General features: G+C 62.9%; 146 protein-coding genes and 2 pseudogenes. 60 read left to right on the top strand and 88 right to left on the bottom strand.

Annotated elements, in window-relative coordinates:
- Positions 1 to 56 precede the first annotated feature (56 nt).
- The 23 genes from IHV84_RS04230 to IHV84_RS04340 all read right to left on the bottom strand — a co-directional run bounded on the left by IHV84_RS04230 (position 57) and on the right by IHV84_RS04340 (position 23,331).
- Positions 57 to 1,289, bottom strand: coding sequence for a glycosyltransferase family 4 protein (locus IHV84_RS04230; protein WP_198845945.1), 1,233 nt, complete (start codon positions 1,287 to 1,289; stop codon positions 57 to 59).
- Between the two features lie 8 nt (positions 1,290 to 1,297).
- Positions 1,298 to 2,440 (bottom strand): non-hydrolyzing UDP-N-acetylglucosamine 2-epimerase, encoded by a 1,143-nt coding sequence (wecB, locus tag IHV84_RS04235; RefSeq protein ID WP_198845946.1) that lies wholly within the window; start codon positions 2,438 to 2,440, stop codon positions 1,298 to 1,300.
- A 31-nt stretch (positions 2,441 to 2,471) separates the two neighbouring features.
- Positions 2,472 to 2,900 carry a hypothetical protein gene (locus tag IHV84_RS04240; RefSeq protein ID WP_198845947.1) on the bottom strand — a complete coding sequence of 143 codons (429 nt, stop codon included), beginning with the start codon at positions 2,898 to 2,900 and terminating at the stop codon, positions 2,472 to 2,474.
- A 29-nt stretch (positions 2,901 to 2,929) separates the two neighbouring features.
- The gene (locus tag IHV84_RS04245; protein WP_198846047.1) at positions 2,930 to 4,060 is read right to left on the bottom strand and encodes a capsular polysaccharide biosynthesis protein CapF; all 1,131 of its coding nucleotides are present in this window, start codon (positions 4,058 to 4,060) and stop codon (positions 2,930 to 2,932) included.
- A 180-nt stretch (positions 4,061 to 4,240) separates the two neighbouring features.
- Positions 4,241 to 4,669 carry a TA system VapC family ribonuclease toxin gene (locus IHV84_RS04250; protein WP_198845948.1) on the bottom strand — a complete coding sequence of 143 codons (429 nt, stop codon included), beginning with the start codon at positions 4,667 to 4,669 and terminating at the stop codon, positions 4,241 to 4,243.
- Positions 4,670 to 4,672: 3 nt separating this feature from the next.
- Entirely contained in the window at positions 4,673 to 4,924 is a 252-nt protein-coding gene (locus tag IHV84_RS04255; RefSeq protein WP_198845949.1) for a CopG family transcriptional regulator, read from the bottom strand.
- A gap of 459 nt (positions 4,925 to 5,383) precedes the next feature.
- Positions 5,384 to 6,613: a glycosyltransferase family 4 protein gene (locus tag IHV84_RS04260; RefSeq protein ID WP_198845950.1), complete on the bottom strand. Its 1,230-nt coding sequence runs from the start codon at positions 6,611 to 6,613 to the stop codon at positions 5,384 to 5,386.
- The gene (wecB, locus tag IHV84_RS04265) at positions 6,610 to 7,701 is read right to left on the bottom strand and encodes a non-hydrolyzing UDP-N-acetylglucosamine 2-epimerase (protein WP_198845951.1); all 1,092 of its coding nucleotides are present in this window, start codon (positions 7,699 to 7,701) and stop codon (positions 6,610 to 6,612) included. Before wecB (IHV84_RS04265) ends, IHV84_RS04260 begins: the two co-directional genes overlap by 4 nt.
- A gap of 78 nt (positions 7,702 to 7,779) precedes the next feature.
- The gene (locus IHV84_RS04270; RefSeq protein WP_198845952.1) at positions 7,780 to 9,072 is read right to left on the bottom strand and encodes a hypothetical protein; all 1,293 of its coding nucleotides are present in this window, start codon (positions 9,070 to 9,072) and stop codon (positions 7,780 to 7,782) included.
- 340 nt (positions 9,073 to 9,412) lie between these two features.
- Positions 9,413 to 10,528 carry a glycosyltransferase family 4 protein gene (locus IHV84_RS04275; protein ID WP_198845953.1) on the bottom strand — a complete coding sequence of 372 codons (1,116 nt, stop codon included), beginning with the start codon at positions 10,526 to 10,528 and terminating at the stop codon, positions 9,413 to 9,415.
- Positions 10,525 to 12,408, bottom strand: coding sequence for an asparagine synthase (glutamine-hydrolyzing) (gene asnB, locus IHV84_RS04280; RefSeq protein WP_255523493.1), 1,884 nt, complete (start codon positions 12,406 to 12,408; stop codon positions 10,525 to 10,527). Before asnB ends, IHV84_RS04275 begins: the two co-directional genes overlap by 4 nt.
- Positions 12,409 to 12,519: 111 nt before the next feature.
- On the bottom strand, positions 12,520 to 13,758 hold the full coding sequence (locus IHV84_RS04285; protein WP_198845955.1) for an O-antigen ligase: 1,239 nt from the start codon (positions 13,756 to 13,758) through the stop codon (positions 12,520 to 12,522).
- 87 nt (positions 13,759 to 13,845) lie between these two features.
- Positions 13,846 to 15,162, bottom strand: a complete 1,317-nt coding sequence (locus tag IHV84_RS04290; protein ID WP_233099709.1) for a polysaccharide deacetylase family protein — start codon at positions 15,160 to 15,162, stop codon at positions 13,846 to 13,848.
- A gap of 41 nt (positions 15,163 to 15,203) precedes the next feature.
- The gene (locus IHV84_RS04295; protein WP_198845957.1) at positions 15,204 to 16,166 is read right to left on the bottom strand and encodes a GNAT family N-acetyltransferase; all 963 of its coding nucleotides are present in this window, start codon (positions 16,164 to 16,166) and stop codon (positions 15,204 to 15,206) included.
- A complete protein-coding gene (locus tag IHV84_RS04300; RefSeq protein WP_198845958.1) occupies positions 16,156 to 16,797 on the bottom strand; it encodes an acyltransferase in 642 nt (213 codons plus the stop codon). The genes IHV84_RS04295 and IHV84_RS04300 overlap by 11 nt, the downstream gene beginning before the upstream one ends.
- Positions 16,781 to 18,058, bottom strand: a complete 1,278-nt coding sequence (locus tag IHV84_RS04305) for a lipopolysaccharide biosynthesis protein (RefSeq protein ID WP_198845959.1) — start codon at positions 18,056 to 18,058, stop codon at positions 16,781 to 16,783. Before IHV84_RS04305 ends, IHV84_RS04300 begins: the two co-directional genes overlap by 17 nt.
- A 304-nt stretch (positions 18,059 to 18,362) precedes the next feature.
- Entirely contained in the window at positions 18,363 to 18,575 is a 213-nt protein-coding gene (locus IHV84_RS04310; RefSeq protein ID WP_011806160.1) for a hypothetical protein, read from the bottom strand.
- On the bottom strand, positions 18,565 to 19,032 hold the full coding sequence (locus tag IHV84_RS04315; RefSeq protein WP_198845960.1) for a PIN domain-containing protein: 468 nt from the start codon (positions 19,030 to 19,032) through the stop codon (positions 18,565 to 18,567). The genes IHV84_RS04310 and IHV84_RS04315 overlap by 11 nt, the downstream gene beginning before the upstream one ends.
- Positions 19,011 to 19,208, bottom strand: a complete 198-nt coding sequence (locus IHV84_RS04320; protein ID WP_011806158.1) for a helix-turn-helix domain-containing protein — start codon at positions 19,206 to 19,208, stop codon at positions 19,011 to 19,013. The genes IHV84_RS04315 and IHV84_RS04320 overlap by 22 nt, the downstream gene beginning before the upstream one ends.
- Positions 19,209 to 19,221: 13 nt before the next feature.
- The gene (locus IHV84_RS04325) at positions 19,222 to 20,307 is read right to left on the bottom strand and encodes a DegT/DnrJ/EryC1/StrS aminotransferase family protein (protein WP_198845961.1); all 1,086 of its coding nucleotides are present in this window, start codon (positions 20,305 to 20,307) and stop codon (positions 19,222 to 19,224) included.
- A 4-nt stretch (positions 20,308 to 20,311) separates the two neighbouring features.
- Positions 20,312 to 20,908, bottom strand: a complete 597-nt coding sequence (gene wbpD / locus IHV84_RS04330; protein ID WP_198845962.1) for a UDP-2-acetamido-3-amino-2,3-dideoxy-D-glucuronate N-acetyltransferase — start codon at positions 20,906 to 20,908, stop codon at positions 20,312 to 20,314.
- Positions 20,905 to 21,852, bottom strand: coding sequence for a Gfo/Idh/MocA family protein (locus tag IHV84_RS04335; RefSeq protein WP_198845963.1), 948 nt, complete (start codon positions 21,850 to 21,852; stop codon positions 20,905 to 20,907). The genes wbpD and IHV84_RS04335 overlap by 4 nt, the downstream gene beginning before the upstream one ends.
- Before the next feature lie 183 nt (positions 21,853 to 22,035).
- The gene (locus tag IHV84_RS04340; protein ID WP_198845964.1) at positions 22,036 to 23,331 is read right to left on the bottom strand and encodes a nucleotide sugar dehydrogenase; all 1,296 of its coding nucleotides are present in this window, start codon (positions 23,329 to 23,331) and stop codon (positions 22,036 to 22,038) included.
- 475 nt (positions 23,332 to 23,806) lie between these two features.
- Between IHV84_RS04340 and IHV84_RS04345 the strand changes: the two genes are divergently transcribed.
- The 5 genes from IHV84_RS04345 (at position 23,807) to IHV84_RS04365 (ending at position 30,207) form a co-directional block, all read left to right on the top strand.
- Positions 23,807 to 24,436: a polysaccharide biosynthesis/export family protein gene (locus IHV84_RS04345; protein ID WP_198845965.1), complete on the top strand. Its 630-nt coding sequence runs from the start codon at positions 23,807 to 23,809 to the stop codon at positions 24,434 to 24,436.
- 61 nt (positions 24,437 to 24,497) lie between these two features.
- A complete protein-coding gene (locus IHV84_RS04350) occupies positions 24,498 to 26,891 on the top strand; it encodes a GumC family protein (RefSeq protein WP_198845966.1) in 2,394 nt (797 codons plus the stop codon).
- Between the two features lie 19 nt (positions 26,892 to 26,910).
- Positions 26,911 to 28,191, top strand: a complete 1,281-nt coding sequence (locus IHV84_RS04355; RefSeq protein WP_198845967.1) for a J domain-containing protein — start codon at positions 26,911 to 26,913, stop codon at positions 28,189 to 28,191.
- Positions 28,188 to 29,396, top strand: coding sequence for a hypothetical protein (locus tag IHV84_RS04360; RefSeq protein ID WP_198845968.1), 1,209 nt, complete (start codon positions 28,188 to 28,190; stop codon positions 29,394 to 29,396). The genes IHV84_RS04355 and IHV84_RS04360 overlap by 4 nt, the downstream gene beginning before the upstream one ends.
- Complete coding sequence (locus IHV84_RS04365) at positions 29,389 to 30,207, top strand: tyrosine-protein phosphatase (protein ID WP_198845969.1); 819 nt, start codon at positions 29,389 to 29,391, stop codon at positions 30,205 to 30,207. The genes IHV84_RS04360 and IHV84_RS04365 overlap by 8 nt, the downstream gene beginning before the upstream one ends.
- 15 nt (positions 30,208 to 30,222) lie before the next feature.
- Here the strand turns inward: IHV84_RS04365 and IHV84_RS04370 are convergent, their stop codons facing one another.
- Together IHV84_RS04370 and IHV84_RS04375 are read right to left on the bottom strand one after the other, a co-directional pair.
- Positions 30,223 to 31,317 (bottom strand): AI-2E family transporter, encoded by a 1,095-nt coding sequence (locus IHV84_RS04370; RefSeq protein WP_370541184.1) that lies wholly within the window; start codon positions 31,315 to 31,317, stop codon positions 30,223 to 30,225.
- A gap of 409 nt (positions 31,318 to 31,726) precedes the next feature.
- The gene (locus IHV84_RS04375; protein ID WP_304503478.1) at positions 31,727 to 32,977 is read right to left on the bottom strand and encodes a spherulation-specific family 4 protein; all 1,251 of its coding nucleotides are present in this window, start codon (positions 32,975 to 32,977) and stop codon (positions 31,727 to 31,729) included.
- Positions 32,978 to 33,125: 148 nt separating this feature from the next.
- Here IHV84_RS04375 and IHV84_RS04380 point away from each other — a divergent pair, with 148 nt between their 5' ends.
- Positions 33,126 to 33,890, top strand: coding sequence for a hypothetical protein (locus tag IHV84_RS04380; protein WP_044398359.1), 765 nt, complete (start codon positions 33,126 to 33,128; stop codon positions 33,888 to 33,890).
- Positions 33,891 to 33,900: 10 nt separating this feature from the next.
- On the top strand, positions 33,901 to 34,449 hold the full coding sequence (locus tag IHV84_RS04385; RefSeq protein ID WP_198845971.1) for a FlgO family outer membrane protein: 549 nt from the start codon (positions 33,901 to 33,903) through the stop codon (positions 34,447 to 34,449).
- A 107-nt stretch (positions 34,450 to 34,556) separates the two neighbouring features.
- Here IHV84_RS04385 and flhC read toward each other — a convergent pair whose 3' ends face one another.
- The 5 genes from flhC to IHV84_RS04410 form a co-directional block, all read right to left on the bottom strand.
- On the bottom strand, positions 34,557 to 35,105 hold the full coding sequence (gene flhC, locus IHV84_RS04390) for a flagellar transcriptional regulator FlhC (RefSeq protein WP_044398204.1): 549 nt from the start codon (positions 35,103 to 35,105) through the stop codon (positions 34,557 to 34,559).
- Positions 35,106 to 35,162: 57 nt separating this feature from the next.
- The gene (gene flhD / locus IHV84_RS04395; RefSeq protein ID WP_044398361.1) at positions 35,163 to 35,489 is read right to left on the bottom strand and encodes a flagellar transcriptional regulator FlhD; all 327 of its coding nucleotides are present in this window, start codon (positions 35,487 to 35,489) and stop codon (positions 35,163 to 35,165) included.
- A gap of 231 nt (positions 35,490 to 35,720) precedes the next feature.
- Positions 35,721 to 36,620 carry a sulfurtransferase gene (locus IHV84_RS04400; RefSeq protein WP_198845972.1) on the bottom strand — a complete coding sequence of 300 codons (900 nt, stop codon included), beginning with the start codon at positions 36,618 to 36,620 and terminating at the stop codon, positions 35,721 to 35,723.
- A 99-nt stretch (positions 36,621 to 36,719) separates the two neighbouring features.
- Positions 36,720 to 37,631 carry a DMT family transporter gene (locus IHV84_RS04405; protein WP_198845973.1) on the bottom strand — a complete coding sequence of 304 codons (912 nt, stop codon included), beginning with the start codon at positions 37,629 to 37,631 and terminating at the stop codon, positions 36,720 to 36,722.
- Between the two features lie 177 nt (positions 37,632 to 37,808).
- The gene (locus IHV84_RS04410) at positions 37,809 to 38,948 is read right to left on the bottom strand and encodes an aromatic ring-hydroxylating dioxygenase subunit alpha (RefSeq protein WP_198845974.1); all 1,140 of its coding nucleotides are present in this window, start codon (positions 38,946 to 38,948) and stop codon (positions 37,809 to 37,811) included.
- A 308-nt stretch (positions 38,949 to 39,256) separates the two neighbouring features.
- Between IHV84_RS04410 and xseB the strand changes: the two genes are divergently transcribed.
- From xseB to IHV84_RS04435, 5 genes are all read left to right on the top strand, one after another.
- Entirely contained in the window at positions 39,257 to 39,499 is a 243-nt protein-coding gene (gene xseB, locus IHV84_RS04415) for an exodeoxyribonuclease VII small subunit (protein ID WP_044398212.1), read from the top strand.
- The gene (locus IHV84_RS04420; protein WP_198845975.1) at positions 39,496 to 40,452 is read left to right on the top strand and encodes a polyprenyl synthetase family protein; all 957 of its coding nucleotides are present in this window, start codon (positions 39,496 to 39,498) and stop codon (positions 40,450 to 40,452) included. The genes xseB and IHV84_RS04420 overlap by 4 nt, the downstream gene beginning before the upstream one ends.
- A 101-nt stretch (positions 40,453 to 40,553) precedes the next feature.
- On the top strand, positions 40,554 to 42,449 hold the full coding sequence (gene dxs, locus IHV84_RS04425; protein ID WP_142084837.1) for a 1-deoxy-D-xylulose-5-phosphate synthase: 1,896 nt from the start codon (positions 40,554 to 40,556) through the stop codon (positions 42,447 to 42,449).
- 341 nt (positions 42,450 to 42,790) lie between these two features.
- A complete protein-coding gene (locus tag IHV84_RS04430; RefSeq protein WP_044398218.1) occupies positions 42,791 to 43,873 on the top strand; it encodes a TRAP transporter substrate-binding protein in 1,083 nt (360 codons plus the stop codon).
- A gap of 142 nt (positions 43,874 to 44,015) precedes the next feature.
- Positions 44,016 to 45,095, top strand: a complete 1,080-nt coding sequence (locus IHV84_RS04435; protein ID WP_198845976.1) for a TRAP transporter substrate-binding protein — start codon at positions 44,016 to 44,018, stop codon at positions 45,093 to 45,095.
- A gap of 509 nt (positions 45,096 to 45,604) precedes the next feature.
- On the opposite strand, the gene IHV84_RS04440 is transcribed toward IHV84_RS04435, so the two are convergent.
- The 3 genes from IHV84_RS04440 to IHV84_RS04450 form a co-directional block, all read right to left on the bottom strand.
- Positions 45,605 to 47,374, bottom strand: a complete 1,770-nt coding sequence (locus IHV84_RS04440; protein WP_044398222.1) for a TRAP transporter large permease subunit — start codon at positions 47,372 to 47,374, stop codon at positions 45,605 to 45,607.
- Positions 47,375 to 47,392: 18 nt separating this feature from the next.
- On the bottom strand, positions 47,393 to 48,010 hold the full coding sequence (locus tag IHV84_RS04445) for a TRAP transporter small permease subunit (protein ID WP_066691211.1): 618 nt from the start codon (positions 48,008 to 48,010) through the stop codon (positions 47,393 to 47,395).
- A gap of 181 nt (positions 48,011 to 48,191) precedes the next feature.
- Positions 48,192 to 49,319: a substrate-binding domain-containing protein gene (locus tag IHV84_RS04450; RefSeq protein WP_198845977.1), complete on the bottom strand. Its 1,128-nt coding sequence runs from the start codon at positions 49,317 to 49,319 to the stop codon at positions 48,192 to 48,194.
- 50 nt (positions 49,320 to 49,369) lie between these two features.
- On the opposite strand from IHV84_RS04450, the gene IHV84_RS04455 reads away from it, so the two are divergent.
- The 4 genes from IHV84_RS04455 to IHV84_RS04470 are packed head-to-tail and all read left to right on the top strand — an operon-like array spanning position 49,370 to position 52,522.
- Entirely contained in the window at positions 49,370 to 50,107 is a 738-nt protein-coding gene (locus IHV84_RS04455; RefSeq protein WP_198845978.1) for an ABC transporter permease, read from the top strand.
- The gene (locus IHV84_RS04460) at positions 50,104 to 50,844 is read left to right on the top strand and encodes a phosphate ABC transporter ATP-binding protein (RefSeq protein ID WP_370541185.1); all 741 of its coding nucleotides are present in this window, start codon (positions 50,104 to 50,106) and stop codon (positions 50,842 to 50,844) included. The genes IHV84_RS04455 and IHV84_RS04460 overlap by 4 nt, the downstream gene beginning before the upstream one ends.
- A gap of 53 nt (positions 50,845 to 50,897) precedes the next feature.
- Positions 50,898 to 51,668, top strand: a complete 771-nt coding sequence (locus IHV84_RS04465; protein ID WP_370541192.1) for a substrate-binding domain-containing protein — start codon at positions 50,898 to 50,900, stop codon at positions 51,666 to 51,668.
- A gap of 5 nt (positions 51,669 to 51,673) precedes the next feature.
- The gene (locus tag IHV84_RS04470) at positions 51,674 to 52,522 is read left to right on the top strand and encodes a molybdate ABC transporter substrate-binding protein (RefSeq protein ID WP_233099711.1); all 849 of its coding nucleotides are present in this window, start codon (positions 51,674 to 51,676) and stop codon (positions 52,520 to 52,522) included.
- A gap of 94 nt (positions 52,523 to 52,616) precedes the next feature.
- On the opposite strand, the gene IHV84_RS04475 is transcribed toward IHV84_RS04470, so the two are convergent.
- From IHV84_RS04475 to modA, 9 genes are all read right to left on the bottom strand, one after another.
- Positions 52,617 to 54,314, bottom strand: a complete 1,698-nt coding sequence (locus IHV84_RS04475) for an AarF/ABC1/UbiB kinase family protein (RefSeq protein ID WP_198845980.1) — start codon at positions 54,312 to 54,314, stop codon at positions 52,617 to 52,619.
- A gap of 56 nt (positions 54,315 to 54,370) precedes the next feature.
- Positions 54,371 to 54,847, bottom strand: a complete 477-nt coding sequence (locus IHV84_RS04480; RefSeq protein WP_198845981.1) for a DUF2269 domain-containing protein — start codon at positions 54,845 to 54,847, stop codon at positions 54,371 to 54,373.
- A gap of 10 nt (positions 54,848 to 54,857) precedes the next feature.
- Entirely contained in the window at positions 54,858 to 55,286 is a 429-nt protein-coding gene (locus tag IHV84_RS04485) for a DoxX-like family protein (RefSeq protein ID WP_198845982.1), read from the bottom strand.
- A complete protein-coding gene (locus tag IHV84_RS04490) occupies positions 55,283 to 55,819 on the bottom strand; it encodes an SRPBCC family protein (RefSeq protein WP_198845983.1) in 537 nt (178 codons plus the stop codon). Before IHV84_RS04490 ends, IHV84_RS04485 begins: the two co-directional genes overlap by 4 nt.
- 7 nt (positions 55,820 to 55,826) lie before the next feature.
- Positions 55,827 to 56,942 carry a saccharopine dehydrogenase family protein gene (locus IHV84_RS04495; RefSeq protein WP_198846051.1) on the bottom strand — a complete coding sequence of 372 codons (1,116 nt, stop codon included), beginning with the start codon at positions 56,940 to 56,942 and terminating at the stop codon, positions 55,827 to 55,829.
- A gap of 78 nt (positions 56,943 to 57,020) precedes the next feature.
- Positions 57,021 to 58,706, bottom strand: a complete 1,686-nt coding sequence (locus tag IHV84_RS04500; protein ID WP_198845984.1) for an EAL domain-containing protein — start codon at positions 58,704 to 58,706, stop codon at positions 57,021 to 57,023.
- A gap of 259 nt (positions 58,707 to 58,965) precedes the next feature.
- Positions 58,966 to 60,078 (bottom strand): molybdenum ABC transporter ATP-binding protein, encoded by a 1,113-nt coding sequence (gene modC, locus IHV84_RS04505; RefSeq protein ID WP_198845985.1) that lies wholly within the window; start codon positions 60,076 to 60,078, stop codon positions 58,966 to 58,968.
- 2 nt (positions 60,079 to 60,080) lie between these two features.
- Entirely contained in the window at positions 60,081 to 60,761 is a 681-nt protein-coding gene (gene modB / locus IHV84_RS04510) for a molybdate ABC transporter permease subunit (RefSeq protein ID WP_066691256.1), read from the bottom strand.
- 82 nt (positions 60,762 to 60,843) lie between these two features.
- Entirely contained in the window at positions 60,844 to 61,608 is a 765-nt protein-coding gene (gene modA / locus IHV84_RS04515) for a molybdate ABC transporter substrate-binding protein (protein ID WP_198845986.1), read from the bottom strand.
- Between the two features lie 110 nt (positions 61,609 to 61,718).
- Between modA and IHV84_RS04520 the strand changes: the two genes are divergently transcribed.
- Positions 61,719 to 62,474, top strand: a complete 756-nt coding sequence (locus tag IHV84_RS04520; protein WP_198845987.1) for a TOBE domain-containing protein — start codon at positions 61,719 to 61,721, stop codon at positions 62,472 to 62,474.
- Between the two features lie 82 nt (positions 62,475 to 62,556).
- Here IHV84_RS04520 and IHV84_RS04525 read toward each other — a convergent pair whose 3' ends face one another.
- A complete protein-coding gene (locus IHV84_RS04525; protein WP_198845988.1) occupies positions 62,557 to 63,666 on the bottom strand; it encodes a sigma-54-dependent Fis family transcriptional regulator in 1,110 nt (369 codons plus the stop codon).
- A 237-nt stretch (positions 63,667 to 63,903) separates the two neighbouring features.
- Here IHV84_RS04525 and IHV84_RS04530 point away from each other — a divergent pair, with 237 nt between their 5' ends.
- From IHV84_RS04530 to IHV84_RS04560, 7 genes are all read left to right on the top strand, one after another.
- On the top strand, positions 63,904 to 64,374 hold the full coding sequence (locus tag IHV84_RS04530) for a (2Fe-2S)-binding protein (RefSeq protein WP_198845989.1): 471 nt from the start codon (positions 63,904 to 63,906) through the stop codon (positions 64,372 to 64,374).
- Positions 64,375 to 64,395: 21 nt separating this feature from the next.
- The gene (locus tag IHV84_RS04535; RefSeq protein WP_198845990.1) at positions 64,396 to 66,783 is read left to right on the top strand and encodes a xanthine dehydrogenase family protein molybdopterin-binding subunit; all 2,388 of its coding nucleotides are present in this window, start codon (positions 64,396 to 64,398) and stop codon (positions 66,781 to 66,783) included.
- Between the two features lie 155 nt (positions 66,784 to 66,938).
- Positions 66,939 to 67,733 carry a xanthine dehydrogenase family protein subunit M gene (locus IHV84_RS04540; RefSeq protein WP_198845991.1) on the top strand — a complete coding sequence of 265 codons (795 nt, stop codon included), beginning with the start codon at positions 66,939 to 66,941 and terminating at the stop codon, positions 67,731 to 67,733.
- Between the two features lie 215 nt (positions 67,734 to 67,948).
- Positions 67,949 to 68,860: a MoxR family ATPase gene (locus IHV84_RS04545; protein WP_198845992.1), complete on the top strand. Its 912-nt coding sequence runs from the start codon at positions 67,949 to 67,951 to the stop codon at positions 68,858 to 68,860.
- Positions 68,857 to 70,119, top strand: a complete 1,263-nt coding sequence (locus tag IHV84_RS04550) for a VWA domain-containing protein (RefSeq protein WP_198845993.1) — start codon at positions 68,857 to 68,859, stop codon at positions 70,117 to 70,119. Before IHV84_RS04545 ends, IHV84_RS04550 begins: the two co-directional genes overlap by 4 nt.
- Positions 70,120 to 70,162: 43 nt before the next feature.
- Entirely contained in the window at positions 70,163 to 70,792 is a 630-nt protein-coding gene (locus IHV84_RS04555; RefSeq protein ID WP_198845994.1) for a CoxG family protein, read from the top strand.
- 30 nt (positions 70,793 to 70,822) lie between these two features.
- Complete coding sequence (locus IHV84_RS04560) at positions 70,823 to 71,887, top strand: XdhC family protein (RefSeq protein ID WP_198845995.1); 1,065 nt, start codon at positions 70,823 to 70,825, stop codon at positions 71,885 to 71,887.
- Between the two features lie 4 nt (positions 71,888 to 71,891).
- Here IHV84_RS04560 and IHV84_RS04565 read toward each other — a convergent pair whose 3' ends face one another.
- The 3 genes from IHV84_RS04565 to IHV84_RS04575 all read right to left on the bottom strand — a co-directional run bounded on the left by IHV84_RS04565 (position 71,892) and on the right by IHV84_RS04575 (position 74,154).
- Positions 71,892 to 72,581, bottom strand: coding sequence for a glutathione S-transferase family protein (locus tag IHV84_RS04565; RefSeq protein ID WP_044398267.1), 690 nt, complete (start codon positions 72,579 to 72,581; stop codon positions 71,892 to 71,894).
- 134 nt (positions 72,582 to 72,715) lie between these two features.
- Entirely contained in the window at positions 72,716 to 73,495 is a 780-nt protein-coding gene (locus IHV84_RS04570) for a two-component system response regulator (RefSeq protein WP_198845996.1), read from the bottom strand.
- Positions 73,492 to 74,154 (bottom strand): response regulator, encoded by a 663-nt coding sequence (locus IHV84_RS04575; protein ID WP_142084800.1) that lies wholly within the window; start codon positions 74,152 to 74,154, stop codon positions 73,492 to 73,494. Before IHV84_RS04575 ends, IHV84_RS04570 begins: the two co-directional genes overlap by 4 nt.
- A 159-nt stretch (positions 74,155 to 74,313) precedes the next feature.
- On the opposite strand from IHV84_RS04575, the gene IHV84_RS04580 reads away from it, so the two are divergent.
- The 3 genes from IHV84_RS04580 (at position 74,314) to IHV84_RS04590 (ending at position 78,119) form a co-directional block, all read left to right on the top strand.
- Positions 74,314 to 74,685, top strand: coding sequence for a response regulator transcription factor (locus IHV84_RS04580; RefSeq protein WP_044398272.1), 372 nt, complete (start codon positions 74,314 to 74,316; stop codon positions 74,683 to 74,685).
- A 102-nt stretch (positions 74,686 to 74,787) separates the two neighbouring features.
- Entirely contained in the window at positions 74,788 to 75,582 is a 795-nt protein-coding gene (locus tag IHV84_RS04585; RefSeq protein WP_198845997.1) for an ABC transporter substrate-binding protein, read from the top strand.
- A gap of 2 nt (positions 75,583 to 75,584) precedes the next feature.
- Positions 75,585 to 78,119, top strand: coding sequence for an ATP-binding protein (locus tag IHV84_RS04590; RefSeq protein ID WP_198845998.1), 2,535 nt, complete (start codon positions 75,585 to 75,587; stop codon positions 78,117 to 78,119).
- Positions 78,120 to 78,229: 110 nt separating this feature from the next.
- On the opposite strand, the gene IHV84_RS04595 is transcribed toward IHV84_RS04590, so the two are convergent.
- The 3 genes from IHV84_RS04595 to IHV84_RS04605 form a co-directional block, all read right to left on the bottom strand.
- Positions 78,230 to 78,400, bottom strand: coding sequence for a hypothetical protein (locus tag IHV84_RS04595; RefSeq protein ID WP_167336958.1), 171 nt, complete (start codon positions 78,398 to 78,400; stop codon positions 78,230 to 78,232).
- 169 nt (positions 78,401 to 78,569) lie between these two features.
- On the bottom strand, positions 78,570 to 79,538 hold the full coding sequence (locus IHV84_RS04600; RefSeq protein ID WP_198845999.1) for an MBL fold metallo-hydrolase: 969 nt from the start codon (positions 79,536 to 79,538) through the stop codon (positions 78,570 to 78,572).
- A gap of 141 nt (positions 79,539 to 79,679) precedes the next feature.
- Positions 79,680 to 80,048, bottom strand: coding sequence for a hypothetical protein (locus IHV84_RS04605; RefSeq protein ID WP_198846000.1), 369 nt, complete (start codon positions 80,046 to 80,048; stop codon positions 79,680 to 79,682).
- A gap of 108 nt (positions 80,049 to 80,156) precedes the next feature.
- Between IHV84_RS04605 and IHV84_RS04610 the strand changes: the two genes are divergently transcribed.
- The 5 genes from IHV84_RS04610 (at position 80,157) to IHV84_RS04630 (ending at position 91,074) form a co-directional block, all read left to right on the top strand.
- Entirely contained in the window at positions 80,157 to 80,795 is a 639-nt protein-coding gene (locus IHV84_RS04610) for an ATP-binding cassette domain-containing protein (protein ID WP_198846001.1), read from the top strand.
- 178 nt (positions 80,796 to 80,973) lie between these two features.
- The gene (locus IHV84_RS04615) at positions 80,974 to 82,416 is read left to right on the top strand and encodes an MdtA/MuxA family multidrug efflux RND transporter periplasmic adaptor subunit (RefSeq protein WP_198846002.1); all 1,443 of its coding nucleotides are present in this window, start codon (positions 80,974 to 80,976) and stop codon (positions 82,414 to 82,416) included.
- Between the two features lie 66 nt (positions 82,417 to 82,482).
- Positions 82,483 to 85,590: an MdtB/MuxB family multidrug efflux RND transporter permease subunit gene (locus IHV84_RS04620; RefSeq protein WP_198846003.1), complete on the top strand. Its 3,108-nt coding sequence runs from the start codon at positions 82,483 to 82,485 to the stop codon at positions 85,588 to 85,590.
- Between the two features lie 850 nt (positions 85,591 to 86,440).
- Positions 86,441 to 89,590: an efflux RND transporter permease subunit gene (locus IHV84_RS04625; RefSeq protein WP_198846004.1), complete on the top strand. Its 3,150-nt coding sequence runs from the start codon at positions 86,441 to 86,443 to the stop codon at positions 89,588 to 89,590.
- An 8-nt stretch (positions 89,591 to 89,598) separates the two neighbouring features.
- Complete coding sequence (locus tag IHV84_RS04630; RefSeq protein WP_198846005.1) at positions 89,599 to 91,074, top strand: efflux transporter outer membrane subunit; 1,476 nt, start codon at positions 89,599 to 89,601, stop codon at positions 91,072 to 91,074.
- A gap of 68 nt (positions 91,075 to 91,142) precedes the next feature.
- On the opposite strand, the gene IHV84_RS04635 is transcribed toward IHV84_RS04630, so the two are convergent.
- Positions 91,143 to 92,411, bottom strand: a complete 1,269-nt coding sequence (locus tag IHV84_RS04635; protein ID WP_198846006.1) for a putative Na+/H+ antiporter — start codon at positions 92,409 to 92,411, stop codon at positions 91,143 to 91,145.
- A 147-nt stretch (positions 92,412 to 92,558) separates the two neighbouring features.
- Positions 92,559 to 92,879 (bottom strand): annotated as a pseudogene (locus IHV84_RS04640) (LytTR family DNA-binding domain-containing protein); the annotation flags it as partial.
- 373 nt (positions 92,880 to 93,252) lie between these two features.
- Here IHV84_RS04640 and IHV84_RS04645 point away from each other — a divergent pair.
- The gene (locus IHV84_RS04645; protein WP_044398375.1) at positions 93,253 to 94,077 is read left to right on the top strand and encodes an undecaprenyl-diphosphate phosphatase; all 825 of its coding nucleotides are present in this window, start codon (positions 93,253 to 93,255) and stop codon (positions 94,075 to 94,077) included.
- A complete protein-coding gene (locus IHV84_RS04650) occupies positions 94,065 to 95,009 on the top strand; it encodes a MipA/OmpV family protein (RefSeq protein WP_233099713.1) in 945 nt (314 codons plus the stop codon). The genes IHV84_RS04645 and IHV84_RS04650 overlap by 13 nt, the downstream gene beginning before the upstream one ends.
- A 52-nt stretch (positions 95,010 to 95,061) precedes the next feature.
- Here the strand turns inward: IHV84_RS04650 and IHV84_RS20300 are convergent, their stop codons facing one another.
- The 4 genes from IHV84_RS20300 to IHV84_RS04665 form a co-directional block, all read right to left on the bottom strand.
- Positions 95,062 to 95,925, bottom strand: a complete 864-nt coding sequence (locus tag IHV84_RS20300) for a diguanylate cyclase domain-containing protein (protein ID WP_370541186.1) — start codon at positions 95,923 to 95,925, stop codon at positions 95,062 to 95,064.
- The gene (locus tag IHV84_RS20305; protein ID WP_370541187.1) at positions 95,909 to 96,868 is read right to left on the bottom strand and encodes a 7TM-DISM domain-containing protein; all 960 of its coding nucleotides are present in this window, start codon (positions 96,866 to 96,868) and stop codon (positions 95,909 to 95,911) included. The genes IHV84_RS20300 and IHV84_RS20305 overlap by 17 nt, the downstream gene beginning before the upstream one ends.
- A 391-nt stretch (positions 96,869 to 97,259) precedes the next feature.
- A complete protein-coding gene (locus IHV84_RS04660) occupies positions 97,260 to 98,099 on the bottom strand; it encodes an alpha/beta fold hydrolase (protein ID WP_198846007.1) in 840 nt (279 codons plus the stop codon).
- Between the two features lie 38 nt (positions 98,100 to 98,137).
- Positions 98,138 to 98,965, bottom strand: coding sequence for a proteasome-type protease (locus IHV84_RS04665; protein WP_066689983.1), 828 nt, complete (start codon positions 98,963 to 98,965; stop codon positions 98,138 to 98,140).
- 476 nt (positions 98,966 to 99,441) lie between these two features.
- On the opposite strand from IHV84_RS04665, the gene IHV84_RS04670 reads away from it, so the two are divergent.
- Complete coding sequence (locus IHV84_RS04670; protein WP_370541188.1) at positions 99,442 to 100,650, top strand: alpha/beta hydrolase family protein; 1,209 nt, start codon at positions 99,442 to 99,444, stop codon at positions 100,648 to 100,650.
- A gap of 18 nt (positions 100,651 to 100,668) precedes the next feature.
- On the opposite strand, the gene IHV84_RS04675 is transcribed toward IHV84_RS04670, so the two are convergent.
- From IHV84_RS04675 to mutS, 3 genes are read right to left on the bottom strand one after another with little or no spacing between them, the layout of a single operon-like run.
- Positions 100,669 to 100,932 (bottom strand): hypothetical protein, encoded by a 264-nt coding sequence (locus IHV84_RS04675; RefSeq protein WP_198846008.1) that lies wholly within the window; start codon positions 100,930 to 100,932, stop codon positions 100,669 to 100,671.
- Position 100,933: 1 nt separating this feature from the next.
- A complete protein-coding gene (locus IHV84_RS20310) occupies positions 100,934 to 103,978 on the bottom strand; it encodes a DNA methyltransferase (RefSeq protein WP_233099721.1) in 3,045 nt (1,014 codons plus the stop codon).
- A 58-nt stretch (positions 103,979 to 104,036) separates the two neighbouring features.
- Positions 104,037 to 106,658, bottom strand: coding sequence for a DNA mismatch repair protein MutS (gene mutS / locus IHV84_RS04685; RefSeq protein ID WP_198846009.1), 2,622 nt, complete (start codon positions 106,656 to 106,658; stop codon positions 104,037 to 104,039).
- Between the two features lie 722 nt (positions 106,659 to 107,380).
- Here mutS and IHV84_RS04690 point away from each other — a divergent pair.
- From IHV84_RS04690 to IHV84_RS04700, 5 genes are all read left to right on the top strand, one after another.
- Entirely contained in the window at positions 107,381 to 109,429 is a 2,049-nt protein-coding gene (locus IHV84_RS04690) for a putative bifunctional diguanylate cyclase/phosphodiesterase (RefSeq protein ID WP_370541193.1), read from the top strand.
- Between the two features lie 140 nt (positions 109,430 to 109,569).
- Positions 109,570 to 110,163 carry a hypothetical protein gene (locus tag IHV84_RS20735; RefSeq protein WP_370541189.1) on the top strand — a complete coding sequence of 198 codons (594 nt, stop codon included), beginning with the start codon at positions 109,570 to 109,572 and terminating at the stop codon, positions 110,161 to 110,163.
- Positions 110,061 to 112,829, top strand: a complete 2,769-nt coding sequence (locus IHV84_RS20740) for a PAS domain S-box protein (protein ID WP_370541190.1) — start codon at positions 110,061 to 110,063, stop codon at positions 112,827 to 112,829. The genes IHV84_RS20735 and IHV84_RS20740 overlap by 103 nt, the downstream gene beginning before the upstream one ends.
- A 106-nt stretch (positions 112,830 to 112,935) precedes the next feature.
- Entirely contained in the window at positions 112,936 to 114,483 is a 1,548-nt protein-coding gene (locus IHV84_RS20745; RefSeq protein ID WP_370541191.1) for a response regulator, read from the top strand.
- 24 nt (positions 114,484 to 114,507) lie between these two features.
- Positions 114,508 to 115,638, top strand: a complete 1,131-nt coding sequence (locus tag IHV84_RS04700) for a two-component system response regulator (protein WP_198846011.1) — start codon at positions 114,508 to 114,510, stop codon at positions 115,636 to 115,638.
- Positions 115,639 to 115,692: 54 nt separating this feature from the next.
- On the opposite strand, the gene IHV84_RS04705 is transcribed toward IHV84_RS04700, so the two are convergent.
- Complete coding sequence (locus IHV84_RS04705) at positions 115,693 to 116,628, bottom strand: inositol monophosphatase family protein (protein ID WP_198846012.1); 936 nt, start codon at positions 116,626 to 116,628, stop codon at positions 115,693 to 115,695.
- A gap of 149 nt (positions 116,629 to 116,777) precedes the next feature.
- Here IHV84_RS04705 and IHV84_RS04710 point away from each other — a divergent pair, with 149 nt between their 5' ends.
- Positions 116,778 to 117,596: an RNA methyltransferase gene (locus IHV84_RS04710; protein WP_198846013.1), complete on the top strand. Its 819-nt coding sequence runs from the start codon at positions 116,778 to 116,780 to the stop codon at positions 117,594 to 117,596.
- Positions 117,597 to 117,629: 33 nt separating this feature from the next.
- The gene (cysE, locus tag IHV84_RS04715; protein WP_142084747.1) at positions 117,630 to 118,409 is read left to right on the top strand and encodes a serine O-acetyltransferase; all 780 of its coding nucleotides are present in this window, start codon (positions 117,630 to 117,632) and stop codon (positions 118,407 to 118,409) included.
- Positions 118,410 to 118,491: 82 nt separating this feature from the next.
- On the opposite strand, the gene IHV84_RS04720 is transcribed toward cysE, so the two are convergent.
- From IHV84_RS04720 to yjgA, 3 genes are all read right to left on the bottom strand, one after another.
- A complete protein-coding gene (locus IHV84_RS04720) occupies positions 118,492 to 118,848 on the bottom strand; it encodes a PilZ domain-containing protein (protein WP_142084745.1) in 357 nt (118 codons plus the stop codon).
- 92 nt (positions 118,849 to 118,940) lie between these two features.
- Complete coding sequence (mog, locus tag IHV84_RS04725) at positions 118,941 to 119,549, bottom strand: molybdopterin adenylyltransferase (protein ID WP_198846014.1); 609 nt, start codon at positions 119,547 to 119,549, stop codon at positions 118,941 to 118,943.
- On the bottom strand, positions 119,542 to 120,207 hold the full coding sequence (gene yjgA / locus IHV84_RS04730) for a ribosome biogenesis factor YjgA (protein WP_198846015.1): 666 nt from the start codon (positions 120,205 to 120,207) through the stop codon (positions 119,542 to 119,544). The genes mog and yjgA overlap by 8 nt, the downstream gene beginning before the upstream one ends.
- Before the next feature lie 64 nt (positions 120,208 to 120,271).
- Between yjgA and pmbA the strand changes: the two genes are divergently transcribed.
- Positions 120,272 to 121,705 carry a metalloprotease PmbA gene (gene pmbA, locus IHV84_RS04735; RefSeq protein ID WP_198846016.1) on the top strand — a complete coding sequence of 478 codons (1,434 nt, stop codon included), beginning with the start codon at positions 120,272 to 120,274 and terminating at the stop codon, positions 121,703 to 121,705.
- Between the two features lie 147 nt (positions 121,706 to 121,852).
- On the opposite strand, the gene IHV84_RS04740 is transcribed toward pmbA, so the two are convergent.
- Positions 121,853 to 122,941, bottom strand: a complete 1,089-nt coding sequence (locus tag IHV84_RS04740; RefSeq protein WP_198846017.1) for a tartrate dehydrogenase — start codon at positions 122,939 to 122,941, stop codon at positions 121,853 to 121,855.
- 96 nt (positions 122,942 to 123,037) lie between these two features.
- On the opposite strand from IHV84_RS04740, the gene IHV84_RS04745 reads away from it, so the two are divergent.
- Both IHV84_RS04745 and IHV84_RS04750 read left to right on the top strand, forming a co-directional pair.
- Positions 123,038 to 123,973 (top strand): LysR substrate-binding domain-containing protein, encoded by a 936-nt coding sequence (locus tag IHV84_RS04745; protein ID WP_198846018.1) that lies wholly within the window; start codon positions 123,038 to 123,040, stop codon positions 123,971 to 123,973.
- Positions 123,970 to 124,905, top strand: a complete 936-nt coding sequence (locus IHV84_RS04750) for a DMT family transporter (protein WP_233099722.1) — start codon at positions 123,970 to 123,972, stop codon at positions 124,903 to 124,905. The genes IHV84_RS04745 and IHV84_RS04750 overlap by 4 nt, the downstream gene beginning before the upstream one ends.
- A gap of 318 nt (positions 124,906 to 125,223) precedes the next feature.
- Here the strand turns inward: IHV84_RS04750 and IHV84_RS04755 are convergent, their stop codons facing one another.
- From IHV84_RS04755 to rpsU, 5 genes are all read right to left on the bottom strand, one after another.
- Positions 125,224 to 126,060 carry a sensor domain-containing diguanylate cyclase gene (locus IHV84_RS04755; RefSeq protein WP_198846019.1) on the bottom strand — a complete coding sequence of 279 codons (837 nt, stop codon included), beginning with the start codon at positions 126,058 to 126,060 and terminating at the stop codon, positions 125,224 to 125,226.
- A 6-nt stretch (positions 126,061 to 126,066) separates the two neighbouring features.
- Positions 126,067 to 126,375 (bottom strand): PAS domain S-box protein, encoded by a 309-nt coding sequence (locus IHV84_RS04760; RefSeq protein WP_198846020.1) that lies wholly within the window; start codon positions 126,373 to 126,375, stop codon positions 126,067 to 126,069.
- 33 nt (positions 126,376 to 126,408) lie between these two features.
- Positions 126,409 to 126,555: a hypothetical protein gene (locus IHV84_RS04765; protein WP_156445156.1), complete on the bottom strand. Its 147-nt coding sequence runs from the start codon at positions 126,553 to 126,555 to the stop codon at positions 126,409 to 126,411.
- A 270-nt stretch (positions 126,556 to 126,825) separates the two neighbouring features.
- Positions 126,826 to 127,272 carry a GatB/YqeY domain-containing protein gene (locus IHV84_RS04770; protein WP_044398339.1) on the bottom strand — a complete coding sequence of 149 codons (447 nt, stop codon included), beginning with the start codon at positions 127,270 to 127,272 and terminating at the stop codon, positions 126,826 to 126,828.
- Positions 127,273 to 127,463: 191 nt separating this feature from the next.
- Entirely contained in the window at positions 127,464 to 127,676 is a 213-nt protein-coding gene (gene rpsU, locus IHV84_RS04775; protein ID WP_007833691.1) for a 30S ribosomal protein S21, read from the bottom strand.
- Positions 127,677 to 127,985: 309 nt separating this feature from the next.
- On the opposite strand from rpsU, the gene IHV84_RS04780 reads away from it, so the two are divergent.
- On the top strand, positions 127,986 to 131,246 hold the full coding sequence (locus tag IHV84_RS04780; protein WP_198846021.1) for an EAL domain-containing protein: 3,261 nt from the start codon (positions 127,986 to 127,988) through the stop codon (positions 131,244 to 131,246).
- A gap of 18 nt (positions 131,247 to 131,264) precedes the next feature.
- Here the strand turns inward: IHV84_RS04780 and IHV84_RS04785 are convergent, their stop codons facing one another.
- The 3 genes from IHV84_RS04785 to IHV84_RS04795 all read right to left on the bottom strand — a co-directional run bounded on the left by IHV84_RS04785 (position 131,265) and on the right by IHV84_RS04795 (position 136,321).
- On the bottom strand, positions 131,265 to 132,536 hold the full coding sequence (locus IHV84_RS04785) for an NAD(P)/FAD-dependent oxidoreductase (RefSeq protein WP_198846022.1): 1,272 nt from the start codon (positions 132,534 to 132,536) through the stop codon (positions 131,265 to 131,267).
- Positions 132,537 to 132,735: 199 nt separating this feature from the next.
- Positions 132,736 to 134,961: a TonB-dependent siderophore receptor gene (locus tag IHV84_RS04790; RefSeq protein ID WP_233099723.1), complete on the bottom strand. Its 2,226-nt coding sequence runs from the start codon at positions 134,959 to 134,961 to the stop codon at positions 132,736 to 132,738.
- A 226-nt stretch (positions 134,962 to 135,187) separates the two neighbouring features.
- Positions 135,188 to 136,321 carry a sterol desaturase family protein gene (locus tag IHV84_RS04795; protein ID WP_198846023.1) on the bottom strand — a complete coding sequence of 378 codons (1,134 nt, stop codon included), beginning with the start codon at positions 136,319 to 136,321 and terminating at the stop codon, positions 135,188 to 135,190.
- Between the two features lie 141 nt (positions 136,322 to 136,462).
- Here IHV84_RS04795 and IHV84_RS04800 point away from each other — a divergent pair, with 141 nt between their 5' ends.
- A complete protein-coding gene (locus IHV84_RS04800) occupies positions 136,463 to 136,951 on the top strand; it encodes an acyl-CoA thioesterase (protein ID WP_066692565.1) in 489 nt (162 codons plus the stop codon).
- Positions 136,952 to 137,005: 54 nt separating this feature from the next.
- On the opposite strand, the gene cobA is transcribed toward IHV84_RS04800, so the two are convergent.
- From cobA to nirB, 6 genes are all read right to left on the bottom strand, one after another.
- The gene (gene cobA, locus IHV84_RS04805; protein WP_198846024.1) at positions 137,006 to 137,836 is read right to left on the bottom strand and encodes a uroporphyrinogen-III C-methyltransferase; all 831 of its coding nucleotides are present in this window, start codon (positions 137,834 to 137,836) and stop codon (positions 137,006 to 137,008) included.
- A gap of 12 nt (positions 137,837 to 137,848) precedes the next feature.
- Positions 137,849 to 138,757, bottom strand: a complete 909-nt coding sequence (gene ybiB, locus IHV84_RS04810) for a DNA-binding protein YbiB (RefSeq protein WP_198846025.1) — start codon at positions 138,755 to 138,757, stop codon at positions 137,849 to 137,851.
- Positions 138,758 to 138,936: 179 nt separating this feature from the next.
- Positions 138,937 to 141,783 carry a nitrate reductase gene (locus IHV84_RS04815; RefSeq protein WP_198846026.1) on the bottom strand — a complete coding sequence of 949 codons (2,847 nt, stop codon included), beginning with the start codon at positions 141,781 to 141,783 and terminating at the stop codon, positions 138,937 to 138,939.
- Positions 141,784 to 141,943: 160 nt separating this feature from the next.
- Positions 141,944 to 142,342: a nitrite reductase small subunit NirD gene (nirD, locus tag IHV84_RS04820; RefSeq protein WP_198846027.1), complete on the bottom strand. Its 399-nt coding sequence runs from the start codon at positions 142,340 to 142,342 to the stop codon at positions 141,944 to 141,946.
- A gap of 43 nt (positions 142,343 to 142,385) precedes the next feature.
- A complete protein-coding gene (locus IHV84_RS04825; RefSeq protein WP_370541194.1) occupies positions 142,386 to 143,189 on the bottom strand; it encodes a type IV pili methyl-accepting chemotaxis transducer N-terminal domain-containing protein in 804 nt (267 codons plus the stop codon).
- Positions 143,190 to 143,243: 54 nt separating this feature from the next.
- The gene (nirB, locus tag IHV84_RS04830; protein ID WP_198846029.1) at positions 143,244 to 145,688 is read right to left on the bottom strand and encodes a nitrite reductase large subunit NirB; all 2,445 of its coding nucleotides are present in this window, start codon (positions 145,686 to 145,688) and stop codon (positions 143,244 to 143,246) included.
- Positions 145,689 to 146,009: 321 nt separating this feature from the next.
- Here nirB and IHV84_RS04835 point away from each other — a divergent pair, with 321 nt between their 5' ends.
- Positions 146,010 to 147,770, top strand: coding sequence for a bifunctional protein-serine/threonine kinase/phosphatase (locus IHV84_RS04835; protein WP_142084734.1), 1,761 nt, complete (start codon positions 146,010 to 146,012; stop codon positions 147,768 to 147,770).
- Positions 147,771 to 148,408: 638 nt separating this feature from the next.
- Here IHV84_RS04835 and IHV84_RS04840 read toward each other — a convergent pair.
- Entirely contained in the window at positions 148,409 to 149,623 is a 1,215-nt protein-coding gene (locus IHV84_RS04840) for a nitrate/nitrite transporter (RefSeq protein ID WP_198846030.1), read from the bottom strand.
- Between the two features lie 264 nt (positions 149,624 to 149,887).
- On the opposite strand from IHV84_RS04840, the gene IHV84_RS04845 reads away from it, so the two are divergent.
- Positions 149,888 to 150,064 (top strand): hypothetical protein, encoded by a 177-nt coding sequence (locus IHV84_RS04845; RefSeq protein ID WP_170207422.1) that lies wholly within the window; start codon positions 149,888 to 149,890, stop codon positions 150,062 to 150,064.
- Positions 150,065 to 150,158: 94 nt separating this feature from the next.
- Positions 150,159 to 150,596 carry a CBS domain-containing protein gene (locus tag IHV84_RS04850; protein WP_142084733.1) on the top strand — a complete coding sequence of 146 codons (438 nt, stop codon included), beginning with the start codon at positions 150,159 to 150,161 and terminating at the stop codon, positions 150,594 to 150,596.
- A 184-nt stretch (positions 150,597 to 150,780) separates the two neighbouring features.
- On the opposite strand, the gene IHV84_RS04855 is transcribed toward IHV84_RS04850, so the two are convergent.
- From IHV84_RS04855 to IHV84_RS04870, 4 genes are all read right to left on the bottom strand, one after another.
- Entirely contained in the window at positions 150,781 to 151,593 is an 813-nt protein-coding gene (locus IHV84_RS04855) for an ABC transporter ATP-binding protein (RefSeq protein ID WP_198846031.1), read from the bottom strand.
- Between the two features lie 93 nt (positions 151,594 to 151,686).
- Positions 151,687 to 152,637, bottom strand: coding sequence for a nitrate ABC transporter permease (gene ntrB / locus IHV84_RS04860; RefSeq protein ID WP_198846032.1), 951 nt, complete (start codon positions 152,635 to 152,637; stop codon positions 151,687 to 151,689).
- Positions 152,638 to 152,702: 65 nt separating this feature from the next.
- Complete coding sequence (locus tag IHV84_RS04865) at positions 152,703 to 153,947, bottom strand: CmpA/NrtA family ABC transporter substrate-binding protein (RefSeq protein WP_198846033.1); 1,245 nt, start codon at positions 153,945 to 153,947, stop codon at positions 152,703 to 152,705.
- A gap of 457 nt (positions 153,948 to 154,404) precedes the next feature.
- Positions 154,405 to 155,031, bottom strand: coding sequence for an ANTAR domain-containing response regulator (locus IHV84_RS04870; protein ID WP_198846034.1), 627 nt, complete (start codon positions 155,029 to 155,031; stop codon positions 154,405 to 154,407).
- A 216-nt stretch (positions 155,032 to 155,247) separates the two neighbouring features.
- Between IHV84_RS04870 and IHV84_RS04875 the strand changes: the two genes are divergently transcribed.
- The 6 genes from IHV84_RS04875 to IHV84_RS04900 all read left to right on the top strand — a co-directional run bounded on the left by IHV84_RS04875 (position 155,248) and on the right by IHV84_RS04900 (position 162,708).
- Positions 155,248 to 156,411, top strand: a complete 1,164-nt coding sequence (locus tag IHV84_RS04875; protein WP_198846035.1) for a branched-chain amino acid ABC transporter substrate-binding protein — start codon at positions 155,248 to 155,250, stop codon at positions 156,409 to 156,411.
- Positions 156,412 to 156,503: 92 nt separating this feature from the next.
- The gene (gene tsaD / locus IHV84_RS04880; RefSeq protein ID WP_198846036.1) at positions 156,504 to 157,553 is read left to right on the top strand and encodes a tRNA (adenosine(37)-N6)-threonylcarbamoyltransferase complex transferase subunit TsaD; all 1,050 of its coding nucleotides are present in this window, start codon (positions 156,504 to 156,506) and stop codon (positions 157,551 to 157,553) included.
- 304 nt (positions 157,554 to 157,857) lie between these two features.
- Positions 157,858 to 159,279: an efflux transporter outer membrane subunit gene (locus IHV84_RS04885; RefSeq protein WP_198846037.1), complete on the top strand. Its 1,422-nt coding sequence runs from the start codon at positions 157,858 to 157,860 to the stop codon at positions 159,277 to 159,279.
- Positions 159,280 to 159,359: 80 nt separating this feature from the next.
- Positions 159,360 to 160,709, top strand: coding sequence for an efflux RND transporter periplasmic adaptor subunit (locus tag IHV84_RS04890; RefSeq protein WP_198846038.1), 1,350 nt, complete (start codon positions 159,360 to 159,362; stop codon positions 160,707 to 160,709).
- Entirely contained in the window at positions 160,706 to 161,500 is a 795-nt protein-coding gene (locus tag IHV84_RS04895) for an ABC transporter ATP-binding protein (RefSeq protein ID WP_198846039.1), read from the top strand. The genes IHV84_RS04890 and IHV84_RS04895 overlap by 4 nt, the downstream gene beginning before the upstream one ends.
- Entirely contained in the window at positions 161,500 to 162,708 is a 1,209-nt protein-coding gene (locus IHV84_RS04900; RefSeq protein WP_198846040.1) for an ABC transporter permease, read from the top strand. Before IHV84_RS04895 ends, IHV84_RS04900 begins: the two co-directional genes overlap by 1 nt.
- Positions 162,709 to 162,808: 100 nt before the next feature.
- On the opposite strand, the gene IHV84_RS04905 is transcribed toward IHV84_RS04900, so the two are convergent.
- A complete protein-coding gene (locus IHV84_RS04905) occupies positions 162,809 to 163,204 on the bottom strand; it encodes an Hsp20/alpha crystallin family protein (protein WP_198846041.1) in 396 nt (131 codons plus the stop codon).
- A 92-nt stretch (positions 163,205 to 163,296) separates the two neighbouring features.
- Here IHV84_RS04905 and IHV84_RS04910 point away from each other — a divergent pair, with 92 nt between their 5' ends.
- On the top strand, positions 163,297 to 164,643 hold the full coding sequence (locus IHV84_RS04910) for a branched-chain amino acid ABC transporter substrate-binding protein (protein WP_198846042.1): 1,347 nt from the start codon (positions 163,297 to 163,299) through the stop codon (positions 164,641 to 164,643).
- Between the two features lie 45 nt (positions 164,644 to 164,688).
- Here IHV84_RS04910 and mltB read toward each other — a convergent pair whose 3' ends face one another.
- The 5 genes and pseudogenes from mltB to IHV84_RS04930 all read right to left on the bottom strand — a co-directional run bounded on the left by mltB (position 164,689) and on the right by IHV84_RS04930 (position 170,002).
- The gene (gene mltB, locus IHV84_RS04915; RefSeq protein ID WP_198846043.1) at positions 164,689 to 165,780 is read right to left on the bottom strand and encodes a lytic murein transglycosylase B; all 1,092 of its coding nucleotides are present in this window, start codon (positions 165,778 to 165,780) and stop codon (positions 164,689 to 164,691) included.
- A gap of 9 nt (positions 165,781 to 165,789) precedes the next feature.
- On the bottom strand, positions 165,790 to 166,908 hold the full coding sequence (locus IHV84_RS20750; protein WP_370541195.1) for a transglutaminase family protein: 1,119 nt from the start codon (positions 166,906 to 166,908) through the stop codon (positions 165,790 to 165,792).
- Positions 166,891 to 167,894, bottom strand: a pseudogene (locus tag IHV84_RS20755) (DUF3488 domain-containing protein); the annotation flags it as partial. The gene IHV84_RS20750 and the pseudogene IHV84_RS20755, both read right to left, overlap by 18 nt.
- A 147-nt stretch (positions 167,895 to 168,041) precedes the next feature.
- On the bottom strand, positions 168,042 to 169,082 hold the full coding sequence (locus tag IHV84_RS04925; protein ID WP_198846044.1) for a DUF58 domain-containing protein: 1,041 nt from the start codon (positions 169,080 to 169,082) through the stop codon (positions 168,042 to 168,044).
- Positions 169,082 to 170,002 (bottom strand): MoxR family ATPase, encoded by a 921-nt coding sequence (locus IHV84_RS04930; protein ID WP_198846045.1) that lies wholly within the window; start codon positions 170,000 to 170,002, stop codon positions 169,082 to 169,084. The genes IHV84_RS04925 and IHV84_RS04930 overlap by 1 nt, the downstream gene beginning before the upstream one ends.
- Positions 170,003 to 170,103: 101 nt before the next feature.
- On the opposite strand from IHV84_RS04930, the gene IHV84_RS04935 reads away from it, so the two are divergent.
- The 3 genes from IHV84_RS04935 (at position 170,104) to IHV84_RS04945 (ending at position 173,240) form a co-directional block, all read left to right on the top strand.
- Positions 170,104 to 171,009, top strand: coding sequence for a histone deacetylase family protein (locus tag IHV84_RS04935; protein ID WP_066690081.1), 906 nt, complete (start codon positions 170,104 to 170,106; stop codon positions 171,007 to 171,009).
- A gap of 90 nt (positions 171,010 to 171,099) precedes the next feature.
- On the top strand, positions 171,100 to 171,891 hold the full coding sequence (locus IHV84_RS04940) for an enoyl-CoA hydratase (RefSeq protein ID WP_198846046.1): 792 nt from the start codon (positions 171,100 to 171,102) through the stop codon (positions 171,889 to 171,891).
- 5 nt (positions 171,892 to 171,896) lie between these two features.
- Positions 171,897 to 173,240, top strand: a complete 1,344-nt coding sequence (locus tag IHV84_RS04945) for a mechanosensitive ion channel family protein (protein ID WP_198846057.1) — start codon at positions 171,897 to 171,899, stop codon at positions 173,238 to 173,240.
- Positions 173,241 to 173,508 lie beyond the last annotated feature (268 nt).

The raw sequence follows: 173,508 nt of genomic DNA on the forward strand, positions 1-173,508 counted from the left end.
CAGACACACCCGCATCTGTTTCACAAGCGACCATATGATCGTCCGGGATGCGACACCTATGCGCTGATTTTAATAAATATATTACCGAACTTACCTACCCCCTCCGCCAAGGCCAAATGCCCGCGGTAAAAGCGCTGGGCCTTGTCACCCATGGCCGCCAAGGCATCTGCGGGCATGGCGGCCAGTTGCTCGGCGGCGCGGGCCAGGCCTTCGGCGTGTTCGGACTCGGCTACCACGCCCCCGCCCGACTGGCGCACCAGGTCTGCGGCATCACCATCGACCGCCATCAACAGCGGCCGGCCCACCGTCATGTAGGCCTGGGTTTTGGAAGGGATGGTGATTTCAAACAGCGGGTCTTTGCGCAGGTGCACAAGCAAGGCATCGGCGGCATTCAGGTAGGCGCCCACCTCGGCCATGGGCACGGCGGGCAAAAACACCACATTGGCCAGCTGACGTTTAGCCGCTTCAGCCTTGAGCCGCTCCACCTCCACGCCGCCGCCCAACATCACCCAGCACACGCGGCGGCCGCGGGTTTGCAGCAAGCTGGCGGCATTCAGCACCGTATCCAAGGCCTGGGCCTTGCCCATGTTGCCGGCAAACAAAATGCGGAACTGTGCGGCCCCCGGGAAGGCGGCAGGCACCTGGCCCACGGGCGCGCCTAACGCAGCCTCGTCCGCCCAGTTGTAGATCACGCTGAGTTTGGAATCGGGCACGCCCCTTTGCTGCAACAAGCGTTTGAAACCCGGCGACAACACCACGATGTGGTCCATGCGGCGGTACACCCAGCGGCACACGCGCGCCACCATGTCCAGCGCCTTGGGGTTGTTCAGCATGCCCGTGGCCCGCAGGGTGTCGGGCCACATGTCCTGAATGTCGTAAACGACCGGAATGCGCCGAAACAGCTTGATCAGCGCCGCCGCCATCCCCACCGTCAATGGCGGGTGGTAGGCATACATGACATCAGCCCGCTTGGCCATGAGCACGCCATAGATCGTGGCAGAGGCCGCAAAGCTCGCGTAGTTGAGCACCCGCTTGATGGCCGACTGGTCGTGGTTGGGGTACAGCGGCACCCGGGTGATCTGCACGCCATCGATCACCTCGCGCTGCAGCCACTGGATGCGGTAGCCCGGATACACCTTGCCGCCGGGGTAGTTGGGGAAGCCAGTGAGCACCCCCACCTCAAACCCCTGGCGCACCAGCTCGCGTGCAAACACCAGGCCTTTGAAGGTGGGCTCGGGGTCAAACCACTGCGTGAGCAGCAACACGCGGGTGCGACGCGGGGCAGACATGGCGGCGCTCAATACTTCTTCCACACCACGCGGTTCACGTAGTCGGTGTAGCTGTGGACGATGCGCAGCACCTTGTCAGACACATTGGGCATGCTGTAGTCAGCCACCGGGCGAATGCCGTGCGGGTTGCTGCGGTCATTGCCGCGTGGCTGGGTGGCCAAAATGGCCAGGCCCTGGCGCACGCGGTCCACCTCCAGGCCCACCATCATGGCGGCGGCTTCTTCCATGCCTTCGGGGCGCTCGTGCGCCTCGCGCAGGTTCAGCGCCGGAAAGTTGAGGATGCTGGCCTCTTCATTGATGGTGCCGCTGTCTGACAGCACCGCCCGCGCGTGCAGCTGCAGATGGTTGTAGTCATGAAAGCCCAGCGGCTTCATCAGCCGCACTAGCGGATGGAACTGCGCCCCGGTCGCATCAATGCGTTTTTGCGTGCGCGGGTGGGTGCTGACCACCACGGGCAGGCCGTGGTCTTCGGCCACCGCGTTCAGCACGGCCACCAGCTTGGCAAAGCTGCGCTCGCTCTCGATGTTTTCTTCGCGGTGGGCGCTGACCACAAAGTAGCCTTCCTTGGTCAGTCCCAAACGCTGCAGCACATCCGAGGCATCAATCTGCGGGCGATAGTGGCCCAGCACCTCGCACATGGGGCTGCCGGTCTTGATGACCTGGTCGGGCGGCAGGCCCTCGCGCAGCAGGTAGTCGCGGGCAATGGTGCTGTAGGTGAGGTTGATGTCGGCCGTGTGGTCCACGATGCGGCGGTTGATCTCTTCGGGCACCCGCATGTCAAAGCAACGGTTGCCGGCCTCCATGTGAAAGATCGGCACCTTGCGCCGCTTGGCCGGAATCACGCTCAGGCAGCTGTTGGTGTCGCCCAGCACCAGCATGGCCTCGGGCTGCTCGGCCAGCAGCAGGGCGTCCATCTTGGCAATGATGGCGCCAATGGTTTCGGCTGCGCTGCCCACGGCGGAATTCAAAAAATGGTCTGGCTTGCGCAGGCCCAGGTCGTCAAAAAACACCTGGTTCAGTTCGTAGTCGTAGTTCTGGCCGGTGTGCACCAGCACATGCTCGCAATGCGCGTCCAGCAAAGGCAGCACGCGCGACAGGCGAATGATTTCGGGCCGGGTGCCGACCACGGTCATGACTTTGAGTTTTTTCATGGCATCAGAGACGAAAAAAAACCGCACGACATCATGCGCCGTGCGGATGTGGTTTGTTTAGGGAAACCGGCACCGGCGTGCCAGCCCCGCTCAAGCCTTGTACAACATGTAATCCTGCTGGCGTGCCTTTAAGCGTACGGGCAATTCCTTTTGAACGAAGTCGGCGATCGATTTCTTGCCTTGCTGCAGCAAGGCGATTTCTGATTTCGTCAACGGATCGGAAACCAACAAGGTATTGGGCTTCGTTGGCGGTGAGTGCTTCGGGCTTGATGCCGAAGATGTTGAAGATTTCATCACCAAACCTCCTTTTCAGTAGTTGCACATTTTTGGGCTGTGGCACCAGTGCAGGGTTACGCCCCGCATTCACCAACACCACGACGTCTTTGATTTTGCCACCGCCGTGTTGAATGTAGTTGGCCAACTCTGCGAGGGTGCCACCCAAGCTGGTGACATCATCCACCAACACGTAGCGTTCGCCTGGCTGTAGCTTCACACCGCGCACGCAAACGTATCCGGCCTTTGCCGGTCAAACACCTCGTTGGCCCACAGCATCACCACCATTTCGTCCTGGCCGATGTTGGTGATGTCGTGCGTCCAGCCTGGCACGGTTTCGACGATTTCGGCCTTGTCGCCACGGGTCACCAGCTCATGGGTTTCGCCGGTTTGCATGTGGCGGAACTTGAAGCGGGCCTGGCCCTTGATGACCAAGAACTTCTCGGTCTTGGTGTGGTGGTAATGCCCGCCGCGCGTGATGCCCGGGTGCGCCGTGAAATAGCTGAACTGCCCGCAGTCGGGCGTCTTGAGCATTTCGGCAAACACCCCGCGCGGGTCGCCGTACATGGGCACGGTGTAGGCAAAGGCCTCTACCGGCAAATAGCTCACATAGGTCGCGTACAGCGCCCGCATGAAGCCAGTGCCCACCCGCTCGGTCATCAGGGTTTGGCGGCTGTCTTTGAACGACTGGATGGTGTGGGCCAGCTCGCCCACGGTGGTGGTGTATTGAGGCGCCACAGCGGCAAAACCCTGGGCATCCAGTGCGGGATCGGCGCCGTCCATGATGTGCACGAAGCGCGCAATCACGTCATCCACATACACCAGCGTGACCGGCGCTGCCGGGTCGTTGACGGTAATGGGCAAGTCGCGCGCGATGTGGTGGCAAAACGTGGCTACCGCCGAGTTGTAGTTGGGCCTGCACCACTTTCCAAACACATTGGGCAGGCGAAACACATGCACAGGCACCCCATGCGTGCGCTGCAGCGCAAACAACGCATCTTCTGCCGCGCGCTTGGTTTGGCCGTAAGGGTTGTCGCGCGCGGCCTGCGTGGACGAGGTATAGAGCACCGGCACCTTCTTACCCGTGCGCAATGCCACATCGGCAACCGCAGTGGCCAGCGCCTGTGTCAAGTCGGTATTGCCGGTTGCAAACTCTGCCGGGTCTTGCGGGCGGTTCACCCCGGCGAGGTGAATGACAAAGTCCACCCCATCAAGCAACGCTGGCAATTCGGCCACGGTGTTGGCGCGGGTAAAGCAACGCACATGTAGGCCTTTGCGCTCCGACAGGTGCAGTTGCAGGTTTTGGCCCACAAAGCCGTTGGCGCCGGTGATCAGGATGGTTTGCATGTTGATCTGTTTGTCATTCATCAAAAATTAATAGCAATATTTTTGTAGGAGCGGCGCCCCTCTGGGAGCGGCGCCCTCGCCGCGAAGGCACCCGCACCCCAACATCCATCGGCCAGAGGACTGGCCTCCTACAAAAACACCCATATCCCTCGCCGCGATGGTGGTCCACACCGCCAACCATTACAACACCCACAAATGCTCTGCCTTGGCGCCTGGAGCAGCTGCCAAATTGACCCGCGCATCAAAACTGACAAAACGGCAGCCATGGCGCACCGCCAGCCCCAACAAATACGCATCAGTAACCTGCCTGTGGCCGAGCAATTGCGGCCAATGCACGCTGCCGGCATCCAGCAGGCTGTAGTCATCGGCAATGAACAGATGTGCCGGTGTGGCCGCCGCCTGCCCCAAGCGCTGTGCTACCGCTGCCAGCGGCAACGCCTGCGGATAAGCGGGCTGCGCCATGATGCGCAGGCAGCCGTTTTGCGTGAGCGGGCACGACGCCCAGCCATGGTGCAGCGACTGCTCCAGCCATTGACTGGCGCGCTGGTGGTGTATGTGCGCAGCATCCAGCAATGCAATGAGCACGTTGACATCGAGCAAGGCACGCACGGCTTACAGGCCCTCGCTGTCGCGCAGCTTGTCGATCAGCTCGTTGCTTACCACCACCCCACGCGGGGCAAACGGCACAAAACCAGTAGCGCTGGCCGCGCCCACCGGTGCAGCAGCGGCTATTTGCCCCACCTGCCCTGTCAGCGCCATGCGCAGCAAGCGCGAAACCACTTTGCCCAAACTCACGTTCTCCTGTCTTGCTAGTTCTTTTGCGGCCATCAAGGTGTCTGGTTCCAGATCAATCGTGGTTCTCACAATAGGCTCCTTGGTTCAGTGACTGAGGAAGTTGATTGTATTGCATCATGATGCAATCGCATCATTGCACCTTGAAGCAGCACCCTTGTGGGAGCGGCGCCCTCTCCGCGATGGCACCGTCTGCCCTGTCAGCGCCATATGCAAAAAGCGCGAAACTGCCTTGCCCAGACTCACGTTTATCAGGGCAAAAGTGGCAGCAGCGCAGTAAAAAAGTGCTTCATATCATTTCAAAATTGATAGCTGCTTGCGCTTTCTGGATAAGCGCTACCGCCCCAAAACATCAAAAAAATCTGCCACGCGAGTCGCCAACGGCTTATCTCGCTGCCACCGCGGCATACCGTCCTCCCCGACGGGGTTTCCGACGATGTTGGCCTTGTCGCCACGGGTCACCAGCTCATCGGTTTGGCTGGTTTGGCGCAACTGGGCGCATGCTTTTTCAGCAAGGGTCCGATATTTTCATCAGCGCCGAGTACACACGTCGTCCAAGACCGCTGCCAGGCGACCTGCCAACTGTTCAAAACCGTGGTTCTGCTCTACATACTCCCGCCCAGCACAGCCCATGCGTTGGCGCTCGGCCAACGGGGTGTTGGCAATTTTGACGATGGCTTCAGACAAGGCCTGTGGCTCCCCGGGCGGTACTGTTAGACCGGCTTGCGCGTCCTCGACAGGATTGTTGGCTGCATCAGACGCAATAAGAATGGGCCGTTCAGCAGCGAGGTAATCAAACAGCTTGTTCATGCTGATGCCATACCGATACAGCCCAGGCAAGTCCAGTACAGCGATCACAAAAGCATCCGCCTGAGAAGCCAAGTTAGGTATATGGCTTTTCGCTACAGGGGGCTCAAACCTTACGTTGGTCAACCCCATTTCCGAGGCTTGCGCCATTAACGATGGTTTCAGGGGGCCATCGCCAATCATGCGTAGGCGAATGTGCCTCCCATCAGGCTGTTCCTGCAAATGCTTCATGGCGCGCAGTACGTTATCCAGACCGTTGGCCTGACCATGTGCGCCAAAATACATCAAGGTGAATTGATCTTTGGCTGTATCTGCAACTGTGCTGCGCGGAAACAGTGACAAATCCACGCCATTTGGAATCCAGACCACACGCTCTTTCGGAATGCCTAACGGGGTGATGTATTCCCACGCCCGTGGCAGCAGCACCACGGTACGCGCTGCTCGCCGATACAGCCAAAGCTCCAGTTTGCGCAAGGCCCATGTCATAAAAGAGCCCTCTTGCAAGCGCCCCATATCGACCAGCGTTTGCGGCCACAAGTCGCGCACTTCAAAAATGAACGGCACTTTAAAACGACGGGCCAGCAGCGCCCCCGCTACTGCAGCAAAAGGGTGCACACTGGAACCAATCACCACATCCGGGCGGGGCAGCTTGGCCGTAGTCCCCCGCTGCAAAACTGCCCACGTATAGGCAAGCATATTGCGCATGCGCCCACCGCCATTGCCTTGGTATTCAGGCGTGCGCACCCACAAGAAAGGCACGCCTTTGAAATGGTCACAGCGCTGCTTTTCGTCAGGCGCCAAACGCTGGTGCCCGCTTTGGTGCTCCACGCTGGCCGCAATCACCGTGGCGTGCCAGCCATAAGCCTGTAGATGTTCTGCCAAATGAAAGTGTCGCGTACCACCAGCCCCACCAGGTTCTTGGGCGTAGTGGTTGAGAATCCAGACGTTTTTCATGCCGCCAAAAACTCCTTCAAGCCCGCAACCACCCGGCCCGCCGCCTGCCCACCGCCATACAAGGCCCCTTCGTCGCGCACCAAGCGGCCTAAATTGCGTTGAATGGCATCAAGAATTTTTGCTTGATCGGCACCCACCAGCTCGTTGGCACCCACCTGCAGCAATTCCACCCATTCCGTCTGGTCACGCAGGGTGACGCAGGCTTTGCCCATAAAAAAAGCCTCTTTTTGCACGCCGCCACTGTCGGTAACCACCAAACCGCAGTGCTGCAACAGCCACAGCATTTGCAGATAACCCACGGGTTCAATCAGCGTGATGTGGCGCGGGGTGATGTGCTGCTGGGCCAGGATGTTGCGGGTGCGCGGGTGCACGGGCAGAACGACAGGGGTGCTTTGGGCAGCTGCATCCAATGCCGCGACAATCGCGCCTAAGCGCTGGGGGTGGTCGGTGTTTTCTGCCCGGTGAATGGTGGCCAGCACAAAGCCATCGCGCAGCGCCAAGCCGTCAGGCGCGCTGGCACGGGTGGCAAACAGTTGGGCGCTGTCTTGCATTACATCGCCCACCTGGGCAATGCGCTGTGGCTGGCCGTTGGCCATGGCGTAAGGAAAGCCTTCTTTGCCCAGGTTGGCCACGGCGGCATCGGTGGGGCAAAACAGGATATTGCTGACCCGATCCGTCAGGATGCGGTTGACCTCTTCGGGCATTTGCATGTTGAAGCTGCGCAACCCCGCCTCGACATGCGCGACCGGAATGTGCAGTTTGGTTGCGGCCAAGGCCCCAGCCAGGGTGGAATTGGTATCGCCGTACACCAGTACGCAATCGGGCCGCTCTTGCAACAGTACCTTTTCAATCTCGATCAGCATGCGCCCAGTCATGTCGCCATGACTGCCACCGTGAATATCAAGCTGGTCGTTCGGACGCGGAATGGCCAGCTGGTCAAAAAAGATATCGCTCATATTGGCGTCAAAGTGCTGGCCGGTGTGCACGATGACTTCTTGCAAGCCGTCGGTCTCTGCAACCGCTTTGGAGACAACGCTGGCCTTGATGAACTGTGGGCGTGCGCCGATGATGGTGAGGAGTTTTTTCATCTTTTTTTATAGCTGGTTGCGCTTGCTGGATAAGGGCTTGAGCCCATTTTGAGCTGAAATTTTCACGAAGGGCTGCCACTACCGCACCAGCGTTGGCCAAAACATCAACTGCTCCACCATGCGGCTGCTGGCGGAAGCCGCGGGTGACAGCCCGCCGTAATGCTTGCGGATAAAAGCCACCGCCGCAGGATCAGCGGAGTCTGCCAATGCGTAAATGGACCGGGCCAAATCATCGATCACCGGGTAATACGCCCCCCAGATGGCGTAACCACCCGTAGGGAAGGAGTTAGACAAGCCAAACGGTGGATAACCTGCATAACACGCGCCCGTGCCGTTGTCGTAGGCCACGCGGTACCAGCCATTGGCACCGCCCCAGTAGTTGGCAAACAGTGGCCGCTGCGCATCGCCATTCCAGACACCTGCCACCAGTTGCGCCGCAAAAGCCTGCGCAAGGTCGGGCGCTGGCAAACGCTCTGGAGCCAACCCATACCAAGCCTGCAGCGCGTGGCGATTGCGCTGCAGCGCATCAAGCACCTGTACCAGGCGACGCGCATGGCTAAAGTCCCACCCCAGGTTTTTGACCGGCGGCACCTTGGCGGCATCGACCAGCACGCGCGCCCGCATGCCGCCGCCCTCCACGGATTCACACACCGCGGGCACCTGGCTACCGGTGTACCCCGCAAAGCGGTTGGTAGCAAACAGCCGCCAGTAGCCGGCATCCACGTCAGCCACTTGCACGCTACCTGCAAGTCGGTCGGACTGTACGGTTTGCAGGCTCAGGCGCCGCTCAAAAAAACGCAAGAGCGCGGCCACGCCCTCAACCAACTCGGTATGCGCCGCGCTGCCCGGCACGGCCACAGCGCGCAGCACCTCAGGCTGCACTGCGGCAATGCCCGCCAGGTGCGCATGCACACCCAGCATCCACAAGGGCTTGTCGGTATAAAACAAGGCCGAGTTGCCGTCCTTCACATCCTGCGGGTTGGCACCTGCCATGCGCATCCACTGTGCGCGCGCGCTGGCATTGCCCCAGCGCAGCAAATGCGCCGCCGCCATCTGCGCCGTGCGCGCCACAAAGGGGTGGCTGCGTGCTGCTGCATCGGGCGCATGGGCCAGCGCATCGGCCAGCGCCGTGAACAAGCCCAGGCCTTGCAGACTGACCAGCATCACCTCGGTATTGACCAGCCGGTTGCGCGCATTGCATACCGCGCCACCACGGCAAATCCAGGCAAGCTTGGTGGCGTCGCCATCCAGCGGCTCTAACGTGTCGAACACGGGCAACAAGTCGTCCGCCAGTTGCGCCAGCCTGTCCAGGCGGCCACAGCGCTGGGCCATCATCATCAAGTTGTGGAACTCGATTTGAATGTCATACAAGGCGTAGGTATCGCCTTGGTCTTGAAGCCGCGCGCCAATAAGCTGCCCACGCATAAAAGCGCGCCCCTGCGCATCCCAAAGCTGCCATGTGCGCGCCTCTACGGTGCCCCCGCAGGCAAACGGCGTAGGGGCCGCACCCACCGCGCGCGCGGGGGTCACCACGGCACTCTGCGCAGCATCTTCAGGTGGTTGCGGCAATGCGCAAGCAGTCAAGCCCAGCATGGCAACCAGCAAAGGGAGCGCCTTCGCTACGGACAAGAATTTCATCTTTTTATTTCAAAATTGATAGCTGTTAGCGCTTGCTGGATAAGCGCTAAAGGCTTTTTTTACCAATCAACCGTTACCTCAAATTTTCATAAAGCTGGAGCAACTTGGCCTCCTCCATGCCCCAGTTGTACTTTTCCTGCACCGCACGCTGGCCGTTGCGCCCCATGCGCTCGGCCTCCTTGGGGTGGGTCACCAAGTAATCGATAGCGCGTGCAATTGCTGCCGGATCGAGGGGATCGACACACAGGCCGCAGTCATTGCCCTCCACGATTTCGCGCCACAGGGGAAAGTGCGACGCGATGACAGGCACGCCTGCCGCCATGTACTCAAACATTTTGACAGGCAGCGAGTCGATGTAAGTAATCGTTGGATGCAAGGTCACCAGACCAGCCACCGAACGACCCAGCACCTCCTTCACACCGGTTCTGTCCAGCCAACCCAACTCATCGACCCGCTGCCATCCCGCCTGGCTGCGCACCTGCGCTTCAACATCAGGTTCAGAGAATGTGCCGCCCAACTGCAACCTGGCCCCGCTGCTCGCCAGCCCCATGGCCTGCACCACCTCCAGAATGCCGCGCATGCGGCCAATACCGCCCACGTAGCACACCTGGTTCTGCTTCACCGACCAATCAACGGCTCCCGTCGAAAGCTCACCAAGCATGGGATAGTTATTAATATCTACAGTGCGAGGAGTTATTTTCTTGAATCTCTGGGCAATAAATGGGGTTGCTGCAGCAACAGAAAAAAAGAAACGTGCACCAAAATACTCCAGTGCACTCATCGTGCCGCTCACCGCTTTGCGAATCCATGGTGCGATCCACTCTTTGGTCAGAATATCCTGTGGCACATCCTCATGCACGTCATAAATTACCTTCTTACCGCTCAATGCAAGGAGAATACCGTAAGGAATTAATTCTGCATCATGAAAGTGATAAACATCTGCACCAAGACTCCGACCGATCGAGTAACAGCGCCAAGCCTGCCGCACCATACGAGAAAAACGACCGACTGGCGCTTGTAACGCATGTAACGTGACACCCAGGGCTTGGGCTTTTGCTAGCTCTTGATCGCTAGCCACAATCACCAAGTGCGTTTCATACCCCGCGGCGGCTAACGAGGCGCATTCCTTATGAAAAACTCTCACATCCAGCCCGCGATGGGCAGAAGAAAGATGGCAAACGCGTGTCATGCCGCCGCCCCCTCTGCTTTAGCTGGTGGTCGAATGGGCTCGGCCAACCAAGCCAGCATAAGCGCCTCGTCCAACAGGTTGCTATTGGCCTGCAATGCTTCATTCGACAAAACGTGATTAATATTCACATTTTTTTTCATATATGGCGCCAAAGCACTCTTTTGATCATGCAGACGCGCACGCAGAGCATCTCCCAATCCGTCAGCAATCCAAGTTTGCGTGACGTCAAATCCGCGCTTTTTTCGATTCAGGCGAATGAAGTCAGGCACCACCCCCTGGCTGACATGGCGAACGGCCCATTTGCCAAAGCCATTGGCAATTTTTAGACGCGCTGGCAAGGCCAGCGCCAATTCCACCAAGCGGTAATCCATAAAAGGCAGCCGTGTTTCCACCCCATGACCCATGGAATTTCGATCTTCGTACCGCAATAACGTGGGAATGCTCCAATGCTGCACATCCTCGATTTGCCGGTCAGCCAGGCCGCCCGCTGCCGCGCCCCATAAATTGGCCGTGGGCGCAGTCCAATCCAGCAGGTCAAAAGCGAAGTCTGTTTTGGGCTGGTATCGCCCCAGCGCTCGCCAAAACAAACGCGCCTGCCCTGCCTCATGCAGCAGCATCAGACCCAGGGAATACAGCAACCGCACCGTGTTGCCTGCGTCGCGCGTGCGCATGGCGTGGCGCGCTGCCACCACAAAAAACTTGCGATACCCAGCAAAAGCCTCGTCGCCCCCCTGCCCCCCCAGAAGCACTTTGAAGCCCGCCTGCCGGACGTGGCGGAAGACCTCGTTTTGCGCCATCACACTCAGCCCCGGAAAAGGCGCCTCTTGATAAGACAGGGTGCGCTCCAACAATGCGTCCAAGCCTGCGGCGTCTAGGGCTGGCCAGATGTAATGCGGCGTAATGCCCACTTTTCGGGTAAGCCGATCAACGACCGGCCCTTCCGACTGCAAAGCATTGGGTGAACCATAGGTAAAGCCATGCAAATCCGTCACTTGCCGCGCAGCCAAAGCCGCTACGGTGGAAGAGTCGAGACCGCCACTGAGCGAAACGGCCAGCGGCACATCACTGCGCAAGCGCAGCTTGACGGCGTCTTGCAGCAAATGCTGGCACTGCTCCAGCAAATCATTGTCAGAGCAGACCGCAATGCTGGCCTGCTTGGCCGCCACTGCCTGCGCCAGGTCGTACCAGCGGCCCTCCGTGATCTCTAGCCCCACGTTAGCCCCAGAGGCAGTTGGCGTGATAGTCAGCTTGAGCCAGCCGCCAGGCGCCACACTGTGCACGCCCTCAAAAGGAGCCCCGCCATCAGGCCCTTCAAACGCCTTGTAGCGCAGCCCGAAGGAACAGTAGGCGGTGTCCACTTGCGCATCGATAGCCTGCGCCACTGCCGCTACAGAAGACGAAAAAACAAGTCCATCGCCAGGTAACCGCGCCCACAACAAAGGCTTAACGCCAAAGCGATCACGCACCAGCCACGTTTCGCCCGTTTTCTGGTTGTGAACCGCGAAAGCAAACATGCCATTCAAACGCGGCAAAGCATCAATACCCCACTGGGCCCAAGCCTTCAGTAAAACTTCGGTATCACTCGCACTGTGAAAAGACCAACCCAAAGCACGCAACTCTTCGCGGATTTCTATGTAATTGAATATTTCACCGTTATAGGTAATTATCCAGTCGCACGCCTCATCCAGCATAGGTTGCCGCGCATGGTCTGAAACATCAATGATGGATAAGCGCGCATGAGACAGGTTAATAAAAATGTTTTGGGCCTGGCCGTCCCAGGTGCCACTACCGTCCGGGCCTCTTGGGGCGATGAAATGCCGCACCGTGTCCGTCACAGGACTCATTGATGAATGCGCAATCGCGCCAAGAATTCCGCACATAAATTAATTTATACTAAAAATTCTCTTGACCATACATCTAGATAGGCATCACATCACAAGTAAAAAGATAGATGCCGATGTACTCTTGTCAATTGAAGGATCCGAGGCCAGTCATTTGGCTGAAAATTTCGAACAACCTTGAGGCCGAAGTTGCACGCTATATTTTCGCCGCGATACATCAATCATTCTCGCAACAAAGCCAATTGTCAAGCCAAAAAGAAGATACCCATAATCTTTTGAGAGAAGCATTAGCGGTATCGTAAAGAAAAAAAGGCCAACCACAATATTTAACAAGACATCTTCATCTTTTTCTTTGGTTTGCGCATTAAAAATGGCAAGACCCATAAAAAGAAAAGATGCCACGTAAAGAATGAATCCAAAAACGCCAAGATCAACCCACGCAGACAAAAGGTTATGAGCATAACTACCCACACCACCACCAGTGGCAAGCGCATAACTCCCATAATCCCCAAGCAAAGGATTTTCAACTATTGTGACAATTGCTGCATCACTTAGCTCACTTCTTGCCATAACGCTTGAAGATTTACCTTCATATAGCAGCTCCATAAATCTATTTCCCTCTATGATTTCACTGGGAACGATGTTTATTAAAACAAGCAAAGAGGATATTAATAAAATTAATCCAAACAATGATTTTTTTATATTAAATTTATAGAAAACAACAAAAAACAGAGAGACAACAAAACCAATTAATTCCGATCGCGCCCCATTAACAAAAAGACCTGCAAGCGATATTATTGACAACACCAAGAAGAAAGGAATACTCTTTGTGACAGCCAATGCAAAGATTGCCACAACAACAATCGATCTTGCAAAACTCTGATAGCCTGCTACTGAATCTTGATCAGCGACATCCACAGCCAGATAAAAAATGCCACTTTGCCCAATGTTGAAAAATGCCACCCCACACATGATTAATAAACTAAAGATTATTATTTTTTTGAGGGTATGGCTTTCGTAGTCTACTGTTCTAGCAAGCAAATACATTGCCAAATTAAGAGTCAATCGACTAATTGTAGATTCCAATAACTCCGCCTCAATTTCTAGCCCAGAGCCGAGAGCATAATTAATCAATCCGACAAATCCAGAGTAAATAAATATTACAACAAAAAAACAATCAAGACGATTCAACACAATCGATCCATCATTTAACCTTCGGAAAAATAATAATACAAATATCGGCAAAAAAATTATTGCAATCGGCCTAAAAAAACCACCAAGAAATGGGGTTAAATAGCCTAATCCAACCAAGCTGTGGTAGGCAAAGAAACCCGGGAAAAAAAGCAAGAAAGCAAAACCTGGGATTTTTAAATTTTTCACAATTCTCATTAATATAATTAACTTTTATTTAATAAAATTAATGATAAATTAATTTGACAACTAATTTTCGCTTCAATAATATTGTAGAATTTATTTTCATTGCAATACTGCCTCATACAAACCACGCTCGGCCTCTGTCTCAAACTGAGAGTTATGCCAAAGCAGCGTAAAGCACCCATCCACTGCACAGCACGCGTCTTTGAGTTGTGAAAACTTGGCATGCGCAGCGTCACCCGTGCCCAAGCCCATGTAGCGCGGTGCCATGACGGTGCATTCCATCGCAATCAAGGGGCGCACGCGCACATTGAGAATTTCACCTTGCACAGGATCAAACGCTGGGTATTCAAAACAGGTACCGCAGCGAAACCCTGGCAGGTCGGCGTAGCTCAGCGTGCTGTCGTAATCCATGCCCGCGTCTGCCCAGGCGCGCAGGGTGATGGGTTGTTCCCAGCGCAGGTAGTGCATGCGCCCGCCCCATTCAGGCTGGGTAATCCCATCTTCTGCAGCTACGCGGCGCAGGCGCTGTGCCTCAGCGGCAATGATTTCGGGTTTTTGGTAGCTGCCATAGCTGGGGTGCAAGCCAACTTCGTGGCCGCGTTGGTGAATGCGGCGCATCAAGGCTCGAATGGCGGGGTGTTCTGGTTCGTAGGCAGCATCCATATTCGAGGTGCGGCCACATATGAAATAAAAGGCGCTGGTCAGGCCATGGCGGTCTGACATGTCCATAATCCATTCAAACGTGTTGAAAGAATCACTCGGGTGGAGCGCATCGCGCGTGTTCAGGCGAATCCACGGTGCGCGCAGGGCACTTTGGATATCCCTGCGCTTGAGCACATCGCCCGCCATGGAGCGCAGCAGCCCTTTGGCACTGGCAAAACCATAACGGCTGGGGGCATCCACATCGTGCGACACCTTCATGCTGAAGCTGTGCTGCTTTAGCTGCAAACCCGGCCAGGTGCGGGTGATGACTTGCCCCAGGATGTGCAGCCATTCGTCCACGATGGGGCGCTCTAAATAACCATGCTTGAACGCGTGGCACGAGGTGGCAGGAAACCGCCCGTGTGCATCCAAATCGGTGCGCCCCACTTCTTCTTGGCGCGACAGCATCCAATAGGTCAGGCCGAGGATGTCGTAGTGAATGCGCCAGCCCTGCGCGGTCGGCTCGATCAGTGGAGACGGCAGCGTGCTTGCACCAGGGGCGGGCAGAACCGGGTCCAGCGCCGTGTGCCAACCTTCGGTGGCGGCATTCCACAGGGTGCATGGCAGGTTGGAATCGGCACGGGTGAAGGTGGCACCATCCAGCGCCAACGTGATGCAGGGGGTTGCCGCGTCGAGGGTGATTTGGAGCGTGTTGTCAGACTGCTGCTGCAGGGTAAAGGCGTGGCCGAAGCGCTCTTGCAGGATGAATTGCATCCATTCAAGCGTTGATGGTGTTGCCCAAATTTTCTTCACTGTCATCTGCCGGCTTTCCAAGCTTTCAAGAAAAGCGCTGTTTTAAGAATACGAGAGGGCGTTTTTGTAATGGTGAAATATGGAACTTGAATGCCGCCACAGTCTCGGCGCACAGGCTCAACAGTTTCTAGCATGCTTCCTTCAAAATCAAAACGGTTCAGTCCTAGCGACTGTGCCGTATATTTAATTGCTTCCCATATTAAAAGAATGCCTGCACCGCTATTGCGCAAATCTGGATCCTCGCCAACCATGTGGACATATGACGAATTTGCATCCCATGTCAAGTAAAGTGCTGAATGTATTTTTCCCTGTGAGTCTTCGGCGTAAAAAATTTTTCTTTTCTTCTTTTGCGACAAAATCAAATCATGATTTTTAATAAATTCCAATGTGTATGGAATACTGACATTTTGCCTAGAAAATGTCAGTGCGTTGATTTTGTAGAAATCTTCAATCGCTAGATCTTCTTTAACCGCGACAATTTTTAATGCTTTTTTTATTTTGTTTCTATACGATGAATCAAAATTTGATAAAACCGCATCGAGATTGCTAAGGTCTGTGATGGCGTAGGTGTACCTTGTTGTCTGCTGAAAGTCCAACCAATAAACAGGTAGCCAGTTAGTAATATCCGAATGCCAATTTTGCTGAAAATGATCAAAAGTAGGTAGTTTTGCAAAGAGTTCTTGAATTCTCTTTTTTTGCAAACCGAGCTTTCTCGAATACCTTGCATCGCTCTTCCTCAGCCAGGGGCCTAAGCTTTGGGTGAGAATGGGCTGCGAAATAATCGATAAACCATAAATCTTTTTGATAGTGAAAGGCATCGATGCTACGATTTCATCGCCATCCTCCACCAGAACAACATCCCACCCCTCCTTGCCTGTTACTGAATCTAGCCACCAGGCTTGGCTGAAGAGGGGGATGCTGGGTTCGCGCTCGCAAAGCTGGCGATAGAGCTCTTTATTTAACAAGATAATCGCCCATCAATTCATCAAGTGAGCTTGCCTGAAAAGCTTTTAAATAGCCATCTATTAATTCTGGATTTTGCTTTAACAACTTTAAATCGATGGGCCTAACATCTCCAATTTTTTTCGCCGGGTTGCCTGCAATGATTGAAAAATCTGGAAATTCACCACTTACATATGAGAATGCACCAACTATCGAGCCTTTGCCAATTTTTGTGCCTGGCATAATAATAGAGTTGGCACCAACAAAAGTATTTGCGCCGACTTCAACACTGCCTTTTTTCCTCCCTTGATGTGAATCAAAGTAAGTGTCGTGATATTTGTTGTTATAAATGCGTATTGAGTTATGACTGCTGTGTGTGAAAATTCCGACACGCGTTCCAATTTGACAGTCGTCGCCGATTTTTACACCGTTAAATGTGTCCAAGATAGTGAAATGCCAAATAAATACATTGTTACCGATGTCGAGCTTCGACCAATGTGTGACATCGATGGTATTGCTTAAAAATAAACGTTTATTTTTAAACTGAACGCAATAAACTTTAGGCTTAAGACTATAGATGCCTTTGAAATAAAGAAAGCCCCGTAGTGCACTGACGAATTTCTTGGGAATTATTTTTTTAATAACTCGAAGCACTTTTTTCTCCCGAAATTTTGAAATTTATAAATCCTGCAATCAAATACATCAGGCTATAAACAACTGCAAATAAAATAAGCGTATGCGTTGGATTTGCAAGTAGATTGCCAATGATGAAAGTAGCCGCCACCAAACCAAACAAAGCTATTTGCCACCAAAGGTCAATTTTTTGTTGTCCTGCTATCACAGCTACTTGACTGATAGGGCTAGTAACAAACTTTAGAAAAAACATGGGCGTGAGAATTTGTGCATACTCACCAGCAATACGCCAACCTGCACCAAAAACAAACGAGAAAAGCGGGGGGGCGATAAAGAAAAACACCAAAAACGGAATCACGGCGATCAGCAATAAGCGCTTCAAGGTTTTTGTGTAAATGGCTTTGCAATTGCCATGGTGCGCATAGGCGTAGCTTGCTTCTTGGCGAAAAACATCGCCCAGCGCACCAGCGACCAAGCTCATGGGCGCCCCCATAACCCGCTGTGTCAAGGTATAAAAGCCAGCGGTGGCGGAGTTAAACAAGGCGCCCAAAAGCATCACTGGCATTTGCGACGAGGCAGTGTTAAAGCCGTGCGCAACGATGAGATATTTGGGGAAATTCAAATATTTCTTTGCCAGCGCAATGATGCGATTCTTTTGAATCGTTTGAATCAGTGCCTTGTCCTCTTGGCAGATGAGCCGCGTCAATACGGCGGTGGACAGCACTTGCCCAGCCAATTGGCCCCCAACCAACCCGGCAGCGCCCGCACCCACATACCCCGCCCCTAATTGCGCCAAGGATGCACTCCCGCTTTGTGCCGTGCGGCTGATCGCGAGGCGTTTGTATTGGCTCTTGCGGTTGCTCCAGTAATTCAGGCTTTGGTAAATACCAGACAGCAAGGTAGAAGCGGGCACCCAATACAGCCAGGCCGATAACTCCGGGGCACCGAGCAGTTGGGCAATCGGCTGGTTAAAGGCAATCACCACCAGCAGCAATAACCCGCTAAGAAGCACACTGAGCACAGCCGAAAGCGCCGCGATGTGAATGGCATCGCGGTCTTGCTTTGGGATCAGGATTGCCAGTTCATAGCGGCCCGTGACCAGCACGCCCAAGATGGAGGCCACCGCCAAGTACATTGCAAACACGCCAAACTCCTCGGGGGTGTACAGGCGCGTGAGGATGGGGCTGACGGCAATGGGCAAGGCTTGCGCAAAGGCGGTGCCCGTCATCAAGGTGATGACGTTGCGGGCATAGGTACTTTTGGGGACGAGTTTGCGCAGCATGCGGAGTGTTTTTACTACATTATTGATAGCTTGTAGCGCTTGTTTTTAAAGGGCTAGAGGCCAATTTGGCTTGATATTTGGCGCATCTCAGATCCAATCGGTAGCCTTCACCCCTGCCCTCTCCCAGAGGGAGAGTAATACCGGGGATGCAGTCGCAATGGTTGTTTTGAGGGGCGCTTGTATGTGGGATATCGCGGCAAGGGCGCCGCTCCTACGGGGGGCAGGATGCGCTGGATACCGCCGCCGTAGCGCTTGGCGTGCACGGGGTTGAGCAAATCTGCCACTTGTTTCCCTACGCGCTGGGCTATGAGGCTTTTTGCTGCGCTTGACGCATAGCCTGGTTGGCTTGTTCCGCCAGCGTTTCTATGTCAGTGTCGGGCAATCCGGTTCGGCGCCACTGCGTGTAGTCAAACTTGTCACGAGACAGCGCTGCGATGAAGCGCTCGGCTTCTACCAGGCCCAATGCGGCAATCAGTGCTTGCATGCCCGTGGTGCGAATTTCAGCTTCAGTTCTCATACCAGTTCTCCAGGATGGCCAGGGCGTCTGTGGGCAAATACGCGTTGTGCATGCCCTGCCTGCGTAAGTTTTTGAGCAGACGGTCGTCGGTGGTTACAAAGAAATCTGCGCCGCCAGCGATGGCGCTGGCTACGTGCAGTGCGTCGTAGCTTTTGATGCCGTTTTCGAGCATGGGTTTAGCCAGGGCAACGACCTCGGGACCAGCTTCGATAATTTTTTTGGCCAGCCAGCGCCATTGGGTTATGGCCAGTTGGTTGTCTGGATAAGGGTTGCGGCTGCATTCGTAATCCAGTGCAGCAGACCAAAGCAAGTGGCAACTTCCAGCCTTGACATGATCTTGCAATTCCAGCTTGGCCTGCGTCTCCAATCGTATGCGGGTCTGCGTTTGGTCGTCGTATGGGCGGTTGAAGCAGCACATGTCGAGATAGATGGTTCTCATTTTTCCCTCTTCCTGCACGCTGGGGTGGCTGCAATGTGGGCGTTGTCGCGCACACCGATCAGGATGGTGCCGCCATGGGTGTTGGCAAAGGCCACGGCGGTTTCAATCACGCCGGTGCCAAACTGCTCTTTGAATTCAAGGGTTTCCCCCTCGCCAGCGCGCAGCAGGGTTTGGATGGCTTCTGCCGTCAGCATTTGGTCACGCCTATCAGACCAAGCCCGAGAGCGCGTGCACGATGCGGTCTTGCGTGGCGGCATCCAGCCCGGGGTGCATGGGCAGGCTCATGACCTTTTGCGCCACGGCATCGCCCACGGGCAGCTGGGCGTGCGGGTCGGCCACGGCGGGTTGCTGGTTGAGCGGTGTGGGGTAGTGCACGGCGGTGGGGATGCCTGCGGCCTGCAGCTGCGCTTGCACCTGGCTGCGGTTTGGCACTTGCACGGTGTACTGGGCCCAGGCGCTGGTGTTGTGCGCTTCGATATGGGGCGTGGTGGCAATGCCTGCCTGGTTCAGCAGGGCGTTGTAGCGCTCGGCCACTTGTTGGCGCAGGGCCAGTTCTTCGTCGAGGATAGCCAGCTTGGGCAGCAGGATGGCTGCTTGCAGGGTGTCGAGCCGGCTGTTGACGCCCACGTGGATATGGTGGTAGCGGCGGTCTTGGCCGTGGCGGGCGATCTGGCGCATGACTTTGGCCAGTTCGTCGTCGTTGGTAAAGAGGGCACCGCCGTCGCCATAGCAACCCAGGGGCTTGCTGGGGAAGAAGCTGGCGCAGGCGATCGTCGTCAGATTGCAGCTTTTGCGGCCTTTGTAGGTGGCGCCAAAGCTTTGGGCTGCGTCTTCAATCACCGGTATGCCGCGTTTGGCTGCAATGGCGTTGATGGCGTCATAGTCGGCACACTGGCCATACAGGCTGACGGGGATGATGGCCTTGGTTCGCGGGGTGATGGCGGCTTCTAGCAGGGCGGGGTCGAGGTTGTAGGTGCGCGGGCACACGTCCACATACACGGGTTTGGCGCCCAGCAGGGCCACGGTTTCGGCGGTGGCAATGTAGGTGAAGCCGGGGGTAATGACTTCGTCGCCGGGGCCGATGCCCAGCGCCATTTGGGCAATTTGCAGGGCGTCGGTGCCGTTGGCTACGGTGATGCAGTGTTTGACGCCGGTGTATTCGCACAGCTTTTCTTCCAGCTCGGCCACTTCGGGGCCCAGGATGTATTGGCCGTGATCCAGTACGCGTTGGATGCCAGCGTCAATGTCTGCCTTCAGGCGCTGGTATTGGCTTTTGAGGTCGATGAAGTCCATGGCTTTAGCGGTAAAGGGTTGACGCAGGCATTTTGGCAAGGGTCCTGCCGTTCAGCACGTAACGTGCACCGGTGTGGGGGCAGGTGCTTTCGGCAGCGCCTTGCAGGGGCAACTCCAGCTGTTCGCCAAACTCGCTCATCCAGCCAGTCTGGCGGGCGGGTACGCCCACCATGAGGGCGTACGCGGGCACGTCTTTGTTGACGACAGCGCCTGCGCCCACAAATGCGTATTCGCCAATGGTGACACCGCATACGATGGTGCAGTTGGCCCCCAGGGTGGCGCCTTTTTTAACGAGGGTGCTGCGGTATTCGTTTTTGCGCTCAATGAGCGAGCGGGGGTTGTACACGTTGGTGAACACCATGCTGGGGCCGCAGAACACGCCTTCTTCCAATGTGACGTTGTCGTAAACGCTGACGTTGTTCTGGATTTTGCAGTGGTCACCAATGACGACTTTATTGCCAACAAACACGTTTTGGCCCAGCGAAACGCCTTTGCCTATGCGGGCGCCGCCGCACACGTGCACGAAATGCCAAACGCGGGTGCCTTCGCCAATTTGGGCGCCTTCATCGACGATGGCGCTGGGGTGAACGGTGTAGTTCATGCGAGCAGGCGTTGGACGTAGGGGTGGGCATCGGCACCAGGTGGGGCGATTTTTGCAGTGCGGATGACGTTGACGGTTTCTATGCAGTGGCGGGCGTCAGCCAGCCCATAGCCTCGGCCTGCCAGGATTTCGCGGTAGCTGGTGGTGTGCAGGTCGGTAAAGCCTTCAGAGAATTCGAGCTGCTCGCCGCTGATGTCGATGCTGCGGTAGGTGGGTTTTTTGCCTTTGATGTCGTCGGGCAGGTCGTTGGCATCGATCGACAGGAACCAGCGCACGCGGGCGCGTTCGTATTCGAGGTAGCCGGCAGCCTTGGATTCGGCGCTGTAATGCACGACGTTGCGTTGCAGCTTGCCGAAGATGAAGTGCAGCATGTCGTAGAAGTGCACGCCAATGTTGGTGGCCACGCCAAAGGACTTGCGCGGGTCGCCCTTCCAGCTTTCCATGTACCACTTGCCGCGGCTGGTGATGTAGGTCAGTTCGACATCGAATTTGGTGTCGGTGGGGGCGGTGGCAACCTTGTCGCGCAACTTCAAAATGGCTTCGTGGTGGCGCAACTGGAGGATGTTGAAGACCCGTTTGCCGGTTTCACGCTCCACAAGCGCCAGTTCGTCCAGTAGTTCGGGGGTGGGCACCAGGGGTTTTTCGCAGATCACATCGGCGCCCAGGCGCAGGCCGGCGGTTATGTGCGGGTGGTGCAAATAGTTGGGGCTGCAGATGGCCACGTAGTCAAGCGCCCTGGCGGGATTGCGGCGCAGCTGCTGGGCGTGCTCTTGAAAGCGCTCAAACTCGGTAAAGAACTCGCTTTGCGGCGAAATGCTGTCGATGATTCCGACCGAGTCGTTGATGTCGTAGGCCACGGCCAGGTGGTTGCCGGTGTCTTTGATGGCGCGCATATGGCGCGGTGCAATGTAGCCTGCAGCACCGATGAGGGCAAAATTTTTCATAGCAATAGGCGCAATAGGGATGTGCGTTAGCGGCTTAAAAGAGGCTCTTCTAGCGAATAGTAGTGATGGAAATCGCCGCACGTCTGTAAACGACGATTTCGACGTACGACATTTATCGAGTGCATCACTAGCATTCGCTAGAAGAGCCTTAAAAGATCAACTTTTTGAAATCAGATTGCCGGGTTACAGGCGGAAGACGGTGAAGCCTGCGTCGGCCGCGTGGTGCCGGTTGTAAAGGCTTTTGACGTCGGCCAGCACGGGCTTGGTGCCGCGGCAATAGCTGCGCAGATCAGCGGGTGTGGCCTGGCGGTACTCGTTGTGGCCTACCGCTACCACCAAAGAGTCCACAGGGTTGCTGGCGTCCACGGTGCCCAAGGTCAGGCCATATTCGTGCAACACCTCTTGGGCGTCTGCCCACGGGTCGGTCACCACCACCTGGGCACCCCAAGACTGGAATTCGCGCACCATGTCGATCACCTTGCTATTGCGGATGTCGGGGCAGTTTTCTTTGAAGGTGACGCCCAGCACTCCGATCCGGCAGCGGGGCACATCGAGACCGTTTTTCAACATGCGCTTGATGGTGTTGCGCGCGACGTAGCGGGCCATGTTGTCGTTGATGCGCCGCCCAGCCAATATGACTTGCGGGTGGTAGCCCACTTCTTCGGCCTTGTGGGTCAGGTAGTAGGGGTCAACTCCGATGCAGTGGCCTCCCACCATGCCAGGGCGGAACGGCAGAAAGTTCCACTTGCTGCCAGCGGCCTCCAGCACGTCGAGTGTGTCGATGCCCAGGCGATCGAAAATGACAGACAGCTCGTTGACCAAGGCAATGTTCAGGTCGCGCTGGGTGTTTTCTATCACTTTGGCGGCTTCGGCCACCTTCAGGCTGCTGGCCTTGTGCGTGCCTGCGGTGATGATGCTGCTGTAGAGCTCGTCCACCGCGTCGGCCACCGCAGGGGTGCTGCCGCTGGTGATTTTCTTGATTTTGGTCAGCGTGTTCACCCTGTCGCCCGGGTTGATGCGCTCGGGGCTGTAGCCGCAGAAAAAGTCGTGGTTGAAGCGCAGCCCACTGACGCGCTCCAGCACGGGAACGCAGACTTCTTCAGTTGCGCCTGGATATACAGTGGATTCGTAAATAACGATGTCACCCACTTTGAGGGCATGCGCCACGGTTTCACTGGCTTTGATGAGGGGTGTCATGTCCGGCCGATTGGCCTTGTCCACCGGGGTTGGCACAGTCACGATAAAGACGTGGCAGGCATGGAGATCGTCAGGCTGGCAGCTGAACCGCAACTGAGTGGCTGTTGCCAAGTCTTCGCTGCTGCATTCCAGGGTGTGATCCCGGCCGGCCTGCAGTTCTGCAATTCGGGCCGAGGCAATGTCGAATCCCAATACGGGTCGCTGCTTTCCAAATTCAACTGCCAGTGGCAGGCCCACATAACCCAAGCCAATGATGGCAATGTTTTTACTAGTCAGATTCATGTAACTAAGGTGCAATGGTTTGTTGGCAGGTTTCAATGGGCACGCGTTCAATTTTTTGCGCCAAATGGGTGTGCGGCCCATCGGGGTTTGTAGGCCGTGTCCGTGTTTCAAATCGTATTCATCATAGCAGGGGAAATCAGGGCGATTGTGGCGGAAATGCGGGCCCCTTTTGCGCTTCGGCGCAACAGGTGCAGGTGCGGGCACCTTCAAGCCCTTCGCTTGAGCCTGCCGTGGAGGTGCTTCTGTGATAATGCGCTGCTTGCAGTAACCCTGACTGCCTTTGTAGAGTTGGACTGGAACCGGAATGCGAACACACTATCTTCATGCTGGGACTTGGGTCGGCGCCTTGCTGTGCGGGGCCCTGAGCTGCACGGCGGCTTGGGCCCAGGTGGCGCCACAGCCCAGCCTGTCAACAGCGGTTGGCCCCGTTCAGGTTGTCTCGACAAAGCCACTGGCAGCGGAGGAGGTGGCTCCTTTGGTTGCATTGCCTGGGGCGAACAAGGCACAGCCAACCTCCATTTCACCCGACTACAAGATCACACCCAATGATCTGCTGGAGGTTGAGGTTTTTGGCGTGTCTGAGCTCAAGCGCACGGTGCGGGTAAACACCACGGGGCAGATTTCACTGCCTTTGATTGGGATGATTCAGGTTGCCGGGCTGACGCCAGCCGACGCAGAGGCGTTGATCGCCTTGCAATACGGTAGCAAATACCTGCAGGACCCGCAGGTCTCCATCTTCATCAAGGAGTTCACCACGCAGCGCATCACGCTGGATGGCGCGTTGGCCAAGCCGGGTATTTATCCTTTAACGGGGCAGATCACGTTGTTGCGTGCTTTGGCACTGGCGGGCGGTGGGGCTCAGTTGGCCGATATGGAGCAGGTCATGTTGTTTCGCCTGACGCCAGAAGGCCAGAGCCTGGTGGAAAAGCACGATGTTCTGAAAATCCGGAAGGGGGAGGCCCCAGATCCGTCATTGCAGGCCGACGATGTGGTGGTGGTTAACCGCAATGGTGCGCGGGCAACGCTACGGGACTCGTTGTTTCGCGACATTCTCGACACGCTCAACCCGTTCTCGTCCGCTTACCGCAATGTCACGGTTCCTTGAGGCCAGTTGCTGTCGAGCTTGTTGAGTCAGTCTTTCAATCCGTTCATTTCATTTCCGCCCAATGTCCCAAGACCGTCAGTCTCCTGGCCCCGAGCATCTGCCTACTCCTTATAACGGCGCCTCGCCCAACACTGCGTTGGGCGCACCTGGCAATTTTGGGCTGGGGTTGCCCCAAGGGGGCCGTTTGCCGGAGCCTGAGCCAGAGGATGATTCCATCGACCTGCGTGATATATGGCGGCTGATCGTCAAGCACAAGTGGTTGTTGATTTCGATAGCCACTGTGGGCTTGCTGGCGGCGTTGCTGCTGAGCTTCATCCGTACTCCCCTGTATTTGGCCACGGCCACGGTGCAGGTGGATAAGCGTGCGGCGCGCGTGGTGCAGTTCGGGCAAGAGGCTGACGCGGGTGCAGACATGGATGACCGTACGGGGCTGGGCACGCAGTTGGAGCTGCTCAAAAGTCGTGTTCTGGCCGAGCGGGTGATTGATGAGTTGCGGCTTGACCGGCAAGGCCTGCCACAGGTTGTGCCGTCCGGCGCTGTTGAGGACATGTCGGACGAGGGCGACGCGGCTGAGGGGGGGGCGGACAACACCGGCTGGATGGCCTTGGCAGGCAACATGGTGACCAAGATCAAGCAGAGCTGGAACAAGATGCGAGAGCCTGCCGCAGACAGTGCCGAACGGTTGAGCCGAGAGCAGGTGATCAAGGCTTTTTCTGACAGCGTTAAGGTGGAGCTTGTACGCAACACGCGCATGATCAAGGTCAATGCGGAGAATGCGAGCCCACAACTGGCGGCCCGTATTGCCAATGCGGTAACGCAAGCGTTTATCGCGTTGAACCTGGAGCGGCGGCTTGAGTCTTCGTCGTACGCCAAGACCTTTTTGGAAACCCAACTCGGCTTGACTAAGGCGCGGCTGGAGGAGTCGGAGCGCAAGCTCAATCAGTTCGCCCGTGAGCAAAATATTCTGACGTTAGACGAAAAAACCAACGTCATCAACCAGACCTTCGTGGATTTTTCAGCGGCGCTGGCCAAGGCTGAGCAAGAGCGATTCAAGGCGGAGTCTGAATATGAGGCGGTTCGCCGGACGCCCGACACGGCACGGCAAGTGCTGGAGAGCAAAACCATTCAGGACTACAAAGCCCAAAGGAGCAAGCTGGACCTGGAGTACGAACAGAGTGCCAAGGTTTACAAGGAAGATTTTCCAAAGATGCAGCAGCTGAAGGCGCAGATGAATGATCTGGACGCCAAGATTCAGAGTGAGGTGGCAAGCATCCTGGCGTCGGTGGGCAACACCCTTGAAATGACGAAAAGGCAAGAGGGGTTGCTGCGTTCCCGCCTGGAAGCGACGCGCCGCCAGATTGTGCAGGGGCAGGATCAGAGTGTGGATTACAACCTGCTTAAGCGCGAAGTCGATACCAACCGGGAGCTCTACAACGGACTGCTGCAACAGGTCAAAGAAGTGGGCGTGGCCGGTGGTGTCGAGACGAACAACATCCAGGTGGTGGACAAGGCAGAAGTTCCGCTGTTCCCCTACAAGCCCAAAATTGCTCTGAATGCGGCCATTGGCCTGTTGGCTGGTTTGGTGCTGGGGTTGGGATTGGTGTTCTTGATGGAGTCGCTGGATGATTCCATCAAGTTTGCGGACGAGGTTGAAAAGACCTTGATGGTTCCGTTGCTGGGCGTGATACCCAAGATCAAGTACAAGGGTGAGCAGGGTGGCAGCATCGCAATGCTGGTGCAGCATGATCCGCGTGGCCATTTCGCAGAGGCGTATCGCTCGGTACGCACTGCGCTTCAGTTCTCAACGTCTGAAGGGGCGCCGCGCCGTCTGGTGGTAACCAGCACGGCGAAAAATGAAGGTAAATCCACCACAGCCGTGGCATTGGCCATCAATTTTGCGCAGTTGGGCCTGAAAACGGTGCTGATTGACTCCGACATGCGCAACCCCAGCATTCACAAGTACATGGCGATGGGCAACCAAAAGGGCTTGTCCAGCTTTTTGTCTGGTCATTGTGCTGAGGGTGAGCTCCTACAACCCACCGAAATTCCTAACTTGCAGATCATTACCGCAGGGCCGATACCTCCCAGCCCCGTGGACTTGTTGACCGGCCCCAAACTGGGCGAGTTGATGGATTTTCTTCAAGCCGATGGTGTGCAGTTCATTATTCTCGACGGCCCGCCCGTACTGGGCTTGGCGGATGCAGTGGTGCTGGGCAACCAGGTACCGTCGGTTCTTTATGTCGCTCAAGCCAGCCACACGCGCAAGAGTCACATCAAGGATGCGTTCCGTCGGTTGCGCATGGCAGGGATCGTTCCGAGAGGGGTTGTGCTAACCAAGACTACAGCGCAGAACACCGCTTATTACTCATATGACAATTATTATGGTTATGGGGCCAGTGGAGCAGATGGTGGTGATGTGAGTGCCCGCGCTGAGCCTTTGCTGAACAAAGCGTGAGCCCACGGGGTCACTAATCATGGAACGCTTGGCGAAACTGTTGTTGGATTTTGGACGCGCGCCAGGCAATTACCTGGTTCGCCTCAGAGAGCCACGAGAGCTATTTGACGAGTTTGATGCGATTGCCCAATGGGCTTTGAATCGGATTCCGCATTCACTGCAAAATCAGGCCGTGGAGTTGAGGTCGGCGGCCATTTTGTTCATTCAGCGAGCATGCTTTGCGCCCGACAGTAGCCATTATCAGGTTTTGGGATTGCCGGTTCAGGAGTGCGCACCCGAAGAGTTGCGTTCGCGTTATCGAATCATGATCCGGCTGGCTCACCCCGACATGGGAGTGAAAGGTTTACCGGCCAACGCAGCCAGTCTTATCAACAGGGCCAATGAGGTTCTGTCGGACCCTGTGCTGCGAGCGCAATATGACGAGCAATGGTTGCAGCCTGTTGCAGACCCTGTGGTGATGCCGGGGCATTGGCGCCGCAAGCCCTTGGCGGTGGCGCATTCTGATGGGTTGGCGGATCGTATCCGTATGCTGAAGGCGCAGCATCCGAAGATGCTGCGAGTGGGTATGCTGGTTGGGGCCATGTCGGTGCCTCTCGCTGGCGTGTTGGTATGGGCAGCCCAGGCGTCAAATGACAACCGGATGCTGATAGTGGCTAGGGCGCCGGCGGGTTCCAACCAGTTTGCCGCCGTGGAGCACATGGCGGAAGAGGGACGGTCCCGACTCGCCGTGACTGCTGACCTAAGATCGAACGTGGCTCCGCAGAACGAGGTTGGGGCGGTGCCCACCCAAGCAAGGGTTTCGGCTTCAGGTGAACCATCGGCTTCCCGGGCCGACATGCCTTCAATGCAATTGGCGAGTGTCAACGCTCCGGCACCAGCACCAGCACCAGCACCAGCACCAGCACCCAAGGTTTCACCTCCTGGTCCTGCGATGGTGCCTGCTCAGCCCTCACCGGCAGTATGGAGCGTTGATGCTGATGGGGCCAGAATGTTCTTTGCCGATCTTTTGTCCAAACTTCACAATCCCGCAGAGGCTCGACGCGTCAATGCGTATCTGCGGAGCATGAAGGTGAAGGGTTCACTCTTGGCGCCTGCTGTGAACCTTTTGAATGACGGCGGCGAGGTCCAGGTACAGCGGACACATTGGACTGAAAGCGCCAAGCCGGGAATGCTGCGGCTGGATGCGATGTTGTTGGCAACGGCCCAGGGTCAGGCGATCAAGCTTCGTGTGACTGCAGAATTTCACGGTACTGCCGAAGGGACTGTGCTTGCCGTATTGGATCTGAAGGAGGGCGATTGAAATTGCCTGTTCGATCAAGGTTGCCGATAGAGCTCTGGCTGGCTTTATGGCTTTGCCTAGCTGCACTCATTGGTTGGCAGGCTTGGCCAAGGCAGCTTGAGCGCGGCTGCTGGATGAGCGAGTGGCCGTTCGAAAATGGTTGCGATAAGTGGCCTGACGTCACGTCGCGTGACGAGTCCCCCGAGATTTACCAGCGGCAATTGCAAGCCAATATCGGTGATTCTCACACGTATGCCAAGCTTGTCCGTGCGTGGTGGCTGAGGGAAGACGTCAGAGCGGTGACGCTACTGGCGCCCGCCCGACAGCTTGCTCCTTTTGACGTAGCTTTGCTCTCCGTACAAGCCACGTTAAGTGCACAACAGGGAAATGTGGACGTTGCTGCGCGAACATTGGTTGAAATGGTAGAGAGGGGGAGCGTTGACGCGCGCAAGCCTCTCATGGCGTTGATGCTGGAGCCGTCCACTCAAAATGCCGTTTTGGAGCAAATTAACGCGAATTCCCGGTGGCTGGACGAGATGCTGATGTCAATTGATCCAAAAGTACCGCCATCACTTTTCCAGCAATTTGTGAGTCAGGGTCAAGCGTTAGGAATTCTGCGCATCAATACCGTACTCAATATGGTAGAAAGGCTCAAGCGCAGCGGTGATTGGATGGATGCGTATACGCTTTGGGTTACTGCTGTGCAGAAGGTCGATAAAGATCTGAACAATCCCGGTTTCGACCAGCGCTCGCTGAGAAGAGGGTTTGACTGGGAATGGCAGCAACAACCCTCCAATAAGCAGGGCGTGCGAGTTAGCCAAGTGCCAGCTTCTCCCCGAGAAGGATCCATGTTGGAGGTGGAGCTGACTGGGCGAGCTGCATTGCCACAAGCCTTGGTGGGGCAGACATTGTTGCTCCTTGGGGATAGTTATCAACTGAAGGGGCGCTACATGAGTGACCGCATGCGCTCCAAACAAGGCCTGGCGTGGGTATTGCGATGCGGAAATGGCGGTAATCGCTGGGCGCAAACCCGGGATTTGTTGGAAACCCAGAGGCAATGGCACAGCTTTGAACTCAGCTTTAGAGTTCCCGCAGAATGTAACGGGGCTGTGCGGTTGAGCTTGGAGGCATCGGCACCTTGGGAGGCGAGAGCTGGAATTTCGGGCGTTATGTATTTTGATGATTTTGAGCTTTCAGCTATAACCACGGCCTCAGTGAATGATTGATCTGCATACCCACATACTGCCCGGAATCGACGACGGAGCCAAAACTCTGGAGGTGGCGCTCGAAATGGCGCGGATTGCTGTCAACGATGGCACTACGGTGATGGCTTGCACGCCACATATATACCCCGGCCTCTACATGAACGACAGTGCGGGGATTCACGATGCAAGAACTAGGCTCCAAAATGCCTTCGATGTTTTTCATATTCCATTGAAGCTCGTGGTGGGCGCAGACGCACACTTGGTCCCTGAACTGCTGGAAGGGTTGCAGTCTGGCAGGGTTCCCACGCTCAATGGTTCGCGCTACTTTTTGTTGGAACCCTCTCATCATGTTGCTCCCCCTCAGTTTGAGAACTCGGTGTTTCAAATCATGGCGGCGGGTTTTGTGCCTGTAATCACCCACCCGGAGCGACTCGTCTGGATTGAGCATCACTACACCACATTCGTTTCGCTAGCGCAGCGTGGGGTGTGGTTGCAGTTGACCGCCGGAGCAATAGTGGGCAAATTCGGCAAAAAAGCTCGTTATTGGAGCGAGCGACTTTTAGGTGACGGGGTTGTTCATCTGATCGCGAGTGATGCGCACACAACTACCAAGAGAAGTCCTGTCATCTCTGATGCGCTTCCCGCCGTCGCGGCAGCAGTAGGAAAAGAAGAGGCTTTGCGGTTAGTGCAAGTTCGTCCGCAACAGATTCTGGATGACAGAGATCCTGCGGCGGTTCAACTTCCCCCGGGGCTGCTGGGGCCTGCAGATCGTTTGAGCTCGTTCAAAGAACCTTGGCACAAACGTCTTTTTTCAATGACCCGCGTCCGCTGAGTTGAATTTTGGAATTCAGTCCCCCAGTAGTTCACCGATGGCCTGCAAGTCTTCCACCCGGTCGCACACCGCCTTCACGGCCATCATGACGGGAATGCCCAATAGCAGCCCCCACAGGCCCCAGAGCCAGCCCCAGGCCAGCACACTCACGAACACGGCGACGGGGCTCATGCTGCTGGTGCGGCTGGTGAGCCAGGGTGTGAGCAGGTTGCCGACGATGGTGTGGATCACGAGCGATGCACCACCAATGGCCAGGGCCATGTCGAACGAGCCGAACTGCAGGAAGGCCACGAGTGCCGATGCCCCGGTGACCAGCGCAGAGCCAATGTACGGCGCCAGGTTGAGCACCCCCGCCACAACACCCCATACGGCCGCGTTTTCCAGCCCCAGGGCCCAATAGGCCAGGCCTGTGGCCACGCCCACCAGCACACTCGTGAAGACCTGCACCAACAAATAGCGCTGAATCTGGTTGGTAATGTCTTCCAGCACATGGATGGTGATCTTGCGGCGCTCCAGGCTGGTGCCTGCAATGCGCAGCAGCTTGTTGCGAAACAGGTTACCCGAGGCCAGTGCAAAAAACGTGAGAAACACCACCACCGTGAGTTGGCCTAGCGCAGACATCAACCCCATGGTGCCGCTCCACAGGTAGTCGCGCACATTGAACGGCGGGCGCTCCACCACCACCCGCTGCACACCGCGCCGGGGTGGGCTGGTGGTGCTGTTCTCGGCGGCGGCCTGCTCGATCTGGGTGGCCGCCTTCTGCACGGTGTCCAGCGGGCTGCTGCCGCCCGCGCGCGCCTTGAGGTTGTCGCGCACTTTCTTGGCGGCCACGGGCAGCGCGTCCACCAGTTGGGTGGCGCCGTCGCTCAGCGACCACGCGGCGCTGGCCAGCCCCAGCACCAGGCTGATGAGCAGTGCGCCGGCACTGAGCCAGCGCGGCACGTGGTAGCGGTGCAGCACATCCACCAGGGGGCGCAGCGCGGTGGTCAGCAGCAGGCTCAGCATGATGGGGATGAACACTGCGCTGGCCCAGTGCAGCAGCGCCACACTGGCGAACAAGGCCAGCAACGCCAACGACAGGTTCCGCACATCCACTGGCATGTGGAGCATGAGGGGGGCGGGGGCAGGCGGGGAGGAGGTGGGCTCTGTGCTGGCCGTGGCTTCGCGTGATGCTTCGTCCGTTGCTGATGGCGCCGCATCGGCGCTGGGAGGGGCCTCTTGTGAGGGCGGCGGCATGGCTGCGCCTGCCTCTGAGGGCAGTGTGGGGGAGGGCTGTGGAGCTGTAACAGACGCGTTCATGCGCGGATTGTGGGGCAGCTCCAGCCCGCTGTGTGTAGGTGGCCGCCTGCGTCGCAACTTGGCTGCTAAAGCCTTTAGCAGAGCCTTCTACAGCGGTTGAGCAACTTGGGCGAAGCACCACAGCCATTGCTGGGGTGTGGGCACGGCCTTAGTCGGTGGATTTGCGTTCAGTGGCAAGGCCCGGGCTGCATCAGCACCGGCCTTGCTCACCCGTCCTTGATCAGCAGGAAGGAAGGGTGCGTTTCTTGTTGATGGCGTCCACCGTGCCCAGCAACTGCGGCCAGTAGGTGGGCAGCGCCGACCAAGGCGTGCCGATGGTCAGGTTGGTTGCGTAGACCATGCCTGTGTTCATGCGCGGGCTGTTGGCCTTGGCCAGCGCTGCTTGCATGTCGGTGCAGGTGCTGGCGGTGTGCAGCAGCATGGCCTGGGCGGTGTTGTCCTTGGCATACACCCAGGGGTGTGCAGGCTGTGGGTCAATGGCTTGGTAGGCCGCTGCGTTGCCTGCATACGTGACCAGCGCATCGGCCACACCCGTACCGGAGTTGGCGATGGCGTAAGCAGCTGCGGGGTAGGTGCCGGGATTGCCGATCACTTTGTAGCTTCCCTTGTCCTGCACATAGCTGTAAATCTCCTGGAAGTAGGCCAGCCGGTTGCTGTCGGTAGACATGCCATCCAGGAAAAACCCATCGAGCACGCCAGGGTACAGCGTGAGGTAGTTGTCAATGGTGGCCTTCACATCGGTCACTGAAAGCTCACCGCTGCTACCCGATGCTGTGGCCACATAGCCCACCACCTTGTTGGTGGTGCCAGTCACTGCCTTGAAGGCGGTGATGGCCTTCAAGGCATCTGCATCGACCTTGGTGCTGGCCGTAATCACCCCGTTGTGGGGATTGGCAATGGCGGTGATTTGGACATCCGGGTAGCTGGTTGCTCCGGCGGTGAGCGTGTTCCAAGGGGAAGATGTGCCGGTGCTGCTGAAGTACGCAGGCACCAGCACCTGCAGGGCCTTGGGTGTGGGCCTCACGTAGTAGGTGACCGTGTCTGTGGCGGTATTGCTCTGGCTGACCGCCGATGCCTTGACCTGGAACGTGGCTGATGCGGCCACGCTGCTGCCCACGCTCAGGGTGGCACTGGCCACGCCGCCCACGGTGGAGGGCGCTACGGGGGCTACCGTGGCGGCCGCGGCAGGATTGACTTCCAGCGTGACGCTGGTTCCATTGGGGGCTGGGCTGCCATTGACCGACACGTTCACCACCAAGCCGTCAGACGCACCGGCTTCCAGCACATTGTTGCTGGGTAGCACAAAGTTCACACCGATGGGGGCAGAGGGCACTGGCGCCGGAGCCGGGGCAGGCGCAGGGGCGGGTGCCGCAGCCGGTGCAGGCGTGCTGTTCTTGTCTGTCCCGCCGCCGCAACCCGCCAGGGCCGCTGTCAATGCCAGCAGGGTTGCGATGCGGTGTTTGTTGTGCATGGGTTGCATGGTGTTGTGAGAGGTTGTTGGTTTGAAGGATTGACATGCCAGGCGCTGGCTGCGCCAAGCTGCGGAACCTGGGTTTTGGGTGGAAAAACAGGCCTTGTTGCCCGGATTGCGCGGCTGGTACGCCGCTACGATGCGTGCCATGCCCTCTTGCACATTCCGCACTTCTTCTGCCGCGTTCTTGGCGGCCTTGCTGCTGGCTGGCTGCGGCACGCTGGATGTGCCACGCGCTGACAACTACCCCGCCACGGGCCAGAAAAAAGCCCGGGCCGTTCACCACTGGGATGTGCTGGCCAATGATGTGGCGGCGCGGGTGGCTGAAAAAATTGCCGCCTGGCCCGCGGGTGAGCATCCCATTCATCTCACGGTGACTGACAAATCCAGCTTCAGCCAGGGCTTTCTCAAGCTGCTGCGTGTGCAGTTGCTCAATCGGGGCGTGACATTGGCAACGGGGCCCACCGAGGTGGAACTGCAAATCGAGGCCCAGCTGGTGCAACACCTGGAGCCGCTGTCTGCAAGCTCGCCCGTGCCGCTGCACTGGACGGCGTTGGGTGCGGGCGTAGGCGTGTGGCGCGATTGGCGCGAGCACTACCCTGACCGCAGCCTGCTGCCTGGCATGGCCACGCTGCTGGGCGTGGGCACAGGCCTGGCGGTAGACCTGGCTCAGCGCTACACGCAAGGTGATGCGGCGGGTGGCCCCACGCGCACGGAAGTGCTCATCACCACCTCGCTGAAAACCACCGACCGCTACCTGGCGGGCTCGGCCGACCTGTATTACATCGAACGTGGCGATGCGCCGCTGTATTTGCCAGAGCCGCCTCCACCGCCTCCGCCGCCACCCACGCCGGTCAAGAGCTGGCGAGTGACCGCGCCAACGCCCGTGTGGGCGACCCCCGCCACGCCATGAGCCGCTTGCCATGAAACGCCGAAATTTCTTCAGCGCCGCTGTGCTCATCGGTCTGACCGGGTGCAGCAGCTTTTATTACGGTGACAAGCCGGGTGCGACCTGGTTTCCCACCGACCTGATCGAAACCAACCACCGTGCGGTGGACGCCTTGCTGGCCAACGCGCCGCTGGATGCGCAGCACCCGGTGATGGTGGCAACACTGGTCCACGTGGACCGGCTGAGCGAGTCCTCGCGCCTGGGGCGCATTTTTTCTGAGCAGATCGCCGGGCGCATGGTGCAGCGTGGCGTTCGCGTGGTGGAGTTGAAACTGCGCGACAGCGTGGCGCTGCAAAGAGACCAAGGCGAACTGCTGCTGTCGCGCGAGGTGCGCGAGGTGAGCCAGAGCCATGATGCGCAAGCGGTGGTGGTGGGCACCTACGCGGCGTCAGCGTCGGCGCTGTACATCAGCCTGAAACTGGTAACCCCGGTGGGCAACACCGTGGTGGCCGCCCACAACTACGCTGTGCCGATGGATGAGAACGTGCGGGTGTTGCTCGCCAGTGGTGGCTTGCGCTATTGAAAAGGGCTGAAAAGCCAAAAGCGAGCACCAAGGCTCGCTTTTGTTTTTGCTATTTAATTGATAGCTGATGGCGCTTATTTATCAAGCGATAGAGGCCATTTTGTTCATCAATGCAGCATCAACGCACCGGCAGACTTGCTCTTGCCTGCGCGTGCGGGTGGGTTGCACAGGCCGCAAGTGAAGTGGCGGTTTTCATACAGCTCGGTCACAAACTGGCCGCCGCACTGGCTGCACTTGGTGCGGGTGAGCATGCCTGCGTCCACAAACTTCACCAGGCGCCATGCGCGGGTGAAAGACAGCAGCGGCTCGATCTCGGCGGTGGCCACTTGCTCGTTGTACAGGCGGTAGGCCTTGGTCAGCAGTTCCACCGAATCCAGATCCACGCCCTTGGACAGGTATTCGTAGATGTTCAGGAACAGCGAGCTGTGGATGTTTTCTTGCCAGGTCAGGAACCAGTCGGTCGAGAAGGGCAACTGGCCTTTGGAGGGCGACTTGCCTGCGATTTCCTTGTACAGGCGGATCAGACGCTCGTACGACAGAGTGGTTTCCGACTCCAGCACCTGCATGCGGGCTCCCATCTGGATGAGCATGGCAGCGCGTTCGATCTGCTTGGATTCATTCAGCACGCTTTTGGCGACGGTGGGGGTGGCGGTCATGGCAGGCTTTCGAGAAATGGTCGGGTTCGAGGGCGAAGAGCGAGAAGTGGGTGTGCCTTAAAGCACTTCCGACACGCGGCTGGCCATCAGGATGTTGGCGTGCAGGGTGTTGGTGGCTTCGTTGCCCACCTTCTTGGCCGTGTGGTTGGTCAACAAGCTCCACACCAGGTTGTCGTCCACGCGGAAGCTGCACAGCAGCGTGTTGCGTGACGCCAGCTTGAGCACCTGGGCGGCCGACAGCGAGGCCAGGATGTCCGCGGCTTCTTCGTTCAACCCCAGACGGAACACGGCTTCGGCCTTGTCCTGGCGAATCAGGTTCTGGGCCAGCATCAGGTAAGTGAGGTTGGCTTCGCGGATTTCGGCGAGGATTTGTTCGTTGGTCATGGCGGCTTCCTTTTCCATTGGCTGGATCTGCGTTTCATGCGGTTGCATGTTTTGCGTGATCCGTTGAAATGGATTGTGAAACTGCCCCAATCAAAAATTAAGTCCGTTTTTGACTGTGCCGAGTGTCTGGTTTTGGGTGGGCGTTTGTAGGAATTTGCCTTACACGCGCCGAAGGCTTTGGCTTGCAGCGCCCTTGTAAAACGCTGCTACTTGGCAGCACCCCAGGGCTGCTCAGCCCCGCTCGACCGGACGCGCCGGGTTGCTGCACCATTCGCTCCAGCTGCCCGCAAAAAGTGATGTTTTTCCGAGACCTGCGACTTCCATGGCCAGCAGGTTGGGGATGGCGCTGACCCCGCTGCCGCATTGGTGCACCACGGTGTCAGGGTTACGGCCTGCCAAAAGTTCATCGAACTCGGCGCGCAGCAGTGCTGCGGGCTTGAAGCGGCCGTCTGAACCCAGGTTCAGGCCAAAGGGCCGGTTCAGCGCGCCCGGAATGTGACCAGCCACAGGATCCAGCGGCTCTGTCTCGCCCCGGTAGCGTGGTGTGGCCCGCGCATCCACCACCGTCTGCGTGGGCTGCTGCAGATTTTGTAGCACTTCGCTGGCTGTGACCAAGCGGCGCAGCGGCGTGTGCAAAGTAAAGTGGCTTTGAAAATGCGCGGGCTCGTCGCCACTGGCCAAGGCGCCACCTGCGGCCTGCCAGGCTTGCAAGCCGCCGTCGAGCACGGCCACCGCATCGTGGCCTGCCCATTTGAGCATCCACCACAGCCGCCCGCAGTAGTTGGCACCCTGGCGGTCATACACCACGGCCTGCATGTCGTTGGAAAAACCCACGCTCGACAGCCACATGGCAAAACGTTCACGGCTGGGCAAAGGGTGGCGGCCGCCGGATGCAGGCTGGTCTGCCTCTTGTGCCACCAGCGTGCCATGTGCGCCTGGCGCACCGTGCTTGGCACTCAGGTTCTTATCCAGGTCGGCATATACGGCGCCAGGAATGTGGGCCTGCGCAAATTGCTGCGCCCCAGCAGATGGGCTGGTCAGGTCAAAGCTGCAGTCAAACACCATCAGCGGCTGGCCGCTGGCGATCAGTGCTTGCAGTTCCGTGGCGGCAATCAGGGTCGTGTAGGTCATGGGTGGAAGCTCCTGGAGGCGCACATCGGCGTGCGGTGGGCGAGAGCACGGGTGAGTGCAAAAAACGTATTTTGTGCCGTGCTCATGCCGCTGGTTGTATCAGTGTTCTTCTGCGGGGGTGTCGGGTGCGGCGCGGGCGCGCAGCACAGTGGCCACAATGCCGCTGCCCACGATCAGCACCATACCCAGCCATCCAATCGGGGGGATCTGATCGTTAAACAACACCACGCTGTAGATGGCAGCGAACACAATGCCCGAGTACTGCAAATTGGCCACCACCAGCGTGCCGCGCGAGGTTTTGGCTGTGGAGTAAGCGCGCGTCATGCACAGCTGCCCTGCAGCCGCCAAAACGCCGATGGGCAGCAACCACAGTGCGGGCCAGCCCGGCCAGGCCGACGTGCCAGTGAAGACCATGGCCACGCCCCCCGCCACAGCAGAGCCCACGGCAAAGTAAAACACGGTACGTGATTCAGGCTCGCCCAATCGCGAAAGCGCCACCACCTGCATGTAGGCAAACGCGGCCGTCATGCCCGACAGCAGACCCACCAGGCCCGCGAACGCCTGGTTCTGGTCCAGGCTGGGGCGCAGCATGAGCACCACGCCCACGAACCCCGTCAGCACCGTGAGGACCAACGAGCCCTGAAATGCCGGGCGCGGGGTGGCAGCAGTGGGGCGCCAGGCCATCAACGCGCCGCCTACCAGGAAGGCGGCAATCCACACGCTGCTCATGTAGTTGAGCGTCATGGCGGTGGCCAGGGGGAGTTTGCCGATGGCGTAGAACCAGGCGCCCAGAGAGGCCACCCCCACCAGGCTGCGCCAGGCATGCATGCCGGGGTAGCGGGTTGCCAGGGCGATTTGTTGGGACCGCGCCAGCATCCACAGGATGGCGATGCCAATGAGGCCGCGGTAGAAGACCAGTTCTGCTGCGTTGAAGTGGGCCGAAGCCATCTTCACGCACACCCCCATGCTGGCAAATATGAAGGCGGCCAACACCATCCAGAGTGCTTGCATGGAACGTGGAACCTGATCAGAGAGTTGAAATAAAAATAGCCGCCGAGGCTGGATTTTCCAGCGCTGGCAGCTATTCTAATGAGAGCGGCGAGGGCACGTCCGTGTTACTGGCGGCGGTTTACCGCTGTATTTGGACGATTGGCTTTTGGCCGCGGATTGGTGAGGAGCCGGGTGGCCTCAGCGTTGAGGCACCGCGCTGCCCATGGTCTGGCGGTACCACTCGTGAAAGTGCTGCATGCCGTCTTCCATGGGGCTCTGGTAGGGGCCGACTTCGTTGTCGCCACGTTCCAGCAAAGCCTTGCGGCCCGCGTCCATCCGTTCGCCGATCTCGTCATCTTCGATGCAGGTTTCCATGTAGGCGGCCTTTTGCGCCTCCACGAATTCGCGCTCAAAGGCTGCGATTTCTTCGGGGTAGTAGAACTCCACCATGTTCAGCGTCTTGGTCGGGCTGATGGGGTGCAGCGTCGAGACCGTGAGCACGTGCGGATACCACTCCACCATGATGTGCGGGTACAGCGTGAGCCAGATGGCTCCGTGCTTTGGTGGCACGCCGTTACGGTACGCCAGCAGGGCTTCATGCCAGCGTTCGTACACGGGGCTGCCGGCCTTGCCAAGGCGGTTGGCCACGCCCACGGTTTGCACCGAATAGTTCTTGCCGAACTCCCAGCGCAGGTCGTCGCAGGTCACAAAGCTGCCCAGGCCAGGGTGGAAGGGGCCGACGTGGTAGTCCTCCAGATAGACCTCGATGAAGGTCTTCCAGTTGTAATTGCACTCGTGCAGCTCCACATGGTCGAGCACGTAGCCGTCAAAGCTCAAATCGGCCTTTGGGCCCATTTGCGCCAAGTCTGCCGCCACGTCGTAGCCGTTGTCTTCAAACAGCAGGCCGTTCCACTCGCGCAACTTGTAGTTGTTCAGGTTCAGGCAGGGGTCGTGCGCAAAGTGCGGCGCACCCAGCAATTCGCCCTTGGGGCTGTAAGTCCAGCGGTGCAGGGGGCACACAATGTTGCCGCCCGCGCTGCCTTTTTGCTGCGTTTGCAGCGAGCCTTTGCCCTTGAGCATCACGGCCTGGCGGTGGCGGCACACGTTGGAGATGAGCTCCACCCCGCCCTGGGCGTTGCGCACCAAGGCACGGCCCTCGCCCTCTTGGGGCAATGCGTAGTAATCGCCCGCGTTGGGTACAGAAAGTTGGTGCCCCACGTAGCGGGGCCCGCGCTGGAAGATGGTCTCCAGCTCGCGCTGGAACAGCGCATCGTCAAAATAGCTCGAAACTGGTAGTTGGCTCGCGGCCTGCTGCAGTTGAAGACTTAAATCAGACATGGGTGACCTGACCTAAAGACTCCCCACAGGGAGAAAGTGCGGGAGGTGCGCAAATGCGCATCTGGAAAAAAGAAACCGGCTAGGGGAGGTAGCCGGCTCGACGAGAATGGGATTATAGACGGTGGGGTTATTCCCGCGCACCCCTTGCGTGTATTGGTGCCGCGGGCTTGACCCAGAGCAGGGTTTGCGCAAGTTCATCACTGCCTGCTGAAAAGCTCTTGGCACTCGCAAACGTGTCCCAAAGGCAAAGCTCTGTGGATGCTGCGCCTAAAATCCCCGGTTTTACCCGCGCCAGCCGCCCACTGCCCATGCCCAAGGCTTCTCCCAAGACCGATCTGCCCAACGAACCCGCCAGCTATGAGCTGGCGCTGGAAGAATTGGAGCAACTGGTTGGCCGCATCGAATCCGGCCAGATGCCCTTGGATCAGATGCTGGCGGGCTATCAGCGGGGCGCTGCCTTGCTGGCGTTTTGCCGCAAGCGGCTCGATGCTGTGCAAGACCAGATCAAGGTATTGGACGAAGGCAGTCTGCAAGCGTGGGGGCAAGAATGAGCGCCGCCATGACTCCTGCATCTCTGGCCGCTTGGGATTTGAACGGGTGGAGCAAGCACCACCTGGGCCGTGTGGAAGACGCGCTGTCCCGCTGGGTGGGCATTGAGGCTCCGGCAGGTCTGGGCGATGCCATGCGCTACGCAGTTCTGGATGGTGGCAAGCGCCTGCGCCCCTTGCTCGTTCTGGCGGCTTACGAGGCGGCCCTCAGCGCCCAATCGACCGCATTGGATGTGACGCAGCGCAGCGGTGCTGATGAAGCCGCTCTGCGCGCGGCGTGCGCTGTGGAACTGATTCACGCGTATTCGCTGGTGCACGACGACATGCCGTGCATGGACAACGATGTGCTGCGCCGTGGCAAACCCACCGTGCACGTGCAGTTTGGCGAGGCCCAGGCTTTGCTGGCTGGCGATGCGTTGCAGGCGTTCGCTTTTGAGCTGCTGACCCCCGACGATGAACGGATTTCAGCCGCTGTGCAGGCCCATCTGTGCCGCCAACTGGCCCATGCCGCAGGCTCGGCTGGCATGGCCGGAGGGCAGGCGATTGATTTGGCAAGCGTCGGCTTGTCACTCACCGAAGACCAATTGCGCCAGATGCACCGCCTCAAGACTGGAGCGTTGCTCGAAGGCAGCGTGATGATGGGCGCGACCTGTGCAGGGGCTCAGGCCACAGCCCGCGCCGCTCTGCAAAACTACGGCGCGGCGGTGGGCCTGGCCTTTCAAGTGGTGGATGACATCCTGGACGTCACGGCAGACTCGGTCACTCTGGGCAAGACCGCGGGCAAAGACGCTGCCAGCGACAAGCCGACCTATGTGTCGCTGCTGGGGCTGGAGCGCGCTCAGCAGTACGCTTCGCAGTTGCTTGAACAAGCCCATGCGGCCTTGGCCGATAGTGGCCTAGCTGACGTGCGCGCCCTGGCGGCTTTGGCTGACATGGTGGTGCGCAGATCGCACTGACTTTTCATCGGGACTGCCTTGCCAGTTGCGTTCAGATTGATGTTTAAATCAGCCGCTAGCGCTTGATATATAAGCGCCGGCAGCTATTAAAAGAATAGTAAATGGCCACGACTTCCTACCCCCTGCTGCAAACCATCAACGATCCGGCAGACGTGCGCAAACTGTCCCGGGCAGACCTCAAGGTGCTGGCCACCGAGCTGCGTGGTTTTGTGCTGGAGAGCGTCTCTCAAACTGGCGGTCATCTCAGCTCTAACCTGGGAACGGTGGAGCTGACCGTGGCCTTGCACCATGTGTTCAACACCCCGGAAGACCGCCTGGTGTGGGATGTGGGCCACCAGACCTATCCGCACAAGATCCTCACCGGCCGCCGCGACCGCATGCACACGTTGCGACAGCTGGGCGGTATCTCTGGTTTTCCGCAGCGGGCTGAGAGTCCGTACGACACCTTTGGCACGGCGCACTCCAGCACCAGCATTTCTGCGGCGCTGGGCATGGCCATGGCTGCCAAGCGCAAGGGGGAAGATCGTTACGCAGTGGCCATCATTGGCGATGGCGCCATGACTGCAGGCATGGCCTTTGAAGCGCTGAACAACGGTGGCGTGACCGATGCGAACCTGCTGGTCATCCTGAACGACAACGACATGAGCATCAGCCCACCCGTGGGTGCGCTCAACCGCTACCTGGCCCAGCTCATGAGCGGCCAGTTCTACGCGGCTGCCAAGAATGTGGGCAAGACCGTGCTGCGGCCGGTTCCGCCGCTGCTGGAGCTGGCCAAGCGCTTTGAACAGCAGGCCAAGGGCATGGTGGTGCCAGCCACGCTGTTTGAAAAGTTCGGCTTCAACTACATCGGCCCCATTGACGGGCACGACCTGGACTCGCTGATTCCCACGCTGGAGAACATCAAGGGCCTCAAGGGCCCGCAGTTCCTGCACGTCGTCACCAAAAAAGGGCAGGGCTACAAGCTGGCCGAGGCAGACCCGGTGGCTTACCACGGCCCTGGCAAGTTCGACCCGGCCGTGGGCCTGGTCAAAAGCACGGCTGCACCCAAGCAAACCTTCACCCAGGTGTTTGGTCAATGGTTGTGCGACATGGCTGCGCAAGATGGCCGACTGGTGGGCATCACGCCCGCGATGCGCGAAGGCTCGGGCATGGTGGAGTTTGAAAAGCGCTTCCCTGACCGGTACTACGACGTCGGCATCGCCGAGCAGCATGCAGTGACGTTTGCCGCCGGTATGGCGTGTGAAGGCGTGAAGCCGGTCGTGGCGATCTACTCCACCTTCCTGCAGCGTGCGTACGATCAGTTGATCCACGACGTGGCCCTGCAAAACCTGCCCGTCGTATTCGCACTGGACCGCGCGGGGCTGGTGGGCGCTGATGGCGCGACGCACGCGGGTGCGTACGACATTCCTTTTGTGCGCTGCATTCCCAACATGAGCATGGCTTGCCCTGCGGATGAGCGCGAGTGCCGCCAGCTGCTCAGCACGGCTTTTGAACAAGACCACCCGGTTGCCGTGCGTTACCCGCGCGGCAGCGGCGCAGGTGTGGCCCCCCTGGCTTCGCTCGAAGGCTTGCCCTTCGGCAAGGGGGAGATCCGCCGTGAACGCGTGGCGACGGATGACCTCGCCGCGCCGCGTGTGGCCATCCTGGCCTTCGGCACCTTGCTGTACCCCGCACTGCAGGCAGCGGAATCGTTGAACGCTACCGTTGTCAACATGCGCTGGGCCAAGCCGCTCGACGTGGATCTGCTACTGCAGGTCGCTTCTCAGCACGATGCACTGGTGACCGTGGAAGAGGGCGCCATCATGGGCGGTGCGGGCAGCGCCGTCACGGAAGCCTTGAATGTTGCGGGCATTACCTTGCCTGTACTGCAGCTCGGTTTGCCAGATGTGTTCATTGAGCACGGCGACCCCGCGAAGCTACTCGCCCTGCAGGGCTTAGATGCCGATGGCATCCAACAGTCCATCGCCAAGCGGTTCTTTGCAACGGCAGAGGGCTGACTGCCCGCTGCGGACATTGTTCCGCACGTCAGCATGTGCAGCGCTCCACGTGGCCAACTTGGTCTTGCTGCAGGGGGCTGCTCAAAGTTCTGCATCGCCGCGCTCTGATTTGCGCACCGGCACCTTCTACCTCCACTCGGTAGGGTGGAATGCTGCGCGCGTGCGAAACAAGCTTGCAAAACCCTGAAAGGCAGCCGAGACATCGGGGTTTTCGCGGGATAACCCGCAAAGTTCGCCGCCCGCAAGTTTTTACAATGCAGATTCAATTCGCACGTACCGGTCAGTGCTTGGTTCAAGTATCTGCCGTCGAGCGGTGTGGTCATCACTCAGGAAAGATTTACATGGATCGTCGTTCCATCATCAAACAGGCCGGTATTGCCGGTGTGCTCGCCGCAGGTATTGCCCCGGCCGTTCACGCCCAGGCCACCGTGCGTTGGCGCCTTGCTTCCAGCTTCCCCAAGTCGCTGGACACCATTTTCGGTAGCGCCGAAATGTTTGCGAAAACGGTACGCGCTCTGTCCGGCGGCAAGTTCGAAGTGTCGGTGCATGCAGCCGGTGAATTGATGCCGGCCTTCGGCGTGGTGGACGCGCTGCAGAGCAGCACGATCGAGATGGCGCAGACCGCCCCGTACTACTACACCGGCAAGAACTCCATCTTCGCCTTTGGCTGCGCCGTGCCTTTCGGCCTGACAGCCCGCCAGATGGATGCCTGGATGGACCACGGCAACGGCCGCAAGTTGATGGACGCGTTCTACGCCAACTACAACATCAAGAGCCGCAGCGCTGGCAACACTGGCACCCAAATGGGTGGCTGGTACCGTAAAGAAATCAAGACCGTGGCCGACCTCAAGGGCCTGAAGTTCCGCATGGGTGGCGGTTTGTTCGGCGAAGCCATGCAAAAGCTGGGTGTGGTGCCGCAAAACATGCCTGCGGGTGACGTGTACCAGGCCCTTGAAAAGGGCACGCTGGACGCTACTGAGTTCGTCGGTCCTTACGACGATGAAAAGCTGGGCTTCAACAAGGTGGCACCGTTCTATTACTACCCCGGCTGGTGGGAAGGTGGCGCTGAACTGGAGTTCTTCATCAACGCGAAGGCTTACGCCGCGTTGCCCGCTGAGTTCCAGGCCATCGTCGATGCCGCCACCACCGTGGCTGCCCGCGACATGACGGCAAAGTACGACGCCTTCAACCCCATCGCTCTCAAGCGCCTGGTGGCCGCGAAGACCCAGCTCAAGGCCTTCCCCAAGGAGATCATGGACGCTGGCTACAAGGCCTCGATGGAAGTCTTTGCCGAGCACGAAGCCAAGTCGCCCGAGTTCAAAACCATCCACCAGGACATGCGCGCCTTCCAGCGTGACCAACTGCTGTGGGCTCGTTACTCCGAGCTGCGTTTTGACAATTACATGACCGGCGTGAAGCTGTAAATGTGTTGTCTGGGGCTGTTTTGGCAGACCCGGTTTTATTTTTCGATCCGGTAGCCTGGGCTGTACACCCTGCAGCACAGATGCCGGTTTTTTTTGGGCCCGTCATGTGCCAAAAGCGCATGTGTATTGAAGGAAAATCACCATGGATCGTCGTTCCCTGATCAAAAAGACCGGTATCGCCGGTGTGCTCGCTGCCGGCATTGCTCCAGCCGTGCATGCCCAAGCCACGGTTCGCTGGCGCCTGGCATCCAGCTTCCCCAAGTCGCTGGACACCATCTATGGCTCTGCGGATGTGTTTTCCAAGGCCGTCAAGGAAATGTCGGGCGGTAAGTTCGAGGTGTCTGTGCATGCCGCAGGCGAACTGATGCCCGCGTTTGGTGTGGTGGATGGCGTTCAAAACGGCACGGTCGAAATCGCTCACACGGCTCCTTACTACTTCTTCGGCAAGAACGAAGCGTTTGCCATTGGCGGTGCGATTCCCTTCGGCATGAACTCCCGCCAACTCACGGCCTGGATGGTCGATGGCAACGGTACCAAGCTGATGCGCGAGTTTTATGCTCAGTACAACATCGTGAACTTCCTGGGTGGCAACACCGGCGCGCAGATGGGCGGCTGGTTCCGCAAGGAAGTGAAGTCGCCTGAAGACATCAAGGGCCTGAAGTTCCGCGTGGGCGGCTTTGCTGGCAAGGTGATCGAGCGCATGGGTGGTGTGCCACAGAACATCCCTGGCGGCGAAATTTACCAAGGCCTGGAAAAGGGCACCATTGATGCTGCAGAGTGGATCGGCCCATACGACGATCTGAAGCTGGGCTTCAACAAGGTGGCTCCGTTCTACTACTACCCCGGCTGGTGGGAAGGTAGCCTGAATCTGGAGTTCTACGTGAACCAGAAGGCTCTGGAAAGCCTGTCTGCCGAGAACCGCGCGATTGTGCGGGCTGCTGCGCATGAAGCCCATGTCACCACACAAGCCCGCTACGACGCCCGCAACCCCGGCGCCCTCAAGCAACTGGTGGCCGCCAAGACCAAGGTCGTGCCCTTCCCGCAAACGGTGCTGGACGCTTCGTTCAAAGCCACCATGGGTCTGTATGCCGACCTCGACAAGAGCAACCCAGACTGGAAGAAGATCTACGCTGACTACCGCAATTTCCAGCGCGATCAGATCCTCTGGTTCCGCTTTGCGGAGTCGCGTTTCGACAGCTTCATGTCGTCGCAAAAGCTCTGATTGCAAACGGGTGGTCTAGCGCCACTCCGGGCATGCAAAACCCCGCCAAAGCTTTGGGCTTTGGCGGGGTTTTTTTGTGGGTGCGTGCTGTAGAGGGGCCTGCGACCTCGATGAAGAGAGAGGTGCGAAACGTCCTGATCCTTGAGTGGCCGGCGAGGTTGTATAGCCCCTCAACATAACCCTCTGCGTATGCCGTCCTAGAGTGGGCCAGGGAAGGCATTCAGGGGTGCGTATCCCAGACACAGGCGCTGCCAGGCGTCCCATGCCTCTTGCAGTGATGTCTCGGCCTTGGTGGTCGCGCTCCATTCATATGCCAGTGCTGCCGCGTTTGCTCCGTAACCATGAATGGCGGTGAATGTGCGCTGGCGATATGGGTAGTCGCTGGCGTTGCATCGACGATGTGAACTGATGTAGCTCGCACCCCCCAAAAGAAAACCCGCCAGTGGCAACACTGGCGGGTTTTCAAATTGAGCATGATGGCAAGACCCTTGCAGGCCTTGCCATGGTCATCAGTTCTTCTTCTCAGCGTCCTGCGACAGAGATTCCTGCATGGCCTTCAGAGGATCATCTTCGGCTGCTGGGGCCTCTGATCCGGGCATGCCAGCCGTGGGATCAGCCTGCTCCATGGGTGCTGGCATGTTGGCTTCCATTTCGAGGCGAACCTTGTCCAGGTCATACACCTCGGCCTTGTCCAGCCCGCTCGAAACAATGCCAGGGAAGGCAATCACCAGGGCCACCATCAGGATCTGGATGCACAGGAAGGGAATGGCGCCCCAGTAAATCTGGGTCGTAGTCACGGGCGCAATCATCTTCTTGGTGACCTTGTCCATGTATTCCTTGGCTGGAGCCACGCTGCGCAGATAGAACAGCGCGAAGCCGAAGGGAGGGTGCATGAACGATGTCTGCATGTTGATGGCCAGCAGCACACCGAACCAGATCAGGTCAATGCCCAGTTTGTCGGCCACGGGGGCGAGCAGAGGCACCACGATGAACGAGAGTTCAAAGAAGTCCAGGAAGAACGCCAGGAAGAACACCATGATGTTCACGACGATCAGGAAGCCCAGCTGGCCGCCTGGCAGGCCCGACAGCAGATGTTCCACCCACAGCGGGCCATCCACGCCCTGGAAGGTCAGGCCGAAGATGGTGGCGCCCACCAGAATGAACACCACGAAGCACGACAGTTTGGTGGTGGTGTTGAGGGCTTGCGTCAGCAGGCTCATCGACAGACGACCACGAATGACGGCCATGACGATGGCACCCAGCGCACCCATCGCACCGCCTTCGGTAGGTGTTGCCACACCCAGGAAGATCGTGCCCAGCACCAGGAAGATCAGCAGCAGGGGGGGAATCAGCACGAACGTCACTCGTTCAGCCGCACGCGACAGCAGGCCCAGGCGAGTGATCTTGTTGAAGCTGGCGGCAACGAAAGCCAGGGCCACGCCGAAGCACATGGACACCACGATGGTTTCGTCCAGAGCGACCTTGTCTACGGCTTCGCCCGACCACCATGTGTGCAGTGCAGGCATGTTCTTGGCGACGTAGATGGAGGCTGCCGTGCAGATGGCAGTCAACACCAGCAGCGATGGAACACCGCTCTTGCCGTTGTCTTCGCGCAGCGTACGTGCCTCCGGGGGCAGTGCAGGCACCCACTGGGGTTTGATCACTGCCAGCAAGATGACATACAGGGCGTAGAAGCCGGTGAGCATCAGACCAGGCAGGAAGGCGCCTTTGTACATGTCACCCACGCTGCGACCCAGCTGGTCGGCAATGATGATGAGCACCAGCGAAGGGGGAATGATCTGTGCCAGAGTGCCAGAGGCGGCAATCACACCGGCCGCGAGCCGTCGGTCATAGCCGTACCGCAGCATGATGGGCAGCGAGATCAGACCCATCGAAATCACCGAGGCGGCCACCACGCCGGTGGTTGCAGCGAGCAGGGCGCCCACAAAAATCACGGCCAGAGCCAGACCGCCGCGGATAGGGCCGAAGAGCTGACCAATGGTGTCCAGCAAGTCTTCGGCCATGCCGCTTCGCTCAAGGATCAATCCCATGAGCGTAAAGAACGGAATGGCCAGCAGCGTGTCGTTCTGCATGATGCCGTAGATACGCAGCGGCAAGGCCTGCAGCAGCGCCTCGGGCAATACGTTCAGCTCGATGCCGATGAAGGCGAAGAAAAGGCCGCAAGCTCCCAGGCTGAAGGCGACCGGAAAGCCGACCAGCAAGAAGCAGATGAGCCCCGCAAACATGATGGGGGCGAGGTTATGGGCAATAAATTCCATGGTGTGTGTCTCCCGCTCTTAGGCTTTGGCCTTGTTGCTGCCGTTGCCCTTGGCTGCTTCTGCCAGCTTGCGGATGGATTCGGCCAGTTCTTCTTCTGCCGTCTTTTCTGCTTTCTTGGCAGTGGGGTCTTCGATCAAACCCTTCAGGAAAGCCAGGCGCTTGATCAGTTCAGAAACGCCTTGCAGCCACAGCAAGCCGAAGCCCAGAGGCATCATCAGATACACGGGCCAGCGGATCAGGCCGCCAGCGTTGCTGGACATTTCGCCCGACACAAAAGCGCGGGTGAAGAAGGGAATGCCGTACCACAGCACGGCCATGCACATGGGCGTGAGGAAGACGATGTAGCCAAACACGTCGATCCAGATCTGGGTGCGCTTGGAAAAGCGGCTGGAAACCACGTCCACTTTCACGTGCTCGCCCTGCAGCAGCGTGTAGCCAGCAGCCAGCAGGAACGATGCAGCGAACAGGTACCACTGCACTTCCAGAAAACCGTTGGAACTGACGTTGAACACTTTGCGAACCACTGCGTTCACACCGCTGATGAAGGTGGAACCGAGGATCAGCCAGATCACGTATTTACCGACTTGGGTGTTAAGCCAGTCGATCCCTCTTGATAACTTCAATAGAGCCTGCATGGTGTCTCCAATAAAAAGGCTTTGCCTACAACGCGCGGTCCGCGGCAGCTGATAGCCAGCGCGGAGCCCGAACTTTTTGCACGGCGCGATTCTACGGAGCACTGTAGGCCGAGTCTGACAGCAGCGTGACGGTGTTATCCCTTTGTCAGCTTTGATTTTTCAGCTATCAAAAACGTAGCAATTAGGGTTTCTTCCTATGCGCAGAAGGACGCTTGGGGCGCGTGAAATCCCACCAGGGCAGGACGTTGCTCATCGCCAGCACCTGCCCGCTGTGCATGGGTGAATACCCGGGCAAGCTCGCCAAGTGGTCTTGCCAGACCCGCGTGAGCAGCAATTCCCGAAGCGCTCGGGTGGCTGGTTGCTCCAGCGTTGCCTTCAGGCAGGCCAGGTGGTAGCGCTCGTCTACCAGAGGGACAAAGTCCAGCCCGCGCGCGCGAGCTGCCATCTCGATCCCCAGGCCCGTGTCAGCCGCACCGCTGACCACGGCCTGTGCCACCGCGGTGTGCGAGGTTTCATCGCGTTCAAAACCCGCAATGTGCTGGCCTGTGAGCCCTTCCTGCGCCAGCAGGTCTTCCAGCAGCACGCGGGTGCCGCTGCCCAGGGGGCGGTTGGCAAAGCGGGCTCCGGTGCGGGCCACGTCCGTGAGGGACTGCAGGCCGAGTGGATTGCCCTTGGCAACGATCAGCCCCTGCGTGCGCCGCGCAAAGCCGATGATTTTGTGCAAGCCCGGCTGCAGCAGCGGTTTGTAGGTGCGTGCAGCCAGTGAGGTGGCTGCAGGTTGTTCCAGCGTGTGAAAGCCGGCGAGTGTGCAGCGGCCTTCGTTGAGTGCGCGGATGGCGTCCACGCTGCCGGTGAAGCGAATGTCAAGATGCAGTGCACCGGAAGTGCCCGGTGTGGCCGCATGCGCGCGCAGCGATGCCAGCGCGTCGTCGTGGCTGGCATACATGGTGAGCACGTGGGCGCTGTCGTCAAAGGCCACCGCGAAGGCGCGCTCCAGGTCGGCGTGCAGGGCGGCAATCTGGGGGGCCAGCCGCGCCTGCGCCTGCCGCTCTGCCCACAGCAGCTTGGTGCCAAATTCACTGAGCTGGGCCGATTGCCCCTTGCCCCAGATGATGAGTTCTCCACCCAGTTGCTCTTCCCACCGCTTGAGGGCCCCCCACACGTGTCGGTACGACATGCCCAGCGTGCGCGCTGCGGCCGAGATGGAGCCCTGCTGCGCCACGGCTTCCAGCATTTCAGGCAAAGGGTTGCGAATCTGGGCATCGCCCGCGTCGCGGCTCAGGGTGTAGTGGAGTTGGATCCTATGCACAGGATTACATATCGCTGGAGATTGGCTGGGTGCATACGATAGTCGAATCCATGTCCACTCTCACCGAAAGCGCGACAACAGCGCTGCAACTCACTTTTTCTGCCGACCCCGCGCTGTGGACCATCGTCGGCCGCTCCCTGTCGGTCAGCGCCACTGCGTGCTTGCTGGCCTGTGGTGCTGGCCTGGTGCTGGGCGCGTGGCTAGGTGTGGCCCGGTTTGCCGGGCGTGGCGCTGTGCTGGCTGTGCTCAACACCTTGCTGGCGGTGCCTTCGGTGGTAGTGGGGCTGGTGGTGTATTTGCTGCTGTCGCGCAGCGGGCCGTTGGGTAGCTGGGGCTGGTTGTTCACCATCAAGGCCATGGTGCTGGCCCAGGCAGTGTTGGTGCTGCCTGTGGCCACGGCGCTGACCCGGCAGATGGTGGAAGACGCAGACCGTGCCCATGGCGAGCAGTTGCGCTCCCTCGGCGCCAGCCCCTTGCTGCGCAGCCTGCTGCTGGCCTGGGATGAGCGCTATGCCTTGCTCACCGTGCTGCTGGCATCGTTTGGGCGTGCCATTTCTGAAGTGGGCGCGGTGATGATCGTGGGCGGGAACATCGACGGTTTCACGCGCGTCATGACCACTGCGATTGCGCTGGAGACCAGCAAGGGGGACCTGCCCCTGGCCTTGGCGCTGGGCATGATTTTGCTGGCCGTGGTGCTGGCCCTGAATGTGGTGATTGCGCTGCTGCGCCGCTGGCGCGAGCGGGTGGACGGCAGTGCGGCAGACTTGCCGGTGGGGGTGACCGCATGAGTGGCATGCCTCCCAGCGCCGGCTCCCGCTGGCTCATGGATTTGCGGGGCGTGGATGTGCGCTTTGGTCGCGTGCACGCGCTGTCTGGCATCACGCTGCGCATCGCGCCGGGGGAGCGGGTGGCCCTGGTGGGTGCCAACGGCAGCGGTAAAAGCACCTTGCTGCGCGTGTTGCATGGGCAGGTGCCGGCCAGTGCCGGAACCTGCATTACCGCCTTGCCACACCAGCAGGCCATGCTGTTTCAGCGGCCTCACATGCTGCGCACCAGTGCGCAAAACAATGTGGCCCTGGGCCTGTGGCTGCGTGGCAGCCGCTGGGGCATGGCCCGAAAAGCGGCGCTGGCGGCGCTGCAGCGGGTCGGGCTGGAATCCATTGCACAGCAAAACGCCCGCACCTTGTCGGGCGGGCAACAGCAGCGTGTGGCACTGGCCCGCGCCTGGGCGCTGCAGCCAGATGTATTGCTGCTGGACGAGCCCACGTCCAGCCTGGACCCCCATGCCAAGCGCGAGGTGGAGCGCATGATGGCTGACTTTGCCAACGCACACGCCGAACAGGGGCGCGCTCAGCCCATGACCATGCTGTTCAGCAGCCACAACCTGGGGCAGGTCAAGCGCCTGGCCAGCCGGGTGATTTATCTGGAGCACGGGCAACTGGTTGCCGATTTGCCCGTGCATGACTTTTTCAATGGCCCACTGCCCGAGGCCGCACGTCTTTTTGTCAAAGGAGAACTGGTATGAGTCAATTCAAGGTTTATCTGGCTCTGAAGCCCATCCATCAAGCGCTGGCAGCTATGCTTTTTGTAGCGTCTGGCGCGGTGTCAGCGCAGTCCATCACGATGGCATCGACCACCTCGACCGAGCAGTCGGGGCTGTTCTCGCACCTGCTGCCTGAGTTCAAGAAGGCCAGCGGCCTGGATGTGAAGGTGGTTGCGCTGGGCACCGGCCAGGCGCTGGACACGGCCCGCCGTGGCGATGCTGATGTGCTGTTTGTGCACGACCAGGTGGCTGAAGAAAAGTTTGTGGCCGATGGCTGGGGGGTGAGGCGCTACCCGGTCATGTACAACGACTTCATTCTGGTGGGCCCCAAGGCGGACCCCGCGGGCGCCAAGGGCAAGGACATCGTGGAAGCCCTCAAGAAGCTGGCGGCGGGCAATGCCAACTTCGTATCGCGCGGCGACAAGAGCGGCACCCACGCGGCTGAGCTGCGTTACTGGAAGCTGTCGGGCGCTGATGCGGCCAAGGGCAGCGGCTACAAGGAGTGCGGTTGCGGCATGGGCCCCGCGCTGAACATCGCTGCCTCCAGCGGCGCCTACGCGCTGGCAGACCGTGGCACCTGGCTCAACTTCAAGAACCGTGCGGATTTGGCCATTTTGGTGGAAGGCGACGCCCGTCTGTTCAACCAGTACGGTGTGATGGTGGTGAACCCCGCCAAGCACGCCCATGTGAAGGCGCAGGACGCGCAGAAGTTTGTGGACTGGATCGTGTCGCCCACCGGTCAGGCTGTGATTGCCAGCTACAAGATTGGCGGCGAACAGCTGTTCTTCCCTAACGCGCCAAAGTGAGCGCCATGCCTGCAACCCGTTTGAACGCGTGGGGAGCGTCTTGGCCGATGCTCGGAGCGGCTGTGCTGTCGGGCTGCGCCATGCAGCAGGGCGCAGCACCCGTGAAAGCCCCTGCGGCCGGGGCTGACCCGGTGCAGGTGTATGCGGCAGGCAGCCTGCGCGATGCGCTCACCGAGATCGCACGCGACCATGAGGCCCGCACGGGCCAGAAGGTGGTGCTGACCTTTGCCGCATCGGGCCTGCTGCGGGAACGCATTGAGCAAGGCGCACCCGCCCAGGTGTTTGCTTCGGCCGATACGAAGCACCCACAGCGCCTGGCCAACCAGGGGCAGTGGCAAGCTCCCGTCGTTTTCACGCGCAACACCTTGTGCGCGCTGGCGCAGAGTGCGGTGGCGGTGACCCCCGACACTTTGCTCAGCACCATACTGCAGCCCCAGGTGCGGCTGGGCATTTCTACTCCCAAGGTAGATCCGGCGGGCGACTACGCCTGGGCTTTGTTCCAGAAGGCCGAGGCGCTGCAGCCGGGCGCCACTGCGCGCCTGGAGGCCAAGGCGCTTCAACTCACAGGTGGTGCCAATTCAGCGCAAGCTCCGGCCGGTCGCAACACTTATGCGTGGGTGATGGAGCAGAACCGCGCGGATGTGTTTCTGACCTATTGCACCAACGCCGTGGCAGCGCGGGCTGAAGTGCCCAGTCTGCAGGTAGTGGCCGTGCCCGAGGCCTTGCAAGTGGGGGCGGCTTATGGCCTCACGGTGCGCGCTGGTGCGCCTGCCCAGGCACAGGCGTTTGCCCAGGCGGTGTTACAGCCCCCGGCGCAGGCCGTGCTTCGTCGGTTGGGCTTTGCTGCACCCTGAGGCGCGCAAGGCTATTTCCCGGTCAGTTCCAAGCGCTGTGCCTTCTTGTGGGGCACAGCGCTTTTTCATTGGAGAAGCGGGCCTGGTGGCTTTGTCAATCGTCGTCCCGCCCGTGGCTGCTGCGCCAGATGGCACGCACCAGCCAAAGACCGCACACGACTGCCCCCAGGAACCCGAGAAAGCCGAACGCTGGCAGGCCAAACAGCGTGGGCCCTGCCTGTACCGTCATGACGATGGAGGATCCGATGATCAGCGCGGCAATTACCAGGGCCATGGCCAGCCGGTTGGCCGAGCGATCAATCTGGTCGCCCACGCGCTTGAGGTGGGCCAGTTCAATGCCTACCTGCACCCGGCCACGTCGCGCGTTGCGCAGCAGGCGGCCCAGGTCGTCCGGCAAGCGCTCCAGCGTGCTCAGCGCTTGCCGCACCGACTGCCAGGCACGCCCCGCCAGGGCGCGCGGCTGGTAGCGTGCCCCCACCACTTGCTTGAGCAAGGGCAGGGCTTCGGATGCCATGTGAAAGTTCGGGTCCAGGTTGCGGCCCATGCCTTCCAGTGAAATGAAGGCTTTGATGAGCAGGGCCAGATCGGAAGGCAGCGCCAGCCGGTGGTCACGCAGAATGGCCGTCACATCGGCCAGCATCTGGCCCAGGCGCAATTGGGCCAGGGGCACGCCGTGGTATTGGTCCACAAAGGCCTCGATCTCGGTCTCCAGCTGGCCGATCTGCACTCCCGGCTCATCACCCGTCCAGTCCAGCAGCACATCGGCCACGGCCTGGGGTTGGTGCTCTACCAGGCCCAGCAGCAGTTGCAGCAACTCGTCGCGACGGCGTTGCGACAGCCGCCCAATCATCCCGAAGTCGATGAATGCGATGCGGTTGCCCGGCAGGTAAAACACATTGCCGGGATGGGGGTCTGCGTGGAAGACGCCGTCTTCCACAATCATCTTGAGCACGGCGTGAGCGCCGCGTTGGGCGAGCAGCGTGCGTTCAAAACCCGCCTCGGGCGTGAGAGCTTCCAGATGGTTGCCCGGAACCCCGTCGATGAAGTCCTGCACGTTCACTCGTTCGCGCGTGTGAGTCCAGTACACCTTGGGGATGGCGATGAAGCCCAAGGGCGCCATGTTGGCGGCAATGCGCTCGGCATGGCGGCATTCGCCGGCCAGGTCCAGCTCACGCTTGAGCGAACGGGCAAATTCGCGCACCAGTTGCTGGGGGCGGTAGGGCTTGAGTGTGGGCAGCTCGGCCTCTGCCAGCGCCGCTAGGCGCAGCAACAGGCGCAGGTCGGCCTCGATCGTGTCGGCAATACCGGGGCGGCGAATCTTGACAATGACTTCGGTGCCGTCGTGCAGGCGCGCCCGGTGGACTTGCGCGATGGAGGCTGCGGCCAGCGGCGTGGTGTCAAACCATGCGAACACAGCCTCGGGCTCGTCGCCCAGGTCTTCACGCAATTGCGGGCGCAGTGCGTCAATCGGCAGGGCGGGTACGTGGCTGTGCAGCTTCTCGAACTCGGCAATCCACTCCGGGCCAAACAGGTCGGCCCGTCCCGCGAGGATCTGGCCAAACTTCACGAACGTGGGCCCCAGTTCCTCCAGCGCCAGCCGCACCTGCACGGGGGGCTCCAGCCGCGCCAGTTCGGCGGCGTGGGGCCAGTTCAGCACCTGCCCGGCGCGCTCCAGCCGGTCTGCCAGGCCCAGGCGGCGCACGGTGTCGCCAAAGCCGTGGCGCACCATCACGCCCAGAATTTCCTTGAGGCGGCCCAGGTCTCGCGCGGTGTCCAGAGTCTCGATCAGCATCTGTCGATGATAGTGCGCAAGGGGCGGGGGAGGGGGCCCCGGCACGGCCCCGGCATTTACCCGCCCAGGGTTGGCTTGTTCACCATCAGAAAGAACACCACGGCCATGGCCACAAACGCGGGGTAACCCAACCACTCCCACCAGCGAGCGCAGCGCCGATAGGCAGCGGGCGGTGCGCTGCCCTCGGCGGCGGCTTGCTGGGCCATGTCGCGCATGCGCAGCTGCAGCCACACCACGGGCAGCCAGCACAGCCCGGCCAAGGCATACAGAGCCAGTGACCAGGCCAGCCAGGGCGTGCTCAGCGGCCACCCTGCAAGGTAGGCCATGGCCAAACCGGTGGCTGGCTGGATCAGCACCGTGGGGGTGGTGAACCACCAGTCAGCACGCACGACCAGCTTCGTCACCACGGCCTGCGCCTGCACATTGCCGCTGCGGTTGGTGAAGAACATATAAAACGCGGAGCCCAGCCCGGTGCCCACCATGAGCACGCTGGAGACGATGTGCAGCCACTTGAGTAGCAGGTACAGATTCATGTGGAGTGGTTCAAGACGGCTGCCGAGTGGGGGATGGCGCGGTGGGCCGCGCAGGGCTGGCTGGCGAAGCGCGCCAAAGTACCCACAAGATGGCGGTAATGGGCAGGTTCTTGGTCAGCGGGCCCAGGGGGTGCAGCCACCAGCTGGGGTCGATGGCGGTGGCGGCCAGCGTCATGCCGATCATCACCGCAAGCGCTGTGGCATAGGCCATGCGCGACGGGCGCCAGGCCAGCCACAGGCCGATGACAGCATCCACCGCGGCACCAGCCAGCACCACGGCCGTGGCCCAGCGTTGAAGGGGCCGGGGCAGCTTGGCGAGCAGATCCAGGCTTTGGCCGTGAAGCTCCCACACACTGACAAATGCGGTGGCAAGCCACACCACGACCAGGCTGTAGCGAAGGAGGCCGAGGGAGGGGGCCGCTTTGGTCTTGGCGCTCATGGACGGTGTGCGGGCGGGGTAGCGTTTGACGCCACGGCCTGAGTGGATTGCTGGCGCTGCCACGCGGCAATCTCTGGGGCATGGACCGCCAGAAACTGGGCCAGCCGTGCAAACCGCTGCCTGGTCTTGCGTTCGAATACCCAGCGTACAAGTGGCTCCAGAATCCAGCGCAGCCATGCCGGGCCCACGTCAACGGTGTAGGTGTAGATGAGCAGTGAGCGGTCTGGCCCATCGGGCAGGTGTCGCATGGAGGCTGCCCATTGCGTGAACGGAAACGAGCGCCCGATCATCTTGGCTGCTGCGAGGGTGGGGCTGTGGTAGCTGACAAACTGCGTGCGCATGGACAGTGCCCGCAGCGCGCCAGCCCCGGTGTTTTCTGATATGGCGCCCACGCTGGGGCAGGGCGCGCCATGCTGTACCTGGGTGCGGCTGACCAACGAATCCCATTGCCCCCGCCAGTGGTGGTAGTGGAAGGCGTCAAAAGCCAAATCGGCCCGCGCGGGCATGGAAAAGATCAGTTTCTGGTGGGCCATGCGTTGTTCAGTGCGAGGCGTTTTCTTCTACAACGTCAGTCTGCATGCCCCATTTGGCAAATTCAGGCGCAAAGGCGTTTAGCGGGAGCAGGCCGGTGCTGGTCCAAGCCCCTGAAGGCATTTGCTGTCCCTCGGCCAGCTGGCGCGCCAGCAAGATGGCGGCCATGCAGGGAATTTCGGGGCCATGGTCGTGGTCTGCGGCAATGTGCCAAGCCCTGCAGCGGGGCTGGGCCTGGGCATCAAGGCCACTGACTCGCACCACCATGCCGTCCAGTGGCGTGCCCAGGGCGTCGAACAGCCCTCCGCCTCGGTGCATGAGCGCTGCCAGCTTTTCAGGCTGCTGGAGCCAGCCCCACTGGCGCAGCCTGGCCAAGGCGCTGAAGGCGCTTTGCGCCAGGCCCACTTCCAGCGCCGCCCGAAAGCTCACGCGTTGCGTGACTTGGTAGTGAGATGGAAACAGCTCCAGGTCGGGGATGTCACACACCGCGCCCCGGCGGGGGCGCAGGCGTTGGAAAGACATTGGCGTGGGATCAGCCCATCCCAGGCGCGTTTGCCAGCGCCCGTTTTCCCACACGGGAATCGGTACGCCGCAGTAGCTCAGCACTGCGGCCAGCGTTGCTTCTCCTCGCGGGGCGCGCTGCGCCGGGGCGATGCAGATGTCAATTGTGTCGATGCTGCGCCAGCCGCTGCACAAGGCATCCACCACGGCTGAAGACAGTGCTGGAACCGTGCTGGCACCCGTTACCGCGGTACGGCCCGCACTTGAAAACGCGCCGTGCATGGCTGCCGGAAAATCGCACACAAACCGCCGTCCGTCGGCCAGGTCAATGTAATGGCAGCCGGCCTGCGCTGCGGCCTGTGCTACGCCGTAGGCCTGTGCCTGAAAAGGCCCTGCGGTGTGGATGACGAGACCGATGTCGAGGGCCCTGAGCTGCTGTGCCAGGTCGGGGGCTTCGTGGTTCAGCGCCACACCTTGCGTGTGGTGACCTACGGTGTCAGCCAGCGCCTGGGCTTTGCTGGCATTGCGGCCAGCGATCAGAAGGTGGATTTGCGGGTGCCCCGCCAGTGCTTTGCAGATGCGGGTGCCAAAGTTGCCGTAGCCGCCCAGTACCAATACGTTCATCGCGGTCAATCGGGGGCTCCTGGTCAGGTCGGGAAGGGGGAGTGACAAGCCTGTATTTTGACCGGCCAGGCCTGCGGTTCAGAGCACAGAAAAAACGGCAGGTGTGAGGTGCGATGTTTTTGCTGAATCACAGAGGCATTGGTGCCGGGGCAGCTCCGTAATGTCAGCAGGGCGATAGGCCTGGTGCCACAGGGGCACATCCTCTGGCGACATGGCCTTGCTGAAGAAATACCCTTGCACGTTCCCGATGCCACTTTCCAGCACGGATTGGAGCTCCTGCTCCGTCTCCACGCCTTCCACAACCACCTCCAGCTGCAGGTCTCTTGCAAGCCGCACGACATGGCGCAGCAGAGACTGGCGACGGGGGTCTTGTGGCAGCTGACGCACAAACAGGCGGTCGCACTTGATGCCGCTGATGGGCAGGTCGGCCAGAACCCCCAGCGATGAATAGCCGGCCCCAAAGTCGTCCATGAAGACGCCCACACCAAGTGTTCGCAAGTCATTGATGGCCTGCACCATGTGCGTACCGCAGGCAATGATGGCGTGCTCGGTCATCTCCAGTTGCAGCGTGCCCCAGGGCAGGCCGCGCCGCTGGAGTTTGGCGCCCAGCCATTGGGCAAAGTCGGGCTCCAGCAGCGTGACAGGCGCCACATTCACACACACCTTGCTGTGCTGCATGCCCTGGGCCATCCAGCTCTCGGCGGCGTCCAGCGCATTGGCCAGAACCAGTCGGTCAACCTGGCTGGTTTTGCCTTGCAGCTCGCAGACCAGAAGGAAGGCGTCCGGGCTCAGGGGGCCCAGCAGTGGATCATTCAGGCGCAGAAGCGCCTCGTAGTGAACCTGCGGCGCATGCAAATTGACGATGGGCTGGAAGTGCAGCGTGAGACTTCCGCGATTCAGAAGCCTGGGGAGGTGGTCGGCAATCAGGGAGAGATGTACGTCGTGCTCCGGCGGATTTTGGTGGGCTGGAGCCACACGCATGAGCGACAAGCCCAGCCGCTGTAGCTGTTGGCGCACCTGGTCAGAGCGGATGTTTCGGAATTGATCTACCGCCAAGGCGAAGGTAATCACCAGCAGCACAGCCAGCAGCGCCAGGCCGTTGTCTGGATTGGTGGTGGTTGGTTTCTGCAAGGGGAAGCAGTTCACCAGCAACCAGTGCAATACCAGGATGGCGCCACCGCTGATGAGGTTGTCTCGCCAGTTCTGCGGCGCATAACGCTGTGTGAGCGAGCTCATCTTGCCCGCGCGGTGCCGAATGGCGGTGTAGCAGGCGACGCCAGCCGCCGTGGCAATGCTCAGCACGATGGCCAGACCATTCACCTCAGCGAAATGGGCTACGTAGCTGCGGGCAAGCAGAAAGTGTCCGGCCATCATGCCCAATGCGAGCAACAAGCCTGCAGGCAGAAGGTTGCGCACGCTGGTGCTGGTGCTCAGCGTGGGGATGGTGACTCGGGCGCTGAACACCATGACCAGCAAGCAGCCCAGCGCGGGCACCAGTTCCAAGGCCACATGGAATAGCTCGCCGTACATGAACAGGCCAACCACATCCAGCGCCCAGACCATGCAGCCAATGCACAGTGATGCATTGGAAGCGCTGATGCGGCGGCTGGAGGGGTCGAGCGAGAAAGCGGTGTGTTCCACCAGCCGCTGACACACATGCACCACCAGCGAGGCAAAGCCCCAATACAAAAGGCTGTGAAACAGTGGTGGAAACGCCACTCCAAAGGCGTGCGCAGCGCCTTGCGATATCGAAACGGATTCCACCCTGGTTCACCCTCGTCAGATGCAGTCGTCGCACGGTTGAAGGCGACGGGAATGCAATTCACTTTCACTTGAGTTGTCATTGTGACACTCAAGATACATTTTTTTTACATTCTAAGGGGCGGTGAAATACTGGCGCCGCTACTGTCGGAACGATCCGCCCAGCGCGCCACAGAAGAGCGCCTCATACCGTGCTGGGACTCGTTCGCTCCCTCCTGTCCTGCGGGGCGGAATGCGCCAGCGCAGAGATGGCTGCCACCCATCAATTCACGATGGCAATGCCCTTGATCTGGGCAAAAACGTGCAGCCCAGGCCGCAACTGCAGGGTGTGGGCGGAGCGTTGGGTGACGCGGGCCAGCAAGCGGGTGGGGCCTGCTTGCAAGGCCACCATCCATTGGCCAGTGCTGTCTTCGCGCATCTCAGCCACGGTGGCAGGCACGATGTTGAGGATGCTGCTGTCTTGCGGCGGAGTGAGGGCCAAGCTCACGTCGCGTGCCTGCACGCGCAGCTTGACAGTGTCACCCGCAGCGCGGGCCTCGGGGCTGACCAGCAGCAGCTGCCCCCCTGCGAATGCCACGCAGGTGATGTGATCCTGCGGTGCATGTTCTATCACGGTGCCGGTGACCACCGTGGCCGCCGCATCGCCCTGGGCCAGGGGCAGGTCGAGCCGGGCGATCAGTTCGGAGGTGGGGCCGCTGGCACGCACGCGGCCGGCTTCCAGCAGCACCATGTGCTCGGCCAGTCGGGCAACCTCGTCGAGCGCATGGCTGACGTAGACCACCGGAATGTCCAGCGCGCTGTGCAGCCGTTCCAGATAGGGCAACACCTCGGCTTTGCGCTGGGCGTCCAGTGCGGCCAGGGGTTCGTCCATTAGCAGCAGGCGGGGGCTCTTGGCCAGCGCCCGGGCAATGGCCACGCGCTGGCGCTCGCCGCCCGATAGCGTGGCGGGCTTGCGCTCCATCAGGGCGCCAATGCCTAGCAGCTCTACCAATTGCTCTACCGCCACCAGCCGTTGCGCGACCGGGGTGCGCCGCAAGCCATAGTCGATGTTGCCGCACACGTCGAGGTGATCGAACAGTTGCGAATCCTGAAACACGTAGCCCAGCGCCCGCTGGTGCGGGGGGCGCCAGATGCGGGGGCCGTCTTGCACCCCGTCGTTTTGCCACACCTCGCCATGCACGCGCACCCAGCCCAGGGGGGCGTGTTCCAGCCCGGCCATGGCACGCAGGCAGGTGGTCTTGCCGCAGCCCGAGGGGCCAAACAGTGCGGTGATGCCGCGCCCAGGCAGTTGCATGTCGACATCCAGCGCAAAGCCGCTGCGTTGCAGTTGCAAGCGCACTTCGATGGGCGGGGTGGTGGTTGCGGGGTTTGTCATGCTCACGATATGGCGGACGGGGAGCGCCGCGTGAGGTTGAGGCACAGCAACACCACGAACGAGAACAGCACCATGCCGCCCGCTAGCCAATGGGCCTGGGCGTATTCCAGCGCCTCTACGTGGTCATAGATTTGCACCGAGACAACGCGCGTGACGCCAGGGATGTTGCCGCCCAGCATCAGCACCACGCCAAACTCGCCCACCGTATGGGCAAAGCTCAGAATGGCCGCGGTGACGAAGCCGGGGCGCGCCAGGGGCAGAGCCACAGTAAAAAACCGGTCCAGCGGGCTGGCGCCCAGCGTGGCGGCGGCTTCCAGCGGGCGCGGGCCTATGGCCTCAAATGCGCGCTGCAAGGGTTGCACCGCAAACGGCAATGAGTACACCAGTGAGCCAATCACCAGGCCTGGGAAGGTGAATGGCAGGGTACCCAGGCCGAGCGCCTGGGTCAGCTGCCCCAGAGGGCCATTGGGTCCCATGGTGACCAGCAGATAAAAACCAATCACCGTGGGCGGCAGCACCAGGGGCAGGGCCACGATGGCCCCCACCGGGCCGCGCCAGCGGGAGCGGGTGGTGGCAAGCCACCAGGCGATGGGCGTGCACAGCACCAGCAGCAGCACCGTGGTGGTGGCCGCGAGCCGCAGCGTGAGCGCGATGGCGGCCCAGTCTTCAGCAGAGAACGGCATGGCGGCAGGACGAGTGGCTTGAAAGACGCATGGCGCCCGCGATCTTCGCAGAACCAGGGGCGGCGTTGGGGCGAGTGCGCCGTCAGAAGCGGTAGCCGTAGGCCTTGATCACGGCGCGCGCCTTGTCACTGCGCAGGTATTGCATCAGCGCGGTGGCTGCGGGGTTGTCCTTGCCACTGGCCAGCAGCACCGCGTCTTGCAGGATGGGTTCATGCAAGTCGGAAGGAACAACCCAGGCCGAGCCTTTGGTGATCTTGCCGTCCTCCATCACCTGCGACAGCGCCACGAACCCCAGCTGGGCGTTGCCACTGGCCACGAACTGGTAGGCCTGGGCAATGTTTTCACCGGTCACGATGCGCGGCTGCAGCTGTGCGGTCAGGCCCTGCTTGTCCAGCACCTGCATGGCTGCAGCGCCATAGGGCGCGAGCTTGGGGTTGGCAAGCGAGAGGTGCTTGAAATCACCCGTTTTGAGAACTGCGCCTTGCGCGTCCACGTAGTGGGCGTTGGGGCTCCAGAGCACCAGTTGGCCTATCGCGTAGGTGAAGCGCGATCCGGCCACGGTGCGGCCTTCACGGTCGAGTCGGGCCGGGGTGGTGTCGTCTGCCGACAGGAACACCTGAAACGGTGCACCGTTGGTGATCTGCGCATAGAACTTGCCCGTGGCCCCGAAGGAAAGCACGGCCTTGTGCCCTGTATCGGCCTCAAACGCGGCTGCAATCTTTTGCATGGGGGCGGTGAAGTTGGCTGCTACGGCGACCTGAACCTGGTCGGCGTGGGCGGAGGTGAGACCGCTGAGCAACAGGGCGAGTGCAATGGCCCAAGGGTGGCGGGTGGTAGGCAGGCGCATGGATGTGGGGCGCAAAGCGCTATTCATGAATGGAATAGCGAAGTATAGAAGCGCCGGCCAACCAGTGGGGCGGATGCCCCTGCTGGGTGTGGGCTGTCTACACTTCCCGCATGCCTTCTTCTTCCCATTCGCTGTCCGGTGCCCTGGGGCACGACCTTTCTGATCGCCGCATCGGCATCCTGCGCCAGATTGGCGCGCTGGGCTCCATCTCGCGCGCAGCGCGGGCGGTGGGCGTGAGCTACAAAGCGGCCTGGCAGGCGGTGGACACGTTGACCAACCTGGCGGGCGTGGCGCTGGTAGAGCGCGTGGTGGGGGGCGCTGGCGGTGGCGGGGCGCGCCTGACCCCCGCCGGGCTGGAACTGCTGGCTGCCGCCGATGCCATGGCCCAGGCCCGCAGTGCGGTGCTGCAGCGCCTGCAGCAGCCTGCCCCCCGCCTGGGCGTGAAGACCAGCATGCGCAACCAGTGGCCCTGCGTGGTGGAGTCAGTAGAGCGGCTGGGGCCTATTGCCCGGGTGCATTTGCAGGCGGCCGAGCCGGGAGCGGTGGCCTTGTCGCTGGCATCGCGCATCACCACAGAAAGCGCTGAGCTGCTGGGCCTGCAGCCTGGGCAGGCCTTGTTGGCGCTGTGCAAGGCCACGGCAGTACGGGCGATGCCGTATGCCGAGTCGCCTGCTGCTGGAGTTAATTGGTGGGAAGGGCGCGTGACCCGCCTTTCACGCGGCCCCGAGGTGGACGAAGTGGCCGCGCAGCTCGATGCGGGTGTGCAGATGGTGGGCTTTGCACCGACAGGCAGCGGTTTGCGGGTGCGGTCCCGGGTCAAGCTGCAGGTGGATGAATCGGCGGTGGTGCTGGCGCTGTGGGATTGAGGGATGGGCCGCCGTAGGTTGGCTTGCTCTGTTTTTGATAGCTGCTAGCGCTTTTCTGGTGCGCTCTAGGGCTCATTTTTGTTCAAAATTTCCCTGCAGGCTGCCCTAGCTTGCGGTACACCGTGGCGCGGCTGATGCCCAGTGCGCGTGCGGCCTCGGCGACATTGCCGCGGGCGTCTTGCACCGCTTGGCGGATCAGCGCGGTTTCTGTCTGCCGCAAGGGCGCGGCAGGGCTTGCGCGCACGCGGCCCTGAACTGCTGCAGCTGGTTGCACCAGCGCTTGCAGGCGCAGACCCGACCACAGCGGTACAGGCATGGCTGCACGGCGCTGCTGGCATGCCGCATCGCGCAGCATGGCCCAGGGCATGGCAAACACGTCGGCGCTGTGCAGAGCGCCACCGGGGCTGCGCAGCGGCAGGGGCAGCAGTTGCCGCGCCGTGGTGTTGGTGCCCAGCACCTGGCCGTCGTCGTCCAGCGTGACCAGGCCATCGCTTTCGCCGCCCAGTGCGCCGCCGGGCCAGTTCAATCGCATCAGCCAGTCGTGCGGGCGCGACAGCAGCAGCGCGTCTTCAATCGCGCGGGCAGATCGCGCCACCAGGTGCCGCAGCTCGGGCCGCTCTGGTACATCCACGCCCGTCAGGTCCAGCATGCCCATGCAGCGCCCTTCGGGGTCGAACAGGGGAGCGCCTGCGCAGCTGTAGGCACCGTTGTCATCGCAAAAGTGCTCGCCCCGGTGCAGCCAGACCGGGGTCAGTTCGGTCAGTGCCGCGCCAATCGCGGTGGTGCCCACAGCGGCTTCAGACAGGTCCACCCCCACGCGCCCGATCAGCTGGCTGCGTGGGTCGTGCCGGTCCACCGCGCCCTGCACGTCGATCACCACGCCGCGTGCGTTGGTCAACATCGCGAAGTAGCGCATGCCCGCAATCGCGCGGGTGAGCTGGTCCAGCACCGGCCGCGCGGCCTGCACCAGCGCATGGCTTTCATCGGCCAGCTGGCGCAATGCCTGGCCGCTGATGGGGTTGAAGACCACCTTGTGCCCGGGATGGAGCCCGGCGGCCAGGCACCGCTGCCACGAGCGCGTGATCCATGGCTCCAGCGATACCTCGCCTCCCGCGCCCAGCAAAACGCTCTGCCGGGCCCTCTGGATCAGGGCCTTGCGGTGGTGGGATGTCGGATCGGCAGCAGCAAGCATCGCAGTCCCTGGGGCAGGGCCTTGGGCGTACCTACGACAGGCGTGCACGCAAGGCTGGGTGGCAAAGGGTGACAGTCTTCGCGCATGGTGCACCGGTGTGCAGTGCAGCATGTTTCATTTTGAGAATATCCCGCGCAGCGCCGGGTGTTTCTAGGGTTGTCCCTAAAGAAGCAGGTGCAGGGGCGTTTCAAGATGCGCCGTGCGAATCCAGCCATCACCATTACAGGAGACAGCGAGATGCAAGTGCAGTTCACCGTCAACGGCCGCGCGGCCAGTGTTGACGTCCCCCCCAATACCCTGCTGGTCCACGCGTTGCGAGAGCACCTGCAGCTCACAGGCACCCATGTAGGGTGCGACACCAGCCAGTGCGGTGCCTGCACCGTGCACGTCAACGGCCGCGCCATCAAATCCTGCGCCATGCTGGCCGTGCAGGCCCAGGGGGCCGAGGTGACCACCATCGAAGGCATGGCTGCACCCGACGGCACCATGCACCCCATGCAGGCGGCGTTCAAGGAATGCCACGGCCTGCAGTGCGGCTTCTGCACCCCCGGCATGGTGATGAGCGCGGTAGACCTGTGCAAGAACCACCCCAACGCTAGCGAGGGCGAGATTCGCGAGCTGCTGGAAGGCAATATCTGCCGCTGCACGGGCTACCAGAACATCGTGCGTGCAGTGCAGGTTGGCCAGAAGGCCATGGCATCGGCTTAACCAGAAAAGAGGAGAGAGACCATGGGTGCATCCGACTTTTCCAAGCTGCCATACATTGGCGAGGCCTTGAAGCGCAAGGAAGACTACCGCTTCCTCACCGGCGCCGGCCAGTACACCGACGACGTGGTGCTGGCTGCACAATGCCATGCGGTGTTCGTGCGCTCACCGCACGCCCACGCCAAGATCAACAGCATCAATATCGATGCGGCCAAGGCCGCGCCCGGCGTGCTGGGGGTGTTCACGGGGGCCGATGTGGCGGCCGACAACATCAACGGCCTGCCTTGCGGCTGGCTCATCACCAGCACCAACGGCGAGCCCATGAAGGAGCCGCCACACCCCATACTGGCCCAGGGCAAGGTGCGCTACGTGGGCGACCATGTGGCCATGGTGGTGGCGCACACCCAGCAGCAGGCGCGCGATGCGGCCGAGCTGGTGGAGGTGGACTACGACGTGCTGCCCGCCGTGGTCAATGTGGCCGATGCGGCATCGGGCGTGGTGGCCGGTGCGGTGGTGCACGACATTGCGCAAGACAACCATTGCTTCAAGTGGGCCATTGGCGACAAGGGCGGTGTGGACGCAGCGTTTGCCAATGCAGCGCATGTCACCAAGCTCGACTTGGTCAACAACCGCCTGATTCCCAACGCCATGGAGCCGCGCGCGGCCATCGGCAGCTACAACCGGGCCAGCGACGAATACACGCTGTATGTCAGCAACCAGAACCCGCACGTTGAGCGGCTTTTGATGACGGCCTTTGTGATGGGCCTGCCAGAGCACAAGGTGCGCGTGATTGCGCCCGATGTGGGCGGTGGCTTCGGCTCCAAGATCTATCTGTACGCCGAAGACGTGTGCCTGACCTGGGCCTCCAAAAAGCTCAACCGCAACATCAAGTGGGTGGCAGACCGCAGCGAGGCGTTCCTCTCCGACGCCCATGGCCGCGACCACGTGAGCCACGCCGAGATGGCGATGGACAAGGACGGCAAGTTCCTGGCCCTGCGCGTGCACACGCACGCCAATCTGGGTGCTTACCTCAGCACCTTCGCCAGTGCCGTGCCCACCATCCTCTACGCCACGCTGCTGGCAGGCCAGTACAGCACGCCCCAGGTGTATGTGGAGGTGGACTCGTGGTTCACCAACACCGCGCCAGTCGATGCCTACCGGGGCGCGGGCCGCCCTGAGGCCACCTACCTGCTGGAGCGCCTGGTCACCCGCTGCGCGTGGGAGATGGGCCTCTCGCAAGACGAAATCCGCCGCCGCAATTTCATCCAGACCTTTCCGTACCAGACGCCGGTGGCGCTGCAGTACGACACGGGTGACTTCCATGCCTGCATGGACGGTGCCAACAAGCTGGCCGATGTGGCAGGCTTTGAGCAGCGCAAGGCCGCCAGTGCGGCCAAGGGGTTGTTGCGCGGCATTGGCTACAGCAGCTACATCGAGGCCTGTGGCATTGCCCCATCCAACATCGCAGGCGCCTTGGGCGCACGCGCCGGGCTGTTTGAATGCGGCGAGGTGCGCGTGCACCCCACCGGCAGCGTGACGGTGTTCACGGGCTCGCACAGCCACGGCCAGGGGCACGAGACCACGTTTGCGCAGGTGGTGGCCGCGCGCCTGGGCATTCCGGTGGAGAACGTGGACATCGTGCACGGCGACACGGGGCGCGTGCCTTTCGGCATGGGCACCTACGGCTCGCGCTCCATCAGCGTTGGCGGCGCAGCCATCATGAAGGCGCTGGACAAGATCGAGGCCAAGGCCAAGAAAATTGCCGCGCACCTGATGGAAGCGAGCGACGCTGATATCGACTTTGCCAACGGTGAATTCACCGTGCGTGGCACGGACAAGAAGATCCCGTTTGGCCAGGTGGCGCTCACGGCCTATGTGCCGCACAACTACCCCCTGGACAAGCTCGAACCTGGGCTGAACGAGACCGCGTTTTACGACCCGACCAACTTCACTTTCCCCGCAGGCACCTATATCTGCGAGGTGGAGATTGACCCGCAGACCGGTGTGACGCGCGTGGACAAGTTCACGGCGGTGGACGACTTTGGCACCATCATCAACCCCATGATCGTGGAGGGCCAGGTGCATGGCGGGCTGGTGCAGGGCATCGGCCAGGCGCTGCTGGAAAACTGCGTGTACGACCGCGAAACCGGCCAGTTGCTCACCGGCAGTTTCATGGACTACGCCATGCCGCGCGCCGATGACTTCCCCGAGTTCAAGCTGGGCCATGTCTGCACACCCTGCACCCACAACCCGCTGGGCACCAAGGGCTGCGGCGAGGCGGGGGCCATTGGTTCACCCCCCGCGGTGATCAACGCCGTGCTCGATGCTCTGCGCCCCCTGGGCGTGAAGGACTTCGATATGCCGGCATCGCCCCACCGCGTGTGGGAAGCCATTCAGTCGGCAAAGACATGAAGCACCCCCTGAGTCGCTTCGCGCCTTCCCCCTCAAGGGGGACGCCGCCAGCGCGGCGGGGCGGCCCTTGCGCGGCGGCCGCTGGCTCCCGCTGCACGTCGTTCAACGGCTGCGGGGCTTCGCTGCTGCAGCATGAAAACTGACAGGAGTTTCTTATGTACGCATTCACCTTTGAAGCACCTGCTTCCACCGCCGCTGCCGCGCAGCTCATTGCCCAGGGCGGCAAGCTGCTGGCTGGTGGACAAAGTCTGCTGCCTTCCATGCGCCTGCGCCTGGCCAACCCGGAGAAGATCGTTGACTTGAACAGCATTGCCGAGCTGGCGGGCATTCGCCGCGAGGGCAATGCCCTGGTGATTGGTGCCATGACGCGCCACGCCGATGTGGCGGCCAGCGGCGAAGTGAAGGCTGCCATTCCGGCCCTGGCCGACTTGGCCGCTGGCATTGGAGACCGGCAGGTGCGCGCACGCGGCACGCTGGGCGGTTCTGTGGCCAACAACGACCCTGCTGCCTGCTACCCCAGCGCGGTGCTGGGACTGGGGGCTACCGTCATCACCAATCGGCGCGAGATTGCGGCAGACGATTTTTTTGTGGGCATGTACACCACCGCGCTGGACGAGGGCGAGATCATCACCGCCATCCGCTTCCCCATTCCGAAGCGCGCTGCCTACATGAAGTTCAAGCAGCCTGCCTCGCGCTTCTCGCTGGTGGGCGTGTTTGTGGCGCAGTTTGATGCGGGTGTGCGTGTGGCTGTGACGGGGGCTTCGAGCTGCGTGTTCCGCCACGCGGGGCTGGAAGCCGCGCTATCGGGCAGCTTCACTCCCCAGGCTGCCGCAGCGGTGGTGATTGACGCCAGTGGCCTGAACGCCGATCTGCATGCCAGCGCGGCCTACCGGGCCAACCTCATCAGTGTGCAAACCCAGCGCGCGGTCGCGAAGATGACATCCCCCTGAGCGGCTGCGCCGCTTCCCCCTTCTCTCGAATGGCGGTGCCATTCGGGAAGGGGGACACCGCCGGTGCTGCGGGGCGGCCCTTGCACGGCGGTTGCTGGCCCAGGGCGCTCCGGTATCGAAGGGCGCGTGTACTAATGGTGATGTTTTTGAATGAAATTGGGCTCTAGCGCTTATCCGTCAAGCGCGAGCAGCTATCAAAAGTGAAGTAATCAAGCATGAATGCCTTGGCCTCTGTCGATGCCCTGATGCAGGCGCTGCGGGACGAGGGCTACCTCGCAGACCGGCGGCTGGCCACCGCCGTGTTTCTTGCGCTCCAGTTGCAGCGGCCTCTGCTGCTGGAGGGGGAGCCCGGCGTGGGCAAGACGGCCCTGGCGCAGGCTTTGGCCCGTGCGCTGCAGCGGGTGCTGATTCGCCTTCAGTGCTACGACGGCATGGAGCAGCGCGAGGCGCTGTACGAATGGAATTACGCCGCGCAGCTTTTGCACCTGCGCGCCGCTGAAGCCCAGGGCCGCGCTACCGACATGGGCGCGGCGGAGCGGGAGGTGTACCAAGACCGCTACCTCATTCCCCGTCCGCTTTTGCAGGCCCTGCGCGCGCCTGCACCGGGGGCGGTGCTGCTCATTGACGAGGTAGACCGCGCCGACGAACCGTTTGAGGCCTTCCTGCTCGAATACCTGGGTGAGTACCAAGTCAGCATTCCCGAGATCGGCACCGTGCAGGCGGCTGTGACGCCCGTCACCATCCTCACCAGCAACCGCACGCGTGACCTGCACGACGCTGTGAAGCGCCGCTGCCTGTACCACTGGCTGGACTACCCGGAGCGCGAGCGCGAGCTGGCCATCGTCCGCGCCCAGGTGCCCGGTGCCAGCGATGCGCTGGCTCAGCAAGTGGCGCTGTTTGTGTCGCGCCTGCGCAGTCAGCCGTTTGCCGACGCCTTCCAGCGCGCCCCCGGCATTGCCGAGAGCGTGGAATGGGCCAAGGCCCTGGTGGCGCTGGACACGCTGGTGGTAGACCCCGAGGTGGTGAGCGACACCGCAGGCATCTTGTTCAAACAGCGGGAAGACGTGGCCGCGTTGACTGCCGCTCTGGCGTCTGAGTTGTTGCAGCCGGAGCCGGAGGCGTCATGAGCGGAGCAGGGGCCTCTGCTGTAGCCGCCGCCGGCGGGGTGCATGCCACCGCCTCACAGTTGGGTGACGCGCGCAGCGGCAAGCTGGCGGACAACCTCACCGGCTTTGGTCGCGCCCTGCGCCGCGCCGGGGTGCCGGTCGATGCCGCCCGCATGGCGCTGGCACAGCAAGCCTTGTTGCTGGTAGGCTTGGCCCGGCACGACATGGCCGCCGCACTGGAGGCCGTGCTCATCAGCCGTGAGCAGGACCGCCAGGTGTTTCGCGAGCTGTTTGCCGCTTACTTCCGCAACCCCGATGTGGCGCAGAAGCTGCTGGCGCAGATGTTGCCCACCGCCCCCGAAAAATCCAAAGGCGCCCCCCGCCGCCAGCGCGTGGCCGATGCGCTGGCGCCGCTGCGTGCGGCACGGCAGCAGCACGCCAGCACGCAAGAGCAAAAGATCGAATTCGACGCCGCCATGACAGCGAGCGACCAGCAGCGCCTGCGCCGGGCAGATTTCAACCAGCTCTCTGCCGGTGAATACCAGCTGGTGCAGCGCCTGGTGCGTGAGGTGGCGTTGCCTCTCCCGCGCTACGCATCACGCCGCACCTGCCCCGGCAGCCGGGGCAGCCGCCCCCACTGGGCCGCCGCCATGCGCCGTGCAGCCCGCACGGGCGGTGAGATGCTGGAGCTGCCACGCCTGGCGCGGCGCGACCAGCCTGTGCCCCTGCTGGTGCTGGTGGATGTGTCCGGATCAATGGAGCGCTATGCACGCCTGCTGCTCACCTTCTTGCACGCCGCCACAGCGCCGGGGCAGGGCGGGCAGGGTGTGGGGCGACGGGATATGTTCGCGTTTGGCACGGGCCTCACGGATTTGACACCCGCCTTCCGACACGCTGATGGCGACGCCATGCTGGCCCACGCCAGTGCTGCCATTACCGATTTTGCAGGCGGCACCCGTCTGGGCGAAGCGCTGCACCAGTTGCGCCGCCGACACGCGCGCCGACTGGTGGGGCGGCGCACGCTGGTGCTGCTCATCAGCGATGGGCTGGACACGGGCGAGCCCGCCACGCTGCTGCAAGAGTTGGGCTGGCTGCGCCGTCACTGCGGGCAACTGCTGTGGCTCAATCCCCTGCTCCGCTACGAAGGCTACCGCCCCTCTGCGCGCGGTGCAGAGGTGCTGCATCGCCACGCCCACGGCATGCTGGCGGTGCACAACCTGGAGAGCCTGCAGCAACTGGCGCACAGCATTGCGGCGGTGTTGCAGCCGCAGCGCCGATAGGCCGCAAAAATTTTGAATACTCACTGAACGAAGGAACCTGATCATGGAAATGCAAGCCAGCCGCACCCTGGCCGTGACCCAGCAACAAGCCTGGGAGGCGCTGAATGACCCTGAGGTTCTCAAGCTTTGCATCCCCGGCTGCGACAAGGTAGAAGCCAGTGGCGAGAATCAGTACGCCGTGGCCATGGCGCTCAAGATCGGGCCGGTGTCTGCGAAGTTCGCGGGCAAGATCACGCTGGCCGACATCGTGCCGCCCCAGAGCTACACCATCGCGTTTGATGGTTCGGGCGGTGTGGCTGGTTTTGGTAAAGGCACCGCCCAGGTGCGGCTTGAACCCTTGCCTGCTGACGCGTCTGGCCTGCCGCTTTGCGAGTTGCATTACACAGTGCATGCCACCGTGGGCGGCAAGATCGCGCAGCTCGGCCAGCGGCTCATCGATGGGGCTGCCAAAACCATGGCAGAAGATTTTTTCAAACGTTTTGACAATGAAATGCAGCGCCGCTACCCCCGGGAGGTGGCCGACGAAGAAACCCAGGACACGGTGATGTCGCACGCCCCCACGCAGCCCATTGCGCTGCCAACCGATTCGCAGGCCTCCGGCGGCATGCCGGTGTGGGGCTGGATTGCCATCGGCGCGGCAGTGTTGGCGGTGGTGGCGTGGTTAATGAGTTGAACAAGCCAGCGCTTGCAGTGAGGTAGGAGCATGGAAAATCTGGATGTGATGGTGCTGCGCACCCTGCTGGCTTGGCGCCAGGCGGGCCAGCGCGCTTTGCTGGCCACGGTGGTGCGCACCTGGGGGTCGTCGCCTCGGCCCGTCGGCTCCATCATGGCCCTGTGCGAAACGGGGGCGGTAGTGGGCTCCGTATCGGGCGGTTGCATTGAAGACGACTTGATTGACCGCCACACCCGCGCCTACGCGCAGGCCGCAGGGGCAGACCGTGGTCTGGCGCACGCCATACCCAGCGGGCCGCCCACCTTTGTGAAGTACGGAGTGACGGCCGACGAGGCCCACCGGTTTGGATTGCCCTGCGGCGGCACATTGGAGCTGTTGTTGGAATACGACCCCGACCCGCAGAGTCTTGCGGAATTGGTTGCTCAGCTGGAGTCTGGTCAGCTGGTGCAACGCACCGTGCTGCTCGCTGATGGGCAGGTCAGTCTGCAAGCGGCGGCGGCACCTGCCGAGCTGGTGGTGGACGCTGTGCAGCTCACCAACACCTTCGGCCCCGAATACCGCATGCTGCTCATCGGAGCCGGACAGTTGGCGGAATACCTGGCCACCATGGCGCTGTTCAGCGGTTTTGCCGTGACGGTGTGCGATCCGCGCGAAGAGTTTGTCGGTAGCTGGAATGTGCCGGGTGCCAAGCTGGTAAGAGACATGCCAGATGATGTGGTGGCCGCCTTCAAGCCCGACCGCCGCAGTTGCGTGGTAGCCCTCACGCACGACCCCAAGCTGGACGATCTGGCGCTGCTGGAAGCCTTGGCGTCAGAGGCGTTTTACATTGGTGGCATTGGCTCGCGGCGCAACAACGAGGCGCGCCGCGCCCGCATGATGGAGCACTTCGGGCAGACCGAGGCATCGCTGCAGCGACTGCGCGGCCCCATTGGGGTGTACATCGGCAGCAAGACACCGCCTGAGATTGCCGTCAGCGTGATGGCCGAGATTCTGGCGGTGAAAAACGGCGTGGCCCTGCCACAAGGCGTGCAGGTGGCGCGCGCCAAGAACGAGCGTGAACTTGCGCCCACCGGGCCGCTGGTGTGCGGCGTGTGAGGGCTCAGGCGCTCATCACCACAGGCCCGCCTTTGGCAATGCCGCGTTGGTAGGCCGGGCGGGCCTGCATGCGCTGCAGGTAGGCCTGCAGGTGAGGGCGGGGTTTGCCGGGGTTGGCCCGTGCAAGAGCTGCTTCCACCGCAAAGCTCATTTGAAAATCAGCCATGGTGATGTGCTCGCCCGCGAACCAGTGGTGGGTGGCCAAGTGGTCTTCCATGAAGTCCAGGGCCGTGTCCACGTTGGGGTCGATCAGCTTGCTTTGCACGGTGGCACACAGCGCCTTGGCCACCGGCCGCACAAAGAACGGCATGGGCTGTTTGGGAATGCTGGCGAACACCAGCTTCATGACCAGCCAGTTCATCAGCGAACCTTCTGCGTAGTGCATCCAGAACCGGCATTGGCGGTGGGCTGGCGTGCCCACAGCAGGCGCGAGGTGGGCTAGCTCGCCCGTGGCCAGGGTGGCATGGGTTTCGACCAAGTATTCAATGATCGCACCTGATTCCGCCACCACGATCTGCCCGTCGGTGATGACTGGCGACTTGCCCAGCGGGTGGATCTGTTTGAGCTCAGGAGGCGCAAGCCGGGTGCGCTTGTCGCGTTGGTAGACCTTGAGCTGGTAGGGCAAGCCCAATTCTTCCAAGAGCCAAAGAATGCGCTGCGAGCGCGAGGTTTCAAGGTGGTGGACGGTGATCATGGCGCCATTTTGAACCGGTTTGCACGTCCCTGTTCATGCAGGCGTTTCGCACACCCATCGAGAGGTTGACCCAGTGACTCACGCGCCGCTGGGGCAAACCAACCAGCCGCCATGTGGCTGACGGCGGGCTGCGTTCAGTTCAGCGTTGCAAGGCGCTGCCGCAAATCGCTCCAGCCACTGCTGCAGGCGGCCGTATCAGCGACGGCTGCGGCATCCTCCAGCGCCCTGGCGACCAGGCTGTCTTGTGGCCTGCCCAGTGTGAGGAGCACGGTGGCGAGGCTGTGGGCCAGCCTGCGCAGAGCAGGCCAGTCTTGCGCCAGCGCTGCGGCATCACCCGTTTGCACATCGGCGGCAAACTGCTTGAGACATGCCGCACGGTAGGTGGTGAAGAGTTGTGCGTCGCCACCAAAATGGGTTGTGATGGCCAATGTCTCGGCAGTGTTCGTGGCTGGGGCTGGTTTGCCAGCAGGATTGGTGGGTGAAGGCTGTGGCGCTGGCGTTGCAGTATTGGTATCCGCCTCTGGCAAGGCATGCAGGGCCAGCGCATCGCGCACGCAGCTTTCCAGTTCTTGCACAGCGATGGGTTTGGACAGAACTCTCCAAAGGTCCATCCCCTGCAACTGCTCCTTCACAGCAGTCGTCAGGCCTGCGCTGAAGACGGCCACTAGCGTGTCACCCCGCAGCTGCGGGTTTGCTGAAAGGCGTTGCACCAGAGAAATGCCAGACTCGCCCGGCAGCATCAAGTCCGTGATCACGAGCTGGATATCGTGCTGCTCTAGCAATGCCACTGCGGCAGGCACACTGGTGCAGGTGAGCAGCTCAATGGGCAACTGATCCAGCGCCATCGCCACGAATCGCGTAATGGAGGTGTCGTCCTCCACCAGCAAGACACAGGGCGCAGCAGCGCTGGTCATGCGGTTGGGGTGGGCAGCGACTGTGCCAGTATGGCGGGCAGTTCTGCCACCAGTTGGGATTTATGGATCACTGTCACACCCTGCAATGCGAACGCGTAGGGCTCTCGCTGCTCTTGGTCCAGTGAGGTCACCACGATCAGCCGGCTGCGGGCAAATTGCGGGTGAGAGCGCAGGGTGGTGATCAGCGTGGCCCCGTCGATGCCCGGCAGCAGAATGTCCACAATCAGGATGTCGGGCTGAATCTGCCCATACATGGCCAAGCCGGTGATGCCATCACTGGCCGTGTGCAGCGCAGCGCCAGGGAAGTGCTGGTTCACCAGCAGTGTGACCAGGTTTTGAAAGTGGATGGAATCCTCAATCAACAAAATCTGCGGAGCACCACGGCCACGCGCTGGCGCGCCAGCACCAGCCGCACGGTCGCCACTGCCAGCAGGCTGCGCGGAGGCCTTGCCACCTGCGCCCGTGCGGGCATTGATCCACTGTTCTACCGAAGCTCTGGAGATGCGGCGGTGACCCCCGGGGGTCTTCCACGCTTCGAGCTCGTTGCGATCAACCATCAATTGCACCGACCGCACCGCAAGCCCGAGCATGCTGGCCACTTCCAAAGTGGTGTAGTGGTCTTGAACCAGCGACGGTGGTGGTGTTTTTTCAGATTTCATGAGTTGCGCATTTTCCTCTTTTTTCATAGCAGGGAGAAGAACTTGCATTTGATACAAATGATTGATATGATTTGATCATACCAAGCAAACGAAGCAACGGGACAATAACCACCTGAAGCGCCATGAGGCTAGGTTCACCATCTCTTTCAAGGGCGTGCCATGAAAAAAATACTGATTGTTGAAGACCATGCCGACATTCGCAAGTTATTGAAAATGACGCTGGAGTTCGATGACTTCGAAATCCATGAGGCTTCTACGGGTGACGCTGGGTTGGCACTGTGTCGTGAGATCTGCCCTGACATCGTGCTGCTGGACATCATGATGCCCGGCACCCTGAACGGTTTGGAAGTATGCCGCCAGATCAAGGCAGACCACGCCACACGGTTCACGAAAGTCGTCTTGCTGACAGCCCGTGTTCAGGCCGGTGACAAAGAGGCAGGTTTGGCCGCAGGGGCGGACGATTATTTGATGAAGCCTTTCAGCACATTGCAGGTGCTCGAAACCATCTACCGCATGGAAGCCGAGGCGTGAGCTTCACGGCCGCGCTGCCGTGCCCAGCCTGCGAGGTAGAACGGCTGCGCGCTCGATGGACCCGCCGCGTTTGAGCGGCTACTTCTGGGCGGAGGGGGTGTCATGATTTTTCTCTCGAGGGCTCGCCCGCTGCTGGCGGTGCTTGGCATGCTGCTGCTTGGCTACGCCCACGCTCAGCCCGTTCTGGACAGAGTGCGCACGGCAAGGGCTCTGAAGGTGTGCATCTGGCCCGAATACTACGGTGTCACTTACCGCCACCCACGCACGCAAGAACTGAGCGGTATCGACATTGAGCTGGCCGCTGCGCTGGCTGCAGACCTGAACGTTCGCGTCGTATACGTGGACTCTTCGTTTCCAACGCTGGTCAGTGACCTTGTGGAGGATCGTTGCGATGTGGCGATGTTTGCCGTGGGCGTTACCGCGCAACGGGCGGAAAAATTGCGTTTCACCCAGCCTTATTTGCGCAGTGATATTTACGGCATCACGACCAAGAGCAACCAAGTTGTTCGCGAATGGTCGGATATTGACAAGCCCGGGGTGCTGGTCGCCGTTCAATCCGGCACCTTCATGGAGCCGGTGATGGAGCAGCGCCTCAAGCATGCCCAACTGGTGCGTGTGAAGTTGCCAGCGACGCGAGAGCGGGAATTGGTGGCTGGGCGTGTGGATGTGTTCATGACCGACTATCCCTACAGCCGGCGCTTGCTGGACAACGCTGACTGGGCGCGACTGATTGCACCCCCTGAGCCTTTTTCGGTGCTGCCTTATGCGTATGCAGTGAAACCGGGCGATGCTCAGTGGCTTGCGGTGGTGGATGAGTTCGTCTCGCGCATCAAGAAGGACGGCAGGTTGAACAATGCCGCCAGCAAGCAGGGGCTGGGGCCCATTGTGGTTCGTTGAATATGGCGAATACGCATGCAGCTGCTTCCATCAACGCATCTTCCGCAGAGCGTTGGTCCAGGGCCAGCACACTGGTGCTGGTGGGGGGCGCCGCTGCCACGCTGATCGCTGTGATCCTGGTGGCGCTGGTCACTGGCAATGCGTTTCGCCGTGCCATCGCTGAAGAGCAGTCTCACTCGATCTTGCTGGCCAGAGTGATTGAAGACCAGGCCACGCGCACGCTGGATTCCGGCGAAATGGCGCTGGATGCTCTGGCAATATCGCCAGCGCTGCGCGCTGATGTTCCTGATGCTGCGGCCATACAGGCGGCGCTGAATCAAACGCTGTCGGGCCTGCCTTTTTTGCGAACCATTGCGGTGGCTGATGCGCATGGCAATATTCTTGCAAGCACCAGTCCCTCTGAGGCAGGCATTCGCATCGATCTGGAGCGTTTGGGCCCCCGAAATGTCGGCGGCCGTGCAGTGCTGGGCCCCTTGGTCATGGGAAGGGGGTTGGCTGCGATCCAGTTGGGCGCGCCTGCGGTGAAAGCACCGCCGGGCCTGGCGTTCATTCCTTTGTTGCGCCCTATGGCGAGCGAGGCGGGTCGCCCACTGTTTCTGGTGGGCTTGATCAACCCGGATGCGTTTTCCAACTTTCAGTATCTCGCGCTGGAAGGTGGCAGCTTTGAATCCATCGTGACCACTGACAAGGGCATGGTCTTGGCCGGGTCTCGCGACGGTGCAGCACTCATGGGAACCAACGTCGGCGGCATCCCTGTATTCACCAGCTACCTGCCCTCCAAAGAGCACGAGCAGTACGTGGGGCGTGGTGCGCTGGGGGATCGGCAGCTCCTGGCATTTCGCGCCTCCAGCACCAAACCGCTGGTGGTGATCGTGGAGGAGTCGTACAGCCGTGTTGTGTGGCGTTGGTTGTCTGGCGCCAAGGCGCTTTTGGGCATTGGTGGTGCTTTGGTCCTGCTGGTGGCTGGTTTGACCGCAGCCGTGTGGCGGGTGGTCAAGTTGCGTGAAGCAGCCCAAGTTGCTGCCAACAAAGCGCAGCAGCGCATTGCCCAGAGTGAGCGGGAGCTGAGCGTGCTGATGCGCAGCGTGCAGGAGCTGATCTTTCGTATCGATGCGCAGGGGGTGGTCACTTATGTGAACGATCACTGGGTAGCCTTCAACGGTAGCCCGAAAGAGCAGGCCATCGGCAAGCGCCTGGAGGACATCGTGGATCCCTCCAGCCGCGATGATGTGCGCAGGGCGCTGGATCCGTTGGCGCCTGCTGGAGTGCGTCACCTGCAGACCAAGGTTCGCCCGCGAAATGGCGGCGAAATGCATTTCGACGTGGCCTTGGTGTCCTTGCGGTCCGAAGGGCGGCTGGTCGGCTTTGTGGGCAGCGCTGTGAATGTGACCGAGCGCTGGGTGGCAGAACACCGCTTGCAGGCCCAGATCGCCTTCCAGAATTTGCTGCTGGACACCAATCCGCTGCCGATTTCCGTCGTGGACCTGCGTGGGGCGGTGGTTCAGGTCAATCGTGCCTGGGAGGAATACAAGGGTCTGGACCGAAGCTCGGTGGTCGGGCGGCTACTGACGGATCTGCTGCCTGCCGATGAAGCGCAGGTTGAGCGGCTGCACACCCGAGAATTGCTTGCCAAAGGCGGGCAGGCGTTCTTTGAAACCAAGGTGCTGCATGCCGATGCGATGCGGCGCGAGACCCGGGTGATCAAGGCCGCCATCACAGATGCGCAGGGCCATGTGTCGGGCGTGCTGAGCATCTTCGTGGACGTGAGCGAGTTCCGCGAGGCCGAGCGTGCAACCCAGGAAGCCCGGCACGCAGCAGAGGAAGCATCGCGGGCCAAATCAGAGTTTGTGGCCAACATGAGCCACGAGCTGCGAACCCCCTTGCAGTCCATTCTTGGTTTTGCCGAGCTGGGCGCGTTGCGCGGGCGCGCCGAGCCGCGCTTGGCTGGGATGTTCGAAGACATCCATTCTGCCGGGCAGCGCATGCTGGCTTTGGTGAACGACTTGCTTGAGGTTTCCAAGCTGGAGAGCACGGTGGGCACTTTCCACCTGGAGCGCATCGATTTGCGGGGCCTGATCCAGCCAGTCGTGAAGGAGCTGGAGCCCTTGCTTGCACGCAGCCAGCAAACCATGCACCTGCGGCTGTCAGAACTGCCACTGGTGGCGAAGGTGGACCCGCTGCGCCTGCAGCAGGTCATTCGCAATGTGGTGGCCAATGCCATCAAGTTTTCGCCCCCTGGCTCTTCCATCACGGTGGTGGGGCGCATGGACTCCCGAGGGCAGGTCCATCTGGAGGTGCATGACGAAGGCCCTGGTGTGCCCGAAGCTGAGTTGGAGCAGATCTTTGAAGCCTTCGTGCAGTCCAGCAAAACCAAAGATGGTTCAGGTGGCACCGGGTTGGGGTTGGCTATCTGCCGCAAGATCATCGAAGCCATGGGAGGCCAGATATTTGCGCGCAACCTCACGCCCAAAGGGGCCGCGTTCCACATCGTGTTGCCAGCACGCCGTTTTGCAGAGACCCAGCCGGCTCCTTTGTGAGTGCATCCGCGGCGCGGTGAGTGCAACGGTGAGTTGGGGGCGAAAAAAAAGCCAACCGATTGGTTGGCTTTTGTTTTTTTGCGTGGCCTTGCTTGAGGCCACCACAGGCTTTAGCCGCCCTTCTTGGAGCGCTTGCCGGGGTTCTTCTTGCTGCGGGTAGCAACGCCACGTTCCAGGCTCACGCGCTGGCCACGACCGGGGGTTTGCAGTGTGTTGCCTGGCAGGGGCTGTGGACGGGGAGTGCGCTTGCGGTCTGCTTCGGTAACGATCTTGTTGCCCATGGAACTTCTCTGGAAAAAGTGGTGGAAAAGCTGCTATTAGGCCATAGGTTGGCGTGGTTGCCAAAAATTGGGGGATAGGTCACAGCAGCAATGCCACCATGATCTCGCTTTTTTGCCCCCAACCTTTCGCTGCTTGGATGCGATGGGCTGCTAAGGCAAACAGCCCGCGTCAGACCGTTGGCTCGAATGTGTAGCCGTTACCTGTCGCGGTCATCCGGCCAAACGCCGGGAAGGGGAAGTGGAACCCGCCCACGAGCGATTTGCTGGAAGTCACCCGCGCAAAGACCTCACGACGCACCTTGCGTGCGGCCTCTGCGTCCATATCGAAAGTCACAGCCCAGTCGGGGTTGCGTGCAAAGAGGGAAGGCACGTTGGTCAGGTCAGCCAGGTAGAAGAAGCTCTGCCCTGCGGAGGTCACTTCAAACAAAGTGTGCCCTGGGGTGTGCCCGTAAGCGGCCACCGAGCGGATGCCCGGCACCACCTCGGCACCCGCTGCGAACTGCACCAGCATGTCAGGCCCCATGGCGCTGAAGGTACGGCGGGCGTTTTCAAACGCGCCCTTTTGTCCGGCAGGGGCTGCTGCCATTTTGGCGTCGTCCATCCAGAACGCGTACTCGGCTGCGGGCACCATCACCTTGGCTTTGGCAAAGGCCAGTTCGCCCGCCTTGTTGCGCAGCCCGTTGATGTGGTCGCCGTGGAAGTGGCTGATGAGCACGGTGTCGATGTCGGAGGCGGGCACACCTGCAGCACGCAGGTTTTCCAGCAGCTTGCCTGCGTTGGGGCCGCCAAACTCACCCAGGCCGGTGTCAATCAGCACCTTGCGTCCGCCAGCAATCACCACGAACGGGGTGAACGGTACGTCGATGTAGCCGGTGGGCAGGCCTTGCGAGGTGAGCAGGGCTTTGACTTCTGCGAGCGGGGCGTTCTTCACGAATTCTTCGCCCAGCGGCCGGCGCGCAATTCCGTCCAGCACCGAGATGATTTCGACGTCACCCATCTTGGTGCGGCGAAACCCCGGTGATGGCAAGGTGGGCGTACCCAGATTGGGCGCGCTTTGGGCCCACACGGGAACGAAAGAGCCAGCAGCGTAGGCGCAGAGCCCTGCACCAGCACCCAGAAATTGACGGCGTTTCAGCATTGTTACTCTCCGGTCATTGATTAGACTAATGAGTATTACAATGTCACGCCAAAGTTTGCTGCGTGCATGCTGCGGGCTTTCTCCCTAAAGGGCTTGGGGTTTTGGGTCGCCATCGCGCACCCAAAATGCCCCGCAGATGGGCTACTCCAGGCCGAATTCTGCGCGCAACGCCTCGCAAAACTGTGCGTGGCCGCTCAAGGTCAGGGTCACCGTCAGTCTTGGTGGTGCTGCCGTTTCAAACTGGCGCGCAATGCCCCCGGTCGCTGGGTCGAAATGCAGGGCCACGGGTGTGCTCACCTCCTGCACCCCTCGCAGGTCGTACTGCCAATCGCCGCCATCTTCCAAGGGGCTGGGGCCTTCTGGAAACTGCCCATGACACCACTGCAGCACCTGGGTGATCTCATGTTGCAGGCGTGCCCACTGCGCTTCCGTCACACAGGCCATCGCATCAAACGTGCCTGTGCCTTCGTCGTCTTCGCTGTAATCAAAATCAAGGTAGTCCAGGGTCATGGGGCGTAGGTGTGAGAGGGTTGTGATCAGAGCGCATTGTCCGGTCTGTGCAGCAGTCGCCGTGCACAATATCTGCCGCCACCCACTACCTTTTTTGTTCGCAACGCCATGTCTCCTAAGCCCACTTTGATGTCTGTCGATGCGCTGGATTTTGGTTATCCCCAGTGCAACGTTTTTCAGGGCTTCAGCCTTCGTTGTAATGCGGGATTGGTCCTGTTGTGCGGCGATGAAAGCACGGGCAAAACAACGTTGCTGCGTTTGCTTGCGGGTGAGCTGGCGGCGCAAAAAGGGCGCGTGGCAGTGGGTGGCGTGGATGCTGTGCAGGAGCCAGAGCGCTACAGCGCCCAGGTTTTTTGGATGGACCCGCGCTCGGATGCACTGAACACCACTACCGCCCAGGCTTGGCTGGATGCGCAAGCCGCCAAGTATTCGCGCTGGGATGCGAACGCTTTGGCGGTGCACGTTGCAGGCTTTGCGTTGGCAGAGCATTTGGCCAAGCCTTTTCATGCGCTGTCCACCGGCACTCGTCGCAAGGTGTGCATGGCTGCTGCATTGGCCAGCGGGGCGCCGCTGACGCTGATTGATGACCCCATCGCCGGGCTGGACAAGCCTTCGGTGACGTACCTCGCCCAGGCGCTGAACACCTGTGCGGACGAGCCCGAGCGCGTCGTGGTGGTTGCCCACCATGCGCCTTTGCCCGGAGTGCGGTGGGCACACAGGGTGGATTTGGCTGGCGTCGGCAGATAGGCGAGTGCCACGTTGCAGGGCCAGTCAGGTCGGCGTGCGGTAACGAATGCCCATGTCTGTACAAGACCGGTAAAGCCTGGGTAAATCCCGCGCCGCTCCAGTGCTGGTGGCCGAGCCGTGGCTACCATACGGCCTCCGTTACCGCATTGCTCCGGCACGCCTGGCCACGCTTTTTTCCATGCCCGCTCCTTTTTTCATGTCTTCCTGGTCTGCCGTGCGCCAACAGGGCCGCGTGCGGTGGTGGTTCGTGTCATTGCTGTTGCTGGCGGCCGCTGCGGCCGGGGCCTGGTGGTGGAAGCAGCAGCAGGCGCCCGCGGCCGCATCTGCGGGCGCCGCGCGTGCCCCCGGCCGGTTCAGTGGGGCGGGGGCTGCCCAGCCGGTGTCGGTGGGGGTGGTGCAGCGCCAGGATCTACGCGTGATGGTCAGCGCCATCGGCACCATGAGCGCGCGTGCCACGGCCGTGGTGCGGGCCAAGGCCAGCGGTGAGCTGTTGTCCATCAAGTTCAAGGAAGGTGATGAGGTCAAGGCCGGGCAATTGCTGGCTGAAATTGATCCCCGCAGTTACCAGGCCACGCTGACCCAGGCCCAGGGCAACCTGCAGCGCGACCAGGCCCAACTCAAAAATGCCCAGCTCGATCTGCAGCGCTACCAAGACCTGCTCGCCAAGGATTCGATCGCAGCCCAGCAGGTAGACACCCAAAAAGCTTTGGTCCGCCAATTGGAAGGCACGGTAGCCGCCGACCAGGCCCAGGTCGATGCCGCCAAGCTGCAGCTGAGCTACACCCGCATCACCGCACCCATCAGTGGGCGCCTGGGCTTGCGCCAGGCCGATGTGGGCAATGTGGTGGGCCCATCGGACGCCGCAGGCATCGTCACCATCACCCAGGTGCGGCCCATCGATGCCGTGTTTTCGGTGCCCGAGGCACAGCTGGTTGCCATCAACCAGCGCCTTCAAAGTGGTGCCAGCTTGCCGGTAGAGCTGTGGGACCGCGAGCAAAAGCAGCGCCTCGCCCGCGGGCGGCTGGGTGCGGTGGACAACGCCATCGACGCCACCACCGGCACCATCAAAGCCAAGGCAGCCTTTGCCAATGAAGAAGGCGCTCTCTTTCCCAACCAGTTCGTCAACGTGAAGCTGCAGGTCAACCTGCTCAAGGACGTGCTCACGGTGCCCAGCACGGCGGTGCAGAACAACTACGTGTATCTGGTGCGCCCCGACGGCACCGTGACCCAGCGGCGCATTCGTGTGGGTGTGGTGGACGGCGACCGCGTGAGCGTGGAGGGTGAACTGCAGGATGGTGACCAGGTGGTGACTGATGGCATCGACCGCCTGCGCGAAGGCGCCAAGGTGGCCGTGATTGACAGCGGTGCTGCCACCCGCGCCGATGCAGCCACCCAGGACGCAGGCGCCCGCCGTGCAGCTTTGATGGCGAGCCTGACCCCGCAAGAGCGCGAACAGGTGGCCAAGATGACGCAGGAAGAGCGGCGGGCGTTCTTCCGCAACCGGCGCGCGCAGGCGCCCCAGGCGGCGGCTTCCGCCCCAGCTTCTGGCGCGTCTGCTGCGGTGGCCTCCACGCAGGCGGCCTCTGCGGCCGCATCGCCAGGGTCTGCCCCCGTGCGCTGAGCGATAGCGCTTCTCCACCCAGCGCTTTCCGCGTCGCACCTCGCAGACCCCGTCGCCGTTCCCGCCATGAATTTGTCCCGCATCTTCATCCTGCGCCCCATCGCCACCTCGCTGTTGATGGTGGCGCTGCTCATCGCAGGCTTGCTGGCTTACCGGCTGCTGCCCATCTCGGCCCTGCCGGAGGTGGACTACCCCACCATCCAGGTCACTACGTTGTACCCCGGGGCCAGCCCCGATGTGATGACCTCCAACGTCACAGCGCCCCTGGAGCGGCAGTTTGGCCAGATGCCGGGCTTGTCCCAAATGTCGTCCACCAGCTCGGGCGGGGCCTCGGTCATCACGCTGCGGTTTGCGCCGGATATGTCGATGGACGTGGCCGAGCAGCAGGTGCAGGCCGCCATCAACGCGGGCAGCAACCTGCTGCCGAACGACCTGCCCATGCCGCCGATCTACAGCAAGGTCAATCCGGCCGATGCGCCCGTGCTCACGCTGGCCATCACCTCGCCCTCGCTGCCTGTCATCCGCCTCAATGATCTGGTGGAAAACCGCCTCGCGCCCAAGCTCTCGCAGGTCAACGGCGTGGGCTTGGTGGCCATTGCGGGCGGGCGCCGCCCGGCGGTGCGCATCCAGGCCAACCCCACCGCGCTGGCCAACCTGGGTCTCACGCTGGAGGACGTGCGCAGCGCCATCGCAGCGGCCAACGTCAAGCAGGCCAAGGGTGGCTTTGACGGGCCCGCGCGCGCCTCCACCATCGACGCCAATGACCAGCTCCAGTCCGCGCAGGAATACCGTGACCTGATCCTCGCGTTCAAAAACGGCAACCCCATTCGCCTGCGCGATGTGGCGCAAACCGTGGACGACGCCGAGAACACGCGCCTGGCCGCCTGGGCGGGTACGCCCGACACGGGCTCCAAGTCGGGCGTCATCCTCAACATCCGCCGTCAGCCGGGCGCCAACGTCATCGACACGGTCGATCGCATCAAGGCCTTGCTGCCCCAGTTGCAAAGTACGCTGCCCGCGTCGATGGACGTGCGGGTGCTCACCGACCGCACCACCACCATCCGCGCCTCGGTCAACGACATGCAGACCGAGCTGGCGCTGGCCATTGGCCTGGTGGTGGCGGTCATCTTTGTGTTTTTGCGCAGTGCCTCGGCCACGCTCATCCCCAGCTTTGCGGTGCCGCTGTCGCTGGTGGGCACGTTTGGCGTGATGTACCTGGCGGGTTTTTCCATCAACAACCTCACGCTGATGGCGCTGACCATATCGACGGGCTTTGTGGTGGACGACGCCATCGTGATGATCGAGAACATTGCCCGCTACGTGGAAGAGGGCGAGCCACCGCTGCAGGCCGCGCTCAAGGGCGCCAAGCAGATCGGCTTCACCATCATCTCGCTCACCATCTCGCTCATTGCGGTGCTGATTCCGCTGCTGTTCATGGGCGATGTGGTGGGGCGCCTGTTCCATGAATTTGCCATCACCATGGCGGTGGCCATTTTGCTGTCGGCGGTGGTGTCGCTCACGCTCACGCCCATGCTGTGCGCCCGCCTGCTGCGCCACACGCCCGAAGAAAGCCACGGCCGCCTGTACCAGACCACGGGTCGGTTTTTTGACCGCACCATCGCCCGCTATGGCCGTGCGCTGCAGTGGGTGCTGAACCGCCGGGGCCTGACCTGGCTGGTGTTTGGCGCCACGCTGGTGCTGACGGTGGTGCTCTATCTGGTGGTGCCCAAAGGCTTTTTCCCGGTGCAAGACACGGGCACGCTGCAGGCCACCACCGAGGCCGACCAGTCCATCTCGTTCGCCGCCATGGCCGAGCGCCAGCAGCGCCTGGCCGAGCGCATTCTGCAAGACCCGGCCGTGAAAAGCGTGTCTTCCTTCATCGGGGTGGATGGTGCCAACACCACGCTCAACACCGGCCGCCTTCTCATTGACCTGAAGCCCCACGCGGAGCGCGACCGCGCCCCCGTGGTGCTGCGCCGCCTGGCCGATGAAACGCGGGACATCGTGGGGATTCGCCTCTATGCCCAGCCCGTGCAAGACCTCACCATTGAAGACCGCGTGGCGCGGACCCAGTACCAGTTGCTGCTCTCGTCGCCCGACATGGCCCAGCTGCAGACCAGCACTGCCGACCTGGTGCAGCGCATGCGCGCCCTGCCGCAACTGGCTGATGTGGCCAGCGACCTGCAAAACCAGGGCCTGCAGGCCTTTGTGCAGATCGACCGCGCCCAAGCCAGCCGCCTGGGCGTGACGGTGGCGGGCATCGACACCGCGCTGTACAACGCCTTTGGCCAGCGGCTCATCTCCACCATCTTCACCCAGTCCAACCAGTACCGCGTGGTGCTGGAGGTGGCGCCGCAGTTCAAGCTGGGGCCAGAGGCATTGAACAGCATTTACGTCACGTCGAGCGCGGGCAAACCTGTGGCCCTGTCGTCCGTCGCCCGCATTGAAGAGCGCCCCATGCCTCTGGCGGTGAACCACGTGGGCCAGCTGCCTGCCGCCACCATCTCGTTCAACACCGCACCCGGCGTGGCGCTGGGCGATGCGGTCAAGGCCATCCAGACCGAGCAGGCGGCAGCGCGTGCGGCGGGCTTGCTGCCGTTGTCGGTAGACACCAACTTCCAGGGCGCGGCGCTGGCGTTTCAGGCGTCGCTGTCGAACACGCTGCTGCTCATCCTGGCGGCGGTGGTCACCATGTACATCGTGCTGGGGGTGCTGTACGAGAGCACGATCCATCCGGTGACCATCCTCTCGACTTTGCCCTCGGCGGGCGTGGGGGCGCTGCTGGCGTTGTGGATGGCGGGGCTGGATGTGGACATCGTGGCGGTGATCGGCATCGTGCTCTTGATTGGCATCGTCAAGAAGAACGCGATCATGATGATCGACTTTGCGCTGGAGGCGCAGCGCGACCAGGGTTTGCCTGCGCGGGAAGCGATTTACCAGGCTTGTCTGCTGCGGTTTCGGCCGATTTTGATGACGACGCTGGCGGCTTTGCTCGGTGCGTTGCCGTTGATGTTGGGTGGGGGTGTGGGCAGTGAGTTGCGGCATCCGCTGGGGGTGACGATGGTGGGGGGGCTGATCGTGAGCCAGTTGCTCACGCTGTTTACGACGCCGGTGATTTATTTGACGTTTGAGGGGTGGGCGCAGCGGTGGCGGGCGCGGCGGGGGGCTGTGTGATGAGTGCTCCTGTTTTTGTAGCTGGTGGCGCTTTGTTGGTAAGCGCTGGAGGTCTTTTTTGCTTCATGCCTTTGCGTGGTGCGGGAGCCGGGGAGTGCGCCCGGCGGCGCAGTAACTTTCTTTTGCTTCGCCAAAAGAAAGTCACCAAAGAAAAGGCGACCCCACTGTCTGCGTCCCTGCGCTTCGCTTCGGGCAACCTGCGGTGCTCGCGTCCAGCGGGGTCTCGCTCGAACTCGCTGCGCTGCGCTTCGCTCAGACAATCGCGAGCCCTGATCCGCTGGCCGCTGTGCTCCTCGGCGCATACAGAGGGGATGGGGGAGTCAAACAGCCAAACAGCACCTCGGGCCATTGCTTCGCTCGGCCCTTTGTTGTGGGCGCAAGCGCCTTGCGCAGGGCGCCGCAATTTCTGGGTCGAGCGCAGCGAAGACCCGAATGGCTGTTTGGCTGTTAACCCCCTGCTGGCTGCGCCTGCGGCGGGGCGGTTGTGGGGTGGCATGGGCGCCCGTGCGCCCATGCTTCGTGATCTGACTCGCCGTGGCTGTCCGAGCGGCGCTGCGCAGCAGCAAAGCGAGTTCCACGGCGCACCCCGCAACCGCTCCGCCGCAGGTTTGCCCCGTAGCGCAGCGCAGGGGTCGCAGACTGGGGGGCGCCTTTCTTTTGGGTACTTTTCTTTGGCGAAGCAAAGAAAAGTGCCTCGCCCGCCGGGGCGAAATCCCGGCTCCCGCCCTTGGCAAAGGCATGCAGCCAAAAGAATGGCGACGAATCAGACCACTATCAAATTAGTAGCTGCAAGCGCTTATCTAATAAGCGCTAGAGCCCGAAAACACATCAAACCCCAGAGGCCTGCCCCGTGAGCCTCTCCACCCCCTTCATCCACCGCCCCATCGCCACCATGCTCCTCACCCTGGGCCTGGCCCTGGTGGGCGCGGTGTCCTACTTCCTCCTGCCTGTGGCCCCGCTGCCCCAGGTCGATTACCCCACCATCTCCGTCAGCGCCAGCCTGCCTGGCGCCAGCCCCGACACCGTGGCCGCTACCGTCGCCACGCCGCTGGAGCGGGCGCTGGGCTCCATTGCCGGGGTCAACGAAATCACCTCGCGCTCCATCCTGGGCAGCACTAGCATCACCCTGCAGTTTGATCTGAGCCGCGACGTGGACAGCGCCGCGCGCGATGTGCAGGCGGCCATCAATGCGGCACGCTCGCTGCTGCCCACGGGCATGCCCAGCAACCCGACCTACCGCAAGGTCAACCCGGCGGATTCGCCCATCATGATCCTGGCGCTCACGTCCGGCTCGCTCACGCGCGGGCAGATGTACGACGCGGCCTCCACCGTGCTGGCGCAAAAGCTCTCGCAGGTCGAAGGGGTGGGGCAAGCCACTGTGAGTGGCGGGGCGCTGCCTGCGGTTCGCGTGTCGCTCGACCCGGTGCGGCTGGCGGCCAACGGCGTGTCGCTGGAGCAGGTGCGCAGCGCCATCAGCACCACCAACGCCAACCGCCCGCTGGGCGCGGTAGAGCGTGAAGACCACTATTGGCAAATTGCCGCCAACGACCAGGCCCGCGTGGCGGCCGACTACGCGCCGCTGGTGCTGCGCTGGAAGGATGGCAACGCCATTCGCCTGTCAGACGTGGCCGAGGTGACCGATTCGGTGCAGGATGTGCGCAACTTTGGTGTGGCCAATGGCAAGCCCGCCATCTTGCTGCAGGTGTTCAAGCAGCCGGGCGCCAACATTCTGGAGGCCGTGGACCGGGTGCGTTCCCTGCTGCCGCAATTGCAGGCATCCATCCCGGCGGCTATTGACATTGAAATCGTTTCAGACCGCACGCCCACGCTGCGCGCCTCGGTCAAAGAGGTGGAGAACGCGCTTGTCATCGCCGTGGGGCTGGTGATCCTGGTGGTGTTTCTGTTCCTGCGCAACGGGCGCGCCACGCTCATCCCGGCGGTGGCGGTGCCGGTGTCGCTGGCGGGCACGTTCGGGGTGATGTACCTGGCGGGCTACACGCTCGACAACCTCTCGCTCATGGCGCTGACCATTGCCACCGGCTTTGTGGTGGACGATGCCATCGTGGTGCTCGAAAACATCATGCGCCACATGGAGCGGGGCAAGTCGGCGCTGCAGGCGTCATTGGATGGTGCCCGCGAGATCGGCTTCACCGTCGTCTCCATGAGCATCTCGCTCATCGCGGTGTTCGTGCCCATTCTGTTTATGGGCGGCATCGTGGGCCGCTTCTTTCGGGAATTCGCCATCGTCATGTCGGCGTCCATTCTGGTGTCGCTGGTGATCTCGCTCACCACCACGCCCATGATGTGCGCGGCCTTGCTCAAGCACCCTGCGCCTGCGCAGGCGGCGCCGCGCACGCTCTGGTGGGCGCGGTTTTCGCGGTGGGTGGATGGCTGGCAGACCCGTGGTTTGCGTGCGTACCGCCACAGCCTGGCCTGGTGCCTGCGCCACCAGCCTGTCGTGCTGCTGGTGCTGGCCGGTGTGGTGGGGCTCAACGTCTACCTCTACACCGCCATCGACAAGGGCTTCATGCCCGAGCAAGACACGGGGCGCATCTCGGGCTTCATCCGGGCCGACCAGGCCACGTCGTACCAGGCCATGGAGCAGCGGCTGCAGCGCTTTTTGGCCATCGTGCAGGCCGACCCGGCGGTGGAATATGTCACCGGCACCACGGGTGGCTGGCAGCGCAACGCGGCGGCGATGTTCATGACGCTCAAGCGCGGGCCGGGGCAGGAGTCGTCTGAGGTGGTCATCGCACGGCTGCGCGAGCAGCTCAAGAACGAGCCTGGCGCGCGCCTGTTCATGTCGCCGCAGCGTGACATCCGCATTGGCGGGCGGCAAAGCGGTGCCTCGTTTGACTACACGCTGCAGGCCGACGACATTGCCGAGCTGCGCACCTGGGAGCCGCGCATCCGCCAGGCGCTTTCGCAGCTGCCCGAGCTGGAAGACGTGAACAGTGACGTGGCCGACTACGGCTTGCAGACCACGCTGGTGATTGACCGCGACGCCGCCACGCGCCTGGGCCTCACCATGGCGCAGATCGACGCCACCTTGAACGACGCCTTTGGCCAGCGCCAGGTGGGCGTCATCTACAACCCCCTCAACCAGTACCGCGTGGTGATGGAGGCCGCGCCGCAATACCTGCAAAGCCCCGAGACGCTGCGCGGCTTCTTCTTTGTGAACAACGTGGGCCAGCAGGTGCCGCTCACCGCGTTTGCGCGCATCACCACCACCAACACGCCGCTGTCTGTGAACCACGAGCGCGGCACACCCGCCAGCACCATCAGTTTCAGCCTGGCGCCGGGCGTGTCGCTGTCGCAGGCGGCCGATGCCGTGAACAACGCCGTGGCCGAACTGGGTGTGCCCGTGGGCATTCGTGGCAGCTTCAGCGGCACGGCGGGGGCGTTCCAGTCCGCCCTGGCGGGGCAGCCGCTGCTCATCCTGGCGGCCATCATCACCATCTACCTGGTGCTGGGCATCCTGTATGAAAACCTGGTGCACCCCATCACCATCCTCTCCACACTGCCTTCGGCCGGGGTGGGGGCGCTGCTGGCGTTGATGTGGTTCAAGACGGAGTTCTCGCTGATCGCGCTCATCGGCGTCATCCTGCTGATCGGCATCGTCAAAAAGAACGCGATCATGATGATCGACTTCGCCCTGGCGCGGCAGCGCGATGGCTACGCCACGGCGGCCCAATCCATCTACCGCGCCTGCAGCCTTCGCTTGCGCCCCATCCTCATGACCACCATGGCCGCCATTTTTGGTGCGCTGCCTCTGGCGCTGAACCGTGCGGACGGGGCCGAGCTGCGCCAACCCCTGGGCATTGCCGTGGTGGGTGGGTTGCTGGTGAGCCAGCTGCTCACGCTCTACACCACGCCCGTGGTTTATGTCGCGCTGGACCGCTTGCGCCAGCGTGTGCTGCGCGCCGTGCGCCGCCAGCGGGGGCGTGCGCCCCAGGCCGCTCATGGCCCCGTGGCCCCAGCGCTCGAAGGAAACGACTGATGTCTGCCATGCCACTATCCCTTGCGTTGACGATCCGTTCTTGTCGGCCTGCCACTCTGCGCCTGCTGCCCGCCTTGCTGGTAGCTGCCGGGTTGGTGGCATGCAGCACCCCGCCGGTGTACGAACGCCCCGCACAGCCCGTGCCCGCCCATTACAAGCAAGCCTTGGCCGCCACGGCGGGGGGTGTTTGGCAGCCTGCGCAGGCAGGCCAAGTCGCCGCTGAAGCCACCGCCGCGTGGTGGACGCTGTACGGCGATGTCACGCTCAACGCCCTGCAAGAGCAGGCAGCCAGCGGCAACCAGAGCATTGCCTTGTCTCTGGCACGCCTGCGTGCGGCCCAGGCAGCCGTGGCCAGCAGCCGTGCCAGCATGGCGCCCACGCTGGGCACCAGCGCCAGCGCATCGCGCGCGCGCAGCGGCAGCCAGGCGGCCAATGGCAGCACCAGCACACGCACCAGCAGCAGTTACTCGCTGGGCCTGAACGCCAGCTGGGAGCTGGACTTGTGGGGCCGCATCGCAGGCACGGTGGATGCTGCCCGCGCCAGCGCCCAGGCCAGTGCGGACGACCTGGCCGCCGCCCGCCTGTCGGTGCAGGCCAGCGTGGCACAAACCTATTTTTCGTTGCGCGCTGCAGAAGCCAACGCCCAAATCCTGCGCGAAACGCTGCAGGCCTACGAGCGCAGCTGGGAGCTGACGCGTAACCGCCAGCAAGCGGGCGTGGCCTCGGTGGCCGATGTGGCGCAGGCCGAATCGCAGTACAAGTCCACCCAGGTGCAACTCCTGGAGGCAGAAACCACCCGCACCCAGCTGGAAAACGCCCTGGCTGCGCTGCTGGGCCAGGCCCCCGCCAGCTTCAGCCTGCCCGCCACGGGCACGCTGCCCCAGCCCCCGGTGGTGCCCGCCCAGCTGCCATCGCAACTGCTGGAGCGTCGCCCCGACATCGCCGCTGCCGAGCGCCGGGTGGCCGCCGCCAATGCGCAAATCGGCGTGGCGCAGGCCGCGTTCTTCCCGGTGCTCTCGCTGTCGGGCACGGCGGGGTACCGGGGCTCGGAGCTGTCCAACCTGTTCAATGCCCCCAACCTGTTCTGGTCGCTGGGGCCGCAACTGGCGCTGTCGCTCTTCGATGGCGGTGCCCGCACGGCTGCGGTGGAGTCGGCCCGCGCCGCCAACGAACAGGCCGCCGCCACCTACCGTCAAACGGTGCTGACGGCGCTGCAGGAAGTGGAAGACAACCTGACCGCTGCCACGGCCCTGGCGCAAGAGCAGCAACTGCAAACCGAAGCCCTGGCCGCCGCTCAGCGTGCGCTGGATGTCGTCAACAACCAGTACCGCGCGGGCACCGTCGCCTACCTGAGCGTCATCACCGCCCAGACTTCGGTCTTGTCTGCACAGCGCAGCCTGGTGGATGTGCGCAGCCGCAGGCTGGCGGCGGTGAACACTTTGTTGAAGAATGTGGCCGGGCGTTGGGAGGTCGCTGCGCGTTAGCAGCTGGCGTTTGCCCTGGGGCGCAGTGCTGCGCCCCGGGTGGAGGAAACGAATAGCTCAGCTTGGCTTTACAGCACCAAAAACGCCACTGCCGCCACGGCCGTAGGCCCCAGCGCGCCCAGCAGCAGTCCACCCGCGCCGATGGTTTGGTCTGCAAAACCGTTTTTCAGCAGCGCCACGCCCGCAGGGTTGGGCGCGTTGGCAATGACCGTGAGGCCGCCACCAGCCACAGCACCGGCTACCAGCATGTATTGGGCGGCAGGAGTGATGCCCTGGATGAGCGAGCCCAGGTAGGTGAGGGCGGCGTTGTCCGTGATGGCGGTGAGGCCCAGGGCGCCTGCGAACAGGGCCAGGGGCTCCAGCCCCGCGACGATGGGTTGCAGCCACCATTGCTGCATGCCGCCCAGCACCACCAGCCCCGCCAGGAAGAAGCCCACCAGCAGTGCCTCTTTGAGGATGAGCGGGCTCTGGTGGCGTGCATAGGCCTGCGTGTAGCCCAGGAACATCAGAAAGATGCCCAAAAACACCACCGGGTGGTGCGCGAACAGCACCACGCCCGCCAGCAGCGCAATGTGCGTTGCGGCCACGGCGGCGGGCACAGGGCGCTGGTCAGCCGCTTCTTGCCCTGCCCGCAGGGCTTCGGCGCTGGGCAGGTGCCGGCGCAGGGCCAGCGCACATGCCGTGGCGTTCACCAGCACGGCCAGCGCGGCCTTCCAGCCAAAGGTGGTAAGCATGAAGGCGCTGTCCCAACCCCAGGTGGCGGCCACCATCAGCACGGGCGGCGCGGCATACGAGGTGAGCGTGCCGCCGATGGATACATTGACAAACAGCACGCCCAGCGCCAGGTATTTGAGCCGCTCTGGCACGCCCGTGCGGAAGATTTGCGGGGCCAGCATGAGGGCGGCAATGGTCATGGCGGCGGGCTCGGTGATGAGCGAGCCCAGCAGCGGCACAGCCGCCAGCCCCAGCCAGGCGGTTGCCAGCGGGGTGGGCACCGGGGCCAGCTTGGCAAGGGTGTGGACGATGGCCACCACCGTGCGCAGCACTGGGCGCGATGCGGCAATGACCATGACCACGAAGACGAACAAAGGCTCGGTGTAGTTGCGCGATTCAGCGTATTGCAGGGCCTGCGGGCCGCCCACGGCCAGCGCCATGGCCACGATGAGCACGATGGCCCAGAAGCCAAAGACCACCTCGACCTCGCCCAGCAGGTGAAACAGCCCGGCGTGGCGTGGGTAGCGGTGCGAGAGCCGCTCGAAGAATTTGACGGAAAAGGTGTGCAGCAACGCCACGCCAAAAAGGGCAGCGGCAATCCATTGGATGAGGGGTGTATTCATGCAGGCAAGCGGTCGTAGAAAAGCCGCGTGGCGGCCCGACCATCGCTGTACCTGTTGCGCCGATTTGCGCAGACACCCGTCGCGTATTTTAACCGCCAGGACTTGCGCAGCTGCGTAGGAGAAGGGCGCCCGTGGTGCCCGGCGCCGCTACATCGCCTTGAACAGGTGTGCGTAAAGGCGGCTCACGGCCAGGCGCTCGGGGCGCCCGTGCAGGTTCAGGTGCAGCTTGCCAGATTCGTCGCGCACCACGGTGGCGATGGCGCTGGCGCGCACCAGGGTGCTGCGGTGCACTTGCCAGAATTCCTGCGGGTCCAGCTGGTCTGCCAGCTCTTTGAGCGGGGTACGGATGAGGTATTCGGCACTTGCCGTGAGCACGCGGACGTATTTGTCTGCGGCCTCAAAGTACAGCACGTCGCCCACGGGCACCATGTGGATCTGGTTGCCGTGGCTGGCCTGGATGACGGTGAGGCGTGGGGGCTGTGCCTGGCTGCGACGTGCCCACCGAGCCCAGGGCGGTGGCCAGCACGGCGGCGGTGAGGTGGATGGCGACAGCGGGGCTGAGGTTCGACAAGTCACGAAGGGCGGTGGTCATGGCGTTCATCTGTGCGGAATGGCCGGGATGGACATGACTGTGCAGGGTTCCCCGCGCAGCCACCGTCCGCTTGCAGACGAACTGCATGGGGACGCCGCGCAATGCAGGCGGCTTACCGCGAGGTGCAGTCCGCTTCGGGCGAGGTGCGCAGGTGCTGCATCGCCTGCGAGTAGAGGCTGTGCCAAACCAAGATGCGGCGCGACGATAATTTGCGCTTTGGTTGGCCCGTGGGGCCTGAAGGAATTGCGCGTGGATATCGTTTTGCTGGTCAAGGCCGCCATCATGGGCGTGGTCGAGGGATTGACCGAGTTTCTTCCCATCTCGTCCACCGGCCACCTGATTTTGGCGGGGTCGCTGCTGGGTTTTGACGATGCCAAGGCCAAGGTGTTCGATATTGCCATCCAGACCGGTGCCATCTTTGCCGTCATCCTGGTGTATTGGCAAAAGATTCGTGCCACGCTGGTGGCCCTGCCCACTGAACGGCAGGCCCAGCGTTTTGCGCTGAATGTGTTGATCGGTTTTGTGCCCGCCGTGGTGCTGGGCCTGCTGTTTGGCAAGGCCATCAAGGCGCACCTGTTCACGCCGGTGGTGGTGGCCACCACGTTCATCGTCGGCGGATTCATCATCCTGTGGGCAGAGCGCCGCGCGCCTGTGGCCACGCGCATTGAATCGGTGGACGACATGGGCCCGCTGGATGCGCTCAAAGTGGGCCTGGTGCAGTGTCTGGCCATGGTGCCGGGCACCAGCCGCAGTGGTGCCACCATCATCGGGGGCATGCTGCTGGGGTTGTCGCGCAAGGCTGCCACTGACTTCTCCTTCTTCCTGGCGATTCCCACGCTGATTGGTGCGGGGGTGTACAGCCTCTACAAAGAGCGAGCGCTGCTCTCCCTGGCCGATGCGCCGATGTTCCTCACCGGGCTGGTGTTCTCGTTCATCAGTGCCTGGCTTTGCGTGCGCTGGCTGCTGCGCTACATCAGTACGCACAGTTTTGTGGTGTTTGCCTATTACCGCATCGTGTTTGGTGTGGTGGTGCTGGCAACGGCGTGGTTGGGGTGGGTGCAATGGGCCGAATAAACATGCTGCGAGAGGTGGTGGCGGTGACAGCCGCCTTGGTTTGCTGCGCCACAGGCTCAGCTTTGGCCGAGGATGTCGCCAGTCAGGCGACTTCCTCAACCTCTTCGGCCCACGGGCTGGAACCAGCGTCCACACTGGCGCTTGGTGCTCTTGACGAGTCGGGGGCTGTGGTCACAGAGGCGGCGGCCCCAGCCCCCAAGCCCCGTGTCAACTACGTGCTCGGAGCCATCGTCAGCTCAAGCCCCGACTACGCGGGCGGTGCCGAGCGCTCTTACGGCCTGCGGCCTGCCTGGGCGCTCGAGTACGGGCGCTTTCGCCTCAGCTCGTCGCGCGGCAATGCCTTGATGGGACACGGGCTGACTGCGCAATCAGAGTCAGGCGCCAGTGCGATGCTGGCGCAAAGCGAACGGTTTTCTCTGCGCGCCTCGTTGCGCATAGACCAGGGCGATGACGGCTCGGACTCTCCACGCCGCCGGGGCTTGCCCGATGTGCGCTCCACCTTGCGGGCGCGGCTCAGCACCGGCTATGCCTTGACCCCACGCTGGTCGGTGGGCGCAGGGGTTTCGCAAGACATTCTGGGGCGTGACGGTGGCGCCCTGATGTCGCTCAACCTGGGCTACAGCTTTCCCTATTCACAGCAAACGCGGGTGTCGTTCGGTGTGGGGGCAGGCTTTGCCGACCGGCAGTACCTGCGCAGCCATTTCGGCGTGCCAGCAGGCTCTGCCAGCCCGCTGCCTGCGTTCGACCCGAAAGCCGGGCTTTACTCGGTGGATGCTGGCGTGGACGTGATGGTGGCCCTGAGCCGCCATTGGGTGGCGGTGGGTGGGGTGAGCGTGTCGCAGTTGCAGGGCGATGCGCGGCGCAGCCCGCTCACGGTGAAACCCTTGGGGTATTCGGCCTCGGTGGGGCTGGCATACCGCTGCTGCCGTTGAGGTGTGCGGGCATGGCCGGACACCCTGGCCGCTTGATTCGCGCAGAGAATGGCTAGGCTGATGACAGGGCCAGGTCGCCCGTATTGCGGCGCACACAGAACTTGCCGCTTTGTTTGCCGCTGTGCATCGCCGCATCGGCCAGCTTGATGAGGCCCGCCCCGTCCTGGCTGTCAATGGGCGCGATGGCGTAGCCGATGGTCAGGCCCACCTGGACCTGGATGCCGCCCAGCGCGAAAGGTGATGAAAACGCTCCGAGCAACTTGAGGCCCAGTTCATGGGCTTGCGTGGTGCTTTGCAATTCGCCCGTCATCACCACAAACTCGTCGCCACCCAGGCGGGCAATCACATCAGACTGGCGCAGGTGGCACTGCAGGCGGCGGGCCACGGCCACCAGCAGCTCGTCGCCCACGTCGTGCCCGTGCTGGTCGTTCACGGGCTTGAAGCCGTCCAGGTCCATCACGTACACCGCCAGCAGATTTTCATGCCTGGCGCGCGCGAGGGCTGACGATAGTTCGATCTGCATGCCGCGGCGGTTGGGCAGGCCGGTCAGCGGGTCGGTGTGGGCCAGCGAGTGCATGGCATCGAGCTGCTGGTTGGCGTGTTGCACCTTGGTGTGCAGCTCTTTGGTGCGCAAGCCCAGCACGCGCATGAACAGCAGCATGTCGAGGGTGGCAGAGATCTGGAATGAATACAGCGTCCAGAAATTGACGGGCAGCGCCCCATTGATCACACCGATGATGGCTGCCGAGCCCAGGCCGTATACAAACCACGCTATCAGCAAGGTGGTGCCAATGCTGTCGCCCGCGCGTGCGCGCCGCCAAGCGCCCGGCAGACAGAGCAGGGCGGGCAGCGGGCCCATGATGCTGACGATGGCGGCCAGCCCCTTCAGCGAGATCAGGTCAAGGGCAAACGCCACCCCCCAGACCCACGCTGAACAAGGCGCCCCACCGCATGCGGCGCAAGAAGCGGCTTTGCGGGTTGTGCCCCTCCAGGGCCTGGCTCATGAACAAAAAGCTGCCCGTGATGGCCATCAGCGATGCCAGCCCCACGGCATGGCTCGTCAACCAGGGGCTGTGGCCCCACAGATACTGCTGGCCCACGCCAAAAAAGTGCAAGGAATAGAGCAGGCTGCCGCTGGTGAGCAGCGCATACTGGATGAACAGCGGCTCGCGCAGGCTGTACCACTGCGCCATGCTGTAGAAGATGAGGCACAGCGCCAGGCCGGTCAACACGCCTTGCAGCATTTGCTCGTTCACGGCCCGGCCCAGAATGCCGGTGGGCGTGTTGAACGTGATGGGCAAAATCATCGCGCCCCGGGTCTGCACCCGCAGCAAGAATTCGTAGTTCTGGCCTGCTTCCAGCTGAAACGCCTGCGCGGGCGTGCGCCCGGGCAGGGGCCGCTGGGCCCGCGGCACTTCTGTGCCCAGCACGCTGCGTTGCGGCACCTTTCCGCCTTGCAGCAGCACATCAATGCGATTGAGGTCGGGGTGGTTGATTTCAAGCACCCACCTGCCGTCGGATGCGGGGTCCACCGCCAGGGGGATGTGCAGCCACACGGCATCCTTGCGCACTCCCAGCGTGGCATCTTTGGTGGGCTTTTGAAACTCGTCCAGCCGGGCCAGCGCCTCTTCGGCGGTCAACGTCAGTTGCTCGTCTACCAGGAGCCGCACGGCGGGCCAGGCGGCCACTGTGTTGTCAGCGTCACGCAGCAGCAGCGGCCCTGCCGCCTGCACCGGGCTCAGGTGCGCTATCCACAGCATCCAGACAGCAGCCATACCCATGCACCAGCGCACAGAGGCCGCGCGCGGGCCCAGGCCTGTGAGCCAGTGGCTGATCAGCTGAAGAAACGAGATCTGCACGTGCTGAGACTGTTTGAGCGAGGGAAAGTGGGACGGATGGCCTCAGTGCCTAGCGGTGTGCCAGCACGCAGGCGTAGCCTCTGCCACCCACAGGGCTCGCGGGTGGCTCCACAGGAATTTCATGGGTTGCTCGCCCTGAACCCTCAGCCCGGCAAGCAACCGAGCGCAAGAAGCAAAAAGACGGGCGGCAAACGGCGGCATGATTGATGTATCACCTTGTAACGCGCACTCAGTGTAGGGTATCGCGGGCCCAAAGCATGATGAATTTTTACAATTCCGTACGTGCTGGTGCCTTCTGCTACAGGCTTGATGGCCCGGGTGAGGGTAACCACCGGGGTCTCCGTCGCCTTCCGCCTGCCGGGTGACGGGGGTGGGGCGGGGGGCTCGCCGCTCAGCGGCCCTGGGTGACGGCCTGCAGGTTCAGCAGCGAGGCCTCGATGGCAGCCGCCGTGACCAGGGGTTGTTCCATGGGGAAGAGGTGGCTGCCGTCCAGCATCATGGTGCGGCCCTGGGTCACGCGCTGCGTCATGGCCATGCCCACCTGGCGCATTTCGTCTGAATCACGCCCGCCAATGAAGGCCACGGGGCAACGCAGGGGGTGGGTGCTGAGCAAGCGCCCCAGGTTGTGGGGCAGGGTGTTGTAAATGGCGGTTTCCACGGCCCGGTCAAAAGCCAGCACCCGTTTGCCTGCGTGGTCTTGCAGGCCGTGTTCGATGTAGTCCTGCAGCACCTGGGGGTGCCAGCGGGCAAATGCCTTTTTCTTGCGAAAGTGCTCCAGGGCTTCTTCGTTGCTGGCCCAGCTTTCGCGGCGGCGGCTGCTGACCTTGCCGGGCGAGAGCGAGCCCACCACCTGCGTGCGCTTGGCCACGCCCAGGGCATTGGCGCGCCAGCCGCCGATGAGCGGCGAGTCGATCAGCACCACGCCCCGTGCCAGTTCGGGGTGGCGTGCGGCAGCCATCACGCTCAAGAATCCGCCCAGCGAATGCCCCACCAGATACACCGGGTCGCCAATGCGTTGCACCTGGGCCTGGGTAAAGTCCACCAGTTGCTGCACCAGATGGGGCCAGTTGTTGGTCACCGGGTACTGGGGCTCGTGGCCGAAGCGTTCCACGGCGCTCACGTCCATGCCGCGTTCTTTCAGGTACTTGAACAGCAGCCGGTAGGTGCCGGCTGGAAAGCTGTTGGCGTGCGAGAAAACGACAGGCAGGTGAGGCGAGGCGTGGCGTGGCATGGTGGGGTGCGGTGGGTGAGGTCAGCCAGGGCTGGCGGTCAGATCAGCTTGTCCTGGGGGGTGGTGATCTTCTTGAGCGGCTTGCTGCGCGGGTTAGTCGTCAGGATGGGCGCCTGCGTGCTGCCGCCGTTCCAGGCCGGGTCTTCAATGCTGTCGAACACTTCGCGCAGCTTCTGGCCCCAGCTGTCGTGCAGCATGCGGAAGTAAGGGTTGTTCTCGTCAATGCACACCACCTTGTCGGTGCCAAAGCGGTCGGCCTCGTACACCACCAGGTCCAGCGGCAGGCCCACCGACAGGTTGGACTTGAGCGTGCTGTCCATGGACACCAGCGCGCACTTGGCGGCCTCGTCCAGCGGCGTGTCGGGCGTCAGCACGCGGTCGAGCACGGGCTTGCCGTACTTGGATTCGCCGACCTGGAAGTAGGGCGTCTCTGAAGTCGCTTCGATGAAGTTGCCTGCGGAGTAGACCTGGAACAGGCGCATGCCCTCGCCCCTGATCTGGCCGCCAAACACCAGCGATACGTTGAAGTCCACGCCCGAGCGCTTGAGGGCTGCGCCATCGCGGTCGTGCACATGGCGCACGGCGGCGCCCAGCACGCGGGCCGCGTCGAACATGCTCTTGGCGTTCCAGATGGTGATGCCCTCGGCGTCGTCGCGGTCCTTGATCTGCGTGGTCTGCAAAATCTCGCGCACCGACTGCGAGATGCTCAGGTTGCCCGCCGACAGCAGCACCATGAACCGGTCGCCCGTCTTCTCGTAGATCATCATCTTGCGGAAGGAGCTGATCTGGTCCAGGCCCGCATTGGTGCGGGAGTCGGACAGGAACACCAGCCCGGCATTGAGTTTGATGGCGACGCAATACGTCATGGAAGAAGTGGGGGGCGTTGTAAGAGAGGAACCCGCGAGTTTAGTCCGGCGTGGGAAGGCACCCGTGTGCAGGGTGCGGGCCAGTAATTGCGTGTGCCGTAGCCGGTGTCCTGTATTGATAGCAACCAACGCTTGGTGGACAAGCACTGGAGGCCATTTTTACCTGATTAGCTACTTGCCTCAGATACCCCGGCATCCGTTCGGGCTGAGCCCGTCGAAGCCAGGGATTGCTGCGTGCGTGCAAGGCTTCGACAGGCTCAGCCCGAACGGGTGGGGAAGAGAAGGCGTCTGAGGCAAGTCGCTAATCAGGCATTTTTACTAAAGAATTGGCAGGTCCCAACCTTTTGCGTTCACCCGAAGTTCCGGCGACAGCCAAGGCCACTGCCGCCCCGGGGGTAAAGGGCTATTGCTTACGTGCCAGGCAGTGTGTGCCCGTCGCTCCTATCATCCGCCGCTTCACCTGGAGGGGCCTTGCCGTGTTGAACCCACTGATTTTGTCTGGAACCCGCCGCGCCTGCGCGCTGGCCTTGGTGGCATTGCTGGCGGCTTGTGGCGGGGGCAGCGCGCAAGACCCCCGCGATGGCGGCAACCCTCCAGAGCCACCTCCCGCACCGGCGCGTTCCGGCCAGCTCGAATCCGCCGCCTTGCTCGGCACCGTGCCGGCCGCTGATATCGCTGCAGCGCTGGCCGCCAAGGAGTCGCTGGCCCAGGACGTGGTGCCGCGCTACAGCGTCACCTCGTACCGGATCGAATACCTCACCACCGATGCCGACGGCAAAGAGGTGCGCGCCTCGGGGCTGGTCAGCGTGCCGCAAAAGCCAGCGGGCGCCAAAAGCCCGGTGCTCAGTTACCAGCATGGCACCCTCTTTCGCGATGCCGAGGCGCCCAGCAACAACGCGGTGGCGTCCGAGGTGGCTGTGGTGCTCGCATCGCTGGGCTATATCGTGCTGGCGCCCGACTACGTGGGCTTTGGCGCTTCCAAGGGCACGCCCCACCCCTACCTGCTGGCGGCGCCGTCCGCAGCCGCTACGGTGGATTTTCTGACCGCCACCCGCACCTGGCGCAGCCAGGCCAACGTGGCGGACAACGGGCAGCTCTTTCTGACCGGCTACTCCGAAGGCGGCTACGTCACCATGGCCACACACCGCGCGCTGCAAGCAAGCGCATCGCCCCACCTGCAACAGCTGCGCATGGTGGTGCCGGGCGCGGGGCCTTACAACGTGCAGACCACCATGGATGGCCTGGTGGACCTGGTGCGGCAAGAACAGCCGGTGATCGGCGCGCTCATCAACCCGGGCTTCCTGCGCTACCTGGGCGGCAGCGTGCAGCGCGAGGTGCGCCGGCTGTTGCTGCGCGCGCTGATTCCGGACGATGCGGACGTGGTCTACGACACCCGGTTTATCGACCGCTTTCTGGCCGACGATGTGCGCTATCTCGAAGAAGTCAGCAGCGCCTACGACTACAAACCGAACGTACCTGTGCGCCTGTACCACGGCCGTGATGACCGCACCGTGCCCTACGCCAGCTCGGTCAGCACGTTGCGCGCCATGCATAACCGTGGCGCAGGCGACCTGGTCAGCCTGACTGAATGCCGCGCACAACCGGTGGCCGGGCACCTGCCCTGTGTGCCGCCGTTCATCACCTTCATGCTGGGGCAGCTGGCGCCGGTGGCACAGGATTTGTAAATCCAGTCACCGCTCTGATCAGACCTCCCAGAACGCCTCGATCAGTTCACCCTGCGCGTCCAGCAGCCACCACTCGATCACCACATCCCGCGGGCCCACACCCAGAAGGCCCAGCGCCCCCCGGGGTGCCGACAGGCGCGGGCAGCGCCGCAGCTGGTCGCCGGGCTGGGCCATAGCCAGCACCTGGGTGTGGAAGGAGTGCGGCACCTCGGGGCTGTGAACATCCACCAGCCGGTCCTCGCCGTCTCCCACTTCCTCGGGTGTCGCAGGGATGGGGTGCACGTCAGGCTCCTTCAGAGGTGCTGCGTTGCAGGTTCAGCGCCAGGAGGCGGCGCAGGATTTCATCATCGGGCATGTTCGCCGTGTAGTCGGCCCAGCCGTAGGCGGCGGCCACCGCCGCATCGAGCTGGGCGTGCGCAGCGGCCAGCCAGGCGGGCCGCAGGTTATAGAGGTTGGTCAGCGTGCGTTTGGCCAGCTCTTTTTCGAACCCCGGCTTGGGCACGATGCGGTCGGGGTAGGGCGATGCGCTCAGACCCAGCGGCACCACCTCGGGCACGGTGTCCGTCCACTCCGGCGGGTTCAGCCAGGCCTGGCGCAGGGCGTTCAGGCGCTGGGCGGCCTGTGCAATCGCGGTGGCCGCCTGGCGGGGTGGTATGGTTTTGATAGCTGCTGGCGCTTGATGGACGGGCGCTAGAGGCTGATTTGGCTTGAAGTCCTCTGTGTGCAAGGCGTCCGACAAAGTATCTGGAAGGTCGGCCGGAATCAGCGCGCCGCCTTCCACCGCCTCGGTGCGCTGGTGCGCCGTGTCTGCCGGGGTGAGGCCTGCGGGGAAGGGGAAGGTTTCGAAGCAGGTGGTGGGGGTGTAGCGGGGCCGGTCTTCCAGCGAGGTGCCCATGCGCAGTGCCCAGAGTTCGTGGAAGCGGCTGTGCAGGATGCCGAAGGTGGTGTCGTCGGCGCGGGCGATGGCGACAACTGCGCTATCAGGAAGAACTTGATTGCTAAACCAAGCAAACACCCGGTGCTTAGAAACACGCGGGGTGATGATTTGCCGCTCAATGTTCTGCAGGGCCAACTTCATTGACGGGCGGGGATCGCCATGACACCACCAATGCAAGCGGTGCCAGTCTCGTCGCAAGTCAATTCGGGTGGGCTTTACAAACTCAACAACGTGCGCAAAAGGCGCTTCAAAAAGTGAGCAATCCGCTTCGGTCATTTTGTCGAAGTCGATCACCCAAGTGTTTTCTGGACGGCGAGTCACCGCAAGACCATTGGCCCAAGGTCTTATTACCAAGGAGTTCGGTTTCCCATGCGGGTTGGGTTGCTGCAACCACTTCACCGCAACCTCATAAGGCACGTCAAATGGGCCGTTTTTTTGGGTGCCGATGAACGACGTGTCCGTGTTGCTGGGTAGGCGCTGGGCTTGGGTCAGGTCGGTAGCATTGGCGTCTGTGTGTGAGCTTAGATCAGCGGCGATGGTGTTGACTTCCAGACCATCCAATCGGGGGGCTTGCTCTGCTGAGCCAAACGCCACCAGCGAGACACGCACTGCGGCCCCGTCATTCACCCATGGCTCGTCGCTCCAGGCATCAAAAATGCGTGTCTGTGCGCAGATGGCATCGAGCACCTTGCGGTTGGCGCCACCCCGAATGGAGTTGGTGGTGACCAGCCCGGCGCGCTGCAGTTGGCCCGCCGCCATTTGTGCGCGGGCCTTGTCGAACCAATAGCACACCAGGTCGGCACCGCCGGGCACGCGGCCTTCGTAGGTGCTGCGCAGCAGGGTGGTGTAGTCCTCGCCCAGTTCGCGGATCATTTTGCGGTCACCCAAAAACGGCGGATTCCCCACCACCACATCCGCCGCAGGCCAGGCGGCCTCGGTGCCGCCTTCGGTCAGCAGCGCGTCGCGGCATTCGATGTGCTCCAGGGTGTCGAGCACGGGGTTGGTCTTGAACTCGTAGCCGTGCGCCAGGCGCCATTGCAGTTCGCCGATCCACACGGTCACGCGGGCCAGTTCGGCGGCGTATTCGTTCAGCTCGATGCCCAGCACGTTGTGCGGGCCGGTCACCAGGTCGGCCTCGCGGTCCAGGCCCAGTTCGGCGGCCTGCAGGTGGCTGTGGTGTTCCACATCCTTTAGGCACTTGAGCGCGAGGTACAGAAAGTTGCCGCTGCCGCAGGCCGGGTCAAGGGCGCGGTAGTTTTTCAGCTCATCGAGCCAGGTGATGAACAGCGCGTGGGCTGCGCGGTAGTGCCTGTCACCTTTTTTGGCGATTTTGGCCGCCAGTGCTTGTATCTGCTGCGCTATAAGCTCCCATTTTTGTAGCAATGGGCGGCGGATGACAGGGTCGATCAGGCGCTCGATGGTGGCCGGGTCGGTGTAGTGCGCGCCCAGTTGGCTGCGTTTGGCGGGGTCGAGCCCGCGCTCGAACAGGGTGCCGAAGATGGAGACGTCGATGGCGCTCCAGTTCAGGTCGGCGGCGCGGCGCAGCTCGGTCAGGTCGGGCGCGGAGAGGGGCGGCACGGCAATGGTCTGAAACAGCCCGCCGTTGAACCAGGGAATATCGTCCACGCCATACAGGCCACCGTTTTGCATGGTGCCAAAGAGCTGCGTGAGGCCCTGCGTCAGTCGCTCGGGCGTGGCTTGTTTGTTGTTCACCAGACGCTCGAACATGCGACCAGGCAGTAGGCCCACGTCTTCCGCAAAGAAGCAGAACAGGCACTGCGTGAGAAAGTGCGCCACCTGGTTGGCGCGCTGTTGCTGGCTGGCGGTGTTTTCACCGGGCGTGGCGCCGCGCTGGCGCAAACCTTCTGCCAGGGCGGCAAAGCTGCGGGCGGCGGCCTCGGTGATGTCGCGGTTGGTTTGCTGGGGTTTGAAGCTCTCGGGCGCGGTCCATATGCGGCGCAGCAGGGCCAGGTTGGCTGGCTGGTCCATCTCGGCAATGCGCACCTCGTGCGTGGCACTGGGGTGGCCGGTGAACTGGGTGTGGATGCGAATCGTGAGCCGGTCAGACACCACCAGAATGGGCGGGTTGGACAGCGCCAGGCTGTAGGTGAGCAGCTGCTTGAGCGCGGTGTCGAGGTTTTTGCCCGGAGCCTTGTTCTCCCACGCAAACACGCCACGCATGAAAACGTCGGCATAACCCGTCTTGCCGCCGATGACGGTACTCTTTTCTTCAAACCGGTAGCCCTCGGAACTGCCGGGCTTGGGCACACCAAGCAGTTCGCACAGGTCCAGAAAGTGGCTTTGCGCGCCTTGCTCTTCATTGAGTGCGTAGGCCGGGCCGGGCACGCCACCGGGCGCGCCCCATTTGGCGATGAAGTCTTGAGGGGTCATGGAATAGGGTGGTGAGTCCGCTGAGGTGCAGGTGGGACGGGAAGGCTGCAAAGTTGCCTCAAGCCCCCGCCATTTTCTTGAGCTGGTACAGCGCATCCAGCGCCTCGCGGGGGCTCAGCGCATCGGGGTTGATGGCGGCCAGAGCGGCTTCCACCGGGCTGGTGCCGGGGCCGTCGGGCTCGGGTGGGGCGGCGAACAGATCCACCTGTACATCGTTTTCGCCCGCGCGTTCTTCCAGCGCCGCCAGGGTGTGGCGGGCGTGGTGCAGCACGGGCGATGGCATGCCCGCCAGCTTGGCCACCTGGATGCCGTAGCTGCGGCTGGCCGGGCCGGGCTGGATTTCGTGCAAAAAGACGATGTCGCTGCCCGCTTCGGCTGCGCTCACATGCATGTTGACGGCGTGCCGCGCCTTGGTGGGTAGCTCCGTCAATTCAAAGTAGTGCGTGGCAAACAGGGTGAAGGCGCGGGTCTTGTCGTGCAGGTGTGTGGCAATGCCGCTGGCCAGGGCCAGGCCGTCAAAGGTGCTGGTGCCGCGGCCAATCTCGTCCATCAGCACCAGGCTGTGGGGCGTGGCGGCGTGCAATATCTGCGCGGCCTCGGTCATTTCCAGCATGAAGGTGGACTGGGCGTTGGCCAGGTCGTCTGCCGCGCCAATGCGGGTGTGGATGGCGTCGATGGGGCCAATGCGGCAGTGGGTGGCGGGCACATGGCTGCCCATGCAGGCCAGCAGCGTGATCAGCGCCACCTGCCGCATGTAGGTCGATTTACCGCCCATGTTGGGGCCGGTGATGATCTGCATGCGGGTGTTGGCATTGAGCCGCGTGTGGTTGGCGATGAAGCTGGCGTTGGACGTTTCGGCCAGTCGCGCCTCCACCACCGGGTGGCGGCCACCTTCAATGTCGATGCAGGGCTCGGGCGCAAACTGAGGCGCGCACCAGTTGAGGGTGAGCGAGCGCTCGGCCAGCGTACACAGCACATCCAGCGTGGCCAGGGCCTGCGCCAGTTGCGTGAGGGCGGGCACGTGGGGCTGGAGTTGATCCAGGATTTGTTCGTACAGCCACTTTTCGCGGGCCAGTGCCCGCTCGTTGGCCGACAGGGCCTTGTCTTCAAAGGCTTTCAGCTCGGGCGTGATGAAGCGCTCGGCGTTCTTCAGCGTCTGGCGGCGGCGGTAGTCGTCGGGCACGCTGGCCAGGTGGCTGCTCGTCACTTCAATATAGAAGCCGTGCACCTTGTTGAACTGCACCCGCAGGTTGGGGATGCCGGTGCGCGCCTTCTCGCGGGTTTCCAGCTCCAGCAAAAAGCTGTCGCAGTTGGTCTGGATGGCGCGCAGCTCGTCCAGCTCGGTGTCAAAGCCGCTGGCAATCACGCCGCCGTCGCGCACCAGGGCGGCGGGCTCTTCGGCAATGGCGCGGCGCAGCAGGTCGGTGCAGCCTGCAGGCGGCTGCAGGTGGCTGAAAATTTGAGCCAAATAGGGCTCTGGCGCTTGCGCATTAAGCGCTAGCAGCTCTGCTTTTTGTAGCGTTTTGCCCAGGCCTACCAGCTCGCGCGGGCGCACCTGGCGCAGTGCAATGCGGGCGGTGATGCGTTCCACATCGCTCACACCCTTGAGTTCGCCACGCAACTGGGCCCACGGGCCTGATCCGCCGCCTGCGCCCCCGGCCCCACGCAGTGCCGTGGTGGCTGACAGGCGCTTGCGGGCCTCGGTGCGGTCGCGCTGGGGCTCCAGCAGCCAGGTTTTGAGAAGGCGGCTGCCCATGCCTGTCATGCAGGTGTCGAGCAGCGAGAACAGGGTGGGGGCGTCATCGCCGCGCAGGGTTTTGACCAGCTCCAGGTTGCGCCGCGTGGTGGCGGGCAGGTCGATCAGGTCGTCGCCCCGTTGCACCTGCACGGTGTGGATGTGCGTGAGCTGGCGGCCCTGGGTGTGCTCGGCGTACGCCAGCAGCCCGGCGGCGGCGGCGTGGGCCTCACCCAGCCCGTGTGCGCCCCAGGCTTGCAGGCTGGCGGCTCCCAGGTGCTCCAGCAGCTTGCGTTCGCCCAGGGCACTGTCAAATTGCCAGTCGGGCCGCAGGCTCATCGGGCAGGTGAAGGCGCCGCCCTGGCGCAGCACCTGCAGTTGCTGCTCAAAGCGCTCGGTCACTCCGGCGCTGTAGATCACTTCGCTCGGGGCCACGCGGCCCAGCCAGTGGGCCAGCTCGTCCTGGGTGCATTCGGCCAGGTGCACGCGGCCCTGCGTCACGCTCAGCCATGCCAAGCCGCAGCGCGCGCGCGGGCCTTGGTGCACGGCCAGCAGCATGGATTCGGCTTTGTCGGAGAGCAGCTCGGTGTCCGTCAGCGTGCCGGGGGTGACCACGCGCACCACCTTGCGCTCCACCGGGCCTTTGGCGGCGCCCACCTCGCCCACCTGTTCTGCAATGGCCACCGATTCGCCCATCTTGATAAGGCGCGCCAGGTAGTTCTCTAGTGCATGGAAGGGAACCCCCGCCATCACCACCGGCTGCCCACCCGACTGGCCGCGCTGGGTCAGGGTGATGTCGAGCAGCCGCGCGGCTTTCTCGGCGTCCTGCCAGAACACCTCGTAAAAGTCACCCATGCGGTAAAAGAGCAGCGTGTCCGGGTACGCGGCTTTCAGGCCAAGGTACTGCTGCATCATCGGCGTATGGTGCTCGAACGTGTCGGACATGCGGTGCGAATGGAAAGACGAAAGAAAAACAGGGCCAAGCGGGGTGCCGCGGCGAGAGGCGTGGACTGTAGCAGGGCCAGGCAGTGGCTGTTGCTTCACAAATCTTTGACGATTTGCAGCGTTTTGCTGTTACCTTTTGACATACTGTGGCTGGCGACGCACCACGCTGCGACGTTGCGGGATACCCTTTCTTCTAATTTTGCAGAGGTTCCAGAGCGATCGTGATTTCTTCCGAACTGCTGACAGATCTTCTCTATCCCGAGGGAGACACCCTGATGGGCCCTCTCGCACATGGGCGCATGCAGGCGCTGCTGGATGCCGTGCCCGTGGGGCTGCTGGAGTTTCGCCTGGAAGAGGATGGCCTGTACCTCTGGGCCTCCAATGCAGCGGCGCGCCGCATGCCGGGCCTGGGCTTGGTGCGCGAGGAAGGCGTGCTGGCGCATGTGGTGTTTGACCAGCTGGCCCACACCACGCTGGTCGAGCAATTGTGCGCAGTGGCGCGCCTGGGCGTGCCACTGGACTGCCGCCAGGTAGTGCGTGAGGGCACACGGCTGCTGTTGGCCTGGGATCTGTCTGCAAGGCGCGTGGCAGATAACTGCATCGTGGTGAGCGTGCGCGATGTGTCTGAGGCAGAAAACCTGCGCATGGCCCTGGCGCAGGCCGAGAGCGCCCTGGCCGATGCCCGCCGGGACCTGCAGGAGCAGACCGAGGTGTTCAACACCATGGAAAGCCTGGCGCAGGCCGGCCATTGGCGCCGCATCGAAGACCCGGGCGAGACGGTGCTGCTGTGGTCGCCTGGTCTGTGTGATATCGCGGGTTTTGAGCGGCAGGAATGGCTGAGCAACGAGCGTGCGGTCAGCGGCATTCCCGCCGAAGACCGGCCTGTCTTTGACCAGGCCTGCCGACGGGGTGATGGCTCGGATGTGGAATACCGCTGGCGACGTCCCGATGGCGAGGTGCGCTGGATGCGTTCGCGCGTACGGCACTCGCGCTCGCGCGATGGCATGGTGGTGTACATGGGCGTGGTGCAGGATGTGACCGAGGAGCACCGCGCGGCCGAGCAATTGCGTGAACAGTTGCTGTTCATCCAGCGCATCGCCAGTCGCATCCCCGGTTTCATTTACCAATACCGCCTGCATTCGGACGGCACCACTGCCCGTGTGCAGTACATCAGTGACGCGGTGACCCAGTTCCTGGGCGTGACGCCCCACGAAGTTGCGCAAGACCATGGCTTGCTGCTCAAGCATGTGCTGCCCGAGGACGCCCCGCACCTGCGCCGCTCTGCGGTGGTGTCAGCGCGGCGCATGCTGCCGTGGCGCTGCGAATACCGTGTGGTGGGGCCTGACGGCAGCGTGCGCTGGCACATGACCAGCGCCGTGCCCCACAGGGAGCCGGACGGCACCGTGCTGTTGCATGGGTTCACCATGGATATCACTGACCGCAAGCAGGCCGAGCAAGAGATCAAGCGGCTGGCCTTTTATGACGCGCTCACGGGCCTGCCCAACCGGCGTTTGTTGCTAGACCGCCTGCAGCGCGCCATTGTTGCGGGGCAACGCACCAAGGCCCAGGGCGCGCTGTTGTTCATTGACCTGGACAACTTCAAGGACCTGAACGACACCTTGGGCCATGACATGGGCGATCAGCTGCTGTCCCAGGTGGCATCGCGGCTGTTGGCCTGCGTGCGCGAAGCCGATACCGTGGCCCGTTTTGGTGGCGACGAGTTTGTCGTGATGCTTGAAAACCTCAGCAGCCACCTGCATGAGGCTGCCTCACAGGCAGAGTCTGTGGCAGACAAACTGCTGGCCAGTCTGAACCAGCCGTTTGAGCTGGCAGGGGCGCGGCACTACAGCACGCCCAGCATTGGCATCACCTTGTTTGGGGAGCATCGCCTCTCGGTGGACGAATTGCTCAAACGGGCCGACCTGGCGATGTACCAGGCCAAGGCTGCGGGCCGCAACACCCAGCGCTTTTTTGACCCGGAAATGCAGGCGGCGGTGAATGCCCGCTCGAACCTGGAGGCTGACCTGCGCCAGGGCCTGGCGCGCAGCGAGTTGCTGGTGCATTACCAGCCGGTGGTGGACCATCAAGGCAAGCTCGTCGGTGCCGAGGCCCTGGCCCGCTGGCGCCACCCGCAAAGGGGCATGATCAGCCCGGCGGAGTTCATACCCCTGGCAGAGCAGACAGGTCTGATCCTGCCCCTGGGGCAAGCCGTGCTGCGCAGTGCCTGCACCCAGCTCCATCTGTGGGCTCAGCACGAAGCCACGGCCCACCTCACCCTGTCGGTGAATGTGAGTGCCCGGCAGTTTCGCCAGCCAGGCTTTGTGGCGCAGGTGCTCGACACCCTGCGCGAATGCCAGGCCCGGCCCCACAAGCTCAAACTTGAACTCACCGAAAGTATGCTGCTGGGGGATATTGAAGACGCCGTGCAGCGCATGGAACTACTCAAAAAACAGGGCGTGGGCTTTGCGCTGGATGACTTCGGCACCGGCTATTCCAGTCTGAGCTACCTCAAGAGGCTGCCGCTGGATCAGGTCAAGATCGACCAGAGTTTTGTGAGAGATGTGCTGAGCGATCCCAACGATGCGGCCATCGTCAGAACCATTCTTGCGCTGGCCAAGAGCCTGGACTTGCAGGTGGTGGCAGAGGGCGTGGAAACAGCCGGACAGCTAGGGTTTTTGCGTTTGCACGGGTGTGATGGGTTCCAGGGATACTTGTTTGGGCGCCCGGTGCCCGTACACGAAATGGACGCCCATATCTACCCCGCGCTTTGAGACGCAGCGCGCGGGTACGGAGGCAAGGGGAGGCAACACATGTGGTGCAGCGCCTTCAGGCGCGCGGCGTTTTGAGGGGAACGTGTGATGAATGAGGAGCCATTCCAGTGCACGCCTGCGGTGCCTAGCCGGAGGAACCTATGGCGGTAGGGGTGAAACGCTCGGGTACAGGCGTTGCCACGCTGCTGGACAAGGTGCTGGGCCGCAATGCGCCGGGCTGGCGGGGTGCATCCGTGGTGTTGGTCGCCGCCACATTGGCTGCCTGGCTGACGGTGGAAGTTGTCGCCCATTGGCTGGCGATGGAGCGGGCGCAGGAGCGCCAAGCCAAGCTGCAGCAAACCGCCGATGCCCTCGCGTACCAGGCCATGGGGGCTGGCATGCTCGGGGCGGTGTCTTTGCTGGGCTTGAGCGAGCCCCTGCTCAAAGACATGGCCCGGGGTACGGTGCCGCCTGACCACCCCGCTGCGCTCGCGCGCCTGACCGTGGCGCGCGAGCGTTTTCTCGTCAACGGCGCGTATGTGATTGCCCGCGATGGAACGTTGGTGGCCCATGAAACTGCGGGGCCTCGCTCCACCGGTGTGAACCTTGCGTACCGCCCTTATTTCCAGCAGGCGATGCAGGGGGCATCAGCGTGTATGCGGCCATTGGCGGCAACACGCACGAGCGCGGGCTTTACTATGCAGCGCCCCTGTATGAATCCGATTCGCCCTCGGGCGCCATCATTGGTGTGGTGATGTTCAAGGTGGGGATGGAGTCGGTCGATGGCCTGCTATCGCGGGTGGGTTTGCCGGTTTTGCTCTTGTCGCCCCAGGGCGTGGTGTTTTCATCCGCCCGGCCGGAATGGCTATTTGCCGTGGCACCGCCTTTGACCCAGGCTCGCATCGACAGCATTCGCGCCACACGCCAGTTTGGCAGTCACTTTGACAATGGCCTCGCCTCCGAGCTGCCTTTCAGCCTGGACGCATCACACGTGGTTCTGAACGGCGTACCCCATGCCATTTCGCGGCGCGCCGTGGATTGGAAAGATCCCGGAGGGCAATGGCAGCTCTTGATGCTGGACGATGTGAGCGGACTGATGCCCTGGTCGCAGCGCCTGCAAGTGGGCCTGGCGGCTTTGATGTTGTTTTCCATGCTGGGGTGGCTGCTGCTGGATCTGCTTCGCAGCAGGGCACAGGTGACGCGCGCGCTGGAGCGCTTCAAGGTGCTGGGCACTGCCCTGGAAAGCAGCCCCGTAGCCGTCGTCATCACAGACAGTGAAGGCTTTATCGAGTGGGTGAACCCGCAATACGAGCGCAACTGCGGCTACACGCTGGAGGAGGTCAAGGGGCGCAAACCTTCGGTCGTGGCGAGCGGGCAAACGCCTCCTGCAATGTACCAGGCCATGTGGGCAACCTTGTTGTCGGGCCAGTCGTGGCGCGGCACCTTCATCAACCAACGGCGCGATGGAAGCCTCTACCACGACGAAGTCACCTTGTCGCCCGTTTTTGATGAGCGCGGCAAGCGCATTGCCATCGTGGGTTTGCAAGAGGAAGTGTCTGAGCGCATGCGCGCCCAGGCAGAGCTGCAGCGCCGCGAGCGCATGCTCAACGAACTGCTGGAGCAGCAGACCGCCATCTTCGACAACGCCCCGCCCATCGTGCTGATTTGCGATCGGCACTTGCGCCAGTTCAACCCTGCGTTTGCTGAGTTGATGGGTGAGAGCACGGCGCAGCTGCAGGGGCGCCATGCGTCTTTCCTGTTTGGTGGAGAGGCGCCGTTCGAGGCGTTCCGCTCCAAAGTCATGCCAGGCCTGCACCCGCATGAAGCGGTGCGTGACACAGCCGTGTTGTATCGCCCCGATGGCAGTGTTTTCCACGCCCGGCTGTCGGGGCGTCGGCTGCAAATGGAAGGCTTCGCCAATGCCTCGCTGTGGGTGATCGAGGACGTGACCGAGGCCCGCAAGGCCGAGGCTGCGCTGCGCGAAATCCATGAGCGCCTGGAGTTGGCGCAAGAAGCGGGCAAGATCGGTGTGTTTGACGTAGACCTGCGCAGCGGCCGTATCCTCTGGTCGTCCAAACTGTCCGTCATGATGGGATTTGCGCCCGACAAGCAGCCCCAGTCCCGCGACGAGTGGCTGGCCTGCCTGCACCCGCAAGACAGGCAACGCGCCCGCGACCATTTCGACGCCTGCATCAACGGCACCCAGGACTCTGTGCGCGACTCCTGGCGCGTGTTGCGCCAGGATGGCGAAGTTCGCTGGTTCCTGGAGGCCGCCCGCATCTTCCGCGATGAGACCGGAAAGGCCACCCGGGTAGTGGGCGTCAACGTGGACATCCATGACCAGAAACAGCTGGAAGCCCAGGTGGCGGCGCAGCTGGATTTTCAGCAGGCCCTGATCGATGCCATCCCGGTGCCGCTGTTCTACAAGGGCGCGGATGAGCGCTACACCGGGTTCAACCGCGCGTACGAGCAGGCCTTTGGCGTGAATCGCTCAGACTTCATTGGCAAGACGGTTCAAGAGCTGGCGTTTTTGCCCGAAGAGCTGCGCATGCAGTTCCTCCAGGATGCCGAAGAGGCCCTGGGAGGCAACCAGACAGTGCACCGCGAGGTGGACTTGCCTTATGCCGACGGGCAGATGCACCACACCCTGTTCTGGCTGCACGGGTTTCTGCGCCCGGACGGCACGCCGGGTGGCGCTATTGGCACCTTTGTGGACATCACTGATCGCAAGCTGGCAGAGCAAGGTCTTTTGCGCGCGAAGGAACTGGCGGAGGAGTCAACGGCGCTCAAATCCAACTTCCTGGCCAACATGAGCCATGAAATACGCACGCCGATGAACGCCATCATTGGCATGTCGCACTTGGCGCTCAAATCGGGGCTCAGCCCGCGCCAGCACGATTACGTCAGCAAGATTCAACAAGCCGGCCAGCATCTGCTGGGCGTGATCAACGACATCCTGGATTTTTCCAAAATCGAAGCGGGCAAGCTCGCGGTGGAGAACCAGCCATTTGTGCTCGACCGTTTGCTCGAAAGCGTGGCCGATGTCGTGGGCTACAAGGCAGGTGCCAAGGGGCTGGAGCTGGTTTGCGATGTCGCCAGCGATGTGCCTCCCAATTTGGTGGGTGATTCGCTGCGGCTGGGGCAGATTCTCATCAACTACGCCAACAACGCCATCAAGTTCACTGAAAAAGGCGAAATTTCCATCGTGGTGCGCATGGTGGAAGAGCGTGGGCAACAGGTGCTGCTGCGCTTTGAGGTGCGCGATACCGGAATCGGGTTGACGCCAGAGCAGATGGGGCGCCTGTTCCAGAGCTTCCAGCAGGCTGATACCTCGACCACGCGCCGCTATGGGGGCACAGGGCTTGGCCATTTGCAAGAGCCTGGCCGAATTGATGGGTGGGGAGGTAGGCGTTGTCAGTGAGTTTGGTTGCGGCTCCACGTTTTGGGTGACCTTGCCGCTGGAGCGGGGCGCGCCAGCGCGGAATTTGCAGCCACCTGCTGATTTGCGTGGTCAACGCGTTCTGGTGGTGGATGACAACCATACGGCGGCGGCGGCTGTCTTGTCAGACATGCTGGTGGCGATGGGCCTGGAGGTGGATCAGGCTTACTCGGGCCTGCAAGCGCTGGAAATGCTGTGCGAATCGATGGCGCAGCAGCGCCTGTACGGACTGCTGCTGCTGGACTGGCACATGCCGGGCATGGATGGCGTGGAGCTGGCGCGCCACATCCGCAGCCTGGGCATGCCCCGCGTGCCGCAAATGCTCATGGTGACCGCCTATGGCCGGGAAGACGTCATGCGTGCGGCCCGCTCTGAGGGCATAGAAACCGTGCTCATCAAGCCGGTGAACGCATCGGTGTTGCTGGACACCCTGATGCAGCCCCTGGACGGCGCAGGCGGCAGCACCTCACGCACACCTGCGGCCGCGCCCGCGCCTGATGTATTGCCAGTGGCTATTCGTGGCGCACGCGTGCTGCTGGTGGAGGACAACGAACTCAACCAGATCGTGGCTGTGGAGCTGTTGCGCGATGCGGGGTTTGTGGTGGATGTGGCGGACAACGGCCAGATGGCTTTGGACCAGTTGCACCAAGCCTCGTATGACGTTGTGCTGATGGACATGCAAATGCCGGTGATGGACGGAGAGACCGCCACCCGGCAACTGCGGCAGGACCCACGCCTGCAAGACCTGCCTGTGATCGCCATGACCGCCAACGCCATGGATGCAGACTGGCAGCGCTGCTTTGCTGCGGGCATGAATGACCACGTTGCCAAACCCATCGAGCCTGCCGCGTTGTGGAGCGCCTTGTCCCGCTGGATCAAGCCCCGGCCAGGATTGGGCGGGGCCGCGATGCTCCCGGCGGTCGTGGCAACTCCTGGCCAGGCGCCGGTGCTGGCCTCGGTTCCGCGGCTGACGGGGTGGCCGCCGGTGGTGCAGGGCCTCAATACGACCCTGGGCTTGCAGCGCGCCCTGGGCAAGCCCGCGCTGTACGCCGATATGCTGGTGCGCTTTGTCCAGGCTCAATCATCCGTCGTTGCCCAGATTGATGCGGCGATTGCAGCGGGCAACCAGGGGCTGGCCGAACGGCTTGCCCACACGCTGAAATCCGTAGCAGCCAACATCGGTGCGCAAGAGGCCTCAGAACACGCCCATGCGCTGGAGCAGGCACTGCGCCATCAGCCTGCAGGCGCATCCAGCGCGCAGGTGCTGCCCTTGCTCGGCGCTCTGGCGGCGGCCATGGAGCCCTTGGTGGCAGGCCTGCAAAGCTGGGTCGATCAGTCCGGGGCTGCGTCGGCTGCATTCGCTCCGGGGCTGGCCGCGCAGCAATCGCCCACGGCGGATGTGCTGGCTGTGGATGACGTACTCACCCAGCTGCGTGATCTGCTATCGCAGGACGATTCGGCAGCGCCCCATTTTTTGCAACACAATGCAACAATTCTGGAAGCTGCCCTGGGGGATGGGTTCGCCACGGTCCAGGCGCAGGTTCGCAACTTCGATTTCGAGCAGGCACTGGAGCATCTTCCCGAGGGGCAGGGGGGCGTGCAGTCGCCCGGCCCGGATTCTGGTCAAGCTCTCTGAACGGTGTATTTCGCAGGAATTCCAATGGAACAAGCGTCCTTTACCGTGAACGCCTCCACCCTGGTGGACAAGCACATCGCTACCGTGCTGGTGGTGGACGATACGCCAGAGAACCTGACCTTGATGGGCGCCTTGCTGCGTGACCACTTCATGGTGAAGGTGGCCAACAATGGTGAGAAGGCCTTGAAGATTGCGATGTCCGACACACCGCCTGACCTGGTGCTGCTCGACATCATGATGCCGGGCCTGGACGGCTACGAGGTGTGCCGCCGGCTCAAAGCCACCGCAGCGACCCGCGATATCCCGGTGATCTTTTTGACGGCCCGCTCAGACCCTGACGACGAGCGCATGGGCCTGGCCCTGGGGGCGGTGGACTACATCACCAAGCCCATCAGCCCTCCGATCTTGCTCGCACGGGTCAACACCCACCTGGCACTCAAGGCGACTGCCGATTTTCTGCGCGATAAAAGTGCCTACCTGGAGCGCGAGGTGGCGCTGCGCACCCTGGAAGTGCAGGCTATTCAGGACGTGACCATCATGGCCATGACCTCACTGGCAGAGACGCGAGACAACGAGACGGGCAACCACATTCGCCGCACCCAGCTGTATGTGAAAGCGTTGGCAGAACGCTTGCGCAACCACCCCAGGTTTGAAGCTGTGCTCAACGAGCGGATGATCGAGCTGCTCTACAAGTCAGCGCCCCTGCACGACATTGGAAAGATCGGCATTCCCGACAGCATCCTTCTGAAACCCGGCAAGTTGACGGTGGAAGAGTTCGAGGTGATGAAGACCCACACCACCCTGGGGCGCAAGGCGATTGAGGATGCAGAGCGCCGCTTGGGAATGCGGGTGGCGTTTTTGAGTGTTTCCAAGGAAATCGCCTACAGCCACCAGGAAAAGTGGGATGGCAGTGGCTACCCGCAGGGTCTGGCGGGTGACCAGATTCCCGTATCGGCCCGCCTGATGGCGGTGGCCGATGTGTACGACGCGCTCATCAACAAGCGGGTCTACAAGGCAGCCTTTTCACACGACCAGGCCTGCAGCACCATTGTCAAAGGCAAGGGCACGCACTTTGACCCAGACATGGTGGACGCTTTTGTGAGCATCGCCGAAGACTTTCGCAGCATCGCGCTGAAGTACCCCGATCCAGAGTGAACCCGGGTGGGCGTGCGCAGCGCCCTGCCAGGGTGCTGCGCTCAGCTCATCGGTTCAGAACGGTGCGTCGCCCGAGCTTGCGGATGCGTCGGGGTTGGTGGGCTCTTCTTCAGCAGCGCTGGCGCTCCCGGCAGAGATGTCTTCAGCGGCAGCCTGGCGCACGGAAGCCTTGTCACCAGCGCTGGCAAACTTGCTGTACTTGCCCAGAATGGGCACGAGCTGGCCGTACACGCGGGGGTTGCCCGCCATGCATTCGCGCTGTTCCATGAAGTCGGCTTCGCCGGTGAAGTTGCCGATCAGGCCACCGGCTTCGGTCACCAGCAGCGAGCCCGCAGCCACGTCCCAGACGGACAGGCCGGTTTCAAAGAAGCCGTCGGTAAAGCCAGCAGCCACGTAAGCCAGATCGAGCGCGGCAGCACCGGGGCGGCGCAGGCCAGCCGTGCGTTGCATCACGTCGCTCATCATGTTCATGTAGCTCTTGAAGTTGTCGCCAGGGCGGAAGGGGAAGCCTGTGGAGATCAGGCAGTCCTTGAGCTGGGTGCGCTTGCTCACGCGGATGCGGCGCTCGTTCAGGAAGGCGCCACGGCCCTTGGTGGCGGTGAACAGGTCGTTGCGGGTGGGGTCGTACACCACCGCTTGCTCGACCTTGCCCTTGACGGTGAGCGCAATGCTCACGCAGTACACGGGGAAGCCGTGGATGAAGTTGGTGGTGCCGTCCAGCGGGTCGATCACCCAGACGAAATCGGAATGCTTGGCGCCGTACTCTTGGCCCGACTCTTCAGCCAGGATGCCGTGGCCTGGGTAGGCTGTGAGCAGGGTTTCGATGATGATTTTTTCGGCAGCATGATCCACTTCGGTCACAAAGTCGTTGATCTGCTTTTGCGAAATGCGCACGGACTCCACGTCAAGGGCCGCGCGGTTGATGATGGCGCCGGCGGCGCGTGCAGCCTTGATGGCCACGTTGAGCATGGGGTGCAGATTGGACGACATAAATTGTGGTGGTTAGCAAGGCTTTCGGGCGCGCTGGTGGCGTGAAAGTCTTGCGGATCATGAGCGTTGATCGCAGCCGGGCGATGCGGGCGGCGACAATAAGCCCTCTATTTTAGCTGCACCGCCGCTTTTTTACCTAGTCCCCGTTCATGAAGACCCGTTTTGTCCTGATCAACACCAGCCACGCTGGCAACGTGGGCGCCGCTGCCCGTGCCATGAAAGTCATGGGCTTTGACGACCTGGTGCTGGTGGCCCCGCGCTGGCCCAACGTGCTGCGCAAGGAAGAAACCATCCAGCGCGCCAGCGGTGCCCTGGACGTACTGGAGAAGGCCCGTGTGGTGGCCACGCTGGACGAGGCGCTCGACGGAATGAGCCACCTGTGCGCCACGGCCATGACCCCGCGCGACTTCGGCCCGCCCACGGTGGAACCGCGTGTGCACTTCGAAGCGCTATTAAAACAAGAGCGCCTGGCGCTTGCTGCATCAGCGCCAGAGGCCAAAAACGCTTCAAACCCCGCTGGCGGCGGTGAAGCAGGCGGTGGGGCAGCGCCGGCAGGCCAAACCGGCGTGGCATTTCTGTTTGGCTGCGAACGCTTTGGCATGACCAACGAAGACGTGTACCGGTGCCACGCCGCGCTTTCCATTCCCACCAACCCGCGTTTCGGCTCGCTGAACCTGGGCGCAGCCATCCAGGTCATTGCCTACGACTGGCGCCAGGCGCTGGGCGGCTTCGACGTGCAAGATGCGACCCCCGCCCGTGTGCAGGCCGATGCGGCCCAGGTGGCGGGCATGCTGGGGCATTGGGAGCAGGCGCTGACCAGCATCGGCTTTCTGGACCCGGCCGCGCCCAAAAAGCTCATGCCCCGCCTGAACCAGCTTTTTAACCGCGCGCAACTCACCCCCGAAGAAATCCACATCTTGCGTGGTGTCGCCAAAGCCATGATCGAGACGGCGCAGGCAAAGCGCTAGACTGCGTTTCCAAATTCCAACAACAACCTGACCATGTTTGCCCGCCTGCGCTCCGATATCCAGTGCATCCTTGACCGTGACCCTGCAGCGCGCAGCACCTGGGAGGTGATCACCTGTTACCCCGGCCTGCACGCCGTGTGGCTGCACCGGCCCGCGCACTGGTGCTGGGGCAACGGGCTCAAATGGCTTGGGCGCTTCATTTCGCACTTTGCGCGCTGGTTCACGGGCATTGAAATCCACCCCGGGGCCAAGATTGGTGAACGCGTGTTCTTCGACCACGCCATGGGCGTGGTGGTGGGCGAAACGGCCGAAATTGGCGACGGCTGCACCATCTACCAGGGCGTGACCCTGGGCGGTACCTCTCTGTACAAGGGTGCCAAGCGCCACCCCACGCTGGGCAAGGATGTGGTGGTGAGCGCCGGTGCCAAGGTGCTGGGTGGCTTTGAAGTGGGCGATGGCGCCAAGATCGGCAGCAACGCCGTGGTCATCAAGCCGGTGCCCGCAGGTGCCACGGCGGTGGGCATTCCCGCGCGCATTATCCCGTCCAAAGAAGGTCAAAGCGCCGACGTGACCGAGCCGCAGCAACCGCGCAAGTTCACGGCCTACGGCATCACCCAGGAAGACGACCCCCTGTCGCAAGCGATGCGCGGCCTGATCGACAACGCCTCTTCGCAAGAGCATCAGATCGCCTTGCTGTGGCAAGCGATTGAGAAGCTGTCGGCCATGCAGAAGACGCAAGACTGCGTGCCCTGCGATGCGGCCCTCAAAGAGCAGTTTGAGGCGGGCAAGCTCACCGAGCTGGTGGGCAAATAAAAGCCCTGGCCTGTGGGGGCACGCGGGGCTGTGCGCATTGCATCGCTCCGCACGGTCGCCTTGAGTGGCTTGTCAGCGGCCCTCAGTTTTTGATGTATGCCTTGATCGCCGCAGCGGTGACCGGGTCGGTCACGGGCACGCTCATCCCCAGTTGAAACCCGCCGCCTGAGCTGCTCAGGATGCTGTAGCGCACCACGGCCCGCAATTCCACGGGTTTGCGGCCGGTGGGTGGCACAGGCAGTGACACCTTCACCGTGCACTCAGTGCGCGCAGGCAGATTGACAGGGCACAACACGCTGAGGCCCCCCTCGCTGATGTCCATGGTGCGCACCGCCATGGGAGGGCGGCCCGTCAGGATCAACTCGGCCTGCACCCGCAGGATGCGCCGCTCGTGGTTGCGGCGTTCGTCATTCGATGGGATGGGCAGTGCGGAGGTCATACAGGGTCAAGAGGTCTTCTGGGCGCCAGGCCCCCTTGCTGTGGGCTTTGGCGCGGATCGCTTTGCGGCTGTGTCAGGCGCGGCCGCAGCGGTTAAGCGGTGGGCACCCGGATCGCGTTTTTAGGGCGAAAGGCTTTGCAGACTTCGTCCCGCGTCTCCAGGTAGGGGCCACCGATCAGGTCAATGCAGTACGGCACCGCAGCAAAGATGCCAGGCACGATTTGCGCGCCATCGGCGCCCTTGAGACCTTCCAGCGTCTCGGCGATCGCCTTGGGCTGGCCGGGCAGGTTGATGATGAGGCTCCGGTCGCGGATGACCGCCACCTGGCGCGACAGGATGGCCGTGGGCACGAACTTCAGGCTGATCTGGCGCATCTGTTCGCCAAAACCGGGCATCTCCTTGTGGGCCACGGCCAGCGTGGCCTCGGGCGTCACATCGCGCAGCGCGGGGCCGGTGCCGCCAGTGGTCAGCACCAGGCTGCAGCCCGCGTTCACCAGTTCGATCAGCGTGGCGCTGATGGTGGCCTGTTCGTCGGGGATCAGGCGGGGCTCGAACTGGATGGGGTTGTGCAGCGCACGGCCCAGCCAGTCTTGCAAGGCGGGCAGGCCCTTGTCTTCATACACGCCGGTGCTGGCCCGGTCGCTGATGGAGACAATGCCGATTTTTACGGCATCGTGGCTGCCGGTCAGTGCTTCAGTCATCGCTGTCCTCGTCAGAGTTCGATTCTTCTTCGCGCTCCAGCCCCGTGCCGCCCAGGTGCTCGCGCACCAGCTGGAACAGCTCACGGTATGCACGGCCCTTGCGTGGTGCCAGCCCTTGCGAAACGGCGGCCTTGTCCACGGGCGGCGCATCCTTGCGGGCCTGGCGGATCAGGGCGCGCAGCTGCTGCGTGTCGGTGTGGGGGTACTCTTCCATCCACTGGGGCAGGGTGGCGTCGTCGGCAATCAGGCGGTCGCGCCATTGCTCGGCCAGGTGCAGGCGCAGCTTTTCGGTGGCCGAACCCTTGTGCTGTTCTTCCAGCGCGGTGCGGGCGGCTTCCACAATCTCTGGGTCGAGCTTGCGCATGAGCTTGCCCACGTATTGCATCTGGCGGCGCTTGCCTTCGAAGTTGGTGATGCGCTTGGCTTCAACAATGGCCTCGACCAGCTTGTCGGGCAGGCCCACGGCGTCGAACAGGTCAGAGCGCAGCGTCAGCAGTTCCTTGCCCAGGTCTTGAAGGGCGTCGCTTTCGCGTTTGAGATCGGTGCGGCTGGCATCGGGAGTGCCTTTGAGTTCGGCCTTGAGCTGAATGTCCAGTTCGCTGCCTTCGGCAACGAATTGGCCTCGCACAAAGTAGCCTTTTTTGGGTTTGCGTGACATGGGTGGGGGCAAAGAGAGAGGTGGCAGCGAGTGCGCCACAGTGGCAAGTATCATAGCCGCCGCTATGAATAAACCTTCTACCCGCGCGAAAAGCGCCCCGGCCGCTGCCAAGGCTTCCGCTTCCCTTCAAGAGCCCGCCAGTGGCTTCAGCTACAGCCGCCCGTTTTTTGAAGAGCTGGTAGACCGGGCCCTGGCCCATGCCAAGAAGCTAGGCGCCACCGATGCGGGTGCCGAGGCGTCCGAAGGTTGCGGTCTGTCGGTCAGCGTGCGCAAGGGCGAGCTGGAAAACGTGGAGCGCAACCGCGACAAGTCGCTGGGCGTGACGGTCTACATCGGTCACCGCCGCGGCAATGCCAGCACGTCTGACTTTTCAGAAAAAGCCATTGAGCAAACCGTGCAGGCGGCCTACGACATCGCCCGCTTCACCGCCGAAGACCCCGTGGCCGGCCTGCCCGATGCGGATGACATCGCCCCGCCAGAAACCCACCGCGACCTGGACCTGTTCCACCCCTGGGCCATCACCAGCGAAGAAGCGGCCGAGATGGCCAAGGCATGCGAAGCCGCCGCGTTCAAGACGCACCGCCGCATCACCAACAGCGAAGGCGCCGGCGTATCTGCCCAGCAAAGCCATTTCTTCAGCGCCCACACGCGCGGTTTTCGCGGTGGCTATGCCAGCTCGCGCCACAGTTTCTCGGTGGCACCCATCGCATCGCTGCCCGGCAAGAACGGCGAGATGCAGCGCGATGCCTGGTACAGCTCCATGCGCAACGCGGCCGACCTGGCCTCGCCCGAGGCCGTGGGCCGCTACGCCGCGCAGCGCGCGCTGAGCCGCCTGGGCAGCCGCAAGATCCCCACCACGCAATGCCCTGTGCTGTTTGAATCGACTCTGGCGGCAGGCCTGCTGGGTGGTTTTGTGCAGGCCGTCAGCGGCGGCTCGCTCTACCGCAAGAGTAGCTTCTTGCTTGACTCGCTGGGCAAGATGGTCTTCCCCAAGCACATCGATATTCTGGAAGACCCGTTCATCCTGGGTGGCAAGGGCAGCTCGCCGTTTGACGAAGAAGGCGTGCGCGTGGCGCCGCGCAAGGTGGTCAAGGGCGGGCGGGTTGAGGGTTACTTCCTCTCCAGCTACTCTGCCCGCAAGCTGGGCATGAAGACCACGGGCAACGCCGGGGGCTCGCACAACCTGGTGATGACCTCGCGCCTCACCCAGGCCAGTGACGACCTCGATGCCATGCTGCAAAAGCTGGGCACGGGCCTGTTTGTGGTGGAGCTGATGGGCCAGGGCGTGAACTACGTGACGGGCGACTACTCGCGCGGCGCCAGCGGCTTCTGGGTGGAGAACGGCAAGATCGCCTTCCCGGTGCACGAGATCACCATCGCTGGCAACCTCAAGGACATGCTCAAGGGCATTGAGGCCGTGGGTGCCGATGCCTACAACTATGGCGCCAAGACGGTGGGCTCCATCCTGGTCAACCGCATGAAGGTGGCGGGCAGCTGATACGGGCGTTCGCGCACCATGCAAAAAGGCTCCTGGGTTTCAGGAGCCTTTTTTGTTGGGCGTTTGATCGGTACGAGGCCGGTGTGGTAGGCGCTGGCAGCTCTCATTTCAGGAGCGCACCGCACCGGGCGCGCCTGTGCCTGTGTTTCAGCCCGCCGCAATGCGTGCGGCAATCGCCTCACCCACCTGGGTGGTGTTGGCCGTGCCGCCCAGGTCGGGCGTGCGCGGGCCGCTCTTGATGGTTTCTTCGATGGCGCTCACCATGGCGTCGTGCGCCGCGCGGCCTGCGCCCTGGCCTTGCGTCAGAAAGTCCAGCATCAGCGCGCCGGACCAGATCATCGCAATCGGGTTGGCGATGTTCTTGCCGTAGATGTCGGGCGCGGAGCCATGCACGGGCTCGAACAGGCTGGGGAAGTTGCGCTCGGGGTTCAGGTTGGCAGAGGGGGCCAGGCCAATGGTGCCGGTGGTGGCCGGGCCCAGGTCCGAGAGGATGTCGCCAAACAGGTTGGTGGCGGCCACCACGTCGAAGCGGCCGGGTTGCAGCACAAAGCGGGCGGTGAGGATGTCGATGTGCTGCTTGTCCAGCGTGATCTCTGGGTAGTCCTTGGCGACTTCGTCGGCGCGCTTGTCCCACCAGGGCATGCTGATGGCGATGCCGTTGCTCTTGGTGGCCAGGGTGACGTGCTTCTTGGGGCGGCTTTGGGCCAGGTCAAAAGCGAACTTGAGCAGGCGATTGGCGCCGTGGCGCGAGTAGACGGATTCCTGGATGACGATTTCGCGGTCGGTGCCTTCGTACATCACGCCGCCCAGCGATGTGTATTCGCCCTCGGTGTTCTCGCGCACCACGTAGTAGTCGATATCGCCGGGTTTGCGGCCGGCCAGAGGGCAGGGCACGCCTTCAAACAAACGCACGGGGCGCAGGTTGATGTACTGGTCGAACTCGCGTCGGAATTTGAGCAGCGAACCCCACAGCGAAACGTGGTCGGGCACGGTGGCGGGCCAGCCCACAGCGCCGAAGAAGATGGCGTCCATGCCCGACAGTTGCGCCTTCCAGTCGTCGGGCATCATCTTTCCGTGCTCGGCGTAATAGTCGCAGCTGGCCCATTCAAAGGTGTGCAGCTGCAAGTCCAGCCCAAAGCGCTTGGCGGCGGCCATGGTGGCGCGCAGGCCTTCGGGCATGACTTCTTTGCCAATGCCGTCTCCGGCAAGCACGGCGATCTGGTAGGTCTTGGACATGGGTCTCCTTGAGGGTGTTGGATTGTCAGTGGGGGCATTTTCGCCCTATCTCCGGCAAATACAATCCGCGCTCTGTGGCCTCATTGTTTACACATCGTGCATAAAAACCCGTCGCCGGACGACCTGCGCGTCTTCACCATCGTCGTGCGCAAGGCCAGCTTTGCCGAGGCCGCGCAAGAGCTGGGCGCTTCGCCCGCCTTTGTCAGCAAGCGCATCCGCCTGCTCGAAGAGGACTTGGCCGTGAAGCTGCTGCACCGCACCACCCGCCGTATGAGCGTGACGGAAGAGGGCGAGCGCGTCTTCCACTGGGCGTTGCGCATTCTGGACGACATGGACCAATTGCTGCAGGAAGTGGCCGTGACCCGCGCTGAGCCACGCGGCCTGCTGCGGGTGAGCTGTAGCTTTGGTTTTGGCCGCAGCGTGGTGGCGCCGGTGCTGTCACAACTGGTGGAACGCCACGCCGGCCTGCAAGTGCGGCTGGAGGTGTTTGACCGCTTGGTGGACGTGGCGGGCGAGGGGTTTGACCTGGACGTGCGCGTGGGTGACGAAATCGCGCCGCACCTGATTGCGCGCCGCCTGGCCGACAACCACCGCGTGCTGTGCGCAGCCCCCGCCTACCTGGCGCGGCGCGGCACGCCCCGCACGCTGGCCGAACTGCCGGGGCACGATTGCCTGGTGATCAAGGAGCGCGACCACCCCTTTGGCGTGTGGCGCCTGCGCCAGGGCGCGCAGGAACAGGCGGTGAAGGTGCGCGGTCCCTTGTCGGCCAACAACGGTGAGATGGTGGTGCAGTGGGCGGTGGATGGGCGTGGCATCGCGCTGCGCTCGCTGTGGGACGTGGCCCCCTTGCTGCAAAACGGCCAGCTGGTGCAGGTGCTGCCCGAGTGGCGGCAGGAGGCCAATATCTGGGCCGTGTACCCCACGCGGCTGGAACGCTCGGCCAAGGTGCGGGTGTGCGTTGAATTTTTGCAGGAGCAGTTTCGCCACCGGCCCTGGGCCAGCGCCGTGCCTGCTGCGCAAGGTGCGGCATGAGCGCCCCGGCGTGGAGCGGGTGGCTGCCGCCTGAAAGCCTGGCCTTGCTGGCCGCTGCCACCTGGGCCACGGCCAGTTTGTTTTCGGCAGCCGCCTCGGCGCGCATGGGGGCGTTTGCCTTCACGCGCTGGCGCATGGTGTTTGCCGCGCTGCTGCTGTGGGGCATGGCGCTGGCCACGGGCCAATGGCGCAGCCTGTGGAGTGATGGTGGCTCTGCTGCCTGGCAGGCCATAGGGCTGCTGGTGCTGTCGGGCGTGATTGGCATCTTTGTGGGCGACACCGCCTTGTTCGCCTGCATGAACCGGCTGGGGCCACGCCGTTCGGGCCTGCTGTTTGCCACGCACTCGCTGTTCACGGTGGTGCTGGCGGCGCTGTTTCTGGACGAGTCGCTCAAAGGCTGGGCTGTGCCCGGCGGCGTGCTGCTGGTGGGCGGCGTAATGGGCGCCATTGCCCTGGGCAGGCGCGAGGGCGCGGCGCACCGGCTGGAGGCCACGCAGGGCCAACTGGCTGCGGGCGTGGCGTTGGGGCTGCTGTCGGCCCTGGGGCAGTCGGTGGGCACGCTGGTGCTCAAGCCCGCAATGGCTGCGGGGCTGGACCCGGTGGCCGCATCGGCGGTGCGGATGACGGCGGGTTTTGCCTGCCATGCGCTGCTGTGGTGCACAGGGCTGCAGATGGCGCGGGTGCAGTCTGCCCTGCAGTGGCGCGACCTGGCCTACACCTTTGCCAGTGCCGCGCTGGCCATGGCCCTGGGCATGACGCTTATCTTGAAAGCGCTGCAACATGGCAGCGCCGGGCTGGTGGGCATGTTGTCGTCGGTATCGCCGGTGCTGTTGCTGCCGCTGCTGTGGTGGCGCACCGGGCAACGCCCTGCCTGGGGCGCCTGGCTAGGTGCCGCCATGGCGGTGGTGGGGTGCGCGCTGATCCTGGCGTGACGCGCTTGCCACAGGCATGGCAGATGCGGGCATACGAGTCCTGACTTTTCATTGCCATTTCCGGCGCCAGCGACCGCCAATAAAGCGCTGGTAGCTATCAAAAAGTGACTGATTCCCTATGGGCAGGGTGCAAGACCAGTCCCGTTTTTCCATCGCTGGCGGTACTTGCTTAGGGGGTTCGTCGGTGCAGGGCGTTCCGGTGGTGGGGCGCTGTCAGGCGGCTGAATGGCCAGCTCCATCCTCGGGGCTGAACAGCTTCACCCGATTGCCGCCCGCGCTCTTGGCTTCGTACATGGCGCGGTCACCCAGGCGCAGCAGTTAATGCACGCTGCCCGCGTGTTCCGGGTAGATCGCAATGCCGACGCTGGCCGAGATGCACAGCTCGATCCCTTCGGGCGAAATGCAGGGCTCTGCCAGCGCCGAGCGGATTTTTTCCGCCACGGCCAGCGCATCGGCGCCTGAGGGGATGTCGGGCAACAGCCCCAGAAATTCGTCCCCGCCCACGCGCGCCGCCGTGTCGGACGCCCGCAGGCAGCCGCTCAGGCGTTTTGCCACCGTCTGCAGCATGAAGTCACCTGCTGCGTGCCCGTAGGTGTCGTTGACGGGCTTGAATTTGTCCAGATCCACAAACATCAAAGCCAACGACGATGACGTGCGCTGGGCACGCTTCACGGCCTGGCCCAGCCGGTCATTGAACAACCGCCGGTTGGGCAATTGCGTCAAGCTGTCAAAAAACGCCAGATGGTTGACTTCCTGCTCCAGCCGCTTGCGCTCGGTGATGTCGCGCAGCACGGCCACGTAGTGGGTGACCTGTGCGTTGCCATCCTTGACGGCAGTGATGGTGATCTGCTCGGGGTACACCTCGCCGTTCTTGCGTTGGCTCCAGAGCTCGCCGTGCCACATGCCCGTGGTTTCAATCGATGTCCACAAGGCGTCGTAGAAATCGGGCGTGTGCCGATCTGAGCGCAACATGCGCGGTGTCTTGCCGATGACCTCGTGGGGTGCGTAGCCTGAGATCTGGCTGAATGCAGGGTTCACGCGCAAGATGGCCTTGTGGGCATCGGTCACGATGACGCCGTCTTGTGACTGGAAGGCAATGGCGGCAATCTGCAACTCCAGCTCGGTGCGCTTGCGCTCGGAGATGTCCGGCGCCACGCCCGCCTACGCGATTTTTGCGCTGGCAGGCGTGAGCGCTTCGTCAATCGTCTGCTGCATGGCTTCGGTCACGGTATAGCCCCGCATCCGCTCCACCGATGGGCTCACGTACGTGTTGCGCCCGTGAAGGTCCATGGTCCAGATCGCGTCAGGCACGTTGTCGGCCACAAAGCGGTGGCGCTCTTCAGACAGCCGCAAGGCCTCGCGGGCTTCCTGGCTGGCGGTCAGGGCTGCCTGGAGCTTGCGATTGTTCCGATAGATGTACAGCGCCACGACCACGGCCAATCCCAGCCCCCAGTCGGGGTCCACGCACATCTTGATGGCGCCTGCCTTGGCGATGTAGGCCTTTTACGCCGGGGTGAAATCAATCGCGGGGGTGGCGGCCACCGCAACGGCGGTGCCGGAGGCGTTGGCCCCGGCGACCAGACTGACGGCCCACAGCAGAGCGGTGGCTATCGCTTTCAGCGAAACAACGAACGGATTGCCGGGGCTCATGCAGAGGGGCGCTGTGGAAGTGATTGTTGGGACTGGCTGTGTCTGATGGCAAGCGAGCCCGCGGTGCCCCAAGCCCCCAGGCCACGCATTCACCGGCATGAAGGCGTTGGTGCTGTAGCGCAGGTGCCACCATCTTCCGTGGCCATTCACTACTCTGGCGCTTCTCTGGCCCGCTTGCGGGCGGGCTCAAAGCAAAAATAGCCGCCACCGCCCGTGTACAGAGCGGTGGCAGCTATCAAAAAGAGACTGCTGTGGGGGCGGAGGAGGTGATCAGCCTGCCAGCGCAGCCTTCACGGCGGCAGACACCTGGCCCATGTCGGCCTTGCCGGCCAGGCGGGTCTTGACCACGCCCATCACCTTGCCCATGTCGCCGGGGCCCGAGGCGCCCACTTCGGCCACGATGGCCTTCACGGCGGCCAGCGTTTCTTCGGCCGACATGCGCTCTGGCAGGTAGGCTTGCAGCACCACCATTTCAGACTTTTCCTTGTCAGCCAGGTCTTGGCGGCCCGCGCCCTCGAAGGCGGCGATGCTGTCCTTGCGCTGCTTGATGAGCTTGTCCACGATGGCGACGATGGCCGCATCGTCCAGCTCCACGCGCTCGTCCACTTCCTTTTGCTTCATGGCCGCCTGCAGCAGGCGGATGGTGCCCAGGCGCTCCGAGTCCTTGGCGCGCATGGCGGTTTTCATGTCTTCAGTGATTTGGGCTTTCAGGCTCATGGTGATCTCCTAAAGGTGAGCGACAGGATTTGCACAAAGCCACTTCGGCTAGGCGTGTCGCCGCAGACAGTAGTTCAGCTACGGCAAGGCGGCACAACGACGCTGAAGTGGCTTTGTGCAAATCCTGAAAACAAAAAACCCGCGCTTGGCGTCCCTAGCGCGGGTTGTGCGTCGGCCTGGGCCGGTTGCGATCAGTACAGCTTCTTGGGCAGCTGCATGCTGCGAACGCGCTTGTAGTGGCGCTTGACGGCAGCAGCCTTCTTGCGCTTGCGCTCGGCGGTGGGCTTTTCGTAGAACTCACGGGCGCGCAGGTCGGTCAGCAGGCCGAGCTTTTCAATGGTGCGCTTGAAGCGGCGCAGGGCAACGTCAAAGGGTTCGTTTTCTTTTACGCGGATCGTAGTCATTAGCTAATGTTTTCCAAATGGTGCCTGCAGAGGGGCTTGGGGAGATCGGGCCTCAAGTCCGTACAAAGCGGTTTCCCCGTCTGTAACTAGTATTTGGCCGACGGGGCATTGCCAGCAAAGCCGGAGATTATAGCCTTTATCCACGCCCATGGCGCAAGGGGTGGGCGCGTGCCCGTGGGCAGGGCGCTGGGCGGGCTGCTTTCGGACGGAATGCACCGCAATGGCGCGGAAGTTGCTTCATGTTGTAACACTCCTATTCACCGGTGGGGAGCCCTGGCCATCCGCCCGGGCGGCCCTGCCGCAGACACCATGGCATTCATGCACCGCGTATCGGATTGGCTGGGCCGGCTCAGTGTGGGCCGCAAGCTCATGCTCATCTATCTGCTGGACCTGACGGCGGTGATCTACGTTTCCAGCATCCTGATCCACGAAAAGTACCTGGCGATCGACTTCACGCGCAAGGAAGTGGTGGGCACGACCTATGCGGCGGTGGTGCGTGACGGGTTGATGGGGCAGTTTCTGGACGCGTCGCAGCAGCCGCCGCCGGTGGCCGATGTGCTCATCCGGCTGGAGGCCGTGCGCGCGGCCCATGACGAGCAGCTGCGCACGGCCGAGGTCGCCCAGCGGTTTGGCGTGGCGCTGCAGCAACTGGCGGGGCTGCCCCAAGGGGGCTCGTCCAGCGTCGATCCGCAGACGCTCACCCGCCAGCGCAGCCAGTTGCTGCGCGAGGGGCGCGAGCTTCTCACCACGGTGGGCAACCAGTCCAACCTGATCCTGGACCCGGACCTGGACAGCTACTACGTGATGTCGCTGGTGGTACTGCGGTTTCCCGAGCTGCTGCAGGCGGTGCATGACACCGTCAGCTTCCTGAACGCGGCGCCATCGCGGCGCGGGTCGCAGTGGTCGTCCGAGCTGCTGACACTGGTGGGGCGGCTGGATGCAGTGATGCTGGGCATCGAGTCGGACTACAACCAGGCCTTCATTGCAGGCTCGCCCGAGATGCGTGCCGCGCTGGTGCGCCAGCGCGAGGCGCTCAAGGCAGCGCAGGAGGGCTTTCAGGCCTTGCTGCAGGGCATCGCATCGGGCGAGTCGCGCCTGACAGTGGCAGAGGTGCGTGTGCAGGAGGCCTTGGTGCTGGGCGCGCTGCGCGATGCGTGGTCGGTGGGTATTGTGGACCTGGAGCGCCTGTTGAACCAGCGCGCCGACAGCCTGTTTGCGCGCATGTGGTTGCACCTGGGGACGGCGCTGGTGCTGCTGGGCTGCATCCTTTCGCTCGTCACGCTGGTCGCGCGCCAGATCGCGAAGCCGCTGCAGCAGCTGGCCCGTGTGGCCGACGAGGTGCGCAAGAGCGGCGATCACACGCTGCGCGCGCAGTGGAACAGCCGCGACGAAATCGGCCGCCTGGTCACCGCGTTCAACGAGATGCTGTCGCAGCTCGACCGCGACCGCGTGCTGCAGCAGGAGCTGGCCGCCAGCGCCCGCGCGGCCGAGGCCCAGCGCGAGCTGGTGGAGGCCTTCCCCATCCCCATGGTCGTCACTTCCATCCCCGAGCACGAGGTGCTGCACTCCAACGCGCCCGCCGCCCAATGGCTGGGCGGCCGCAAAACCGACCCCTGGGCTGCGGGACTGGAGCCCGGCGTGCGCGCGCGCTTCTTCCAGCGCCTGGCGGACCAGGGCTCGGTCGATGAGTTTGAAGTGCGCTGGAAGGGCAGCCCCGAGCCATCCTGGGCCGTGCTGTCGGCGCGGCGCCTGCAGTTCCAGGGGCGCGACTCGGTGCTCACCGCTTTCACGCCCATCAACGTGCTCAAGGTGATGGAGCAGCGCCTGGAGCTGTGGGCCAAGGTGTTCGAGGCCTCGTCCGAGGGCATCATCATCATGAACGCCGAGCAGCAGATCATCAGCGTGAACAAGGCGTTCTGCCGCAGCACGCATTACGACTTCTACGAACTCATCGGCGAAGGCATGGGTTCGCTGCTGGAAGAGGCCGGGGGCGAGCCGCTGTCTGCACAGATCCGCCGCACCATGGCCGAGAAAGAGTCCTGGCAGGGGGAGGTGCGTTTTCGCCGTCGTTCGGGCGAGACTTACCCGGCCTGGCTCATGGTGTCGGCCGTGCGCGAGAGCAAGGGCGGCGCGGTGGCCAATCACATCGGCATTGCCATCGACATCACCGACCGCAAGCTCAACGAGGAGCGCATCCAGTTTCTGGCGCACCACGATGTGCTTACCGAGCTGCCCAACCGGTCACTGTGTGTGCAGCGCCTGCAGATGGCGCTGGCGCAGGCCCCCATCACGGGCGAGAAGGTGGCGGTGCTGTTCATCGACCTGGACCGCTTCAAGGCCATCAACGACACGCTGGGCCACCACATTGGCGACGGCCTGCTGCGCTCTGTGGCCGCGCGCCTCACGCAGGCCGTGCGCAGCCGCGACACGGTGAGCCGGCTGGGCGGCGACGAGTTTGTGGTGGTGATGCGCGACGTGGCCGGGCGCGAGGACGTGCAGCAACTGGTAGAGCGGCGGCTGATTCCACTCATTCGCCAAAGCCACCCGGTCGAGGGGCACGAGCTGAATGTGTCGTGCAGCGTGGGCATTGCGGTCTACCCCGAGGACGGCGGCGACATTGACGAACTCATGCGCCGCGCTGATGCCGCCATGTACGAGGCCAAGACCACTGGCCGTGACATGGCCCGGTTCTATTCCATCGAGACCGACCAGCGCGCCGTGGCCCGCCAGACCATGGAGCAGCAACTGCGCCGCGCGCTGGAGCGCCACGAGCTGAGCCTGCACTACCAGCCGCGCCTGAGCGCCCAGGGCGCCCAACTGCTGGGCGTGGAGGCACTGCTGCGCTGGACCAGCCCGGTGCTGGGCTCCATACCGCCCAGCGAGTTCATCCCCATCGCCGAAGAGACCGGCATGATCCGCGCCATTGGCAGCTGGGTGCTGCAACAGGCCTGCGAGCAGTGGGTGCGCTGGCAGCAGCTGGTGCTGGATGCGGGCGTGGGCGATGCTGCATCGCCGCACCCGCTGGCCCGGGTGTCGATCTCGGTCAACCTGTCGGCCGCGCAGATGTCCGACCCCGCGCTGGTCGCCGACATCGAGGCGCTGCTGCTGCGCACCGGCATGCCCGCGCACCGGCTGGAGCTGGAGATCACCGAGTCCCAGCTGATGGACAACGCCCATGCGGCCGAGCAGCAACTGGCGGCGCTCAAGGCGCTAGGTGTGCAGCTGGCCATCGACGACTTTGGCACCGGGTACTCCAGCCTGGCCTACCTCAAGCGCTTCGACATCGACCGCCTCAAGGTAGACAAATCCTTTGTGCGCGACATGCTCTCCAACCCTGCCGACATGGCCATCACCCGCGCCATCATCGCGCTGGGCCACACGCTGGGGCTACGTATCGTGGCCGAGGGTGTGGAAGACCTGGCCACGGCCCAGGTGCTGAGTGCGCTGGATTGTGAGGAGCTGCAGGGCTACCACTTCAGCCGGCCGCTGCCCGTGCAGGAGCTGGAGGCCTGGGCCCGCCAGCACCAGCCCTCGGGCGCGCCGGTGCGCGAGGCTGCTGTGCTGGCCTGATGGACTTTTACCCATTCGTCAGTGCGCAGCGCCAGCAGGCTCTGCCTGCGGCAGTGGCAACGCCTGCGCGCAGGAATATGCGCTGGCCCAGGCCCACTGGAAGTTGTAGCCGCCCAGCCAGCCCGTGATGTCCACCACCTCACCAATGAAGTACAGCCCCGGCTGGGCCTTGCACTCCATGGTCTGCTGCGACAGGGCCTTGGTGTCCACGCCGCCCAGCGTCACCTCTGCCTTCTTGTAGCCCTCGGTGCCCGTGGGTGTCAGCTCCCAGCGCGCCAGTTGCTCAGCCAGCTTGGCCAGGGCTTTGTCAGAAGCTTCATTGACAGGGCGCTGCCATTCGGCCTCGCGCTGCGCCCATGCATCGGCCAGGCGGCTGGGCACCAGCGTGGCCAGCTCGTTGGCAATCAGCTTGCGCGAGCGGGCCTTGGCCTGCTGCAGCGCTTCTGGCAAGTCCACCGTGGGCGCCAGGTTCACGGCCAGGGGCGTGCCCTCGCGCCAGTAGCTGGAGATTTGCAGCACCGCCGGGCCCGACAGGCCGCGGTGGGTGAACAGCAAATCCTCATCAAACGCCATGCGCTCCTTTTTGTTGCCGGTGCTGATCTGCACCGGCAATGCCAGGCCCGCCAGTTGGGCATAGGGCTGCCAGCCCGCGCCGTCAAAAGTGAGCGGCACGAGGCCGGGGCGCCGCTCCACCAGCGGAATGCTGAACTGCTGCGCCAGCCGATAGCCCAGATCCGTCGCTCCGATCTTGGGAATCGACAAGCCCCCCGTGGCCACCACCACACTGCGCGTGAGCACAGGGCCTTGGCTGGTATCAATTTGATAGCTGCCAGCGCTTGATCCATCTGCGCCAGAGGCCAAAAAGGCTATGTTTTTGACACTGCATGGCTGCCAGCGCGTGACCTGGCCTGCTTCGCACTCGGCGAGCAGCATCTGGATGATGTCTTCGGCCGAACGGTCGGCAAACAGCTGGCCCTTGTGCTTCTCGTGGAAGGGGATGCCGTGCTTTTGCACCAGCGCAATGAAGTCTGCCGGGGTGTAGCGCGACAGGGCAGAGCGGCAGAACTGCGGGTTCTGCCCCACAAAGTGCTTGTGCGGCGCCCGCACATCCAGGTCACGGTTGGTGAAGTTGCAGCGCCCGCCGCCCGAGATGCGGATCTTCTCGGCCACCCTCTCGCTGTGGTCGATGAGCAAGACCTTCAGGCCCCGCTGGCCCGCCTGGCCTGCGCAAAACAAGCCAGCGGCGCCAGCGCCGATGATGACGGCATCAAAAAAAGGGATCGTCTGCACGGGGTGTGAATGCGGTTGGCAAAAAGGGCTGATTGTGCCGACTTTGCCTGCACCGTAGCCCCCCGCCCGTGGAACACGCGCTGATCGTGCCAGCTACCGCCGCGCAAGGGCCGCCCCGCCGCGCTGGCGGTGTCCCCCTTCCCGAATGGCGCGGCCATTCGAGAGAAGGGGGAAGCGGCGCAGCCGCACAGGGGGATGCTTAGAACGCCGCGCGCAGCGTCACGCTCACGTTGCGCGGGTCCGCGTAGTTGCCGTAGTCCAGATTGGCCCAGTACTTCTGGTTGGTGACATTGTTCACCGCCACCGTGGCGCTGAGCTTGGGGTTGAACTGCCAGGACGCGCGCAGGTTGAGGAGGGCCTTGGGCGACTGCTTCACCGTTACCGTGCCGCTGGGGTGCGGGATGTTGAAGCCTTCAATGGAGCTTTGCCAGGTGAGGTTGCCGCCCACCGACAGCGGCGCCAGCGCGCCGGAGAGCTGGTAGTCCGTGCCCAGCTGCAGCAGGTAGTCGGGCATGTTGGCGTAGATCAGGTCGGTGGGCGCGCGCGTGACCTTGGCGCGGGTCAGGCCCGCGCTCACCCGCCACTGCCGGGTGGCCATGCCCGCAAACTCCAGCTCGAAGCCGGTGGATTTGGTGCCATTCACGGCCACATAGGGCAGGGTGCCATCGGGCAGCGGTGTGGTGATGGCACCGTCGCGCACGCCGAAGTTGTCCTGCTTGGTCTGGAACACCGCAAAGTGCGCCTGGATGCGGCGTTCAAACAGCTCGGCCTTGAGGCCGGCCTCCGCATTGCTGCCGATGACGGGCGAAAGCGGGGTGTTGTTGCGGTCCTTGTAGTTCTGCGGGTTGAAGATGCGCGCGTAGCTGGCGTAGGCCGACAGCGTGGGTGTGATGTCGTACACCGCGCCGATGAAGGGCGTGACCTTGCGGTTCTCGTCCTGGATGGCCGAGCGGCCCGCGTAGGCGCCGGTGGTGCCATAGGTGTCGGAGTGGCGGTGCCAGTCGGTCAGGCGCAGGCCAGTGAGCACCGACAGCGGATCGGTCACGCGCCAGCGTGCCGAGGCGAACAGGCCGGTCTGCTGCGTGATCTGCGTGCGCCAGGCGCCTGTCTTGGAGTAGGTGGGCGCAGGCGCATTGCCGTCCCAGGTGTAGATGTTGGGGATCACGTAGCTCCAGCCTGCCACGGACGTGTAGCCATCGGTGCGCGAGGCGGTGCGGGTGGAACTCATGCCCACCACCAGGTCGTGCTTGCGGCCGCCCAGCTCGAACTTGCCCGACAGGTACGCGTCCACCGTGTCCTGCTTTTCGCTGCCGCCGTTGACAGCGGCATACAGCGTGGTGCCCGCGCCCGTCACGGGGTCGATGAATGGGGCCCTGGACGTGGTGGCGCCGTAACCGTAGGTACTCAGACGGAAGGTGTCGCCCTCGGTGTGGTTCAGCGCCGCCTTCAGGCTCCAGTCGTCGTTGAGCTGGTGGTCCAGCGTGGCGTAGAGCGTGCCGGAGGTGCGCTCCCAGCGTGTCCACGATGGTGAAAAGCTGGTGGAGATCGGCAGGTCGATGGGCGCACCCGTGGTGGCAAAACGCGGGATGGTGCCCCAGATCGGCGCTTTGGGGTCGTTGGACTGGCGCTGGTAGCCCAGTGCCACCACGGTGGACTGGCCAATGTCGGCCTCTACCGCCGCGAGCAGGGCGGTCTTGTCCTCAGAATAGCGGTCGCGGAAGCTCTCTTTCTTCTGCGGGGCCACCACCAGGCGGCTGCGCACGCTGCCGTCGCTGTTGAGCGGTGCGTTCAGGTCCAGCTCGCCCCGATACAGGTTCCACGAGCCTGCCGTGAGCGCCACAGAGGCCGCGAACTCGCGCTGCGGGCGCTTGCGGATCATGTTGATGGTGGCCGAAGGCACACCCACACCGGTCTGGATGCCGTTGGCACCGCGCACGATGTCGATGCGTTCGTACAGCGCGGTGTCGAATTCCTGGTTGGTGCTGCTGCTGTAGCTGGGCAGGCCGTCGGTCTGGAAGTCGGTGATCTGGAAGCCGCGCGCGTAGTACAGCGGGCGCTGCGTGTCATAAAAACTCACCGCAATGCCGTTCACGTTGCGCAGCACCGCATCAATGCTGGTGAGCGACTGGCGCTCGATCTGCGCGCGGGTCACGGTGCTGGTGGACTGCGGGGTTTCGCGCGGCGTCAGGGGCAGGCGCGTGGAGGCGCTTTCGCGTGCGCCAGAGATGGTGATGCTCCCCAGCGCTTTGGGCTCTTGCACCAATTCATCGGGGGCGCTAACTGGTGTCTGCTCGGCGGGCTGCTGTGCGTCAGTGCCCGTTTGGGCCCAGGCGGGGCTGAAGGTGAAGACGGCGACGGCCAGGGCAATGGGATGCAGGCTGGGGGCGGCAACACGGCGGCTGCCAGCAGGGCACGATGAGCGCATGCGGGGTTCCTGAAGGGGAGGGTGAGGACACTGGCTGGCGGCGCAGCCCCTTCAGGACGCACGGCTTGCTAACGGAGCCGTGCATTGTAAATTTATTGAGAATGGTTCTTGTTTATTTGTTTCCAGGTGTTGTTGCGGAACGACGACCAGCGGGTGGGTGCACGCATCGCGCGGGCGCCGTACACGCACCAGGCCAGCTCAGGCTGCAGATGCGCGCAGCGCGTTCCTAGCCTTTCCAGGTGAACGGAAACTTCAATTGCTTGATGAACCCGTTGGGCACATAGTCGCCCAGCACGCCGTAGTGCTCAGGCCATAGCTTGGTGCTTTTGACGGCGGTGCCGAACAGGTAGTCCAGAAACGCGAAGTGCGCCGCGTAGTTCTTGTCCAGCGCTTCCTGGTCTTGGCTGTGATGCCAGTGGTGGAAGTTGGGCGTGACCAGCACGTAGCGCAGCGGGCCCAGTCGCACGCTGACATTGGCATGGTTGAACACCGCCTGGAAGCCCACGATGACGATGTAGGCGTCAATCACTTCCTTGCTGAAGCCCAGCACATAGATGGGCGCGAGCACCATCGAGCGGGTGATGATCAGCTCCAGGATGTGCTGGCGCGAGCCGGCCATCCAGTCCATGCTTTTGACGCTGTGGTGCACGGCGTGCAGACGCCACAGCAGCGGCACCTCATGGTAGGCGCGGTGCGTCCAGTACTGCACCAGATCGGCCACCAAAATGATGAGGAACAGCGCCACCCAGAAGTTCAGCCCCTGCACCCAGCCGCGAATGCCGTCGTTGGCGGCCCAGCCAAAGAACTTGTGCACGATGAGGTTGGTGGCCAGCAGCACAAAGCCCACCACCATGTGGTTCACGATGAAGTGGTGGAAGTCGGTCTGCCACTCGGCCCGGAAGACAGGCTGGTTTTTGCGGTGGGCAAACAGCTTTTCAATGAAGATGAAGATCAGCGAGCTGCCCAGCAGATCAAGGATGAACCAGTCCAGACCAATGTAGGGCGTGTGGTCCGGGAAGTTCGGGTCCACCTCTACCTTGTGCCCACCCAGCAAGGCTGCCAAGGCCACCATGGCGAAGGCGAACGTTGCCAGCCACCGGGCGCGGTTGAACAGGATGTTGACCAGCGAGATACCCCCCGCAATGGCCATGGCCGCCAGCATGATGGTGCGGATGACGTTCACGTCGTAGCTCTTGCGCAGCTCGGGCGTGGTGAGGTACTGCGGAAAGTGAAACGCCAGCACGCCCAGCAGGCACAAAATGGCCAGCGTGAGCGCGATGACGCCAGACACCAGCCCCTTGCCAGTGCGCAATGCGCCGTGGCTTTCGGTGAATTCGTTGAGTTTTTCTATTTCGATCATTGTTGGTTCCTCCCTTGCATCCAAGAAGGAAAGCCTCGGATGCCCGCGCGAGTGTAGCGAAGCAGGCACGGCGCGTGCATGTTGTGTGATCTGGCGCAAAGCATGGTCCAGCGGATCGGGCCCCACTCCTAAAATCGCAGCATGAACATCCCTTCACACCAACTCAGCATGACCGTGCTCATGTCGCCCGACATGGCCAACTTTTCGGGCAACGTGCACGGCGGCGCCATCCTCAAGTTGCTCGACCAGGTGGCGTATTCGTGCGCCAGCCGCTATTCGGGCTGCTACACCGTGACGCTGAGCGTGGACCAGGTGATGTTTCTGCAGCCCATCCACGTGGGCGAACTGGTGACGTTTCTGGCCAGCGTGAACTACACCGGCAGCTCGTCGATGGAAGTGGGCATCAAAGTGGTGGCAGAAGAGATTCGCTCGCAGGTGGTGCGCCATGTGAACAGCTGCTTTTTCACCATGGTGGCGGTGGATGAAAACCGCAAGCCGGTGGCCGTGCCGGCATTGACGCCATCCACCCCGGATGAGCGCCGCCGCTGGGATGCCGCCTTGATGCGCAAAACACTGCGCAAGGAATTGGCTGCGCGATTTGCCGAGGTGCGCCAGACGGCGGGGCAGTAACTGGTGGGGGCAGCGCCCAGTGCGCAGGCCCCGGTGCTGCCCCCAAAGGCGTAATCAGGTCGCGCGGCGGGCCTGGGGTGCAGCCTCAGCCGCATCCTGCGTGGCCAGCGCCACCCCGCGCACCACATCTCCCACCACAATCACCGAGGGGCTGCCCAGCCCCTGTGCTGTGATGGTGGCCTGCAGCTGCCCCAGAGTGGTGATGGCGTGCCGCTGGTGACGCAGGCTGGCGTGCTGGATGATGGCCACCGGCGTGTGCGCAGGCAGGCCGCTCAGCAACTCTTGCTCGATGGTGGCGGCGCCGCTCACACCCATGTAAATCACCAGGGTGAGCTTGGCGTCTCTGGCGGTGCGGGCCAGGGCTTTCCAGTCGGTGCCGGTGTCGCCGGGCTTGGCATGGCCGGTGACAAATACCACGCCGTGTGCGTGCTCGCGGTGGGTGAGCGGTGCGCCCAGTGAAGTGAGCCCGGCCAGACCCGCCGTGATGCCATTGATCACCGTCACTGGCACGCCTGCCGCGCGCAGATGTTCCACCTCTTCGCCGCCACGGCCAAAGATGAACGGGTCGCCCCCCTTGAGGCGCACCACGTTCTCACCCTCGTTCACGGCCATCAGCATCAGCTTTTCAATGAACGCCTGGGGCGTGCTTTTGCAGCCACCGCGCTTGCCCACGTACACGATGCGGGCGCTGGGTGAGGCGTGGGCCACGATGGCGTCGCTCACCAGGTCGTCCACCAGCAGCACCGTGGCGGCCTGGATGGCCTTGAGTGCCTTGATGGTGAGCAGCTCTGGGTCTCCTGGCCCAGCGCCCACCAAGGTGCATTGCCCGCCCGTGCCCAAATGGGGGCGGGCCGGGTCGGAAGTGGGAAAGGTAGGGCTGCTCATGCTGGGTGTCTCTCAAGAAATATGAGCTGCAAGATGCAAGATATGTTCCACCTGCCGCGCTAGCGCGGGGGGCACCGGCAGGGCGCCTGCCAGCACCTGCCGCGTGTATTCGGCCGTAGTGGCTACGTCGATTTCGGTGGGCAGGCCGGGCACTTCGGCGGCGGTGCCAGGTTGCTGCTCTTCCAGCAGGCGGTGCTGGCCCGCCAAGAATGCGTCATAACGGGGCGTGCGGCGCGGGTCGGTGGCCACTTCGCCTTCCAGCCCGCGCGAGAGCAGGGCAGTCATCCCCATGCTGGTGAATGTGGCGTGCAGCATGTCCAGGTACTCGGGGTGGGTGTAGGCCGTGACCACCACGGCTGGGCCCGCGCAGGGGTTCATCAACTTGACCACGCTGTGCCCTGGGTTGCGCAGGCCCACCACCTGCCGCACGGCCAGCAGGCGCGCCAGGCCGGGGTGCAGGTGCTGGGTGTGGATGTGTGCCACCTGTCCATTTGCTATTATTTCAGGAGCTGCCAGCGCTTTGATATCAAGCGCTTCAAGCACATCTGATGCCAAAACCCGGCGTGCCTCTGTGCGCATACCGTGCAGCAGCACGGGCAGCCCCTCGCGTGCCAGCAACAGGGCCAGCAGCGGGGTCAGCACCGGCAGCTTGCGGGCGCCGTTGTAGCTGGGCAGAACAATGGTGGCGCGGCTGGTGGCTGGCAGTTTGGCCAGCCGCTGGTGCGTCGCGTCCAGAAAGCCGCACATCTCCTCGGGGGTTTCGCCCTTGATGCGCATGGCCAGGCAAAAGGCGCCAATTTCCAGATCGGTCACACTGCCGTCCAGCACCTGACCAAACAGGTCGGCCGCCTGCTCACGCGTCAACGGCTTGGAGCCGCGCGGGCCGCGACCGATTTCCTTGATGTACTGACTGATAGCCATGGTTTTGTGTGGCGGGACTTGTGAAACAGGGCTCCAGCGTCGTTATTTCGGCTTGCCGTACAGGCGTACTGTCTGCGCCGAGATGCCTAGCTGGAGCCCTGTTGCACAAGTCCTGGTGCGGTGGTTGTGGCAGTGAGGTGGGTGGGGCGCTATTTTGGCGCAACCCAGACAACTTTTGGTTATATGACGGCCTGTGTCGCGGGTTTGGACGCCAGCTGCCCGGTGGTGCGCACCATGCGCTTGAGTTCGGGCAGGCACGAGCCGCAGTTGGTGCCGCAGCGCAGCTTGCCTTGCAGCTGGGCCAGGCGGTCGTCGTCGGTGCCGTGGCAGTGTGCCAGCTCGGCGGTGATGGCGGCGTCCGTCACGTTGAAGCAGGTGCACACCGGTTTGCCGCGCGACTGCACGGCCACGGGGGCCTTGGCGCCGGGCACCAGCAGCAGGCGGCCGTAGGTCTGTGCAGGAAGCTCTTCCTGCAGCAGGGTCTTGAGCCAGCCTTCGGCGCTGGTGTCGCCAGCCAGCACGATGCCTTCGAGCGTGGTGTTGTCGCCCTGGCGCGCCAGCCGTGCGGCGCGGCGTTGGCCGCGTTTTTTGTCGGCATAGCGCAGCGTGTCGGCGCCTGACATGCCCAGCAGGGCTTCGATCTGTGCGATCAACGCATCGGGCGGTGCCTCGTGGGCGGCGGCGCGCAGCAGCACGCCAGTGCGCTCGCGGCCGGGCTCATCCAGCGGGGTGTTGTTGCTGAAGGGCACGCAACTCGTGTACTGAAAATAGGGAAACTGCGCCATCAGCGCAGACAAGGCTTCGCGCGCTGCCAGTGCACCTTCGGCAGGCAGCCAGGCCATGGCCAGCAGCGTCCACGGCAGTTCGGCCTTGAGCACCTTGACGGCCGCGTGTTTCAGCTCAGGCTGTTTGGAGGTGGGGCAGAACGCCGAGGTGGTGAGCGCATTCACACCCGCCAGCCGCTCGCCGGTGGAGGACACGCCGCTCAAAAATTCGCTGCCCCAGTGCATCGCCATGAACACCTGCGACAGGCCCAGCGTGGTGTCGGCCTGCACGGGCACCACGATGGAGCCGCGCTTGCTGGTCACATGCACCAGGTCGCCGCTGGCCAGCTTGCGCCGCTCCATGTCCTGCGGGTGCATCTGCAGGCTGGGTTCGGCCACATGGCCAAACAGGCGGCCCAGCGTGCCGGTGCGGGTCATGCCGTGCCACTGGTCGCGCAGGCGGCCCGTGGTCAGGCTGAAGGGGTAGCGCGATTCGCGGGGCTCGGCGGTGGGTTGCCATGCATGCGCAGCAAAACGCGCACGGCCGTCGGCGGTGGGGAAGACGCCATCTTCGTACAGGCGGGCCTTGCCGGTGGTGACGCCCTCGGGCAGCGGCCACTGCTGCGGGCCAGCAGATTCGAGCATCTCCCACGACAGGCCGGTGATGTCCAGGTCGCGGCCGCGGGTGCTTTCGCGGTGTTCGTTCCACACGGTTTCGGCGCCCTGGTCTGCATGGTCGGTGGTGTAGGGAAACAGCGTGGGCTGGCCGGGGCGCAGGCGCGCCTCCAGCTGGTGCGCGAACTGCACTGCAATGGCCCAGTCGTGGCGCGCCAGGCCGGGTGCGGGCACGGCCGTGCGCACGCGGGAGATGCGGCGCTCGCTGTTGGTCACGGTGCCGGTCTTCTCGCCCCAGGTGGTGGCGGGCAGCAGCAGGTCGGCGTACTTCGCGGTCTCTGCCGTGGCAAAGGCTTCCTGCACCACCACAAACTCGGCGCGTTGCAGCGCGCGGCGCACGGTGGCCTGGTCGGGCATGCTTTGCGCGGGGTTGGTGCAGGCAATCCACAGGGCCTTGATCTCGCCGTCGGCAGCGGCCTGGAACATCTCCACCGCCGTCTTGCCCGGCTTGCTGGGCACATCGACCACGCCCCACAGCGCGGCCACCTCGGCACGGTGCTGGGGGTTGGCCAGGTCGCGGTGGGCGCTGAGCAAATTGGCCAGGCCACCCACCTCGCGCCCGCCCATGGCATTGGGCTGGCCGGTCAGGCTGAAGGGGCCTGCGCCGGGTTTGCCGATCTGCGCGGTGGCCAGGTGCAGGTTGATGAGGGCGGCGTTCTTGGCGGTGCCGCTGCTGCTTTGGTTCAGGCCCTGGCAGTACAGGCTGAGCGTGGCTTTGGACTGTGCAAACCACTTTGCGGCCGTGGTCAGGTCGGCCACGCTGATGCCGCAGGTCTGCGCCACGCGCTCGGGCGTGCAGTCGCGCACCAGGGCCTTGAGTTCGTCAAAGCCCGTGGTGTGGGCGGCGATGTAGGCGGTGTCGACCCAGCCCTCCCACAGCATGATGTGCAGCATGCCGTTGAACAGCATCACGTCGCTGCCGGGCTGGATGGGCAGGAACAGGTCGGCCATGCCCGCCGTGTCGGTGCGGCGGGGGTCGGCCACGATGACCTTCATGCCCGGGTTGGCGGCGCGTGCGTCTTCGATGCGGCGGAACAGGATGGGGTGGGCCCAGGCCGCATTGCTGCCCACGATGAACAGGCACTGCGTGTGGTTCACGTCGTCGTAGCAGGCGGGCGGCGCGTCGGCACCCAGCGTTTGCTTGTAGCCGGCCACCGCGCTGCTCATGCACAGGCGCGAGTTGGTGTCGATGTTGTTGGTGCCGATCAGGCCCTTGGCGAGCTTGTTGAAGACGTAGTAGTCCTCGGTCAGCAGCTGGCCGCTCACGTAAAAACCCACGGCGTCGGGGCCGTGCTGCTGGATGGTGTGGGCAAACTTGTCCGTGGCCAGGCCCAGGGCCGCATCCCACGACAACGGCCGAGGGGCATCGCTGCGTTGCGCGCGGTGCAAGGGCTGCAGCAGCCGGGTCTGCAGCGTGATGGGGCTGCTGGCCGTGAGGTGCAGCGTCGAGCCCTTGGTGCACAGGCGGCCAAAGTTGGCGGGGTGGTTCGGGTCGCCCCGCACGCCGGTGATCTGTGCACCGTCGCTTTCAATGATCACGCCGCAGCCTACGCCGCAGTAGGGGCAGGTAGATTTGGTTTCTTGCATGGCGTGTGGCTTTGAATGTTTTACGGCGCTAGCGCTTTATTTATAAGCGCTAGCAGCTATTATTTTTATAGCTATGGTGCCCGTTGGGGCTGGCGCAGGGGTCTGGGGGCTGGGCTTGTTGGCAAGGGGCGGGCGCACAAGGCACCCTGCGCCTACGCGCCTACGCGCCTACGCGCCCACCGTGCGGCGTGCGGCGTGCAGGCCCGGCGATGGGCCGCGTCAAATCCGTGGCCACGGTGGCCAGCTCTGCAGCGTCCAGGTACACGGCACCGTCCTCCACCTTCACGGTGAACTTGGGGGTGCAGCCCTCATCGGGGGCCGATGCCTGGCCGTCGCACAGGCCGATGGTCCAGTTGTGCATGGGGCAGGCCACATGGGTGCCAAACACAATGCCTTGCGACAAGGGGCCACCCTTGTGCGGGCAGCGGTCGAGCAGGGCGAAGACGCCGCCCGCGTCGTTGCGGAACACCGCCACATCCAGGCCCTGGGGGCGGGCAACGCGGCGCGAGCCCAGCACGGGGATGTCTTCGATGCGGCAGATCAGTGTCCATTCAGTCATGGTGGCGATTCCTTGTGGTTGTTGGGGGGCTCTGGGCTCTGTGTCAGGCGGCCAGGGCGGCATACATACCGGTGACGCGGTCCATGCTGGCCAGCAGGTTCTCGCTGGTCACAAACACCTCGGACACCTGGCGAAACGTGTTGGCGCCTGTTTGCATGCGCTGTAGCGCGGCGTCAAAAAACACCCATTGCCCGTCGGCCAGTTGCAGTTCCTGGCGAATGCGGTCGGTGGCTTGCGGCGCGGTGCGCAGCAATTCGTTGGCGCTCAAAAACTCTTTGCGCGCCTTGTCGATTTCGGTGGTGCTGGTGGCAGCGTCCACCTGCAGCATCGCGGCCAGGCAGAACTTGGCCATGCGCTGGCTCAGCATGCGCTGGCGCCCGGCCACGTTGACCAGATGGCCCACGGGCTTGCCCGAGGCCGCTTCGTATTGCACGGTGCCCTGGTGGGCCAGGGCCAGCACCTTGGCGTCGGCCTGCAGCAGGCTGCTGGCCGCGTCTTTGGAGGGCTGGGCCGTGGTCAGCACGGTTTTGTAGGCGCTCCAGGCGGCTTCCAGGTCGGTGTAGGTGGTGCGGATGTCTGCCTGCGGGGCGTAGGCCTTGAGTTCTGCCAGCTGCCGCTCAAACAGCTTGATGGACTGGGCCAGCGCCTGGCGCGCCGGGTTGGCATCGGCCTGGTGGGCCAGCATGAGCCAGGCTTTGGCCATGCGCTGGCTCAGCATGCGCTGGCGGCCCGCCTTGTTGATGGCATCGTTCACATCCTGCAACTGGGCCCACGCCGCCACCGGGGCGCCCACAGCGCCTGCCAGCAGGGCGCCAGCGCTGGCGTTCAAAATCCATCGGCGTTGCAGCATGGGTGGGCTCCTTGGTGGTTTGGGGGCGGGCAGGGGCAGTGGGCAGCGGCGTCAGGCGCCCAGGGGCACAAACTGGCGTGTGTCCACGGCGGCTTTGTCAAACTCGAACCAGGGGTCGGGCTCGCCGTCCAGCGCAAACTGCAGTTGCTCCCACAGCGCCTTGCGGCCTTCGTGGTCTTCCAAAATGCGCTTTTTCACGTAGTCCAGGCCCACACGGTTCACGTAGTGCACGGTGCGCTCCAGGTACCAGCCTTCCTGGCGGTACAGCTCGCAGAACGCGCCGGTGTACTCCAGCACTTCCTCGGCGGTTTTCAGCTTGGTGAAGAAGTGCGCCACCTCGGTCTTGATGCCGCCGTTGCCCGCCACGTACATCTCCCAGCCGCTGTCCACGCCGATGATGCCGACGTCTTTGATGCCTGCCTCGGCGCAGTTGCGTGGGCAGCCACTCACCGCAAACTTGACCTTGTGCGGGGCGTACATGCGCCACATGGCGCGCTCCAGGTCCTTGCCCATCTGGGTGCTGTCTTGGGTGCCCATGCGGCACCACTCGCTGCCCACGCAGGTTTTGACGGTGCGCAGCGCCTTGGCATAGGCGTGGCCGCTGGGCATGCCAATGTCCTTCCACACGTTGACCAGGTCTTCCTTCTTCACCCCCAGCAGGTCAATGCGCTGGCCGCCCGTGACCTTGACGGTGGGGATGTTGTACTTGTCCACCGCATCGGCAATGCGGCGCAGCTCGTCGGCCGTGGTCTCGCCGCCCCACATGCGGGGGATGACGCTGTAGGTGCCATCCTTTTGGATGTTGGCGTGGCTGCGCTCGTTGATGGCGCGGCTTTGCGGGTCGTCCTTGGCATCCTTGGGCCAGGTGCTGATGAGGTAGTAGTTGACGGCGGGGCGGCAGGATGCGCAGCCGTTGGGCGTCTTCCACTCCATGAACTTGAACACGTCGCCAATGCTCAGCAGCTTGTTGGCGCGGATCGCATCGCGCACCGCCTGGTGGCCGTGGTCGGTGCAGCCGCACATGGCCTTGGTCTTGGGCGTGGCGCTGTAGTCGCCGCCGGCGGTGAACATGATGATTTGCTCGACCAGCCCGGTGCATGAGCCGCACGATGCGCTGGCCTTGGTGTGCTTGCGCACTTCATCCAGCGTGAACAGGCCCTTGTCCTTGATGGCCTTGCAGATGGCGCCCTTGGTCACGCCGTTGCAGCCGCAGACCTCGTCGGTGTCGGCCATGGCGGCGGCCTTGTTGTGGCCCTGGTGGCCCACGTCGCCAATGTTGCTCTCGCCAAACATCAGCTTGTCGCGGATGTCGGTCACGCTGCGGCCATCGCGCAGCAGCTTGAAGTACCAGCTGCCGTCCACCGTGTCGCCATACAGGCAGGCGCCCACCAGCTTGTCGTCCTTGATGACCAGCTTTTTGTACACGCCGCCAAAGGGGTCGCTCATCACGATCTCTTCGGTGTTCTCGCCGCCCTGGAAGTCGCCCGCGCTGAACAGATCGATGCCCGTGACTTTGAGCTTGGTGGAGGTGAGCGAACCCTGGTAGCGGCCGATGCCGAACTCGGCCAAATGGTTGGCCAGCACCTTGCCTTGTTCAAACAGCGGGGCCACCAGACCGTAGGCAATGCCCCGGTGCGCGGCACATTCGCCCACGGCGTAGATGCGGGCGTCGGTGGTGGTTTGCAGCGTGTCGCTCACCACAATGCCGCGGTTCACGTACAGGCGCATTTTTTCGGCCAGCGCGGTGTTGGGGCGAATGCCCACAGCCATCACCACCAGGTCGGCGGGCACCTCGGTGCCGTCTTTGAACTTGACGCTGGCCACGCGGCCTTCGGCGTTGCCCACCAGCTCTTGGGTCTGTGCTTTCATCAAGAACTGCATGCCGCGCTCTTGCAGCGACTTTTGCAGCATCTTGCCGGCCACGTCGTCCAGTTGGCGCTCCATCAGCCAGTCGCCCACATGCACCACGGTGACCTGCATGCCGCGCTTCATGAGGCCGTTGGCGGCCTCCAGGCCCAGCAGGCCGCCGCCGATGACGACGGCGTGCTTGTAGGTGGCGGCCGCGTCGATCATGGCCTGGGTGTCGGCGATGTCGCGGTACGCCAGCACGCCCTGCAAGTCCTTGCCGGGGATGGGCAGGATGAAGGGGTTGGAGCCGGTGGCCAGGATCAGGCGATCGTATTCGGCGGTGACCACCGTGCCGTCTTTGCTGGTGGCGCTGACCACGCGGCGCACGCGGTCCACGTCGGTCACGGTGAAGCCGGTGTGCAGCGTGATGTGGTTGTCGGCGTACCACGACCAGTCGTTGAGGATGATCTCGTCGATGGTCTGCTCGCCCGCCAGCACGGGGGACAGCAGAATGCGGTTGTAGTTGGGGTGGGGCTCGGCGCCAAACACCGTGATGTCATACAGATCGGGGGCGATCTTGAGCAGCTCTTCCAGCGTGCGCACACCGGCCATGCCGTTTCCCACCATCACCAGTTTGAGCTTTTTCATCATGACTCCATCGGTTCCATCGCCGGGGCGATGCGCAAAACAAAAAAGGCGTCCACACGATGCTGCTCCGAGGTCTCGAAACCGCATGTGGGGACGCCTTCGTCCTGACAACTCCTCTGTGCGCCTTTGCACTGCTGAATTGCGTGGGCCTGCCCGGCCCTTGCCCTTGTTAAGCAATGGCCGTGCCAGATTCTTTGCACTGATCTGGGGTGGGCCCGGGGTGCGAGCCCGGGTGGGGGGACGCCGAGGGCGTTGGGGCGTGTGGGCGGCCACGCACCGGCATGCACCACCTTGGGCACAAAACCTGCATGGAGCTGGTGCATGAGCTTTGAACTGGATGTGGGCCAGGCCTCGCTGGCCGGCCGCAACGAGGTGAACGAGGACTTTGCCGCCCTGGCGGTGGGGCAGGGGCGCGACCGCGAGCGCGGCGCCATCGCCGCCATAGCGGACGGCGTGAGCACGGGCGGCAAGGGCCGCGAGGCCGCCCAGACCACGGTGAGCACCCTGGTGGGCGACTACTTCGCCACCCCCGAGACCTGGGACACCACCGTGGCGCTGGACCGCATCCTGAACGCCCACAACGGCTGGCTCGCCTCCATGAACCGGCGCCGCCAGCCTGCGGTGGGGCTGGCCACGCTCACCGCGCTGGTGCTGCGCGGCCAGTCGTACACGCTGGCCCATGTGGGCGACACCCGCGCCTACCTGCTGCGCAGCGGGCGCCTGCAGCTGCTCACGGCCGACCATGTGATGGCGCAGCGCGACTTTGCGCACCAGCTCACCCGCGCCATGGGGCTCGACGACCATGTGGTGGTGGACTACAGCCAAGGCGAGCTGCACAGCGGTGATCTGTTCGTGCTGCTGTCCGACGGTGTGCATGGCAGTCTGCCCGAGCGCGAACTGCGGCAGCTGCTGCGCCAGGAGGGCGTGGCGGCCCAGGCGCTCAGCGACGAGCTGGTGCAGGCCGCGCTGCGCCGGGGCAGCAGCGACAACGTGACCGCGCTGGTGGTGCGGGTGCAGGGCGCGCTGGAGGCCACGCTGCAGGACGAATCCCGCCGCGCGCAGGACCTGCCCGTGCTGCCCTTGCTCAAGGTGGGCGACCCCGTGGACGGCCTCACGGTCACGGCCATCGTGGCCGACAACGGCATCCACCGGCTGTACCAGGTGCGCGACCCGGCCACGCAGCGCCTCTACGCCCTCAAGACCCTGCTGCCCACGCGCGCCCACGATGCCGAGGAGCGCGCCACGCTTGCACACGAGGCCTGGGTGGCGCGGCGCATGCAGTCGGGCCACGCCGCCGCCCACCTGGCATGGCTCCACACCTGGCCCGCCGATGACGGGCGAGGCGGACCGGGCGCCAGCGCGTTCTACCTGCTGTACGACTGGCACGCGGGCGACACCCTGGGCCAGCGCCTGCGCAGCCGCCAGCACCTGCCCGTGCCACAGGCCGTGTCGGTGGTGGTGCAGGCCGCGCGCGTGCTGGGCTGGCTGCACCGCCAAGGGGTGGTGCACCGCGACATCAAACCCGACAATCTGCACCTGGGCGACGACGGCGTGCTGCGTGTGCTCGATTTGGGCGTGGCCCTGTCCGGCCGCGAGCCCGAGGCCACGCGCCAGCTGCACGCGGGCACGCCCAGCTACATGAACCCCGAGCAGTGGCCCGGCTACGAAAAAAGCGGCGATACCGAAGGCCAGTTGCCCGACGCGCGCAGTGACCTGTTTGCGCTGGGCGTTACGCTCTACCAGCTGCTGAGCCACGGCCGCCTGCCCTATGGCGAGGTGGTGCAGTACCAGCTGGGCCGCTACCACCGCGACCCGCTGCCCCCCAGTCGCCACAACCCCGGCGTGCCGATCTGGCTGGACCAGATTGCCCTGAAAGCCGTGGCCCGCAGCCGCGCCCAGCGCTTCGAGACCGCCGAGGAACTGCTGCTGGCGCTGGAGCGCGGCGCATCCCGCCCCCTGTCAGCCCCCGGCCCGCAGCCGCTGATGCAGCGCGACGCCACGGCCCTGTGGAAGATCGCGCTGGCGGTGAGCGTGCTGGTGAATCTGCTGTTGATCTACTGGCTGTTGTTTTTGCCGAGGTAGTGGGGAGTCTTGGTTTGCTCCTGAAAATGTAGCTGCTTCCGCTTATGCAGTGGGCGGTGGAGCCGATTTTGGCTTGAATATTCAGCGGTGCATCGCCTGGTTTTGATGTACGCCCCGGTGGGTAGCAGGCTCTGCCACAGGGCGCTGCCTGTGGGCTCCCTCTCCCCTTGCGGGAGAGGGCGGGGGGAGAGGGGGCTTCCCTGGGGGCGCTGCTGCCCCCTCTCCCCAACCCTCTCCCACGAGGGGAGAGGGAGTTTCAGTGGGCCACACTTGCGCCGTTCACGCGCTGCGCGCGCGGCCGCCCTTTTAGCGAAAGTTCGGCAAGCGCTATCGCGCTTACTTGCTTAACGCAAGTCATGCGCTACGCGCACGGCCACCCTTTTGCTGGAAGTGTGGCGAGCGCTTGCGCGCTCACCGGCTACGCCGGTCATGCGCTGCGCGCGCGTCCACCTTTCTAGTGAAAGCGCGGGCAATGCTGCGCATTGGCTGGCTACGCCAGCTCAGGCACTGCGTGCCCGACCGCCCTTTTGCTGGAAGTGTGGCGAGCGCTTGCGCGCTCACCGGCTACGCCGGTCATGCGCTGCGCGCACGNTTGCGGGAAGTGTGGCGAGCGCTTGCGCGCTCACCGGCTACGCCGGTCATGCGCTGCGCGCACGTCCACCCTTCTCCGCCCACGTGCGCGTCCAGCGGATCTGCATCACGCGCAGCAGCACCAGCATGGCCAGCGCGCACGCCGCAATGCCGACAAAGCCCCACAGGTAGGTGCCGGTGTACTGGCGCGAGATGCCCATGCCGCTGGGGATCAGGCCGCCGCCCAGGGCGCCGATCTCGCCAATCATCGAGCCTGCCACGGCCGTGGTCAGAGGCCAGCGCAGGGGCACCAGCTGGAACAGGGCGCCATTGCCCGCGCCCAGCGCAGCAAAACACACCAGGAACAGCAGCATGGTGATGGGCAGCGAGTTCTCGGCCAGGCCGCACAGCACCATGCTCACGGCCGTGATGGCCAGCACGGCCGTGAGTGTGTTCACGCCGCCCCAGTGGTCCGACAGCCAGCCACCAAAGATGCGCAGGGCCGCGCCCAGGAAGGCCGCCAGCATGGTGAGCTGGCCTGCCTGCACCTTGCTCACATGGAACTGGTCGTAAAAATAGCCGGGCAAGAAGGTGGTGAGGCCGATGAAGCCGCCAAAGGTCACGGCATAGATCAGGCTGAAGGCCCAGCCATCTTTTTCAAACAGGCAAGCGATGTGTTCGCGGAAGCTCGAATGGGCCGCCAGGTCGGAGGGCTCCTGTGCAAACACGGCCATCACGATCGCGGGCACCGCCACGCTCACGGCGGCAAAGCCGTACACGGCCTGCCAGCCAAACTTCTGGGCCAGCGCCGGGGCCAGCAGGGCCGCCACGGCGGTGCCCACGTTGCCTGCGCCCACGATGCCCATGGCCAGGCCCTTGTAGCGCGGCGGAAACGAGCCCGAACCCAGCGACAGCGCCACGCCAAAGCTGGCCCCGGCCACACCCAGAAGGATGCCCATGGCCAGCAGGTCGCCGTAGTCGTGCACAAACAGGTAGCCGTAGCCCATGGCCACAAAGATGCCCGCCATCTCGACCAGCGTGGCGTTCTTGCGCCCGATGTACTGCGCCAGGATGCCCAGCGGAAAGCGCATCAGCGCACCGGCAAAGATGGGGATGGACAGCATCATGCCCATCTGCGTGGGCGTGAGCTGGAAGCTGTCGCGGATGAACGGCGCCATGGCACCGTTGATCACCCAGACAGCGCACGAGAAACCGAAGTAGAGGAAGGACGACCACAACGTGGGGGCGTGGCCGGACTTGAGGAACTCGCGGAATTGAAGCATGGCGATCGTGCGCAAAAGGGCTGAGGGGCTCCCCAGCCGGGGCAAAAAACAAAAAGGCGCCTGCATGGATCGCGCAGGCCTTGCAGCCAGGTTGCATTCCATGAAGACGCCATCGTCCTGTTCGCCCAATCCGCCATTGCACCGGGCTGTTACACGGCCAGCGTTGACCGCACCCATCTGCAAGCAATGCCTGTGCCAGAGCCTGTGTGGTGCAATATTTGATGAAATAAGCCGCCAGCGCTGATGGATAAAGCGCGAGCAGCTATGAATTTTGATGGCTGCTGCGGTGTTGCCCAGGCACTGCGGGCCACTGTGGTGCGGTGGGTGCTGGCGGTGCTGTGCGTGGCCGGTGCGTGCACCAAGCTGGGTGCAGGGCGCCCGGCTTTGCAGGGCATGGAGCCCGTGTGCACGCATGCCATCACGCGTGTGAACCGCATGTGACATGCACCGGTTCGGGCTTGTGAGGCTTGCGCTGCGCGGGCGGATGGGCTGAAATCACTCCGTACCTGTTCCAGGTCTCAAGAGGGAGAGTTCCATGACCATCGTCGCCAAAATCCTGCAATCCAAACCCGACGCCACCGTCCACACCATCACCCCCGCCGCCTCGGTGCTGGATGCCCTGCGGCTCATGGCCGACAAGAGCATTGGTGCGCTCATCGTCACCGAGGGCGAGGCCATCGTCGGCATCTTTACCGAGCGCGACTACGCCCGCAAGATCGCGCTGATGGGGCGAACCTCGGCGGTCACACAGGTCAAGGACGTGATGACCTCGGCCGTGATGTTTGTGAAGCCAGACCAGACCAGCGAGCAATGCATGCAGATCATGAGCAACAACCGCCTGCGCCATCTGCCCGTGCTGAACAACGGCAAGCTGGTGGGCATGATTTCCATCGGCGACCTGGTCAAGGACATCATTTCCGAGCAGAAATTCATCATCGAGCAGCTGGAGAACTACATCACCGGTAGCCACTAGAGGCAACCCTGTGAGGCGCTGCGCGCCTTCGGCGCGGCGGGGCGGCCCTTGCGCGGGTGCTCTGGCCTGGGGTGTGCGCGTTGTGCGGGCGTCCACCCCTGGCGCAACGCTGAAAAAAGGGCTCTGACCAGATCTGCTCAGAGCCCTTTTGTTGGGGGTGTCCGGGTCACTGCCGGCCGCACGTTCAAGCGGCCTTCTCGACGTGCCCCTGGCGCGTGTACAGGAAGTCGATCACCGCCTTGCGGTAGTGCACGTACTGCGGGTCTTCGGCCAGCTCCACGCGCTTGCGGGGGCGGGGCAATTCCACGGCCAGCACCTCGCCAATGGTGGCGGCCGGGCCGTTGGTCATCATCACGATCTTGTCGGACAGCAGCACGGCCTCGTCCACGTCGTGCGTCACCATGACCACGGTGCTTTGGGTGCGGGCCACAATCTCCAGCAACTCGTCTTGCAGCTTGGCGCGGGTCAGGGCGTCCAGCGCGCCAAAGGGCTCGTCCATCAGCAGCACCTGGGGTTCCATGGATAGGGCGCGGGCAATGCCCACGCGCTGCTTCATGCCGCCCGATATTTCGCCGGGGCGCTTTTGGCCAGCGTGCGTCAGGCCCACCAGGGCCAGCGCGGCGTCGGTGCGGTCCTGGAGCTGGGCCTTGCTTTCCTTAGCACCAAACACGCGCTCCACGGCCAGGTAGATGTTGTCAAAGCAGGTGAGCCATGGCAGCAGCGAATGGTTCTGGAACACCACCGCGCGCTCAGGGCCGGGGCCCTTGATCTCTTTGTTGGCGCAGATCAGCACCCCGTTGGTGGGGGTGGTGAGGCCTGCAATCAGGTTCAGCAGTGTGGATTTGCCGCAGCCCGAGTGCCCGATGAGCGCCACGAACTCGCCTTTCGCAATAGTCAGGTCGATGCCCTTCAGCGCCGGGAAAAGCCCCTTGGCGGTTTTGAACGTTTGCTCCACGCCTTGGATTTCGATGAACTTGGTGGTGAGAGAGGTATGCATGAGGAGCTCCTGGTTTTTCCGAGGACTACCGTGGAGCCGGCTTTGCCGGGCCACGGGGGGCGATGCGCCGATGGCGCGGCGCTCAGGGGTGGGTCAAGTTTTGACCTCTTCAAACGTGAAGGCGGTGGCCAGCTTGATGAGTGCGTACTCCAGCACCAGCCCGACGATGCCGATCACGAAGATGGCGATGATGATGTTCTTGACGTTCAGGTTGTTCCACTCGTCCCACACCCAAAAGCCGATGCCTACGCCGCCCGTGAGCATCTCGGCCGCCACGATCACCAGCCACGCGGTGCCCACGGCCAGGCGAATGCCGGTCAGCATGTAGGGCAGCACGGCTGGGAACAGGATCTTGGTGGCGATCTTCCACTCCGACAGTTGCAGCACACGGGCCACGTTCATGTAGTCCTGCGGCACGCGCTGCACGCCCACCGCAGTGTTGATGACCATGGGCCAGATGGAGCAGATGAAGATGGTCCAGATGGCAGCCGGGTTGGCGCCCTTGAACACCAGCAGGCCAATGGGCAACCAGGCCAGGGGCGACACGGGGCGCAGCAGGCTGATGAGCGGGTTGAACATGCGCGACAGGAAGTTGAAGCGCCCGATGACAAACCCGGCCGGAATGCCCACCAGCGCCGCCAGCCCAAAGCCCACGGCCACGCGCTGCAGGCTCATCAGCACGTTCCAGCCCACGCCCTGGTCGTTGGGGCCATTGCGGTAGAAGGGGTTGCTGAACACCTCCACCGCCTGGCCCCAGGTCTCCAGCGGAGACGGGATACTCTTGCCTGTGGCTGCAGACACCATGGCCCAGGCCACCAGCAGCAAAGCCACACCGCAGGCCGGTGGCAGTACTGCCATCCAGAAGTTGCGTGACCAGGTGGCCAGGTCACGCCCGGAGGCTTTGGTAGAGGTGGTGGCTGCGGTTTTAGAGGCGTTTTGGGCTGTAGCGCTCATGGATAAAGCGCTAGGCGCTATGGAGTTTGTAGCGGGCTTGTCCGCGTGGGGCGCGGCGTCCAGCGGGGTGTGAAAAACAGCACTGACCATGGCGATCTCCTGGTTTCAACGTGGGGGAGGGCGGGGCGTGGGTGTTGCGATGAAGGGGGTGGGCTTCAGGCCTTGATCTTGAAGCCGTCGGCGTACTTCTTGGGGTCCTTGCCGTCCCACACCACGCCGTCGATCAGCTTGTGGCTGCGCGTGTCGCTCTTGGGCAGGGGGGTCTTGGACGCAGTGGCGGCCTGCTTGTACAGATCGATCCGGTTGATGGCCTTGGCCACGCCCGCGTAGTCGGGGTGGTCCTTGAGCAGGCCCCAGCGCTTGTGCTGGGTCAGAAACCACATGCCGTCGGACAGGTAGGGGAAGTTCACCGCGCCGTCGTTGTAGAACTTCATGTGGTTCGGGTCGTCCCAGCTCTTGCCCATGCCGTCTTGGTAGCGGCCCAGGATGCGCTGGTTGATCGCATCCACACTGGTGTTCACATAGGCCTTGCCCGCAATGGTTTCGGCCATCTTGTTCTTGTTGGCCAGGCCTTCGTCGATCCAGCGGCTGGCTTCCAGGATGGCGGCCGTCACGGCGCGTGCGGTGTTGGGGTACTTTTGCGCAAACTCGGCCGTGGTGCCCAGCACCTTCTCGGGGTGGTCTTGCCAGATGGCTTGTGTGGTGCTGGCCGTGACCCCGATGCCGTCCATGATGGCGCGCTGGTTCCAGGGCTCGCCTACGCAGAAGCCGTCCATGTTGCCCACGCGCATGTTGGCCACCATTTGCGGTGGGGGCACGGTGATGACCTTGGCGTCCTTCATCGGGTCAATGCCATGCGCGGCCAGCCAGTAATACAGCCACATGGCGTGCGTGCCGGTGGGGAAGGTCTGGGCAAAGGTGTACTCGCGCTTTTCGCTGGCCATCAGCTTGGCCAGCCCGGCGCCGTTCACGGCGCCCTTGTCCGCCAGCTTTTTAGACAGCGTGATGGCCTGGCCGTTGTGGTTCAGGTTCATCAGCACGGCCATGTCTTTCTTGGGGCCGCTCACACCCAGGTGCACGCCATACGCCAGGCCATACAGCACGTGGGCAAAGTCCAGCTCACCGTTGACCAGCTTGTCGCGCACACCGGCCCAGCTGGCTTCCTTGGTGGGGATGATGGTGACGCCGTATTTTTTGTCGATGCCCAGCACCGAGGCCATCACCACGCTGGCGCAGTCGGTCAGCGGGATGAATCCGATCTTGACCTCTTTCTTCTCAGGCGCATCCGACCCCTGGGCGTGGACAAGCGCACGCAGTGCGGGGCTGACACCCACGGCGCCCACGGTGGCCGCTTGCAGCACGGTGCGGCGGTGGAGGCTGGTTTTCAACAAATCGGTCATGGCACATCCCTCAAGGGCAAGTCGGTGAAGAAAACAAAAAAGGCGTCCTCACGCCTCGCACGGCTGCCGTAGCAGCACGTTGCAAGGGTGGGGACGCCTTTGTCCTGGGTGGAGCCTGGGGCTCCTTGGCTGCATTCACCCGCCGTTGGGTGTTTGCTGCCAGTACAAGACCTTCATTGGTCTATGCAGGAGCTAATGCAAGCGGTGTGCCAGCTTTGAAAAGAATGCGTTTGCTATTTATTTGATAGCTTCTGGCGCTTGCAGATAAAGCGCTACAGCATGTTTTGGCTTGAAGGGGTATGCCTGTTGTGCACCTGTGGCGTGGCGCAGGCCTGCACGCGATTTGTGCGTTGCACCATCGCTGCTCCTTCGCAGAGCCGTGGCCGCTCCATGGGCGTGCTGCTGCCCCATTGCGGGGTGGTATGACGTGGTGCGAAGGGAGGGGAGGTGCTCGCCGTCAGCCGAGCAGGTCCATCACGTCCAGCATGCGCTGGGCCACATCCACGAGCTTGAGACCCTTGTCCATGGCCGTCTTGCGCAGCTTGTCGTAGGCGGCCTGTTCGCTCAGGCCCTGGCGCTGCATGAGCAGGCCCTTGGCGCGGTCGATGGTCTTGCGGTCCTTGAGCTCGGTCTTGGCATCGGCCAGCTCCGCCCGCAAGGCCTGCTCGTGCTGAAAGCGCGCCATCGCCACATCCAGGATGGGGCGTATGCGCTGCGGCGCCAGCCCCGCCACGATGTAGGCCGACACGCCTGCGGCCACCGCGTCCTTGACGTGCGAGGTGTCCTCGTCGTTGGTGAACATGACGATGGGCCGGCGGGCATCGCGCGTGGCCATCACCACATGCTCCAGCGCATCGCGGGCTTCGCTCTCGGCGTCCACGATGATCAGGTCGGGCTGCAACTGGGCCAGACGGTCGCTCAGGAAAACGTCGGCGGGCAGTGTGGCAATGAGGTTGAAGTTGTTTTCCAGCAAACCAATGCGCAACGCTTTGGAGCGCTGCGCTTGCAGCAGCGCGTGTTCGTCATCCGGGTCGGTAACGGCCAGGTTGGGGGCGACCACCACGATACGTAATGCCTCATTCATACCGCTACTTTAAGCAAGATTTACGCCACTTTTTGGTGCACTGCTGCGGTGCGCAGGGTCGTGCACAAGGTGTGGCACACGCTGCCGTGGCTTACGGGGCCTGAAACTTGCTAATAAATGTAACCCTGGCAGGGCATACCCGCTGGTGCGGGGCCCGGCTGCTCTTCTATACCTCCGGTCACTTGATCATTCATCTCATATTCAGGAGTCCACTGCATGAAGAATCACATCGCGCGTCGCCGTTTCCCGGTGGCCTTGGCCCTGCTGCCCACCTTGGTGGCAGCCGCTGTGCTGGCCGGTTGCAGCAAGGTGCCAGACACCCTCAAGATCGGCGTAGCCCAGCCCCTGACTGGCCCCCTGGGGGCGCTGGGGCAAGACCTGCTCAACGGCGTGAACTTGGCCGTGCAAGAGCTGAACAAGGACGGCTTCATGGTGGACGGCAAGCGCGTCAAGCTGGAAGTGGTGTCGGTGGACGACAAGGCCGACGCAGCCACCGGCAAGCAAGTGGCCCAGCAACTGGTGGACGCCGGGGTGGTGGCGGTCATTGGCCACCTCAATTCGGGCGTGAGCATTGAGGCAGCGCCCATCTATGCGGCCAAGGACATCGCCCAGATTGCGATTTCGACCAACCCCAAGTTCACCCAGCTGGGCTTGAACTCCACCTTCCGCATGGTGGCCAACGACACGCTGCAGGCCCGTGCCATTGGCTCGTTTGCCGCCACGCAGCTCAGCGCATCCCGCTATGCCGCGCTGGACGATGGCACGCCCTACGGCAAGGGCCTGACCGATGGCGCGGCCGCCCAGCTCAAGGCCGAAAACAAGGAGGTGGTGGTGCGCAAGTCGTTTGACGACAAGACGGTGGAGTTTGATGCGCTGGCGGGTGAGCTCAAGGCCGCGCGGGTCGAAGTCATCGTCTCCACGCTCAACGACTTCCAGGCGCTGGCCTTGCTCAAAGCCCTGCAAAAGGTGGGCCACACGCAAGTCAAGCTGCTGGGTGGCGACACGGTGAAGACCACCGACATGGCCAAGGGAGCGGGCTTGATTGAGGGGTTGTACGCCACATCCCCCGTGCTGGAGGCCAAGGAGTTCACCACCGGCAAGCCCTTCCTGGAGAAGTACATCGATGCCTACCAGAAGCCCCCGGCCTATGGCGGCCACTACAGCTACGACAGCACCTATGTGCTGACAGCCGCCATGCAAAAGGCCAAGTCGGCCGAGCCCAAAGACATCATAAAGGCCATGCGCACCATCAACGGCTATGCCCCGGTGATTGGCACCATGAGCTGGGACGACAAGGGCGAGCAGCGCTACGGCGCTGTGGGCGTGTATGAACTGCGTGGCGGGGTCTGGGAACTGCGCATGCGTTCAGACCGCTGGTAAGCCTGCGGTCGTCTAGGCGCGTAGCTGTGCATGCGTGCGGGCTTGGGGCGCAGCGCCATGCTGTGCCAGGGCAGGGGTTTTACACTCAGGGCATGAGTCTGCTGATCCTGGGTATTGAATCTTCTTGCGATGAAACGGGCGTGGCGCTGGTGCGTTCTGCCGATGCCGGCGTGCCCGTGCTGTTGTCGCACGCATTGCACAGCCAAATTGAAATGCACCAGGCCTACGGTGGCGTGGTGCCCGAGCTGGCCAGCCGCGACCACATCCGCCGCGTGCTGCCGCTGGCCACCCAGGTGTTGACCGATGCCGGCCAAACCCTGGCCGATGTGGACGTGGTGGCCTACACGCAGGGCCCAGGCTTGGCCGGTGCCCTGCTGGTGGGCGCGGGCGTGGCCTGCGCCCTGGGCGCGGCGCTGGGCAAACCCGTGCTGGGCGTGCACCACTTGGAGGGGCATTTGCTTTCACCCTTCTTGAGCGCTGACCCGCCTGAATTCCCCTTCGTCGCACTGCTGGTGTCGGGCGGCCACACCCAGCTCATGCGGGTCGATGGCGTGGGCCGCTACGAAATTTTGGGCGAAACCATTGACGATGCGGCGGGCGAAGCGTTTGACAAATCCGCCAAGCTCATGGGCCTAGGCTACCCCGGCGGGCCCGCCTTGTCGCGCATGGCGCAGCAGGGTGATGCCACGGCCTTCAAGCTGCCACGGCCTTTGCTGCACAGCGGCGATCTGGATTTTTCATTCGCGGGGCTCAAGACTGCTGTGCTCACCCAGGCCAAGAAGCTGGGCGACGAGCTAGAAGCCCGCAAGGCCGACCTGGCCGCAAGCACCGAGGCCGCGATTGTGGAAGTGCTGGTGAAGAAGACCCTGGCAGCCCTCAAGCAGACGGGCCTGCAGCGCGTGGTGGTGGCGGGCGGCGTGGGGGCCAACCGGCTGCTGCGCGAACAACTCAACACCGCCTGCAGCAAAGCCCGCGTGCGCGTGCACTACCCCGAACTGCACCTGTGCACCGACAACGGCGCCATGATTGCCATGGCCGCCGCCATGCGCCTGCAGGCGGGGCAGCAACAGGCCAACACCGCCTATGCCTTTGACGTGAAACCGCGCTGGCCGCTGGACGCCATCACGGCACCTGCTGCCTGATCTGGCCTGCGGGCCATTTGCTCTTAAAAACATAGCTGCTGGCGCTTGTTGAATAAGCGCCGGGGCCCTAAAAGACTCGTATTGCAACGGCGCTGTGAGCGGCCCGAGGCCCTCCCGCCGGTGGAGGGGGAGCGCATCTCGCGGTGCCCTGTGGAGCGGGTGAAATCTTCAGGCACAGCCCCGGCGACAAGCCTGGCGGCGCGGGCTGCTCGATTTCTTTACATCAGGTTGACACAAGCGCGTTCAGAGCGACAAGGGAAACCGTGACAATGGAATTTGCTGAGAATGATTTGCAAATAGATCCATGAAATCTTCCCCTTTCCAGTCCCCTGTCGCCGCTGGGCGTTGGCCGCGCTGCGTGCCATCTGCCAGTGCTGCGCTGGCTTTGGCCATGGTGCTGGCCGGTTGCAGTACCTTGCAGCCGCCCGATGCGCAGTTGCCCCCCGTGGCAGTGCCTGTCGGCTGGTCAGCGGCTGGGGCAGGGGGCATTGCCACGCCGCTGGTGCAGTGGTGGGAGCGGCTGGGCGACCCCGAACTGACGGCACTGATCAGCGAGGCCCTGGCCGCCAACACCTCGGTGCGCAGTGCCCAGGCGGCACTGCAGCAATCGCGCGCGCTGGTGGACGTGCAGACGGCTGGCACCTTGCCCCGGCTGGGTGCTTCGGGCTCTGCGCAGCGCAGCCGGGCGTCGGGCAGCACGGGCAACAGCTTCAGCGCCGGGTTTGATGCCAGCTGGGAGCCCGATGTATTCGGCCGCCTGCGGGCCGGGGTGAATGCTTCTGAAGCCGATGCCCGCGCTGCACAGGCCAGCCTGGCCGATGTGCAGGTGTCATTGGCGGCTGAAGTGGCCGTGAATTACATCGAGCTGCGCGGCCTGCAGCAGCGCCTGCAAATTGCTCTCAGTAATCTGGCCAGCCAGCAAGAAACCTTGCAGATTGCACAGTGGCGCCTGCAGGCCGGGTTGACCACCTCGCTGGTGGCCGAACAGGCCCGGGCTGCGGCAGAGCAGACCGCCGCCCAGATACCGGCGTTGCAAAGCAGCCTGGCCCAGTCGCGCCACAGCCTGGCAGTTTTGACGGGGCAGCCACCGGCGGCGCTCAACGCGCGGCTGGAGGCCACGGCCATGGTGCCCGTGCCGCCTGACGACCTGGCTTTGGATATTCCGGCCCAGACGTTGCGTCAGCGCCCCGATGTGCGTGCGGCGGAGCACCGCGTGGCAGCCGCCGCAGCGCGCGTGGCGCAGGCCGATGCCGCGCGCTACCCGGATTTTTCGCTCAGCGGCACCCTGGGGCTGAGGGCCTTGACCGTGGGGGCGCTCACGGCGGGCAATGCGGTGACCAGCTCAATCGCTGCGGGTGTAACGGCGGCGTTGTTCGATGGTGGCGCGGCCCGTGCCCAGGTGCGTTCGCAAGAGGCTGCGCTGGACCAGGTGCGGGTGGCGTACGAGGCCACGGTGCTTGCAGCGCTGAAGGACGTGGAAGATGCCCTGGTGGCCTTGCAAGGCAACCGTGAACGGTTGCAGCGCCTGCAGGCCGCAGCCGATGCCGCCGCCAATGCCGCATTGATGGCGCAGCAGCGCTACGCCAGTGGCCTGATTGATTTCGCCACCGTGTTGGAAACCCAGCGCACGCAGCTGTCTGCACAAGACAGTGTGGCGACCACGGTGGCCAGCGTTGCGGCGGACCATGTGCGGCTCTACAAAGCTTTGGGCGGCGGCTGGCAGTAGCCAGGCGCTCTTGGCGCCCCTGCGGGCGCAGTCTGGCGCAGGCCACGTGCTCTTTATCTTGTTGTTTTGATTCTTGATCCATGAACCATCCTGACACTTCTGTGAAATCTCCCAAGGCTGCATCGGCGCAGGCTGCAGGCCTGGCCGGGTTGCTGGGGGCTGCGCCTCGGCGCCGCTGGTGGCAGCGCACCACGCTGTGGATTGGCGTGGCTGCCTTGCTGGTGGCTGTCGGGGGCGTGTATGCGTGGCAAAGCAGCAAGGCGGCCAACGCCGCCCCCAGCTACGTGACGGAAGAGGTGCGCCGCGGCAACCTCACGCTCAGCGTGGCGGCCAACGGCACCTTGCAGCCCACCCGGTCGGTGACGATTGGCAGCGAGCTTTCGGGCACCGTGCGCAACGTGCTGGTCGATGTGAACGACAAGGTCAAGAAGGGCCAGGTACTGGTGGAGCTGGACACCGCCAAGCTCGAAGCACAGGTGCTGCGCTCGCGTGCATCCCTGGCTGCCGCCCAGGCCCGGTTGGCGCAGGCCGTGGCCACCACCAAAGAGGCCACCGCGGGCCTGGCGCGCTTGCAGGAAGTGGCGCGCCTGTCGGGCGGCAAGGTGCCGTCTGCCACCGAGCTGGATGCCGGGCAGGCCACGCTGGACCGGGCCAAGGCCGACGAGGCCAGTGCCCGTGCATCGGTCGATGACGCCCGTGCGGCCCTGTCTACCGACGAAACCAATCTCTCGAAGGCATCGATCCGTTCGCCCATCAACGGTGTGGTGCTCACCCGCAGTGTGGAGCCTGGCAACGCCGTGGCTGCATCGCTGCAAGCGGTGACGCTGTTCACGGTGGTGGAAGACCTGACCCGCCTGCGGCTGGATGTGAGCGTGGACGAGGCCGATGTGGGCTCGCTCACCGTGGGGCAAAAGGCCAGCTTCACCGTCAGCGCCTACCCCTCGCGTCGCTACCCGGCCGAGGTCACGCGCGTGTCGTTTGGCTCCACCAAGACCGATAACGTCGTCACCTATATCACCTGGCTGGATGTGGACAACAGCGACTTGAGCCTGCGCCCCGGCATGACGGCAGCGGCCACCATTACCTCCACCGAGCGCAACGACGTGCTGCTGGTGCCCAACACCGCCTTGCGCTTTACCCCCGCTCAGGCGGGCGCCGAGGCGGCTGGCAAGCCTGCCAGCGCCAACCGCGGCATCGTCTCGCAGCTCATGCCCGGCCCGCCACGCAGCTCCAGCCGCAAAACGGCTGGCGGCGGGGGGCCTGGCGCCGGGCAGACGCGCCAGATCTGGCTGCTCCAGGACGGTGTGCCCCAGCCCGTGAGCGTGAAGGTGGGCATTAGCGATGGCCGCATGACCGAGGTGAGCGCCGAGGGCCTGGAGCCCGGTGCGCAGGTGATCACCGACCAGCGCATGGGCAAGGCGGCACCATGACCGCCCCGCAGGCAGAACCAGGGCGCCCGCCAGCCGAGGCGCCCATCATCGAGTTGCGTGGCGTGACCAAGGTGTATGGCGAAGGGGCGCTGGCCTTCCAGGCCCTCAGGGGGGTGGACCTGCGGATTGCGCAGGGCGACTTCGTGGCCATCATGGGCCCCAGCGGGTCGGGCAAATCCACCGCCATGAACACGCTGGGTTGCCTGGACCGGCCCACCACCGGCGAATACCTGTTCAAGGGCGTGCATGTCGAAGCCCTCTCGCGCGATGAGCGCGCGCTGCTACGCCGCCGCTATTTCGGCTTTGTGTTTCAGGGCTTCAATCTGCTGGCACGCACCTCGGCGCAAGAGAATGTGGAGTTGCCGCTGCTGTACCGGGGCGAATCTGCGGCCACGCGCAAGGCCGCTGCCGCGCGCGCGCTGGATGCGGTGGGGCTCAAAGGCTGGGAGCATCACACCCCGGCCGAACTCTCGGGCGGGCAACAGCAGCGCGTAGCGATTGCCCGGGCCATCGTGACCGAGCCGGTGGTGCTGCTGGCCGATGAGCCTACCGGCAACCTCGACACCCAACGCAGCCACGAAATCATGGAACTGCTGTGGCGGCTCAATGCCGAGCAGGGCATCACCGTGCTGATGGTGACGCACGAGCCCGATATGGCCGAATACGCGCGCCGGATGGTGCGGTTTGTCGATGGCGTGGTGGATTCGGACACCCTCAACCCGCACCCAGTCGGGCTACGTGGCAAGCCCGCCCCGGTGGTGGCTGCTCACGCCAGCCAGGGAGTCGCGTGATGCTGTTCAACACCATCTTGCTGGCGTTGCGGTCCATCCGGCGCAACCTGATGCGCTCGTTTCTCACCATCCTGGGCATCGTGATCGGGGTGAGCGCGGTGATCACCATGGTGACGCTGGGCAACGGCGCCACCTTGGCTGTGCAGACGCAAATCTCCAGCCTGGGCACCAACCTGCTGCAAGTGCGGCCAGGCCAGCGCATGGGGCCGGGTGGCGGCACGGGTGCGCCGTCATTCAAGGACACTGATGCCGACGCGATTGCGCAGCAGATCGGCGGCATCTTGGCAGTGGCGCCGGAGGCGCGTGCAGGCGCCACGGTGGTGGCCGGCGGGCGCAACTGGACAACCAGCGTGATCGGCAGCACCAATGCCTGGTTGCAGACAGGCAACTGGACGGTTCAGGCCGGAGGCCGCACTTTCACCGACCCCGAACTGCGTGCCGGGGCCGCCGTGTGCCTGATCGGCGAGACCATTCGCCGCGAGCTGTATGGTGGCCGCGACCCGGTGGGTGAGCAACTGCGCGTGAAAGCCTTCTCGTGCGAAGTGGTGGGCGTGCTCGGCTCCAAGGGCCAGGGGGCGTTTGGCAATGACCAGGATGACATGGTGCTCATCCCCCTCAAAACACTGCAGCGACGCGTGACGGGCAACACCCGCGTGAACACGCTGCTGGTGTCGATGCAGGACGGCAGCGACCCCACCCGCGTCAAAAGCGCGCTGACGCAGCTGCTGCGTGAGCTGCGCAAGCTCTCGGACACGGACGAAGACAACTTCAATGTGCTCGACACCAAGCAACTGGCTGATACTTTTGCGGGCACCACCAAGGTGATGACCACGCTGCTGGGCGCGGTGGCCGCCGTGAGCTTGCTGGTGGGCGGCATCGGCATCATGAACATCATGCTGGTGAGCGTGACCGAGCGCACCCGCGAAATCGGTCTGCGCCTGGCCATTGGCGCGCTGGAGCGCGAGGTGCTGCTGCAGTTCCTGATCGAGGCGGTGGTGCTGGCTGCGCTGGGCGGCCTGGTGGGCATTGTGCTGGCCACAGTGGCATCGCTGGGCCTGGCGCAGGTGATGGGTGTGCCCTACCTGTTCAATCCTGCGGTCAACCTGCTGTCTTTTGTGTTTTCAGCAGGCATCGGCGTGGTGTTTGGTTACTTCCCGGCGCGCCGTGCTGCGCACATGGACCCCATCGACGCCTTGCGCCACGAATAGCCTGGAGGTTGTGGCCGCCCTCGGCTGCTGCGGGACAGAACGCAAAAAGGCCGCTTTCGATCGTGGCGAAAGCGGCCTTTTTGACGGCGTGCGCCGCGGTTCAGTGGATGGTCAGCGAGGTGGCTTTGCTGGCGGGCTCCACGCGGGCCAGGGTCAGTGTGAGAACACCGTTTTCAAGCTTGGCAGTGCTGGCGGCGGTGTCAATGTCCTGCGCCAGTTCCCAGGCGCGCTGAACGCTGCGGGGCGCGCCTTCCACGCTTTGCACTTTGACTACATTGCCTTCGATGGTGATGTTCAGTTGCTCGCGTGACAGACCGGGCACATCCAGTTGCAGCGTGGTGTGCTTGTCATCCTGGGTAACGGTGTAGCCCGCTGGCTGACTGGTACCACCAGCGGTTGCCCCCAGCGTGCCCATCAAAAAACGTTGCAAAGCCAGGTCGGCAGAGCGGGGTGTGTGGGTGTAAGCGGCGCGGCGGATGACGGGGGTGAAGAACATGGAGACTCCTATACACTGCGCGGCTCTCGACGTGGTCGCCGCATGCACAGGAGGTGTGTGCGCCGCCGCAGGATTTCAAGGGAAAAATGAGCATGAATAAATTGCAGACCACGGGCTTGAAATGGCGCCGTGCAGCACTATTTCGGGCTGTTTGTGCCGTCGCCGGCGCAGCAGTGATGGGCCTGGTGCCCGTGGCGTCGGGCTGGGCCCAGACCGCAGCGCCTGCTGCTGCCGCCCCTGCGGGCAAACCCATCAAGGTGGCGTTGATCGAAAGCCTTTCAGGCACTTTTGCCAACACAGGCGAGGCGGTGTTTCGCAACGTGTACTGGGCCATGGAACGTGTGAATGCGCGCGGTGGTGTGGCCTTGCCCGCTGCGGCTGGCGGCAAGCGCCCGCTGGTGCTGGAACGCTACGACAGCAAGGGCCAGAACGAAGAAGCCTTGTCGGCCCTGCGCGCAGCAATTGATGACGGCGCGCAAGTCATCTTGCAGGGCAATTCTTCGGCCACGGCTGCGGTGCTGATCGAGGCCATCAACAAGCACAACGAGCGTGAACCCGGCAAACGCGTGCTGTTCCTGAACTACTCGGCGGTGGACCCGATCCTCACCAACGAAAAGTGCAGCTTCTGGCACTTCCGCTTTGATGCCCACGCCGACATGCGCATGGCCGCGTTGATGGAGGTGATGCGTGAGGACAAAGCCCTCAAGAGCGTGTACCTGATTGGCCAGGACTACAGCTTTGGCCAGGCCGTGCTGCGCGAGGCCAAGAAGCAGCTGGCCGCGCAGCGCCCCGACGTGGCGGTGGTGGGCGACGAGCTGCACCCGGTGGGCCGCGTCAAAGACTTTGCGCCTTACGCTGTCAAGATCAAGAGCAGCGGCGCGCAGGCGGTGGTCACCGGCAACTGGGGCAATGACCTGACCCTGCTGGTGAAAGCCGCCCGCGAGGTGGGCTACGAAGGCAGCTTCTACACCTTCTATGGCAACGCCCTGGGCGCGCCCGCCGCCATGGGTGATGCGGGCATTGGCAAGGTGGTGGCCGTGGCCGACTGGCTGCCCAATGTGCCGGGTGCGCAGAGCGAGGCGTTCTACCAGTCCTTCCGCGAACGCTTTCCCAAGCCGCAGGACGACTATGTGCACATGCGTATGCAGCTCATGATCGAGGCCCTGGCCCAGTCGATGGAGCGGGCCGGCTCCACCGATGTGGTGGCCGTGGCGCGGCAAATGGAGAAGGCCAGCGTGCAACTAGCGGGGCAGGGCGGCACCATGCGCGCTGCCGACCACCAGTTTCAGCAAGCCCTGGCCGTGGGTGTGATGGACAAGAAGGGCGCGCCGGGCGTCAAGTTTGATGTGGAAGGCTCAGGCTACGGCTTTCGCGTGGTGCGGCAGATTCCTGCGGCCAAGGCGCAGCAGCCGCACAGCTGCAACATGCAGCGGCCTTGATAGCGGTGGATCCCGGCAGCCGCCGGGCTCCGCCTTCGTGGCGTGTCAGCGGCTGGAGGCCAAAGTCGCGTTGCGTGCGGCGGCCACTTCGCGCCCCAGCTCGATCACCGCCATGGCGTAGTAGCTGGACCAGTTGTAGCGCGTGATGGCGTAGAAGTTTTCGGTGCCTGCCACGTAGGTGGGCGCATCGCCACCGTTTTCCAGTTCCACCAGGGCCAGCGGGCCAGCGTGTTGGGCGCCCGCCGCATCCAGCAAAGCGCCCTTGGCCTGCATGCTGGTGGCGCTGAAGGTGGGCAGGATGTCGGGGGCCAGCAATTCGTCCATCTTCACCGTGGCGGGGTCGAATTGCACGCTGTAATGCGTGGGCATGCCGGTGGTCCAGCCGTGGCCCTTGAAGTAGTTGGCCACGGAGCCGATGGCGTCCGTGGGGCTCCTGAACAAATCGATGCGGCTGTCGCCATCAAAGTCCACGGCAAACCGGGCCCAGCTGGAAGGCATGAACTGCCCCAGCCCCATTGCGCCCGCGTAGCTGCCGCGCACCTCGAACGGATCGATGTTGGTGCGGTTGGACAGGCTCAGCCACTGCTCCAGCTCGCGGCGGAAGAATTCGGTGCGCTCTTTGGCGCGCGGGTGAGCTGCCGGGAAGTCAAACGCCAGGGTGGCGAGCGCGTCCATCACGCGGAAGTTGCCCATCTGCTGGCCGTAGATGGTCTCTACCCCGATGATGCCGACGATGATCTCAGCGGGCACACCGTATTCCTGCTCGGCGCGAGCCAGGGCCTCGCGGTGTTCCTGCCAAAACCGCACGCCTGCGCGGATACGGATGGGATCGATGAAACGGCTGCGGTACACACGCCAGTTCTTGGCCGTGCCTTTGGCGGGCGGCAGCATGAGCTTGGGCACCGAGCCCAGAAAACGCGCCTGGCCCACCGCTTGGCGCACCCATTCGCGGTCCAGCCCCCGGCGCTCTGCCAGGTCGTCGGCAAACTGCATGGCATCGTCGCGCTGGGCATAGGGGGTGCTGCCCTGCACGGCGTTGCTGCGGCTCGCGCTTTGTGAGGGTTTTTGGGGCTTGGCGCTTGCAGGTATTGCGCAAGCAGCTATCAAAGCAGTAGCAAGAAAAACAGTTTTGAACATGCAGTCAGGTCACTGGCCTGGGGTGGGTTGGGGCCAAGAAAGGGTGTTGAATTCGCGCCGCAGCGTGCCCAGTTGCTGGGCCGGTTGCGGGGCATAGCGTACCTGCTCCAGCCGCAGCAGCCAGTCGTGGATGCGCTGCGCCTGGGCTTGTGTGATCGGTGCCGCCGCGCCACTGGCCGTGCCCCAATGGGCCTGTACGCGCTGCGCCATGGCGCGCGGGGGCAGATGATCGGGCAGTGGCAACCCGGCCGCTTCCAGCCGTTTGCGCGTGCGCCCCAGCAGGCGCAGCCACGGGTCATGCTGGCGGCGTTCCCACCAGGTCCACGTGGCGCCCCCCAGGGCGGCCACGCCCAGCAGCGATCCGAGGATCGTGGTCAGGTCTTGCCAGCTGGGCGATTCAAAACCCAGTTTTTTCAGCAAGTCCATCTGGCTGTTCTGGCTGTAGTTGAGCACCCACTGGTTCCAGCGGTTGTTCACGGCCTCCCATACCGCACGCATTTGCTGAAGTGCGTTTGCGCCGATGACGTTGCCCACGGCCGATGCAATCGCCCCCTGGGGAATGGGCAGGCGCTCAAAAGCACCCACGCGGCCAGGAGCTACCGCGCCCGTGGGGTCCACCCGCACCCAGCCGCGCTCTGCGATCCATACCTCTGCCCAGGCATGGGCATCGCTTTGGCGCACCGTCCAGTAGCCGTCCAGCGAGTTTTGCCCGCCGCCCTGGTAGCCGGTGACGATACGCGCAGGCACGTCCATGGCCCGCATCAGCACCACGAAAGCGGAGGCAATGTGTTCGCAAAAACCTTCTTTACGGTCAAACCAGAACTCATCGGCCGTGTGCTCGCCGTACACACCAGGCTCCAGCGTGTAGGTATAGCCGCCGGTGCGCAGGCGCGCCATGGCAGCTTCGACCAGGGCGGCTGTGTCGTCGCCCGCCAGGGCACGGTCGGCACGCATTTGCGCTGCCAGGGCCAGGGTGCGCGGGTTGAAGCCTGGCGGCAGGGCCGTGAACTCACGCAGCTGTCGCACGGATGCCGTGGGGCCGTGGCGGAATTCAGGGTAGCTTTCAGCCCGGTAGCGCATCACATCGGTGACCGGGCGGGTGGTCATCCACTGCAGATCCTGCGTCATGTAGGTGGGGTTGCCGGGCAGCTCCGGGGCCTGGGGGGTGGATTCCAGCACCATCAGCCAGGGGCGCTTGTGTGGCTCCAGTGTCACTTCATAGCGCAGCGCAGGGCCTTGCACCTTCAGGTTGGCAGGCAGGGCGGCACGCGCCGCCCAACTGCTGTCTTCACGAAACGGCTCGGCCCGCCATTCACGCCCATCAAACCCGGATAGCACGGGCCCGCGAAAGTAGAGGGAAGACGCGGGTGGAGTCGCTTGTGCAGGGTCGTCGAACTTGATACGAAACGCTATGGCATCGCTGAGCGCAAGCTCGGCAATCGTTCCCACTTGCATGAACCCCGACAGCCCAGTTCGGCCCACCATCTGATCACCCGGCACACCCCACAGCGGTGCCATGCGGGGGAACAGCACGAACAGCGCCGCCATGATGGGCGCCCCCAGCAGCGCCATGGTGAACGCGGTGCGAAACGCCTGTGCGAGGGGGGGCGGCCCACTGGCATGTGGGCGTTGACCAGCGCTGTGAGCATGCCCAGCAGTGCGAGCAGCATGGCCGCAGCGGTCAGCAGCGACTGCGAGTTGAAAAAGCTGCTGATCATGGTGAAAAAGCCCAGGAAGAAGATGACCAGCGCATCGCGACGGGCCCGCAATTCCAGGGTTTTCAGGGCCAAGAGGGCAATCACCAGCGTCACCCCTGCTTCGCGGCCCACAAACGTGCCGTGCGAAAAAACGGTGCCCGCCACCGCCAGAGGGGCCAGCAGGCCGGAACTGATCCAGCGGCTGGGCAGGGGGCGGCTGTGCCAGGCCAGCCACCCGCGCCACACCAGCACCCCAGCCGCGAGCAGCGTGGTCCACACCGGCAGGGTGGGAACTTGTGGTGCGATCACCCAGGCAATCACGACCAGCAAAAACAGCGTGTCACGCGCGTCGCGCGGCAATTGGGCCAGGGTTTGGCGCAGCGAGGCGCCGCTCTTGATGCTGGTTAGGCTGCTCATTTGGTCACCCCGCAAATGGCGTGGCCAATGGAGACAGGCGGTATGGTGCTATCAAAAGATGAGCTGCTTGCGCTTTTGCAGAGGGCGTTAGAGGCAGTTTTCATGCTTCACTCCAACCAATAAGCTGCGGGACATGGCGAATACTGTTCAGCACAGCGCCAACGCTTCCAGGCATTGCACGCGGTGGGGGGCACCGTTGGCAGGGGGGATTTCTCGCCCCGGCACACGCAGGCCGTAGTCCAGGCCCAGCCGGTCGGCTTGCAACACCCAAGCAGTGACGCGTGAGATGCGGGCTTCCAGGTCGGGCAACTGGGCATGGGCCACGTCCAGCCACAGTTCCTGCCGGTGGCTTTGTTGCGCGTCGCGGCTGACCAGATCGTCCGCCCCGCTGCCCAGGGATTTGGCGGCCTTTTTCCAGACCACGAGCTTGAGGGGATCCCCACGGCGGTAGGCCCGCACACCGTCAAACTCGCCGATGCCTTGGCTGGTGGCGTGGCCCTTGCCCGTGGCGCGGGGCTCTCCCACTGGCAGTGGCGGCGGGGTGGATTCGGGGGCCGGGTACACCAGCAGCTGGGCGGCCGGCCGCCAGTAGGTCCACACGCGGAAGGTGCCCAGCGGAAAGCGTGTCTCGGCCGTCAAGGTAGGCACGGGGTGCAGGCCTCGCCGCCGGGGTTGAAAGGCAATGTGCACCACGGCTTGCCCCTGTGCGGGCACATCTGTCCAGGCCCAGTGGTGGTCGGCGTGGGTGGATGGGTCATCGCCACCGTGCACGGCGATGCCAATGCCATACCGTGGGGTGGAGCGCTGGCTGGTGAGTTGCACCTCCAGCGCCGCGCTGCTGCCCATGAATTGCGGTTGGGGCTGCTTCAAATGCAGCGTCAGCCCGCGCAGCGTGGCGTGGCTGATGTGCATGCCAATCACGGCGCTGCCCGCCAGCATGAAGGTGAACAGGTAGCCCAGGTTGAGCTGGAAGTTGATGGAGGCAATGAGCAACACCACCAGCGTCACCGCCAGCATCCATCCCGGGCCGGTGGGCAGGATGTAGACGTTGCGCTGTGTCAGCTCCAGGGTGTCGGTGGGTTTGAGGCGCCCCTGCCACCACGCGCGAAAGCGCCGCCGCAGTGCGGCGGCGGGCGACCAGCGTGCCAGCCAGCCCGGTGCGGATGGGGGCGGGGCAGTGGAGGCCATCACGCGAGCGGAACCGCATCCACCATGGCGCGCACCTGCTCCACGGCGCCGCGTCCGGCGTCACCCACGGGTACCAGCCGGTGGGCAATGGTTTGGGGTAGCACGGCTTGCACGTCATCAGGTGCCACGTAGTCGCGCCCGCTGATCAGCGCCTGCGCCTTGGCCGCACGCATGAGCGCAATGCCTGCGCGCGGCGAGAGGCCCTGCAAAAACCACTTGCCCGAGCGGGTGGCATCCACCAGGTCCTGCACGTAATTCAGCAGGGCGTCTGACGTGTGCACCGACAGCACCTGGCGTTGCAGCTCGGCCAGTTCGTGCGGTGTGAGCAAGGCGGGCAGGGTGTCCACCATGTCGCGGCGGTCGGAGCCCGCCAGCAGCAGGCGCTCGGCAGCCCGGTCGGGGTAGCCGATGGAGATGCGCATCAAAAAACGATCCAGTTGCGATTCAGGCAGTGCAAAGGTGCCAAGCTGGTCTTGCGGGTTTTGCGTGGCAATCACAAAGAACGGGTGGGGCAGGGGGCGGGTGGCGCCTTCCACCGACACCTGCTTTTCTTCCATGGCCTCCAGCAGCGCGCTTTGCGTCTTGGGGCTGGCGCGGTTGATTTCATCGGCCAGCAGCACCTGCGCGAACACGGGGCCGGGATGGAACACGAAGGATTCCTTGCCGCGCTCATAGACAGACACGCCGGTGAGGTCGCTGGGCATCAGGTCGGCCGTGAATTGCACGCGCGAGAACTGCAGGCCAAAGGTGCGCGACAGCGCATGGGCCAGCGTGGTCTTGCCCACCCCCGGAACGTCCTCGATGAGCAAATGCCCCCCGGCCAATAGGCAAGCGACGCAGTCTTGTACCTGCGCCTTTTTCCCCACGATCACCGTGTTAAGCTGATCCAGAAGCGAGTTGATTTTGTGCTGTGCATCCATGGCGCAACGTTATCCGAAAAACTCTGAATCAATCGAGACACGGGGACAAGACTGTGAGCAAGACGGGCTATTTCACGCACAGGGATTGTTGGAAACACGAAATGGGCCCTGGCCACCCGGAATGCCCGGAGCGGCTGGATGCCATTGAAGACCGCTTGCTGGTCACCGGAGTGGGGGATGCGCTGGAGCGTTTTGAAGCCCCCGAAGCCGCCCTGGCCGACATTGAACTGGCTCACGACCGGATGTACGTGGCTGCGCTGCGGGGCATGTCAGATCGGCTGAATGAAGAACTGATGGCGGGCGGCCCCAATTACGCGCAGCTCGACACCGACACCTCCATCAACGCCCACACCTGGAAGGCCGCATTGCGCGCTGCGGGCGCCGCTCTGGCCGCCACCGATGCCGTGATGGCGGGCGAGCTGGAAAACGCCTTTTGTGCGGTGCGCCCCCCGGGCCACCATGCCACCCGCAGCAAGGCGATGGGTTTTTGCTTTTTCAACAACGTGGCGGTGGCTGCCAAATACGCGCTGCAGCGCTACAACCTGCACCGCGTGGCGGTGGTGGACTTTGATGTGCACCACGGTAATGGCACCGAGGACATCCTGGCGGGCGACTCGCGCGCCCTCATGGTCAGCATCTTCCAGCACCCTTTCTACCCTTACAGCGGCGACGTCGATCCGGCGCCCAACATGGTCAATGTGCCTGTGGCGGCGTACACCCGGGGCATGGACATCCGCGAAATCATCGAGATGATGTGGATTCCGAGGCTGGAGGCGTTCAAGCCCGAGATGATTTTCGTGAGCGCGGGCTTTGACGCCCACCGCGAGGACGACATGGGCCAGCTCGGGTTGACCGAGCAGGACTACACCTGGATCACCCAGCGCATCAAGGACATTGCCCGCCGCTATTCCAAGGGGCGCATTGTTTCTTGCCTGGAGGGTGGCTATGTCATGGGCCCGCTGGCCCGCAGCGTGGAAGCGCATCTGCGCGTGCTGGCTGATTTGTGACGTATTCCCCGGGGCGCAGCTGGTGTTGCATCCCGGGTCGCCTTGCGGTGAGCCGCCCTACTGCGGCGGCTTGGCCGATGAAAGCAAGACATGACAACAACGACTTTGAACGATGTACTCCAGGTCACCCGTGATGCGCGCGGCGTGGTCACCCTGACTCTGAACGACCCTGCCCGCTTCAACGCCTTGGGCGGTGAGATGCTCTCGGCGTTGCAGCAGGCGCTGGATGACGTGGCGCGGGACGACACTGCGCGCGTGGTGGTGCTGGCTGGCTCTGGCAAGGCCTTTTGTGCGGGGCATAACCTCAAGGACATGGCCGCCAACCCCGATCTGGCTTACTACCAAAAGCTGTTTGCACAGTGCAGCCGCATGATGTTGGCCATCCACAAGCTGCCCGTGCCCGTCATCGCGCGCGTGCACGGCATGGCGACGGCGGCGGGTTGTCAGCTGGTGGCCCAGTGCGACCTGGCAGTGGCGGCCGAAGAGGCCAGCTTCGCCACCAGTGGCATCCACTACGGTCTGTTTTGCGCCACGCCCAGTGTGCCGCTGGTGCGCAACGTGCCGGCCAAGCGCGCCATGGAAATGCTGCTCACCGGTGATTTCATTGACGCACGCACCGCTTTGGCACAGGGCTTGGTCAACCGGGTGGTGGCTGCCGACGCGCTGGATGCCGAGGTGGAAAAGCTTGTTCATTCCATCCTGGAAAAGCCCCGCACCGCAGTGGCCATGGGCAAGGCTCTTGTGTACCAGCAACGCGAGCTGGGGCTGGAAGCCGCCTACCAGCTGGCAGGCCAAACCATGGCCTGCAACATGATGGACGCTGCCGCCCAGGAGGGCGCCCGTGCATTCGCTGAAAAACGCACACCGGAGTGGAAGCGCTGATGGCGATGGATACAAGCGACTTTCTGCTGGATGACGTAGGCCAGTGGCTGGGGGCCTTTGCGTCCCCTACGGTGTTGATTGAATTGGCCAGCCTGCTGGTGTGTGTGGGGCTGGCCTGGGTGGTGGTGGCAGGGCTGCGACGTGGGTTGCACCATGAAGGGCACCGTTCCATCCTGTTTGGCCACCGGGTGATAGACGGTGCCTTGTTCCCCATCGTGTTGCTGGCGTCTGGCTATGTGGCGCGTACCCTGTTGATCAAGTGGGTGCCGCTGGCCGTGTTCAAGGTGGCGATTCCGGTGCTGGTCTCGCTCGTGGTCATCCGCATCGGCGCCAAAGTGCTGCAGGTGGCCTTTCCCCAGTCGGCCTGGGTCAAGCCGATCGAGCGCTCGATTTCCTGGCTGGCATGGATGGCTATGGTGCTCTGGGTTACGGGCCTGCTGCCGCGGGTGCTGGGCGAGATGGAGCAGATCCACTGGAAGGTGGGCAACGTCACCCTGAGCCTGCGCACCATGGTGGAGGGGGCTTTGACGGCGGGCGCGGTGCTGCTGCTCACCCTGTGGGTGTCCGCTGCGATTGAGTCGCGGCTGCTGCGCTCGGCCACCGGCGCCGAGTTGTCGCTGCGCAAGGCCATCAGCAATGCGCTGCGGGCCCTGATGGTGTTCTTCGGCCTCATCATCTCGATGTCTGCCGTGGGCATCGACCTCACGGCCTTGTCGGTGCTGGGCGGTGCGGTGGGGGTGGGGATTGGTCTGGGCTTGCAGAAGCTGGCCGCCAACTATGTCAGCGGCTTTGTGATCTTGACCGAGCGCAGCATGCGCATTGGCGACAACGTGCGGGTGGATAACTTTGAGGGCCGCATCACCAACATCAACGCGCGGTACACGGTGGTGCGTTCTTCTGCCGGAAGCGAATCGATCGTGCCCAATGAAATGATGATCACCCAGCGCGTGGAAAACCTGTCGCTGGCCGACCCACGGGTGTGGCTTTCCACGGTGGTGAGTGTGGCTTACGACAGTGATGTGGACTTGGTGATCCGTCTGCTCACCGAGTCTGCCCTGGCCAGCAGCCGCGTGCTGCGCGATCCAGCCCCCTCGGCGGCGCTGTCGGCCTTTGGTGCGGATGGTCTGGAGTTCACGGTCGGCTTCTGGATTGCCGACCCCGAAAACGGCACCTTGGGTCTGCGCTCAGACATCAACCGCGCCATTTTGGCGGCGCTGCGGGCGCACAAGATCGACATTCCATTTCCGCAGCGGGTCATGCATGTGCAAGTGGACGGCGGCCTGCCTGCGGCGGGCCCCTCCGTTGCGGATTTGGCGGGCGTTGCCATGTCGGGCGAACGGGGGCAATGACCCCGCCGCGCGCAGGGGGCCGAAAACTTTTGCGGTGTGGCCGGTTTGCTGGCCTATAATCCAGAAAAGCACGGTCGTTCGTTTTTGAGATATGCTGCATTGGTGCGTACTTTTTGACAGGTTCGCTGCAGTGCGACATAGAATGTTCCGGTTTACGTAAACGTCAATTCAACCAACTCTCTAGGAGCCGCAGCAATGAAGGTTTTGGTCCCTGTCAAGCGCGTGGTGGACTACAACGTGAAGGTCCGCGTGAAGTCGGACAACACAG

This window comes from Acidovorax sp. IB03 (assembly GCF_016406015.1).
GTDB lineage: Bacteria > Pseudomonadota > Gammaproteobacteria > Burkholderiales > Burkholderiaceae_C > Acidovorax > Acidovorax temperans.

Coding starts and splice junctions, on each gene's coding strand:
- IHV84_RS04230 (WP_198845945.1), bottom strand. CDS start 1,289: ATGTCTGCCCCGCGTCGCACCCGCGTGTTGCTGCTCACGCAGTGGTTT.
- wecB (WP_198845946.1), bottom strand. CDS start 2,440: ATGAAAAAACTCAAAGTCATGACCGTGGTCGGCACCCGGCCCGAAATC.
- IHV84_RS04245 (WP_198846047.1), bottom strand. CDS start 4,060: ATGCAAACCATCCTGATCACCGGCGCCAACGGCTTTGTGGGCCAAAAC.
- IHV84_RS04260 (WP_198845950.1), bottom strand. CDS start 6,613: ATGAAAAACGTCTGGATTCTCAACCACTACGCCCAAGAACCTGGTGGG.
- wecB (WP_198845951.1), bottom strand. CDS start 7,701: ATGAAAAAACTCCTCACCATCATCGGCGCACGCCCACAGTTCATCAAG.
- IHV84_RS04275 (WP_198845953.1), bottom strand. CDS start 10,528: ATGACACGCGTTTGCCATCTTTCTTCTGCCCATCGCGGGCTGGATGTG.
- asnB (WP_255523493.1), bottom strand. CDS start 12,408: ATGTGCGGAATTCTTGGCGCGATTGCGCATTCATCAATGAGTCCTGTG.
- IHV84_RS04285 (WP_198845955.1), bottom strand. CDS start 13,758: ATGAGAATTGTGAAAAATTTAAAAATCCCAGGTTTTGCTTTCTTGCTT.
- IHV84_RS04290 (WP_233099709.1), bottom strand. CDS start 15,162: ATGCAATTCATCCTGCAAGAGCGCTTCGGCCACGCCTTTACCCTGCAG.
- IHV84_RS04305 (WP_198845959.1), bottom strand. CDS start 18,058: ATGCTGCGCAAACTCGTCCCCAAAAGTACCTATGCCCGCAACGTCATC.
- IHV84_RS04310 (WP_011806160.1), bottom strand. CDS start 18,575: ATGAGAACTGAAGCTGAAATTCGCACCACGGGCATGCAAGCACTGATT.
- IHV84_RS04320 (WP_011806158.1), bottom strand. CDS start 19,208: ATGCTGACGGCAGAAGCCATCCAAACCCTGCTGCGCGCTGGCGAGGGG.
- IHV84_RS04325 (WP_198845961.1), bottom strand. CDS start 20,307: ATGGACTTCATCGACCTCAAAAGCCAATACCAGCGCCTGAAGGCAGAC.
- wbpD (WP_198845962.1), bottom strand. CDS start 20,908: ATGAACTACACCGTTCACCCCAGCGCCATCGTCGATGAAGGCGCCCAA.
- IHV84_RS04335 (WP_198845963.1), bottom strand. CDS start 21,852: ATGAAAAATTTTGCCCTCATCGGTGCTGCAGGCTACATTGCACCGCGC.
- IHV84_RS04340 (WP_198845964.1), bottom strand. CDS start 23,331: ATGAATCTGACTAGTAAAAACATTGCCATCATTGGCTTGGGTTATGTG.
- IHV84_RS04350 (WP_198845966.1), top strand. CDS start 24,498: ATGTCCCAAGACCGTCAGTCTCCTGGCCCCGAGCATCTGCCTACTCCT.
- IHV84_RS04355 (WP_198845967.1), top strand. CDS start 26,911: ATGGAACGCTTGGCGAAACTGTTGTTGGATTTTGGACGCGCGCCAGGC.
- IHV84_RS04365 (WP_198845969.1), top strand. CDS start 29,389: ATGATTGATCTGCATACCCACATACTGCCCGGAATCGACGACGGAGCC.
- IHV84_RS04370 (WP_370541184.1), bottom strand. CDS start 31,317: ATGCTCCACATGCCAGTGGATGTGCGGAACCTGTCGTTGGCGTTGCTG.
- IHV84_RS04375 (WP_304503478.1), bottom strand. CDS start 32,977: ATGCACAACAAACACCGCATCGCAACCCTGCTGGCATTGACAGCGGCC.
- IHV84_RS04380 (WP_044398359.1), top strand. CDS start 33,126: ATGCCCTCTTGCACATTCCGCACTTCTTCTGCCGCGTTCTTGGCGGCC.
- IHV84_RS04385 (WP_198845971.1), top strand. CDS start 33,901: ATGAAACGCCGAAATTTCTTCAGCGCCGCTGTGCTCATCGGTCTGACC.
- flhC (WP_044398204.1), bottom strand. CDS start 35,105: ATGACCGCCACCCCCACCGTCGCCAAAAGCGTGCTGAATGAATCCAAG.
- flhD (WP_044398361.1), bottom strand. CDS start 35,489: ATGACCAACGAACAAATCCTCGCCGAAATCCGCGAAGCCAACCTCACT.
- IHV84_RS04400 (WP_198845972.1), bottom strand. CDS start 36,620: ATGACCTACACGACCCTGATTGCCGCCACGGAACTGCAAGCACTGATC.
- IHV84_RS04405 (WP_198845973.1), bottom strand. CDS start 37,631: ATGCAAGCACTCTGGATGGTGTTGGCCGCCTTCATATTTGCCAGCATG.
- IHV84_RS04410 (WP_198845974.1), bottom strand. CDS start 38,948: ATGTCTGATTTAAGTCTTCAACTGCAGCAGGCCGCGAGCCAACTACCA.
- xseB (WP_044398212.1), top strand. CDS start 39,257: ATGCCCAAGGCTTCTCCCAAGACCGATCTGCCCAACGAACCCGCCAGC.
- IHV84_RS04420 (WP_198845975.1), top strand. CDS start 39,496: ATGAGCGCCGCCATGACTCCTGCATCTCTGGCCGCTTGGGATTTGAAC.
- dxs (WP_142084837.1), top strand. CDS start 40,554: ATGGCCACGACTTCCTACCCCCTGCTGCAAACCATCAACGATCCGGCA.
- IHV84_RS04430 (WP_044398218.1), top strand. CDS start 42,791: ATGGATCGTCGTTCCATCATCAAACAGGCCGGTATTGCCGGTGTGCTC.
- IHV84_RS04435 (WP_198845976.1), top strand. CDS start 44,016: ATGGATCGTCGTTCCCTGATCAAAAAGACCGGTATCGCCGGTGTGCTC.
- IHV84_RS04440 (WP_044398222.1), bottom strand. CDS start 47,374: ATGGAATTTATTGCCCATAACCTCGCCCCCATCATGTTTGCGGGGCTC.
- IHV84_RS04445 (WP_066691211.1), bottom strand. CDS start 48,010: ATGCAGGCTCTATTGAAGTTATCAAGAGGGATCGACTGGCTTAACACC.
- IHV84_RS04455 (WP_198845978.1), top strand. CDS start 49,370: ATGTCCACTCTCACCGAAAGCGCGACAACAGCGCTGCAACTCACTTTT.
- IHV84_RS04460 (WP_370541185.1), top strand. CDS start 50,104: ATGAGTGGCATGCCTCCCAGCGCCGGCTCCCGCTGGCTCATGGATTTG.
- IHV84_RS04465 (WP_370541192.1), top strand. CDS start 50,898: ATGCTTTTTGTAGCGTCTGGCGCGGTGTCAGCGCAGTCCATCACGATG.
- IHV84_RS04470 (WP_233099711.1), top strand. CDS start 51,674: ATGCCTGCAACCCGTTTGAACGCGTGGGGAGCGTCTTGGCCGATGCTC.
- IHV84_RS04475 (WP_198845980.1), bottom strand. CDS start 54,314: ATGCTGATCGAGACTCTGGACACCGCGCGAGACCTGGGCCGCCTCAAG.
- IHV84_RS04480 (WP_198845981.1), bottom strand. CDS start 54,847: ATGAATCTGTACCTGCTACTCAAGTGGCTGCACATCGTCTCCAGCGTG.
- IHV84_RS04485 (WP_198845982.1), bottom strand. CDS start 55,286: ATGAGCGCCAAGACCAAAGCGGCCCCCTCCCTCGGCCTCCTTCGCTAC.
- IHV84_RS04490 (WP_198845983.1), bottom strand. CDS start 55,819: ATGGCCCACCAGAAACTGATCTTTTCCATGCCCGCGCGGGCCGATTTG.
- IHV84_RS04495 (WP_198846051.1), bottom strand. CDS start 56,942: ATGAACGTATTGGTACTGGGCGGCTACGGCAACTTTGGCACCCGCATC.
- modC (WP_198845985.1), bottom strand. CDS start 60,078: ATGACAAACCCCGCAACCACCACCCCGCCCATCGAAGTGCGCTTGCAA.
- modB (WP_066691256.1), bottom strand. CDS start 60,761: ATGCCGTTCTCTGCTGAAGACTGGGCCGCCATCGCGCTCACGCTGCGG.
- modA (WP_198845986.1), bottom strand. CDS start 61,608: ATGCGCCTGCCTACCACCCGCCACCCTTGGGCCATTGCACTCGCCCTG.
- IHV84_RS04520 (WP_198845987.1), top strand. CDS start 61,719: ATGCCTTCTTCTTCCCATTCGCTGTCCGGTGCCCTGGGGCACGACCTT.
- IHV84_RS04525 (WP_198845988.1), bottom strand. CDS start 63,666: ATGCTTGCTGCTGCCGATCCGACATCCCACCACCGCAAGGCCCTGATC.
- IHV84_RS04530 (WP_198845989.1), top strand. CDS start 63,904: ATGCAAGTGCAGTTCACCGTCAACGGCCGCGCGGCCAGTGTTGACGTC.
- IHV84_RS04535 (WP_198845990.1), top strand. CDS start 64,396: ATGGGTGCATCCGACTTTTCCAAGCTGCCATACATTGGCGAGGCCTTG.
- IHV84_RS04540 (WP_198845991.1), top strand. CDS start 66,939: ATGTACGCATTCACCTTTGAAGCACCTGCTTCCACCGCCGCTGCCGCG.
- IHV84_RS04545 (WP_198845992.1), top strand. CDS start 67,949: ATGAATGCCTTGGCCTCTGTCGATGCCCTGATGCAGGCGCTGCGGGAC.
- IHV84_RS04550 (WP_198845993.1), top strand. CDS start 68,857: ATGAGCGGAGCAGGGGCCTCTGCTGTAGCCGCCGCCGGCGGGGTGCAT.
- IHV84_RS04555 (WP_198845994.1), top strand. CDS start 70,163: ATGGAAATGCAAGCCAGCCGCACCCTGGCCGTGACCCAGCAACAAGCC.
- IHV84_RS04560 (WP_198845995.1), top strand. CDS start 70,823: ATGGAAAATCTGGATGTGATGGTGCTGCGCACCCTGCTGGCTTGGCGC.
- IHV84_RS04565 (WP_044398267.1), bottom strand. CDS start 72,581: ATGATCACCGTCCACCACCTTGAAACCTCGCGCTCGCAGCGCATTCTT.
- IHV84_RS04570 (WP_198845996.1), bottom strand. CDS start 73,495: ATGACCAGCGCTGCTGCGCCCTGTGTCTTGCTGGTGGAGGACGACACC.
- IHV84_RS04575 (WP_142084800.1), bottom strand. CDS start 74,154: ATGAAATCTGAAAAAACACCACCACCGTCGCTGGTTCAAGACCACTAC.
- IHV84_RS04580 (WP_044398272.1), top strand. CDS start 74,314: ATGAAAAAAATACTGATTGTTGAAGACCATGCCGACATTCGCAAGTTA.
- IHV84_RS04585 (WP_198845997.1), top strand. CDS start 74,788: ATGATTTTTCTCTCGAGGGCTCGCCCGCTGCTGGCGGTGCTTGGCATG.
- IHV84_RS04590 (WP_198845998.1), top strand. CDS start 75,585: ATGGCGAATACGCATGCAGCTGCTTCCATCAACGCATCTTCCGCAGAG.
- IHV84_RS04595 (WP_167336958.1), bottom strand. CDS start 78,400: ATGGGCAACAAGATCGTTACCGAAGCAGACCGCAAGCGCACTCCCCGT.
- IHV84_RS04600 (WP_198845999.1), bottom strand. CDS start 79,538: ATGCTGAAACGCCGTCAATTTCTGGGTGCTGGTGCAGGGCTCTGCGCC.
- IHV84_RS04605 (WP_198846000.1), bottom strand. CDS start 80,048: ATGACCCTGGACTACCTTGATTTTGATTACAGCGAAGACGACGAAGGC.
- IHV84_RS04610 (WP_198846001.1), top strand. CDS start 80,157: ATGTCTCCTAAGCCCACTTTGATGTCTGTCGATGCGCTGGATTTTGGT.
- IHV84_RS04615 (WP_198846002.1), top strand. CDS start 80,974: ATGCCCGCTCCTTTTTTCATGTCTTCCTGGTCTGCCGTGCGCCAACAG.
- IHV84_RS04620 (WP_198846003.1), top strand. CDS start 82,483: ATGAATTTGTCCCGCATCTTCATCCTGCGCCCCATCGCCACCTCGCTG.
- IHV84_RS04630 (WP_198846005.1), top strand. CDS start 89,599: ATGCCACTATCCCTTGCGTTGACGATCCGTTCTTGTCGGCCTGCCACT.
- IHV84_RS04635 (WP_198846006.1), bottom strand. CDS start 92,411: ATGAATACACCCCTCATCCAATGGATTGCCGCTGCCCTTTTTGGCGTG.
- IHV84_RS04650 (WP_233099713.1), top strand. CDS start 94,065: ATGGGCCGAATAAACATGCTGCGAGAGGTGGTGGCGGTGACAGCCGCC.
- IHV84_RS04660 (WP_198846007.1), bottom strand. CDS start 98,099: ATGCCACGCCACGCCTCGCCTCACCTGCCTGTCGTTTTCTCGCACGCC.
- IHV84_RS04665 (WP_066689983.1), bottom strand. CDS start 98,965: ATGACGTATTGCGTCGCCATCAAACTCAATGCCGGGCTGGTGTTCCTG.
- IHV84_RS20310 (WP_233099721.1), bottom strand. CDS start 103,978: ATGACCCCTCAAGACTTCATCGCCAAATGGGGCGCGCCCGGTGGCGTG.
- mutS (WP_198846009.1), bottom strand. CDS start 106,658: ATGTCCGACACGTTCGAGCACCATACGCCGATGATGCAGCAGTACCTT.
- IHV84_RS04690 (WP_370541193.1), top strand. CDS start 107,381: ATGGAAAGCCTGGCGCAGGCCGGCCATTGGCGCCGCATCGAAGACCCG.
- IHV84_RS20735 (WP_370541189.1), top strand. CDS start 109,570: ATGGCGGTAGGGGTGAAACGCTCGGGTACAGGCGTTGCCACGCTGCTG.
- IHV84_RS04700 (WP_198846011.1), top strand. CDS start 114,508: ATGGAACAAGCGTCCTTTACCGTGAACGCCTCCACCCTGGTGGACAAG.
- IHV84_RS04705 (WP_198846012.1), bottom strand. CDS start 116,628: ATGTCGTCCAATCTGCACCCCATGCTCAACGTGGCCATCAAGGCTGCA.
- IHV84_RS04710 (WP_198846013.1), top strand. CDS start 116,778: ATGAAGACCCGTTTTGTCCTGATCAACACCAGCCACGCTGGCAACGTG.
- cysE (WP_142084747.1), top strand. CDS start 117,630: ATGTTTGCCCGCCTGCGCTCCGATATCCAGTGCATCCTTGACCGTGAC.
- IHV84_RS04720 (WP_142084745.1), bottom strand. CDS start 118,848: ATGACCTCCGCACTGCCCATCCCATCGAATGACGAACGCCGCAACCAC.
- mog (WP_198846014.1), bottom strand. CDS start 119,549: ATGACTGAAGCACTGACCGGCAGCCACGATGCCGTAAAAATCGGCATT.
- yjgA (WP_198846015.1), bottom strand. CDS start 120,207: ATGTCACGCAAACCCAAAAAAGGCTACTTTGTGCGAGGCCAATTCGTT.
- pmbA (WP_198846016.1), top strand. CDS start 120,272: ATGAATAAACCTTCTACCCGCGCGAAAAGCGCCCCGGCCGCTGCCAAG.
- IHV84_RS04740 (WP_198846017.1), bottom strand. CDS start 122,941: ATGTCCAAGACCTACCAGATCGCCGTGCTTGCCGGAGACGGCATTGGC.
- IHV84_RS04750 (WP_233099722.1), top strand. CDS start 123,970: ATGAGCGCCCCGGCGTGGAGCGGGTGGCTGCCGCCTGAAAGCCTGGCC.
- IHV84_RS04760 (WP_198846020.1), bottom strand. CDS start 126,375: ATGTGCGTGGACCCCGACTGGGGGCTGGGATTGGCCGTGGTCGTGGCG.
- IHV84_RS04765 (WP_156445156.1), bottom strand. CDS start 126,555: ATGAGCCCCGGCAATCCGTTCGTTGTTTCGCTGAAAGCGATAGCCACC.
- IHV84_RS04770 (WP_044398339.1), bottom strand. CDS start 127,272: ATGAGCCTGAAAGCCCAAATCACTGAAGACATGAAAACCGCCATGCGC.
- rpsU (WP_007833691.1), bottom strand. CDS start 127,676: ATGACTACGATCCGCGTAAAAGAAAACGAACCCTTTGACGTTGCCCTG.
- IHV84_RS04780 (WP_198846021.1), top strand. CDS start 127,986: ATGGCATTCATGCACCGCGTATCGGATTGGCTGGGCCGGCTCAGTGTG.
- IHV84_RS04790 (WP_233099723.1), bottom strand. CDS start 134,961: ATGCGCTCATCGTGCCCTGCTGGCAGCCGCCGTGTTGCCGCCCCCAGC.
- IHV84_RS04795 (WP_198846023.1), bottom strand. CDS start 136,321: ATGATCGAAATAGAAAAACTCAACGAATTCACCGAAAGCCACGGCGCA.
- IHV84_RS04800 (WP_066692565.1), top strand. CDS start 136,463: ATGAACATCCCTTCACACCAACTCAGCATGACCGTGCTCATGTCGCCC.
- cobA (WP_198846024.1), bottom strand. CDS start 137,836: ATGAGCAGCCCTACCTTTCCCACTTCCGACCCGGCCCGCCCCCATTTG.
- ybiB (WP_198846025.1), bottom strand. CDS start 138,757: ATGGCTATCAGTCAGTACATCAAGGAAATCGGTCGCGGCCCGCGCGGC.
- IHV84_RS04815 (WP_198846026.1), bottom strand. CDS start 141,783: ATGCAAGAAACCAAATCTACCTGCCCCTACTGCGGCGTAGGCTGCGGC.
- nirD (WP_198846027.1), bottom strand. CDS start 142,342: ATGACTGAATGGACACTGATCTGCCGCATCGAAGACATCCCCGTGCTG.
- nirB (WP_198846029.1), bottom strand. CDS start 145,688: ATGAAAAAGCTCAAACTGGTGATGGTGGGAAACGGCATGGCCGGTGTG.
- IHV84_RS04835 (WP_142084734.1), top strand. CDS start 146,010: ATGAGCTTTGAACTGGATGTGGGCCAGGCCTCGCTGGCCGGCCGCAAC.
- IHV84_RS04840 (WP_198846030.1), bottom strand. CDS start 149,623: ATGCTTCAATTCCGCGAGTTCCTCAAGTCCGGCCACGCCCCCACGTTG.
- IHV84_RS04845 (WP_170207422.1), top strand. CDS start 149,888: ATGAATTTTGATGGCTGCTGCGGTGTTGCCCAGGCACTGCGGGCCACT.
- IHV84_RS04850 (WP_142084733.1), top strand. CDS start 150,159: ATGACCATCGTCGCCAAAATCCTGCAATCCAAACCCGACGCCACCGTC.
- IHV84_RS04855 (WP_198846031.1), bottom strand. CDS start 151,593: ATGCATACCTCTCTCACCACCAAGTTCATCGAAATCCAAGGCGTGGAG.
- ntrB (WP_198846032.1), bottom strand. CDS start 152,637: ATGGTCAGTGCTGTTTTTCACACCCCGCTGGACGCCGCGCCCCACGCG.
- IHV84_RS04865 (WP_198846033.1), bottom strand. CDS start 153,947: ATGACCGATTTGTTGAAAACCAGCCTCCACCGCCGCACCGTGCTGCAA.
- IHV84_RS04870 (WP_198846034.1), bottom strand. CDS start 155,031: ATGAATGAGGCATTACGTATCGTGGTGGTCGCCCCCAACCTGGCCGTT.
- IHV84_RS04875 (WP_198846035.1), top strand. CDS start 155,248: ATGAAGAATCACATCGCGCGTCGCCGTTTCCCGGTGGCCTTGGCCCTG.
- tsaD (WP_198846036.1), top strand. CDS start 156,504: ATGAGTCTGCTGATCCTGGGTATTGAATCTTCTTGCGATGAAACGGGC.
- IHV84_RS04885 (WP_198846037.1), top strand. CDS start 157,858: ATGAAATCTTCCCCTTTCCAGTCCCCTGTCGCCGCTGGGCGTTGGCCG.
- IHV84_RS04890 (WP_198846038.1), top strand. CDS start 159,360: ATGAACCATCCTGACACTTCTGTGAAATCTCCCAAGGCTGCATCGGCG.
- IHV84_RS04895 (WP_198846039.1), top strand. CDS start 160,706: ATGACCGCCCCGCAGGCAGAACCAGGGCGCCCGCCAGCCGAGGCGCCC.
- IHV84_RS04900 (WP_198846040.1), top strand. CDS start 161,500: ATGCTGTTCAACACCATCTTGCTGGCGTTGCGGTCCATCCGGCGCAAC.
- IHV84_RS04905 (WP_198846041.1), bottom strand. CDS start 163,204: ATGTTCTTCACCCCCGTCATCCGCCGCGCCGCTTACACCCACACACCC.
- IHV84_RS04910 (WP_198846042.1), top strand. CDS start 163,297: ATGAATAAATTGCAGACCACGGGCTTGAAATGGCGCCGTGCAGCACTA.
- mltB (WP_198846043.1), bottom strand. CDS start 165,780: ATGTTCAAAACTGTTTTTCTTGCTACTGCTTTGATAGCTGCTTGCGCA.
- IHV84_RS20750 (WP_370541195.1), bottom strand. CDS start 166,908: ATGACGCAGGATCTGCAGTGGATGACCACCCGCCCGGTCACCGATGTG.
- IHV84_RS04925 (WP_198846044.1), bottom strand. CDS start 169,082: ATGGCCTCCACTGCCCCGCCCCCATCCGCACCGGGCTGGCTGGCACGC.
- IHV84_RS04930 (WP_198846045.1), bottom strand. CDS start 170,002: ATGGATGCACAGCACAAAATCAACTCGCTTCTGGATCAGCTTAACACG.
- IHV84_RS04935 (WP_066690081.1), top strand. CDS start 170,104: ATGGGCCCTGGCCACCCGGAATGCCCGGAGCGGCTGGATGCCATTGAA.
- IHV84_RS04940 (WP_198846046.1), top strand. CDS start 171,100: ATGACAACAACGACTTTGAACGATGTACTCCAGGTCACCCGTGATGCG.
- IHV84_RS04945 (WP_198846057.1), top strand. CDS start 171,897: ATGGATACAAGCGACTTTCTGCTGGATGACGTAGGCCAGTGGCTGGGG.